This is a genomic window from Roseovarius sp. THAF27 (genome assembly GCF_009363655.1).
Lineage (GTDB): Bacteria > Pseudomonadota > Alphaproteobacteria > Rhodobacterales > Rhodobacteraceae > Roseovarius.
The window spans coordinates 448,154-668,056 of record NZ_CP045393.1 but is presented as its reverse complement, the minus strand read 5'-3'; the positions used below and the strand labels follow the sequence as shown (position 1 = coordinate 668,056).

General features: G+C 64.0%; 246 protein-coding genes and 3 tRNA genes. 108 read left to right on the top strand and 141 right to left on the bottom strand.

Annotated elements, in window-relative coordinates; genetic code table 11:
- Positions 1-66 precede the first annotated feature (66 nt).
- The 6 genes from mobC to FIU89_RS03435 all read right to left on the bottom strand — a co-directional run bounded on the left by mobC (position 67) and on the right by FIU89_RS03435 (position 3,963).
- Positions 67-543, bottom strand: a complete 477-nt coding sequence (gene mobC, locus FIU89_RS03460) for a plasmid mobilization relaxosome protein MobC (protein WP_237267463.1) — start codon at positions 541-543, stop codon at positions 67-69.
- A 14-nt stretch (positions 544-557) separates the two neighbouring features.
- Positions 558-1,412 carry a hypothetical protein gene (locus FIU89_RS03455; protein WP_071972617.1) on the bottom strand — a complete coding sequence of 285 codons (855 nt, stop codon included), beginning with the start codon at positions 1,410-1,412 and terminating at the stop codon, positions 558-560.
- Between the two features lie 162 nt (positions 1,413-1,574).
- Positions 1,575-1,778, bottom strand: coding sequence for a hypothetical protein (locus tag FIU89_RS03450; protein WP_071972618.1), 204 nt, complete (start codon positions 1,776-1,778; stop codon positions 1,575-1,577).
- Positions 1,779-1,874: 96 nt separating this feature from the next.
- The gene (locus FIU89_RS03445) at positions 1,875-2,540 is read right to left on the bottom strand and encodes a hypothetical protein (protein ID WP_152455666.1); all 666 of its coding nucleotides are present in this window, start codon (positions 2,538-2,540) and stop codon (positions 1,875-1,877) included.
- Between the two features lie 3 nt (positions 2,541-2,543).
- Positions 2,544-3,815, bottom strand: coding sequence for a site-specific integrase (locus tag FIU89_RS03440; protein WP_254701780.1), 1,272 nt, complete (start codon positions 3,813-3,815; stop codon positions 2,544-2,546).
- Between the two features lie 58 nt (positions 3,816-3,873).
- Positions 3,874-3,963: transfer RNA gene (locus tag FIU89_RS03435), tRNA-Ser, on the bottom strand.
- Between the two features lie 339 nt (positions 3,964-4,302).
- Here FIU89_RS03435 and FIU89_RS03430 point away from each other — a divergent pair.
- Together FIU89_RS03430 and FIU89_RS03425 are read left to right on the top strand one after the other, a co-directional pair.
- Positions 4,303-5,331: an AraC family transcriptional regulator gene (locus tag FIU89_RS03430; protein ID WP_152491316.1), complete on the top strand. Its 1,029-nt coding sequence runs from the start codon at positions 4,303-4,305 to the stop codon at positions 5,329-5,331.
- Between the two features lie 177 nt (positions 5,332-5,508).
- A complete protein-coding gene (locus FIU89_RS03425; protein ID WP_152491315.1) occupies positions 5,509-6,714 on the top strand; it encodes an acyl-CoA dehydrogenase family protein in 1,206 nt (401 codons plus the stop codon).
- Positions 6,715-6,766: 52 nt separating this feature from the next.
- On the opposite strand, the gene ychF is transcribed toward FIU89_RS03425, so the two are convergent.
- Positions 6,767-7,864 (bottom strand): redox-regulated ATPase YchF, encoded by a 1,098-nt coding sequence (ychF, locus tag FIU89_RS03420; RefSeq protein ID WP_152491314.1) that lies wholly within the window; start codon positions 7,862-7,864, stop codon positions 6,767-6,769.
- A 176-nt stretch (positions 7,865-8,040) separates the two neighbouring features.
- On the opposite strand from ychF, the gene trpA reads away from it, so the two are divergent.
- Positions 8,041-8,832 (top strand): tryptophan synthase subunit alpha, encoded by a 792-nt coding sequence (trpA, locus tag FIU89_RS03415; RefSeq protein ID WP_152491313.1) that lies wholly within the window; start codon positions 8,041-8,043, stop codon positions 8,830-8,832.
- On the opposite strand, the gene FIU89_RS03410 is transcribed toward trpA, so the two are convergent.
- Positions 8,829-9,686: a carbon-nitrogen hydrolase gene (locus FIU89_RS03410; protein WP_152491312.1), complete on the bottom strand. Its 858-nt coding sequence runs from the start codon at positions 9,684-9,686 to the stop codon at positions 8,829-8,831. The genes trpA and FIU89_RS03410 overlap by 4 nt on opposite strands.
- Before the next feature lie 182 nt (positions 9,687-9,868).
- Here FIU89_RS03410 and FIU89_RS03405 point away from each other — a divergent pair, with 182 nt between their 5' ends.
- The 3 genes from FIU89_RS03405 (at position 9,869) to FIU89_RS03395 (ending at position 12,414) form a co-directional block, all read left to right on the top strand.
- Positions 9,869-11,032 (top strand): alpha-hydroxy acid oxidase, encoded by a 1,164-nt coding sequence (locus FIU89_RS03405; protein ID WP_152491311.1) that lies wholly within the window; start codon positions 9,869-9,871, stop codon positions 11,030-11,032.
- Positions 11,033-11,091: 59 nt separating this feature from the next.
- Positions 11,092-11,604, top strand: coding sequence for a DUF421 domain-containing protein (locus FIU89_RS03400; protein ID WP_152491310.1), 513 nt, complete (start codon positions 11,092-11,094; stop codon positions 11,602-11,604).
- A 126-nt stretch (positions 11,605-11,730) separates the two neighbouring features.
- Positions 11,731-12,414: a 50S ribosomal protein L25/general stress protein Ctc gene (locus FIU89_RS03395; protein ID WP_152491309.1), complete on the top strand. Its 684-nt coding sequence runs from the start codon at positions 11,731-11,733 to the stop codon at positions 12,412-12,414.
- 55 nt (positions 12,415-12,469) lie between these two features.
- On the opposite strand, the gene FIU89_RS03390 is transcribed toward FIU89_RS03395, so the two are convergent.
- Positions 12,470-13,147, bottom strand: coding sequence for an FkbM family methyltransferase (locus FIU89_RS03390; protein ID WP_152491308.1), 678 nt, complete (start codon positions 13,145-13,147; stop codon positions 12,470-12,472).
- An 87-nt stretch (positions 13,148-13,234) separates the two neighbouring features.
- Between FIU89_RS03390 and pth the strand changes: the two genes are divergently transcribed.
- From pth to FIU89_RS03365, 5 genes are all read left to right on the top strand, one after another.
- On the top strand, positions 13,235-13,945 hold the full coding sequence (gene pth / locus FIU89_RS03385) for an aminoacyl-tRNA hydrolase (RefSeq protein ID WP_152491307.1): 711 nt from the start codon (positions 13,235-13,237) through the stop codon (positions 13,943-13,945).
- Between the two features lie 64 nt (positions 13,946-14,009).
- Entirely contained in the window at positions 14,010-15,173 is a 1,164-nt protein-coding gene (locus tag FIU89_RS03380) for a serine hydrolase (protein WP_152491306.1), read from the top strand.
- Between the two features lie 71 nt (positions 15,174-15,244).
- Positions 15,245-15,631 (top strand): DUF2237 family protein, encoded by a 387-nt coding sequence (locus FIU89_RS03375; RefSeq protein WP_152491305.1) that lies wholly within the window; start codon positions 15,245-15,247, stop codon positions 15,629-15,631.
- Positions 15,632-15,839: 208 nt separating this feature from the next.
- The gene (locus tag FIU89_RS03370) at positions 15,840-16,637 is read left to right on the top strand and encodes an EF-hand domain-containing protein (protein WP_152491304.1); all 798 of its coding nucleotides are present in this window, start codon (positions 15,840-15,842) and stop codon (positions 16,635-16,637) included.
- A 229-nt stretch (positions 16,638-16,866) separates the two neighbouring features.
- Positions 16,867-17,172: a hypothetical protein gene (locus FIU89_RS03365; RefSeq protein ID WP_152491303.1), complete on the top strand. Its 306-nt coding sequence runs from the start codon at positions 16,867-16,869 to the stop codon at positions 17,170-17,172.
- Positions 17,173-17,205: 33 nt separating this feature from the next.
- Here the strand turns inward: FIU89_RS03365 and trpB are convergent, their stop codons facing one another.
- The 10 genes from trpB to cmk form a co-directional block, all read right to left on the bottom strand.
- A complete protein-coding gene (gene trpB, locus FIU89_RS03360; RefSeq protein ID WP_152491302.1) occupies positions 17,206-18,435 on the bottom strand; it encodes a tryptophan synthase subunit beta in 1,230 nt (409 codons plus the stop codon).
- 227 nt (positions 18,436-18,662) lie between these two features.
- Positions 18,663-19,286: a class I SAM-dependent methyltransferase gene (locus tag FIU89_RS03355; protein WP_152491301.1), complete on the bottom strand. Its 624-nt coding sequence runs from the start codon at positions 19,284-19,286 to the stop codon at positions 18,663-18,665.
- Between the two features lie 43 nt (positions 19,287-19,329).
- Complete coding sequence (locus FIU89_RS03350) at positions 19,330-19,779, bottom strand: GNAT family N-acetyltransferase (protein ID WP_152491300.1); 450 nt, start codon at positions 19,777-19,779, stop codon at positions 19,330-19,332.
- Entirely contained in the window at positions 19,776-20,420 is a 645-nt protein-coding gene (locus tag FIU89_RS03345) for a phosphoribosylanthranilate isomerase (RefSeq protein WP_152491299.1), read from the bottom strand. Before FIU89_RS03345 ends, FIU89_RS03350 begins: the two co-directional genes overlap by 4 nt.
- An 11-nt stretch (positions 20,421-20,431) precedes the next feature.
- Positions 20,432-20,782: a lipopolysaccharide assembly protein LapA domain-containing protein gene (locus FIU89_RS03340; protein WP_152491298.1), complete on the bottom strand. Its 351-nt coding sequence runs from the start codon at positions 20,780-20,782 to the stop codon at positions 20,432-20,434.
- Complete coding sequence (ihfB, locus tag FIU89_RS03335) at positions 20,782-21,066, bottom strand: integration host factor subunit beta (protein ID WP_057792171.1); 285 nt, start codon at positions 21,064-21,066, stop codon at positions 20,782-20,784. Before ihfB ends, FIU89_RS03340 begins: the two co-directional genes overlap by 1 nt.
- Before the next feature lie 273 nt (positions 21,067-21,339).
- The gene (locus FIU89_RS03330) at positions 21,340-21,690 is read right to left on the bottom strand and encodes a DUF1801 domain-containing protein (protein WP_172978015.1); all 351 of its coding nucleotides are present in this window, start codon (positions 21,688-21,690) and stop codon (positions 21,340-21,342) included.
- A gap of 187 nt (positions 21,691-21,877) precedes the next feature.
- Positions 21,878-23,563, bottom strand: a complete 1,686-nt coding sequence (gene rpsA / locus FIU89_RS03325; RefSeq protein ID WP_152491296.1) for a 30S ribosomal protein S1 — start codon at positions 23,561-23,563, stop codon at positions 21,878-21,880.
- A 200-nt stretch (positions 23,564-23,763) separates the two neighbouring features.
- On the bottom strand, positions 23,764-24,057 hold the full coding sequence (locus FIU89_RS03320; protein ID WP_152491295.1) for a hypothetical protein: 294 nt from the start codon (positions 24,055-24,057) through the stop codon (positions 23,764-23,766).
- A 35-nt stretch (positions 24,058-24,092) separates the two neighbouring features.
- Positions 24,093-24,707, bottom strand: coding sequence for a (d)CMP kinase (gene cmk / locus FIU89_RS03315; protein ID WP_152491294.1), 615 nt, complete (start codon positions 24,705-24,707; stop codon positions 24,093-24,095).
- A gap of 163 nt (positions 24,708-24,870) precedes the next feature.
- Here cmk and FIU89_RS03310 point away from each other — a divergent pair, with 163 nt between their 5' ends.
- A complete protein-coding gene (locus FIU89_RS03310) occupies positions 24,871-25,131 on the top strand; it encodes a hypothetical protein (RefSeq protein ID WP_152491293.1) in 261 nt (86 codons plus the stop codon).
- A 42-nt stretch (positions 25,132-25,173) separates the two neighbouring features.
- Here FIU89_RS03310 and FIU89_RS03305 read toward each other — a convergent pair.
- The 8 genes from FIU89_RS03305 to FIU89_RS03270 all read right to left on the bottom strand — a co-directional run bounded on the left by FIU89_RS03305 (position 25,174) and on the right by FIU89_RS03270 (position 33,119).
- Positions 25,174-25,247: transfer RNA gene (locus FIU89_RS03305), tRNA-Gly, on the bottom strand.
- Between the two features lie 68 nt (positions 25,248-25,315).
- Positions 25,316-25,882 carry a hypothetical protein gene (locus FIU89_RS03300; RefSeq protein WP_152491292.1) on the bottom strand — a complete coding sequence of 189 codons (567 nt, stop codon included), beginning with the start codon at positions 25,880-25,882 and terminating at the stop codon, positions 25,316-25,318.
- Positions 25,883-26,008: 126 nt separating this feature from the next.
- A complete protein-coding gene (locus FIU89_RS03295; protein ID WP_152491291.1) occupies positions 26,009-28,051 on the bottom strand; it encodes an ASKHA domain-containing protein in 2,043 nt (680 codons plus the stop codon).
- Positions 28,052-28,227: 176 nt separating this feature from the next.
- Positions 28,228-29,574, bottom strand: a complete 1,347-nt coding sequence (gene aroA, locus FIU89_RS03290; protein ID WP_152491290.1) for a 3-phosphoshikimate 1-carboxyvinyltransferase — start codon at positions 29,572-29,574, stop codon at positions 28,228-28,230.
- A gap of 283 nt (positions 29,575-29,857) precedes the next feature.
- Entirely contained in the window at positions 29,858-30,223 is a 366-nt protein-coding gene (locus FIU89_RS03285) for a RidA family protein (protein ID WP_152491289.1), read from the bottom strand.
- Positions 30,224-30,271: 48 nt separating this feature from the next.
- On the bottom strand, positions 30,272-31,660 hold the full coding sequence (locus FIU89_RS03280; protein ID WP_172978014.1) for a GYF domain-containing protein: 1,389 nt from the start codon (positions 31,658-31,660) through the stop codon (positions 30,272-30,274).
- A 32-nt stretch (positions 31,661-31,692) separates the two neighbouring features.
- Positions 31,693-32,424 (bottom strand): DUF4339 domain-containing protein, encoded by a 732-nt coding sequence (locus FIU89_RS03275; RefSeq protein ID WP_152491287.1) that lies wholly within the window; start codon positions 32,422-32,424, stop codon positions 31,693-31,695.
- Complete coding sequence (locus FIU89_RS03270) at positions 32,421-33,119, bottom strand: DUF4339 domain-containing protein (RefSeq protein WP_152491286.1); 699 nt, start codon at positions 33,117-33,119, stop codon at positions 32,421-32,423. Before FIU89_RS03270 ends, FIU89_RS03275 begins: the two co-directional genes overlap by 4 nt.
- A gap of 126 nt (positions 33,120-33,245) precedes the next feature.
- Here FIU89_RS03270 and FIU89_RS03265 point away from each other — a divergent pair, with 126 nt between their 5' ends.
- Positions 33,246-34,829 carry an alpha/beta fold hydrolase gene (locus FIU89_RS03265; RefSeq protein WP_152491285.1) on the top strand — a complete coding sequence of 528 codons (1,584 nt, stop codon included), beginning with the start codon at positions 33,246-33,248 and terminating at the stop codon, positions 34,827-34,829.
- A gap of 10 nt (positions 34,830-34,839) precedes the next feature.
- Here FIU89_RS03265 and FIU89_RS03260 read toward each other — a convergent pair whose 3' ends face one another.
- Positions 34,840-35,298, bottom strand: coding sequence for a hypothetical protein (locus FIU89_RS03260; RefSeq protein WP_152491284.1), 459 nt, complete (start codon positions 35,296-35,298; stop codon positions 34,840-34,842).
- 136 nt (positions 35,299-35,434) lie between these two features.
- Between FIU89_RS03260 and FIU89_RS03255 the strand changes: the two genes are divergently transcribed.
- The 3 genes from FIU89_RS03255 to FIU89_RS03245 all read left to right on the top strand — a co-directional run bounded on the left by FIU89_RS03255 (position 35,435) and on the right by FIU89_RS03245 (position 36,749).
- Complete coding sequence (locus FIU89_RS03255; RefSeq protein WP_152494384.1) at positions 35,435-36,016, top strand: thymidine kinase; 582 nt, start codon at positions 35,435-35,437, stop codon at positions 36,014-36,016.
- Positions 36,009-36,419 carry a hypothetical protein gene (locus FIU89_RS03250; protein WP_152491283.1) on the top strand — a complete coding sequence of 137 codons (411 nt, stop codon included), beginning with the start codon at positions 36,009-36,011 and terminating at the stop codon, positions 36,417-36,419. Before FIU89_RS03255 ends, FIU89_RS03250 begins: the two co-directional genes overlap by 8 nt.
- Before the next feature lie 75 nt (positions 36,420-36,494).
- Positions 36,495-36,749 carry a hypothetical protein gene (locus tag FIU89_RS03245; RefSeq protein WP_152491282.1) on the top strand — a complete coding sequence of 85 codons (255 nt, stop codon included), beginning with the start codon at positions 36,495-36,497 and terminating at the stop codon, positions 36,747-36,749.
- Here FIU89_RS03245 and FIU89_RS03240 read toward each other — a convergent pair.
- A complete protein-coding gene (locus tag FIU89_RS03240; RefSeq protein WP_152491281.1) occupies positions 36,746-37,867 on the bottom strand; it encodes a beta-ketoacyl-ACP synthase III in 1,122 nt (373 codons plus the stop codon). The genes FIU89_RS03245 and FIU89_RS03240 overlap by 4 nt on opposite strands.
- Between FIU89_RS03240 and FIU89_RS03235 the strand changes: the two genes are divergently transcribed.
- Positions 37,866-38,633 carry an exopolysaccharide biosynthesis protein gene (locus FIU89_RS03235; protein WP_254701779.1) on the top strand — a complete coding sequence of 256 codons (768 nt, stop codon included), beginning with the start codon at positions 37,866-37,868 and terminating at the stop codon, positions 38,631-38,633. The genes FIU89_RS03240 and FIU89_RS03235 overlap by 2 nt on opposite strands.
- Before the next feature lie 109 nt (positions 38,634-38,742).
- Here FIU89_RS03235 and FIU89_RS03230 read toward each other — a convergent pair whose 3' ends face one another.
- From FIU89_RS03230 to FIU89_RS03200, 7 genes are all read right to left on the bottom strand, one after another.
- Positions 38,743-39,699, bottom strand: a complete 957-nt coding sequence (locus FIU89_RS03230) for a D-glycerate dehydrogenase (RefSeq protein WP_152491280.1) — start codon at positions 39,697-39,699, stop codon at positions 38,743-38,745.
- The gene (locus FIU89_RS03225) at positions 39,696-40,037 is read right to left on the bottom strand and encodes a tRNA-binding protein (protein WP_152491279.1); all 342 of its coding nucleotides are present in this window, start codon (positions 40,035-40,037) and stop codon (positions 39,696-39,698) included. Before FIU89_RS03225 ends, FIU89_RS03230 begins: the two co-directional genes overlap by 4 nt.
- Complete coding sequence (proC, locus tag FIU89_RS03220; RefSeq protein ID WP_152491278.1) at positions 40,030-40,845, bottom strand: pyrroline-5-carboxylate reductase; 816 nt, start codon at positions 40,843-40,845, stop codon at positions 40,030-40,032. Before proC ends, FIU89_RS03225 begins: the two co-directional genes overlap by 8 nt.
- A 153-nt stretch (positions 40,846-40,998) precedes the next feature.
- Positions 40,999-41,499: a YbjN domain-containing protein gene (locus tag FIU89_RS03215; RefSeq protein ID WP_152491277.1), complete on the bottom strand. Its 501-nt coding sequence runs from the start codon at positions 41,497-41,499 to the stop codon at positions 40,999-41,001.
- 362 nt (positions 41,500-41,861) lie between these two features.
- Positions 41,862-42,389 (bottom strand): hypothetical protein, encoded by a 528-nt coding sequence (locus FIU89_RS03210; RefSeq protein WP_152491276.1) that lies wholly within the window; start codon positions 42,387-42,389, stop codon positions 41,862-41,864.
- A gap of 263 nt (positions 42,390-42,652) precedes the next feature.
- Positions 42,653-43,762 carry a VWA domain-containing protein gene (locus tag FIU89_RS03205; protein ID WP_152491275.1) on the bottom strand — a complete coding sequence of 370 codons (1,110 nt, stop codon included), beginning with the start codon at positions 43,760-43,762 and terminating at the stop codon, positions 42,653-42,655.
- A 136-nt stretch (positions 43,763-43,898) separates the two neighbouring features.
- Positions 43,899-44,144: an accessory factor UbiK family protein gene (locus FIU89_RS03200; protein WP_103763316.1), complete on the bottom strand. Its 246-nt coding sequence runs from the start codon at positions 44,142-44,144 to the stop codon at positions 43,899-43,901.
- A 97-nt stretch (positions 44,145-44,241) separates the two neighbouring features.
- Here FIU89_RS03200 and lgt point away from each other — a divergent pair, with 97 nt between their 5' ends.
- From lgt to FIU89_RS03180, 5 genes are all read left to right on the top strand, one after another.
- A complete protein-coding gene (lgt, locus tag FIU89_RS03195) occupies positions 44,242-45,150 on the top strand; it encodes a prolipoprotein diacylglyceryl transferase (RefSeq protein ID WP_152491274.1) in 909 nt (302 codons plus the stop codon).
- Complete coding sequence (locus FIU89_RS03190) at positions 45,147-46,214, top strand: class I SAM-dependent methyltransferase (RefSeq protein WP_152491273.1); 1,068 nt, start codon at positions 45,147-45,149, stop codon at positions 46,212-46,214. Before lgt ends, FIU89_RS03190 begins: the two co-directional genes overlap by 4 nt.
- A complete protein-coding gene (gene pgeF, locus FIU89_RS03185; RefSeq protein ID WP_152491272.1) occupies positions 46,211-46,966 on the top strand; it encodes a peptidoglycan editing factor PgeF in 756 nt (251 codons plus the stop codon). Before FIU89_RS03190 ends, pgeF begins: the two co-directional genes overlap by 4 nt.
- A gap of 300 nt (positions 46,967-47,266) precedes the next feature.
- Positions 47,267-47,395: a hypothetical protein gene (locus tag FIU89_RS22775; protein ID WP_261391488.1), complete on the top strand. Its 129-nt coding sequence runs from the start codon at positions 47,267-47,269 to the stop codon at positions 47,393-47,395.
- A gap of 294 nt (positions 47,396-47,689) precedes the next feature.
- Positions 47,690-48,472: a Hint domain-containing protein gene (locus tag FIU89_RS03180; RefSeq protein ID WP_172978013.1), complete on the top strand. Its 783-nt coding sequence runs from the start codon at positions 47,690-47,692 to the stop codon at positions 48,470-48,472.
- A 24-nt stretch (positions 48,473-48,496) separates the two neighbouring features.
- On the opposite strand, the gene FIU89_RS03175 is transcribed toward FIU89_RS03180, so the two are convergent.
- Positions 48,497-48,700, bottom strand: a complete 204-nt coding sequence (locus FIU89_RS03175) for a DUF2061 domain-containing protein (protein WP_152491270.1) — start codon at positions 48,698-48,700, stop codon at positions 48,497-48,499.
- A gap of 130 nt (positions 48,701-48,830) precedes the next feature.
- Here FIU89_RS03175 and FIU89_RS03170 point away from each other — a divergent pair, with 130 nt between their 5' ends.
- The 3 genes from FIU89_RS03170 to FIU89_RS03160 all read left to right on the top strand — a co-directional run bounded on the left by FIU89_RS03170 (position 48,831) and on the right by FIU89_RS03160 (position 50,574).
- Complete coding sequence (locus tag FIU89_RS03170; protein WP_152491269.1) at positions 48,831-49,676, top strand: helix-turn-helix domain-containing protein; 846 nt, start codon at positions 48,831-48,833, stop codon at positions 49,674-49,676.
- Positions 49,677-49,777: 101 nt separating this feature from the next.
- The gene (locus FIU89_RS03165) at positions 49,778-50,203 is read left to right on the top strand and encodes an SgcJ/EcaC family oxidoreductase (RefSeq protein ID WP_216647048.1); all 426 of its coding nucleotides are present in this window, start codon (positions 49,778-49,780) and stop codon (positions 50,201-50,203) included.
- A 74-nt stretch (positions 50,204-50,277) separates the two neighbouring features.
- Positions 50,278-50,574, top strand: coding sequence for a hypothetical protein (locus FIU89_RS03160; RefSeq protein WP_152491268.1), 297 nt, complete (start codon positions 50,278-50,280; stop codon positions 50,572-50,574).
- 6 nt (positions 50,575-50,580) lie between these two features.
- Here FIU89_RS03160 and FIU89_RS03155 read toward each other — a convergent pair whose 3' ends face one another.
- Positions 50,581-51,081 carry an Lrp/AsnC family transcriptional regulator gene (locus tag FIU89_RS03155; protein ID WP_152491267.1) on the bottom strand — a complete coding sequence of 167 codons (501 nt, stop codon included), beginning with the start codon at positions 51,079-51,081 and terminating at the stop codon, positions 50,581-50,583.
- Positions 51,082-51,299: 218 nt separating this feature from the next.
- Between FIU89_RS03155 and trxB the strand changes: the two genes are divergently transcribed.
- Entirely contained in the window at positions 51,300-52,280 is a 981-nt protein-coding gene (gene trxB, locus FIU89_RS03150; RefSeq protein WP_152491266.1) for a thioredoxin-disulfide reductase, read from the top strand.
- A gap of 234 nt (positions 52,281-52,514) precedes the next feature.
- Here the strand turns inward: trxB and FIU89_RS03145 are convergent, their stop codons facing one another.
- Entirely contained in the window at positions 52,515-53,003 is a 489-nt protein-coding gene (locus FIU89_RS03145; RefSeq protein WP_152491265.1) for a DUF6647 family protein, read from the bottom strand.
- 100 nt (positions 53,004-53,103) lie between these two features.
- On the opposite strand from FIU89_RS03145, the gene FIU89_RS22900 reads away from it, so the two are divergent.
- From FIU89_RS22900 to FIU89_RS03135, 3 genes are all read left to right on the top strand, one after another.
- Positions 53,104-53,250 (top strand): LysR family transcriptional regulator, encoded by a 147-nt coding sequence (locus tag FIU89_RS22900; RefSeq protein ID WP_368373302.1) that lies wholly within the window; start codon positions 53,104-53,106, stop codon positions 53,248-53,250.
- Positions 53,251-53,286: 36 nt separating this feature from the next.
- The gene (locus FIU89_RS03140; protein ID WP_254701778.1) at positions 53,287-54,021 is read left to right on the top strand and encodes a LysR substrate-binding domain-containing protein; all 735 of its coding nucleotides are present in this window, start codon (positions 53,287-53,289) and stop codon (positions 54,019-54,021) included.
- A 119-nt stretch (positions 54,022-54,140) separates the two neighbouring features.
- Positions 54,141-56,216 (top strand): bifunctional sulfate adenylyltransferase/adenylylsulfate kinase, encoded by a 2,076-nt coding sequence (locus FIU89_RS03135; protein ID WP_152491264.1) that lies wholly within the window; start codon positions 54,141-54,143, stop codon positions 56,214-56,216.
- A gap of 725 nt (positions 56,217-56,941) precedes the next feature.
- Here the strand turns inward: FIU89_RS03135 and groL are convergent.
- Positions 56,942-58,588, bottom strand: coding sequence for a chaperonin GroEL (groL, locus tag FIU89_RS03130; protein ID WP_152491263.1), 1,647 nt, complete (start codon positions 58,586-58,588; stop codon positions 56,942-56,944).
- Between the two features lie 58 nt (positions 58,589-58,646).
- Positions 58,647-58,958, bottom strand: coding sequence for a co-chaperone GroES (groES, locus tag FIU89_RS03125; protein ID WP_103763300.1), 312 nt, complete (start codon positions 58,956-58,958; stop codon positions 58,647-58,649).
- Between the two features lie 220 nt (positions 58,959-59,178).
- On the opposite strand from groES, the gene FIU89_RS03120 reads away from it, so the two are divergent.
- Positions 59,179-60,195 (top strand): TraB/GumN family protein, encoded by a 1,017-nt coding sequence (locus FIU89_RS03120; RefSeq protein WP_172978012.1) that lies wholly within the window; start codon positions 59,179-59,181, stop codon positions 60,193-60,195.
- Positions 60,196-60,205: 10 nt separating this feature from the next.
- Here the strand turns inward: FIU89_RS03120 and FIU89_RS03115 are convergent, their stop codons facing one another.
- Together FIU89_RS03115 and FIU89_RS03110 are read right to left on the bottom strand one after the other, a co-directional pair.
- Positions 60,206-60,826, bottom strand: coding sequence for a hypothetical protein (locus tag FIU89_RS03115; protein WP_152491261.1), 621 nt, complete (start codon positions 60,824-60,826; stop codon positions 60,206-60,208).
- 140 nt (positions 60,827-60,966) lie between these two features.
- Positions 60,967-61,458, bottom strand: coding sequence for a flavin reductase family protein (locus FIU89_RS03110; RefSeq protein ID WP_152491260.1), 492 nt, complete (start codon positions 61,456-61,458; stop codon positions 60,967-60,969).
- Between the two features lie 147 nt (positions 61,459-61,605).
- Between FIU89_RS03110 and FIU89_RS03105 the strand changes: the two genes are divergently transcribed.
- A complete protein-coding gene (locus tag FIU89_RS03105) occupies positions 61,606-62,496 on the top strand; it encodes a glycosyltransferase family 10 (RefSeq protein ID WP_152491259.1) in 891 nt (296 codons plus the stop codon).
- On the opposite strand, the gene FIU89_RS03100 is transcribed toward FIU89_RS03105, so the two are convergent.
- Positions 62,439-63,140 carry a hypothetical protein gene (locus FIU89_RS03100; protein ID WP_152491258.1) on the bottom strand — a complete coding sequence of 234 codons (702 nt, stop codon included), beginning with the start codon at positions 63,138-63,140 and terminating at the stop codon, positions 62,439-62,441. The two genes, FIU89_RS03105 and FIU89_RS03100, sit on opposite strands and share 58 nt — an antisense overlap.
- Before the next feature lie 250 nt (positions 63,141-63,390).
- A complete protein-coding gene (meaB, locus tag FIU89_RS03095; RefSeq protein WP_152491257.1) occupies positions 63,391-64,380 on the bottom strand; it encodes a methylmalonyl Co-A mutase-associated GTPase MeaB in 990 nt (329 codons plus the stop codon).
- Positions 64,381-64,641: 261 nt separating this feature from the next.
- Between meaB and FIU89_RS03090 the strand changes: the two genes are divergently transcribed.
- From FIU89_RS03090 to FIU89_RS03075, 4 genes are all read left to right on the top strand, one after another.
- Complete coding sequence (locus FIU89_RS03090; protein WP_172978011.1) at positions 64,642-65,364, top strand: DUF3108 domain-containing protein; 723 nt, start codon at positions 64,642-64,644, stop codon at positions 65,362-65,364.
- An 8-nt stretch (positions 65,365-65,372) separates the two neighbouring features.
- Positions 65,373-67,817: an ATP-dependent helicase HrpB gene (gene hrpB, locus FIU89_RS03085; RefSeq protein WP_152491255.1), complete on the top strand. Its 2,445-nt coding sequence runs from the start codon at positions 65,373-65,375 to the stop codon at positions 67,815-67,817.
- 90 nt (positions 67,818-67,907) lie between these two features.
- A complete protein-coding gene (locus FIU89_RS03080; RefSeq protein ID WP_152491254.1) occupies positions 67,908-68,369 on the top strand; it encodes an NUDIX hydrolase in 462 nt (153 codons plus the stop codon).
- Between the two features lie 80 nt (positions 68,370-68,449).
- Complete coding sequence (locus tag FIU89_RS03075) at positions 68,450-69,931, top strand: inorganic phosphate transporter (RefSeq protein WP_152491253.1); 1,482 nt, start codon at positions 68,450-68,452, stop codon at positions 69,929-69,931.
- Positions 69,932-70,015: 84 nt separating this feature from the next.
- On the opposite strand, the gene gndA is transcribed toward FIU89_RS03075, so the two are convergent.
- The 3 genes from gndA to FIU89_RS03060 form a co-directional block, all read right to left on the bottom strand.
- Positions 70,016-71,422 (bottom strand): NADP-dependent phosphogluconate dehydrogenase, encoded by a 1,407-nt coding sequence (gene gndA / locus FIU89_RS03070; RefSeq protein ID WP_254701777.1) that lies wholly within the window; start codon positions 71,420-71,422, stop codon positions 70,016-70,018.
- A 261-nt stretch (positions 71,423-71,683) separates the two neighbouring features.
- Complete coding sequence (gene argF / locus FIU89_RS03065) at positions 71,684-72,610, bottom strand: ornithine carbamoyltransferase (RefSeq protein ID WP_152491251.1); 927 nt, start codon at positions 72,608-72,610, stop codon at positions 71,684-71,686.
- A gap of 11 nt (positions 72,611-72,621) precedes the next feature.
- Entirely contained in the window at positions 72,622-73,809 is a 1,188-nt protein-coding gene (locus tag FIU89_RS03060; RefSeq protein ID WP_152491250.1) for an aspartate aminotransferase family protein, read from the bottom strand.
- Between the two features lie 271 nt (positions 73,810-74,080).
- Between FIU89_RS03060 and FIU89_RS03055 the strand changes: the two genes are divergently transcribed.
- The 7 genes from FIU89_RS03055 (at position 74,081) to FIU89_RS03025 (ending at position 80,478) form a co-directional block, all read left to right on the top strand.
- Complete coding sequence (locus tag FIU89_RS03055) at positions 74,081-74,986, top strand: DMT family transporter (protein WP_152491249.1); 906 nt, start codon at positions 74,081-74,083, stop codon at positions 74,984-74,986.
- A 62-nt stretch (positions 74,987-75,048) separates the two neighbouring features.
- Complete coding sequence (locus FIU89_RS03050) at positions 75,049-76,218, top strand: PLP-dependent aspartate aminotransferase family protein (protein ID WP_152491248.1); 1,170 nt, start codon at positions 75,049-75,051, stop codon at positions 76,216-76,218.
- 58 nt (positions 76,219-76,276) lie between these two features.
- Complete coding sequence (locus FIU89_RS03045; protein WP_152491247.1) at positions 76,277-76,669, top strand: hypothetical protein; 393 nt, start codon at positions 76,277-76,279, stop codon at positions 76,667-76,669.
- Positions 76,666-77,604 carry a sterol desaturase family protein gene (locus tag FIU89_RS03040; RefSeq protein ID WP_152491246.1) on the top strand — a complete coding sequence of 313 codons (939 nt, stop codon included), beginning with the start codon at positions 76,666-76,668 and terminating at the stop codon, positions 77,602-77,604. The genes FIU89_RS03045 and FIU89_RS03040 overlap by 4 nt, the downstream gene beginning before the upstream one ends.
- Positions 77,605-77,715: 111 nt before the next feature.
- Positions 77,716-78,567 (top strand): DMT family transporter, encoded by an 852-nt coding sequence (locus FIU89_RS03035; protein ID WP_152491245.1) that lies wholly within the window; start codon positions 77,716-77,718, stop codon positions 78,565-78,567.
- A 46-nt stretch (positions 78,568-78,613) separates the two neighbouring features.
- Positions 78,614-79,336, top strand: coding sequence for an alpha/beta fold hydrolase (locus tag FIU89_RS03030; protein ID WP_152491244.1), 723 nt, complete (start codon positions 78,614-78,616; stop codon positions 79,334-79,336).
- Positions 79,333-80,478: an alpha-D-ribose 1-methylphosphonate 5-triphosphate diphosphatase gene (locus tag FIU89_RS03025; RefSeq protein WP_152491243.1), complete on the top strand. Its 1,146-nt coding sequence runs from the start codon at positions 79,333-79,335 to the stop codon at positions 80,476-80,478. Before FIU89_RS03030 ends, FIU89_RS03025 begins: the two co-directional genes overlap by 4 nt.
- Here FIU89_RS03025 and FIU89_RS03020 read toward each other — a convergent pair.
- Genes FIU89_RS03020 through FIU89_RS03010 form a run of 3 tightly spaced genes read right to left on the bottom strand, consistent with a single transcriptional unit; the run spans position 80,475 to position 82,300 of the window.
- Complete coding sequence (locus FIU89_RS03020; protein ID WP_152491242.1) at positions 80,475-81,548, bottom strand: 5-(carboxyamino)imidazole ribonucleotide synthase; 1,074 nt, start codon at positions 81,546-81,548, stop codon at positions 80,475-80,477. The genes FIU89_RS03025 and FIU89_RS03020 overlap by 4 nt on opposite strands.
- Complete coding sequence (gene purE / locus FIU89_RS03015) at positions 81,541-82,029, bottom strand: 5-(carboxyamino)imidazole ribonucleotide mutase (protein WP_152491241.1); 489 nt, start codon at positions 82,027-82,029, stop codon at positions 81,541-81,543. Before purE ends, FIU89_RS03020 begins: the two co-directional genes overlap by 8 nt.
- Positions 82,030-82,075: 46 nt before the next feature.
- Positions 82,076-82,300, bottom strand: a complete 225-nt coding sequence (locus tag FIU89_RS03010; RefSeq protein WP_152491240.1) for a YdcH family protein — start codon at positions 82,298-82,300, stop codon at positions 82,076-82,078.
- 169 nt (positions 82,301-82,469) lie between these two features.
- On the opposite strand from FIU89_RS03010, the gene FIU89_RS03005 reads away from it, so the two are divergent.
- The 5 genes from FIU89_RS03005 (at position 82,470) to FIU89_RS02985 (ending at position 84,949) form a co-directional block, all read left to right on the top strand.
- The gene (locus FIU89_RS03005; protein ID WP_152491239.1) at positions 82,470-82,883 is read left to right on the top strand and encodes an Hsp20 family protein; all 414 of its coding nucleotides are present in this window, start codon (positions 82,470-82,472) and stop codon (positions 82,881-82,883) included.
- 5 nt (positions 82,884-82,888) lie between these two features.
- A complete protein-coding gene (locus FIU89_RS03000) occupies positions 82,889-83,116 on the top strand; it encodes a DUF1150 family protein (RefSeq protein ID WP_152491238.1) in 228 nt (75 codons plus the stop codon).
- Positions 83,117-83,227: 111 nt separating this feature from the next.
- On the top strand, positions 83,228-84,103 hold the full coding sequence (locus FIU89_RS02995; RefSeq protein ID WP_152491237.1) for a TIGR01459 family HAD-type hydrolase: 876 nt from the start codon (positions 83,228-83,230) through the stop codon (positions 84,101-84,103).
- 114 nt (positions 84,104-84,217) lie between these two features.
- A complete protein-coding gene (locus FIU89_RS02990; RefSeq protein ID WP_057791949.1) occupies positions 84,218-84,661 on the top strand; it encodes a MaoC family dehydratase in 444 nt (147 codons plus the stop codon).
- Between the two features lie 105 nt (positions 84,662-84,766).
- A complete protein-coding gene (locus FIU89_RS02985) occupies positions 84,767-84,949 on the top strand; it encodes a hypothetical protein (protein WP_152491236.1) in 183 nt (60 codons plus the stop codon).
- Between the two features lie 19 nt (positions 84,950-84,968).
- Here FIU89_RS02985 and FIU89_RS02980 read toward each other — a convergent pair whose 3' ends face one another.
- On the bottom strand, positions 84,969-85,595 hold the full coding sequence (locus tag FIU89_RS02980) for a glutathione S-transferase family protein (protein ID WP_152491235.1): 627 nt from the start codon (positions 85,593-85,595) through the stop codon (positions 84,969-84,971).
- A gap of 123 nt (positions 85,596-85,718) precedes the next feature.
- Here FIU89_RS02980 and FIU89_RS02975 point away from each other — a divergent pair, with 123 nt between their 5' ends.
- The 3 genes from FIU89_RS02975 to FIU89_RS02965 are packed head-to-tail and all read left to right on the top strand — an operon-like array spanning position 85,719 to position 88,158.
- Complete coding sequence (locus FIU89_RS02975; RefSeq protein WP_152491234.1) at positions 85,719-86,645, top strand: bifunctional riboflavin kinase/FAD synthetase; 927 nt, start codon at positions 85,719-85,721, stop codon at positions 86,643-86,645.
- Positions 86,642-87,121, top strand: coding sequence for a YcgN family cysteine cluster protein (locus FIU89_RS02970; protein ID WP_152491233.1), 480 nt, complete (start codon positions 86,642-86,644; stop codon positions 87,119-87,121). Before FIU89_RS02975 ends, FIU89_RS02970 begins: the two co-directional genes overlap by 4 nt.
- Positions 87,112-88,158 carry a low specificity L-threonine aldolase gene (locus FIU89_RS02965; protein ID WP_152491232.1) on the top strand — a complete coding sequence of 349 codons (1,047 nt, stop codon included), beginning with the start codon at positions 87,112-87,114 and terminating at the stop codon, positions 88,156-88,158. The genes FIU89_RS02970 and FIU89_RS02965 overlap by 10 nt, the downstream gene beginning before the upstream one ends.
- A gap of 30 nt (positions 88,159-88,188) precedes the next feature.
- On the opposite strand, the gene FIU89_RS02960 is transcribed toward FIU89_RS02965, so the two are convergent.
- Both FIU89_RS02960 and FIU89_RS02955 read right to left on the bottom strand, forming a co-directional pair.
- On the bottom strand, positions 88,189-88,590 hold the full coding sequence (locus tag FIU89_RS02960) for a DUF2177 family protein (protein ID WP_152491231.1): 402 nt from the start codon (positions 88,588-88,590) through the stop codon (positions 88,189-88,191).
- A 91-nt stretch (positions 88,591-88,681) separates the two neighbouring features.
- Positions 88,682-89,488 (bottom strand): alpha/beta fold hydrolase, encoded by an 807-nt coding sequence (locus FIU89_RS02955; RefSeq protein WP_152491230.1) that lies wholly within the window; start codon positions 89,486-89,488, stop codon positions 88,682-88,684.
- Positions 89,489-89,662: 174 nt separating this feature from the next.
- On the opposite strand from FIU89_RS02955, the gene FIU89_RS02950 reads away from it, so the two are divergent.
- Positions 89,663-90,679, top strand: a complete 1,017-nt coding sequence (locus tag FIU89_RS02950) for a ribose-phosphate pyrophosphokinase (RefSeq protein WP_152475786.1) — start codon at positions 89,663-89,665, stop codon at positions 90,677-90,679.
- 295 nt (positions 90,680-90,974) lie between these two features.
- On the opposite strand, the gene FIU89_RS02945 is transcribed toward FIU89_RS02950, so the two are convergent.
- Both FIU89_RS02945 and FIU89_RS22180 read right to left on the bottom strand, forming a co-directional pair.
- On the bottom strand, positions 90,975-92,006 hold the full coding sequence (locus FIU89_RS02945) for a 5-methyltetrahydropteroyltriglutamate--homocysteine methyltransferase (RefSeq protein ID WP_152491229.1): 1,032 nt from the start codon (positions 92,004-92,006) through the stop codon (positions 90,975-90,977).
- Positions 92,007-92,038: 32 nt separating this feature from the next.
- A complete protein-coding gene (locus FIU89_RS22180; protein WP_172978010.1) occupies positions 92,039-92,368 on the bottom strand; it encodes a hypothetical protein in 330 nt (109 codons plus the stop codon).
- On the opposite strand from FIU89_RS22180, the gene FIU89_RS02940 reads away from it, so the two are divergent.
- From FIU89_RS02940 to FIU89_RS02930, 3 genes are all read left to right on the top strand, one after another.
- A complete protein-coding gene (locus tag FIU89_RS02940; protein WP_172978009.1) occupies positions 92,357-93,298 on the top strand; it encodes a rhodanese-like domain-containing protein in 942 nt (313 codons plus the stop codon). The genes FIU89_RS22180 and FIU89_RS02940 overlap by 12 nt on opposite strands.
- A 112-nt stretch (positions 93,299-93,410) precedes the next feature.
- Positions 93,411-94,571, top strand: coding sequence for an iron-containing alcohol dehydrogenase (locus FIU89_RS02935; RefSeq protein ID WP_152491227.1), 1,161 nt, complete (start codon positions 93,411-93,413; stop codon positions 94,569-94,571).
- The gene (locus FIU89_RS02930) at positions 94,571-95,038 is read left to right on the top strand and encodes a thioesterase family protein (protein WP_152491226.1); all 468 of its coding nucleotides are present in this window, start codon (positions 94,571-94,573) and stop codon (positions 95,036-95,038) included. Before FIU89_RS02935 ends, FIU89_RS02930 begins: the two co-directional genes overlap by 1 nt.
- 84 nt (positions 95,039-95,122) lie before the next feature.
- Here FIU89_RS02930 and FIU89_RS02925 read toward each other — a convergent pair whose 3' ends face one another.
- The 6 genes from FIU89_RS02925 to FIU89_RS02900 all read right to left on the bottom strand — a co-directional run bounded on the left by FIU89_RS02925 (position 95,123) and on the right by FIU89_RS02900 (position 100,568).
- Positions 95,123-95,473, bottom strand: a complete 351-nt coding sequence (locus FIU89_RS02925; protein WP_152491225.1) for an H-type lectin domain-containing protein — start codon at positions 95,471-95,473, stop codon at positions 95,123-95,125.
- 125 nt (positions 95,474-95,598) lie between these two features.
- On the bottom strand, positions 95,599-96,042 hold the full coding sequence (locus FIU89_RS02920) for a F0F1 ATP synthase subunit epsilon (RefSeq protein ID WP_152491224.1): 444 nt from the start codon (positions 96,040-96,042) through the stop codon (positions 95,599-95,601).
- A 75-nt stretch (positions 96,043-96,117) separates the two neighbouring features.
- Entirely contained in the window at positions 96,118-97,542 is a 1,425-nt protein-coding gene (gene atpD / locus FIU89_RS02915) for a F0F1 ATP synthase subunit beta (RefSeq protein ID WP_152491223.1), read from the bottom strand.
- A gap of 20 nt (positions 97,543-97,562) precedes the next feature.
- On the bottom strand, positions 97,563-98,447 hold the full coding sequence (locus tag FIU89_RS02910) for a F0F1 ATP synthase subunit gamma (RefSeq protein ID WP_152491222.1): 885 nt from the start codon (positions 98,445-98,447) through the stop codon (positions 97,563-97,565).
- A gap of 15 nt (positions 98,448-98,462) precedes the next feature.
- Positions 98,463-100,001: a F0F1 ATP synthase subunit alpha gene (gene atpA, locus FIU89_RS02905; protein ID WP_152491221.1), complete on the bottom strand. Its 1,539-nt coding sequence runs from the start codon at positions 99,999-100,001 to the stop codon at positions 98,463-98,465.
- Positions 100,002-100,568 carry a F0F1 ATP synthase subunit delta gene (locus tag FIU89_RS02900; RefSeq protein WP_152491220.1) on the bottom strand — a complete coding sequence of 189 codons (567 nt, stop codon included), beginning with the start codon at positions 100,566-100,568 and terminating at the stop codon, positions 100,002-100,004. It abuts the gene before it with no gap.
- A 401-nt stretch (positions 100,569-100,969) separates the two neighbouring features.
- Between FIU89_RS02900 and FIU89_RS22175 the strand changes: the two genes are divergently transcribed.
- Positions 100,970-101,335, top strand: a complete 366-nt coding sequence (locus tag FIU89_RS22175; protein ID WP_172978008.1) for a VanZ family protein — start codon at positions 100,970-100,972, stop codon at positions 101,333-101,335.
- A complete protein-coding gene (locus FIU89_RS02890; protein ID WP_152491218.1) occupies positions 101,268-102,161 on the top strand; it encodes a hypothetical protein in 894 nt (297 codons plus the stop codon). Before FIU89_RS22175 ends, FIU89_RS02890 begins: the two co-directional genes overlap by 68 nt.
- Before the next feature lie 3 nt (positions 102,162-102,164).
- Here FIU89_RS02890 and FIU89_RS02885 read toward each other — a convergent pair whose 3' ends face one another.
- A complete protein-coding gene (locus FIU89_RS02885) occupies positions 102,165-102,917 on the bottom strand; it encodes a class I SAM-dependent methyltransferase (RefSeq protein WP_152491217.1) in 753 nt (250 codons plus the stop codon).
- A 64-nt stretch (positions 102,918-102,981) separates the two neighbouring features.
- On the opposite strand from FIU89_RS02885, the gene gloB reads away from it, so the two are divergent.
- The 3 genes from gloB (at position 102,982) to FIU89_RS02870 (ending at position 107,345) form a co-directional block, all read left to right on the top strand.
- Entirely contained in the window at positions 102,982-103,749 is a 768-nt protein-coding gene (gene gloB / locus FIU89_RS02880; RefSeq protein ID WP_152491216.1) for a hydroxyacylglutathione hydrolase, read from the top strand.
- A gap of 188 nt (positions 103,750-103,937) precedes the next feature.
- Positions 103,938-106,271, top strand: a complete 2,334-nt coding sequence (gene clpA, locus FIU89_RS02875) for an ATP-dependent Clp protease ATP-binding subunit ClpA (RefSeq protein ID WP_152491215.1) — start codon at positions 103,938-103,940, stop codon at positions 106,269-106,271.
- A 90-nt stretch (positions 106,272-106,361) separates the two neighbouring features.
- Positions 106,362-107,345, top strand: coding sequence for a M23 family metallopeptidase (locus tag FIU89_RS02870; protein WP_254701776.1), 984 nt, complete (start codon positions 106,362-106,364; stop codon positions 107,343-107,345).
- Here FIU89_RS02870 and FIU89_RS02865 read toward each other — a convergent pair.
- The 4 genes from FIU89_RS02865 to FIU89_RS02850 all read right to left on the bottom strand — a co-directional run bounded on the left by FIU89_RS02865 (position 107,326) and on the right by FIU89_RS02850 (position 112,240).
- Positions 107,326-108,282: a hypothetical protein gene (locus FIU89_RS02865; protein ID WP_152491214.1), complete on the bottom strand. Its 957-nt coding sequence runs from the start codon at positions 108,280-108,282 to the stop codon at positions 107,326-107,328. The two genes, FIU89_RS02870 and FIU89_RS02865, sit on opposite strands and share 20 nt — an antisense overlap.
- Before the next feature lie 2 nt (positions 108,283-108,284).
- The gene (locus FIU89_RS02860; RefSeq protein WP_152491213.1) at positions 108,285-110,378 is read right to left on the bottom strand and encodes a peptidoglycan -binding protein; all 2,094 of its coding nucleotides are present in this window, start codon (positions 110,376-110,378) and stop codon (positions 108,285-108,287) included.
- 3 nt (positions 110,379-110,381) lie between these two features.
- Entirely contained in the window at positions 110,382-111,605 is a 1,224-nt protein-coding gene (locus tag FIU89_RS02855) for a biopolymer transporter ExbB (protein ID WP_152491212.1), read from the bottom strand.
- A 104-nt stretch (positions 111,606-111,709) separates the two neighbouring features.
- Positions 111,710-112,240: a gamma-glutamylcyclotransferase gene (locus FIU89_RS02850; RefSeq protein ID WP_170067193.1), complete on the bottom strand. Its 531-nt coding sequence runs from the start codon at positions 112,238-112,240 to the stop codon at positions 111,710-111,712.
- A gap of 82 nt (positions 112,241-112,322) precedes the next feature.
- Between FIU89_RS02850 and FIU89_RS02845 the strand changes: the two genes are divergently transcribed.
- Positions 112,323-113,327 (top strand): DUF2125 domain-containing protein, encoded by a 1,005-nt coding sequence (locus FIU89_RS02845; protein WP_254701775.1) that lies wholly within the window; start codon positions 112,323-112,325, stop codon positions 113,325-113,327.
- A gap of 58 nt (positions 113,328-113,385) precedes the next feature.
- On the opposite strand, the gene FIU89_RS02840 is transcribed toward FIU89_RS02845, so the two are convergent.
- From FIU89_RS02840 to FIU89_RS22170, 23 genes are all read right to left on the bottom strand, one after another.
- Positions 113,386-113,991 carry an extensin family protein gene (locus FIU89_RS02840; protein WP_152491211.1) on the bottom strand — a complete coding sequence of 202 codons (606 nt, stop codon included), beginning with the start codon at positions 113,989-113,991 and terminating at the stop codon, positions 113,386-113,388.
- A 5-nt stretch (positions 113,992-113,996) separates the two neighbouring features.
- Entirely contained in the window at positions 113,997-114,914 is a 918-nt protein-coding gene (locus FIU89_RS02835; protein WP_152491210.1) for a prephenate/arogenate dehydrogenase family protein, read from the bottom strand.
- Positions 114,911-115,996, bottom strand: a complete 1,086-nt coding sequence (hisC, locus tag FIU89_RS02830) for a histidinol-phosphate transaminase (RefSeq protein WP_152491209.1) — start codon at positions 115,994-115,996, stop codon at positions 114,911-114,913. The genes FIU89_RS02835 and hisC overlap by 4 nt, the downstream gene beginning before the upstream one ends.
- 391 nt (positions 115,997-116,387) lie before the next feature.
- Complete coding sequence (locus tag FIU89_RS02825; RefSeq protein WP_152491208.1) at positions 116,388-117,809, bottom strand: homospermidine synthase; 1,422 nt, start codon at positions 117,807-117,809, stop codon at positions 116,388-116,390.
- Positions 117,810-117,905: 96 nt separating this feature from the next.
- Positions 117,906-118,526 (bottom strand): 30S ribosomal protein S4, encoded by a 621-nt coding sequence (gene rpsD, locus FIU89_RS02820; RefSeq protein WP_057791996.1) that lies wholly within the window; start codon positions 118,524-118,526, stop codon positions 117,906-117,908.
- Positions 118,527-119,102: 576 nt separating this feature from the next.
- Positions 119,103-119,501, bottom strand: coding sequence for a monovalent cation/H(+) antiporter subunit G (locus FIU89_RS02815; protein ID WP_152491207.1), 399 nt, complete (start codon positions 119,499-119,501; stop codon positions 119,103-119,105).
- A complete protein-coding gene (locus tag FIU89_RS02810; protein WP_152491206.1) occupies positions 119,498-119,785 on the bottom strand; it encodes a K+/H+ antiporter subunit F in 288 nt (95 codons plus the stop codon). Before FIU89_RS02810 ends, FIU89_RS02815 begins: the two co-directional genes overlap by 4 nt.
- A complete protein-coding gene (locus tag FIU89_RS02805) occupies positions 119,782-120,282 on the bottom strand; it encodes a Na+/H+ antiporter subunit E (protein WP_152491205.1) in 501 nt (166 codons plus the stop codon). The genes FIU89_RS02810 and FIU89_RS02805 overlap by 4 nt, the downstream gene beginning before the upstream one ends.
- 1 nt (position 120,283) lies before the next feature.
- Complete coding sequence (locus tag FIU89_RS02800; RefSeq protein ID WP_152491204.1) at positions 120,284-121,951, bottom strand: monovalent cation/H+ antiporter subunit D; 1,668 nt, start codon at positions 121,949-121,951, stop codon at positions 120,284-120,286.
- Positions 121,948-122,310, bottom strand: coding sequence for a Na+/H+ antiporter subunit C (locus FIU89_RS02795; protein ID WP_152491203.1), 363 nt, complete (start codon positions 122,308-122,310; stop codon positions 121,948-121,950). The genes FIU89_RS02800 and FIU89_RS02795 overlap by 4 nt, the downstream gene beginning before the upstream one ends.
- Positions 122,310-125,186: a monovalent cation/H+ antiporter subunit A gene (locus FIU89_RS02790; RefSeq protein WP_152491202.1), complete on the bottom strand. Its 2,877-nt coding sequence runs from the start codon at positions 125,184-125,186 to the stop codon at positions 122,310-122,312. The genes FIU89_RS02795 and FIU89_RS02790 overlap by 1 nt, the downstream gene beginning before the upstream one ends.
- A gap of 183 nt (positions 125,187-125,369) precedes the next feature.
- Entirely contained in the window at positions 125,370-126,434 is a 1,065-nt protein-coding gene (locus tag FIU89_RS02785) for a Hint domain-containing protein (protein ID WP_152491201.1), read from the bottom strand.
- A 98-nt stretch (positions 126,435-126,532) separates the two neighbouring features.
- Positions 126,533-127,459: a lipid A-modifier LpxR family protein gene (locus FIU89_RS02780; RefSeq protein WP_152491200.1), complete on the bottom strand. Its 927-nt coding sequence runs from the start codon at positions 127,457-127,459 to the stop codon at positions 126,533-126,535.
- 333 nt (positions 127,460-127,792) lie between these two features.
- Positions 127,793-128,209: a hypothetical protein gene (locus FIU89_RS02775; RefSeq protein ID WP_152491199.1), complete on the bottom strand. Its 417-nt coding sequence runs from the start codon at positions 128,207-128,209 to the stop codon at positions 127,793-127,795.
- A 638-nt stretch (positions 128,210-128,847) separates the two neighbouring features.
- Positions 128,848-129,435 (bottom strand): GNAT family N-acetyltransferase, encoded by a 588-nt coding sequence (locus tag FIU89_RS02770; RefSeq protein WP_172978006.1) that lies wholly within the window; start codon positions 129,433-129,435, stop codon positions 128,848-128,850.
- A complete protein-coding gene (locus tag FIU89_RS02765) occupies positions 129,435-129,836 on the bottom strand; it encodes a ketosteroid isomerase-related protein (RefSeq protein ID WP_152491197.1) in 402 nt (133 codons plus the stop codon). Before FIU89_RS02765 ends, FIU89_RS02770 begins: the two co-directional genes overlap by 1 nt.
- Positions 129,833-130,294, bottom strand: coding sequence for a low molecular weight phosphatase family protein (locus FIU89_RS02760; protein ID WP_152491196.1), 462 nt, complete (start codon positions 130,292-130,294; stop codon positions 129,833-129,835). Before FIU89_RS02760 ends, FIU89_RS02765 begins: the two co-directional genes overlap by 4 nt.
- A gap of 5 nt (positions 130,295-130,299) precedes the next feature.
- Positions 130,300-130,779 carry a UPF0262 family protein gene (locus FIU89_RS02755; RefSeq protein ID WP_152491195.1) on the bottom strand — a complete coding sequence of 160 codons (480 nt, stop codon included), beginning with the start codon at positions 130,777-130,779 and terminating at the stop codon, positions 130,300-130,302.
- A gap of 136 nt (positions 130,780-130,915) precedes the next feature.
- Positions 130,916-132,220: a histidinol dehydrogenase gene (gene hisD / locus FIU89_RS02750; protein WP_152491194.1), complete on the bottom strand. Its 1,305-nt coding sequence runs from the start codon at positions 132,218-132,220 to the stop codon at positions 130,916-130,918.
- Positions 132,221-132,301: 81 nt separating this feature from the next.
- Positions 132,302-133,069, bottom strand: coding sequence for a hypothetical protein (locus FIU89_RS02745; RefSeq protein WP_152491193.1), 768 nt, complete (start codon positions 133,067-133,069; stop codon positions 132,302-132,304).
- A gap of 31 nt (positions 133,070-133,100) precedes the next feature.
- Positions 133,101-133,577 (bottom strand): DUF2948 family protein, encoded by a 477-nt coding sequence (locus FIU89_RS02740; RefSeq protein WP_152491192.1) that lies wholly within the window; start codon positions 133,575-133,577, stop codon positions 133,101-133,103.
- Entirely contained in the window at positions 133,574-134,842 is a 1,269-nt protein-coding gene (gene murA, locus FIU89_RS02735) for a UDP-N-acetylglucosamine 1-carboxyvinyltransferase (RefSeq protein ID WP_152491191.1), read from the bottom strand. The genes FIU89_RS02740 and murA overlap by 4 nt, the downstream gene beginning before the upstream one ends.
- A 6-nt stretch (positions 134,843-134,848) precedes the next feature.
- Positions 134,849-135,019: a hypothetical protein gene (locus tag FIU89_RS22170; protein ID WP_172978005.1), complete on the bottom strand. Its 171-nt coding sequence runs from the start codon at positions 135,017-135,019 to the stop codon at positions 134,849-134,851.
- 89 nt (positions 135,020-135,108) lie between these two features.
- Here FIU89_RS22170 and FIU89_RS02730 point away from each other — a divergent pair.
- A tRNA-Thr gene (locus FIU89_RS02730) sits at positions 135,109-135,183 on the top strand.
- Between the two features lie 41 nt (positions 135,184-135,224).
- Here FIU89_RS02730 and FIU89_RS02725 read toward each other — a convergent pair.
- Positions 135,225-135,608, bottom strand: a complete 384-nt coding sequence (locus tag FIU89_RS02725) for a hypothetical protein (protein WP_216647047.1) — start codon at positions 135,606-135,608, stop codon at positions 135,225-135,227.
- A 273-nt stretch (positions 135,609-135,881) separates the two neighbouring features.
- Here FIU89_RS02725 and FIU89_RS02720 point away from each other — a divergent pair, with 273 nt between their 5' ends.
- Genes FIU89_RS02720 through FIU89_RS02690 form a run of 7 tightly spaced genes read left to right on the top strand, consistent with a single transcriptional unit; the run spans position 135,882 to position 142,897 of the window.
- The gene (locus tag FIU89_RS02720; RefSeq protein ID WP_057792035.1) at positions 135,882-136,928 is read left to right on the top strand and encodes a rod shape-determining protein; all 1,047 of its coding nucleotides are present in this window, start codon (positions 135,882-135,884) and stop codon (positions 136,926-136,928) included.
- Between the two features lie 35 nt (positions 136,929-136,963).
- Positions 136,964-137,365 carry a hypothetical protein gene (locus tag FIU89_RS02715; RefSeq protein ID WP_152496544.1) on the top strand — a complete coding sequence of 134 codons (402 nt, stop codon included), beginning with the start codon at positions 136,964-136,966 and terminating at the stop codon, positions 137,363-137,365.
- A gap of 27 nt (positions 137,366-137,392) precedes the next feature.
- The gene (mreC, locus tag FIU89_RS02710) at positions 137,393-138,334 is read left to right on the top strand and encodes a rod shape-determining protein MreC (protein WP_152491189.1); all 942 of its coding nucleotides are present in this window, start codon (positions 137,393-137,395) and stop codon (positions 138,332-138,334) included.
- The gene (locus FIU89_RS02705) at positions 138,327-138,866 is read left to right on the top strand and encodes a rod shape-determining protein MreD (protein WP_152491188.1); all 540 of its coding nucleotides are present in this window, start codon (positions 138,327-138,329) and stop codon (positions 138,864-138,866) included. Before mreC ends, FIU89_RS02705 begins: the two co-directional genes overlap by 8 nt.
- Positions 138,863-140,806: a penicillin-binding protein 2 gene (gene mrdA, locus FIU89_RS02700; protein WP_152491187.1), complete on the top strand. Its 1,944-nt coding sequence runs from the start codon at positions 138,863-138,865 to the stop codon at positions 140,804-140,806. The genes FIU89_RS02705 and mrdA overlap by 4 nt, the downstream gene beginning before the upstream one ends.
- Before the next feature lie 10 nt (positions 140,807-140,816).
- The gene (gene rodA, locus FIU89_RS02695; RefSeq protein ID WP_152494378.1) at positions 140,817-141,956 is read left to right on the top strand and encodes a rod shape-determining protein RodA; all 1,140 of its coding nucleotides are present in this window, start codon (positions 140,817-140,819) and stop codon (positions 141,954-141,956) included.
- Between the two features lie 5 nt (positions 141,957-141,961).
- Positions 141,962-142,897, top strand: coding sequence for a glyoxylate/hydroxypyruvate reductase A (locus FIU89_RS02690; protein ID WP_152491186.1), 936 nt, complete (start codon positions 141,962-141,964; stop codon positions 142,895-142,897).
- 95 nt (positions 142,898-142,992) lie between these two features.
- Here the strand turns inward: FIU89_RS02690 and FIU89_RS02685 are convergent, their stop codons facing one another.
- From FIU89_RS02685 to pncA, 3 genes are read right to left on the bottom strand one after another with little or no spacing between them, the layout of a single operon-like run.
- A complete protein-coding gene (locus FIU89_RS02685) occupies positions 142,993-143,769 on the bottom strand; it encodes an SseB family protein (protein ID WP_152491185.1) in 777 nt (258 codons plus the stop codon).
- Positions 143,762-144,352 (bottom strand): uracil-DNA glycosylase family protein, encoded by a 591-nt coding sequence (locus FIU89_RS02680; RefSeq protein WP_152491184.1) that lies wholly within the window; start codon positions 144,350-144,352, stop codon positions 143,762-143,764. Before FIU89_RS02680 ends, FIU89_RS02685 begins: the two co-directional genes overlap by 8 nt.
- Complete coding sequence (gene pncA, locus FIU89_RS02675) at positions 144,345-144,941, bottom strand: bifunctional nicotinamidase/pyrazinamidase (protein ID WP_152491183.1); 597 nt, start codon at positions 144,939-144,941, stop codon at positions 144,345-144,347. Before pncA ends, FIU89_RS02680 begins: the two co-directional genes overlap by 8 nt.
- A gap of 168 nt (positions 144,942-145,109) precedes the next feature.
- Between pncA and FIU89_RS02670 the strand changes: the two genes are divergently transcribed.
- Genes FIU89_RS02670 through FIU89_RS02660 form a run of 3 tightly spaced genes read left to right on the top strand, consistent with a single transcriptional unit; the run spans position 145,110 to position 147,637 of the window.
- Positions 145,110-145,658: an NADPH-dependent FMN reductase gene (locus FIU89_RS02670; RefSeq protein WP_172978003.1), complete on the top strand. Its 549-nt coding sequence runs from the start codon at positions 145,110-145,112 to the stop codon at positions 145,656-145,658.
- Between the two features lie 47 nt (positions 145,659-145,705).
- A complete protein-coding gene (locus tag FIU89_RS02665) occupies positions 145,706-146,626 on the top strand; it encodes a rhodanese-related sulfurtransferase (RefSeq protein ID WP_152491181.1) in 921 nt (306 codons plus the stop codon).
- 51 nt (positions 146,627-146,677) lie between these two features.
- Positions 146,678-147,637, top strand: coding sequence for an SIS domain-containing protein (locus tag FIU89_RS02660; protein ID WP_152491180.1), 960 nt, complete (start codon positions 146,678-146,680; stop codon positions 147,635-147,637).
- 59 nt (positions 147,638-147,696) lie between these two features.
- On the opposite strand, the gene FIU89_RS02655 is transcribed toward FIU89_RS02660, so the two are convergent.
- The 6 genes from FIU89_RS02655 to FIU89_RS02630 form a co-directional block, all read right to left on the bottom strand.
- Positions 147,697-148,887, bottom strand: coding sequence for a DegT/DnrJ/EryC1/StrS aminotransferase family protein (locus FIU89_RS02655; protein ID WP_152491179.1), 1,191 nt, complete (start codon positions 148,885-148,887; stop codon positions 147,697-147,699).
- Entirely contained in the window at positions 148,884-149,816 is a 933-nt protein-coding gene (locus tag FIU89_RS02650) for a GDP-L-fucose synthase (protein WP_152491178.1), read from the bottom strand. The genes FIU89_RS02655 and FIU89_RS02650 overlap by 4 nt, the downstream gene beginning before the upstream one ends.
- Positions 149,813-150,871 (bottom strand): GDP-mannose 4,6-dehydratase, encoded by a 1,059-nt coding sequence (gmd, locus tag FIU89_RS02645; protein ID WP_152491177.1) that lies wholly within the window; start codon positions 150,869-150,871, stop codon positions 149,813-149,815. The genes FIU89_RS02650 and gmd overlap by 4 nt, the downstream gene beginning before the upstream one ends.
- A 157-nt stretch (positions 150,872-151,028) precedes the next feature.
- Complete coding sequence (locus FIU89_RS02640; protein ID WP_152491176.1) at positions 151,029-151,769, bottom strand: SDR family oxidoreductase; 741 nt, start codon at positions 151,767-151,769, stop codon at positions 151,029-151,031.
- 72 nt (positions 151,770-151,841) lie between these two features.
- Positions 151,842-153,008 carry a winged helix-turn-helix domain-containing protein gene (locus tag FIU89_RS02635; RefSeq protein WP_254701774.1) on the bottom strand — a complete coding sequence of 389 codons (1,167 nt, stop codon included), beginning with the start codon at positions 153,006-153,008 and terminating at the stop codon, positions 151,842-151,844.
- Positions 153,005-153,784 carry a hypothetical protein gene (locus FIU89_RS02630; protein WP_152491175.1) on the bottom strand — a complete coding sequence of 260 codons (780 nt, stop codon included), beginning with the start codon at positions 153,782-153,784 and terminating at the stop codon, positions 153,005-153,007. Before FIU89_RS02630 ends, FIU89_RS02635 begins: the two co-directional genes overlap by 4 nt.
- 252 nt (positions 153,785-154,036) lie before the next feature.
- Here FIU89_RS02630 and panB point away from each other — a divergent pair, with 252 nt between their 5' ends.
- Both panB and panC read left to right on the top strand, forming a co-directional pair.
- On the top strand, positions 154,037-154,864 hold the full coding sequence (panB, locus tag FIU89_RS02625; protein ID WP_152491174.1) for a 3-methyl-2-oxobutanoate hydroxymethyltransferase: 828 nt from the start codon (positions 154,037-154,039) through the stop codon (positions 154,862-154,864).
- Positions 154,861-155,703: a pantoate--beta-alanine ligase gene (gene panC, locus FIU89_RS02620; RefSeq protein WP_152491173.1), complete on the top strand. Its 843-nt coding sequence runs from the start codon at positions 154,861-154,863 to the stop codon at positions 155,701-155,703. Before panB ends, panC begins: the two co-directional genes overlap by 4 nt.
- Before the next feature lie 14 nt (positions 155,704-155,717).
- Here the strand turns inward: panC and FIU89_RS02615 are convergent, their stop codons facing one another.
- Positions 155,718-156,065, bottom strand: coding sequence for a hypothetical protein (locus tag FIU89_RS02615; protein ID WP_152491172.1), 348 nt, complete (start codon positions 156,063-156,065; stop codon positions 155,718-155,720).
- A gap of 113 nt (positions 156,066-156,178) precedes the next feature.
- Positions 156,179-157,474 (bottom strand): acetylornithine deacetylase/succinyl-diaminopimelate desuccinylase family protein, encoded by a 1,296-nt coding sequence (locus tag FIU89_RS02610; RefSeq protein ID WP_254701773.1) that lies wholly within the window; start codon positions 157,472-157,474, stop codon positions 156,179-156,181.
- 185 nt (positions 157,475-157,659) lie between these two features.
- Between FIU89_RS02610 and FIU89_RS22165 the strand changes: the two genes are divergently transcribed.
- The gene (locus FIU89_RS22165; RefSeq protein WP_172978002.1) at positions 157,660-157,809 is read left to right on the top strand and encodes a hypothetical protein; all 150 of its coding nucleotides are present in this window, start codon (positions 157,660-157,662) and stop codon (positions 157,807-157,809) included.
- On the opposite strand, the gene gph is transcribed toward FIU89_RS22165, so the two are convergent.
- The 3 genes from gph to FIU89_RS02595 all read right to left on the bottom strand — a co-directional run bounded on the left by gph (position 157,806) and on the right by FIU89_RS02595 (position 159,927).
- Positions 157,806-158,468 carry a phosphoglycolate phosphatase gene (gph, locus tag FIU89_RS02605; protein WP_368372982.1) on the bottom strand — a complete coding sequence of 221 codons (663 nt, stop codon included), beginning with the start codon at positions 158,466-158,468 and terminating at the stop codon, positions 157,806-157,808. The genes FIU89_RS22165 and gph overlap by 4 nt on opposite strands.
- Positions 158,469-158,526: 58 nt before the next feature.
- A complete protein-coding gene (locus FIU89_RS02600; RefSeq protein WP_152491171.1) occupies positions 158,527-158,964 on the bottom strand; it encodes a DUF1330 domain-containing protein in 438 nt (145 codons plus the stop codon).
- Between the two features lie 270 nt (positions 158,965-159,234).
- Complete coding sequence (locus FIU89_RS02595) at positions 159,235-159,927, bottom strand: NAD-dependent deacylase (RefSeq protein WP_152494374.1); 693 nt, start codon at positions 159,925-159,927, stop codon at positions 159,235-159,237.
- Positions 159,928-160,231: 304 nt separating this feature from the next.
- Here FIU89_RS02595 and hisD (FIU89_RS02590) point away from each other — a divergent pair, with 304 nt between their 5' ends.
- The 4 genes from hisD (FIU89_RS02590) to FIU89_RS02575 all read left to right on the top strand — a co-directional run bounded on the left by hisD (FIU89_RS02590) (position 160,232) and on the right by FIU89_RS02575 (position 163,928).
- On the top strand, positions 160,232-161,539 hold the full coding sequence (hisD, locus tag FIU89_RS02590) for a histidinol dehydrogenase (protein ID WP_152491170.1): 1,308 nt from the start codon (positions 160,232-160,234) through the stop codon (positions 161,537-161,539).
- 7 nt (positions 161,540-161,546) lie between these two features.
- The gene (locus FIU89_RS02585) at positions 161,547-162,551 is read left to right on the top strand and encodes a D-cysteine desulfhydrase (protein WP_152491169.1); all 1,005 of its coding nucleotides are present in this window, start codon (positions 161,547-161,549) and stop codon (positions 162,549-162,551) included.
- Between the two features lie 7 nt (positions 162,552-162,558).
- Entirely contained in the window at positions 162,559-163,239 is a 681-nt protein-coding gene (locus tag FIU89_RS02580) for an aspartate/glutamate racemase family protein (protein WP_172978001.1), read from the top strand.
- 125 nt (positions 163,240-163,364) lie between these two features.
- Positions 163,365-163,928: a helix-hairpin-helix domain-containing protein gene (locus FIU89_RS02575; protein ID WP_152491167.1), complete on the top strand. Its 564-nt coding sequence runs from the start codon at positions 163,365-163,367 to the stop codon at positions 163,926-163,928.
- 185 nt (positions 163,929-164,113) lie between these two features.
- Here the strand turns inward: FIU89_RS02575 and FIU89_RS02570 are convergent, their stop codons facing one another.
- From FIU89_RS02570 to ubiA, 4 genes are all read right to left on the bottom strand, one after another.
- On the bottom strand, positions 164,114-165,199 hold the full coding sequence (locus FIU89_RS02570) for a TonB family protein (RefSeq protein ID WP_172978000.1): 1,086 nt from the start codon (positions 165,197-165,199) through the stop codon (positions 164,114-164,116).
- A 226-nt stretch (positions 165,200-165,425) separates the two neighbouring features.
- A complete protein-coding gene (locus FIU89_RS02565) occupies positions 165,426-165,749 on the bottom strand; it encodes a hypothetical protein (RefSeq protein ID WP_152491165.1) in 324 nt (107 codons plus the stop codon).
- The gene (locus FIU89_RS02560; RefSeq protein ID WP_152491164.1) at positions 165,736-167,658 is read right to left on the bottom strand and encodes an OmpA family protein; all 1,923 of its coding nucleotides are present in this window, start codon (positions 167,656-167,658) and stop codon (positions 165,736-165,738) included. The genes FIU89_RS02565 and FIU89_RS02560 overlap by 14 nt, the downstream gene beginning before the upstream one ends.
- A 63-nt stretch (positions 167,659-167,721) precedes the next feature.
- Positions 167,722-168,687, bottom strand: coding sequence for a 4-hydroxybenzoate octaprenyltransferase (gene ubiA / locus FIU89_RS02555; protein WP_152491163.1), 966 nt, complete (start codon positions 168,685-168,687; stop codon positions 167,722-167,724).
- An 11-nt stretch (positions 168,688-168,698) separates the two neighbouring features.
- Between ubiA and FIU89_RS02550 the strand changes: the two genes are divergently transcribed.
- The 3 genes from FIU89_RS02550 (at position 168,699) to FIU89_RS02540 (ending at position 171,370) form a co-directional block, all read left to right on the top strand.
- Complete coding sequence (locus FIU89_RS02550; RefSeq protein WP_152491162.1) at positions 168,699-169,427, top strand: 16S rRNA (uracil(1498)-N(3))-methyltransferase; 729 nt, start codon at positions 168,699-168,701, stop codon at positions 169,425-169,427.
- Positions 169,424-169,936 carry a hypothetical protein gene (locus FIU89_RS02545; RefSeq protein WP_152491161.1) on the top strand — a complete coding sequence of 171 codons (513 nt, stop codon included), beginning with the start codon at positions 169,424-169,426 and terminating at the stop codon, positions 169,934-169,936. The genes FIU89_RS02550 and FIU89_RS02545 overlap by 4 nt, the downstream gene beginning before the upstream one ends.
- Before the next feature lie 63 nt (positions 169,937-169,999).
- Positions 170,000-171,370 (top strand): glutamate--cysteine ligase, encoded by a 1,371-nt coding sequence (locus FIU89_RS02540; protein WP_152491160.1) that lies wholly within the window; start codon positions 170,000-170,002, stop codon positions 171,368-171,370.
- 119 nt (positions 171,371-171,489) lie between these two features.
- Here the strand turns inward: FIU89_RS02540 and FIU89_RS02535 are convergent, their stop codons facing one another.
- The 9 genes from FIU89_RS02535 to FIU89_RS02495 all read right to left on the bottom strand — a co-directional run bounded on the left by FIU89_RS02535 (position 171,490) and on the right by FIU89_RS02495 (position 177,305).
- On the bottom strand, positions 171,490-171,828 hold the full coding sequence (locus FIU89_RS02535) for a hypothetical protein (RefSeq protein WP_152491159.1): 339 nt from the start codon (positions 171,826-171,828) through the stop codon (positions 171,490-171,492).
- 13 nt (positions 171,829-171,841) lie between these two features.
- Entirely contained in the window at positions 171,842-172,267 is a 426-nt protein-coding gene (locus tag FIU89_RS02530; protein ID WP_152491158.1) for a hypothetical protein, read from the bottom strand.
- A gap of 24 nt (positions 172,268-172,291) precedes the next feature.
- On the bottom strand, positions 172,292-172,825 hold the full coding sequence (locus tag FIU89_RS02525; protein ID WP_152491157.1) for a GbsR/MarR family transcriptional regulator: 534 nt from the start codon (positions 172,823-172,825) through the stop codon (positions 172,292-172,294).
- 124 nt (positions 172,826-172,949) lie between these two features.
- Positions 172,950-173,555 (bottom strand): glycerol-3-phosphate 1-O-acyltransferase PlsY, encoded by a 606-nt coding sequence (gene plsY / locus FIU89_RS02520; RefSeq protein ID WP_152491156.1) that lies wholly within the window; start codon positions 173,553-173,555, stop codon positions 172,950-172,952.
- Entirely contained in the window at positions 173,548-174,831 is a 1,284-nt protein-coding gene (pyrC, locus tag FIU89_RS02515) for a dihydroorotase (RefSeq protein WP_152491155.1), read from the bottom strand. Before pyrC ends, plsY begins: the two co-directional genes overlap by 8 nt.
- Positions 174,828-175,358, bottom strand: a complete 531-nt coding sequence (locus tag FIU89_RS02510) for an aspartate carbamoyltransferase catalytic subunit (protein ID WP_152491154.1) — start codon at positions 175,356-175,358, stop codon at positions 174,828-174,830. Before FIU89_RS02510 ends, pyrC begins: the two co-directional genes overlap by 4 nt.
- A complete protein-coding gene (locus FIU89_RS02505) occupies positions 175,355-175,804 on the bottom strand; it encodes a hypothetical protein (RefSeq protein WP_368372983.1) in 450 nt (149 codons plus the stop codon). The genes FIU89_RS02510 and FIU89_RS02505 overlap by 4 nt, the downstream gene beginning before the upstream one ends.
- Positions 175,801-176,358, bottom strand: coding sequence for a hypothetical protein (locus FIU89_RS02500; RefSeq protein ID WP_152491153.1), 558 nt, complete (start codon positions 176,356-176,358; stop codon positions 175,801-175,803). The genes FIU89_RS02505 and FIU89_RS02500 overlap by 4 nt, the downstream gene beginning before the upstream one ends.
- Positions 176,355-177,305 carry an aspartate carbamoyltransferase catalytic subunit gene (locus FIU89_RS02495; protein WP_152491152.1) on the bottom strand — a complete coding sequence of 317 codons (951 nt, stop codon included), beginning with the start codon at positions 177,303-177,305 and terminating at the stop codon, positions 176,355-176,357. The genes FIU89_RS02500 and FIU89_RS02495 overlap by 4 nt, the downstream gene beginning before the upstream one ends.
- Before the next feature lie 177 nt (positions 177,306-177,482).
- Here FIU89_RS02495 and FIU89_RS02490 point away from each other — a divergent pair, with 177 nt between their 5' ends.
- The 6 genes from FIU89_RS02490 to FIU89_RS02465 all read left to right on the top strand — a co-directional run bounded on the left by FIU89_RS02490 (position 177,483) and on the right by FIU89_RS02465 (position 184,972).
- Entirely contained in the window at positions 177,483-178,265 is a 783-nt protein-coding gene (locus FIU89_RS02490; protein WP_152491151.1) for a uracil-DNA glycosylase family protein, read from the top strand.
- Entirely contained in the window at positions 178,262-178,855 is a 594-nt protein-coding gene (locus FIU89_RS02485) for a metallophosphoesterase family protein (RefSeq protein ID WP_152491150.1), read from the top strand. Before FIU89_RS02490 ends, FIU89_RS02485 begins: the two co-directional genes overlap by 4 nt.
- Complete coding sequence (locus FIU89_RS02480; RefSeq protein ID WP_152491149.1) at positions 178,855-179,475, top strand: LysE family translocator; 621 nt, start codon at positions 178,855-178,857, stop codon at positions 179,473-179,475. The genes FIU89_RS02485 and FIU89_RS02480 overlap by 1 nt, the downstream gene beginning before the upstream one ends.
- A gap of 7 nt (positions 179,476-179,482) precedes the next feature.
- Entirely contained in the window at positions 179,483-180,025 is a 543-nt protein-coding gene (gene moaB / locus FIU89_RS02475) for a molybdenum cofactor biosynthesis protein B (RefSeq protein ID WP_152491148.1), read from the top strand.
- Between the two features lie 96 nt (positions 180,026-180,121).
- A complete protein-coding gene (locus tag FIU89_RS02470; protein ID WP_152491147.1) occupies positions 180,122-181,576 on the top strand; it encodes an efflux RND transporter periplasmic adaptor subunit in 1,455 nt (484 codons plus the stop codon).
- A 3-nt stretch (positions 181,577-181,579) separates the two neighbouring features.
- Entirely contained in the window at positions 181,580-184,972 is a 3,393-nt protein-coding gene (locus FIU89_RS02465) for an efflux RND transporter permease subunit (RefSeq protein WP_152491146.1), read from the top strand.
- On the opposite strand, the gene FIU89_RS02460 is transcribed toward FIU89_RS02465, so the two are convergent.
- Complete coding sequence (locus FIU89_RS02460) at positions 184,951-185,748, bottom strand: protein-disulfide reductase DsbD domain-containing protein (RefSeq protein ID WP_254701772.1); 798 nt, start codon at positions 185,746-185,748, stop codon at positions 184,951-184,953. The genes FIU89_RS02465 and FIU89_RS02460 overlap by 22 nt on opposite strands.
- A gap of 160 nt (positions 185,749-185,908) precedes the next feature.
- On the opposite strand from FIU89_RS02460, the gene FIU89_RS02455 reads away from it, so the two are divergent.
- Positions 185,909-186,463, top strand: coding sequence for a YqgE/AlgH family protein (locus FIU89_RS02455; protein ID WP_152494371.1), 555 nt, complete (start codon positions 185,909-185,911; stop codon positions 186,461-186,463).
- Positions 186,464-186,526: 63 nt separating this feature from the next.
- Here the strand turns inward: FIU89_RS02455 and FIU89_RS02450 are convergent, their stop codons facing one another.
- Positions 186,527-187,291, bottom strand: a complete 765-nt coding sequence (locus FIU89_RS02450; protein ID WP_152491145.1) for a class II aldolase and adducin N-terminal domain-containing protein — start codon at positions 187,289-187,291, stop codon at positions 186,527-186,529.
- Positions 187,292-187,519: 228 nt separating this feature from the next.
- Between FIU89_RS02450 and FIU89_RS02445 the strand changes: the two genes are divergently transcribed.
- On the top strand, positions 187,520-188,224 hold the full coding sequence (locus FIU89_RS02445; RefSeq protein ID WP_152491144.1) for a type 1 glutamine amidotransferase domain-containing protein: 705 nt from the start codon (positions 187,520-187,522) through the stop codon (positions 188,222-188,224).
- 187 nt (positions 188,225-188,411) lie between these two features.
- On the opposite strand, the gene FIU89_RS02440 is transcribed toward FIU89_RS02445, so the two are convergent.
- On the bottom strand, positions 188,412-189,221 hold the full coding sequence (locus FIU89_RS02440) for a metallophosphoesterase (protein ID WP_152491143.1): 810 nt from the start codon (positions 189,219-189,221) through the stop codon (positions 188,412-188,414).
- The gene (locus FIU89_RS02435) at positions 189,218-190,123 is read right to left on the bottom strand and encodes a diacylglycerol kinase family protein (RefSeq protein ID WP_172977998.1); all 906 of its coding nucleotides are present in this window, start codon (positions 190,121-190,123) and stop codon (positions 189,218-189,220) included. The genes FIU89_RS02440 and FIU89_RS02435 overlap by 4 nt, the downstream gene beginning before the upstream one ends.
- Positions 190,124-190,418: 295 nt before the next feature.
- Here FIU89_RS02435 and FIU89_RS02430 point away from each other — a divergent pair, with 295 nt between their 5' ends.
- Positions 190,419-191,294, top strand: a complete 876-nt coding sequence (locus FIU89_RS02430) for an alpha-1,2-fucosyltransferase (RefSeq protein WP_172977997.1) — start codon at positions 190,419-190,421, stop codon at positions 191,292-191,294.
- Between the two features lie 242 nt (positions 191,295-191,536).
- Here the strand turns inward: FIU89_RS02430 and FIU89_RS02425 are convergent, their stop codons facing one another.
- Genes FIU89_RS02425 through FIU89_RS02405 form a run of 5 tightly spaced genes read right to left on the bottom strand, consistent with a single transcriptional unit; the run spans position 191,537 to position 198,244 of the window.
- Positions 191,537-192,904: an FAD-binding oxidoreductase gene (locus FIU89_RS02425; RefSeq protein ID WP_152491140.1), complete on the bottom strand. Its 1,368-nt coding sequence runs from the start codon at positions 192,902-192,904 to the stop codon at positions 191,537-191,539.
- Positions 192,901-194,262, bottom strand: coding sequence for a VOC family protein (locus FIU89_RS02420; RefSeq protein WP_152491139.1), 1,362 nt, complete (start codon positions 194,260-194,262; stop codon positions 192,901-192,903). The genes FIU89_RS02425 and FIU89_RS02420 overlap by 4 nt, the downstream gene beginning before the upstream one ends.
- A gap of 18 nt (positions 194,263-194,280) precedes the next feature.
- On the bottom strand, positions 194,281-195,549 hold the full coding sequence (locus tag FIU89_RS02415; RefSeq protein WP_152491138.1) for an FAD-binding oxidoreductase: 1,269 nt from the start codon (positions 195,547-195,549) through the stop codon (positions 194,281-194,283).
- Positions 195,546-197,048, bottom strand: a complete 1,503-nt coding sequence (locus tag FIU89_RS02410; protein WP_152491137.1) for an aldehyde dehydrogenase family protein — start codon at positions 197,046-197,048, stop codon at positions 195,546-195,548. Before FIU89_RS02410 ends, FIU89_RS02415 begins: the two co-directional genes overlap by 4 nt.
- Positions 197,045-198,244, bottom strand: a complete 1,200-nt coding sequence (locus tag FIU89_RS02405) for a pyridoxal phosphate-dependent aminotransferase (protein ID WP_152491136.1) — start codon at positions 198,242-198,244, stop codon at positions 197,045-197,047. The genes FIU89_RS02410 and FIU89_RS02405 overlap by 4 nt, the downstream gene beginning before the upstream one ends.
- Before the next feature lie 92 nt (positions 198,245-198,336).
- Between FIU89_RS02405 and FIU89_RS02400 the strand changes: the two genes are divergently transcribed.
- Both FIU89_RS02400 and FIU89_RS02395 read left to right on the top strand, forming a co-directional pair.
- Positions 198,337-199,224, top strand: coding sequence for a LysR family transcriptional regulator (locus FIU89_RS02400; protein WP_152491135.1), 888 nt, complete (start codon positions 198,337-198,339; stop codon positions 199,222-199,224).
- A 123-nt stretch (positions 199,225-199,347) separates the two neighbouring features.
- Entirely contained in the window at positions 199,348-199,710 is a 363-nt protein-coding gene (locus tag FIU89_RS02395) for a cupin domain-containing protein (protein ID WP_152491134.1), read from the top strand.
- Between the two features lie 140 nt (positions 199,711-199,850).
- On the opposite strand, the gene FIU89_RS02390 is transcribed toward FIU89_RS02395, so the two are convergent.
- Both FIU89_RS02390 and FIU89_RS02385 read right to left on the bottom strand, forming a co-directional pair.
- Positions 199,851-200,567: an ATP-binding cassette domain-containing protein gene (locus FIU89_RS02390; RefSeq protein WP_152491133.1), complete on the bottom strand. Its 717-nt coding sequence runs from the start codon at positions 200,565-200,567 to the stop codon at positions 199,851-199,853.
- Positions 200,564-200,992, bottom strand: a complete 429-nt coding sequence (locus tag FIU89_RS02385; RefSeq protein WP_152491132.1) for a branched-chain amino acid ABC transporter permease — start codon at positions 200,990-200,992, stop codon at positions 200,564-200,566. Before FIU89_RS02385 ends, FIU89_RS02390 begins: the two co-directional genes overlap by 4 nt.
- A gap of 37 nt (positions 200,993-201,029) precedes the next feature.
- Between FIU89_RS02385 and FIU89_RS02380 the strand changes: the two genes are divergently transcribed.
- On the top strand, positions 201,030-201,308 hold the full coding sequence (locus FIU89_RS02380; protein WP_152491131.1) for a hypothetical protein: 279 nt from the start codon (positions 201,030-201,032) through the stop codon (positions 201,306-201,308).
- Here the strand turns inward: FIU89_RS02380 and FIU89_RS02375 are convergent.
- Positions 201,298-201,582: a hypothetical protein gene (locus tag FIU89_RS02375; protein WP_152491130.1), complete on the bottom strand. Its 285-nt coding sequence runs from the start codon at positions 201,580-201,582 to the stop codon at positions 201,298-201,300. The genes FIU89_RS02380 and FIU89_RS02375 overlap by 11 nt on opposite strands.
- Before the next feature lie 480 nt (positions 201,583-202,062).
- Between FIU89_RS02375 and FIU89_RS02370 the strand changes: the two genes are divergently transcribed.
- The 12 genes from FIU89_RS02370 to FIU89_RS02315 all read left to right on the top strand — a co-directional run bounded on the left by FIU89_RS02370 (position 202,063) and on the right by FIU89_RS02315 (position 209,360).
- Positions 202,063-203,229 (top strand): site-specific integrase, encoded by a 1,167-nt coding sequence (locus FIU89_RS02370; protein WP_152491129.1) that lies wholly within the window; start codon positions 202,063-202,065, stop codon positions 203,227-203,229.
- 73 nt (positions 203,230-203,302) lie between these two features.
- Positions 203,303-203,473: an AlpA family transcriptional regulator gene (locus tag FIU89_RS02365; RefSeq protein ID WP_152491128.1), complete on the top strand. Its 171-nt coding sequence runs from the start codon at positions 203,303-203,305 to the stop codon at positions 203,471-203,473.
- A 119-nt stretch (positions 203,474-203,592) separates the two neighbouring features.
- Complete coding sequence (locus FIU89_RS02360) at positions 203,593-204,294, top strand: hypothetical protein (RefSeq protein WP_152491127.1); 702 nt, start codon at positions 203,593-203,595, stop codon at positions 204,292-204,294.
- A 123-nt stretch (positions 204,295-204,417) separates the two neighbouring features.
- Positions 204,418-204,597: an AlpA family transcriptional regulator gene (locus tag FIU89_RS02355; protein WP_152491126.1), complete on the top strand. Its 180-nt coding sequence runs from the start codon at positions 204,418-204,420 to the stop codon at positions 204,595-204,597.
- 103 nt (positions 204,598-204,700) lie between these two features.
- On the top strand, positions 204,701-205,069 hold the full coding sequence (locus tag FIU89_RS02350; protein WP_152491125.1) for a hypothetical protein: 369 nt from the start codon (positions 204,701-204,703) through the stop codon (positions 205,067-205,069).
- A gap of 102 nt (positions 205,070-205,171) precedes the next feature.
- The gene (locus FIU89_RS02345; RefSeq protein ID WP_152491124.1) at positions 205,172-205,417 is read left to right on the top strand and encodes a transcriptional coactivator p15/PC4 family protein; all 246 of its coding nucleotides are present in this window, start codon (positions 205,172-205,174) and stop codon (positions 205,415-205,417) included.
- Entirely contained in the window at positions 205,417-205,926 is a 510-nt protein-coding gene (locus tag FIU89_RS02340; RefSeq protein ID WP_152491123.1) for a hypothetical protein, read from the top strand. Before FIU89_RS02345 ends, FIU89_RS02340 begins: the two co-directional genes overlap by 1 nt.
- Positions 205,927-206,092: 166 nt before the next feature.
- Complete coding sequence (locus FIU89_RS02335; protein WP_368373276.1) at positions 206,093-206,581, top strand: DUF5681 domain-containing protein; 489 nt, start codon at positions 206,093-206,095, stop codon at positions 206,579-206,581.
- Complete coding sequence (locus tag FIU89_RS02330) at positions 206,578-206,868, top strand: hypothetical protein (RefSeq protein ID WP_152491122.1); 291 nt, start codon at positions 206,578-206,580, stop codon at positions 206,866-206,868. The genes FIU89_RS02335 and FIU89_RS02330 overlap by 4 nt, the downstream gene beginning before the upstream one ends.
- Positions 206,865-207,182 (top strand): hypothetical protein, encoded by a 318-nt coding sequence (locus FIU89_RS02325; protein ID WP_152491121.1) that lies wholly within the window; start codon positions 206,865-206,867, stop codon positions 207,180-207,182. Before FIU89_RS02330 ends, FIU89_RS02325 begins: the two co-directional genes overlap by 4 nt.
- Position 207,183: 1 nt before the next feature.
- A complete protein-coding gene (locus FIU89_RS02320; RefSeq protein ID WP_152491120.1) occupies positions 207,184-207,381 on the top strand; it encodes a hypothetical protein in 198 nt (65 codons plus the stop codon).
- Positions 207,381-209,360 carry a hypothetical protein gene (locus FIU89_RS02315; protein ID WP_152491119.1) on the top strand — a complete coding sequence of 660 codons (1,980 nt, stop codon included), beginning with the start codon at positions 207,381-207,383 and terminating at the stop codon, positions 209,358-209,360. Before FIU89_RS02320 ends, FIU89_RS02315 begins: the two co-directional genes overlap by 1 nt.
- A gap of 65 nt (positions 209,361-209,425) precedes the next feature.
- Here FIU89_RS02315 and FIU89_RS02310 read toward each other — a convergent pair whose 3' ends face one another.
- The gene (locus FIU89_RS02310) at positions 209,426-209,692 is read right to left on the bottom strand and encodes a hypothetical protein (RefSeq protein ID WP_152491118.1); all 267 of its coding nucleotides are present in this window, start codon (positions 209,690-209,692) and stop codon (positions 209,426-209,428) included.
- Between FIU89_RS02310 and FIU89_RS02305 the strand changes: the two genes are divergently transcribed.
- The gene (locus FIU89_RS02305) at positions 209,691-210,002 is read left to right on the top strand and encodes a hypothetical protein (RefSeq protein ID WP_152491117.1); all 312 of its coding nucleotides are present in this window, start codon (positions 209,691-209,693) and stop codon (positions 210,000-210,002) included. The two genes, FIU89_RS02310 and FIU89_RS02305, sit on opposite strands and share 2 nt — an antisense overlap.
- 92 nt (positions 210,003-210,094) lie before the next feature.
- Here the strand turns inward: FIU89_RS02305 and FIU89_RS02300 are convergent, their stop codons facing one another.
- The 3 genes from FIU89_RS02300 to FIU89_RS02290 all read right to left on the bottom strand — a co-directional run bounded on the left by FIU89_RS02300 (position 210,095) and on the right by FIU89_RS02290 (position 211,670).
- Positions 210,095-210,298 (bottom strand): hypothetical protein, encoded by a 204-nt coding sequence (locus FIU89_RS02300; RefSeq protein ID WP_152491116.1) that lies wholly within the window; start codon positions 210,296-210,298, stop codon positions 210,095-210,097.
- A gap of 189 nt (positions 210,299-210,487) precedes the next feature.
- Positions 210,488-211,117 carry a LysE family translocator gene (locus FIU89_RS02295; protein ID WP_152491115.1) on the bottom strand — a complete coding sequence of 210 codons (630 nt, stop codon included), beginning with the start codon at positions 211,115-211,117 and terminating at the stop codon, positions 210,488-210,490.
- 184 nt (positions 211,118-211,301) lie between these two features.
- Positions 211,302-211,670 carry a DUF4440 domain-containing protein gene (locus tag FIU89_RS02290; RefSeq protein ID WP_152491114.1) on the bottom strand — a complete coding sequence of 123 codons (369 nt, stop codon included), beginning with the start codon at positions 211,668-211,670 and terminating at the stop codon, positions 211,302-211,304.
- A gap of 333 nt (positions 211,671-212,003) precedes the next feature.
- On the opposite strand from FIU89_RS02290, the gene FIU89_RS02285 reads away from it, so the two are divergent.
- On the top strand, positions 212,004-213,593 hold the full coding sequence (locus FIU89_RS02285; protein ID WP_152491113.1) for an ATP-binding protein: 1,590 nt from the start codon (positions 212,004-212,006) through the stop codon (positions 213,591-213,593).
- A 157-nt stretch (positions 213,594-213,750) separates the two neighbouring features.
- Here FIU89_RS02285 and FIU89_RS02280 read toward each other — a convergent pair whose 3' ends face one another.
- The 5 genes from FIU89_RS02280 to FIU89_RS22160 form a co-directional block, all read right to left on the bottom strand.
- On the bottom strand, positions 213,751-214,170 hold the full coding sequence (locus FIU89_RS02280; RefSeq protein ID WP_152491112.1) for a response regulator: 420 nt from the start codon (positions 214,168-214,170) through the stop codon (positions 213,751-213,753).
- A 432-nt stretch (positions 214,171-214,602) separates the two neighbouring features.
- Positions 214,603-215,358 carry a hypothetical protein gene (locus tag FIU89_RS02275; protein ID WP_152491111.1) on the bottom strand — a complete coding sequence of 252 codons (756 nt, stop codon included), beginning with the start codon at positions 215,356-215,358 and terminating at the stop codon, positions 214,603-214,605.
- A 20-nt stretch (positions 215,359-215,378) separates the two neighbouring features.
- Positions 215,379-215,798, bottom strand: a complete 420-nt coding sequence (locus FIU89_RS02270; RefSeq protein ID WP_152491110.1) for a hypothetical protein — start codon at positions 215,796-215,798, stop codon at positions 215,379-215,381.
- 454 nt (positions 215,799-216,252) lie between these two features.
- A complete protein-coding gene (locus FIU89_RS02265) occupies positions 216,253-216,696 on the bottom strand; it encodes a thermonuclease family protein (protein ID WP_254701770.1) in 444 nt (147 codons plus the stop codon).
- An 81-nt stretch (positions 216,697-216,777) separates the two neighbouring features.
- Complete coding sequence (locus FIU89_RS22160) at positions 216,778-216,936, bottom strand: hypothetical protein (protein WP_172977996.1); 159 nt, start codon at positions 216,934-216,936, stop codon at positions 216,778-216,780.
- Positions 216,937-217,043: 107 nt separating this feature from the next.
- Between FIU89_RS22160 and FIU89_RS02260 the strand changes: the two genes are divergently transcribed.
- Positions 217,044-218,036, top strand: coding sequence for a tyrosine-type recombinase/integrase (locus FIU89_RS02260; RefSeq protein ID WP_152491109.1), 993 nt, complete (start codon positions 217,044-217,046; stop codon positions 218,034-218,036).
- On the opposite strand, the gene FIU89_RS22895 is transcribed toward FIU89_RS02260, so the two are convergent.
- Together FIU89_RS22895 and FIU89_RS22890 are read right to left on the bottom strand one after the other, a co-directional pair.
- A complete protein-coding gene (locus tag FIU89_RS22895; protein ID WP_152491108.1) occupies positions 218,033-218,422 on the bottom strand; it encodes a tyrosine-type recombinase/integrase in 390 nt (129 codons plus the stop codon). The two genes, FIU89_RS02260 and FIU89_RS22895, sit on opposite strands and share 4 nt — an antisense overlap.
- A 39-nt stretch (positions 218,423-218,461) precedes the next feature.
- Positions 218,462-219,463, bottom strand: coding sequence for a tyrosine-type recombinase/integrase (locus FIU89_RS22890; RefSeq protein WP_152491107.1), 1,002 nt, complete (start codon positions 219,461-219,463; stop codon positions 218,462-218,464).
- Positions 219,464-219,903 lie beyond the last annotated feature (440 nt).

Genomic DNA, 219,903 nt, shown 5'->3' with positions numbered 1-219,903 from the left:
CGGTGCGGGCGGTCAGGTATTCGACAGGCCCCGCGCCGCCGCCCTTGCCGTTGGGGAAAAACTTGATCAGCATCCGGGCGGCCTCCGGTGCTGGGCGATGATCTCCGCCAACCGCCGCTCGATGCCGACCAGCGCCGCCGCCACGCGCAGGGCCTCGATCTCGCTGGCCCGGCCCGCGCGGGTCGCCGTGTTGAGCCACCGCGCGATCTGGTTGAGGTTCCCGCCATAGCGGGACACAGCCAGCACGAGTGCGGGATCGACACGGGGCGCAGGCTTGCGCCGCTTCGGAGCCGCACCCGTGGCGAGCTGCCGAAGCATGGCGGACATGGACAGTCCGCGATCCGCAGCCGCCTGCCGGATCAGCGCCTTTTCCTCGGAGGAGCAGTAGAAGAACACGGCTTCCTGCTTCTCCGAGGGGATCGCGCCCCGCGCGGTCCGGTTGGGGTTCGAAGGGGAGGCTTGCCGCCCCTCGCAAGGCCCCGGTTTGACGGTCGAAGACCTAGAACCGGGTCGCCTTGCTCTTTGCACTTCACCAGAACTCATGACCCCACCCGACATCAAGCCGAGGCGCGAAGTGCGCGAACTAACGGACTATTCAGGGTCGCGGCTAAAGGGCGAGCACTCTTCCCGGCCTGATTGCCGTCAATCTCGCCAGTGGCTGTGAAGTCATCCGGAAAGGCCATTTTTTCTTTTTTTGTATTTTTTGAATCTTCTCTTTTCTCTTGTGGCGGCAGGGTGTCCCCACCCTGATCGCACCCTGCCGCCACCCTGATGGCCTCCTGCATCTGAACTCTGTCAGCTGCTCGCTGCATCTTGGCTTCCGCTTCTACGAGACCAAGCATCACATCTTCGAACTCGCGAGCAACCGACGCGCCGTATTCCCGAAACTCTTCCTCTAGAAACGGTCGCAGGTTCCGAAACACGACCCCCGCGGTCGCCAGGAATACGCGAATTTCATCGACGATCTTCGGCCCGTGCTCGCTGCCCGCTTTGAAACGCTGCGCCCGAGCGAGGCACCCCAGGACGAACTCAGCGATAGAGCGGCGACAAATGTCAGTGGTCGGCAGTTCGCCGGACAGATAACCCTGCGCCAGGTTCTGGACGCGCGAGAGATTGTCAGGACAATTTATGGACCGAAACCAACCAGAGATTCTGAGCAGTTCGACCTCTGAATCATATTCAAGCAACTGCGCATCGTTCAGTCGCTGAACCGAGACTTGCAGCTGCTCCTCTGTAATCCCTGCCTCGGATGCAAAGAGAGAACGTGGATATCTGAACAAGCCGGAATAATCGGCCTGAGAACTCAGATGTGCGGTGAAGTAGACGTTTCTGTCTGTGCAACTTCGAAGGCCGCGAAAAGCAGCTGAGTTAAGCAGCGAGACATTGAGCATGGCAAATTTCTTGCGCGCCATAGGGCAAACCTTTCCCGTCAACCCAATTGCGGTTGGGCTGGCGATTGCCGGTGTTCGGCATCTGTCATGGGGTTGAAATCTGGGGCGCGTTTGTCCTAGGATTCCGGTGATTACGCGAATACGACAAGGCCCCGCCCCGTGCGGGGCTTTGTACTTTGGAGCCTATGCCGCATCACCAGGAGAGACGCGGTTCTCTTCGATGTAAGCGTTCAGATCGCGCCCGAGGTATTTCACCCGCCGACCGAACTTGACCCATGCCGGGCCCACCCGCCGGTGACGCCACTGCGCCCGTTTCGCGCGAGGGGCGATAAGATCAAGCTCTTTGTCACCATCATCGTAGACACGTTCGTTCTCAAAAATCTCCATTGTTCCGACATCGCCTTTCTTCGGTTGCGTTCGACTACATCCATATTGACCAGCCTGCCGCAAACGTCCTAGCGCAATCGAAAAAGCAACATCTTTCTACTTGAAAACAATGACTTGCATTCTTTTCTGTTTGATTGGTTTGGTATGCGTTGCCATGTTCAGGAGATCTCGGAACAGATACGGGAACTGAACAATGTGCGAATGGTCGAAACCAGGAACACGCGCCGCGAGTCGTTGCGCTTGAGCGTAGTCCAAATACACATATGCCAGCACCGGCTCGTAGAGCGCCCATAGCTTCTGTAGTGATCGAGGACTTCGTCCTAGGTAGTTCCGTGCGACTTCGATCCCTTCCGTATCGAGCACGCTCTTATATTCTTGCTGGGCAAACCCCTGTGCGTCAGCATATGCCGTTCCCTTGGATGACCCATGAATGACGATCCGGCGCAGCACATCTCCTAGGCGCATGACGTCCTGGCACATTTCATCCTGACCCAAGGCGCATTGTTTCACTGCATATCGAACAGCGCCTTCAAGCAACAATGGATCAGAGCCAGGGGTTGGCCACAGTGCGTCCCGCCTACCGGTCTTCAGGTACTGATCCCGAGCTCGAATCTCCAGCAGCCCGGTATGCAGCTTCAAAAAGTTGGCCTTCGTCTTAGTTGCTATTAGCAGCGCTCGTATGGCGAGCCACGCGGCGTCAAACTCCGAAATGAAAGACAGGTGGGAAATTCTTGCCGCGACATGTTCGATTTCAGTTGCCACAGATCAGCCCCCACGTTGCGAACAAGCGAAATGGTTCCAATCGCGCATCAGTTCGCGCCTTCTGGAAAGAAGATCAGATCGCGCATAGGCTCGCTCCACCTCCGACCCGACCTTGTGCCCCAAGCTCATTTCCGCCACCTCGCGTGGGTGATGACCCTCCTCGGCAGCCCAATCCCGAAATGCTGATCTGAAACCGTGCACGGTCACGCCGTCGATATTCATACGCCGGAGCAACATCAGCATCGACATGTTCGACAGCGGCTTGTGCCGGCGCTGGCCTTCAAAAACGCATTCAGAGCGCAGTGCCTTCAATGGCTCGATAATTGCCAACATCTGATCTGTAAGCGGGACGCGGTGTTCAGCACCCGTCTTGGTGCGTTCTTCTGGGATCGTCCAAATCAAGTCGTCAAAGTCAAACTCCTCCCAGACAGCTTGCAGAACCTCGCTGGTTCGGCACCCGGTCAGGCAGGTGAACATCAACGCTTTGGCCGCCATGCCGCTTTGTTGCGAGAGCTGCGCGTAGAATGCGGGCACATCCTGCCAGCGCATTGCGTTATGGTGCTTCACCTTCGCCTTCACGCGCGGCAGCACACGGGCGTCCATCACGACCGCCACGGGGTTTTCACCCTCGCGGTAGCCACGAGACCGGGCCACATCGAGGACCGCCTTCATCCGCTGCGCCACCCTGCGCGCGGTTTCGTGTTTCTCGGTCCAGATCGGCGACAACACCTGCAAGATTTCCGGCTGGTCGATATCCGAGACCGGCATCCGGCCGATCTTGGGAAAGGCATAGTCCGCAAGCGTGTTGATCCACTGTTGGCCGTGCTTCGGATTCTTCCAGGTCGGCAAGCGCTCGATGTGGACCTGCCGGGCGACCTCTTCGAAACAGGGCACGTCCTGATCCTTGTGGTATTTCGGGTTGAGGCCTTGCTTGGCGAGGCGGCGGTACTCCAGGGCGCGTTCACGAGCCACGTTGAGTGTCACGACGTCAGCACCGCCGAGGCCGAAATCGGTGCGAAGCGGCTTTCCCTGCCGATTCCGCTGTCCCTTCACCGTGACGCGGACGATCCAGCGCCGCGCGCCGGATGGATCGACCACCAGATACAGCCCGTGGCCGTCTCCATGTCGCCCAGGGCCGAGCGTTCGGACCAGATTCTTCGTCAGCTTTCCCGAGGTATAGGCCATATAAAATACCACAGTTCGTACCACCAAATGAACAGAACAGAGCGCAATCGAAACGAAGCCAATGAAATCAACGAACGCAGATGAGCGCATAAGTTCAGTAACTTATACGCTATCAAGCGGTCCCATGGGGTTCAATGAAAATGGTGGGTGGCGGAGACGAAGGGATTCGAACCCTCGAAACGGTCTCCCGTTTACTCCCTTAGCAGGGGAGCGCCTTCGACCACTCGGCCACGTCTCCGCCGACGCGTATAGCCAAGGAAACATAGGGAATACAAGGCCATTCTGCCCGTCTTCCGAAAAACCTTGCCACAGGCGAAAACTGGCCCGGGAGCCACGGGGAAACACTGAAAAACACCGGATCCGGGCAGAGCCGGGTCGATTTCCCTTGCAGCGAAAGCGCCCCCGACGCCCGGTGCGGCGTGGCGCATGCCAGCAAGGGGTTCCAACGCGAGTTGGCCCCCAACGCCTGCACCTGCGGGCTTCAGGCCAGGTGCATGACCGTCGGCACTCTTCCCGTGCCGGCACAGGCCTTCAGGTCTTCTGCGCCGCAGGATTTAAGGATAACGAAGGGCGTGTAATGTCCAGTGCTGCCTCGCCCCTCTTCTTCACGGTGTCCAATCAGTTCATCTCTGACTGGCTGGGCGCATTGCGGCCTCTGTGCTCCGAGGATCACTTCGCGTCCCTTCTTGAGCGGTCCGACCTGCCGGCACGACACCACGAGCGAAAGGGCCGGGTCACGCTGGACCAGATCGTCCGCCTGTATCAACTGGCCGCGGTGGAAACCGGGGACGAGATGATGGGGCTGTGGTCGCGCCCCATCCGGCCGCGGGCCTTGCAACACCTGCTGACATCCGTGCGCGAGGCGACGTCCCTGGCCTCTGCGCTCTATCGGTTCTCGACCTTCTGGAACCTGCTGCTGGACGACTACCGGCTCGACCTCGTGGAAACGGATGCCACGCTCACGCTGCGGCTTGTGGCGCAAGGCGACACGCCACCACAGCGGTTCGGCCACATGCTGATCCTCAAACTGGCCCACGGCCTGATATCCTGGCTTGCCCGATACGAAGTCCCGGTCAAAGCGGTGGAGTTCGCGTTTCAGCGCCCCCCGTTCGAAGAGGACTATGCCGTCATATTCCCCGCGCAGGCAGGCTTCGGCAGGCCGGCGACATCCCTGGTCTTCGATCAAGAGGCGCTGGGGCCGGTCCGGATACGCACCGCCACCGATCTCGAGGTCTTCCTGCGCAACGCGCCCCGCGACTGGATCTTCACGCGCTCCAGCGAACATACCCAGTCGCTGCGCGTGCGCGCCTATCTCGGCAATACAGGGTGGGAGACCGCGAGCCTCTCTGGCGCCGCGCGCGCCCTGCACGTGACGCCGCGCACCCTGATCCGCAGGCTTCGGGCGGACGGCACGTCGTTTCAGTCGATCAAGGACGCGCTGCGCCGTGATATTGCGATCCGGCACCTTCAGGCCGGCAATCGCAGTGTCGAGGCCATTGCTCAGGACGTCGGGTATTCATCGGCGGCGAGTTTCCACAAGGCCTTTCGACGGTGGACTGGCAAATCCCCCAGCGCGTATCGACGCGCACAAATGTTCAATCCATAGTTTTGTCACTTTCGGACAACAGGCTGTCACCTCACGATATGGCGTGTCGCCGCTGAGATCGCTACTTTGCATTTGGAAATAGAATTTAAACCTGCAAAGCACGTCCGGGTCGCCTGACACTCGCCTTCTTACGGTTGGCGAAATCCGACAGTGCGCCGCCTTGAAGGGACCGCTCTGATGTCCGAGAAACTGGATGCCATCCTTGCCGCCGCCCACGATCACGCCACCGGGGTCATCGCGCCCAATGTCGACGGTTGGAACACCGCCCGGAAATGGCCGCGCGACGCCTCCGACAAGGCGGGGGCCGCCGGCCTGACGGGCCTCTACGCCCCCGAGGAATGGGGCGGCCAGGGCTTGCCCCTGTCCGAGGGCATCCAGGTCTACGAACAGCTTGGCCTGGGCGACGGGGCCTATGCTTTTGCGCTCTCCATGCACAACATCTGCACCTATGCGGGATGCGGCTACGGCACGCAGGCGTTCAAAGACCAGTGGGCGCGCGACCTGACATCGGGGCGCAAGCTGGCGAACTTCGCTTTGACCGAGCCGCAGTCGGGGTCGGACCCGATGCAGATGTACACCCGCGCCACGATCAACGATGACGGCACGTGGACGATCAGTGGATCGAAGGCATGGGTCAGCTTGGCGGGTGAGGCCGACATCTACTTCACCGTTGTCAAAACCAGCGATGCACCCGGCCACAAGGACATGGCGATGATCGCCATTCCCGCCGACGCACCGGGGATCAGCTTTGGCTCGATCTACGACACGCCATCCTACAACTTCCTGCCCATGTCCGAGATGTATCTCGACAAGGTCGTGGTCAGCGAGGACAACATCATCCTGCCCATCGGTCAGGGCTTTCAGGGGTCCCTGATGGCCATCGACATCGCCAGGGTCTCGATTGCATCCGGCTGCTGTGGCTTGATGCAGGCGGCGCTCGATACCGCCCTGTCCTATTCGAAGAACCGCAGGATGTTTGGCGGAAAGAACCTTGATCTGGACGGCATCCAGTGGATGCTGGGCGAGGTCGCAACCGATCTCGAGGTGTCCAGGCTGCTCTATCGCAAGGCTGCAGCGGCGCTTGGCACATCGGAAGGCCCGTTGATGGCCGCTCATGCGAAACGCTTTGTGCCCGATGCCGCGTTGAAAGCAGCGAACACCTGCACCCAGGTTCTCGGGGGGGCGGGGTTGCTGCAACCTTACGGCCTGGACCGTCTGTCGCGTCTTGCACAGATGTTGCGGATCGTCGACGGCACCACGGAAATCAGCCGTGTTGTCATCGGGCGGGCATTGCAAAAGCGCGCGGCCGGATTGCCCGACATGACCGTGCCCACGGGGTTCGGCGAAACGGCGGACAGTGACGCGACGCGCAAAGCCGGCTAGTCCGGCTACGCCCTCAGGATCCTTGACGGGGGGGGGGGGCGAACGCGGCCTCTTACGTGTTGAACAGAAAGTGCAGCACGTCGCCGTCCTTGACGATATACCCCTTGCCCTCGGCGCGCATCTTGCCGGCTTCCTTCGCCGCCTGCTCGCCGCCCAGCCCGACGAAATCCTCGTAGGCGATCGTTTCGGCCCGGATGAAGCCTTTCTCGAAATCGCCATGGATGACCCCCGCCGCCTGCGGCGCCGCGGTGCCGGTGCGGATCGTCCACGCCCGCGCTTCCTTGGGGCCGACGGTGAAATAGGTTTCGAGGTGCAACAGGTCATAGCCTGCCCGGATCAGCCGGTCGAGGCCCGCCTCTTCCAGCCCCATTTCCTCAAGGAACATCTCGGCTTCCTCGGCATCCAGCTGGCTGATCTCCTCTTCGATCTGGGCCGAGATGATCACATGCGCCGCGCCCTGTTCCTCGGCCATCTTCGCCACGGCGGCGGAATGATCGTTGCCATTCGCCGCGTTCGCCTCGTCCACGTTGCACACGTACAGGATCGGCTTCGAGGTCAGCAGTTGCAGGTTCTTCCACGCCTTCATATCCTCGGCATCCACCTCGACCAGCCGCGCGGGCTTGCCCTCGTCCAGCATGGCCTGCGCCGCGGCCAGCAGACGGTCGGCCTGCACCGCTTCCTTGTCATTGCCCTTCAGCTTGCGCACCAGCCCCGCGCGCCGCTTCTCGATGCTTTCCAGGTCGGCCAGCATCAGCTCTGTCTCGATCACCTCGGCGTCCTCCACCGGGTTCACGCGGCCCTCGACATGGGTCACGTCGCCATCCTCGAAACAGCGCAGCACATGGGCAATCGCATCCGTCTCGCGGATGTTGGCCAGAAACTGGTTGCCCAAGCCCTCGCCCTTGCTGGCCCCCTTCACCAGGCCCGCGATATCCACGAACGTCATGCGCGTCGGAATGATTTGCTTGGACTGCGCAATCGCCGCCAGCTTGTCCAGCCGCGCGTCGGGCACCGCCACCTCGCCCACATTGGGCTCGATCGTGCAGAACGGAAAATTCGCCGCCTGCGCCGCCGCCGTACGGGTCAGCGCGTTGAACAGCGTCGACTTGCCCACGTTGGGCAGCCCCACGATTCCCATCTTGAAGCCCATGATGCACCTCTTTGCTCTCGTTCCGGCGCCTTCTATGCCCAAGCCGCGCCCAGCGCAACGCCCCCGCTTTTTCTTGCCTCAAATACTCATTTCCGGCGTCTGCCGCACGCACATCCCATTGCATTTCCGCGCCGCATTCGCCAAACCATGCCGGAACATCACGACGGGACCGCAACATGACACGCATCGACGCCAAATTCGAAGACCTGCGCAACGCGAACAAGAAGGCCTTCGTGGCCTACGTCATGGCCGGCGACCCCGATTTCGACACCTCGCTCGAGGTGGTCAAGGGCCTGCCCGCCGCCGGTGTCGACATCATCGAACTGGGCCTGCCCTTCACCGACCCCATGGCCGACGGCCCCACGATCCAGCTCGCCGGCCAGCGCGCGCTCGAAGGCGGGATGACCCTGCAACGCACGCTCGACATGGCCGCCGAATTCCGCAAGGGCGACGACACCACGCCCATCGTGCTCATGGGCTACTACAACCCGATCTACAATCGCGGGGTCGAGACCTTTCTGAAAGACGCCAAAGAGGCCGGCATCGACGGGCTGATCGTGGTGGACCTGCCGCCCGAGGAAGACGACGAACTGTGCATTCCCGCGCAGAAGGCCGGGCTGAACTTCATCCGCCTCGCCACCCCCACCACCGATGACAAGCGCCTGCCCAAGGTGCTGACCAACACCTCGGGCTTCGTCTACTACGTCTCGATCACCGGCATCACCGGCGCGGCGGCGGCCGAGGCGGCCGATGTCGGCCCCGAGGTGAAACGCATCAAGTCGCAGACCGACCTGCCCATCGTCGTGGGCTTCGGCATCCGCACGCCCGAAAGCAGCCGCGAGATCGCATCCGTGGCCGATGGCTGCGTCGTCGGTTCCGCCATCGTCGGCAAGCTGGCCGACGGCGACAGTCCCGCGCAAGTGCTCGACTTCGTCAAGGGCCTCGCCGACGGCGCGCACTCGGCCTAAAGCGCCGGCCGCGCCCCGTCCATCGTCAGAAGTGGACCATAGGCATCGGGCCTCCGGTCGCGGAACACGCCCCACCCGGCGCGCATTTGCGCGATTTCCTCCAGGTCGAAGTTTTCCACGATAACCATTTCCGAGCGGTCGTCGGCCTTCTTCCGGACCTCGCCTTTCGGCCCGGCAATGAACGACCGGCCCCAGAATTCGGTCTCACCCAGGTCGCCCGCCTCGCGTCCGACCCGGTTCGCCGCCACCAGCGGCGTCAGGTTGGCGCCCGCATGGCCGCGCATCACGGTTTCCCAGTGGTCATGGCAATCCGACCCGATCGCGGTGGGATAGAGCAGGATATCAGCGCCCTTCAACGCCATGATCCGGGCCGATTCCGGGAACCACTGGTCCCAGCAGATCGCCGCGCCCACCTTGCCATGGGCGGTCTGGAACACCTGGAACCCGGTATCGCCATAGCTCGTGTATATCTTCTCGAAGCACCCCGGCGGCCCGCCGGGGATGTGCGTCTTGCGGTAGACCCCCAGAACCGCGCCGTCGGCGTCGATCATCGCGTTGGTGTTGAAATAGGCGTTGTTCGCCTTCTCGAAGAAGTTGACGGGGATCACCACGCCCAGATCACGCGCCAGTGTCTGCATGTGGCGCACGATGGGGCCGTCCAATCCCTGCGCCAGCCTGAAATGCTCGGGCTTCCAGTCCATGAAGCCGAAGAAGTGCAGCCCCACGCTTTCCTGCGGCAGGATCACCTGCGCCCCCTGCGCGGCGGCTTCGCGGATCAGACGCTCGGCCTTGTTAAGGTTGTCTTCCATATCCCAGCTACAGCGCATCTGGGTCGCAGCGACGGTCAGGGTCATCGGGCCTCCGGGGTCAACAGGGTTCGTTCCATGCTGAAAGCGTTCTCGCCGCGACAAATGCCGATCCCCGACATCCCCTGTCGTTTTCCGGCCATCCGCTATGCCGTCACCCGGTCGCATGGACTCGGGCGCCGATCCCGGCTACTGGTCAACAAACCTGACCAAAGCCCGAGACGTCCGCCATGCCCGTCATCACCAACATCGACGACCTGAAAAAGATCTACCGCCGCCGCGTGCCCAAGATGTTCTACGACTACGCGGAATCGGGCAGCTGGACGGAACAGACCTTCCGCGAGAACACCAGCGATTTCAGCGACATATATCTGCGCCAGCGCATCGCCGTGGACATGTCGAACCGCTCCACCGCCAGCCGGATGATCGGCCAGGATGTCTCGATGCCCGTGGCCCTCGCCCCCGTGGGCCTGACCGGAATGCAGCACGCCGACGGCGAGATCAAGGCCGCCCGCGCCGCCGAGGCATTCGGCGTGCCCTACACGCTCTCGACCATGTCGATCTGCTCGATCGAGGACGTGGCGGCCCACACGGAAAAGCCGTTCTGGTTTCAGGTTTACACCTTGAAAGATAACGATTTTATGCAGCGGCTGTTTGACCGCGCCAAGGCCGCCAACTGCTCGGCGGCGGTCATCACCGTCGACCTGCAAGTGCTGGGCCAGCGCCACAAGGACCTCAAGAACGGTCTCAGCGCGCCGCCTAAACTGACCGTTAAGTCCATTGCCGACATGATGACCAAGGTGCAGTGGGGCCTCGGGATGCTGGGCACCAAGCGGCGGTTCTTCGGCAACATCGTCGGCCACGCCAAGGGCGTTTCGGACCCCTCGTCGCTCAGCTCCTGGACCGCCGAGGCGTTCGACGAGGCGCTCAACTGGGACCGTATCCGCGAGTTTCGCAAGATGTGGGACGGCCCGCTCATCATCAAGGGCATCATCGACCCCCGCGATGCCCGCGAGGCGCTGAACGTCGGCGCCGACGCCATCGTCGTGTCCAACCACGGCGGCCGACAACTCGACGGCGCGCTTTCCGCCATCCGCGCCCTGCCCCAAATCATGGACGCCGTGGGCGACAGGATCGAGGTCCATTTCGACAGCGGCATCCGCTCGGGCCAGGACGTGCTCAAGGCCGTCGCCCTCGGCGCCAAGGGCACTTACATAGGCCGCGCCTATGTCTATGGCCTCGGTGCCATGGGGCAAGAGGGTGTGACCAAGGCGCTCCAGTGCATCCACAAGGAGCTTGATGTTTCCATGGCGTTTTGCGGCCACACCGACATCACCAAGGTCGACCGAGATATCCTGATGGTTCCAAAGGATTTTTCCGGCGACTGGCAATAGGCGGGGAACATCGCCCCACCCCCTGCGTTCGCCTGTCATGCAAGCGCAGGAGCCGTGACATGCCCGATACCGTCTTTCAGACCGTCGTGGCGGTCGCCGTCATCATCCTGCTCGCCCGCGTCAACGGCCTGCGCTCCTTCTCCAAGATGTCCAGCTTCGACTTCGCCCTGACGCTGGCCAGCGGCTCGGTCGTCGCCACGCTGATGACCACCTCCAGCCGCTTCCTGCCCGGCATCCTCGCGCTCGCCGCACTCTTCGCCCTGCGCTTCGCCATCTCGGCGCTGCGCGTGCATTTTCGCGCCGTCGAACATCTGGTGGATACGCGCCCCATCATCCTGATGCACGAGGGCCGCATCCTCGACGACAACCTGCGCCTCGCCCGCGTCACCCGCGCGGATATCCGCGCCAAGCTGCGCGAGGCCAACGCGCTTCAGCCCGACCAGGTCCGCGCAGTGGTCATGGAAGCCACCGGCGATGTCAGCGTCCTGCATGGCGACCGGCTCGACCCGTCGCTGCTCGAAGGCGTCTCCTGGGGCCGCGTGACGCCACCCGCCGAGACCGCGCGCACCTGATCCCCGGAATCCCGCAAAACCTTGCATATTTGGGCTTTTCAAGCCGCCCTTAATCCTCTAAAGCGACGGCTTCACGCGGGGCTACAGCCTTGGAGGAGCCCCGCCTTTGCATATGGAGAATTACAAATGGCTGGAGAAATTCCTGATCTTCACGCCCAGGAACGCACGGGGACGGGCAAGGGCGCCGCTCGTGCTGCACGCCGCGATGGCATGGTTCCGGGGATCGTATTCGGGGGCGACGTCGAACCGCTGCCCGTCAACATTCCGTTCAACGTCCTGTTGAAGCGGCTGAAACAGGGCCGGTTCAAGTCCACCCTGTTCAACCTCAAGGTTGACGGCCACGACGATGTCCGCGTGATCTGCCGCGACGTCCAGCGCGACGTGGTAAAGGACCTGCCGACTCACTTCGACCTGATGCGCCTGCGCCGCACGACCAAGATCAACCTCTTCATCCCCGTCGAGTTCATCAACGAGGAAGAGTGCGAGGCGCTGAAAACCGGCGTTCTGACCGTGATCCGCAACGAGATCGAGCTGGTGGTGACCGCCGGCGACATCCCCGAAAGCATCACCGTCGACCTCAGCCTGATGGAAAACATCGGCGACACGATCACCATCAGCCAGGTTCAGCTGCCCGAGGGCGCGAAACCCACGATCGACCGTGACTTCGTGATCTGCAACATCGCGGCCCCGTCGGCGCTGAAATCCGATGCCGAGGACGAAGACGAAGACGTCGCAGCCGACGAGGTTCCGGCAACCGAGCAAGAGGCCGGCCCGGACAGCGTCGAAGAAGCGGAAGGCGGCGAAGACTAAGCTCTTCCCCCGGTTTGCGAAAACATCAACGCGAGGGTCCCGGCCCTCGCGTTTTTCATGTGTGCCGCAAACGCCGGAAACACAGGATGCGCCCCCGCGATGGCCCCGGATCGTAGGTCAGGCCGGAGGCCGACATGCAATCCACGATCTGCTTGATCACCCGGTCGGGATACTGGTTGGGGTGAAGTTCCATCATCACCGCCCGCACATGCGCAGGCCAGGGCGCGTCGAACAGATGCCGCTCGGCCCCTTCCACGTCCATGATCACCAAGTGCGGCCGGTGCTCCTGCAACAGGCCCGAAAGCGGCAGCATAGGCACCGTCACCAGCTTGTCGGCGTCCGCCTCGTCGTCCGCGATCCGCCCGGCCCAGAACACCTTCTTGGGATCGAACGCGATCTCCTCCGCATCGCCCTCCCCGGTCACCGCCCCGTGGATCAGCCGCGCCGCCTGATACCCATTGCGATCAAGGTTGGCGCGAATGACCGGCAGCATCGCCGGGTTGGCCTCCACCGTCACCACGTTCGCGGCGCCCGCGACGCCCGCGCAGATCGACGCGATGTACCCCACGCCCGCGCCCAGCTCCAGCACGCGCATCCCTTCGCGCAGCCGCATTTGTGCCGCGTGCGCCTCGTGCGCCTCGTAGGTGCCGGTCTCCAGCTTGCCCGCCACCCGTTCGTTCAGCATGTCGTCGGGCACCACCAGCGTGACCCCGTTGACCGCATATTCACCCATCCTGCCCCGCCTGTCCCTGCCGGTCGTGTGTTGATTCAGCGCAGCGCGCCGCGTAGACCATCCTCACCAAAGAACAGGTGATCGGCAATGCTGCTTTTCGTGGGCCTCGGCAATCCGGGCGGAAAATATGAGAAGAACCGCCACAACATCGGCTTCATGGCGCTGGACCGCATCGCCTCCGATCACGGCTTCGCGCCCTGGCGGTCCAAGTTCCAGGGCCAGCTGACCGAAGGCAAGCTCGGCTCCGAAAAGGTTCTGCTGCTCAAGCCCGAAACCTTCATGAACAAGTCCGGGCAATCGGTCGGCGAGGCCATGCGCTTTTACAAGCTGGAGCCGTCGGACGTCATCGTTTTCCACGACGAGCTCGACCTCGCCCCCGGCAAATGCCGCGTGAAACAGGGCGGCGGCCACGCCGGCCACAATGGGTTGCGCTCCATCCACGCCCATATCGGTGAGGATTATGGCCGCGTCCGCCTCGGCGTCGGCCATCCGGGCCGCAAGGACCTGGTGTCGCATTACGTGCTTCAGGATTTCGCCAAGGCCGATGGTGACTGGCTGGACGATCTGCTGCGCGGCCTGTCCGATGGCGCGCCCGAACTGGCCGCGGGCCATAGCGACAAGTTTCTCAACGCCGTCTCGCTGCGCACCGCGCCCGCCCGTTCCTCGAAAACCGCGCCGAAACCCGCGGCCGAACAGCAACCTGACGCGAAACCGGCCGCAAAGCCGGACGCGCCGCCCGCATCCCCGGACACCGAAGACCGCAGCCCGCTGCAAAAGCTCATGGACAAGTTCCGCTAACGCCGCGTTCCACTTGCCGCACCGCGCCCCCGGTGCTTTGCTGCCCCACGGGGAGGATCACATCATGTGCCGCATCCTGAAATGGACGCTTCGGATCGTTGCAGTTCTGGCCATCGTCGCCATCGGCATCGGTATCTGGAAGCGCGACGAGATCACCCGCCTCATGGCGGTCAACAGCCTCTTCGAGCCCGAACATATCGTCGGGAATTTCTCCAACATGGACGCGGCCTTCCTGCACACGCCCGTGCCGCGCGGCGACCGCCCCGTCATGCCGTTGCCAGGCGGCGCCCAGATGACCCTTCCCGACGGCACCGAGGACTGGATCGAGACGCGCGCCGTCACCTCGCTGCTGGTCCTGCACCATGGCGAGGTCGTCCACGAAAGCTATCACCTGGGCACGACACCCGACGACCGCCGCATAAGCTGGTCCGTGGCCAAGTCCTTTCTTTCCGCGCTGATGGGCATTGTCGTGGCCGAGGGCGATATCGCATCGCTCGACGATCCTGTGACGCAATACGCGCCGAGGCTGAGCGGCAGCGCCTATGACGGGGCCACCATCCGCAACGTCCTGCAAATGACCAGCGGTGTGCGGTTCGACGAGGATTACCTCGACTACGATTCCGACATCAATCGCATGGGCCGCGTGCTGGCCCTGGGCGGCACGATGGACGGCTTCGCCGCTGGCCTCACCGAGCGGGACGCGGAGCCCGGCAAGCGTTGGCACTACGTTTCCATCGACACCCATGTCCTGGGCATGATCATCCGCGGCGCGACGGGCCGCGACATCCCCGCGCTGCTGTCGGAAAAGATCATCGCGCCCCTGGGGCTCGAGACCGCGCCCTACTACATCACCGACGGCGAGGGCGTGGCCTTCGTCCTCGGCGGTCTCAACCTGACCACCCGCGACTACGCCCGTTTCGGCCTGATGATCGAACAGAACGGACAACTGGGCGGCCGTCAGGTCGTCCCCGCCGACTGGATCGCGGCCTCCACGACGCCCAGCGCCCCGACCGAGCCGGGCCAGATCGGCTATGGCTACCAGTGGTGGATCCCCCAAGGCGCAGAGCCCGGACAGTTCATGGCCCGCGGCATCTACGGCCAGTACATCTATATCGACCAGGGGCGCGATGTGGTCATCGTCACCACCGCCGCCGATCGCGCCTTCCGCGAGCCCGGCGTAAATGATGCCAATATCGCTATGTTCCGGCAGATCGCGGACGCGCTCTAGCACGGCGCTGCCCTTGCACCCACGTCGCCTGATGTGCACCATATGCCCACCCGGGACCCAAGGAGCATCGCATGGCAATCGAAATGGACACTTCCGTCAACGTGCTGGGCGGCAAGCTCGAAAGCTGCTCGACCACGCCCATGACCGGCTTTTTCCGTGACGGCCATTGCAACACCTGCGCCGCCGACCAGGGCAGCCACACGGTCTGCGCCCTGATGACCGCCGAATTTCTCGCCTATTCCAAATATGTCGGCAACGACCTGTCCACGCCGCGCCCGGAGTTCGGTTTCGACGGGCTGAAACCCGGCGACCACTGGTGCCTCTGCGCCGGGCGCTTCCTTCAGGCGCATGACGAGGGCTGCGCGCCCAAGGTGCGGCTGGAGGCCACCCACGCCCGCGCACTCGATATCGTGCCGATCGACGTGCTGAAACAACACGCCTCCGACGCGACATCCTGAGGCTCGTTCACCCTTCTCCAAATGCGCATTCAGGGCCCCGTATGCGGCCCCTTGTTTGGCCGGGGTCCGCCAAAGCCGGCCCGGCGTTGCAGGGAAAATCAGGAACTCACACCGCAACGGCACGTTCTTCCACCGGGACGTCAAACCCGGAGGAGTGACGCCACACCCGTCCTCCCGACCGTTTGTAAACGCGAAAGGAGACACGAACATGAAGACCCTGACGACAACGATCCTGACATCCGCCGCGCTGGTCACAGCCGCTCCCGCGCTGGCCCAGCAGAGCGAGGGCGAGACCGATATGCCCGCCTTCTGCGAAACTGCCTTCATGCCCGCCGACAAGAACAAGGACGGCTTCATGAGCGAGCAGGAGATCAAGGACGCGCGCGACGCCGAATTCGCGGCGCTCGACCTCAACAAGGACGGCTCGGTCGACCGCGAGGAAATGGTCAACTGCATCGGCAAGGCCGAACAGAGCAACCGCGACGCCTATACCCAGGCACAAGCCGGGAACGACAAGACCGATTGGTCCGACCTGGGCACCGGCGACAAGACCGAACTCAGCGTCGAGGAATACCAGAAGCTGACGAACAAGGCGTGGCGCACCGACGACAGCGACATGAAATCGGCCGTGTCCACCGACACCGACGATGCCGAGGAATTCGCCAAGACCGCCGTCGACCGCTTCAAGATGTATGACGGTGACGGCAACGGCATCATCACCCAGGCCGAATATGAAAGCGAGATCGACAAGGACTGGAGCGACAAGGCCCTGCAAAAGCGCTTTGACGCGATGGACGCCGACGGCTCCGGCTCCCTGTCGCCGCAGGAATACCGCGGTGCCGGAACCAAGGCGCTCGACATGACCGCAGGCACGTCCGAAAGCAAGGACATGACCAACGACAGCGCCGATGCCTCGGACAGCAACGACACTAGCGCCAGCGACACGCAGAACGCCAGCGACGAGGCGACCGTGCCCGTCGTGATCTACTACTACTCGCTGGTGTAGGGAGAGGCGGATTATCAATCCGCACCACACCGGATTGGCGCGCCGGGCCTCATCGCCCGGCGCGTTTTCCGTTGAGCCGCGTCATGAGCAGGCGCAAGATGTGGCGTTCTCTCGCCGGAACCGCGCGCCCCTTCTGTCGTTTGCTTGCAGTGCGTCCGTGCGGCGCTATCTCAAGTCAATTGTAAAGCGCCCGTCGGCGCGCAAGTACCAGTAAGCGAAGGAGGTTCGCATGCGACGATTAATTGCTTTCTCCGCCACCGCTCTCCTTCTTTCCAGTGCGGCCATGGCCGATGACACCGCTGTCGCGGGTCCCGACCGCGATATCCCGTCGGACGACCTGAAAATCAACTCGGCCGGCTTTCTCTTCGACGATTCGCTTAGCGGAAACGACGACAACGACCGCGACGATCGGGGCGATGACGACGATGACCGAACCGAAGACGACCGCAAGAACGACGACAGCGGCAAGGGTCGGCCTACGCCGGACGACGGCGATCACGACGCAGAGGACGAAGACGACAAGACCGACGACTGATCGCGCTCACGCCCGAACCGGATGGGCGGCGATTCAGTCGCCCTCGGCCATATCGAACCCGAGGTGCCGTGCCACGGTGAAAATGTCCTTGTCGCCGCGTCCGCACATGTTCATGCACAGGATATGGTCCTTGGGCAGGTCGGGCGCGATCTTCATCACGTGCGCCAGCGCGTGGCACGGCTCCAGCGCCGGGATGATCCCTTCGGCCTCGCAGCACAGCTTGAACGCTTCCAGCGCTTCCTTGTCGGTGATCGACACGTATTTCGCGCGCCCGATCTCGTGCAGCCACGAATGCTCGGGTCCGATGCCCGGATAATCCAGCCCCGCCGAAATCGAGTAGCCTTCCAGGATCTGCCCGTCATCGTCCTGCAACAGGTAGGTCCGGTTGCCATGCAACACCCCGGGTCGCCCGCCGGTCAGCGACGCGCAATGCTCCATCTTCTCGTTCACGCCCTTGCCGCCGGCCTCGACGCCGATGATGTTCACCTCCTTGTCGTCGAGGAACGGATAGAACAGCCCCATCGCGTTCGACCCGCCGCCGATGGCCGCGATGATCGTGTCGGGCAGACGGCCCTCGGCCTCCTGCAACTGTTCGCGGGCTTCCTTGCCGATGATCGACTGGAAATCGCGCACCATCGCCGGATAGGGGTGCGGCCCGGCCACCGTGCCGATGCAATAGAACGTGTCGCGCACGTTGGTCACCCAGTCGCGCAGCGCGTCGTTCATCGCGTCCTTCAGCGTGCCGCGACCGCTGGTCACCGGGATCACCTCGGCGCCCAAGAGCTTCATGCGGAACACGTTGGGCCGCTGACGTTCGACGTCATGCGCGCCCATGTAGACCACGCATTTCAACCCGAATTTGGCACAGACCGTCGCCGTCGCCACACCATGCTGGCCCGCGCCGGTCTCGGCGATGATGCGGGTCTTGCCCATGCGCCGCGCCAGCAGGATCTGCCCCAGCACGTTGTTGATCTTGTGCGCGCCGGTGTGGTTCAGCTCGTCGCGCTTCATGTAGATCTTGGCGCCGCCCAGCCGCTCGGTCAGGCCCTCGGCATGGTACATCGGGCTCGGCCGGCCGACATAATGCTTCCACAGGAAATCCATCTCGTCCCAGAAGCTCTGGTCGGTCTTGGCGTTCTCGTACTGCTCTTCCAGTTCCAGGATCAGCGGCATCAGCGTCTCGGACACGAAACGCCCGCCGAATTCTCCGAAACGCCCCTTCTCGTCGGGGCCGGTCATGAAGGAGTTGAAGAGATCGTTCATGGTCATCATCCCTGTTTGCTCAAGCGTTTCGCCTTTTACCTGAGCCGTCAGCGAAAGGCGAAACGCGTGCAACGATTGGCTGTTGTGCTGCGTTTCGCGGGTAAGCTGTGAGTCAGGTTTATCGCGAAACGCTTTAGCGTCTCAATAGGGCACGGGCCCGCCGTTTTCCAGCGCATTCCTGTGCGACACGCCGCCCCGAGAATATTCGTACGAATATTCTTGGAGCCTCACCTCAGCCGCACGACATAGCCCGTGCTCAGCAATTCCGGCTCGGCCAGCAGGAAGGGCCGGAAGGGCGGCGTGGTATGGATCACCTCCCACGTGCCCGACGCCGCGAGCTTGTCCAGAACCGGCGGAAACCCCTGCTCCTCGAAGGTCGCATCCAGCAGGTTGAAGACCCCGATGCCACCGGGCCTGGTCACCCGCGCCAGATGTTCCAGCGTGACCGGCGGCGCGTGGCCCGGCCCGAACGCCCCGACGCATACAAAGCCGGCGAAGCTGTCATCCCCGAACGGCAACCCGGCGCCGGTGTCCGCCACCTCCAGCCGCTCGTAGGCACCCGTCCTGGCGGCGCAGGCCAGCATCTCCGGCGACAGGTCGCAACCCACGATCCGGCCATACCCCATCAGCCGCAGCGTCTCGCCCACCAGCCCGGTGCCACAGCACGCGTCTAGCACAGGCCCCTCCGCGTCCCCCAGGTACCGGCCCAGCAGCGCTGCGCCCAGCCCGGGCAGGCGGAACCCCCGGCTCAGGCAATCGGCATCATAGCCGGTCGACCACTTGTCGTAGATCGCCCGCGATTCCTCGGGCGTCCTGGCTCCGTACACGTCATCCAGATCCTGGCGGGTCATGCGTCTCTCCTTTGCTCCAGCTTGGGCAAAGCGGCGCGATGCGTCAATCAAGTGCCATCTTGAACCCGGTATGCGACGCGACGAAACCGATCCGCTCGTAGAACCGGCTGGCGTCTTTCCGGCCCGCGTTCATCGTCAGTTGCACCAGCGTGCACCCCGCCGCGCTGGCCCGCGCCTTGGCGTCCTCGAACATCGCCTCGCCCACGCCCTGCCCGCGCACATGCCCGGCCACGCGCACGCTTTCCACCTGCGCCCGCCGCGCGGCCCGCAGCGACAGCCCGGTGATAAAGGTGATCTGGTAGGTGGCGACGATCCGGCCCGCGTCGTCCTCGCCCACGATCAGGTGGTTGGCGCCCTCGTCGCGCATCCGGGCAAAGGCGGCCTCGTAGAGCGCGGGATCGGCGCCTTCGCGCCCCTGCCCCAGCACGTCATCGGCCAGAAGCGCCACAACGGCTGCAACATCGGTCTCGTCCGCCTCGCGGAACCGGATCATGCCCGTGCCGCGTCGGCGAAGGCGCGCATCCTGCCGTGGTCCTTCACCCCCGGCGCGCTTTCCAGCGCCGACGACAGGTCAAGCTGGCGCGCCCCGGTCACCCGGATCGCCTCGGCCACGTTCTCCACCGTCAGCCCGCCGGCCAGCATCCACGGCACGGACCACTCGCGTCCCGCAATCAGGCTCCAGTCAAAGCTCTCGGCATTGCCGCCCGGGCGGGTCGCGTCCTTCGACGGCTTGGCATCCAGCAGGATGTGGTCGGCCACCCCGGCATAGCGGTCGATGGCCGCAAGGTCGCCGGCCTCGCGCACGCCCACCGCCTTCATCACCGGCAGGCCGTAGCGGGCCTTGATCTCGGCCACCCGCTCGGGGCTTTCGGACCCGTGCAACTGCAGCATGTCCAGCGGCACCACCTCGGTCAACGCGTCCAGCAGCGCATCGTCCGCGTCCACCACCAGCGCCACCTTGGCCACGCCGGGCGGCACCGCCAGCGCCATCTCGCGCGCCAGCCGGGGCGTCACGTAGCGCGGTGATTTCGGAAAGAACACGAACCCCACATAGGCGGCCCCCGCCGCCACCGCGGCAGGGATGTCCTCGGGCCGGGTCAGCCCGCACATCTTGATCCGAATGTCCTGCGCCATGACGCCGCCGGTTAGCTGGCCTCGTCCAGAAGCGCAAGCACCTCGTCCTGGTCCTTGTTGCGCTCGCCTTTCAGCCGGCGCACCTCGGCCCGCAATGCCGCCATCTCGCGCGCCTGCCGGGCGGCCGCCGCGCGCTCCTTGGCCTCGCGGATCCACTCCCAGATGAACCCGATCACCAGCCCCGCCAAGATCCCGCCGAACATCACGATGAAGAGCGGAATCTGATACGACGGGTTCAGGGCCGCCATGCCGGCCAGTTCGCCGGGAAGGATCTGAACCTCGACCACCTGCCGGTTGGCCAGCGCGATCAGGATAAGCGCCACCGCGAAAATGGCGATCGAAGCATAGCGGATATAGCGCATCAGGATTTCCCGTTCAGTCGTTCACGCAACAGCTTGCCGGCCTTGAAGAACGGCACGTGCTTTTCCTCGACCTGCACCGATTCTCCGGTGCGCGGGTTGCGGCCGGTGCGCGCGTCGCGCTTCTTGACGGAAAACGCCCCGAAGCCGCGCAACTCGACACGGTTGCCCTCGGCCATGGCATTGGTGATCTCGTTGAAGATGGTGTTCACGATGCGCTCGACATCGCGCTGGTACAGGTGTGGATTCTCGTCGGCGATCTTCTGTATTAGTTCCGACCTGATCATCGGTTCCCCCCGGCGTTGTTCTTTGTTCGCGCAGCGTATCGACTTTAACGACTATAGATAGAAAAAGCGCAATTAGAAACTGCAACCTACCGGATGAACTCGGAAATTCGCGGGGAAAAAGCGCGGACTTCGGCTTGCTGATCCTCTTTGACCACTCAGAGTGCAGACATTTCTGGGCTCAATCAACGTGGGCTCACAAACACCAAGCACATGATTCGTAGCTTGTCATAGGCCCTTGGATATCGTCCCTGGCGGCGACACACGCCTGTCCTGCTACAGCTTGTTTCTATCCAGTTCGATCGCGGCTTGGATGAGCCCAACAAGACCTTCACGATCCACATGCCCGCCAATCGGTATCTTCACATGCCGCATCTGGCGACCATGTCCTTTCAACAATTTCAGAGGATCGCATAGTTCCGCCCCGCGTCCAAACCCAAGCGCGACATGCCCTTTCGCCGTCTGGATATAACAAACCAGCGATCTCAGCGTGAAACAGGGCCGCCCCCATTTTATCTGTTCTCGCATTTGCGCCTCCTGATCGTGTATCAGAATTCTCAGTTGCTGCGCGATGACGCGCTGGCCTTCCGAAAGGCCGGAATACCAAGTCTCAAGATCAGAGTTCATTGCCACCATCCGCCTGCAGGTCGCCTATCGTGACACGCTTCTGCTACAGTCAGCGTCGCGCAAAGCATATTTTGGGTCAAATTGATCCCAAGAGGCTGCACCGCCCCGGCAACGCGCCGCCAGTGCCAAAAAAGAAAAAGGCCCCACGTCTCCACGGGGCCTTTCAAATCTGCAAACCGTATCCGGCTTACTTGTCGTCGTCGCCTTTCAGCGCGGCGCCAAGGATGTCGCCCAGCGAGGCGCCCGAATCCGAGCTGCCATACTGTTGCACGGCTTCTTTCTCTTCCGCGATTTCGCGTGCCTTGATCGACAGGCCCAGACGGCGGGTCTTGCTGTCCACGTTGGTCACGCGCACGTCGACCTTGTCACCGACCGAGAAACGCTCGGGGCGCTGCTCGGAACGGTCACGCGACAGGTCGGAGCGGCGGATGAAGGATTTCATGCCCTCGTATTCCACCTCGATGCCGCCATCCTCGATCGAGGTGACCTCGACGGTGATGATCGAGCCGCGCTTCACGCCGCCCACGGCCTCGGCGAACTTGTCGCCGCCCAGGTTCTTGATCGACAGCGAAATGCGCTCTTTCTCCACGTCCACTTCCGAGACGACGGCCTTGACCACATCGCCCTTCTTGTAGCTCTGGATCGCGTCTTCGCCGCGCTCGTCCCAGCTGAGGTCCGACAGGTGAACCATGCCGTCGATGTCGCCATCGAGACCGATGAACAGGCCGAACTCGGTGATGTTCTTGACCTCGCCCTCGACCTCGGTGCCCTCGGGGTGCGTTTCCGCAAACACTTCCCACGGGTTGCGCATGGTCTGCTTGAGGCCCAGAGATACGCGGCGCTTGGCCTGGTCGATCTCCAGCACCATGACCTCGACCTCCTGGGACGTGGACACGATCTTGCCGGGATGGACGTTCTTCTTGGTCCACGACATCTCGCTGACGTGCACCAGGCCCTCGACACCGGGCTCCAGTTCGACGAACGCACCGTAGTCGGTGATGTTCGTCACACGGCCGGTATGCACCGATTCCAGCGGGTACTTGGCAGCGACCAGATCCCACGGATCGTCCTGCAGCTGTTTCATGCCCAGGCTGATGCGGTGGGTTTCCTTGTTGATCTTGATCACCTGGACCTTGACGGTCTCGCCGATGTTCAGGATCTCGCTCGGGTGGTTCACACGACGCCACGCCATGTCGGTCACGTGCAGCAGGCCGTCGACACCGCCCAGGTCCACGAAGGCCCCGTATTCGGTGATGTTCTTGACGACGCCGTCCACGGCCTGACCTTCGGAAAGGTTGCCGATGACTTCGGCGCGCTGCTCGGCGCGGCTTTCTTCCAGGATGGCGCGGCGCGAGACAACTATGTTGCCGCGGCGGCGGTCCATTTTCAGGATTTGGAAGGGCTGCTTCAGACCCATCAGCGGGCCGGCGTCGCGCACGGGGCGCACATCGACCTGAGAGCCGGGCAGGAAGGCCACGGCGCCGCCCAGATCGACGGTAAAGCCGCCTTTGACACGGCCAAAGATCGCGCCTTCGACACGGGCGTCGTCCGCGTATGCTTTCTCCAGGCGGTCCCAGGCTTCCTCGCGGCGGGCCATTTCACGGGAAATGACGGCTTCGCCGCGGGCGTTCTCTGCCGAACGCAGGAACACCTCGACCTCGTCGCCCACTTCGATTTCGGGCGCTTCACCGGGATTTGCGAATTCCTTGAGCTCGACGCGGCCTTCCATCTTGTAGCCGACGTCGATGATGGCTTGTCCCGCTTCAACCGCGATGACCTTGCCTTTGACAACCGTTCCCTCTTGGGGGGTGTCCATTTCGAGGCTTTCATTAAGGAGGGCCTCGAATTCCTCCATCGATGCGTTTTGAGCCATGTGGCGTTTCAATCCTAACGTTTCGTTGTGTCCGGCCGCGCGGTTGTCTCCGCCGGTCTTCAAGGTTTCGTTGGTCAGACGGGCCACCATAGGAACGCAAAACAAAGAGGGCCGGTATTCCCGACCCTGCTCGCTCTCAATGCTCTGCGGCGGTTCCGCCTTGTCGACGAGGGGCGCTATAGCCCGCTCGGCCATGACAATCAAGGGGTTTCGAGCCCGAAAGCCCCCTCCAGCAGCCGCAGCTGAAGATATTCGCCCGGCGCCCGACGCATCACGCCTTGCCCTTTGAAGGGCCCGTGGGGGTTCGACACCTCCACATGCAGCTCGCCGCCCTCCGACAGGTCCACGTAAAGTATGTTGCTACCGCACCAATCGATCGTGGCCCGCAGCATATGCTGCGTGGGCTCCACCTCGACCGTCAACTGGCTGTTGCGCTTGATGTGCCCGGCCTCCTCGCCCGTCACGCTCAGCCGGTAGGCCCGGAACCTGTCCATCCACCCGCCCCCGCGGTGAAAGGTGATCCGCGCGGTCACGTTCCGTCGCGCACCCGCGCGACCTCGGCGCAGGCGGCCTCCACGGCGCCCTCGATGGTCAGGGTCGTGGTGTCCAGCAACACCGCGTCGGCCGCCGGCAAAAGCGGCGCAGTGGCCCGCGCACTGTCGCGCTCGTCGCGCTGGCGCAACTCCGCCAGCACGGTGTCGTAATCCGTCTCGGCCCCCTTGGACAGCAGCTCGTCCAGCCGCCGCTGGGCGCGCACATCGTCGCTCGCCGTCACGAACAGCTTCACCTCGGCATCGGGACAAATCACCGTCCCGATGTCGCGCCCGTCCAGAACCGCACCGCCCGACCGCGCCGCGAAAGCCCGCTGGAACTCTACCAGCGCCGCACGGACCTCGGGCACCGCGGCAACCCGGCTGGCGGCCTGGGCGACTTCCGCCGTGCGCAGGTCGTCCGCCTCGAGGTCCGCGGCCAAAAGCGCCCGCGCGGCCTCGACCGGCTCGGTGCCGTCCAGCGTCCGCCGCCCCGTCGCGCGGTACAATAGCCCCGTGTCCAGATGCGCAAAGCCAAAGCGCGCGGCCACCGCCCGCGCCACCGTGCCCTTGCCCGCCGCCGCCGGCCCGTCAATCGCTACCGTAAAGCTCATGTATCTTCCTGCCTCGTCCCGCCGCTGCGTGGGGTGCGTTCACACCGCAACACAGTGTTTCCGCAAATTGCCTGACTTTATCGGGCAAATCACCCTATATCGGCAACAAGATGGCAGGTTTTCCATACTCCTGTCTTCATTGAAACGCACAACCGCATCTACCATGACCCAGTCTGCCAACTCCCGTCACGACGATCCTTCGTCGCCCCTTTCCGACCCGCGTCACGGGTCCCCCGCGCACAAGTGCCGCGCCCATCGCAAGGCGCGCCGGGTCTGGGGCCAGGGCCTGCTGTCCGGCCTGCCCTTTGCCGAGATCGTGCTTCTGGCGGCGTTCCTGATGTCTGCCGGCATGTTCCTGACGATAGATGGCGGTCATGCCACCGCCGTCGATCCCGCACCGAACGCGACCACGGCCACCCGCTGACGGGCCACCATTCCTTGGTTTCAATCGTGACCGGAAACGCGTTGGAGCGGGTAGCGGGAATCGAACCCGCGCGTTCAGCTTGGGAAGCTGACAGGCTACCATTACATCATACCCGCCTGCGCATCTGGCTCAGATATGCCTCGCCATCCGCCCGGTCAAGAGAGATTCTGGCCCGCCCCGGGACCTAATCCGCCACGCGCACATCGGTATAGGTGTAGACCTCCTCGTCGCCGCTCGAGGAACTCGACACCAGCAAGCCCACACCCATTTCCGGCAGGTAGTGATAGCGCTCGGTATAGCTCGGGTCGTCGTTGAAGCTCATGTCGATCTCGAACGCCGGATAGGCGCACGGCCCCAGCTTGATCGTCTGCATGGGGCCCGACGTTGCGGTACCCCCGCCGGTGCTGTCATTGCTCCAATCGGCATCGGGCTTCGGCTCCTGCCACTTGTCGAGCTCGTCATAGCTGGCGAAGATCTCCTTCTCTGCCACCCGTACCACACCGTCCTCGATGGGCACCGAACTTGCCAGGTAAAGCCCGTGCCTTGTCTCCAGGATCGACCCCGATCCGTCAGCGAACTCCGTCTGGATCACGATCACGTCGGTGGCCAGCTGCCGATGCGTCTCGACCGTGCCGTCCTGGGTCTCGAAGACAACGCCTTTCTTCAGATCCTCCGGCCCGGGACAGGCAAGGGCCGGCAGGGCGGCCGCCGAGGCGAGGGACAGGGAAAGCGCTTTGAAACGAAGGGTCATGGCAGGCATTCAATCGGTTGCGCCACTCGGGGCTCGGGCAGGCTCGGAACGCCCGGATCTAGGCCCGGGCGCCCTGTATTCTGCGCAATCGCCCCGCGCCACGCAATCGCTTTCTCCGGCCTTTGGTCAGCCCCGCCGCCGCCTGCGGCGGCCACCCTCCTGGTCGCCCCCGGTGTTAAAGGACGGGTTCGGCAGCGGCGCCACCTTGGCCAGTTCCGGAAACGGGTCGGTCTTGTGAGGGATGGCGTTGGCGGCCACGAAATGCTCTTGGAACTTGGGTTCGATCGCGGTCTCGACCTTGGTGATCTCGCGCACCACCCGCTCGATCTCGCGCCGCGCGCCCACGTTGCACAGCGCGATGCGCGCGCCCGTGCCTGCCGCGTTGCCCGCGCTCGTGACCTTCTCCAGCGGCACGTCCGGAATCATCCCCAACACCATCGCGTGCTTGGCACTGATATGCGCGCCGAACGCCCCGGCCAGCACCACGCGGTCCACCTTGTCCACGCCGCGCTGGTCCATCAACAGCCGCGCGCCCGCGTAAAGCGCGGATTTCGCCAGCTGGATCGCCCGAATATCGCCCTGCGTCACGGTGATGCGCGGCCCGCCCTCGGCGGTCGCGTCATGCACCAGGTAGGAATGCGTCCGCCCTTCCGGCACCATCCGCGCCGTCCCGGTCGCCTCGGCCGAGCCGATCAGCCCGCTTTCATCCATCAGCCCCGCCATGCGCAATTCCGCCACCGCCTCGATGATGCCCGAGCCGCAGATGCCGGTAATACCGCCCGGCCCCACCTCCTCGGCAAAGCCCTCTTCGTCGGACCACTTGTCCGATCCGATTACGCGAAAGCGCGGCTCTTTCGTCTCGGGGTCGATCCGTATGGCCTCGATCGCGCCGGGCGCGGCCCGCTGCCCGCTGGAAATCTGCGCGCCTTCGAAGGCCGGTCCCGTGGGCGAGGAACAGGCCAGCACCCGGCTCTTGTCCCCCAAAAGGATCTCGGCATTGGTGCCCACGTCCACGATCAACGCAAGGTCCTCGGACTTCCCCGGCTCCTCGCTCAGGGCAACGGCGGCACAATCCGCGCCCACATGCCCCGCGATGCAGGGCAACACATAAACCCGGGCCCGGGTGTTGATCGCGCTCAGCTCCAGCTCCCGCGCTTCCAGTGCCATGCTGTCCGACGTGGCCAGCGCGAACGGCGCCTGCCCCAGCTCCACCGGGTCGATCCCCAGCAACAGGTGATGCATCACCGGGTTGCACACGAACACCGTTTCCACGATCAGGATCGGGTCGATCTCCGCCTCTTTCGCAATCTCTTCGGCCAGCGTGTTGATCGCCTCGCGCACCGCGCGGGTCATTTCCTGGTCCCCGCCGGGGTTCATCATCGCATAGCTCACCCGGCTCATCAGGTCCTCGCCGAACCGGATCTGCGGGTTCATGATCCCCGACGACGCCTTCACCTCGCCGCTCTCCAGATCGGTCAGATGCGCCGCCACCGTGGTGGACCCAAGATCGATCGCCAGCCCGTACAGGCCCGCCTCATGCAGCCCCGGCCAGACCTCGATCACCCGCGGCACCGGGTCCAGGTGCGATTTGTGCAGCGCCACCGTCACCCGGAACTTGCCCTTGCGCAACACCGGCTGCAACTTCGACAGCAGCGTCAGGTCGGCGGTGATCTCCTCGATTTCCCACTGCTCGCGCAGCGCCCGCTCCAGCCGCTCCAGATCGCCCGTGGGCTCGTGCATGTCCGGCTCGTCCACCTCGACGAAGTAGAGCCGCGTCGCCGGGTCCATCTGGATCACCCTGGCCGAGGCCGCCTTGCGCACCACCTGCTTGTGCACTTGGCTCTCGGGTGGCACGTCGATCACGATGTCGCCCATCACCTGCGCCTGGCAGCCCAGCCGCCGCCCGGCCTTCAGCCCGCGCTTCTGGTCATAGCGCTCCTCGACCGCGTTCCAGTCCGACAGCGCGCCTTCGCGCACCGTGACGCCATGCTTGGAAAACTCGCCATAGCCCGGCGTGATCTGGCACTTGGAACAGATCCCCCGCCCGCCGCAGACCGAATCGAGGTCGACCCCCAACTGCCGCGCCGCGGTCAGCACCGGCGTGCCTTTCGGAAACCGCCCGCGCTTGCCCGAGGGCGTGAAAACCACCAGTGGATCGGACTCGCTCATCTTACATCGTCCTTGGCTCAAGCATTCGTCTGGCGGGCACCATAGCGGTTTCCGGCCCGACCGAAAGCCCGCCACCGGCATTATCTGTCAAACCCGCGTCATCGACCCGTCCCCGAAAATTCGTACGAATTTTCGTCGCCCGGGATTATTCGCACGAATAATCTCCGGCGCTGCACTCAAACGCGACGGATCTCGGCGCCCAGCCCGGTCATCAGCGCCTCGAACACCGGAAAGGAGGTGGCGATCGGCCCGCCGTCATCCACCGTCACGGGCGCCTTGCTCGCCAGCCCCAGCACGAGGAACGACATGGCGATGCGGTGATCCAGATGGCTGGCACAGGTCGCCCCGCCCGGCACGCCGCCCGCGCCCCTGCCCTCGACGATCCACCAATCCTCACCCTCCTCGACCGTCACGCCACAGGCGCGCAGCCCCGTTGCCATCGCGTCGATCCGGTCGCTTTCCTTGACGCGCAATTCCTTGACCCCGCGCATCACCGTGCGCCCCGCAGCACAGGCCGCCACTACCGAAAGCACGGGGTATTCGTCGATCATGCTCGCCGCACGTTCGGGCGGAACCTCGATACCTTTCATGTCGGGCGAGTATCGCACCCGCAGGTCCGCCACCGGCTCGCCGCCTTCCTCGCGCTCGTTCTCATAGGTCAGGTCCGCGCCCATCTCGCGCAGCGTGGTGAACAGACCCGCGCGCGTCGGGTTCAACCCGATATTGGGCACCACCACGTCCGAGCCTTCGGTGATCAGCGCCGCGCAGACGGGAAAGGCCGCGCTCGACGGGTCGCGCGGCACCAAGATGGTCTGCGGCCGCAGCTCCGGCTGCCCGGCCAGTGTGATCACCCGGCCCTCGTCCGTGACCTCGGTCGAAATCTCGGCACCGAACCCGGCCAGCATCCGCTCGGTGTGGTCGCGCGTTGCCTCGCGCTCGATCACCACGGTCTGCCCCGGGGCGTTCAACCCCGCCAGCAGCACGGCCGATTTCACCTGTGCCGACGGCACCGGCACCTCGTAGCGCACCGGCACCGGCTCCCGCGCGCCCACTATGGTCATCGGCAGCCGCCCGCCCTCGCGCCCCACGGCCCTCGCCCCGAACAGCGCCAGCGGGTCGGTCACCCGCGCCATGGGACGCCCGTTCAGGCTGGCATCCCCGGTGAAGGTCGCCGTGATGGGCGACGTCGCCATCGCCCCCATGATCAGCCGCACGCCGGTGCCCGAATTGCCGCAGTCGATCACCTGGTCCGGCTCGGCGAATCCGCCCACGCCCACGCCATGCACGTGCCAGGTGCCGTCCGCGTCTCGCGCGACCTCCGCCCCCATGGCCCGCATCGCCTTGGCCGTGTCCAGCACGTCCTCGCCCTCCAGCAGGCCGGTCACCACCGTCTCACCTACGCTGAGCGCCCCAAGGATGAGGCTGCGATGCGAGATCGACTTGTCGCCGGGCACATGCGCCTCGCCTTTCAGGCCAGACGACAGGCTGGATTGCATCGGGACGGGCGCGCCATGACCGGACATCGGACTTCCTTCCTTAAAAGTTCGCCCCGCTGATAGCGCAGCCCCCGGGCAGCGTCCATCACGCCTTTCCTCTGGCCGAAAATATCCCGGGGGTTTGGGGGCTGGCCCCCAATTAAACCTGTGTTTGGGGGCTGCCCCCCGATCGAACCGGCCTTGCCCCACCCATAAGTCATCCTCGGGCCCGACCCGAGGATCTCTCCGCCGCGAGATCCCGGATCAGGTCCGGGAAGGGCCGCGACCCGGCGCCCCGGTCAGCTCCGCAAAGCCCGGCCGGGCATGCCGGTCACTTGCCGTCCTTCGCGTCCACCGCCGCCGTCACCAGCAATTCGACCTTCAGTTCGGGATGCGCCAGTTTGGCCTCGCCGCACGCCCGGGCGGGCGCGTGGCCCTCGGGCACCCAACTGTCCCACACGTCGTTCATCTCGGCGAAATCGGCCATGTCGGCCAGCCAGATCGTGCATTGCAGGATCCGCGTCGCGTCCGAGCCCGCCTCGCCCAGCAGCGCCTCGACCTTTTCAAGGCAGGTGCGGGTCTGATCCGCCACGCTGTCGCCGCGGTTGCCCACCTGCCCGGCCAGGTAGATCGTCTCGCCATGGATCACGATCTGGCTCATGCGGGCGGCGGTATGGTGGCGGACGATATCTGTCATGACGGGGCTCCTTTCCCAAGTATTCGCCCCGTCATAACGCGGCGCGCGCTACTGCGCCAGTTCCCCGATGCTGCCCGCCATGGCCCAGTCGGCCATTCCCTTGCGCCACACCAGCGTCCGATCCCCGACCCGTCCCGCCGCCATCTCGGCGCGAAGGTCGTTCAGCGTCATCGGCCCGACCTGCTGCTGGCCCTCCGCGAACCACCAGATCGCCTCCTGCGGGGGGTGCGCCGCGCCCCGGCTCGCCTTCAGCCGCTCCAGCTCGTCCGCAGCCTCCTCGTGACCGCGCTCGAGCGCCACCTCCATCCACTCGATCGCCCGGTCGAGGTTCTGCTCCACCCCGTCCCCGTCGCGATACATGATGCCCAGGTTGAAGGCCGCGGTCGTGTGACCCTCCTGCGCGGCGGCCTCGAACATGCGCGCGGCCTCGGCCATGTCGACCTCCACGCCCTCGCCGCCGTGATAGTGGATCACCCCGGCCAGGTAGGTCGCGCTGGTATTGCCCTGCTCGGCCGACATCAGCGCATAGCGCAGCGCCTCGGCCGCATCCTTCTCGCCGCCGCGGCCCTGCCAGCGGAACCAGGCATAGTTCGACTGCGACACGTGGTTGCCCAGGTCCGCCGCGCGCCGGTAATACGCGGCCGCCTCCGAATCGTCCTGGGGCACGTTCTCGCCGCGGGCATATTCCACGCCCAGCTGGTTCAGCGCATCGGTGCGCTCCGCGTCTCCCGCATGGTTCAGAAGCTCCAAAGCCAGCTCCACGTCCTTCTCGACCGTGATCGCCTGGAGATAGGCCATCCCCATGATGTAGACCGAGTTGGAATGGTCGTCCTCGAACGCCACCTTGGCATAGCCGACCGCGCGCGGCTCGTCCTCGGGGATGCCCTCGACCCCGTACCAGAACATGTTGGCCAGGTTGTCGGCGGCGATCGTGCTGCCCAGCGCCATGGCCCGTTCGTAATACTCGATCGCCTTCTCGAAACTCTGCTCGACCCCGTCGCCCCGGTAATAGGCCACGCCGAGGTTGTTCAGCTTCGCCGCCTCGCTCAACGCGTCGTCGCCGTCACCCGATGGCGCGCCGGACCGGGTGCTGGTGATGACCTCCTTGCCATCGACAAGGATGCGCATGGTGTTGCCCTCGACGACGATCTCCACCTCGTCGAAGGCACCGCTGTCGATCGACGATCCATCCAGCGAGATCGTGGTGCCGTCGATCACGATCTCGCGGCCGTCGATCACGATCTCGGCCCCGGTCGACGTGGTCGAGATACTCTGCGACCCGCCCCCCGTGATGGTGATCTGCACCCCGTTCACCGTGACCGAAGACGAGCTTTGCGCCCCCGCCATGCCCGCCGGCAAGGCCAGCGCCACTGTCAGGCCGACAATCGCGGCCACGAGACGCGTCCGCAATGGCCGCAGGAAATCCGTCACCGTCATGATAATCCCCAATCTGTCATCCTTGAAATCCGTCAGTAGTTCACGCGCCGGAAAATCAGCCCATTGTCATTCAGCGTATTTTCGTCCACGACCCTCAACGTACTGTCGTAGTTGAAATTTCCCGGCAAAGGGACATTGCCGCCCGGGCCGTTCGAGGTCATCAGCGTGGTGCCGATCATCGACAGGTGAAACCCTTCAGGCGACGGGTTCGTGATCTTGAACGTTCCTCTGCCCTTGTTGGTCGTGCGCAGGACGCCTCCCATGCCATCGGAGACCTCGATGATCTGTGTCGACGTGTAGGTGCCCACCTTGTTGTAGATCACCTCCATCTTCTGCGTGCCCAGCCCGATACCCTCGATCGGCAGGTCCGTGCGTCCGGTTTCCCAGCGTCCATCTAGAAACGCGTTGTAGTCCCGCACCGGCGGCGGTGGCGGCGGCTGCAAAACGTTGAGAAGCTGCGCCACCTCCTTCACCGTCCGCGCGGGGCCCCAATCGGCCATGCCCTGTTTCCACACCATGGTCTGCGCGGTCAGCCGGCCATCCCTGATGCGCTGCTCAACGTCCGCATGGGTCAGCGGCCCCACCGCCTGACCGTTGTCGACCACGTAGACCCCGTCCGCCGTCATCTGCTGCGCCGCACCAGCACCGCTCCAGACCGCCAGCAAGAAAGCCAGCAAGACCGCCACCACCGGCGCCGGGACACCCCCCGCGCCGATCCGCCGCATCATACCCCTCGGAGGCGTGGACATCGCGCCGCCGCTCATTGCGACACCTTTCGATAGGTACTGCCATCCTCGAAGAACGTGCCCTGGTCGATCGCCTTGATCGTCGTGTCGAACTGCAGCTGGTCGGGCCAGCCCGCGCCGGCCTGTCCCTCCACCTTGGTCAGCGACGTGCCGAGGTAGCTGACTGTCACCGTGTTGGTCGTCGCCCCGCTCAGCGTGAAGGTTCCGTTGCCCTCGACATGCACCGTCATCGGCTGCGGCGCGCCGGCAACGCTGCTCATTTCGGTCAGCAACGTGAAGATCCCGTCGGTGCCGAAGGTGATCGTGCTGACCACGTCGACCTGTCCAACCTCGGGCAGCTCGGCCTGCGCGGCCTCGCTTGTCCACGTGCCTGCCAGGTAGCGCCCGAAATCCTGCACGGTCTGATCCGGCTGCGGATCGCGCTCCGCCGGCGGTCCAAGCTCCGCGCCCAGATCCGGGCGGAACCGCGCCGCCTCCCAGTCCTGCATCCCCTTCTTCCAGACCAGCGAGGTGTCCGTGACCCGCCCGTCGCGCAACCGCGCCTGCATCTCCGACGCGGGCAGCGGACCCACCGCCTGACCGTTCTCGACCACGTAATATCCCTCGAACGGAGGCCCCTCCTGCGCCGCCAGGGGTGACGCGACCAGCCACAGGGCCAGCGCAAATGCCAGCGCCCCCGGCAGCCGCGCGGCGAATTTCCCAAAAGAGTCCATACCCAATGCCCTGTCTGCGGTCTCCGCCTGCAAGGCTCACAGAATCGTACTAGGCGCACATCACCCAATTGGGTATCCTGACACCGTAACGGCCCGATAAGGTCAGGGCTGGTATTGGGGAAGACCATGCCAGTTGGGGATTACGACGCCGACCTCGCGTCGGTGTTTTCAATATTGCCGCGCGACAAGGCCCGCGAAGCCCGCGACTATGTCGCCAAACGCCTGAAGGTGGCCGAAGCGGCCATCGAGGACGATCTGGCCTGGGCCGACTTCGACAGGTCCGGCAAGCTCCTGCGCGGCGGATTGTCCAGCATCACCGATCATTCCACGCGGATCCTGCCCGCCGAAACCGACAACCCCCAGATCGCCGCCATCCTGGGGAACGTGGCCCGTCACGGGCTTTCCGCGGGCCACATCTCGTGGGATCCGGGTGTCCAGATGCTGTTCTGGTACGTCCCGATCACCCCGTCCAACCGCGACAATGTCGGCAAGCGCCGGCTGCGGGGCTTCGCCGTGACCCAGCTTCTGTTCTCCGAGTTTCTCGACATCTTCAACGAGGACAGCGGCCTGACCCAGGCCGAGATACGCACCGTGTTCCAGGTGATCGGCGGCGCCAGCCTTCGCGCCGCGGCCGATCTAGACGCCCTGTCCTACGAGACCAAGCGCGCCCACCTCAAGAACGCCTGCAGCAAGCTGATGTGCTCGGGCCAGCGCGAATTGATCACCAAGCTTCTGGGCCAGATGGTCCATTTCATCTCGATCTCCGAGGGCGAGGCCAGCCATGCGGGTTTCATCGAACCCTTCTTCGCCCGCTACCTGTCACGCAGCGCGCGGCTCCTGTCGCGGCGCCTCTCGGATGGCCGGCTCGTCAATATCGTGGAGTTCGGCCCGCCCGGCGGCCGGCCGGTGCTGCTCAGCCACGGCGTTCTCTTCGCCTTGCTCATGCGCGACGCCGGTCCGCATCTGGAACGGCTGGGGCTGCGGGTCATCACCCCCATCCGCGAAGGATATCTCGAGATCCGGCCCACCTCGTCGCTCTTTGACCAGGACGATCTGTTGCGGCAATGGGTCGATGACGCGCACGGGCTCATCCGCGAATATATCGGCCATCCCTGCGTGGTCGTCGGCAACTCGACCGGCGCCCGCGCCGCCGTCCGCCTCGCGCTCGAAGCCCCGAAAGTGGTCGCATCGCTGGTGCTGGTGTCCCCCACCTTGATGCAGACCGAGTCTCTGCGCAGCGGAAAGGTCGCGGGGTTCTTCGATGCCCTGCGCGGTCTGGTGTCGAACTCGCGCCTGTTCAAGGCCGTGACCTGGCGGTTCAAGAAATACTATCTCAGCGAAAAGACCTGCCGCGTGGCACTGATGCAGCTTTTCGGCGACAACGCCGCCGACCGCGAGGTGCTGGAACGCCCGTTTTCCAGCGACGCCAGCAGCTACGCCATGTTCTCGGACATCTATAGCAGTTCGTTGCGCGGGGTCGCCGCGGATTTCAGCTTCGAATTCGACAGCGTCCACCGCGAGATGCAGGCGCTGAAAATGCCGTTTTCCATCCTGCATGGCCGCAACGACCCGATGCTGCGCGCCGCCGAAATGATCGCCCAGCTGCCCGAACCGCTCGGCCGCACCGTCACCACGCTGGACGGCGGGCACTTCCTGGGCGTCACCGCCGCCGACGCCGTCTGGGATCACGTCGCCGCCCGAAACGGCTGATCCGCGCGGATCACAGGTGGCCGTCTTCCAGGTGCAGCTTCATCGCGATCAGCACCTGCTGCAACGCGGTGGTCTCCTTCAGCAGGCGCTTGGCCTCGGTGACCGTGATCACCCCGTCCTGGATAGACTGGTGGTACTCGCTCATCAGCATGGCAAAGCGCTGCGACAGCGCGATCACGTCCGAATTCACCCCGCCCGTTCCGCCATCATTTTGCCGGCTGTCGTCGAAATTCAGCCGCGTGCCGTTCAACTCCGCCAGCGCCGCTGTCACATGCGGATAGGACGCCGCCGCCTCCAGCGCCGCCACCGCGTCGATCGGCATGTAGCGGCCGGAATGCTCCTCGTGGTCCGAGTAATACCGCCCCAGCGTGGCCTTCGACTTGCCCGTCAACTCGCAGGCCGGCTCCACCCCCACGTCCTTGACCAGCGCTTCGGTGTGCTTCTTGAGGTATGATCCGGCTTTCGACATCGCGCTCTTTCCCTGGACCGGGCCGTTATCCGGAGGGGCCCCGCGGCGCCGCAATGGTGGAAAACCCTACGTGCCCGGCGCCCGCGCCGACCCCGGCACGCTTGAACCCGCAGGCGTCATGCGGATAAGTCGCCGCATGGCCAAGCTCTATTTTCATTACTCCACCATGAATGCCGGCAAGTCGACCCTGCTGTTGCAGGCCAGTCACAACTACCGCGAACGCGGCATGAACACCCACCTGCTGACCGCCGCGCTCGATAATCGCGCCGGACCCGCGCATATCGGCTCTCGGATCGGCATCGGGGCCAGGGCCGACACCTTCACCGCCGACGACGATCTCTTCGCCCGACTGGACCGGGTGCTGGCCAAAGGTCCGCTGTCCTGCATCTTCGTCGACGAGGCGCAGTTCCTGACCGAGGCGCAGGTCTGGCAACTGGCCCGCGTGGTCGACGACCTGAACGTGCCGGTGATGTGCTACGGCCTGCGCGTCGATTTCCGCGGCCAACTCTTTCCCGGCTCCGCCACCCTTCTGGCGTTGGCCGACGAGATGCGCGAGGTCCGCACCATCTGCCATTGCGGCAAGAAGGCCACCATGGTCGTGCGCCGCGACGCCCACGGTCAGGTGGTGACCGACGGCGCCCAGATCCAGGTCGGCGGCAACGAAACCTACGAAAGCCTCTGCCGCCGCCACTGGCGAGAGGTCACGGGCGATGTCTAAACTGTCCCGGTACATCGTTCTCGGCCTCCTGTCGCTCGTGGCCGTGCTGGTTGCGGTCTATATCTATGCGATCAACACCGTGGATTTCTCCGTCGACAAGGCCACCGCCGCCCATACCGAGGCGCGGCAGGCGTTCCTGGCCGACCTGCCCGATACCGACTGCCTGCGCGCCGCCGACATCACCGGCATCGCCCGCGCCCGCGGCTGGGATGCGGTGCAACCGTCGCAATTCGACTGGTGCGTCGCCCCCGACACCGTGCAAACCTGGCTGCGCGTCACGGTCGAGCCGCCCCTGCCCTTCTCGACCGAGGACGAGAACGCCCAGATCTTCGCCTTTGACGAGGCGGGCTGCGCCGTCGACTGGTCCTACGCCTCCGGCGCCGGCTCCACCTGCGCGGAGTGACGCTTGCGCCGAGTCGCTCCGGGAACCCGGCCCGCAGCTCCTGCGTTTCCCCTACGTAATGGAAAGGAAACCGACATGGACCGCCTGTCCTTCTACATCACGTTCTTCACCGGCAGCTTCATCACCGGCGCCATCGTGATCGCCGGGTTTGCATTGGGCTATTATTCCGTCTGGACCATCGCGATCAGCGCCGTCGCGGGCCTGCTGCTCGCCTGGCCAACCGGCTACATGATCTCCCAGCGCATCAAACGCGACGATCCCGACTGGACGCCCGAGGCCGAGCCCGGCGACCAGCCCGTCATCCCGCGGCCGGGCGCGCCCGAAATCTAGGCCCGCTCCACCAGGACCGAGCCCACCGAGTAGCCCGCCCCGAACGAACAGATCAGGCCGGTATCACCGGGCTGCAGGTCGTCGGAGTATTTCGAGAACGCGATGATCGACCCCGCCGAGGACGTGTTGGCATAGTCCTGCAGGATATTCGGTTGCTCGTCGGCCTCGGGCACCCGCCCCATTACCTTGCGCCCGATGAAATCGTTCATCGTCTTGTTCGCCTGGTGCAGCCACAGCCGCTTGAGACCCGCCGCCGCGACCCCGGCTTCTTCCATGTGATCCGCGATATGCGCGCTGACCAGCGGCAGCACTTCCTTGAACACCTTGCGCCCTTCCTGCACGAACTGCATATCGCGCCGGTCGTGCAATTCCGGGTCGCGGGTGCGCCGCAGGAACCCGTTGTTGTTGCGGATATTGTTGGAAAACTGCGTGGCGCAACGGGTCGAATGGACAATGAAATGCGCGCCCCTGGCATCCTCCGCCCGCTCGATCACCAGCGCGGTGCACACGTCCCCGAAGATGAAGTGACAATCCCGGTCGCGCCACTCCAGGTGCCCTGAACAGATCTCGGGGCTCACCACGATGGCGCAGCGCACGCTGCCCGACCGCACCATGTCGGCCGCCGCCTGGATCCCGAACGTGGCCGAGGAACACGCCACGTTCATGTCGAATGCGAACCCCTTGGCCCCCAGCAACTGCTGGATCTCGATGGCCACCGCCGGATAAGGCCGCTCGTGGTTGCTGGCCGCGCAGATGATCAGGTCGACCTCGCCCGCGTCCCGCCCCGCCTGGGCCAGCGCCTTGCCGCAGGCATCCAGCGCCATCTCCGCCATGATCCCCGGCTCGTCATTCGACCGCTCGCGCAGCCTGGGATGCATCAGGCCGGGATCCAGCACGCCCGACTTGTCCATCACGTAGCGCTGCTCGATCCCCGACGCGTTGACGATGAACTCCGACGACGACGGCGCCTTGGCCTCCACCTCGCCCGCCGCGATAGCGTCGGCATTCTCTGCGTTGAAACGCTCGGCATAGGCGTTGAACGCCACCACGAGCTCGTCGTTGGTGATGGTCTCTTCCGGCGTGAAAACCCCCGAGCCGGTAATCGCAGGCTTGAACATGTCTCTCTCCCTCGACGTGGCGGCCACCACGCCAGAACCCTGCCCCGAGGTCAAGCGAAACGCGGCGGCAAACCCGGCGGCGCGGGGAACTGCCGGCCGTGCGGCGGCGTTTCACGACGTGACGCGCGGCGCGTCATCAAGGCCACTGGTTATATCCGTGAAAGGCGACATGGCGCATCCCGAACGATCATCAAGGCCGATCACCGGCATCATCGACCGGCTCGAAGACACCACCCACCGGGACCAGGTGACCCTGCGCTGCATGATCGAGGCGTTCGGCAAAAGCTCCTTCACCACGGCGATGTGCGTGCCCGCCCTGCTGGTCACCTCGCCGCTCAGCGGGATCCCCCTGTTTTCCAGCGCCTGCGGCATCCTGATCGCCTCCATCGCCGCACAGATGCTGGTGGGTCGGCACTACCTCTGGCTGCCCGCCTTCGTGATGAACCGAAGCATCGGCAACGACAAGATGCTGGCCGCGCTCCGCCGCCTGCACCGGATCGGCGAAAGGATCGACGCGCTCACCCGCCCCCGCCTCGGACCGCTCATGACCCGGCCTTTCCGCAAGCTCTACCAGGCGCTCTGCGTGCTGTGCGGCGTCCTGATGATCTTTCTCGAGATCGTGCCGTTCTCATCCTCGGTTCTCGGAATGGCGACGATCTGCTTCGCCACGGCGATCTTCGTGCGCGACGGGGTGCTGGCCTGCCTCGGGCTGGCCCTCATGTGCCTCGGCGCCAGCCTGCCGGTGTTCGCGCTCCAGGCAATGTAGGGTGGGGTTCCACCCCGCCACCATGCCGCCCGGCCCGCAGACCCAGACCCTCCCGGACCTCTTTCCGCGCCGTAGGGTGGGGTTTCACCCCACCTGTGCCCCCGCCCGCTCAATTCACCAGGTTCGGCGGCGTCTCCCCGGCCAGGGCCGCGCGCAGGTTCTCCACCGCCACGCGCCCCATTTTCTCGCGCACTTCCAGCGTCGAGGTGCCCATATGCGGCAGCAGCACCACGTTCTCCAGCGCCTTCAGCGCCTCAGGCACCTCCGGTTCGTTCTCGTAGACATCAAGGCCCGCGCCCGCGATCCGGCCTTCCTGAAGCGCGGCGATCAGCGCCGCCTCGTCCACGATGTCACCCCGCGCGATGTTGATCAGGTGCGCGTGCCTCGGCATCAATGCAAGCGCCTCCGCGTCGATCAGGTGGTGCGTGTCAGGGCTGACAGGCAGGGCAACCACAACGAAATCGGCGCGCGCCATAAGCTCTTCGAGCGTTCTCACCCGCTCGGTCGAAAAGCTGAGTTCCTTCTCGCTCCGCGACCAATAGATCACGTCCATGTCGAACCCGTAATGACACCGCTTCGCAATCGCCGTCCCGATCCGGCCCATGCCGATGATCCCCACGGTCTTGCCGGTCACATGCGTCCCCAACAATTGCGTCGGGTTCCAGCCGGGCCACTTGCCCGCACGCACCATCCGCTCGCCCTCGCCCGCGCGCCGCGCGCTCATCATGATCAGCGTCATGCCGATATCCGCCGTGGCTTCGGTGACGGCACCGGGCACGTTGGTCACCAGCACCCCCGCCGACCGCGCCGCGGCCAGGTCGATATGGTTGATCCCCACGCCGTAGTTCGCCAGCACCTTGCAGCGCGGGTTCTGCGCCTCGCGGAACACCTCGGACGAAAACGTGTCGCCGAACATCATCAGCACACCATCATAGAGGTTCAGCGCCGCGCGCATCTGCCCGATCTTCAAGGGCGTGTTCTCCTCGCGCATCTCGACCTCGAAATGCGCGCGCGCCATGTCCGCCACGCTCTCCGGCAGGGGCCGGGTGAAATAGACCCGCTTCAATGCATCCGCCCTCCGGTCGGCACATCCAGATCCGGCGACAACAGGACGATCCCGCCCTCCGCATCGCTCACGCCCAGCACCAGCACCTCGGACATCACCGGCCCGATCTGGCGCGGCGGAAAGTTCACCACCGCCATGACCTGCTTACCGACCAAACCCTCGGGGTCGTAGTGCTTGGTGATCTGCGCCGAGCTCTTCTTCTCCCCCAGCTCCTTGCCGAAATCGACCCACAGCTTGATCGCGGGCTTCTTGGCTTCGGGAAACGGTTCGGCCCGGGTGATCCTGCCCACCCGGATATCCACCTTCAGGAAATCGTCGAACGTGATCTCGTCAGCCACGGCGCAGCTCCTTCGAGCGGTCGGCGGCGGCTTTCACCGTCGCCTTCATCAGCGGCGGCAGGCCCGTATCCTCGTCCATCAGCACCTCAAGCCCCGCCTGCGTCGTGCCGTTGGGGCTGGTGACGTTCTCGCGCAGCTGCGCCGGTGACTCAATCGCGGCCTCGGCCAGCGCGCCCGCGCCCGCCACCGTGGCCTGCGCCAGCTGCATCGCCAGCTCCGGCGACAACCCCTCGGCCTCGCCCGCCTTGGCCATGCATTCGATCATGTGAAACACATACGCGGGGCCAGACCCCGACACGCCCGTGACCGCGTCCATCTGGTGCTCGCCCTCCAGCCGCACCACCTGTCCCACCGCTTTCAGCAACGCCTCGGCCAGGTCCATCTGGTCCGCGTTCACCGCACCATTGCCGACGATTGCGGTGATCCCCCGGCCCACGGCGGCGGGCGTGTTGGGCATGGCGCGGATGATCGGGCTGTCACTGCCGAACGCCGCCTCGAACGCCTCGATCGGCGTGCCCGCGGCGACCGAGACGAACAGCGTCCCGCCACCGCCCATGGCGGCAATCGTGGGCAGCGCCTCGCCCATCATCTGCGGCTTGACGGCGATCAGCACGATGGCCGGATGCTCGGGCAACTCCGCGTTCAGATAAACGCCCGTCCCGTGCAGCCAGTCCGACGGCTTGGGGTCGACCACCCAGACAGAGCCGGGCGGCAAATCGCGCTCCAGCCACCCGGCCAGCATCGCCGATCCCATCTTGCCACAGCCCAGCAGGACCAGGCCCCTGTCGGCCACATGCTGCATATCCATTCCGGTGCGTCCCTTCATTCCTTGTCTTTCCCCGGGTTGATAGTCCGCACATTGCGTCCCTGCAATACGCCAGCGCCTCTTCGGCCACACCTCGCGCAAAAGAAAAAGGGCGCGCCGCCCGGCACGCCCCGTTCGCCTTGAGATTGTGCGTTGTCAGGCCCTGCCATAGGCCTCGCCGATGGCGATCTGCATCGCCTCCTTCGGCGCGCGGTCACCCCAGACCACCAGTTGCAGCGCCGGATAGAACCGTTCCGCGCTCATCACCGCCGCAGTGATCAGCGTGTCGATCTGCTCCGGGCTGATCGCCTGCGCGCCGGTCATCACCAGCCCGTAGCGATAGACCATCAGCTGCTGTTCGGCCCAAAAGGTGAATGCGCCGGCCCAGCACTGGTCGTTCACATCGTTCAGCACGTGATAGAGCGCCGGCAGCTTCTCCTCGGGCGGCTCCATCTCGAAGGTGCAGACCAGGCGCAGCGTCTCGTCATAGGCCGACCAGGCCAGCGTGATCGAATAGGTCCGCCACTGCCCTTCGACGGCCATCGCGATCTGGTCGTCGCCGATCCGGTCGAAATCCCAGTCGTGATGCTCGGCCAGGTGCTCGACGATGTCGATGGGATGAAGGTCTTCTGAAAAGTACTGCTCGGAAAGTGCCATGGCGCCACCTCGTGTGTTGTAGCGGGGGCTGGCAGCGCCCCAAACGCTAGCTGCCTGCTCTAGGAAAGGGGTTCATTCCCGCTTTTCCTACAAGATATGGTGAGGGCGGATTTGCGGCCTGTAAAGCTATTTCTTGGGGATAACCGCAATAAGTTGTGGATGACATGAAAATTTCATCAAGCGATGGGGACCGGTAAACGCGCCTCACCCCGCCGCAGTCCCGGACTTGATCCGGGACCTCTTGCGCCGAAGGCCCTCGCGCTCGCGCCCGCGCTCCACCGTGATCAAAAACGGGCTCGACATAAAAAAAATGGCTGCCCGAAGGCAGCCATTGACTTCAATTTCAAACTGTATCCGGCGACTTAGCCGCCCGAGCTCGTCCGTGCGTTCGCTTTCAGCGCCGTCTCGAACTCGGCCTTGGTCATGTTGACGGTCACACCGTCGTCACCGACCATCAGGGCGTTCAGCGGAATGCCCGCACGTTCGATTGCGCGGTCATCGGCACCTTCCATCTCGCCGTCCAGATCGACGACCGCGATGTTGCCTTGGGAATCCGCGTCGTTATACGTGCCGACCAGTTCACCATCGCTGGTATAGACTTTCGCATCGCCGGTCAGAGCGGCATCCAGCTCGGTGGAAATGTCGCTGGCCGCGTCATAGGCGTCTTCCGCCACGCCACCCACGGCATCGACCCCGGCCTGCGCCGTGTCGGTCGTGCTTTCGCCGATGGCATAGATGGTGTCGCCGACTTCCTGCGCGACATCGCCCGCCTGTGCAGAGACGCTCGCGTCGGCCTCGGCATTGGTCGCCTCGTCATTCGCGGCGAAGGTCGCCACGGGGGCGGACACGAGGGCGGCAATGGCCAGTGCGGATGTGAGTGTCGTTTTCATCGGGACTTCTCCTTTTTCCATCTTGCGGGCGCTTGGCCCGCGTGAATGTAGTTGGACAATGCAAACCTCGCGGCACGCGTTCCATACCGATTTCGACTGAATGGATCCTGCCCCCGGATGTCAGCAGCATCGTGCCGACATCGCGCGCCGATATGCGCAAGGTTATTCCCATGATCCGCGGCCCGGACACATCGTAGGGTGGGTAAAAACCCACCTTTGCGCCGCCTTCACCCGTAGGGTGGTGAAAACCCACCCGCGCGTCCCTATTCCGCGTCCAGGCGCATCTCCTCGCGATAAGCCTCCATCCTGGCCTCCGCCTCTTCGCCCCACGCCTTGAACTGCCGGTTCAGGAACCCGCCATCAAGCTCCATCGCCAGCGCATGTGCCGTCAGCATCTCCGCGCAGGCAGCCTCCGGCGTGGCATCACGCTCGGCCTTTCGCGCCCGGTTCATCAGCGCCGATTTCGCCTTCATCGGATCGTTCCGCGCGTAGCATCCCGCCAGCGCGATCCGCGCGTCGTGATAGGGTGCCGCGATCCGACCCAGGTTGGCGTTCACGCAATTCCGGTACCGCGCCAGCGATGCCTCCGCCGCCGTGATCGCATCAAGCTGCCGGCGCAACGCAGCCACGTCGTCGGCGGGATAATATGTGCCGCCCGCCGCCTCGGCGATGGCCTCCAGCTGCGCCGCCGTCTCGGCATCCACATCGAACCCGATCGTGTTGACCGTCGTGCGCACCCCGGCCTCATACAATGCCGCCGCCTGCGCCGCCGGATCCCCGTCACAGGTCTCCTCCCCATCCGAAATCAGGTAAATCACCGGGGCCAAATCGCCCTCCTTGGGCGGCTCCAGTTCCGCGACCACCTCGGCCGAATAAGCCAGCACACCCCCCAGCGGCGTCCAGCCCACCGGCTCCAACGCGCCGATGCTCGCCTCCAGCGCCGATCTCGGCGCATCGAACCCGTGCACCATCTCCGTGGCCGCACAAGACTCTGCCTTGCCGGAGTCTTCGTTGTTGCCCTCGTGGCCATATATGACCAGCCCGACCGACACCTCCTGCGGCATGTCCCGCAGGAAACCAAGCGCCTCGCGCTTGGCCGCGGCCATCTTGGTCTCGCCCCCGACGCGGCCGGCCATCGAGCCCGAGGCGTCTATCGCCAGCAGGATATGGCTGCTGGGCCGTCCGCCCGCCGTCTCCGGCGTTTCGCATTGGCGCAGTTCGGCTGGCACGATCTCCGCCGCGCAGGATCGGTACTCCGTGGGCCGGTCCGCCAGCACGGCGTCGAGCACCGCCTGGCAGTCCACGCTGCCCTCCTGCGCCCAAGCCGGCGCGGCCATCACCGCAGCCGCCATCCAAACCGTCAAACCGCGCATGACCCGACCTCCCGCACCCGCCACTCCAGAATCTTATATCCGGTTTCCGGCCCGTACGGCCAGGTTTTGCCGTCCGCACGAAAAAGCGCGGCTCGTTGCCGAACCGCGCCATATCTTCCAGCCCGTAGAAAGGGCCTTACTTCGCGCCTTTCTCCAGCGCGTCCAGCCGCGCCTTCAGCGCCTCGTTTTCCTCGCGGGCCTTCTGCGCCATGGCGCGCACCGCGTCGAATTCCTCGCGGGTGACGAAATCGCGGTCGGCCAGCCAGCGGTCCACCATCGACGACATCGCCGTCTCGGCCTCCTGCTTGGCGCCCTGTGCCACGCCCATCGCGTTCGTCATCAGCTGGCTGATATCGTCCAGAACCTTGTTGCGCGTCTGCATATCGCTCTACCTTCCGTTACACTTGATCTCTATATGGGCACCAAACCGCGTCGGGGCAAGGTTGACTTCGCCACGCACCAACAGCAGACAGGCGCCCATGAAAGCAGCGATCCCCTTCCCCGATATCTCGTCCGAGGTGTTCTCTTTCACCGTCTTCGGGTTCGAGATTGCCTTGCGCTGGTACGCCCTGTCCTACATCGCGGGCATCCTGATCGGCTGGCGTCTGGTGGTGATGGCGATCAACCGTCCGCACCTGTGGAAGGACAACGTGGCCCCCATGACCGCCAAGCAGGTCGAGGATCTGGCGACATGGGTCATCCTGGGCGTTATTCTGGGCGGGCGGCTGGGCTTCGTGCTCTTTTACCAGCCCATGTATTACCTGCAGAACCCGGCCGAGATCCTGCTGATCTGGCAAGGCGGCATGTCGTTCCATGGCGGGCTTCTGGGCGTCATCATCGCCTGCATCACCTATTCAAAGGTACAAGGCATCCGCTGGCTGACCGTGGCCGATATCCTCTGCGCGGTCACCCCCGTCGGCCTGCTCCTGGGCCGTATCGCCAACTTCATCAACGCCGAGCTCTGGGGCCGTCCCACCGACCTGCCCTGGGGCGTGATCTTTCCCGGTGCGGCGGCGCAGGATTGCACCGGCATCGCCGTGGGGATCTGCGCCCGCCACCCCTCGCAACTCTACGAAGCCGCGCTGGAAGGGCTGATCCTGGGCGCGATCCTGCTCTACCTCGTGTTCCGTCGCGGCCTGCTGAAGCGCGTCGGTGCCGCCACCGGAATCTTCTTCGCCGGCTACGGCATCGGGCGCTTCATCGTCGAATTTGTCCGCCAGCCCGACGCGCAGTTCGTCAGCCCCGGCAACCCGCTGGGCCTGGCGTGGCACGTGAACGGATACGGCCTGACCATGGGCCAGATCCTCTGCATTCCGATGGTCGCCATGGGGCTGATCACGCTGGTGCTGGCCTACCGCAGACACGCCCGCGCCTCCGCCCCCGGATGACCCCCCTGGCCCAGATCCTTCGGGCCGAGATCGCCACGACCGGCCCCATGCGCCTCGACGCCTATATGGCCGCCTGCCTGATGCATCCCCGGCACGGATACTATTCCACCCGCGACCCGTTCGGTGAACAGGGCGATTTCATCACCGCCCCCGAGATCAGCCAGATGTTCGGCGAACTCATCGGCCTCTGTCTCGCGCAAACCTGGCTCGACCAGGGCGCGCCCAACCCCGTCGCCCTTGTCGAGCTTGGCCCCGGCCGCGGCACCCTGATGGCCGACGCCCTGCGTGCCACGCGCGGCGTGCCCGGCTTTCACGACGCCCTGCAGGTCCATCTGGTGGAAAGTTCCCCCGCCCTGCGCGCCCGGCAGGCCGAAACCCTGGCCGCTCACGCCCCCACCTGGCACGACAGCGCCGACACCCTGCCCGACCTGCCCACGCTCTCGGTCGCCAACGAGTTCTTCGACGCGTTGCCCATCCGCCAGTACCAGCGCCAAGGCGACGGCTGGTGCGAACGCGTCGTCGGCCTCTCGGACGACACGCTCGCCCTCGGCCTCAACGCCAAGCGGATCGAGCCGACCCTCGCCCGCCGGCTCGACGACACGGCCGACGGCGACATCGTCGAGACCTGCCCCGCCGCCGCCCCCGTCATCGACGCGCTGGCCCGCCGCATCGCGTCGCATGGCGGCGCGGCGCTCATCATCGACTACGGCGACTGGCGCTCGCTCGGCGACACGCTGCAAGCCGTGCAAGGCCACGACCGCGCCGACATTCTCGCCGCACCGGGCCTGGCCGACCTCTCCGCCCATGTGGATTTCGAGGCGCTTACCGACGCCGCCCGCGGCACCTGCAAGACCACCCGTCTCGCCCCGCAGGCGCTCTTCCTGTCCCGCCTCGGCATCACCCAGCGGGCCGAGGCCCTTGCCGGGAACATGAGCGGGCACACGCTAGACGCGCATTACGCCGCATTTCATCGCTTGACCGGACGAGAGGAAATGGGGACGCTCTTCAAAGCGATGGCGCTCTATCCCGAGGGCGCCGCACCGCCACCCGGACTGGAACCATGACGCTGGAAATCCTCACCGACGACAGTCTCGCGCCTGTCACCCACGGCTTCTTCACCCGCAAGGGCGGGGCGTCGTCGGGCGTGTTTCACGGGCTGAACTGCGGCCGCGGCTCTTCGGATCAGTCCGAGGTCGTCAGCATCAACCGCGCCCGCGTCGCCCGCGCCATGGACGTGGCCGAGGATCACCTGATCACCGTGAAACAGACCCATTCCACCGACGTGCACGTGGCCACCGGCCCGTCCGAGGCCCGACCCAGGGCCGACGCCATCGTCACCGCCACACCCGGCCTCGCGCTGGCGATCCTGACCGCCGACTGCCAGCCCGTGCTCTTTGCCGACCGCAAGGCGGGGGTCATCGGCGCCGCCCATGCCGGCTGGCGCGGGGCGGTCGACGGCATCCTGGAATCCACGCTCGACGCGATGGAGGCACTCGGCGCCCGCCGCGCCGACACCACCGCCGTCATCGGCCCCTCGATCAGCCAGCCCGCATACGAGGTGGGCGAGGAGTTTTTCGAGCGTTTCGCCGACGACGATCCCGGCAACACCCGCTTTTTCGCCAATGGCAAGCCGGGCAAGTACCAGTTCGACCTGCCCGGCTTCGGCCTTGACCGCCTGCGCCGCGCGGGCGTCGGCGACGCCACTTGGACCCGCCATTGCACCTACAGCGATGCCGAGCGGTTCTTTTCCTACCGCCGCGCCACTCATAACGGCGAGGCCGATTACGGCCGCCTGATCTCGGCCATCCGTCTCTAGACCGGCGCACCGCAATTCTGTCGCGATCTGGGCAAAACCGTCCACGAGATTGCCTCAATCCGGGAAACAATCACCTACTTCTCCCCCGGATTGGTTCCGCCACCTCCGCGATTAACCTTGTTTCACTGGCCGTTTCCAATTGCGACAACGCGACCACAATCCGGGCGGCGCGACCCGAAAAATTTTTCGGATTTTCTTCGCCGCGCCAAACCATGGCCCCAAACCCGGGCAAATATGAACCCATCAGAACAACACGCCCCAAAAACGGCGGCGAGGCAGAAAAAACCAAGAGGAAAGACCATGAAAAAGCGTTGGATGAAATCCCTGATCGAAACCAGCCAGCAGGCCACCCCGGACATGCCGTTCTCGCGCCGCGTGCGCCATGCGAACCGCATGACCCCCAAGACATCCACGCTTCGGATCGCCTGATCCGGTCCACTCCCCCGATCTCCGACACCGGCAATGGCCGCCTCGCTGACGAGAGCGGCCATCGTTGATTCGAATGCCCCCGACCGTGAATTGTGGCAGCTTCGTCCCACCTGCACGGACAATAGCCCGGCATTCCCGCGTACTGTCCGACCCATTCGGACAATTCCCCGCAAAATTTGACTACAATTCGCAGTTTCTGCCTTTATTGGCCCTGTAACGTACATGACGGACCATCCCTCTGTCGTTGTCGGTGGGGGCCGACGCGGTTGTGATGACCCTGAAAAGGATCGCACGATGGGCACCCCTACCATCGCCACCTCTCTCTCGGTGGCGCACAAGACAAATGCAACACACGCGCGCACCGGCACGGCGCAGGTCCCTCCCGCCGCCCGGTCGCCGCGCCCGATGCGCAAGTTCCGGGTCACGTATCTGCGCCCGGACGGAACGGCCGGCTGGACCGACCAGATCGCCCCGGCCACCCCGATCTTCGACAGCGCGTTTTCCGCCTTTTCCCACGGCACGCTCCTGCACACGCCCTCCGGTCAGGTCGCCGTGCAGGATCTCGAACCGGGCATGAACGTTTCCACCGCCGATCACGGTCCCTCCCGCGTGCTCTGGATCGGCGCCATGACGCTGGTTCCGTCCGCCGCCGGCCTCGACCAGTCCGCCTGCCGCCTGACCCGGATCATGCCGGACAGCTTCGGCCTGGGCCGCCCCGATTTGAACCTCACCGCCGGTCCCGGTGCGCGCATCCTCGGCCGGCCACCCGGCCTGCGCGACAGCTTCGGGCGCGAACGCGTACTGACCCCGGTCAGCGACCTTGTCGACGGCATGAACGTGATCGAACTGGTGCCGCCCCGGCCCGTGACGGTCTATCATGTTTGCCTGCGCCGCCATGCCATCCTGCGCGCCTCGGGCATCGAGGTCGAAAGCTTCCACCCCGGCCCCGGCTTCGAGCGCGCCATGGGACCCAACATGCTGGCCCTCTTCCTGTCGCTCTTTCCGCATGTGAAGAAACCAGCCGATTTCGGCAGCATCTGCCATCCCCGCCTGCCCTTGCAGGGCCTGACAGCCTGACGCTGGGCGTCGCCGCCGGCCCGGTCAGCCGCGGCGACCCCAGCCGATCCCGGCCCAGATCCGCTCGTGCAGGAAGAACGTGACGAAGCCGATCGCCGCCGTGATCATCGCATAGGTGCCGCCCTGCGCCACCGATCCGGTCATGATGAACCCGATCAACGTCATCACCATCAGGCCCAGCACCTGCCAGGTTGTCGCCTTTGCCAGCGTGCGTTTGTTCGTCTCCATCTCCAATGCTCCTCTGCCGCGTCGTGTGGTGTCTCTGTCGACCACCTAGCATCCCGGCACCCTGTCGTGTATTCTGTCTTTGCTTAACAAAACGGACGGATGTCCATTAAACTGGACAAACGGCACCAATATGAACAAACAGGCCCGCGCCACGATCTTCCGCGACCGGCTCACCGGAGCCATGACCATGACCGGCACCAATCTCAGCGCGCTCGCGCGCCAGACCGGCGTCAGCCGCTCCACCGTGTCGCAACTGCTCGATACCGAGGCCGCCCGGATGCCCAACGCCCACCTCGCCGCCGGCTGCGCCGAGGCGCTCGGGGTCAGCTCCGACTGGCTGCTCGGTCTCACCGATCGTCCCGAACGCCCCGGCGACGTGATCGAGGCCGCCCTCAGCATGACGCAAGCCGACCGCACCTCCGCCGACGCCCAGCTGCTCGACTGGCACCGCGAGGCCAGCGGCTACAAGGTCCGCCACGTCCCCGCCACCCTGCCCGACATGCTCAAGACCGAGGCGGTGATGCGCTGGGAATACGCCGCCTTTCTCGGCAAGACACCGGGCCAGGCCGTGCGCGCCATGCAGGACAACCTCGACTGGCTTCGGCGCGAGGCGACCGAGTACGAGATCGCCATGCCCCGGCACGAGCTCGAGGCTTTCGCCCGTGGCACCGGCTACTGGCAGGGGCTCGACCGCGACGCGCGGCATGAACAGATCCTGCACTTGGCCGAACAGGCCGAAACGTTCTTTCCGTCCCTGCGCCTCAACCTCTTCGACGCGCACAATCTCTTTTCCGCGCCCGTCACCCTCTTCGGTCCGCTCATGGGGGTGATCTACGTGGGCCGCTTCTACCTCGCCTTCCGCGAACCCTCCCGATTGAAGCTTCTGTCGGGCCACATGGACTGGCTCATCCGCGAGGCCGTGGTCGATGCCCGCGACGCCCCGGGCTGGATCGCGGGACTGGCGAAACACATCTGAGACGGCCCTGGCCCGCCATCGACATTGCATCGCCGGTCGCGTCGCGGCTACGCTTTCGGGCAAGACATCTGACCCCCCAAGCCCTACTGAAAGCCGCCGCCATGCTTCGCCTGCCTATCCTCGCCCTCGGGCTCCTGCTTGCCTTCGGCACCGCCGCCCAGGCACAGGACAACCCAGTTATCGCCCGCATGACCGCCTTCGTCGCTACATACAACGCGCAGGATGCCGAAAGCCTCGCCGGGTTCTACGCCCCCGACGCGGCCCTGCTGCCGCCCGGCCAGGCCTCGATCCTCGGGCGCGAGGCCATCGCCCAGCACTACGCCCAGGCCTTCGCCGCCGGCGCCCGCGAGTTGCAGTTCAAGACCTTCGACATCCGCGGCTTCGACACCAGCGCGGTCGAGATCGGCGAAACCGTCGTCATGATGGGCGAGCAGCGCATCGTCGGCCGATACATGCATTTGTGGGAGGTGATCGACGGCCAGCTCCTGCTGACCCGCGACATGTACCACGTGCTCAAGGTCGACTAGACGCCGCCCTGCCCGCTTGCAGCGCCCCGGCATACGGCGCACACTCCGCGCATTCAGCCAGAACGGGTTTCCCCATGCGCCATTTTCACCTGACCTGTCTCGCGGTCCTGTCCCTTGCCCCCATGGCACTGGCCAATGACCGCCCGCCACCCCGCGAAAACGATCCCGACGATTTCGTCCGCTACATTTTCGAGATCAACGCCTGCGTCCTGACCGAGGCACAGCTTCTGCAGACCTACCGGGACGCGGGCCACGGCCTGATGGGCGCCAACAACGCCGTCATCGCCGTGTCGACCCGCGAGGATATCGAGGTGCTCGACCGCAATCCGTTCCGGTACCGCTATTACGGCTCCGACTATTGCGGCTTCTGAGCGGGCTCAGGCCGACCGGCTCAACCGCTCCTCCAGGATTTCGAAGGGTACGCCCGGCTCGTCCTTGGCACAGCGGATGACCAGCGAGGTCTTCACCGACGCCACGTTCTCCGCCGCCGTCAACTCGCTGGTCAGGAAGCTCTGGAAGGTGCTCAGGTCCGGCGCCACGCATTTCAGGATGAAATCCACCTCGCCGTTCAGCATGTGGCACTCCCGCACCAGCGGCCACGCCCGGCAGCGCGCCTCGAACGCGCTCAGGTCCGCCTCGGCCTGGCTCACCAGCCCGACACTGGCAAAGACCTGCACCTCGAATCCCAGCTCGCGCGCGTCCACGTCGGCGTGATAGCCCTTGATGTACCCCTGCTCCTCCAGCGTGCGCACCCGGCGCAGGCAGGGCGGCGCGGAAATGCCCACCCGGCGGGCCAGTTCGACGTTGGTCATCCGCCCATCCGCCTGCAATTCGGCCAGGATCATGCGGTCAATGTCGTCAAGGCGCGTCGCAGGCATCGGTTTCTCCGGTTGATTTCGCGATTGTTATATCACGACCGGCGCCACGCGCAATAATGTTTCACCCCGGCGCAATATCCTTTCGGGACAGAAAATGTCGTCCCGACCCCCGCATACCGGGTTTGCGGGGCTACACACCCCCGCCCGGCCCCGTTATATCTGTCCGGACTCACGCGGGGCGTCTCATGCCCCGCTCCACGGATCAAGGGGGATCGGACATGGCCGAGACACGTCACACCAGGGTTTTGATCATCGGCTCGGGGCCCGCGGGCTACACCGCCGGCGTCTATGCCAGCCGCGCCATGCTGGAACCCATCCTCGTGCAGGGCATCGAGCCCGGCGGCCAACTGACCACCACCACCGAGGTCGAGAACTGGCCCGGCGACACCGAGGTCCAGGGCCCCGACCTGATGGTCCGCATGGAGGCCCACGCCAAGGCCATGGGCTGCGAGATCGTGGGCGACATCATCTCCTCGCTCGACGTCGACACACGCCCCTTCATCGCCAAGAGTGATTCAGGCACCACCTACACCGCCGACGCCGTCATCCTCGCCACCGGCGCCCGCGCCAAGTGGCTCGGCCTGCCCTCCGAGGACGCGTTCAAGGGCTTCGGCGTCTCCGCCTGCGCCACCTGCGACGGCTTCTTCTACCGCGGTGACGAGATCGTCGTCGTGGGCGGCGGCAACACCGCCGTCGAAGAGGCGCTCTTTCTCACCAACTTCGCCTCCAAGGTCACGCTCATCCACCGCCGCGACGAGCTGCGCGCCGAGAAGATCCTGCAGGACCGCCTGCTGAAACACCCCAAGATCGAGCCACTGTGGTTCCACGAGCTTGACGAGGTGCTGGGCGACGACACCCCCAAGGGCGTCACCGGCGTGCGCGTCAAGCATACGAAGACCGGCGAGACGCAGGAAATCCCCTGCAAGGGCGTCTTCATCGCCATCGGCCACGCCCCCGCCAGCGAACTGGTCAAGGGCAAGGTCGAGATGCATCACGGCGACTACGTCAAGGTCGAGCCCGGCTCCACCCGCACCTCGATCCCCGGCCTCTTCGCGGCAGGCGACCTCACCGACCATATCTACCGCCAGGCGGTAACCTCCGCCGGCATGGGCTGCATGGCCGCCCTCGACGCGGAAAAATTCATCGCCGAGCTGCCCGAAGACGCCCCCGCCCCCGAGGCCTACGTCCCGCAAGCCTGAGCCGCACGCCCCGCCTTCCTCTGGCCGAAAATATCCCGGGGGTTTGGGGGCTGGCCCCCAATCAATCCTGCGTTTGGGGCCTGGCCCCCAACCCACACCAATGCGCTACCGGCGCGATCCCATTCCAGCCGTCCCGGACCTGATCCGGGACCTCGTAGGGTGGGTGAAAACCCACGCTCACCCACCTCACTCGTGATGAATTTCCCGCGGCGTGCATCCAGACTCCAGCACCACCTAGTTCACGTCCGGCTCCAGCCCCTGCGCGTTCAGCCATGCCTGCTGCACCCGGCAGGCCGGCAATTCCTGCGCCCCCGGACAATACCAATGCCGCTGCCCCGCCTGCCGGTGATGCACCAGTTCGTGCGACAGAACACCCACGTCATAGGGATCCTTCGCGTTCCACGGCCGCACCAGCCAGATTGTCTCGCTGTCAGGATCATAAAGCCCCCGCGTGTGTGACGCGTCCGGCGCCGCCCGCATCGGCGCCAGCCACGCCACTTTGACCTCGGACGTCAGCCGAATTTCCGGCGCGTCCGAGCGACGCGGCAGATCGGTGTGCTCGTCCAGCCAGACCTCCATGTGCGCCACTAGCTCAGTCAGCGCCCTTGCCTCGACCCAGGCCAGAAGATCGGATGCCCAAGCGCCGCCGCCAAACACCATGAGAACAAGGCAGAAAAGACCACTACGCGCCGACCACAGGCCGGCTCGGGACAGGATGCACATGGCGACCTCCTGGGCAATTTGATTGATGTCCCGAAAATGCAAAGCTTCGACCGCGCCCCTGCGCAAAAGGCTATTTTTCATCTGCCAATGAAGGAAATTCATCCGCCATGGGACGGCACCTGCCCCCTTCGCCGCGGTCAAGGCGTTCGAGGCCGCCGCGCGCCACAAAAGCTTCAAGCACGCAGCCGAAGAGCTGTGCCTCTCGCCCTCTGCCGTCAGCCACCAGATTCGCGCACTGGAAGAGTAGCTCGACACCGCGCTGTTCGAACGCAGCGGCAACCGGATGGCCCTGACGCTGACCGGCCGCGCCCATGCAGGCAAGCTGATCGGCCTGCTGGACCTGCGCGACGACAGCACCCGTTCGGTGCGTGACGCGGGCGAAAGAAACCTGCGCGTGCTGTGCACTCCGGGCTTTGCCGCCCGCTGGCTGGTGCCACGCCGGCACTGGCTGGATTTCGGCGACCGGACCCGCTTGCGGGTCTCGACGGGCGCGCCCGACATCGATTCCTCGTCCAAAGACAGCGACGTCGTTATCCAGTGGCGCGACACGCACCACCCCGGCGTCCACACCGAGCCGCTGATGACCTCCAGCCGCTACCCGGTGAGCAACCCCGACCTGATGGACCGCGAAGATATCCGCAGCCCGCGCGACCTATTGCGCCAGCGGCTGATGTATGACGAAACCGACGATTCTTGGCAGGAATGGTTTGCCGCCGCCGGACTCGGCGCACCCGACCTGCCGCCCGGCCCGACCTCCCCCAATTGCGAACTGGCCACCACCGCCGCCGAACAGGGGCACGGCGTGGCCATGGCCTTCGACGCGATGGTGCACGGCACGCTGGCCTCGGGGCGTCTCGTGCGGCTTTTCGACACCGACACCATTCCCGGCGCGATCTACTCGGTCGCCTGCGCCAAGGCGCACGCCGACGATCCGATGATCCGATCCTTCCGCGACCGGCTACATGAAGAGGTTCGGCGATCCCAGGCCGCCACCGCGCCCATGTCCGCCGCGCAATAGCGTCGGCGCGCCTCGCTCACGGCATATCGGCAACAATCCCCGTGCCGCCCCGAAAGGGGGTTCACAAGGCAAGCCGCCTCCCATATGTGTTCACGCGTGAACACACTTCGAGTCGCCGCATGTCCGCCCCTGACGCCAAATCCAGCCTCCCCGACCGGGACCTCCTCTTCCGCCTCCTGCGGCAGCTGGACCGGTCGTCCGAGGCCTCCCAGCGCACGCTCGCGGCGGCGCTCGACGTGTCCCTCGGCCGCCTCAACACCCTGCTCCGGCAGGCGACCGAGGCCGGCTTCGTCAAGGTCGGCGACCGCTCCGGCCCCGACAAGCGCCAGCGTTTCGCCTACGCGCTCACCACCCGGGGAGCGGCGGAAATGCTGCGCCTCACCGATGATTTCCTCGCCCGGAAATTCGCCGAATACGACGCGCTTCATGCCGAACTGACCGGCACGCGAAGCGGGCTCGCCCCCCTCAACCAAAGGACCAGACTAGTGCAGAACAACCTCGCCCCCATCCCCGAACTCTACGTCTCCCACGAAAGCGCGCAGAAACTGAAGGTCGAAGCGGCCGATCTCGTCAGCTGGGATCTCACCCCGCGCCAGATCTGCGACCTGGAACTCCTGATGAACGGCGGCTTCAACCCGCTCAAGGGCTTCCTCGGCGAGGAAGACTACAATTCCGTGGTCGACACCATGCGCCTGGCCGACGGCACGCTCTCGCCCATGCCGATCACGCTCGACGTCTCCCAGGATTTCGCCGACAGCATCGAGCCCGGACAGGACATCGCCTTGCGCGACCAAGAAGGCGTGATCCTGGCCACCATGACCATCACCGACCGCTGGACCCCGAACAAGGCGCACGAGGCCGAAAAGGTCTTCGGCGCCGACGATTCCGCGCACCCGGCCGTCAACTACCTGCACAACACCGCCGGTCCGGTCTATCTCGGCGGTCCGGTCACCGGCATCCAGCAGCCCGTGCATTACGATTTCCGCGCCCGCCGCGACACCCCCAACGAACTGCGCGCCTTCTTCCGCAAGATGGGCTGGCGCAAGGTCGTCGCCTTCCAGACCCGCAACCCCCTGCACCGCGCGCACCAGGAACTGACCTTCCGCGCCGCGAAAGAGGCGCAGGCCAACCTGCTCATTCACCCCATCGTCGGCATGACCAAGCCGGGCGACGTCGATCACTTCACCCGCGTCCGCTGCTACGAGGCGGTGCTCGACAAGTACCCGGCCTCGACCACGAACATGTCGCTCCTGAACCTCGCCATGCGCATGGCCGGCCCGCGCGAGGCCGTGTGGCACGGCCTGATCCGCAAGAACCACGGCTGCACGCACTTCATCGTCGGCCGCGACCACGCCGGTCCGGGCAAGAACTCGGCGGGCGAGGATTTCTATGGCCCCTATGACGCCCAGGACCTCTTCCGCGAGCATCAGGACGAGATCGGCATCGAAATGGTCGACTTCAAGCACATGGTCTACGTGCAGGAACGCGCCCAGTACGAGCCGATGGACGAGATCGAGGACCGCGACAACGTCACCATCCTCAACATCTCGGGCACCGAGCTGCGCCGCCGCCTTCAGGAAGGTCTGGAAATCCCCGAATGGTTCTCCTTCCCCGAAGTGGTCAAGGAACTGCGCCGCACCCGTCCGCCGCGGGCCAAGCAGGGCTTCACCGTGTTCTTCACCGGCTTCTCCGGCTCGGGCAAGTCCACCATCGCCAACGCCCTGATGGTCAAGCTGATGGAAATGGGCGGCCGCCCGGTGACGCTGCTCGACGGCGATATCGTCCGCAAGAACCTCAGCTCGGAACTCGGCTTCTCGAAAGAGCACCGGGATCTCAACATCCGCCGTATCGGTTACGTGGCCAGCGAGATCACCAAGAACGGCGGCATCGCCATCTGCGCACCCATCGCGCCCTATGCCACCACCCGCCGCGCCGTGCGTGAAGACGTCGAAAGCTTCGGCGCCTTCGTCGAGATCCACGTCGCCACCTCGATCGAGGAATGCGAACGCCGCGACCGCAAGGGCCTCTACAAGCTCGCGCGCGAAGGCAAGATCAAGGAGTTCACGGGCATCTCCGATCCCTACGACGTGCCGGAAAATCCTGAACTGCGCGTCGAGACCGAGAATGTCGATGTCGACAACTGCGCCCACCAGGTCGTGCTGAAACTCGAACAGATGGGCCTGATCGCCGGCTGATCCGGCGACGCTCCAAGATTGTGGGCCGCTCCCGTCCGGGGGCGGCCTTTTTTCATGTCACGGGGCAACTTGCGGCCGAAACCCTCGAAATTTTCCGTGCCGGAGGTCTGCAATGCGGACGGAGCCGCCGTTCACGACGGAGGACATCGTCAGTGCCTGGGATGGCGATCCGAATGATGGTTGCGCCCAACCTCAGCCAAATCGCCAGCCCAAGGGAGGGGCTGGCGATAGCCGGGCCGCTGCGCGGCGGTTAACCGGCTGGGGGCTCGATGCCAGTGTCTTGCAACGGGCTCGATCCCGACAGTCGTTGCAGGCGGCACGAATGTCGGCTTTGCGGACATAGAAGACATTTGATCTACAGCCTTGGCGCTGACTCAGGCCGCAGGCCCCGCGCCATCGCCGGGCCGCCCCCACGGCCCGGCGATTGGGTGACGTTCAGCGCTTCGCTCAATCCTGTTTCGGATCTGGCCTGGATCAAGCGCTGCCGACCCACCGTCGGATCGCCGCGCCGCGGCCCGTCAATGGCGCTCGGAGCTATAGATCACACGTCTCTGCAATGGGCGCGAAGCAGCCGAAGCACTCCCTGCCCTTGAGCACTCGCTTCCCCATCAAACGAAAAGGGCCGCCCCCGACGGGACGGCCCTCGTTTTTCGCGGCACCCTGTCGACATCCGATCGTGTCGGACGCCAACCGGGCGACGGTTTTCGCCGAGGCGAAAACCTTGCTTACATCATGCCGCCCATGCCGCCCATGTCGGGCATGCCGCCGCCGCCGGCGCCAGCGCCTTCTTTCTGCGGCTTGTCGGCAACCATGGCCTCGGTCGTGATCAGCAGACCGGCGATCGAGGAGGCGTCTTCCAGCGCGGTACGCACGACTTTCGCCGGGTCGATCACGCCGAACTTGAACATGTCGCCATATTCCTCGGTCTGCGCGTTGAAGCCGAACTTCAGGTCGTCCGATTCACGGATCTTGCCTGCCACGACGGAACCGTCGACGCCTGCGTTCTCCGCGATCTGACGCAGCGGTGCTTCCAGCGCCTTGCGAACGATGGCGATGCCGTTGTTCTGGTCGCTGTTGGCACCCTCGACGCCGTCCAGCGCCTTCGCACCCTGGACAAGCGCGACACCGCCGCCCACGACGATACCTTCCTGAACGGCCGCGCGGGTCGCGTTAAGCGCGTCATCGACACGGTCCTTGCGCTCTTTCACTTCGACCTCGGTCATGCCGCCCACGCGGATGACGGCAACGCCACCTGCGAGTTTCGCAACACGCTCTTGCAGCTTCTCGCGGTCGTAGTCGCTGGTGGTTTCCTCGATCTGCGTGCGGATCTGGCTGACCCGTGCTTCGATCTCGGCTTTCTCACCAGCACCATCGACGATGGTGGTCTCGTCCTTGGTGATCGACACCTTCTTGGCCTGGCCAAGCATGTCCATCGTGACGTTGTCCAGCTTCATGCCCAGATCTTCGGAAATCACCTGGCCGCCGGTCAGGATCGCGATGTCCTGCAGCATGGCCTTGCGACGGTCACCAAAGCCCGGCGCCTTGACAGCGGCAATCTTCAGGCCACCGCGCAGCTTGTTGACCACGAGGGTCGCCAGCGCTTCGCCTTCGACGTCTTCGGCGATGATCAGCAGCGGTTTCTGCGACTGGATGACTTGCTCCAGCAGCGGCACCATCGGCTGCAGCGACGAGAGTTTCTTCTCGTGCAGCAGGATCATGCAGTCTTCCAGCTCGGTGGTCATCTTGTCGGCGTTGGTCACGAAGTAGGGGCTCAGGTAGCCACGGTCGAACTGCATGCCCTCGACGACGTCGGTCTCGGTGACGAGGCCCTTGTTTTCCTCGACGGTGATGACGCCTTCGTTGCCGACCTTCTGCATCGCATCCGCGATCATCTGGCCGATCTCGGCTTCGCCGTTGGCCGACACGGTGCCGACCTGGGCCACTTCGGCAGAATCGTTGACTTCGCGGGCGGCCGCTTTGATCGCTTCGACGACTTTGCTCGTCGCAAGGTCGATGCCGCGCTTTAGGTCCATCGGGTTCATGCCCGCGGCCACGGCCTTCATGCCTTCCTTGACGATGGCTTGAGCCAGAACGGTCGCGGTGGTGGTGCCGTCACCGGCCTCGTCATTGGTGCGGCTGGCGACTTCTTTCACCATTTGCGCGCCCATGTTCTCGAACTTGTCTTCCAGTTCGATTTCCTTGGCAACCGACACACCGTCCTTGGTGATGCGCGGCGCGCCAAAGGATTTGTCCAGAACCACGTTACGGCCTTTGGGGCCAAGGGTCACCTTGACCGCATCGGCCAGAACGTTGACGCCGCGCAGCATCTTGTTGCGGGCATCGGTATCGAATTTCACGTCTTTTGCAGACATATTAAGTCGCTCCTGATGTCTTTGGTTGATGTTCAGCTTAGGATACGATCCGTGGCGTTCAGGCGGCTTGCGCGGCCTTCGCGTCGGTCGTCACACCCAGGATGTCGCTCTCTTTCATGATCAGCAGCTCTTCGCCGTCGATCGTGATTTCCGTGCCCGACCATTTGCCGAACAGGATGCGATCGCCGACGGAAACGGCCATCTCGATCAGCTCGCCATTATCCTTGCGGGCGCCATCGCCAACAGCAACGACTTCACCTTCGCTGGGTTTTTCCTTGGCACTGTCGGGGATAATCAGCCCACCAGCGGTTTTTTCTTCGCTCTCAACGCGGCGTACAAGCACGCGGTCATGCAGCGGTTTGAATGCCATAGCTTTTGCTCCTTGGCTATCAAGTTTCCCTCAAGCCTCCCTGCGAAGGCCGTTATCACTCACCGTAGTCGAGTGCTAACGGCGCATAGCTAAGGAGCGATCACGAAGCTGTCAATATGTGTCTGAGATAATTTTGCGTGGTCCTGGGCGGGCCCTTGTTGCGCGCATCGCCCTGCCCCTCTACATCTTGTTTAAAGCACGTAAAACAAGGGGTCAGATGATGAAAACTTTCCGCACCGCGCTGCTGGCCCCGTTGTGCCTGGCCCTCGGCCTCACCCTGCCCGCGACCGCGCAAGAAACCCAAGGCACCAATTGCGGCGGCGCCGACCTGATCGACGCGCTGGACCCCGGCACGCGGAAAAAGCTAGAGCGCGAAGCCGCCGCGATGCCCCATTCCGAGGGGATCCATTGGCAGGCCACGCGCGGCGACACGGTGATCGACATTTTCGGCACCTATCACTTCGAACACCGCCTGACCGACGCGCATCTTCAGCGGCTGGAGCCGATGATCACCGCGGCGGACAAGATTTACCTTGAAGTGTCCACCAAGGATCAGACCGCAATGCAGCGGGCGATGGCCGAAAACCCGTCGCTCATGTTCATCACCGAAGGCCCCACACTGCCCGACCTTCTGGGCGAAGAGGACTGGCAGCGGTATCGCGATGAAATGCAGGCCCGGATGATCCCTGGCTTCATGGCCGCCAAGTTCAAGCCGCTCTGGGCCGGGATGATGCTGGGCATCGGCCCCTGCGAGGCACAGGCCGGCGCGTTCGAGGCCAAGGGTATCGACATGCTGGTGGGCGAACGCGCCGAGGAGGCCGGCACCCCCAGCCGCTCGCTGGAGGATTTCGAGGACCTGCTGACCCTGCTGGACAGCTTTCCGATGGACGACCAGATCGAGATGATCCGCATGTCCCTGGCCTGGCCCGGCGACATGAACGACCTGTCCTACACCATCCGCGAACGCTACCTCAGCGAAGAGATCGCCCTGACGCTGGCCTTCTCGCGCTACGTCTCCGAGGAATTCGGCGGCGAGGCCGGCGCCGAAGGGTTCGCCATGGTCGAAGACCTGCTTCTGGAAAAACGCAACCAGAGCTGGATCGAACGGCTGGACGCGCAGGTGACGCCCGGGGATCACGTGCTGATCGCGGTGGGCGCGGGGCACCTGCCGGGCGACGTCGGCATCCTCAGGCTGCTGGAACAGGCGGGCTATACCGTGTCGCGCGTCCCGCTCTAGCGGCCGCGGCTCAGCCGGCGAGCGCCCGCGCGGAGGTCCGCGCCCCGGCCAGGCGCAACGTCGCCGCGCGCTCGGGGCGGACGGAACCGCGTTGCAATACCGCGCACAGCTGGGCGTGAACGTCCTCGACCTCGCTCAGATCCCCCGACAGCGCGATGGCCGGCGCGTCCTGTCCGGCCACCCGCACCAGCAACGTGGCAATGCCACAAGGCTGGATCGAGCGGCGCAGAAAGACGCTTTCGATCATGCCAAGGTCGATCTCGTGGTTCACCCGCGCCTGTTCGTGAATGTTGATCTTGGTCAGGGTCAGGGTGCCCGCCTCCACGTCCAGCGTGATGCGACGACGGAACCCGCGCGTGCCGAACGCGAAAACCCCCAGCCCCGCCGCAGCCAGAACCGAGGCCATCAGCCCGAACGACGCCAGCCGCCCGGTCGTCGGATCGACCGGCAGGAAAAACCACATCGCGATCGAGCTCATGGTCATCACGATCCCGGCGACGCGCAACGCCATTTCCGTCACGGCCTCCAGCTTGAACCGCTGCAACCGTTCGCCGGCGACAAGCCCGCGCATCGTCGCCTGCATGTCGATCGTACTGCTGCCGACCTTCCTGCCCGCCTCAAGATAGCTCATCTCGCCCTTCCTTCGCCCGTCGTTTAACGCAGCGTTAAGCGCGAATCGGGGCGAGATTGCGGCGGACCGAAAGCGTGATTGCGCGGAAATCAGGGAAATCGCGAGATGGTTGCAGACGCGCCGCGCGGCGCCGGCCCGGATCAGACCTGCGCCTTGGGACGCACGATATGAAAACTGCCGCTCATATAGGTCAGCGGCCGTTCCCCGGCATCGGAAATGCCCGTGACATCGCCAATGCAGATGGCGTGGCTGCCATGGACATGGCGATGCGTCAGGCTGCACGAAAACGCCGTCGCACGGGGCAGGAGCGGGCCGTATTCCGTGTCGACGACCTCGACGCCCTCGAAACGGTCGGGGCTGTCGGCATCGAACATACCGGCAAAGCGGCGGGCCAGGTGGTCGGCATCCTCGGGCAGGATGTTGACGCAGAACGTGCCGTTGGCATCCACCGCCAGCGCGATGCTGCTGTCGGCCTTCAGGCACACCAGCACCGACGGCGGGTCGGCCGACAGCGACGTGAACGCACTGACCGTGGCCCCCGCCTTGCCGGCGGGACCATCCGTCGTGACAACGGTCACCGTCGCGGCCACCTGCCGCATGGCCCCGATGAATGCGTCGCGCGCCTCTGTCATCCTGCTGCCTTCTTGACCCGAACCCGTCTCTCTCCGGGTGGGGCATAAGCTGGCATCCCGGGCCGGGATGTCAATGGCGCACGGCCCCGAACCGAATGCGAACGCGCCGGATTGCGCGGCCCGGGGTTTGACCGTATCAGGGCCGCCATGACAGATGTTTCACCCGCCATCGCCGTGATGCCCTATGACGTCCGCCCGGGGCTGCGCCCGGGCCGGGTGCCGCTGGACCGGCTGGTCTGGCCCCTGGGGCGTCCCGACCGGCTCGGCGGCAGCGACAAGACGCTGCGGGATCTCGACCGCACCGACCACCTCATCGTCAACACCTCCAGCCTGCTCTATCGCCGGCCCTGGCTGGGCACACCGGCCAGGGTCTCGGTCATGGTGCTGGAGCCCGAGGCGATCCACGGCGACCACATGCGCAAGCTGCGCCACCAGTATGCCCGCTTCCACAAGGTGCTGTGTTCCAATCCCGGCCTGCTGGAGGCGATCCCCAACGGCGTGCTCTTTCCCCTGGGCACCACGTGGGTGGGCGACTGGACCCGGCTCGACCTGACCAAGACCAGGGCCTGCAGCCTCATCGCCTCGGCCAAGCGTTCCCAGGAAGGTCACGCGCTGCGTCATGCCATGGCCGATCATGTCAGGGCGGGCGGTCTGGACGTCGACGTGATGGGCGGCGGCTACCAGCCCTTCCAGCACAAGGCCGACGGCCTCGCGCCCTACCGCTTTTCGCTGGTGATCGAGAACGTGCGCGAAGCGAACTACTTCACCGAAAAGCTGATCGACGCGCTGCTCTGCAAATGCGTGCCGATCTACTGGGGCTGTCCCAACATCGCCGATTTCATCGACCCCGGCGGCATGATCGTCTGTCAGACCGAGACCGAGATGAAAGAGGCCCTGCGCGACCTCTCCGAAGCCCGCTATGCCGCGCTCCTGCCCGCGCTGGAGGCGGCGATTCCCCAGGCCGTATTCTATGCCGACCTCTACGAGCGCGCCGCCCGCGCCGTGCTGGCGGACGAGGCCTCCGGCCAGATACCATAGCGGGCATGCACCAGCGCCGCACAGGCGCGGTTGACCGCATCACGCGGCGTTCTGTCCTGCAGCGCGTGCGCATCGTCGAAGGCCGGGCACAACCGCCGGCGGGCCTCGGGCCGCGCCCGGATCGGGATGCCCTGCCGCGCCAGCTGACCCGACAGCCAGATGTCGTCGGCCAGGGTGGCCTCGGGCGGCGGCTCCACCTCCGGCCCCGCCAGCCATTCGGGACGGATGCACACCCCCGCGAAGCCCTGCGCGATGTCGGCACCGGCGCCCGCCCGCCCCAGACGCGCGATGTCCCACGCCTGCCCGGTCGTGGCCACGTCCTCGGCGTCGGTCAGCAGCTGCGCGGCCCAATCGGACACCGGCAGCCAGTCGTCGTCGCAATAGATCAGCCGCATGTCCCGCCCCGCCAGTACCCGCGCGGCAGGCAGTGCCTTCATCGCCGGCCCATGATCCGCGCCGCCGCGCAACAGCGTCACGCCCGCGGGCAGGGCCGGCAGCGTCACCGGACCGGGAAACCGGGCATAGCGCTCGGGCAGGCTCAGAAAGACATGCTCCGGCGCGGGGCGCTGCGCCAGAAGCGCGTCCAGCACCGGCCCGAGGCGGGCAAGGCGCGGCGGGATCGAGGTCAGCGAGATGGCATACATCGGGCAGGCTTTCCGGCAAGATCTGCGCCCGCAGCTTGACGTCGGTCTCGCGCGCTTTCAAGACGCGGCGTGCCGCGCCGGAGATCCCGGATCAGGTCCGGGATGGGCGCCCACCGCCGCCAGGACGATGCAAGACCGCGCGCCCCCGGTCCGGCCCCGTTAACGTTTGAATGCGCGGCGAACCGCACCGTCGCAATACCACCCGGATACCGACGCGATACCGACGTGCCAAACCGGGCCGCCGCCCCGATTAACCCTCCTGCGCACCGCGCAGACGGTCCAGCACCCGCTGCGCCGCCACGCTGGGCACCGTGCGCCCTTCGGCCACGTCCTCGGCGCCCTCTTCCATCAGAGCCCGCGCCTCAGGTGTCTCCAGCTGCGCCATCAGTCCGCGCTTCACTTCCTCGCCGAACCAATAGCGCGCCTGCGCCTCGCGCCTTGCGTCGAAATGCCCGTTCTCGCGCCGCCAGTCGACCAGCGCGTTCATCTCGTCCCAGGCCGCTTTCAACCCCTCGTCCTGCAACGCCGACACCATCATCGCCTTCGGGAAACCCTCCGGGTCCTGCGGCCGCTTGCGCAGCAGGCGCAGCGCGCCCGAATAGTCGCTGCAGGTCCGGGTCGCCGCCGATTTCAGATCGCCATCGGCCTTGTTTACAAGGATCAGGTCGGCAATCTCCATGATCCCGCGCTTCACGCCCTGCAACTCGTCCCCGCCCGCCGGGGCCAGCAGCAACAGGAACAGATCGCACATCTCCGACACCACTGTCTCGGACTGGCCCACGCCCACGGTTTCGATCAGCACCACGTCGAACCCCGCCGCCTCGCACAGCGTCACCGCCTCGCGCGTGCGCCGCGCCACGCCGCCCAGATGCGTCTGGCTGGGCGACGGGCGGATGAACGCCCCGGGCTCGCGGCTCAGCCGCTCCATCCGCGTCTTGTCACCCAAAATCGACCCGCCCGACCGCGCCGAGCTGGGATCTACCGCCAGCACCGCCACGCGCAGTCCCATGCCGGTCAGCATCATGCCAAACGCTTCGATGAACGTACTTTTTCCGACACCCGGCGTGCCCGACAACCCGACCCGGATCGCCTGCTTGCCATGCCCCGCGACCCTGTCCAGCAGGGCCTGCGCCGCCTCGCGGTGATCGGCCCGCCCGCTTTCCACCAGCGTGATCGACCGCGCCAGGGCCCGGCGCTCCTGCGCCAGCAGTTGATCGGCAAGCTTATCCGTGTCGGTCATGGCGCGTCGTCTCCTCCGGTCCGGTGCGCGGCGTGGCGCGGCCGTGTCAGGGCCTTCCGACTTGTGCCCCAGCCACCCGGGAAATGTCCAGCAACCGCGGCCCCACCCGCCGCCGCAAGGCGGGTTTACGAAATCGTAACAGGTTGCGCCGACACTCCCGGACAGACCCGGTGTCAGATGCCGGGATGAAATCCGGATCGACTGTGCTAGGGTCCATCTTGCGCCATGTCCCATCGCGGACGCCATGCAAGAGGCCCCAACGTGACAGTCAAGACCCGGTTGACCCATTTCGCCCTCGCGGCGCTCTTTACGACCCTCGGCGCGGCGCCTTCGCTGGCCGACAGTATGCAGGCGCGCTACGACGTGCGCATGATCGGCGCCAAGGTCGGCGAAATGGCCATGGCCAGCACCGAGACGGCCAGCGGCTACAGTGTCCGCGCCCGGTTCGCCACCACGGGCACGCTGTCCGCGCTCAAGCAGGCCAGCTTCGACCTCGCCGCGCAGGGCGGCAAATCCGGGGAACGGTTCGTTCCCGCCAGCTATTCCGAGGTCACCTCCGAGGGCAGCCGCTCCACCAACCTCAAGATCTCCTTTTCCGGCGGTGTCGCCACCCGCGTCACCGGCGATACCGGCAGCAGCGCACCCGCCGTCAACCCGCGCAGCCTGCCCGGCGCCTACGATCCGCTGACGGCCCTTTACGCCGCCCTGCGCGATCAGGCCCCGAACCAGCTTTGTTCCCTGAATGCAGACGTTTACGACGGCCATCGCCACGCCCGCCTCAGCCTGACCAGCCGCGCCGCGCTCGAAGGCGGGCGGGTCCAGTGCTCGGGCCAGTACCGCCGCATCGCCGGCTATTCCGAGCGTGAACTGCGCCACCGCACCGCGCCCGTCACGGTGATCTACGCCCCGCAGGGAAACACCATGCGCGCCGAAACCGTCGTCGTGCGCACCCGTTATGGCAAAGTGTCGATGCATCGCCGATAAGGCGGGCCATGACCCGTGACAGGCTTCCCATAGACGACGCGATTCCGGCGCTGCTGACAGCGCTCCGGGACCACGGCCGCGCCGTATTGCAGGCCCCGCCCGGTGCCGGCAAGACCACCGTCGTGCCCCTTGAAATGCTGATCGCAAACCTCACCAAGGGCCGCATCGTCATGCTGGAACCACGCCGCCTCGCCGCCCGCGCCGCAGCAGAGCGCATGGCCTCGACCCTGGGCGAAAAGACAGGCGAAACAGTCGGCTACCGCGTGCGCGGCGACGCCAGGGTCTCGGGCGACACCAGGATCGAGGTCGTCACCGAGGGTATCCTCACCCGCCGCATCCAGTCCGACCCCGAACTCGACGGCATCGGCGCGGTGATCTTCGACGAATTCCACGAACGCTCCCTGAACGCAGACCTCGGCCTCGCCCTCTGCCTCGAAGTGGCGGGCGCCCTGCGCGACGACCTGATGCTTCTGGCCATGTCCGCCACGCTCGACGCCGCCCCGGTGGCCGAGCTTATGCAGGCCCCCATCGTCACGTCCGAAGGCCGTAGCTTTCCGGTCGAGACCCGCCACCTCGACGCGCCAACGCCTAAGAAATCAAGGTGGGACACGGCCTTTGCCGAACTTGTGACGAAAGCCGTGTCCGAGACCACGGGCGGCGTTCTCGTCTTCCTCCCCGGCGAAGGCGAGATCCGCCGGACCGAAGCACTCCTGAAAGACCGCCTTCCGCCCGACTGTCACATCCGCCCCCTCTTCGGTGCGATGGACTTCGCCGCCCAACGCGCCGCCATCGCCCCTGTAAGCGAAGGCCGCAAGGTGGTCCTCGCGACCTCCATCGCCGAAACTTCGCTGACCATCGAGGATATCCGCGTGGTCGTCGACGGCGGCAAGTCCCGCCGCGCCCGGTTCGACCCCGGCTCCGGCATGTCGCGGCTGGTGACCGAACCCGTCACCCGCGCCGAGGCCACGCAACGCGCAGGCCGCGCGGGCCGTGTCGCGGAAGGCACCTGCTACCGGCTCTGGACCAAGGGCGAGGAGGGCGCCCTGCCCGCCTATCCCCCGGCAGAGATCGAGGCGACGGACCTTGCCGGCCTCGCCCTCGAACTCGCGCTCTGGGGCGCTGCGCCTGACGACCTGCCCTTCCTGACCCCGCCCAATCCCGGCAGCTATGCCGAGGCGCAGGCGCTGCTACAGATGCTTGGCGCGCTCGATGCCTCGAACCATATCACCGAGCATGGCAAGGCGCTGGCCAGGCTCCCCCTGCATCCCCGCCTCGCCCACATGCTGGGCACCGCCGGACCGGACGCGGCCCTGCTTGCCGCCCTGCTGGCCGACCGCGATCCGCTGCCGCGCGGCGCGCCCGTCGACCTCGCCCTGCGCATGGCCGCCCTGCGCGCCCCCAAGGCGCGCCACCCGCATCCGGCCAACCAAGGCGCGGTGATGCGCATCCGGGCCGAGGCCAAGCGCCTGGCCTCACAGGCAAAATCGACGCAAGCGAGCGGACTGTCCGACGCCGAATGCGCCGCCCTCGCCTATCCTGATCGCATCGGCCTGCGCCGCAAGGGTGACGCGCCGCGCTTCGTGCTGTCGGGTGGAAAGGGCGCGCTCTTGCCCGACGAGGATCCGCTGGCCAGTCAACGCCTGCTGGTCGCCACCGACCTCGACGGCAACCCGCGCGAGGCCCGCATCCGGCAGGCCATCGCCCTGTCCGAGGCCGAACTCCGCGCGCTTTTCGCCGACCAGATCGCTTGGCACGACGTTTGCCACTGGGACCGCCGCGAGCGCCGCGTCATCGCCCGCAAACAGGAACGCTTTGGCTCACTCATCCTCGACGACCGCATGTGGAAGGATGCCCCCGACGACGCCGTGGCCCTTGCCATGCTGGACGGTATCCGCGACCTCGGCCTCAGCTGGTCCGACCCCGCCCGCCGCTTCGCCGCCCGCGTCGCCCTTCTGCGCGAGGCGGGCGAGGACCTGCCCGACATGTCCGACGCCGCCCTGCTGGACACGCTTGAGTCCTGGCTCCTGCCCTATATCACCGGCCTCAAGACCGCCGCCGACTGGAAGCGCTTCGACATGCTGGACGCCCTGCGCGCGCGCCTGACCTATAACCAGATGCAACGTCTTGATGCCGCCGCCCCGGCCCATTTCACCACGCCTCTGGGGCGGCGCATCCCCATCGACTATTCCGGCGACCATCCCGAGATTTCCCTGCGCCTGCAGGAAATGTTCGGCCAGACGACCCATCCCACGGTGGGCCGCACGCCCCTGCGCGTCACGCTCCTGTCCCCCGCGGGCCGCCCGGTGCAGACGACGCTCGACATTCCCGGCTTCTGGGACAGCTCCTATGCCGACGTGCGCAAGGAAATGCGCGGGCGGTATCCCAGGCATCCCTGGCCCGAAAACCCGCGCGAGGCCGACCCGACCCTGCGCGCCAAACGCCGCAACTCCTGACCAATTCAGCAAAATTGAACGCAAAATTTGATTTTTGGCGCAAGAAACGTATATACAATAGTGAAAGACTTTTTTAAGACGAGCAGCACAATGACAAATACGATGAAGCGGGCCTGGGCCGAGTTCGTCCAGCCGATATTACGCAGACCACCCGAAATGCAGGTGGCCGCACTTTGTTACCGAGTGACCCCGAAGGCGGAAAAGCAGGTCCTGCTCATCACCAGCCGCGGCACGGGCCGCTGGATCGTGCCCAAGGGCTGGCCGATGGACGGCAAGAAGGCCGCCGAAGCCGCGCTTCAGGAAGCCTGGGAAGAGGCCGGCGTCACTGACTGCGCCGCAATCGAGGGCCATGTCGGCAGCTACGCCTACGACAAGCATCTCGACCATGGCTACGATGCCCCGGTCGAGGTCGAGGTGTTCAAGGTCCGCGTCAAGCAACTCGCCGACATCTACCCCGAACATGATCAGCGCACCCGCCGCTGGGTCAGCCCCGCGGATGCGGCTGAAATGGTACAGGAACCGGGCCTCAAGACCATTTTGCTGGAAATGTAACAGTTTTGTGACGGCGCGGCATTGAACCGCCGCGCCGGACCGGCTAGCGCTCGGCCCCGAACCGGACCGGGAGGGGACCGTTGGCCGAGAACCCGCAGAACAACCAGTGGAAGACGCTCGACAAGGATCTCGGGCGCATCTCGCAGATCGAGTATGCGACGGCCTATGTCTCGCGTCCGCTGGTCTCGCTTGGCGTCGCGCTGGCCTTCATGGTCATCGCCGGTCTTGGCGCGGCGCTTTTCTTCGGCGCCTTTCCCAGCAACACGGTGGTCATTGCCGCGGCAATCTTCGGTGCCTACATGGCGCTCAACATCGGCGCCAACGACGTGGCGAACAACATGGGCCCGGCGGTGGGCGCCAACGCGCTCACCATGGGCGGGGCCATCGTCATCGCCGCGATCTGCGAAAGCGCGGGCGCGCTCCTGGCCGGGGGCGACGTGGTGTCGACCATCTCCAAGGGCATCATCGACCCCGGCGGCATGCAGGACACCCAGACCTTCATCTGGGCGATGATGGCCGCGCTGGTCTCGGCCGCGCTCTGGGTCAACCTCGCCACCAAGGTCGGCGCGCCGGTCTCGACCACCCATTCCGTCGTCGGTGGCGTCATGGGCGCGGGCATCGCCGCCGCGGGCCTTGCCACCGTGAACTGGCCCACCATGGGCGCCATCGCAGCCAGCTGGGTGATCTCGCCGGTCCTGGGCGGCGTCATCGCTGCCGCCTGCCTCGCCCTGATCAAGACCCGCATCTCCTACCGCGAAGACAAGATCGCCGCCGCCCGCCGCTGGGTGCCCATTCTCGTTGGCCTGATGGCCGGGACCTTCGCCACCTACCTCGCCATGAAAGGCCTCAAGCGGATCGTCAGGATCGACATCGGCACGGCCCTGCTGATCGGCGCCGCGACCGGGGCCGTGATCTATGCCGTGACCATCCCCCTGATCCGGCGCCAGTCCGAGGGCATGGAAAACCGCCGCCGCTCGCTCAAGGCGCTGTTCGGACTGCCGCTCATCATCTCGGCGGCGCTGCTGTCCTTCGCCCACGGCGCGAACGACGTCGCCAACGCCGTGGGCCCCCTGGCCGCCATCGTCTACGCCTCCGAAGCCGGTGGCTTTGCCGGCGAGGTGGCGATCCCGCTCTGGGTCATGATCATCGGCGCCTTCGGCATCTCCTTCGGCCTGTTCCTCTTTGGCCCCAAGCTCATCCGCATGGTCGGCAGCCAGATCACCAAGCTCGACCCGATGCGCGCCTATTGCGTCGCCCTGTCGGCGGCGATCACCGTCATCGTGGCCAGCTGGCTGGGCCTGCCTGTCAGCTCCACGCATATCGCGGTGGGCGGGGTCTTCGGCGTCGGGTTCTTCCGTGAATGGTACATGGAACGCCGCCTTCGGAAAGGCCTGACCACCGGCGGCACGGGCAAGCGCCTCGCCCCCGAAGAACGCCGCCGCCGCAAGCTGGTGCGCCGCAGCCATTTCATGACCATCGTCGCCGCCTGGGTCATCACCGTGCCCGCCGCGGCGCTGATGTCGGCATTCATCTTCTACGTGCTGAACAGCCTGACGGGCTGATCCTCAGCCCCGGCGCCCGCGCCGGTCTTGCAAGGGGCCTCGACCGTGCCATCGCTCAAGACGCTTGCCCTTCGGGCGCAAGGCTCACTCCCACCACGGCCCGTGAAACTTGCCTTCCTGCCCCAACCGGGCGAAGCCGTGATAGCCGAAGAAATCCCGCTGTGCCTGGATGATGTTGGCGGTGCCATAGCCCTGGCGCATACTGTCGTACCATTGCAGCGCCGCCGACAGCGCCGGGATCGCGTGGCCACCCACCACAGCCTCCGCCACCACCTTTCGCAGCGCCGGCACCGTGCGTTTCAGGATCTCCGCGAAGCGCGGCGACAGGAACAACTGCCCGTGCGGCAAATCCTCGCGGAACGCCGCGGCGATATCGTCCAGCAGAACTGACCGGATAATGCATCCGGCGCGCCAGACCTCGGCAATCCGCGCATGGTCCAGCTGCCACTCATACTCCTGCGATGCCGCCTCCAGCACGCGAAACCCCTGCGCATAGCACAGAACCCGGGCCGCCATGAAAGCCTCCTTCAGGGTCTCCTCGTCGAGGGACAGCAGGCCGCGCTCACCGCCCAGCAAGTCCTGCGCCTTGATGCGCGTGTCCTTCTCCGACGACCACGCGCGCGCGCCCACCGCCGCCTCGATCATGGTCGCGGCCTGGCCCATGCGCACCGCCTCCACCACGGTCCAGCGCCCGGTGCCTTTCTGCCCCGCCGCATCCTTGATCACGTCCACCACCGGATGCCCGGTCGCCGGGTCGGTATAGGCCAAAAGCTCGCCGGTGATCTCCACCAGGTAGGATTTCAGCGGACCCTCGTTCCAACTCGAAAACAGCGCCCCGATCTGCGCCGGCGGCCAGACGCAGCCGTTGTGCAACAGGCCATAGATCTCGGCGATCACCTGCATGTCGGCATACTCGATGCCGTTATGCACGGTCTTGACGAAATGCCCCGCCCCGTCGGGGCCAAGATGATCGACGCACGGGTCACCTTCATACCGCGCCGCGATTGCCCGCAACACGTCGCGCAACTGATCCCAGCTGTGCTCGCTGCCTCCCACCATCATCGACGGCCCGTGCCGCGCGCCCTGCTCGCCGCCCGACACACCCATGCCGACGAAATGCAGGCCTTTCCCGGCCAGCGCCTTCGCGCGCCGCCGGGTGTCGTGGAAATCGGCATTGCCGCCGTCGATGATCGTGTCGCCTTCCTCCAGCAGGGGCGCCACCTCCTCGATCATCGCATCCATCGGCTTGCCCGACGGGATCATGAACAGCATCACCCGCGGCGTCTTCAGCCCGGCCACGAAATCGCGCAAATCGTCATGCGGATGCAGGCGCTCGGCCAGCGGCCCGGCCTCCTGGACAAATGCACCGATCCAGTCCGCCTCGCGGTTGGTCACCGCAACATCAAAGCCCTTCTCGGCCATGTTCAGCGCCAGGGCGCTGCCCATCGTGCCAAGCCCGTATACGCCGATCTGTGCGGTGCCGCCTGTCATGTCCGCTCCCATGCTTCCCGGCCAGCGTAGACCGCCCCGCGCCGGATGCCAAGAAACCCGGTCGCGCGCCCGGCGGCCTTTCCCGCGCCTCGCCCTTTTTCTTGGCAGAAATACTCTCGCCGAAGGCAGGCCGGGCCTCCGCCACGCCACCCGGACCGCGCCGTGACGCGTCGCACCCGCCATCCCGCGCCCGAGGAGGCGCCCGCAAGGGCAACGACGAGACCAGCCAGCGCGCGGGAACCGCGCTCTTTCAGGTCAGGCTCAGACGCCCAGACACCAGCGCATGATCGCCTTCTGCGCGTGCAGCCGGTTCTCGGCCTCGTCGAACACCACCGAATGCGGGCCGTCCATCACCGGGCTCGTCACCTCTTCCTCGCGATGCGCGGGCAGGCAATGCATGAACAGCGCGTCGTCCTTGGCGTGCTTCATCAGCTCGGCGTTCACCTGGAAGGGGCGCAGCATGTTGTGGCGCCGCTCCTTGCTCGACTGGCTGTCATGCATACTGACCCAGGTGTCGGTCACCACAAGGTCTGCGCCCTCCACCGCCTTCGCCGCGTCGCGCTCGATGGTGATCGTGCTGCCCGCCTTGCGTGCCAGCCCGACGAATTCCTCCTCGGGGTCCAGCTGCGACGGCCCGGTGAATGTCATGTCGAACCCGAACTGCCCCGCCGCGTGCAGGAAGGACGAACAGACATTGTTGCCATCCCCGGCCCAGACCACCTTCTTGCCCCGGATCGGCCCGCGATGCTCTTCATAGGTCATCACGTCCGCCATGATCTGGCAGGGATGCGTGCGGTCGGTCAGCCCGTTGATCACCGGCACGTCGGCATAATCCGCCATCTCCTGCAACACGCTTTCATCGAAGGTCCGGATCATGATCAGGTCGACATAGCGGCTCATCACCCGCGCGGTGTCGGCGATGGTCTCGCCGTGGCCCAACTGCATGTCCGCGCCCGACAGCACCATCGTCTCGCCGCCCATCTGGCGCACGCCCACGTCGAAACTGGTGCGCGTCCGCGTCGACGGCTTCTCGAAGATCAGCGCGACCATCCGGCCCGCCAGCGGCTGCTCGTCATCAGCCGCACCACGCGGACGGCCCTCGCGCGCTGTCTTCATGTGCCGCGCCCCGTCGATGATGTCGCGCAATTCGCCCGCGTCGGTCGTGTGAATATCCAGAAAATGCTGCATCGTCCCGCTCCTCACGCCTCGGCCAGCGCCGTCTTGACGGCGGTCGCCGCCTTGTCCATCCGGGCCACCGCCTCGCCGATCTCGTCGTCCGTGATGATCAGCGGCGGCAACAGGCGCACCACGTTCTCCGCCGCGGGGACCACCGCAACTTCTGCCTCATAGCCCGCGGCCACCACGTCGGTATTGGTCGCCACGCATTCCAGCCCCAGCATCAGGCCCGATCCGCGAACGCCTTTGAAGACGTCCGGGTGCGCCGCCACCAGCCCTTCCAGCTTTTGCCGGAACAGGCCCGCCTTGCGGTTGACCTCGGCCAGGAAACCGGCATCGGCCACGATATCCATCACCGCGCAGCCCACGGCACAGCCCAGCGGGTTGCCGCCATAGGTCGACCCATGCGTGCCCGCCGTCATACCGCGCGCCGCCTCTTCAGTGGCCAACACCGCGCCCAGCGGAAAGCCCCCGCCGATGCCCTTCGCCACCATCATGATGTCGGGCGTGATCCCCGCCCATTCATGCGCAAAGAGCTTGCCGGTCCGGCCCACGCCGCACTGCACCTCGTCGAAAATCAAAAGGATGCCCTTCTCGTCGCACAGATCGCGCAGCCCCTTCAGGCACTGGTCCGGCACCGGCTTGATCCCGCCCTCGCCCAGCACCGGCTCCAGCAGGATCGCCGCGGTGTTCTCGTCAATCGCGGCGTGCAGCGCATCGTGATCGCCGAACGGCACATGCTTGAACCCCGGCAACAGCGGCCCGAACCCCTTGGTCATCTTCTCCGACCCGGCGGCGGCAATCCCGGCGCTCGACCGGCCGTGAAACGACCCCTGGAAGGCGATGATGTCGGTACGGTCGGGCTGACCCGCGTCAAAGAAATACTTGCGGCACATCTTCACCGCTAACTCGCACGCCTCAGTGCCCGAATTGCAGAAGAAGGCCGTGTCGGCGAAGGTCTCGGCCACCAGCTTGTCGGCCAGCTCCTGCTGCTTGGGGATCTGGTAGAGGTTCGAGGTATGCCAAAGCGCCCCCGCCTGCTCGGTCAGGGCCGCCACCAGCGAAGGGTGCGCATGGCCCAGCGCATTCACCGCGATGCCCGCGCCAAGGTCCAGGAAGCGTCGACCATCCGCCTCGATCAGCCAGGCGCCCTCGCCTTTGACAAAGCTGAGCGGTGCACGATTATACGTCGGCAGAACGGAGGGGATCATCAGTGGTATCCTCAAACATGGAAGCCCTTTGAGTGCCGTATGGCAGGGCGTTCGTCAATGGTGGAAGAAGGTGGTGCGCTTGGGCACCGGGGGGATCGAACAGGCGAACGGGACGTCAGGCCCAGGCGCGGCGGCGTCGGCTCAGGCAATATGTGCGGGGTTCGATCATGGGCGCTGACATAGCCGGTTCCGCGCCCCGCGCAAAGCGTTTTCTTGGCGCGCCTCGATATGGCGCTTGAGTTTCCCATTGCCGCCTGCCACGTCAGTCAGCATGACCCCGCCCATCCAGAACCCCGGCGCCGCCGCGCTCCTGACCCTTGCTGCCGCCGCCTTCATCGCCGGCTGCACGCTTCTGGCCAAGGCGCTGGGCACCGACGCGCTCGGCCCCGCGCTGCATCCGTTGCAGATCAGCCAGGGCCGGTTCGTCTTCGCGCTCATCACCATATCGACCTTCGCCGCCGCCACGCGGTTCCGCGTCGTCCGCCCCGCGCTGCATCTGCACCTTCTGCGCTCGGGCCTCGGCTGGGGCGGCGTCACCCTGATGTTCGCCGCCGCCGCGTTCATTCCTCTGTCCGACGCCACCGCGATCACCTTCTTGAACCCGGTCTTTGGCATGATGCTGGCGATTCCCATACTTGGCGAAAAGGTCGGTCCCGTCCGCTGGACCGCCGCCGCCATCGCCCTTCTGGGCGCGCTCATCCTGACCCGCCCCGGCGGCGGCAGCATCGAACCCGGCGCGCTCCTGGCCCTCGCTGCCGCCGCCTGCTTCGGCATGGAACTCATCGCGATCAAGTTTCTTTCGGGCCGCGAACGCCCGCTTCAGATCCTGCTGATCAACAACCTCTTCGGCAGCCTCATCGCCAGTGCGGCGGCCTATTTCGTCTGGACCGCGCCCACCCCGGCACAGTGGGCCGCGCTTGCCGGGATCGGCCTGCTGATGGCCACCGCGCAAGCCTGCTTCGTCAACGCGCTGGCCCGCGCCGATGCCAGCTTCGTGGCCCCCTTCTTCTATGCCACGCTGGTTTTCGCCGCGCTCTACGATGCCGCCGTGTTCTCGGTCCGGCCCGACGCGATATCCATTCTCGGCGCCGTGACAGTTCTCTCCGGCGCTGCCTTGCTCGCGTGGCGAGAGGCGCGGCTCAAATCTCCCACGGTCCCACCCGCGCGCCCGCTCTGACCCGGCTTGCCATCGCGAACCAAATGCCTACCGTCTGCGCCAACGCTGAAAGGAATTGCCCGATGGCCCACCGCCCCAACCGCCCGCTCTCGCCTGCCACCAAACTGGCCCAGGCCCTGCGTTGTCTCGATCCCGCCACCGGCGCCATCGTGCCGCAAATCCAGCCCTCGGCCACCTACGCGCGGGATGAAAACTACGCACTGCGCCAAAACTACATGTACCGGCGCGACAGCAACGTCACCACCGAACAGGCCGAGGCGATCATCGCCGACCTCGAAGGCGCCGCCGAGAGCCTGCTCTTCTCGTCGGGCATGGGCGCGGCAACGGCGGTGATCGAACACCTGCCCGCCGACGCCCATGTGGTGGTGCCCGAGGTGATGTATCATGGCGTCCTCGCGCAGTTCAAAACCTACGAGGCCAAGAACCGCCTGCGGGTCAGCACCTACCCCGCCGGCGATCTCGACGCGATGAAGGCCGCAACGGTCAAGGGCGACACCGCGCTGGTCTGGGTCGAGACCCCCAACAACCCCAACTGGGACACGACCGACATCGCCGCCGCCGCCAAGATCGCCCATGCCGCCGGGGCGAAACTGGTCACCGACTGCACCGGCACGCCTCCCTGCGCCACCCGCGCGTTGGAGCTTGGCGCGGATATCTCCTTTCACTCCGCCACCAAGTATCTCAACGGCCATTCCGACGTGACCGCGGGCGTGCTCTCGGTCCGCGAAACCGGGACGTACTGGGACGAGATCTTCCACGTCCGCATGATCCAGGGCACCGTGCTGCACTCTTTCGATGCTTTCCTGCTCATTCGCGGGATGCGCACGCTGATGCTGCGCTATGAGCGCGCGACCCAGAATGCCCTGGCCGTCGCCCAACATTTCGAAGGGCATCCGGGCATCGAGAAGGTGATGTATCCCGGCCTGCCCTCGCATCCCGATCACGAGATCGCCAAGCGCCAGACCGGCGGTCTTTATGGCGGGATGCTCTCGATCCTCGTCAAGGGCACCGAGCAGACCGCCATCGACGTCAGCCGCTATTGCGAGGTCTTCTATCCCGCCACGTCGCTGGGCGGCGTCGAAAGCCTGATCGAACACCGCAAGACCGTCTCGGGCGAGGGCTTCCCCGTGCATCCCCGCCTCTTGCGCCTGTCCATCGGGATCGAGGATGCGGACGACCTCATCGCCGATCTCGAACAGGCGCTGGAGCGCGCCGGGGCGGCGGCGCCGTAACGTCACCCTTGATCGTGCGCCCCCTTCCCGGGCTAGATACGACGCGAGGGAAGAGGACATGCCGCTCAGCATCTTGTTACCGATGGTCGTGCTCGGCATCGCAGGCATTGCGGTGCTCTTGCACCTGCTCGGCCTGTCGCAACCCGCCACGTTCGAGGACGAGGCCGCAGCCCGCCGCGCCTGGCTGCGCGAATTCCCCGAGGATACGCCGACGCGCGTGATACTCAGCCACGACCGACACGCCGCCCTTGTGGAAACGCCGCAAGGCGCCGGAATCGTCTGGCCCATGGGCGCCGACACCACCGCGCGGTATCTCGACGGCGCGCAGGTCACGCAGACCGACACCGGCCTTCGCATTGCCCTGCCCGACTATACCGCGCCGCGCATCACCCTCACGCTCGACCCCGACGAGGCCCGCCTCTGGCCCGGCCTGATGGAGGCACCCCAATGACCGATCAACTGACCTATCCCGACGTGGTGAACTTCGCCGTTCCCGTCTTCATCGCCCTCATCCTGATCGAGCTTGTCTGGATCGTCGTCAAACGCCGCGGCGGCCGGTATGAAACCTACGACGCGCTCACGTCTCTGGTGATGGGCGCGGGCAACGTCGCCTCCGGCATCCTTCTGGGCTTCGTCGCCTACGGGTTCTTCATGGCGCTCTGGGCCATCACACCTCTCGACCTCGGCACCTCGGTCTGGGTGGTGATCCTGTGCTTCGTGCTCGATGACCTGCGATACTACTGGGTCCACCGCTTCGGCCACCGCATCCGCTGGGTCTGGGCCAGCCACGTCAATCACCATTCCTCGCAGCACTACAACCTGACGACCGCCTTGCGCCAGACATGGACCGGCACCTTCACCTTCATGATGCTGGTCCGCGCGCCCCTGATCCTCCTGGGCTTTCACCCCGCGATGGTGCTCTTCTGCGGCGGTCTGAACCTGATCTACCAGTTCTGGATTCATACCGAGGCGATCACCCGCCTGCCCCGCTGGTTCGAGGCGGTGATGAACACACCTTCGCATCACCGCGTCCACCACGGCCGCAACGCGCGCTATCTCGATGCAAACTACGCGGGCGTCTTCATCATATGGGACAAGATGTTCGGCACCTTCGTCCCCGAGCAGGACAGTGAGAAAGTCGATTACGGCCTCGTCCGCAACCTCGGCACCTTCAACCCGATCCGCGTGGCCTTCCACGAATGGGTCGGCATCTTCCGCGACGTGGTTCAGCCGGGTCTCACCTGGCGCGACCGGCTGAACTACTGCATCCAGCCCCCGGGATGGAGCCATGACGGCAGCCGCGACACCTCCGAGACGATCAAGCGCAAGCACCTCGCCAAGCACCCCGAAGACGCGAACACGCCGGGGTTCGAGAAGCTCACCTGACGCCGGGCGCAGAAAATTTCTTCAAAAGAAATTTGCCCGGAATTTTTTCAAAATTCCGCCACCGCGCCAATGTGAGTTTCCTTCGCCCCCGCCCCGCGCTACGGCTATCCCATGCGCCTCTTCCTGCTCACCGCCCTGACGATGGTGGCCTTCGCCGCCAACTCCATCCTCAACCGCCTGGCGCTGGCGGGCGGCCACATCGACGCCGTGCCGTTCGGTGCGATCCGTCTGGTGGCGGGCGCGGCAATGCTGGCCGGTCTCTGCATCGTCCTGCGCGGCGGGCTGCGCCTCGGTGGGCCCGCGCGGGTGGCGGGCGTCGTCTCTCTCCTGGCCTACATGTACGGCTTCTCGCTGGCCTATAGCGCGCTTGATGCGGGGCTTGGCGCGCTCATCCTCTTCGGCATGGTCCAGATCACCATGTTCGCCGCCGCCCTCCTGACGCGCGAGCCCCTGCCCGCCCGCCGCTGGATCGGCGCGGGGCTGGCGCTCGCCGGCCTCGCCTGGCTGATGTGGCCCGGCGCCGGCACGCCGGTCAGCCCTGTGCATGGCGCGCTCATGGCACTCGCGGGCATCGGCTGGGGCGTCTATTCCCTTGCGGGCCGCAAAGCGAAAGACGCGCTTCAGGCCACCGCCGCCAACTTCACCCTCGCCGCCCCCTTCGGACTGCTGGCCTGGCTCGCCCTGCCCAGCCCCGCTGACGCCGCCCCTCTAACCACCTACGGCATCCTCCTCGCCATTGTCACCGGCGCAGTCACCTCCGGCCTGGGGTACGCGCTCTGGTATACCGTCCTGCCATCGCTCGCCGCCTCTGTCGCCGCCGTCGCGCAACTCACCGTGCCGATTATCGCGCTCCTGGGCGGCATCCTCCTCTTGAACGAATCCCTGACCGTGCAGATCGTGCTCTCCTCCGCCCTCGTTCTGGGCGGCGTTGCGCTTTCCATGCCGCGCCGCCGCAAAACCTGAGCGCCGGGGCTGTATCTGTGCCGCCGGAACGCCTATCTCAGTCTGCATGAAAGCCGCGCTCACCGCCCTTGCCCTTCTGCTCCCCGCCCCGGCGCTGGCCGATTGCGTGGTGCTGCTGCATGGCCTGGCGCGGACCGAAACCTCCTTCATCGTGATGGAGGAAGTGCTGAAGAACGAAGGCTACACCACCTTCCGCACCGATTATCCCTCGACCGAACTCGATATCGCCGAACTGGCCGAGGAAACCCTGCCCTATGCCGCCCGCGTCTGCGGGCAGGACAGGATCCATTTCGTCACCCACTCCATGGGCGGCATCCTCCTGCGCCACTGGCTGCGCGACAATCGCCCCGCCGACATGGGCCGCGTCGTCATGCTGGGACCGCCCAATCACGGCTCGGAACTGGTGGACGAATTGGGCGGGCTGGAGCTGTTCGAGTGGATGAACGGCCCCGCCGGCATGCAACTCGACACCGGCACGGACAGCATCACCAACACGCTCCCGCCAGTGGATTTCGAGCTTGGGATCATCGCCGGCACGCGCTCCCTCAACCCCTATTTCTCGGTCCTGATCGAGGGCGCCGATGACGGCAAGGTGTCGGTCGAATCCACCAAGGTCGACGGCATGGCCGATCATATCGAACTGCCGGTCAGCCACACCTTCATGATGAACAATCCTTACGTCATAGCACAGGTGCTGGCCTTCCTGCGCACGGGCAGGTTCGACCACGACATGAACATCACCGACATGTTCATAGGCCTCACGGAATGACCCTTGCCCTGCGCCTGACCGGGGCCGAGGTGCTGACGCCTGCGGGCCTTGAGGAGACGCCGCTCGCAGTCGCGGACGGCCGCGTCACCGACACCGCACCGGCCCGCGAGATCGACCTCTCGGGCTATCTGATCCTGCCCGGCCTCGTCGACGCCCATGGCGACGCCTTCGAAAAACACCTCGCCCCCCGGCGCGGCGCCATGAAAGACCTCGACCAGGGCCTGATCGTGGCCGAGACCGAGCTGGCCGCCAACGGCATCACCACCGCCACGCTGGCGCAGTTCTACAGCTGGGAAGGCGGGATGCGCGGGCCGGACTTCGCCCGGCGCGTATTGGAAAGCCTCGACGATATCCGCCCCCGCGTCGGCACCGACCTGCGCGTGCAACTGCGCTTCGAGATCTCGATGCTGGACGACTACGCCACGATAGAGGATTGGATCACCCGCCACGCCATCCCCTACCTGGTGTTCAACGACCACCTGCCGCATGACCTGCTGGCCAAGGGCAAGACGCCCCCCGGCCACGTGGGCAAGTCGCTCAGGATCGGCAAGAATCCCGACAGACACCTCGAAGACATCCACGCGCTGCACGCCGGGATGGAAGACGTACCCGCCGCCCTCGACGCCCTCTGCGACCGGCTCTCGGACCTGCCCGTGCGCCTTGGCAGTCACGACGACAACACCGCCGCCCAGCGCGCCGCATGGGACGCGCGCGGCGTCCACATCGCCGAGTTCCCCGAAACCACCGAGGCGGCAGAGGCCGCCCGCGCCACCGGCGCGCCCATCGTTCTTGGCGCCCCCAACGTGGTGCGCGGCGGCTCGCACAAGGGCAATGCCAGCGCGCTCGACCTCATCGCGATGGGGCTGTGCGATGCGCTCGCCTCGGATTATCACTACCCGTCCATGCGCCGCGCCGCCTTCCTGCTGGCAGATGGCGGGCTGATGGACTTCGCCGCCGCCTGGGGGATGATCTCGTCGGGTCCGGCACGGCTTCTGGGTCTCACCGACCGTGGCACGCTCACCCCCGGCCAGCGCGCCGACCTCGTCATCGTCGACACCAAGACCCGAGATGTCTGCGCCACGCTCTCGGGCGGTCAGGTCACCTACATGAAAGGCGAGGTCGCCGCGCGCTTCGTCGGTTAGCCCGCGCCCCCGACGCGGTTCACATGCCCCATCTTGCGCCCCGGCTTGGCCTCCGCCTTGCCGTAGAGATGCAGGCTCGCCCCGGCCTCCCCGGCAATGTCCGGCACACGGTCCATGTCGTCGCCAATGAGGTTTTCCATCACCACGTCCGCATAGCGCGACCCGTCCCCCAGCGGCCATCCCGCCACAGCCCGGATATGCTGCTCGAACTGGTCCACGGCGCAACCCTGCTGCGTCCAGTGCCCCGAATTATGCACCCGCGGCGCGATCTCGTTCACGATCAGGCCCTGACACGTCACGAACAACTCCACGCCGATCACGCCGACATAATCCAGCGCGTTCAGGATCCGCCCGGCCAGCAGCACTGCATCCGTCCGCTGCGCCGTGCTCAGAGTCGCGGGCACCGTGGTAGTGTGCAGGATCCCGTCGCGGTGCACGTTCTCGCCCGGATCGAAACAGGCCACCTGCCCGTCCAAGCCCCGCGCGCCGATCACCGACACCTCGTGGCTGAACTCGACGAACCCTTCCAGGATCGCCGGCGCGCCCTGCATCGCGTCCAGCGCGGCCTCGGCCTCGGACGCATCATTGATCCGCACCTGCCCCTTGCCGTCATAGCCAAAGCGCCGCGTCTTCAGGATCGCGGGCGTGCCCATCTCCTCCAGCGCGGCCTTCAGGCGCGCCAGATCGGTGATGTCGGCATAGGGCGCGGTGCGCAGCCCCAGCCCGGTCAGGAAGTCCTTCTCGGTCAGCCGGTCCTGGCTCACCCGCAGCGCCTCGCGCCCCGGGCGGATCGGGCGAGCCTCCTCCAGCACGTCCAAGGCCGAGGTCGGGATATTCTCGAACTCGTAGGTCACCACGTCCACGGCGCCGGCGAACTGCCGCAGCGCGTCTTCGACCTCATAGGATTTCTGGAAATGGAAATTCGACACATGGCTCGCCGGGCAATCGCCTGCCGGCTCGTAGATACAGGTTTTGAACCCCAGACGGCTGGCCGCGACGGACAGCATCCGGCCCAGTTGACCGCCCCCCAGGATCCCGATCACCGCGCCCTGCGGCAAAGGCTCAGTCATCGCTGGGCTCCTCGGGGATCGAGGCCGACAGCGCCGCGCGCCACTCGTCCAGCCGCGCCGCCAGATCCGCATCGCCATTGGCCAGGATCGCCGCCGCCATCAGGCCAGCATTGGCCGCCCCCGCCGCGCCGATCGCCATGGTCGCCACGGGAAAGCCCTTGGGCATCTGCACGATGGAATAAAGACTGTCGACACCGCTGAGCGCCCTGGTCTGCACCGGCACGCCAATGACCGGCACCCGCGTCTTGCTGGCCATCATCCCTGGCAGATGCGCGGCGCCGCCGGCCCCGGCGATGATCGCCTTCAGTCCACGGTCGACCGCCGCTTTACCATACTCCCACAGCCGGTCCGGCGTGCGGTGCGCCGAGACGATGCGCGTCTCGTACGCCACGCCCAGCTCGTCCAGAATCACCGCGGCCTCCTTCATCGTGGTCCAGTCCGACTGGCTGCCCATGATGATGCCGATCTGCGGATTGCCCATGTCACGCTCCCCTTTACGGAGCGCGCACTATACCTATCGCCGCTGCCTACGCAATGATATCCGGCAAGAGCCGATCCTCGATCCACTGGATCCGGTCCTTCAGCCGCAATTTCTGCTGCTTGAAGCGTTTCACGGTCAGGGGATCACTCGTGCCTTTTTCCTCCAGCGCCCGGATCGCCTCGTCCAGATCGCGGTGCTGGCGGCGGAACTCTTCCAGTTCCACCCGCAGCACCTCGTCGGACTTCATCGACAGCTCGTTGAACTTGTTCATTTGGGCAAGAGTCTCCCGAAACCACCGCGTATCCCGACAATAGCGCCAAACCTCTTGCGGGCATAGCCCTTGCAGGCCCCGCCCCGCGGCCCCATATTCAATCACAAGAGGTCGCCGCGAACGGGGCCTTCACATACGGACTGTCGCTTGACTGGATAAGGACACGCCCATGACAAAGCTATCGATGGGATCGCACCCCTACATGCTCGGCTTCGAGCAACTTGAACGCCTGCTGGAACGCAGCGCCAAGTCGGGGAACGAAGGCTATCCGCCCTTCAACATCGAACAGACCTCGGAGAATTCGTATCGCATCACGCTGGCCGTGGCCGGATTCGCCGAAGGGGACCTTTCGATCACGCTGGAGGACCGGCAACTGGTGATCCGCGGACGCCAGCGCGACGACTCGGATGGCCGGGTATTCCTGCATCGCGGCATCGCCGCCCGCCAATTCCAGCGCAGCTTCGTGCTGGCCGATGGCGTCGAAGTGGGCGAGGCGATCATGGAAAACGGGCTGTTGCACGTGGACCTCACGCGCGCCGCACCAGAAACGGTGGTTCAGACCATCAAGATAAACAAGGGGTAAACAGTATGGACACGCAGTACGAATTCGACCACGAGACCGAGCGTCCCATCGTCTATGTCCGCCAGGTCAACGCCGACGACCTGCCCGACGAGGTGCGCGAGCAGGTGGGCGAGCTTGAAACGCTCTACGCGGTGCACAACGAGGAAGGCGAGCGCCTGGCGCTGGTCGCCGACCGCAAGATGGCCTTCGTCCTGGCCCGCCAGAACGACCTCGACCCTGTCACGGTCCACTAAAACCCCACTTCGGTTTCGGCCCGCATAACCGGGCCGAAACCCCGCTGGTCAAACAGCCCCGCCACTGGCATACCGCTTTCGACGCACCCGACGCGAAAGGCCCGTATCGCAGTGACCCAGATCATCAATTCCCTCTCCGACATTTCCGGCAATTACGACGCGCTCTTCGTCGACCTTTGGGGCTGCGTGCATAACGGCGTCACCGCCTACCCCGAGGCGGTCGAGGCGCTGATGACCTATCGCGCCGATGGCGGGACGGTGGTGCTTGTCACCAACTCTCCCAAGCCCCGCGCCGGCGTCGAATCCCAGCTCGACAGCTTCGGCGTGCCCGCCGCCTGCTACGACGCCATCGCCACCTCCGGCGACAGCGCCCGCGCCGCGATGTATCGCGGCATGGTCGGCCGCAAGGTCTGGTTCATGGGCGAATGGGAGCGTGACGCCGGCTTTTTCGAGCCCTTGGAGGTGATCGACGATCCCGTCGAGATCGAAAGGGTCGACCTCAAGGAGGCCGAGGGCATCGTCTGCTGCGGCCCCAACGACCCGATGGCCGATCCCGACACGAACCGCGCCGATTTCCTCTATGCCAAGCAGAAAGGCCTGAAACTGCTCTGCGCCAACCCCGATATCATTGTCGATCGTGGCGATGTGCGCGAATGGTGCGCGGGCGCGCTCGCCCGGCTGTATACGGACATGGGCGGCGAAAGCCTCTATTTCGGCAAGCCGCACCCGCCGATCTACGACCTCGCCCGCCGCCGCCTGGCGGCCCTGGGCAAGGATATCTCCAGCGACGGCATTCTCGCCATCGGCGACGGAATCGCCACCGACATCCAGGGCGCCACCGGCGAGGACATCGATTCTCTCTTCATCACCGGCGGGCTGGCCGCCGACGAGACCAAAACGTCGCACCAGCCCGACCTGGACGCGCTAACCGCTTACCTGCAAAAGGAAATGTCGTCTCCGACCTATGCCATCGGCAAGTTGCGCTGACAAAATAACCCTTGATTTTCTGCGCCTGCAAAGTAATAAAGTTGCAACCTTACCTATCGTATGGTGTTATTTATTGCGCACCCAATGCGGGCGCAGGTGGAAATGGAGGGTCTGATGTTGGACAACATGCCGCGCGGAACGATCACGATCGAAGAGATCGAAATGGGAATGACCCGGTCGCTGCGCAAGGTGGTGACCGACGAGGATATCCGCATGTTCGCCGAGGTCTCGACCGATCATAACCCGGTGCACATGGACGACGACTACGCCCGCGATACCATCTTCGAGGGCCGCATCGCCCACGGGATGCTCACCGCCGGGCTGATCTCTGCGGTGATCGGCGAACAGCTTCCGGGGCATGGCACCGTCTACATGGGCCAGACCCTGAAATTCCTCGCCCCCGTGCGCCCCGGCGACATGGTCGAGGCCGAGGTCGAGGTGATCGCCATCGACTACGCCAAGCGCCGCGTTACGCTGGAAACCCGCTGTCTCGTCGATGGCAAGAAGGTTCTGGTGGGCGAAGCGACCGTGCTGGCCCCGACCGGCAAGTTCGACTGAGCGACCCGCACCCGCCCTGCACATGCACGGCCGCGTCACACATCCGGAACACGAATCGTGTATGATGCGTTGAGGTACCGCACAACCATAGGGAGGACCCAACCGATGGATGCAATCCAGACAGCCGAATACGCCCGCGCCCTGCTCAGCGCCCACGGCCCCAAGGCCGAGGCCGAAGCCGCCCGCAAGATGCGCGAGTCCCAAGACGCCGGACGCAAGTCCGAGGCCGAGAACTGGGCCGCGATCCGCCAGGCCGTCTCGCAACGGCGCGGCCCCAGCCAGACCTGAGGCACGCGCCTAAGGGCGATCAGCCCATATCAGGCTCGGTCGCCTTGAAGCTTTCGATCTCCTGCACCGCGGCCCACCACCGCGCCAGCTTGCCGGTGATGATGTTGTCGGCCTCCGGCGTGAGAGACACGTAATAGATCATCGGCGCCAGCATGTAGTCCGCCAGCGTCGGCTCCTTGCCGCAGATGAACGGATCGGCCCAGTCCATCAGCAACGCGTTCAGCGTCTGCGAATCCGCAAGGCTTTTCGACAGCGCGTCGTCATTCCTGCCGCCGATCAGCTCGGGAAACAGGTGATAGCCTGCCGCCCCCATCAGCGCGTCATAACCATAGCTGGTGAAAACGCTGATCGCCTCGTTCATCTTCGCCCGCGTCTTGGGATCGTCCGGCTGAAGGCTCGGCCCCTTGCCCGTTTCGTCGATATAGCGGCAGATAGCGTCGCACTCGCGCAGGCGCATATCGTCGATATCCATGACCGGCACCTTGCCGAACGGATGCCGCTTAAGGTGCTCGGGCTGCTTGGGCTCGCCTTCCAGCACGTTCACATGCACCTGGTCGTAATCGACCTCGTTATCCATCAGCACCATGCGCGCCGTCCGCACATAGGTCGATCCGTTGAAACCGTAGAGCACGGGTTTGTCGGCCATTTCTCGTCTCCATTCATTCAGTTGCTGCTGCATCAACGCATCAGGACGCCTTCCGTTGCTTGCCGCGGGCAATCCGCGGCACCGCCTCTTGATCACCCCCCCGCATCCGGCTACCCCTGCGCCATGCGCATCATCCGCGATTACACCTTCATTGATCCTCAGGACCGGGGCGCCTCCGTCGCCATCGGAAACTTCGATGGTGTGCATCTGGGCCACCAATCGGTGATCGACCTTGCCCGCAAGGGCGACGGTCCCCTTGGCGTGCTGACGTTCGAGCCGCACCCACGCGAGTATTTCGCCCCCGACGCGCCCCCCTTTCGCCTGATGGGCCACGAGGCGCGCGCCAACCGTCTCGCCAAGCTCGGCGTCGAACGGCTCTACGAGCTCAACTTCAACGCTGCCCTCGCCAGCCTCACGCCCGAGGAATTTGCCCGCAACGTCATCGCCGACGGTCTGGGCCTGACGCACGTCGTCGTCGGCGCCGATTTCTGCTTCGGCAAGGGCCGTGCCGGCACCGCCGCCCATCTGCGGCGGTTCGGGCAGGACATGGGCTTCGACGTCACCATCGCCACGCTTCTCGAAGGCGATGATGGCCAGGTCTCCTCCACCGCCATCCGCGACGCCCTGACCGAAGGCCGCCCCCGCGACGCCGCCGCCATGCTGGGCCACTGGCACCGCATCGACGGGCCAGTCATCGGCGGCGAACAACGCGGCCGCGACCTGGGCTATCCCACCGCCAACATGTCCATCGAGGGTCTGCACCCGCCCCGCTTCGGCGTCTACGCCGTGCTGGTCGATGTGCTCGACGGCCCTCACCAGGGCCATTACCACGGTGCCGCCTCCCTCGGCGTGCGCCCCATGTTCCAGGGCGAAGTCCCCAATATCGAGACCTTCCTCTTCGATTTCTCCGGCGACCTCTACGGCGCCGATCTGTCCGTGGCCCTCGTCGAATACCTTCGTCCCGAGGAAACCTTCGACAGCCTCGAGGCCTTCATCGCCCAGATGGATGCCGACTGCGACCGCGCCCGCGCGGTGCTGGCCGCCCTATGACCGACCCCATCGAACGCTCCGGCCTGCGCCCGCGCTACTGGGAAACCGTGCCGCTGAACCGCATGACCCAAAAGGAATGGGAGGCGCTCTGCGACGGCTGCGGCAAGTGCTGCCTCAACAAGCTCGAGGACGAGGACACCGGCGAGGTCGCCCTGACCCGCATCGCCTGCCGCCTGTTCGACGACAGCACCTGCCGCTGCGCCAATTACGACATCCGGCACCAGTTCGTGCCCGAATGCATCTCGCTCTCACCCAAGAATATCGAGGGAAGCCTCTACTGGCTGCCCGAAACCTGCGCCTACAAGCTTCTCTGGACCGGCAAGCCGCTTTTCGACTGGCACCCGCTCATCTCCGGCACACCCGACAGCGTGCACGCCGCCGGCGTGTCGGTGCAGAACGCCACCCTGCCCGAATTCGAGATCCCCGAGGACGAGTGGGAAGAGCATCTGATAGAGGAACCACTGGGATGCGACTAGGCTCCGACAACACCGGCCCCGCCCTGCCCGAAGTGATCGAGGCGCTCACCCGCGCCAATGACGGCCACGTGCCCTCCTACGGGGCTGACCCGCTGACCGAGGCGGCGCAGAACGCCGTCCGCGACCTCTTCGAGGCGCCCGGCGCGGCGGTGCATTTCGTCGGTACGGGCACGGCCGCCAACGCCATCGCCCTCGCCAGCTTCGCCCAGCCGTGGCAGACTGCCTTTTGCACGCCACTGGCGCATATCCTCGTCGATGAATGCCACGCCCCCGAGTTCTACACCGGCGGCGCGCGGCTGACTCCGGTCGGCACCGGCGACAAGATGAGCGCCGACGACCTTGCCGCTGCCATCGCCGCCCTGCCCGCCGGCGACGTGCACACATCCCAACCCGGGCCGGTCTCACTGACCCAGGTGACCGAACGCGGCCATCTTTACACGCTGGAGGAACTGCGCGCGATCTGCGACGTGGCGCACGGCCACGACCTGCCCGTACATCTCGACGGCGCCCGCTTCGCCAATGCCTGCGCCGCGCTCGGCTGCTCGCCGGCCCAGATGAGTCACGCCGCGGGGATCGACGCCGTTTCCTTCGGCGCCAGCAAGAACGGCTGCCTCGGAGTGGAGGCGCTGGTCGTCTTCGACCCGGACAAGTCTTGGGAAGTGGAACTGCGCCGCAAGCGCGCCGGACACCTCTTTTCAAAGCACCGCTACCTTGCCGCCCAGATGCTGGGCTATCTGCAGGACGGTGCCTGGCTGCGCGCCGCGCAGGCCGCAAACGCCCGCGCCGCGCGGCTGGCCGAGGGCCTGCGCTACCTGCCCGGTTGCAGCTTCGAGGCCGAACCGCAGGCCAACATGATCTTCGCCACCCTGCCCCGCGCCACGCACCAGCGACTGAAGGCCGGCGGCGCCGTCTATGGCCTCTACGACGGGCCGCTGGAGACCGGTGATCCGCACGAACCGCTGCTGATGCGCCTGGTCTGCGACTGGTCAATCACCGAGCAGGAGATCGACGCGTTCCTGTCCCTCGCTCGCGACTGACGCGACGGGCCCTCCGGCCCGGCGCGCAGATCACGCCGCCCACCGGGCCACTGCGACCCCCACGGTCGCGGCCGCTCCCGTCAGCAATGTGCCCCATGTCAGGTCGGTGGCCACCATCCGCCAGGTCCAGTCCTTCAGCGTGGCGAGGTTCGTGAATTCGTAAGTACCATAGGCCATCGCGCCGATCAGTGCAGCCGATCCGAACACCCACAGCAGGCTGTTTTCCTGTTTCATCGCGGGCCAGCTCACGAACCACAAAAGGCAGACCACGTAGAACGCGTAAAAGGCAACGGCAGGCCCCAGCCGCGGGCTGTCCAGCAGCAAACCCTTGATGTCCCGCTCGAAAGTCGGCTTCACGATATAGCTCAGCCCGATGTAGTCCAACCCGAGGAACACCGCGAAGGTGACGACGTAAAGAATGGCGATGGTCATGCATGTCTCCTGCTCATCAGGCCGCAACGTGGCGCGCCGGTCCTGTCCTGTATGGCAGATAGGGCGATCGGCCGCTCCGGCACGGTCCGTCTCAGATGTTTCCCAGGAACCGCAGGATTTCCGCGCCCACCTGCCGCGCGTGGGTCAGCGGCGCCATGTGGCCCGCCCCCGCGATCACCGCCCGTCTGGCCCGCGGCAGGCGCGAGGCCAGACCGTCGTCGATCACACTGATGATGTCCGGCGAGTCGCTTCCCTCGATCAGCAGCACCGGCTGCGACACATTCTGCAACACTCCCGGCGCCAGCATCGCGCCCGCATCCTCGTATAACGCCGGATGCCCGGCCTCTACCAGGTGCATCTGCCCCGCCAGCCGCTTCCGTTCCGTCGCGCTCAGGCTCTCCCACTCCGTACCGTTGCCCCAGACATGCAGGAACCCGCGCGCCGCCGCCTCCGGGTCTCCCGCCCGCATGCCGTTCGCGAAACCGGCCATCTGTACCTCGAAGCCGTCCCGCATCTCCGGACAATCCGCCAGCGCCACGGCAAAGAACACCGGCTCGATCAGCACCAGCGACCGCACCAGCTCGGGCCGCATCACCGCCAGCCGCAGCGCCACCGTCGCGCCAAAGGAATGTCCGATCACATGCGCCGGGCCGTCCAGCAGATCGGCGGCGATCTCCGCCGTCACCTCCTGGATCTCGCCGCGCCCGTCCCAGGCGCCGCTGCGCCCGTGCCCCGGCATGTCGAACGCGGTCAGCGTCAGCGCCCCCGACAGATGCCGCGCCAACGCCCCCCAACTGCCCGAATGCGCCAGCGAGCAGTGAATGGCCAGTGCCGGCTGCGGCCCTTGCCCGAACGTCGTCCAATACGTCGGAAACCCGGCTTTCAACGCCTCAGGCATCGCGAGTCACGGGGGCATCTGCGGGGAAATGCAGCAGGGTGCGTCTCATTTTCATGGCCTTTCGCGGCATTCGGCACCCTCGCCCAATGCATGTCTTTGCCAGACGTGCCACCCATGCTAATCGGTGTCAACGTCACGAATCTGTCAAGATCGACCACCCGGGGACCCTTTCACATGTCAGTCACTCACGAGCCGAAGCTCATTTCCGGCAACGCCAACATGCCGTTGGCCACAGCCGTCTCGCGCCGCATGTCCATGCATCGCGGCGTCAATGTCGGGCTCGTCGACGCCCGCGTCGAACGCTTCAACGACGGCGAGATCTTCGTCGAGGTGTTCGAGAACGTGCGCGGCGAGGACATGTTCATCATCCAGCCCACCTCGAACCCGGCCAACGACAACCTGATGGAACTGCTGATCATGTCCGACGCGCTGCGCCGCTCCTCGGCCAAGCGCATCACCGCCGTCATCCCTTATTTCGGCTACGCAAGGCAGGACCGCCGCACCAAGGCCCGCACGCCCATCTCGGCCAAGCTGGTGGCCAACATGATCGTCGAGGCCGGCATCGAACGGGTCCTGACCATGGACCTGCACGCCGCCCAGATCCAGGGCTTCTTCGACATCCCCGTCGACAACCTCTATGCTTCGCCGGTCTTCGCGCTGGACGTGATGACCCAGTTCCGCGACCATCTCGACGACGTGATGATCGTCTCGCCCGACGTGGGCGGCGTGGCCCGCGCCCGCGAACTCGCCAAGCGGATCAACGCGCCCCTCAGTATCGTCGACAAGCGCCGCGAGAAAGCCGGCGAAGTGGCCGAGATGACCGTGATTGGCGAGGTCACCGACAAGATCTGCGTGATCGTCGACGACATGTGCGACACCGCCGGCACCATGTGCAAGGCCGCCCAGCACCTGATGGACAACGGCGCGCGCGAGGTGCACGCCTACACCACCCACGGCGTCATGTCCGGCCCGGCGGTCGAGCGGATCACCGGCTCGGTGCTGAAATCCATGGTCATCACCGACACGATCCAGCCCACCGAGGCGGTCAAGAACACCCCCAACATCCGCATCATCCCCACCGCGCCGGTCTTCGCCCAGGCGATCCTGAACATCTGGAACGGCACGTCCGTCTCGTCGCTCTTCGAGACCCCGACGCTGGAGCCCATCTACGAAGGCCAGTTCGGCACCTGACCGCAATCAAATCGAGTGGCTGCGCCACGCTCTATTTTTTTGATTGGGGCCAGCCCGTCGCCATTGTCTCTCGGACCAATGGCGCGACAATGCCGATCAGGGATATTTGGGGCCAGAGGAAAAGGCATGTCCGCGCGTCTTCCTCTGGCGGAAAATATCCCCGCCGGAGGAGTATCCTTGTCGTGTCATGTCTGACGTCCGCGCCAATGGGACAGTTCGGGGCGGTTTGACAAGAGAGGGGGGCCGTCACGGGGGCGTTTGCAACTGACCTTCCGTGTCGGCATCGACACTGCGATCAGGTGTGAATCGAACGCGCCATGGCCGCGCCTTCCACCAATCCCGACAGCTTCGCCCTGGTCAGATCGACCGGAAGGTATTTCATCCCGCAATCGGGTGCCGCCACGATATTGGCGGCCGGGATGCGCTCTGCGGCGGCGATCAGCCTGTCGCGGACCTCTTCAGGGGTTTCCGCTGTCTCGCGTCCAAGGTCCAAAGCGCCGATCAGGAAGCCCTTTTTCATCCCCTCGATCAGCGACAGGTCGAGGCCCGGCTGCGCGACCTCGATCGACAGCTCATCGGCAGAACACTCTTCGAGTTCACGCAGAAACGAATAGCCCTGTGGCTTGGCCTGGTCCATGATGTAGGCATAGCCAAAGCACATGTGGATCACCGTACGTCCGGCCGCGCCCTGGAGCGCACGATTGATGGCCGGGATGGCAAAGGCGCGGGCCGCTTCCGGTTCGGCCTGCATGTAGGGTTCATCCAGCTGCACGATGTCGACGCCGGCGGCAAATATGTCGGCGATCTCCTCGCGCAACATGTCGGCATAGGCCATCGCGAGCGCGGCGTCATCCTCGTAATGCTCATTGAGGGCCTGCATCGTCATGGTGAAAGGACCTGGCAGGGTCATCTTGGTAAGCCGCTTGCTGTGCTTGCGAAGGAAGACGGCTTCGCGGTCCATGACCGGCGCGCGGCGCTGGATGGGTCCGACGACGCGCGGCACCACCATGGGCCGCCCGCTGCGCCCGGTCTTGGTGCCGGGGTTTTCCAGGTCGAGCCCGTCCAGCGACGTGGCGAGATGGTTGGAGTAGCTTTCGCGACGCACCTCGCCGTCGGTGACGATATCGAGCCCGATCTCTTCCTGGTCCAGAATGGCCAGCCGCGTGGCGGCGTCCTGCGCCTCGGTCAAATCGGCCTCGGCCATCTTCCATAGCGACGTGTCGCGGACACGCGGCGGCCCCTTGGAACGGAGTTTCTCGCGGTCGATCAGCCAGTCCGGTTGCGGGTAGCTGCCCACGAGGCTGGTGGGGAATAGGCTGTCATACATGGGATAAATCCTGTGTTTGAGCGGTTGAGGCGTCACGCGATCGCGCTGATTTCCTCGGCGATGTCGTGCGCCTGACCGTTTTCGATGGGCAGGCAGCGAGCGGGAAAATCCTGTACGAACTCGATCCCCAACGCTTCGACCCGGTCGCAGAAACCTGCAAGCACGTCGAGCTGCGGGGCGATAAAGCGGTCGTGCAGCACGAGCACGGTCCAGTCGTTTCGTTCGAGCGCCTCGAACGCGCCTTCGGTCCAGTGGGTATGTGGCGGCTTCCAGTCGCCGGGGGCAGAGGTCCAGGTGACGACGGTAAAGTCGTTGCGTTTCAGGTAATCCACCGCTTCGGGGCACAGCAGGTGCCGGCCCATGGCGCCGCCGGGTTCCAGGTCGAGACGGGCGCCACCCGCCGCGCCGACCCGCCGGCGCCCGACATGACCCTGGCCCGCGCCGGCGAATTCGCCCGTCAATTCGATGTCCAGACCCTCGACCCCGAGCGGCTGACGCAGATGCGCGAGGCTCGGGATCGCAACATCTACCTGTTCGACGTCCGCACCCCCGAGGATTACGCCGCCGGTCACGTCCCGGGCGCGCTCAACGCCCCCGGGGGACAGCTCGTGCAGGCGATGGACGAATATGTGGGCGCCCGCAATGCCGTGGTGGTTCTCACCGACCCGCTGATGCTGCGCGTGGTGATGACGGCCTCATGGCTGGCGCAGATCGCCCAGTGCGAGGTCTACGTGCTCGATCCCGCGCCGGATGCGACCGAAACGGCGGCCCCCGACATCGCCGGGCTCGACCTGCCCGATGTCCAGACACTCTCCGCCCGGGACCTGGCGGCGGAACTGGCCGGGCCCGGGGCGCCGCATGTCCTCGACCTCTCCACCTCGGTGCAGTATCGCCCCGGCCACATACCGGGCGCGCTGTGGATGGTGCGCGGCCGCGAGGCCGCATTGCGCGCCGAACTGAGCGACGCCGCCGGCACCGCGCCGGTGGTGCTCTACGGACCGGACAAGGCTATTCTGCGGCTCGCCGCGCCAGAGATCGCCGCATCCCTTGGCGCCGAGGTCCGGCTGCTCGACGGCAGCGTCGACGCTTGGCAGGCCGAGGGCCAGCCGCTGGAAACCGGAATGCAGCGCCCGGTCGGGCCGATCGACGATGTCTGGTACAAACCCTACGAGCTGGCCGATGCCGGGGCCGAGAAACAGGCCGCCCTCGACTACCTTGACTGGGAAATCGACCTGACCGAGAAAGTGGCCCGGGACACTGTCGCGTTCCGCCCCTTGCACCCGGCAGGCTGACGGTCTCCGAAGGCGCGGCGCGCAGGTTCGTGCGCGCGCCTCCCCCGGCACGTGTCCCAAGGGGCAGCCACCGCGTGGCGCTGCCCGCCCCAGATTTCAAAGTTGACTGACCATGACCCCATTTGCCTACAACACCACGACCAATATCACCTTCGGGTCCGGCAGCGCGTCCCGGATCGCGGAACTCGCGCCCGTCCGCGGCGCCGGCGCCTGCCTTTTCGTCACCGATCCGGGGCTGATCCGGCACGGGCTTTGCGACGCGACGCTGTCCGCGCTGCGGGACGCCGGCCTGCACGTCACGGTGTTCAGCGAGGTCGAAGCTGACCCCTCGCTCGCCACCCTGATGGCCGCCCGGGATGCCGGCCGCGCTGCCGAGGTGGACCTGGTGATCGGCTTCGGCGGCGGCTCGTCGCTGGATGTCGCCAAGCTTGCGGCGCTGCTCCTGGGCTCCGACGAGGATATCGACGCCGCCTGGGGCGTGGGTCAGGCCAAGGGACCGCGGCTGCCGCTGGTCCTGGTGCCGACGACCGCCGGCACCGGCTCCGAGGTGACCCCGGTCTCGATCATCACCGTCGGCGAGGGCGAGAAACGCGGCGTGTCGTCTCCGGTGATCCTTCCCGACGCCGCCGTGCTCGATCCGGACCTGACCCTCAGCCTGCCGGCACCGATCACCGCGGCCACCGGCGTCGACGCCATGGTCCATGCGATCGAAGCCTATGCCTCCACCTCCGCGAACAACAATCCCATATCAAGGATGCAGGCCCGCCAGGCACTGCAACTTCTGGGCGCCAATATCGAAACCGCCGTGTTCGACGGCCAGGATATCGAGGCCCGCGGCGCCATGATGCTGGGCTCGATGCTTGCCGGGCAGGCATTCGCCAATTCCCCGGTCGCCGCCGTCCATGCGCTGGCCTATCCGATCGGCGGCACCTTCCATGTTCCGCACGGACTCTCGAACGCGCTGGTGCTGCCGCATGTCCTGCGCTTCAACGCCCCGGCGGCCCATGACATCTACGCCGAAATCGCGGCAGACGCCTTTCCGGACCTTGCCGGGATCGCGGACCCCGAGGCCAGCTGCGCCGCCCTGATCGAGGCTCTGGCCAACCTGTCGCGGCGCCTGCAGATGCCCACCCGTCTGCGCGATGTGGACATCCCCGAATCCGCCCTGGCCAAGATGGCCTCGGACGCGATGATACAGACCCGCCTGCTGATGAACAATCCGCGCGAGGTCACCGAGCAGGACGCGCTCGACATTTACACGGCGGCCTGGTGATGGCGGACAGGACGCCGCCTGCACAGCGAAGCGATTACGTCGACTTCTATCCGATTCAGACCCGATGGATGGACAATGACGCCTACGGGCACGTGAACAACGCCGTCCATTATTCGCTGTTCGATACCGCCGTAAACGGGTGGCTGATCGACCGGGGCCTGCTGGATCCGCGATACAGCGAGACGTTCGGCCTGGTCGTCGAAACCGGGTGCCGGTACCACAGCGAGTTCAGTTTCCCCGACAGGGTGACGGCCGGGCTGCGGGTGGCGCGACTGGGAACCAGTTCGATCCGCTACGAGGTTGCCCTGTTCCGCAACGAAGAGCCGCAGGCCGCAGCCGAAGGGTTCTTCGTACATGTCTATGTCAACCGCGCGACCCGCCGCCCCGTTCCTATCGAAGCGGACCGGCGCGCCGCCTTCGAAAGCTTGATGATAGACGTCGCATGGCGTGACCTTGCGGCGCTCTGACCAAGACGACCGCGAGACCAACCCTACGTCGCCTGTCGGTGGTGGTGCTCGGACGGCAATCCTCCGCCGGAGGCACGAAACGCTTCAGTAGAGCTGCCAGTCGTCCTCGTGCGGGACGGCGCCGATTGCCATCCAGCGGATCCGGGCGCGGGCCACGCGGGTGTCGCCCCACGTGCGGAAAACCACGTCGAACCCCGTCGCCGCCACGTTCTCGGCGGTGACATCGGCGCGGGCGTTGCGTGCGCTGTCCATGTCCCACATCGACAGGCTGACATGCACCGAGGGCGGCTCCTTGAAAGCGGTCCCGAATGTCACCTTGCGGCGACGTTCGCGGGCGCCGGTGCCGGTCCACATCTCGCCGCCATCCTCGTAATCCGAGAACAGGACATCATCGCCCTGCTCGATTCCGATGGTCTGATTGACAAGATACTTCATTTACCGCCACGCGCCCTCACGCCATTGGTTCTACTATCGCTTTTCGGCGAAAATGCGAAACAAAAAGGAAAAGGGCCCGACATTCGTGGGCCCTTTCCGGAAATTCGCCAGCAGCCGCCGCACCGTCAGGGGGCAGGCACTTTCGAGGGGGTCGACAGGCCGATCTGGTCGCCCATCGCCACCATGTCGGACAGCAGCTTCGCCGCGTCGTCCACCGGGCCGGGCTCGTTGACGAACGTCTCCTGCGCCTTGGCCAGCCGGTCGGTGGCCTCGTCGACCATCTTCTGGAACTCGTCCTGCGTCATGTCCTCGCGCGGCAGCGCGCGTTCGGCCAGCACCGAGATGGAATCGGCATTGATCTCGGCAAAGCCGCCGGTGACGACGTATTCCTTGTCGCCCTCCGGGCCGGACACGCGCACCACGCCGGGGCGCAAAGTCGTGATCAGCGGCGCATGGTTGGCCATGGCCGTCATGTCGCCGTCGGTGCCCGGAATCTGCACCTCGGTCGCCTCGACCGACGCCAGCAGGCGCTCGGGGCTCACCAGGTCGAATTGCACTGTATCAGCCATATTGGCCTCCGTTTCTGTCGCGAGCAGCCTCGCCCACCCCGCGGGTCACCCCGTAGGGTGGGTGAAAACCCACGCTTATGCGGCGTCCGCGGCCATCTTCTCGGCCTTGGCCTTCACGTCGTCGATGCCGCCCACCATGTAGAACGCACCTTCCGGCAGGTGGTCGTACTCGCCGGCCACAACCGCCTTGAAGGACGCGATCGTGTCTTCCAGCGGCACCTGGATGCCGTCCGAGCCGGTGAACACCTTGGCCACGTCGAAGGGCTGGCTGAGGAACCGCTGGATCTTCCGGGCGCGGGCCACGGTCAGCTTGTCCTCTTCGCTCAGTTCGTCCATCCCGAGGATCGCGATGATGTCCTGCAGCGACTTGTAGCGTTGCAGGATCCCCTGCACGTCACGCGCCACCTTGTAGTGCTCCTCGCCCACGATCTGCGGGTCCATCAGGCGCGAGTTCGAGTCGAGCGGGTCCACCGCCGGGTAGATGCCCAGCTCCGAAATCGCACGGCTCAGAACGGTCGTGGCGTCGAGGTGGGCGAAGGTCGTGGCCGGTGCGGGGTCGGTCAGGTCGTCCGCGGGCACGTACACGGCCTGGATCGAGGTGATCGAGCCGGCCTTGGTCGAGGTGATGCGCTCCTGCATCGCGCCCATGTCGGTGGCCAGCGTCGGCTGATAACCCACGGCCGAGGGGATACGGCCCAACAGAGCCGACACCTCGGAGCCCGCCTGCGTAAAGCGGAAGATGTTGTCCACGAAGAACAGAACGTCCGTGCCCGACTGGTCGCGGAACTGTTCGGCCAGCGTCAGACCGGTCAGCGCAACACGCGCACGCGCACCCGGCGGTTCGTTCATCTGGCCGTAGACCAGTGCCACCTGGCTGTTTTCCAGGTTCTCGGGGTCGATCACGTTCGACTCGATCATCTCGTGATACAGGTCGTTGCCTTCACGGGTCCGTTCGCCCACACCGGCGAAAACCGAGTATCCCGAGTGCACCTTGGCGATGTTGTTGATCAGTTCCATGATCAGAACCGTCTTGCCCACGCCGGCGCCGCCAAACAGACCGATCTTGCCGCCCTTGGCGTAAGGCGCCAGCAGGTCGACGACCTTGATGCCGGTCACCAGGATTTCCGACTCGGTCGACTGCGCCTCGAACTCGGGCGCGGGCTGGTGGATCGAGCGGGTTTCCTTGGCCTCGATCGGCTTGCCCTCGTCCACCGGCTCGCCGATGACGTTCAGGATACGGCCCAGGGTGGCGTCGCCCACCGGCACGCTGATCGGGCCGTCGGTGTCGGTCACGTCCTGGCCGCGCACCAGACCTTCGGTCGAGTCCATGGCGATGGTCCGCACGGTGCTTTCGCCCAGGTGCTGGGCCACTTCCAGAACCAGGCGCTTGCCGTTGTTGTCGGTTTCCAGGGCGTTCAGGATTTCCGGCAGGTGGTCGGTGAACTGCACGTCCACCACGGCGCCGATCACCTGCGTGATTTTGCCTTTTGCTTTGGCCATTGTCGTCTCTCCGGTTGTTCTTAAAGCGCCTCGGCGCCCGAAATAATTTCAATCAGCTCGTTGGTGATCACGGCCTGACGCGAGCGGTTGTACTCGATGGTCAGGTCCTCGATCATCTCACCCGCATTGCGGGTGGCGTTGTCCATGGCCGACATCCGTGCGCCCTGTTCGCTGGCGCCGTTCTCCAACAGGCCGCTGAAGATCGCCGTCGCCACGCCACGGGGCAGAAGATCGCGCAGAATCGCGTCCTCGTCGGGCTCGTAGTCATAGATAGTGCCGGCCTCGTCACTGTCCGCGGCGGCCTCTTCGTCGATCTCGAACGGGATCACCTGCTTCATCGTCGGCTTCTGGCTGACCACGTTCTCGAATTCCGAGAAGAAGATCTTGGCGACGTCGAACTCGCCCGCATCAAAACGATCCAGCACGTTCTGCGCCACGTTCTGCGCGTCGGCATAGCCCACGTTCTTGACCTCGGACAGATCGACATGGTCGATGAACAGGTCCGAGAAATCGCGCTTCAGCGCGTCGCGGCCCTTCTTGCCCACGGTGATGACCTTCACGGTCTTGCCGTTGGATTGCAGCTTGTTGATCTCGCTCCGCGCCAGCTTGGCGATGTTGGCGTTGAAGCCACCGCAGAGGCCCCGCTCGGCGGTCATCACCACCAGCAGATGCACATCGTCCTTGCCGGTTCCGCGCAACAAAGGCGGCGCGTTCTCGGCGTCGCCCGCGGCGGCGGCCAGCTTGGACATCACCGCGTTGAACCGCTCGGCATAGGGGCGGGCCATTTCGGCCGCATCCTGGGCCCGCCGCAGTTTCGCGGCGGCCACCATCTGCATGGCCTTGGTGATCTTGCGGGTCGATTTGACCGACTCGATCCTGTTTTTTAGGTCCTTCAGACTCGGCATTGCCTCGTCACCCCCTTATCCGAAGTCGGCTGCGAACTCTTCGATGGCCGACTTGAGCTTGTCTTCGGCGTCGCCCTTGATCTTGGGATCCTCGTTGGTGATCCAGTCCAGGACGTCCTTGCGCTTGGTGCGCATGTGGTTCAGCAGACCATCTTCGAAGCGGCCCACCTGATCGACCTTGATCTTGTCGAGGTATCCATTGGTGCCCGCATAGATGATGCAGACGATCTCGGCGTTGGTCAGCGGCGAATACTGCGGCTGCTTCATCAGCTCGGTCAGACGCTCACCCCGGTTCAGCAACTGCTGGGTCGACGCGTCGAGGTCCGAGCCGAACTGCGCGAAGGCCGCCATTTCACGGTACTGCGCAAGGCTCAGCTTCACCGGGCCGGCAACGGATTTCATCGCGTTGGTCTGGGCCGAAGAGCCCACGCGGCTGACCGACAGGCCGGTGTTCACCGCCGGACGGATGCCCTGATAGAACAGCTCGGTTTCCAGGAAGATCTGGCCGTCGGTGATCGAGATCACGTTGGTCGGAATAAACGCCGACACGTCGCCGCCTTGGGTTTCGATGATCGGCAGCGCAGTCAGCGAGCCCGAACCGTTGTCCTCGTTCAGCTTGGCCGACCGCTCCAGCAGGCGGGAGTGCAGGTAGAAAACGTCACCCGGATACGCTTCGCGGCCCGGCGGACGGCGCAGCAGCAGCGACATCTGGCGATAGGCCACGGCCTGTTTCGACAGGTCATCATAGACGATCAGCGCGTGACGCCCATTGTCGCGGAAATGCTCGGCCATGGCGGTCGCCGAATAGGGCGCCAGGAACTGCATCGGCGCGGGGTCCGACGCCGTGGCGGCCACGACGATGGAATAGTCCATCGCGCCCGACTCTTCCAGCTTCTTCACCAGCTGCGCCACGGTCGACCGCTTCTGACCCACGGCGACATAGACACAGTAAAGCTTCTTGCCCTCGTCGTCGCCGGCGGCGTCGTTGTAGGACTTCTGGTTCAGCATCGTGTCCAGCGCGACGGCGGTCTTGCCGGTCTGACGGTCACCGATGATCAGCTCGCGCTGGCCGCGGCCGATCGGGATCATGGCGTCGACCGACTTCAGGCCGGTGGCCATCGGCTCGTGCACCGACTTACGCGGGATGATGCCCGGCGCCTTGACGTCCGCGACACCGCGCTTTTCCGTCTTGATCGGGCCCTTGCCGTCCAGCGGGTTGCCCAGACCGTCCACGACCCGGCCCAACAGCTCGTCCCCGATCGGCACGTCCACGATCGACTTGGTGCGCTTGACGGTGTCGCCTTCCTTGATGTCCCGGTCCGAGCCGAAGATCACCACACCGACGTTGTCGGTCTCAAGGTTCAGCGCCATGCCCATGATGTTGCCGGGGAACTCCACCAGCTCACCGGCCTGAACGTTGTCGAGGCCGTGCACACGGGCAATCCCGTCACCGACTGACAGCACGCGACCCACCTCGGCAACTTCGGCCTCCTGGCCGAAATTCTTGATCTGGTCCTTAAGGATCGCAGAAATCTCTGCAGCTTGGATACCCATTTATCCGACCTCTTTCATTGCATTCTGTAGGGAGTTGAGGCGCGAACGGATCGACGTGTCGATCATCTTCGAGCCCACCTTTACGACAAGACCGCCAATGAGGCTTTCATCGACGGTCGCATTGATCTTGATGTCTTTTCCGACGGTGCTCTTCAGCGTCTCTGCCAGCTTCTTCGACTGCGCATCGGTCAGCTTGACGGCACTGGTCACCTCGGCGGTCACTTCGCCCTTGTGATCGGCAATGCGCTCGTTCAGCAGGCGCACCATCTGCGGCAGCACGAACAGGCGGCGTTTCTGCGCCATCAGCGCAAGACCGTTCTTCAGTTCCGGCACGAGGCCCATCTTGTCCGCGACCGCCGTGATGGCGCGCTCCTGCTCGTCACGGCTGACGACCGGGCTGCTGATCAGATCGCGCAGATCGGCACTGTCATCGAGCGCGGCGGAAAGATCGGCGAGGTTCGATTCAAGCTTGTCCAGCGAATTTGCGTCTTTGGAAAGCTCGAAAATGGCAGTGGCATAGCGCTCGGCAATGCCGGAGGAGATCGAAGCTGGTTCGGACACGTCCACCCTTCCGATAGTTTGACCCCGGCTCGACAAAAGACGGCGCAAAGGCCGTCTTCCCGGGGTGGTTAGAGACGATGAAACTTGCGAGACACCGATTTTCGTGGGCGGTTTAGCAGACCGATCCGAACCTCGCAAGCTAGCAGGACGGACTAAGCCCCCTATGGATGCCTATACTTTTCAATAGCTTACGGGGTCTGCGACCGATTGCGCAATTTTATTGCGACAAAAATCGTAACTTTTCGTCGCTTTTTTGCGATTCCTTCGTGAACGGCCTGCACGAAACCACGGCACAAAGGGTTTTCACGCACCGCCGGACCGTTACCGCTATCACTCCGGCGGCGGCTTTCCCCGGTTCTTCAGAATGTCGATTGAACCCGCCATTTTCCCACCCTAGGAGGTTGCAGATGGCCCACTCCGATCATCCCGTCAAATCCCTGCCCCGTGCCCGGGCGCTGACCTGTCTCATCGCCCTCGGCATTCTCGTCGGCACGCTCTGGCCGTCCGACGCGCCCGCCGTTCCCTTCATGCTCCGCGACAAGGTCCTGCACCTGCTGGCCTTCGCCGTCCTCGTTCTGCCCATGGCTGTCGCCGCACCGCGCCAGGCCCTCCGGCTCGCACCCGTCTGCATTGCCTTCGGCGCGGCCATCGAGGTGATCCAGCCCATGTTCGGCCGCGGCGCCGAGTGGCTGGACCTGCTGGCCGATGCGCTCGGCGTCGGGCTGGGCCTCGCCCTGGGGCTTCTGCTGCACCGCGCCCTGCGAAACCGATAACCCGCCAATCGTCACGGCGTCGTTTCTTCTGCTTGCGCTGATCGGCGGCGCCGCTGCGTCGTTTCTGATCTACGACGAGTTCATCGACGACGATGACGACAATCCGCGCGATCAGGATGTCGGCACCCCCGGCGACGGCCCCCTGCCCGGAAATCCCGACGACGCGGACGATCCCGACACCCCGGACCTGTCAGGCGACGACACGCTTTCGGCGTCGGGCAACGAAAGGGTCTACGGCGGCGAGGGTCGCGACCTTCTCGATCTTTCCGACAACGCGGTGGGCTTTGGACAGATCGGCGTCGACCGGCTGGACATCAACGAGACCGCCACCGGCTACGGCGGCGAGGGACAGGACCGGCTGAATATCTTCGACGATGCCACCGGCTTTGGCGTTGAAGCCGACGACAATCTCGAAGCGGTCCAGCGCGGCGACGCCTCTGCCTTCGGCGAAGGTGGCGACGGCGACGACACTATCGACGGCCGGGTCCAGTCCACCATCCACGGCAATGCCGGCAACGATAACCTGCGCGTCCAGGGCAATGCCTCCATCTCGGACGTCGAAGCGGGCGACCGGCTCACCCTGGTCCTTTCAGACGACGTGACGAATATCGACATAACCGTCAATAACGATGGATGCGCCCCGATTGACCCCATCACCATCGAGTTGACGGACGATTGGATCTCCGGCGATGACGTGGCTCTGCGCGTCGTCGAACTGACCGAGACCCGGAACTGGGTCTATGTCTCCATCGGGGGCGAGCAGGTGATCCGCCTCGATTTCGTGGATGGCCCGGACGCGCCGCAATTCAACGTCGTGCGTGTCTAGGTCTCACACCGGCTTGGCCTGCGCGCTCGGCTTGGGCTTCAGGACACCCAGCGGGCTGCGCACCGTGTCGCGGATGGCCGACCCCCGGTCGGTCGGCGCATGTACCCGCTTGGTGGCCTGCACGATCAGCACGCCGCCTTTCAGCACCACCGACAGCTTGCCGCCCATATTCTCCCACATGCCCGCCGTCTTGCGCCAGAATTTGCGGTGCGACGGCGGCTGGTAAAGCGCGGTCACATGCCGCTCGGGCAGAAAGTTGCGGGTCTTCAGCTGCGACTCGAGCTGGCTCTGGCTATAGGGCCGCCCGTACCCGAACGGCGTCCGGTCGCTGCGCGACCACAGCCCGGCGCGGTTCGGCACCACGAACAGCGCCGATCCCCCCGGCCCCAGCACCCGCCAGCATTCCTCCAGCAATTCGCCGGGCCGCTCGCAGGTCTCCAGCCCGTGCACCAGCATCAGCTTGTCGACCCGGCCCGTCTCCAGCGGCCACAGGGTTTCCTCGCACAGGACACTGATGTTGGGCTTGTCCGCGGGCCAGTGGATCACGCCCTGCGGCGCGGGCATCAGCGCGATCACCCGCCGGCTGTCCTTCAGGTAGGGCCGCAGGAACGGCACGGCAAAGCCGTAACCGGCCACCGTCTGCCCCTTCGCCTCGGGCCACAGCGTCCGGATCTCGGCGCCCACGGCATTCTGCACCGCACGCCCCAGCGGGTTGCGGTAATAGAAATTCCTCAGGTCCTGCACGTCCAGATGCATTGCAGCCCGCGCCCCGATCCGTCACTCTCGGGGCAAACATAACCACGAATTCAAGGATGGACCAATGACATTGCAGATCGAAACCGTCCCGTGCCTTTCGGACAACTACGCCTTCCTCGCGCACGATCCCGAGACCGGCGAAACCGCCGTGGTCGACGTCCCCGAGGCCGCGCCGATCCTCAAGGCCCTCGACGACAAGGGCTGGAAAGCCACGCATGTCCTGATCACCCACCACCACGCCGACCACGTGCAGGGCCTGGACGAGCTTCTGGCCCGACACGACGCATCGGTCGTCGGCCACGCCGCCGACGCCGACCGCCTGCCAAAGCTCGATATCGCCCTCGGCGACGGCAACACCGTCACCATCGGCTCCGACACCGGCACCGTGATGGATGTCTCCGGCCACACCGTCGGCCACATCGCCTTTCATTTCCCCGACAGCAAGGTCGCCTTCACCGCCGACAGCCTCATGGCCCTGGGCTGCGGCCGCGTCTTCGAGGGCACCATGCCCCAGATGTGGAACAGCCTGTCGAAACTCGCCGCCCTGCCGCCCGAGACGACCATCTGTTCCGGCCATGAATACACCGCCGCCAACGGCCGCTTCGCGCTGACCATTGATCCCGACAATTCCGCGCTTATATCAAGGGTCAAGGCGGTCGAAGCCGCCCGCGATCAAGGGAAACCGACCGTTCCCTCCACCCTGTCCGAAGAATTGGCCACCAACCCCTTCCTGCGTGCCACCGATCCCGCCGTTCAGGCGCATCTGGGCATGACGGGCGCAGACGCCGCCGACGTGTTCGCCGAGATCCGCACCCGAAAGGATAACTTTTAGGCACGCCCGCGCGGGCTGGCCAAATTGTCACGGCGTGGCCTGCAAAAGCAGCTTTTGTAAGATCGGAAAGGGAAAAGTGAACGGGTTTGGAAAAAAAGTCCTTGAAGGCTGGCCTGTATCGACCAAACTTTAATCATATAAGGCGAAGGTCGCGGGACCGGCCCAAGCCCAAGCAGAGGGAGCACACCGTGCCGTCATTCTCGAACACCCTTGAACAGGCAATCCATGCTGCACTGGCCCTGGCCAATGCGCGGCAACATGAATTCGCGACGCTGGAACATCTCCTGCTCGCCCTGATCGACGAGCCCGACGCGGCCCGCGTGATGAAGGCGTGCAGCGTCGAAACCGAGGATCTGCGCACCACGCTGGTGGAATTCATCGACGATGACCTGTCCAACCTCGTCACCGACATCGAAGGCTCCGAGGCGGTTCCGACCGCCGCCTTCCAGCGCGTGATCCAGCGCGCCGCCATCCACGTGCAGTCATCCGGCCGCACCGAGGTGACGGGCGCCAACGTCCTCGTCGCCATCTTTGCCGAGCGCGAGTCGAACGCCGCCTATTTCCTGCAGGAACAGGACATGACCCGTTACGACGCGGTCAACTTCATTGCCCACGGCGTCGCCAAGGATCCCGCCTACGGCGAATCCCGCCCGGTTCAGGGCGTCGGCGAAGAAGAGTCCGAACAGACCAAGTCCTCCTCCGAAGGCGATCAGGTCGAGAATGGCGAATCCGCCCTTGCGAAATACTGCGTCGATCTCAACGAGAAATCCCGCCAGGGCGATGTCGACCCCCTGATCGGCCGCGACAGCGAGGTCGAGCGCTGCATCCAGGTGCTCTGCCGCCGCCGCAAGAACAACCCGCTCCTGGTGGGCGATCCCGGCGTGGGCAAGACGGCCATCGCCGAAGGCCTCGCGCACAAGATCGTGGGGGGCCAGACGCCCAAGGTCCTGTCGAAAACCACCATCTTCTCGCTCGACATGGGCGCGCTTCTGGCCGGCACCCGCTATCGCGGCGATTTCGAGGAACGGCTCAAGGCCGTCGTGACCGAGCTTGAAGAGCATCCCGACGCGGTGCTCTTCATCGACGAGATTCACACCGTCATCGGCGCCGGCGCCACCTCGGGCGGCGCGATGGATGCCTCCAACCTGCTGAAGCCCGCGCTTCAGGGCGGCAAGCTGCGCTGCATGGGCTCCACCACCTTCAAGGAGTTCCGCCAGCATTTCGAAAAGGACCGCGCCCTGTCGCGCCGGTTCCAGAAAATCGACGTGGCCGAACCCACCGTCGATGACGCGATCAAGATCCTAAAGGGCCTCAAGCCCTATTTCGAGGAGCACCACAGCGTGAAATACACCGCCGAGGCCATCAAATCGGCGGTGGACCTGTCGGCGCGCTACATCAACGACCGCAAGCTGCCCGACAAGGCAATCGACGTGATCGACGAGGCCGGCGCGGCGCAGCATCTCGTGGCCGCCTCCAAGCGGCGCAAGTCCATCGGTCCGAAAGAGATCGAGAATGTCGTGGCCAAGATCGCCCGCATTCCTCCGAAAAACGTCTCCAAGGACGATGCCGAGGTGCTCAAGGATCTCGAAGGCTCGCTCAAGCGCGTCGTCTTCGGCCAGGACACCGCGATCGAGGCGCTGTCGGCGGCGATCAAGCTGGCGCGCGCCGGCCTGCGCGAACCCGAAAAGCCCATCGGCAACTACCTCTTCGCCGGTCCCACCGGCGTGGGCAAGACCGAGGTCGCCAAGCAACTGGCCGATACGCTGGGCGTGGAACTGCTGCGGTTTGATATGTCCGAGTACATGGAGAAGCACGCCGTCTCTCGCCTGATCGGCGCACCTCCGGGCTATGTCGGCTTCGACCAGGGCGGCCTTCTGACCGACGGCGTCGACCAGCACCCGCATTGCGTCCTGCTGCTCGACGAGATCGAAAAGGCGCACCCGGACGTGTTCAACATCCTCCTGCAGGTGATGGACCACGGCAACCTGACCGACCATAACGGCCGCACGGTGAACTTCCGCAACGTCGTCCTGATCATGACCTCGAACGCCGGCGCCACCGAGCTTGCCAAGGCCGCCATCGGCTTTGGCCGCGACCGCCGCGAGGGCGAGGATACCGCCGCGATCGAACGCACGTTCACGCCGGAATTCCGCAACCGTCTGGACGCGGTCATCTCCTTCGGCCCGCTGCCGAAAGAGGTCATCCTGCAAGTGGTCGAAAAGTTCGTGCTGCAGCTCGAGGCCCAGCTGATGGACCGCAACGTGACCATCGAATTGACCAAGCCAGCCGCCGAATGGCTGGCCGACAAGGGCTACGACGACAAGATGGGCGCGCGCCCCCTGGGCCGCGTGATCCAGGAACACATCAAGAAGCCGCTGGCCGAGGAACTGCTCTTCGGCAAGCTCGCCAAGGGCGGCGTGGTCAAGGTGGGCGTCAAGGACGGCCAGATCGACCTGCGCATCGAGGGGCCGGACCATCCGCGCCTCTCGGGAAAAAAGCCGCCGCTGCTCACGGCAGAGTGACAAGGGCTCAGGCTTTGCGATAGGCTATGAAACGGGCGGCATCCCTTGCCGCCCGTTTTCGCGACCGCCCCCAGCTTTCGAGGTTCCCCGTTGCCGACCGCGCCCAGATCCGCCCTCACCGCCGCCCTGCTCATGCTGGCCACCCCGGCGCTGTCAGAGCCGCCGACCCTCGCGCTGCCCATCGACTGCGCCCTGGGCCAGACCTGCTATATCGAGGACTACGTCGATCTCGATCCCGGCCCGGGACAGTTCGATTTCATGTGCGGCCTCAAGAGCCGCGATGACCACCGCGGCACCGACATTCACCTTCTGTCCTTCGAGGCGATGGACCAGGGCGTCAACGTGCTCGCCGCCGCCCCGGGCCGTGTCGCCGCCCTGCGCGACGGGATGCCCGACACCCCCGTCACCGAAGACACCCGCGACGCCATCGCGGGCCGCGAATGCGGCAACGCCGTGCGTATCGACCACGGCAGCGGCTGGCAGACCCTCTATTGCCACATGAAAAACGGCTCTATCTCCGTCACCGAAGGACAGCAGGTCGACACCGGCACGCCCCTGGGCCAGGTCGGCCTCAGCGGCCTGACCAACGCGCCGCACGTCCACCTCACGGTCCTCAAGGACGGCCAAACAGTCGACCCGTTCCTGCCCGAGGCCGAACCCGGCACCTGCGGCTCGATCAGCGGCCCCGGCCTGTGGGAAACCGCCCTGCCCTATCACCGCGCGGGCCTCTTCACCGCCGCCTTTTCCACCGCCGTGCCCGCGTTCGACGCCGTGAAATCCGGCGCCGCCCGCGTGACCGAAACCGCCCGCGACACGCCGCTGGTGCTTTACGGCTACGTCTTCTATGCCCAGCCCGGCGACACCATGCGCCTCACCGCCTCCGGCCCCGAGGGCGAGATCTTCTCCCAGTCCGAAACGCTCGAGGCTCCGCAGGCCCAGCTGTTCCGCGCCTATGGCCGCCGCGCGCCCGAGGGCGGCTGGCCTCCCGGCGCCTATCGCGGCTACGTGACGCTGGAACGCGCGGGCCAGGTGCTGGCCAACCGCCACGCCGACATCATCGTTCTGGCCGAGTAAGACGGGTCGCCCACGGCATCCCGACCAGCAGCAGCGCCATCACCGCCAGGAATGCCCCGCGGGCCGTCCACATGGCGGCCGCGCCCTGCATCGCGCCTGCCATGCCCAGCATCACGACGCAGACCGCCACCGCCGGCACCAGCCAGCGCATCCCGGACCGTTGCCAACACGCCCGCGGTGTCCCGCGATCCAGCCAGGGCACGAACAGCCACACCGTGCAAAAGGCAAACATCGCCACCAGGCCCATCAGCTTGCCGGGCATCGCCACCAGCACTGCGTAGAACGGCAACAGGTACCACTCGGGCAATATATGCGCCGGAACGACCAGCGGGTTGGCAGCCACCGCACCACCCGCCCGTGTGCCAACCCGCGCTGCGCCACTTGCGGCCTCCGCCGGCACCAGCTCCCGGATCGGCGCATAACTCGCCCACATCGCCCAGATCAGCACCGCGGCCAGCACCAGGGCCGCGCCCAGCCCGACCCACGAATACCGCCCCCGGTATGGCATCGGCGGGGCGCCACGCGCCATCTGCCACAGGGACCCGCCCAAAATCGCCATGACCGCCACCGGCATCACCAGCGCGATGTGGTTCAGCGTCACCGGCACCCCCTGCGCCGCCATGAGGTAGGACACCTGCCCCCAGGGCAGCATGTAGCCCATGAAACCGAACAACGCGCTCAGCACCGCCAAGGCCGTCAGCGCGACCCAGACCCACCGGAACGACCTGCCATAGACCCCGAACACGAAACCCACGCCGATCATGATCCACGGTATCGCCTGCGCCGCGCCGATCACCCGCTGCCGATGCGCGCTCACGATTTCCGCCGGGGCACCTGCCAAGATCAGGGCCACACCCGCCGCGATCTGCACCGCAAGGATCACGGCCAGCAGGTTCACCCACAGCCACCATGCCCGCCGGGCATCCAGTACCGTCACGCTTATTTCTCCGTCAGCTTCAGCTCGATCCGCCGGTTCTGCGCCCGCGCTTCGGGCGTGTCGGCGGGGTTGATCGGCTGGTACTGCCCGAACCCGTTGGCCGACAGCCGGTCTGGCGGCAGGCCCAGGAAATTCACCATATAGCGCACCACCGACAGCGCCCGTGCCTGGCTGAGATCCCAGTTATCCTCGAATTGCGCGCCAGGCCGCACCGGCACGTCGTCGGTATGCCCATCCACCTGGATGACCCAGTCGATGTCCTCGGGGATATTCTCGGCCACGCTGCGCAGGATGTCGGCCACCTTGGCCAGCTCGCCCTCGCCCGCGTCCGACAACCGCGCCTCGCCTTGGGCAAACAGCACTTCGGACGAGAAAACAAAGCGGTCGCCGACGATCCGCACGCCTTCCTGCTCTTCCAGCAACTGCCGCAACCGGCCAAAGAATTCCGAGCGGAATTTTTCCAGGTCCGCGCGTTCCGCCTCCAGCCGCTTGCGTTCGGCTTCCTCCAGCTCGCGCCGTCGCCGCTCCTCGGCGGCCACCCGCGCCAGCGCGGTGTTCAGCTCGTTACCCAGCGATTGCAGCTGCACATCCGTTGCCGCCTCGCGCGCCTTGGCATCGTCCAGAAGCGCCTGCAACTGCCCCAGCTGGTCGCGCAACGCCCGAACTTGCTGGTTCAACAGCGCCTCTTCTTCCTGCGCCTCGTCGGCCAGCGCGCGCTGCCGATCCAGCTCCGCCTGCACCTGCCCCAGCATCGCCGCCCGCTGCTCGGATTCCGTCAGCCGCGCCTCGGCCTCCTCTTCGGCCGCCAGCTTTGCCGCCAGCGCCGCGGCCAACTGCGCGCGCACATCCTCGGCCGACAGCGCTTCGGCATTGGCCGCTTCGTTTGCCGCGATCAGCGATGCGATGCGTTTCTCCCGCGCCGCCACATCCGCCTCCAGCGCAGTCACCTGGCGCTGCAAATCCGCGATCAGGTCGGCATTCTCGACCGCCTCGTTCTCCGCAGCGGTCTTGGCCGCCAGTGCCTCGGCAAGCCGCTCTTCCAGGCTCGCCGCGGTTTGCGCCACCTCGCCACGATCCTCGCGCAACGCGGCCAGCTCCGCCTCGGTCTCGCTCAACCGAACCTGCAATTCCTCGGCCCGCACCGTCTCGGAGTCCACGTCGGCCAGCGCCTGCGCCAGTTCCGCCTGCAGCGCCGTCAACTCCGAGCGGCGCACCTCCTGCCCGCTCTCGGCCTCTTCCAGCGCCATCAGCGCTTCGGCCAGCCGCACGTCCAGATCCTCCTGCGCGTCCTGCGCCGCCGCCAGCATCGCCAGCGTTTCCTCCGCTTTGCGCCGCTGTTCCTCCAGCGCCAGCGTCATCGCGGTCAGTTCCGCGTCCGCATTCTCCAGCCGGTCGCGCAGCGCCTCCGCCGCCGCCGCCTCGGCCAGCCGCGCCTTCTCCTCGTCCGACAATTGCGCCTGCAGATCCTCGACCTGCGCGGTCAGCTGCGCCTGCGCCGCGTCGTCCGCCTCGGCCTCGCTGCGCAATTCCGCGATCATCGCCTCCAGCGCATCCGCCTGCGCCGCGGCCAGCCGCGCCGCCTCTTCCTGCGCGTCGATCTCGTCGCGCAGCCCGGCCAGCGCCAGTTGCAACTGCTCCTGCTCGCTCAGCAATTCCTCGCGCTGGCCCTCCAGATCGGCAATCGTGCCCAGGTTCTCCTCGCGCTGCGCCAACAGCCCCGCAACCTGTTCCTCGAAACTGGCGATCCGGGCCTCCGCCTCGGCAATCTGCGATTCCTGCGCCGCGATCAGCGCCGCCTGCTGCTCCTGCCGCTCCCGCGCATCGCCCAGCGTCGCGGTCAGCGCGCCCACCCGCTCGGTCAGCGTGGCGTTGCGGTCCTGTTCCAGCCCCAGCGCCCGGCTCAGCGCCGCCACCTCGTTCGACAGCGCGTCCAGCCGGCTTTCCTGCCCGCTGATCGTCTCGCGCAGGACGAACTGCACCACCATAAAGATGGTCAGCACGAACATCAGCACCAGCAGAAGCCCCGTCATCGCATCCACGAAACCGGGCCAGATCGAGGCCTGGAACCGTGCGCCGGTGCGCCGTGACAGGGCCATCGCCTAGCTCCCCTGCTCCCGCTCGGTCCGGCGCAAGGCACGCGGCGCGGCCTCGGCCCGCCCATGGCTCGACGCCAATTGCCCGATCGCCCGCGACAGCGCGTTCAGGTCGGTGCGCAGCTCGCTCATGCTTTCCTGCCGCCCGGCGCTGATTTCCTCGAGGATCCGCAGCATCTGCACGTCGATCGACCGCAGCCGCATCCGGCTTTCCGCGTCGATCCCGCCGCTTTCACCCTCGTGGCTGGCCATCTGCCGGATCAGCTCTTCCTGTCCGTCCGCCACCCGCGTCAGCGCATCGTGCAGCGGCGCGGTGTCGGTCAGCCGCTCGGTCAGCTTCTCCATGGAATCCGCCAAGAGGCCCAGCTTTTCGTCCACCATCGCGCGGCTTACATCGGATTGCGTCAGCATCAGCTGCAAGCTCTCCATCTGCTCGCCCATGTGGTCGACGACGCTCGCCATCACGCCCGCCTCGCCGCCGCCCTCGCCATCGCCCGAGGCCAGACCGACGCGCGTGATCGTCGACATCCACTCTTCCAACTCGCGGTAAAACCGGTTCTGCCCGTGCCCCGCAAAGAGCTCCAGCAGCCCCACCACCAGCGACCCGGCCAGACCCAGCAGCGAACTGGCAAAGGCCACGCCCATGCCGCCCAGCTGCGATTCCAGCCCGGTCATCAGGCGGTTGAACACGTCCACGCCTTCCTCGCCGTCCTGCGGCGCCAGGCTGCGGATCGTGTCCACCACCGCCGGCACCGTCGTTGCCAGGCCATAGAAGGTCCCCAGCAGCCCGAGGAAAATCAACATGCTGGTGATATAACGCGTGATCTCCCGCGCCTCGTCGATCCGCTGCGCCACCGAGTCGAGGATCGACCGCGCCGAGCCCGACGCGATCTTCATCCGCTTGCCGCGCTGCTTCAGCAAGGTCGCCAACGGCGCCAGCAGCAGCGGCGCCTTGATATCCTGCGGCGTTTCGCGCTCGTGGACAAACCCCTCGATCCAGCGCACCGAGCCGATCAGCTGGTACATCTGCCAGAAGCACGCCACCACGCCAATCACGAAAACGAACAGGATGAACCCGTTCAGATACGGGTTCGCCTGGAACACCGGCAACACCCGCGGCAACGCGAAGAACGCGCCAAGCCCCGTCAGGGCCAGCACGATCAGCATCAGCGTGATCTGCCTTACGGGGTGGGAAAAGTTGGGCTCGACCTCACGGTCCGGCTGGTCCATCTGGACGGCTCCCGGCGCGGTTATTGTTTGGCCACACCCTACGCGTTAACCACTGTGAAGCCAAGGTTCTAAAGCGTTTCTGGCGCGTCCGCCGCGCGGCTTGCTCAAACCCCGATCCCCTTCACCCGCCGCACCAGCCAGTCCAGCTCGGGATCAACGATGCCCAGCTCCTCCAGGTGCGCCACGGTCTGGAACAGGTACTCGTGGTTCGGCCCCCGCCCGCCATGAGCGCGCGCGATGATCCGCGCCTGTTCCTCGAGGTCCAGCCCGCCGCAATACTGCACATGATCGGCGTCGATCACGTAAGTCAGCGCCCGCACCTGCCGCCCGTCGCGCAGCATGATGTCCAGCTCTTTCTCAAGATAGGCCGCCGACACCAGTTCCCGCTCGCGCAGATAGGCCAGCACCTTGTCCTCTTCGTCCTCGTGCACCGCCAGCGCCACGCCCCGGCAGAGCGCATCCGGGCTTTCGTCCAGCGCCAGCACCAGGCCGGGGTTCTCCTCGGTCCCGCGATGATGGATCGAGCGCATGCAGAAACTGCGGTGATACCCCGGCAAGGCGGCCAGCACCCGCTGCACCGGCGTGAACCCGGGGTTCCACACCAGCGACCCATAGCCGAAGACCCACATCGTCATTTTTCGCTCCTTGCGCTTTCCCCTGCCCCCTAATCACTTTAGATACCACTCGGCAAGGGCTCGGAAGAAGGCTGATAGGCAGATGCGCGGCATGTTGATCCTGATCGTGGTGGCGGCCCTGGCATGGTCCGTCTACTGGGCCGTGGGCTCCACCGGTGCCACCAAGGCGTTCGAGGCCTGGTTCGACGGCCGCCGCGCCGATGGCTGGGTGGCCGAGTATTCCGACCTTTCCACCCGCGGCTTTCCCAACCGCTTCGACAGCACCTTCACCGATGTCAGCCTCGCCGACCCCGACACCGGCCTGGCGTGGGAGGCGCCGTTCTTCCAGGTCTTCGCGCTCAGCTACAAGCCCAACCACATCATCGCCGTCTGGCCCGATCACCAGCTGATCGCGACGCCCCGGGCAAAGTACGACGTGACCAGCACCGACATGCGCGCCAGCCTTGTCACCCGCCCCGCGCCGGGCCTGCCGCTGGAACGGCTGACCCTGACGGCCGAAGGCCTCGCGGTGCAGCCCGACACCACCGTCCAGCCGACCACCACCGACAGCCTGACGCTCGCCGCCGAGCGCACGACAGCGTCCGACAGCAGCTACCGCTTCGGCCTCACCGCCGACGGCTTTTCCCCGGCGCTCGACTGGCGGGTCAAGGTCGATCCCGGCGACACCCTGCCCGATACGCTCGAAGCGCTGTCACTGGACATGACCGTGGATTTCGACAAACCTTGGGACCTTTCTGCGATCGAGGACGCCCGCCCCCAGCCCACCCGCATCGACCTCAAGCTGGCTGAGGCCCGCTGGGGCCGGCTGGAACTGCAGGCCGCGGGCGAGGTGACGGTCGACGCCGCCGGCATCCCCACCGGCGAAATCACCGTCAAGGCCCGCAACTGGCGCGACATCCTGCGCCTCGCCACGGACAGCGGCGCGCTGCCACAGGCCTTCGCCGGCACGCTCGAGGATGGCCTCGCGCTGGTGTCGCAGATGGCCGGCAACCCCAAGACTCTCGACATTCCGCTGGGCCTGCGCGACGGCCGCGTGTTCTTGGGCCCGGTGCCCCTCGGCCCGGCCCCGGTGCTGCGGCTGCGCTAGAGGCCAAAAGATTTCAGAAATCTTTTGGCAAATCTTTTCTCAAAAGATTTGCCCCGCCCTACCGGCAGTACGACCCGTTACGGTGCTCCGCCGTATCGAAATGAAAGTGATCGCGGTGATACCCGTCCGATCCCGGCCCCAGCACCGTGCCGAACGGCCCGCAGGCCGACCCGTGCAACTGCCGCAGGATCTTGCCGCGCTTGCCCGCGCCCCAGTCGTTCAGCACCGAGATATCCGTGCCGTCGCGCAACAGGAACGCCGAGATGTCGATCGCGTTGCCCTTGGAATGCTCCGACAGCCGCGCGCCGCGCTTGTGATTGCGCGTCCGGCACACGTAATGCGCCGCCACCTTCAGGCTTTTCACCCCGCCGCCGGTCTTGCCGACGATCGGCTTCATGTCGTTCTTCACCCAGGCATTCAGCGTCCGCGCCGTGCGGCAGTTCATCGTCGCGGGCGTGCTCAGCAAAACCCCGCTTACCGCATCCACCTCGACCGCGTTGGCGATCCCGCAGGCGCCGTTGCCCGGCACGTCTCCGACCACCACGCCCTGGATCGACGGATCGCCGCAGACGGCCCCCCGCGTGACCAGTTCGGGGTCATCCCTGTCCCCACCGCCAAACGAACAACTCGCCAGAAAGACTGGAAAAATCCACGCCAAGCGCATCCTGCTCACCCTTTTTTCACGCGCCCGAAATCCGGCGCATCCGTATCTTGCCCGGCCTCGATGATACCACGCCGAATGCTGCGCGTCCGCGTGAAATAATCATGCAGCAGATCACCGTCCCCGGTCCGGATCGCCCGCTGCAACGCAAAGAGTTCCTCGGTGAAGCGCCCCAGCACCTCCAGCGTCGCCTCCCTGTTGGTCAGAAACACGTCGCGCCACATGGTGGGGTCGCTGGCCGCGATCCGGGTAAAGTCGCGAAAACCGGCGGCGGAATACTTGATGACCTCGCTGTCGGTCACCCGGCGCAGGTCGTCGGCCACGCCCACCATCGTATAGGCAATCAGGTGCGGCGTGTGGCTGGTGACGGCACAGACAAGGTCGTGGTGATCGGCATCCATCTCGTCGGTCTTGGCGCCCATGCCCTGCCACAACGCCTCCAGCCGGTCCACGGCACTTCGGTCGCTGCCCTCCACCGGCACGATCAGGCAATATTTGTTCTCGAACAGCTCGGCAAAGCCCGAGCGCGGTCCGGAATGCTCGGTGCCCGCCATCGGGTGCGCCGGCACGAAATGCACGCCGTCCGGCAAATGCGGGCCGACCGCCTCGATCACGGCCTTCTTGACCGAGCCGACATCGCTGACCGTCGCCCCCGGCTTCAGCGCCGGCGCGATCTCTTCGGCCACCGCGCCCATCACGCCCACCGGCACGCACAGCACCACCAGGTCCGCGCCCTCCACGGCCTCCGCCGCGCTGTCGCACACCCGGTCGCACAACCCGATCTCGCGCGCCACGTCGCGGGTCTCCTGCGACCGCGCATGGCCCGTGACCTCGCCCGCCAGACCGGCGCGTTTCATCGCCCAGAACATCGACGACGCGATCAGCCCCAGCCCGATCAGCGCGACGCGGTCGTAGATCACGCTCATTCCGCGTCTCCCATGAATTGGCCCACCGCATGGGCCACCCGGCGGCAGCTGGATTCGTCGCCCACCGTGATCCGCAGGCAGTTGGGCAGGTTGTAGCCCGCCACCCGCCGCACGATCAGCCCCTCGGATTTCAGGTATTCGTCGCAGGCCTCGGCCTGCGCCTGGTCGGCAAAGCGCGCCAGGATGAAATTGGCCAGCGAGGTGTCCGACGGCACGCCATGCCCCGCCAGCGCCTCGGCCAGCCAGGCCCGCATCCGCGTGTTGTCGGCCCGGCACTTGTCGACCCAGGCCTGGTCGCGCACCGCGGCCTCGGCGGTCACCAGCGCCGCCTCGCTCAGGTTGAAGGGGCCCCGAACCCGGTTCAGTACGTTGATCACATGCGCCGGTCCATAGCCCCAGCCCACGCGCAGCCCGCCCAGACCGTAAAGCTTGGAAAAGGTCCGCGTCATCACCACGTTCTCGCGCGCCTCCACAAGACCCGCGCCGCCGTCGAACCCCTCGACATACTCGGCATAGGCCCCGTCCAGAACCAGCATCACCTGATCGGGCAGCCGCTCGGCCAGCCGCGCGATCTCGCCGTCCCCCACCATCGTCCCGGTGGGGTTGTTGGGATTGGCGATGAAGACAAGCCTGGTGCGCTCGGTTACCGCCGACAGGATCGCATCCACGTCCGTCACCCGCTCGCGCTCGGGCACCTCGACGGGCGTCGCCCCGTTGGACAGCGCCGCGATTTTGTAGATGGCGAACCCGTGCTCGGTGTGAATCACCTCGTCGCCCGGCCCGGCATAGCACTGGCACAGAAGCGACAGGATCTCGTCACTGCCCACGCCGCAGACGATCCGGTCCGCATCCAGCCCGTGCGCGTCGGCAATCGCGCCGCGCAGGCCGGCATGATCCGTCGACGGATAGCGGTGCAGGTCATACGCCGTCTTGCGAAACGCGTCCTTCGCCGCCTCGCTCGGCCCGAACGGGTTCTCGTTCGAGCTCAGCTTGACCACGTTGCTCACCCCCTCCACGTGGCTCGACCCGCCCACATAGGGGGCGATGTCCAGTATTCCGGGCTGGGGGGTGATCTTGGTCATTGTGATGTCATTCCTCACGGGGGCAGCGGCACACCGCCCGGGGCCGCAGCGGCCCCGAACAGGTGGTCAGTTCCGCATTACCGAGACGCGCGCGCCCTGACCAGCCCCACCAAGGTCAATTCGCACAAGATGCGGCGCGAAGACCACGGAGCGGGCATGGAAATACCAGCGTTGATGTCAACGTTCCGCACCCCAGCGCGGAGTCAAGGCCGCAGGCCGCCGCGCAATCGACGGGCCGCCCCCACGGCACGTCGATACGTCAACATCAGCGCCACGTTCCAAAGTCTTTCGGCAACTCAGAGATAAAGCGCATTCTCCTCGGCCTTGGATCGACGCACCGCGGCCCGTCGATTGCGCGGCTCGGCACCTGTCTCACCTCTCCGGCATCCCCTCACGACGCCAGCACGTTCCGGAAAAGCCACGGATCGCTCTCGTCGATATCCTCGGGGAAATGCTCCCACCGATCCTGCAAGGGCGTCCAGTCGGTGTAATGCGCTTCCACCGGGCCCAGGTAAGGCCGCTGCACCTCCAGGCACCGGGCGTGGTCCATCTCGTCGGTCTCCACGATCCCCGCCTCAGGGTTCTCCAGCGCCCAGACCATGCCCGCCAGCACCGCGCTCGTCACCTGCAAGCCGGTCGCATTCTGATACGGCGCCAACGCCTTGGTTTCCTCGTTCGACAGGCGAGAGCCGTACCACATCGCGTTCTTCTCATGCCCGTAAAGCAGCACGCCCAGCTCATCGATTCCAGTCACGATCTCATCCACGTCCAGGATCTCGTGCGTGGTCTGCTGCCGCCCCGCCCCGAACATCTCGTGCAGCGACAACACCGCGTCGTCGCAGGGATGATAGGCATAGTGGCAGGTGGGCCGGAACTCCGGCGCATCCGGCGCGCCCACCGTGTAGAAATCGGAAATCGAGATCGCCTCGTTATGCGTCACCAGGAACCCGAATTGCGGCCCCGGCGTCGGACACCACGTATGCACGCGCGTGATCGCCCCCGGCCGTTCCAGCCAGATCCCCGCCCGACAGCCCGTGTCATGGCTGTGCCCGTTCTCGGGAAACCACGTCTCATGCGTGCCCCAGCCCAGCTCGGCGGGCTGGAACCCTTCCGCGATGAACCCCTCGACCGACCAGGTGTTGACGAAATGCCCCCGCGGCCGCGGCAGGGCCCGCGCCTGGGTGTCCCGCTCGGCGATATGCACGCCCTTCACGCCCAGCCCCTGCATCAGCTTCGCCCAGCCGTCCCGGTCCTTCGGCGCCTCCGCGTCCTTGCCGGTGTCGCGGGCCAGCGTCAGCAACGCTTCCTTGACGAACCAGCTGACCATCCCGGGGTTCGCTCCGCAGCAACTGACCGCCGTGGTCCCGCCCGGATTGGCCGCCTTCTCGTCCCGCACCGCCTGCCGCAGCGCATAGTTCGTCCGCGCCGCGTTGTCCTGAGTGTCGAAATAGTACCCCGCCCACGGCTCCACCACCGTGTCGATATACAGCACACCCTGCTCGCGGCAGAACTTCATCAGGTCGAGCGATGACGTATCGACGCTCAGGTTCACCACGAACCCCTTGCCCGGCTCGATCAGCCCACCCAGCAAGTCGCGGTAATTCTCCGCCGTCACCGCCTCTGGCACAAACCGCAGACCCAACTCGCGCAAGGCATCGTGATTGGCCGCGTTCGGCTCGATCACCACGAATTTGTCGGCGTCATAATCGAAATGCCGCTCGATCAGCGGCCAGGTCCCCTTGGCGATCGACCCGAAGCCGATCATCACGATGGTCCCGTCGATACGCCCGTACTTGGGATAATCCTCAGCCATGCCTTGCGTCTCCTCCAGCTTCAAATGCCTTGCAAATGCAAAAGGCCGCGCCCAGCGGCGCGGCCTTCCGGATCAGGTGCTGCAGACCTAAGAGGCTTAGTTCTGCGCGTAGAATTCGATGACCAGGTTCGGTTCCATCATCACCGGGTAGGGCACGTCGCCCAAGGACGGCGTCCGCACGAAGGTCGCGGTCAGTTTGGAATTGTCCACGTCGATATAGTCCGGCACGTCACGCTCGGGCAGTTGCGTGGCTTCCAGGATGGCGGCCATCTGCTTCGAACGGTCACGAACCTCGATCACGTCGCCTTCCTTAACACGGTAGGACGGGATGTTCACCAGCTTGCCGTTCACGCGCACGTGACGGTGGTTCACGAACTGACGCGCGGCAAAGATGGTCGGCACGAACTTGGCACGGTAGACAACCGCGTCCAGACGGCGCTCCAGCAGGCCGATCAGCAGCTCGCCGGTGTCGCCTTTCAGACGCTCGGCCTCGCGGAAGATGCGGCGGAATTGCTTCTCGGTCAGGTCGCCGTAATAGCCTTTCAGCTTCTGCTTGGCGCGCAGCTGCAGGCCAAAGTCGGAAATCTTCGCCTTGCGGCGCTGACCGTGCTGGCCGGGGCCGTATTCGCGGCGGTTGACCGGGGATTTCGGACGCCCCCAGATGTTTTCGCCCATCCGGCGGTCGATCTTGTATTTGGCAGCCGTTCTCTTTGTCATCGACTGATCTCCTTCGTTTCAGGTTTCGAAGGGCGTTGTCCTCTCCCTGTCCCGGACTTGATCCTGGATCTCGGGCGACAGGCATCCCCTTGCGAGGGCCACCAACACCAATGAAGCCGCGCTTATATAAGGGTGCGTGACAGAGTCAACACCGTCATCGCGCCAGCCCTTGGGTTTTCTGTCATGCGCAAGGATTGGTGAGGACGACCAAGAAATCGCCCCGCGGCATCGTTGACTTTTCGTAACTACATTGTATATACAATGCATCGACAACAATGCTGGCATCCCGCCACCCTCTCAGGAGTAAATAAAATGTCCCTTATTCACGCCCGCAGCGTTCTGGTGCGCAACCGTCTCGACTGGTCCACCCCTCATCTCGGCTGGCTGCCCCGCCGTGTGTATCAGCGTTTCTTCAAGCCTCTGGTTTGAATGGAGCAGCGAAAGCGGTGTGCCGTGCTCTTGTAAGCCGCACGTGCGCAAGTTGGATAACCACCGTCCCGGACCCGATCCGGGACCTCCTGCCGCCTTCGTAGGGTGGGTGAAAATCCACGCGTCGCCCGCCTCGCAGGCCGCGCCCTACTCCTGCGCCTTCGCCGCGTCCGCCTCGGCCTCTTTCTCCAGGTCCGGGTCCGTCAGCGTCGACCACGTGTCGTCGCGCGGCGGGCTGGGCGGCGTCTCGCAAGCCCGTTTGTGGATGTTCACCTTGGCGATGAAATGCGCCGATATGGGCGCGGTGACGAACAGGAACGCCATGATCAGCGGCTCGTGATAGGACCTGTCGCCGATCAGGAACGAATGGATCATCGACGCCAGCAGGAACATCCCGATCCCCAGCGTGCCCACCTTGGTGGGCGCGTGCAGGCGCGTCATCGGATCGTTGAACTTCAACAGGCCGAACACGCCCACCGTGACAAATCCCGATCCCACCAGCAGGCAGAACGCGACGGCAAGATTTCCGATCTCCAACCAGCTCATTCGATGATGTCCCCCCGCAGGATGAACCGCGCCAGCGCCACGGTGGAGACGAAGCCCAGCATCGCGATCAGCAGCGTGACCTCGAAATAGACCTGCACGCCCTGGTAGATGCCCACCATCACCACCAGCCCCAGCGCGTTGATCACCATCGTGTCCAGCGCCAGGATCCGGTCGCCCGGTGTCGGCCCCAACACCAGCCGCACCATCGACAGGATCTGCCCCAGCGCCAGCGCCACGAAGGAAATCACGATGGCAATGTCCATGATATCGGCAGGGTTGCTCATGCGAAAATCTCCTCCAGCCGGGCCTCGTAGCGGGTCTTGATCTCGTCGCGCACCGCGTCCGGGTCATCGGTGTGCAGCACATGCACCAACAGGCTGTGCCCCTCGTCGGACAAATCTGACGAGACGGTGCCGGGCGTCAGGGTGATCGTGCCGGCGAGGATGGTGATCGCCTCGGGCTTCACCAGGTCCAGCGGCACCACGATCCAGGCCGGTTTCAGCTTGTCGTTCGGCACAGTCAGCACGATCCACGCCACCTGCAGGTTGGCGATGATAATATCCCAGATCACGATCAGGCCATAGGAGAACATGCGGAACAGGTTGAACCCCTTGGGCGTGTCCGGCCACCAGATCGAGGTCATCCACGGGATGATGATCCCCAGGATCAGCCCGAACACCGCCATCCCGGCGGAAAACCCGTTCTGCAACAGCACCCAGACCAGCGTCAGCAGCAGGGTCAGGAACGGATGCGGAAACAGCCAGTAGAACGCGCGTGTCATGTCAGTGCCCCCCGTTCTCTTGTTCGTCCGCGCCATAGCCCGCGTCGCTCTCGCCATGGGCCGCGTCATCGCCGTGGCTCTCGGCACCGTGGCTCTCGTCGCCATGGCCGTCATCGCCATAGCCACCCTTGGCCTTGTCCTCCGGCCGGCCCAGCTTGCCCGGCGTTTCCAGCACGGTCGAGATGTAAGGCTCCGGCGCGAACAGCTGCGCCGAGATGGCCCGCGTGTACCCGTGCACCTGCCCGGCAAAGACCGTGTGCGCGATCAACAGCGCAATCAGCCCGCCGACAGCGGTATAGCTCAGCGCCGACGGCGCCGCCACCACAGGCGCATCCTCTGGCCGCGCGATGCTGCGCGCCTTCCAGAAGACATTGCTGCCCGCCCGGGCAAAGCCCACCACGCTGATCAGGCTGGACACCAGCACGACCGCCCAGATCCAAGGCATCTGCGCGCTGTCATAGGCCGCGTCCAGCACCAGCAGCTTGCCCAAAAACCCCGAGAGCGGCGGCAGACCCGCCATGGCAATCGCGCCGACAAAGAACATCCCCGCAGTCAGCGGCGCGCCGGACACCGGCGGCTGCGCCGTCAGGTTCAGGTTGTCACGCCCCGCCCGCGCCAGATCGGTGATCAGGAACAGGATGGCCCCCGCCAGCGTCGAATGCACGATGTAATAGAGCGCCGCCGCGATCCCGGCCTCAGTAAACAGCGCAATCGCCACCATCACCATGCCCATCGACCCGATGATCGAGAACGCCACCAGCCGGTCGAGTTTCTTAGCGGCCAGCACCCCGATCATCCCGATGGCCAGTGAGACCAAGGCCGCAGGCATCAGCCACACCACGTGCAGCCCCGCCGTCGCCTCCAGGTCGGGCGGAAAGATCATCGTGTAGACCCGGATGATGGCATAGGCCCCCACCTTGGTCATGATCGCAAACAGGGCCGCCACCGGGGACGGCGCCTCGGCATAGCTCGATGGCAGCCAGAAATGCAGCGGCACCAGCGCCGCCTTGATGGCGAATACCAAGAGCAGCAGCACCGCCGCCACCCGGATGCCCACCGTCTCCTCCGCGCCGATCTGCGTCACCCGCTCGGCCAGGTCCGCCATGTTCAGCGTCCCCGCCTCGGCATAGATCGAGCCCAGCGCGAACAGAAACAGCGTCGAGCCGATCAGGTTGTACAGAACATACTGCACCCCCGCCCGCAGCCGCGCGTTGCCGCCCGCGTGGATCATCAGACCATAGGACGCGATCAGCAGCACCTCGAAGAACACGAACAGGTTGAACAGGTCGCCGGTCAGGAACGCCCCCATGATCCCCATCAGCTGGAACTGGAACAGCGCGTGAAAATGCCACCCCCGCTCGTCCCATTTCGACCCGATGGCATAAAGCAGCACGAACAGCGCCAGAACGGAGGTCAGCAGCACCATCAGCGTCGACAGCCGGTCGCCCACCAGCACGATGCCAAAGGGCGCGGCCCAGTCGCTCAGCTGGTAGAGGATCACGTCCCCGCCCGACACGCTCCACGCCAGGCTCGCCGAAATGGCGATCAGCGCCACGACCCCGGCCACGGAAAACGCCCGCTGAATCCCGAAATGAAACCGCGCGGCCAGCACGATGAACGGCGCCAGCAGCGCCGGCAGCACGACGGGCGCGATAATCCAATGGGTCATTGCTGGCCCTCCGCCTGCACGTCGTCTTCGTCTTCTTCCGGCTGGTCGTCCACGTGGTCGTCATCCGCGCCCAGGAACGACCCCAGCGCGATCATCACCACGACTGCGGTCATCCCGAACGAGATCACTATTGCCGTCAGCACCAGCGCCTGCGGCAGCGGGTCCGTATACGTCTCCACCCCGTCCACCAACACTGGCGGGGCCCCGACGGTCAGCCGCCCCGAGGCGAACAAGAACACGTTCACCGCATAGGTCAGCAGCGAAATCCCCAGGATCACCGGGAACGTCCGCAAGCGCAGCACGAGGTACAACCCACCCGCCGTCATGACACCGATGGCCGATGCAACAAGAAACTCCATCAGACAGGCCCCCCGGTTGCGCCCACCGTTTTCGGCGGGTCATCCCGTGACGGGTCAATATCCATCGGATGCTCGGTATCCGGCGTATGCGCCCGCCGCGCCAGCCGCGAGAAGCTTTCCAGCGACAGCATCACCGCGCCCACGACCGCCAGGAACACGCCCAGGTCGAACAGCGCCGCCGTCGCCAGCTCGAACTTCTCGAAGGGCGGAATGCGCACATAGGTGAAGTCCGAGGTCAGGAACGGCTTGCCCACGAACCACGATCCGATGCCGGTCAGCCCGGCAATCAGGACGCCCGCGCCGATCACCCCGTGATAGGGATAGCGCAACCGCTGCGACGTCCAGGCGAAACCGCTCGCCATGTACTGCATCACCACCCCGATCGACACGACCAGCCCGGCGATGAACCCGCCGCCCGGCTCGTTGTGGCCGCGCAGGAAGATGTAGAAGCCCACCATCATGACCACCGGCATGATCACCCGCGTCAGCACCACCATCATCATCGGGTGCATGTCGCCCGCGCGCGGCTGGTCCGGCGTGCGGTTTAGCAGCCGCGCCCGCACCTTGCTGTTCAGCAGCGTCTCGGTCAGCGCATAGATCAGCAGCGCCGCGATCCCCAGCACGATGATCTCGCCATAGGTGTCAAAGCCCCGGAAATCGACAAGGATCACGTTCACCACGTTGGTGCCGCCGCCCCCTTTGTACGAGTTGGCCAGGTGATACTCGGATATCGGGCTGCTCACCGCGTCGCGCAGAAGATAGTGATAGGACAGCGCAAAGGTCGCCAGCCCGCCGACCACGCCCACACCCGCATCGCGCACCCGGCGCAACAGGCTGCTTTCCACCGGCGTCGTCTTGGGCAGGAAATTCAGCGCCAGAAGCAGCAGGATGATCGTCACCACCTCGACGGTGAACTGCGTCATCGCCAGGTCCGGCGCGCTGAAGAAGATGAAGCCCACCGACACCATCAGCCCCACGATCCCGATCAGGATCAGCGAGAAGAAGCGGTTGCGATGCAACAGCACCAGCGCCCCCGTCGCCGCCACCAGCATCAGCCACCCGGCGATGGTCACTGCACTCGGCGCCTGCATTTCCCGCGTCGCCTCACCGACAGTGCCCGTAGCCCAGGCATAGTAGCCCGCCACGATGATCGCCGCCGACCCCACCGCGGCATAGCGCGTGAAAGATCCGTTGTGGATCGGATGGATCAGCGCCCGCGCGCCCGCCGCCGCCGTCTCGACGATCCACTCGAAGATCACCTTGGCCTCGGGCCGCGGCGCCGCGTCCCACAGCTTCAGCAGCGGCTTGAACAGCAACAGCACGATCAGCCCGCCCACCACGGCGGCGATTGACATGTAAAGCGCCGGCACCAGCCCGTGCCAGATCTTGATGTATTTCACGTCCAGGGGCTCGACCCCGCCGATCACGGCCTTGGCCACAAGGAACACGAAATCCTGCACCAGGAAGGGGGCGACCCCGATCACCACCACCAGCACGACCAGGATCGCGGGCGGCAGCCACATGCCCGCCGGCGGATCATGCGGCTTGGCCGGGTAATCGTCGCGCACCGGCCCAAGGAAGGTGTGCGAGATGAAGCGGAAACAGTAGGCGGCCGAGAACAGCGAGCCCACCACCGCCAGTGCCGGCACGAACCACCACGTGTTGAACAACACCGTGTGGTTGGCCTCCTCCAGCATCATTTCCTTGGACAGAAAGCCGTTCAGGAACGGAATCCCCGCCATCGAGAGTGCGGCCAGCGTGGCGATCACGAAGGTCACCGGCATCAGCTTGCGCAACCCACCGAGCAGGCGAATATCCCGCGTATGCGCCTCGTGGTCGATGATCCCCGCCGACATAAAGAGCGCCGCCTTGAACGTCGCGTGGTTCAGGATGTGAAACACCGCCGCCATCGCCCCGAACGCGGTCCCGGTGCCCAACAGCATCGTGATCAGGCCCAAGTGACTGACCGTCGAGAACGCCAAGAGCGCCTTCAGATCATGCTTGAAGAGCGCAATGACCGCGCCCAGCACCATCGTGATCAGCCCCGCCGTGGTGACGATCACGAACCACTCCGGCGTACCCGACAGCACCGGCCACATCCGCGCCATCAGGAAGATGCCCGCCTTCACCATGGTGGCCGAATGCAGGTAGGCCGACACCGGCGTGGGGGCGGCCATCGCGTGCGGCAGCCAGAAATGGAACGGGAACTGCGCCGACTTGGTGAAACACCCCAGCAAGATCAGGATCAGCGCCGGCACGTACATCGGGTCGGCCTGGATCATCTCGCGGTTTTGCAGGATCACGCTCAGGTCGTAACTGCCCACGATCTGGCCCAGGATCAGCATCCCACCGATCATCGCGAGGCCACCCATACCCGTCACCGCCAGCGCCATACGCGCGCCCTGTCGGCCTTCGGGCAGATGCTTCCAATAGCCGATCAGCAGGAAGGACGACAACGACGTCAGCTCCCAGAACACCAGCAAAAGCAATATGTTGTCGCTCAGCACGATCCCCACCATCGCGCCCTGGAACAGCAGCAGATAGGTGAAGAACTCGCCCATATGGTCTTCGCGGCTCAGGTATTGCCGCCCATAGGCAATGATCAGCATCCCGATGCCCAGGATCAAAAAGGCAAAGAAGAACCCCAGCCCGTCCAGCATCAGCGTGAAGTTCAGCCCCAGAGCCGGCATCCAGTCGATCTGCGCCATCACCGTCCCGCCGGCCAGAACCGTCGGAAGGTTGGTCAAAAGCCCGATGAACGCGGCCAGCGACACCGTGAACGTGACCCCTGCACAGGACGACCGCCCCGCCGAATTCATCAAGCCCGGCAGAAGGGCGCCGAAAAACGGAAGTGCTACGATAAAGAAGAGGGACACGCGAACTCCTTGGCGTAACAGTTTCGTAAATTCCGACCTAAACTGCATCCCAGCGACGAAAGCGCAAGGAAAAACGACCGAAATTGTCGGTTATAATCCTGCGTTATCGCACCATAAAATCAGATGCATGTGTCACGGCGCCCGCGCCGCGGCGGGGGCGCCGTGACAATCTGTCCGGGCGGCTTAGGCCGCCTCGTGCTGAAGGATCGCCGCCTCAGACGCGCTCAGGTTGCGCCGGGCGAATCCGCCATAGGTCTGCGGCTCGAATTCCAGCGTCGGATTGTACTCCAACAGCCGCTTGCGGTCCTCGTCGTCCAGCGCCTGAAGCGACGCGGACGCGGGATGAAAGCTCTCGGTCTCCACCCCGTTGGCCCACAACACCTGGTGGCGCGGCAACAAGAGGTGCACATAGGTCACCTCCCGCACCGCCAGGTCGATCGTGATGTTGCGCCCGTTCACCAGGTCCTTGGCCGACACCAGCACTTCGGGCGTGTTGTAAAGCGCCTGCGCGATCTCGCCCTCGACCAGCATCCGGTGCTCGGGACTGACCAGCAGCTCCTCGTCCGGCCGCTCGACGCCCAGCGCGCCCGCGCGGATGCGGATGGGGCGCAGATGCGGCATCGCAAACAGCCGCGCGCCGCTCATCCGCCGGCTGCCGATCCACTGGATCTCTTCCGCGCCGTTGTCCTTGGTCTGCACATAATCGCCCTCGCGCAACTCCTCGACCAGCCGCGGGCCGTCCGGCGTCTCGATCCGCGTGCCGGGGGTAAAACAGATCACCCCGCCGCTTTCCACGTCGGTCGTCTGGCTGCGATGCGCGCCCAGCGATTGGTGCACGATCCACATCTCGGTGTTTCTCGGCGGGATCTCGTCGAGGAACATCAGCAGGGGCGGCGCCTCGTGCCCCACCTCGATCACCGTGATGGTATAGCTGCGCACTCCGTTGGTCACCACGAATCCGCTGTCCATCAGCGGCTCGTGCACCTCCACCTCGTCCAGTTGCGTTGTCCCCGTGCGCGCCGCCGTCACCAGCCGCCGCACCAGCTTTGCCGCGCATTTGCGGCTCATTGCGTCCCGTTCCGTCCGCTCAAGGCGCAGTACTTCATTGGGCCCGTCCACCCGCACCAGATCCCCGCGCCAGGACCATGCGGCCCCCACGTTGAGAGACTGGACAGGAGCGGCGTCCAAACCGTCCACTTCCGTCTGCGACCAGGAGATGACGAACGCGCCCCGAAAGGTCGTTCCCATTGCCTGTATGCCTGCCTTTTTTAGTCTTTTTTTGTCTTTTTGTGCGGGCAGGCTAGCAGGCGCGAATCACTCTGGGAAGCATTTTCAAGGGGTTACGATCAGAAATTAAGGCGCAGTCGCACCGATCCCACAAGCTGACCTTCCTTCTGCGCCTCGAATTCCTTGTCCAGCCAGGTCAGCCCGTAAAAGATCGTGCCGCCCCGCTTGCCCTGCCAGTTGACGCCCGTGCGCACCCGTGTCCGCGCATCCGTCAGCTGGATACCCCGGTCCCGGTTCAACAGCTCGCTGCTGTCCACATAGGCCACGTCGGCCCCGAAAACGAAACTCGCCCCGGGCGCCTCATTGCCCTGCACCGCCACATATCGATGTCCCGTCACCGGGTCGCGCACCAACAGGCCGTCACGCCCGCGCTGGCCGACCGTCAGGTCCAAGCCCACCCGCGCCAGCGTCTCGAACCCCCAACGTCCTTCGACAAAGGGCCGGATCGTCGCGTTGCCACCCAGCGCGAAATCCCGCCCGGCCTCCATCACCAGTTCGGGGTTCACGTCGTTGCTCACCTGGTTGCGGCGCACCCGGCCCGAAATATCCCGGCCACCCAGATAGTCGTGCAGGAACCTCTGGAAATCGTCCAGGCCGGTCTGCGGCCCGGTCACCACCACGTCCACGCCCACGGCATAATCCATGGCGCCACGGGCAAAATGCGTGTGAAGCCCCAGCGACAGCGCGCCACCGAACGGCCGGTCGCCCGGCGCGGGCCGGCTCAGGTTCTGCGGCGACACGATCCGCCCGTTGAAACGCAGTTCCAGCACCTCGCCGAATCCTTGCGGCAGGCGCCCGGTCCAGCCCCGTCCCCAGATCCGGCTGGTCGAAACCGATCCGGTCTGCCAGCGGTCGTGCAGGTCGCCCACGATGTCGTTGGTCGCCAGCCAGCCATAGCCGATGCGCTCGCGCGGGCCTGCATCGGCGGCCTGCCCGGCCAGGAGCACCGCGAAAATGGTCAGAAAATTTGCAAGGAGGCGCGTCATGTCCGTTGTCCCATACTCGTCGCCCCCCCGGGCCTTGACGTGGTACACCGAAAGCGCGGCACAGAGCCATCGCCCGCGTCCCGAATTTCCGCATCGTGGGCTTCGCGCAACATTTCGGCAGCCCGGACCCGCGCCATGAGCCTGGGGGACCGAATGACGGCTGCGCAGGGGCGGAGCGGGCTTTCGCTGCGGCTGCGCCAATAGACCGCTCTTAGGCCGCGTGCAAAATGACTGTTATGAAATGAGTGTTGGACCGTCGCACCATACGCCGACTGCTAAGTTATCCAGACGAAGCTTCACGTGCGCAGGCAGGCGAATTGACGACGCGAACATCTATACTCTTTTGAAGGCCCATGAATGACGCAGCAGCCTGTCTCGGACATCTTCATGTGGCGGAGGCGAAAGGTCTCCCATCAAGATCAGTTCTAAAACCTGCCAGCAGGCCGTTAGGTTTGCACTGTTCTTTTCCGATATGTTGTTTCGCAATAAGAAGTATCTTGTTGAGGTTCCCAGAAGCGAGTCTTCAAGATCATCTTCGACTTTGTGCAAAACATATCCGCGGTAGACGATATCGCGCACTTCGGGAGTGCCTAAGACCCACGTGCAATAGGCCTCGCCCACAGAAACGGGCAGAATCTTAGCATCTTTTGCGATTGGCGCCGCTTCCGAGAGGGCCAGATATTCCTGAAACCATGGCCAAGCTTGGTATTCGGTAAAATCTGTCGTGATCTCATAAGAGGGTTTCATCATCTCAACTGATTTGTCTCCTATGCCAATGTACTTGCATGTAAGGGAAAAAGACAGTCATGCACAATGCAGCATCCTTCAAAGAGCGCTCGAACCCGACTTTCTCCGCAAGGTGCATGAAGGTCTGCAATGCGGGCCTTTGCTGCCGTTCCAGACGGAGGCGAGCGTCAGCCCCTGGGGTGGCGATCCGACGGCAATTCTGAAGCACTTTATGCCTGCCAAATACATCCTCGGAAGGGTCGGTGCGCCCAGCCTCAGCCAAATCGCCAGCCCAAGGGAGGGGCTGACGATGGCCGGGCCGCTTCGCGGCTGTTAACCGGCTGGGGGCTCGAACCCAATGTCTCACAAGGCTCCAACCGGACACACACCCGCTGCTCAGCTACACTGACGAAACCACGCCTTTCCTGCCTCTGAAATGTCGCCGCGTGTCCACACCGGCCCGCATCGCCTTCGTCCTCACCCTCAACCGACAGACCATCGCGGGCGGGTCTCGCCGAGCGTCTGCCGGGTTTCGGGCGTCCACGGCCCCGTCCCCGGCGCACGGTCCGGTTATCCGGCCAAGTCGAAAAAATCGCACCGTCGCGATACCACCCGGATACCGACGCGATACCGACGTGCCGATTTCCCGAATTTTCGCGCGGTTAACCTTCGAGTCGCCGCATCCAGAATTGCAGGGGGTGATCGGTCTCCTCGGACTGGTCGATATCCTTCCAGCGATAGGTCGCCACGGCCCCCTCCACAGGCGCATATCCCCGCTTGCGCCAGAAGCCATCCAGAGGCCGGTAAGTGTCTGGCTTCATTGGATGATCCGGCGGCCTGACGACCCCGCAAAACGCGACATAGTCGCGGCCCAGCGCCCGCGCATGGGCCTCCCGCGCATCAAAGAACGCATGACCCAGCCCGCGGCCGCGGTATTCGGGCAGCAAGACACTCTCGGCGCAATAAAAGATATCTTTCATATCAATATCTTGCTCGGAAAATGCCGCTCCGAAATCCTCGGCATGATCCTCCATCGGCGTGCCCGTCGAGGCCCCGACCAGCCGGTCGCAGTCGAACGCCGCCACCACGATCGCGTCCTCGCTCTGCCGATAGGGCTCCAGATAGGCGCGCTCATAGGCGGCGTCGCCATCGTAAAGGTATGGAAAGTCACGGAAAACCGTGATCCGAAGCTGCGCCACATCGTCCAGCGCCGCCACCAGGTTTTCGCCGGTCAGCCGTTCGACCCGCATCAGGCGTTGACCTGTTTGATCCAGTCCGCGAGGTTGTAATAGGTCACGACCCGGGTGATCTTGTTGTTTTCCAAAGAGAAAAACGACCCGGCAGGCAGCTTGTACGTCTGCCCCTTCGCCTCGGGCAGCCCCGCGTCGGTCTCCAGGTAGGTGCCGTTCACGACGTATTCCGCCGCCCCGCGCGTGCCAGCCTCGGCCTCGAAAATCACCATATTATCAAGATGTTCGCTATAACAGCGGCTCATATGCGCGCAGAATTCGGCAAAGGCGTCCTTGCCCCGGCGCACCTGCCCTTCGTTGACGTGGTGCGCCACGTCCTCGCTCAGGCAGTCCAGCATTGCATCCACGTCGCCGTTGTTGAACGCTTCGAAATAGGCGGAGATCACATTTTTTGCAGTCATTTCATATCCTTGGGATCGCCCCACCGTCGTTTGAGATGCTCCACGATCTGGTCGCGGGTCTGTCGGTAGGCATTCAGTTTCGCCTCTCGTGTTTCGCCCAGCCCGGTCGGGTCGAGGATCGGCCAATAGACCACGTCGAGATGAAAAACCCGTGTGAGATCAAGGGCTTTACGCTGGCTCGCCGGGCTGAGCGCGACCACCAGATCGAACGAGGACAGGTCATCGCCCCACTGCTCCATCTCGTCAAAGCTTCGGGTTCGGTGCCGCGCGAGCTCGACCCCGATCTCGTCGCAGACCGCGATCGAGAACCCGTCGATGTCCATGTCCCCTTTGACCCCGGCCGACTGGACATAAGTATCGGTGCCATATAGCTTTTTCATGATGCCCTCAGCCATGGGCGAGCGCGCGGAATTGTGGTCGCAGCAAAACAAAACGGACTGAGGAAGCTCCTCGACCATCTGCGTCAGCTCCCGAAATGCAGCACGCAGATCAGCGTGAACAGGCGCCGCGCGGTGTCGGTGTCGACCTTCGCCTTGCCGTCCAGCCGCTCCTCCAGCACCCGCGCACCTTCGTTGTGAATGCCCCGGCGCGCCATGTCGATGGTCTCGATCTGGCTTGGCGGCATGTTCTTCACCGCGTCGAAATAGCTTTCGCAGATCGCCCAGTAATCCTTGACGACTTGCCTAAAGGGCGACAGGGAAAGGTGAAATTCCGCCGCCGGCGCATCGTCTTCGGTACGGATATCGAACACGAGCCGCTTCTCGCGGATCGACAGCCCGACACGATAAGGCCCGTCGGGCGCCACCCGGTCATCACGGATCGGCAGGCTGAAAGAGTTCTCCTCGATCAGGTCGAACATGGCCACTTTCCGCTCCTGCTCGATCTCGGGCGTGGGCGGAGGCAGGTTGGCGTCATCCAACTCGATATGACAGATACGGCTCATGGGTCATCTCTTCGGCAGTCTCGGTCCTGCCTACCCCACCAGGTGTAAGCGGGCAATGCAGCCAAGCGTCGGTACAAGGTGTTTTTGCGACGCTGTGACATGCGCGGCAGGCCGAAAGGCCTGACAGGCGGGATGCCTAGCCCTGGTTCAGCTTGTCCAACCGAGCGCGTACCGACAGCCCGTGCGCCTCCAGGCTTTCAGACCGTGCCAGCGTTTCCGCCGCGGGTCCGATTGCCCTGAGCGACCCCGGCGTCATCCGCGCCATCGTCGTTTTCTTCATGAAGTCCAAGACGTTAAGACCGCTGGAAAAGCGGGCGGAGCGGGCCGTGGGAAGCACGTGATTTGGCCCGCCGACGTAATCTCCGATAGCTTCCGGCGTCCATGCTCCAAGGAAAATCGCACCTGCATGGGTGATCTTCGCCGCCAACGCCTCGGGCTCGGCCACGCACAATTCCAGGTGCTCGGGCGCGATTCTGTTGGCCAGTCTTGCACCGTCTTCCATGTCGTCCACCACGATCACCGCGCCGAAATCACGCCAGCTTGCCCCGGCAATGGCCCGGCGTTCCAGCGTTTCCAGGCGTGCCTTGATCGCCGTCTCCACAGCGTCCGCAAAGACGGAATCGTCGGTGATCAACAGCGCCTGAGCGCTCTCGTCGTGTTCCGCCTGGCTCAGCATGTCGAGCGCGATCCAGTCCGGCTCGTTGTCGCGATCCGCGATCACCAGGATCTCGGACGGCCCTGCGATCATGTCGATCCCGACCTTGCCGAAAACCCGCCGCTTGGCCGCAGCGACATAGGCGTTGCCCGGCCCGGTGATCTTGTCGACCGGCGCGATGCTCTCGGTTCCATAGGCAAGCGCGGCCACGGCCTGCGCGCCGCCCACCCGGTAAATCTCGTCGACTCCTGCGATCTGCGCTGCTGCCAGAACCGCCGGATTGGCCACACCGTCGGGCGTGGGCACCACGATCGCCAGCCTTTCCACGCCGGCCACCTTGGCCGGTATCGCGTTCATCAATACCGAAGACGGATATGACGCCAGGCCGCCGGGCACGTACAGTCCAGCCGCGCTGACCGCCGACCAGCGCCAGCCGAGTGTCGCACCGCATTCGTCCTGCCACGAGGCGTCTTCGGGCAGTTGGCGCTCGTGATAGGTCCGGATGCGCGCGGCGGCCAGCTCCAGCGCCTCTCGCTCTTCATGGGGGACCCGGGTCACCAATGCCTCGATCTCATCGCGTGAAAAGCGCAACGTGGCCGGGGTCAGGGCCAGGCGGTCGAATTTTGCCGTCAGTTCGATCAGTGCCGCGTCACCGCGTGTGCGGACATCGGCGATGATACCAGCGACGGTCTCATCCACGTCGGGACTGTCCTCGCGCTTGGCGCTCAGAAGCGCCGTGAAGCGGCGTTCGAAATCGTCGTCTTTCGTCGTCAGTCGCACGGGCATGGGCATTCTCCTGTCGCGGCGCAGACTTAGACCGGGCGCGCCGGTCGCTCAAGGGCCTTTGCCGCGTTCATGCCGGACGGATCAGCGCGCCAGGCTGCCGGTGTAATCGACCAGGATACGCAAGCCCGAGGGGCTCGTATCCGCGATCAGACGCCGGGTGAACGCCACGGCCCCCGCGCAGAAAAGCTCCGGATCGACCTTCTGCGAAGACAGGTAAGCCTCGACCTCCGGGCGCATCGTCCCGTCCTCCTCGCGCCATTCACGCAGAAAGTTGTACCAGTCGTCGGCCGAGGGCGGCCGGAATTCTTCGGGAGCATCGCGCCCCGCGGCCATGGCCGTCACCAGCGCCGCCAGCCATCTGCCATGCAATTGCCTGTCGACCTGGCCAAGTCCTGCTCGATCGAGATAGGTCAGTCCCCCTTTTGCGACCCGGCCGCACAGCTCGGGCGAGCCGGAAAGATCCTTCAGCAGCGCCAGTTGAGCCCGCTGGATTTCCAACAGCGGCCCCCGCCCGGCAAGACTGAGATATTGCGCGTTCTCGCCCCTCAAGTCAGCCACGAACGCATCGCTTTCCGCCATGAGCGCTGGCCCCAGGTCATGACGAGCCACATCAGTATCAAGCGCGATCTCCTCGATCTCTTCGACATGTTCGGCATAGGCTTTCGGGAACCGTGTCTCGATCGCGTCATAGAGACCGGGAAAAGACCGCTTCCGGACGTCTTGCATCAACTTTCCGTCTTGGACGAGGTCGCGGTGCGCGGCTTCGCCAACGGTCAGGGACTGCATGATGAAATAGATCAGGACGACCCCAAGCGGCACGGCGACCATGACGAAACGCGCGATGTTCATTCCACCCGCTCCGCCCCGTGCCCGGGCAGGCTCATGCGCCGTGATCGGGCGCTTTGCGCGACGGCGCGCGATAGGGTCGGGTCACATCCCGCAAACTCACTTCCAGCGCTTCGATCCTTGCCCTGACCGCGCCGTCGCCCGCCAGCGTCAGGGTGATGTATCCGGATACATCGTCCGCGGCATCAGGCTCGAAACCGATACTCAGGACGGACAGGATCGTGCCCGTGTCGCCACGGTCGATCCCCTGGCTTGCGACCCCCAGAACATTGTCTATCACCAGCACCGAGCGCACGCGTTCGGCCCCGTGCCGTTGGCGCCCCTCGTCTTCCCAGCGGAAGCGGTTGACCAAGAACGCAAGACGTCGTTCCTGCGGACGCCAGGCCATGTCGGTGATCGTGAACACCGCATCCTGCACAAGGCTGGACAACACTTCCAAGTCCTCGGCGTCGAACGCCCCAAGGTTCAGGGGCGCCTCTCGCCCGTCTTCGAACTTGGCATCTTCCGTCATTCGCCTTGAACCCGTTCGATCCGAGCGCCCACGTTGCTCAGTTTTTCTTCGACTCGCTCGTAGCCGCGGTCAAGGTGATAGACTCGATTGACCAGGGTTTCGCCTTCGGCGGCCAGCCCGGCCAGGATAAGTGAAACGCTCGCGCGAAGGTCGGTCGCCATGACCGGCGCCCCCTTCAGGCGTTCGACACCTGTCACGGTCGCGGTCCCGCCATGCACGTCGATCCGGGCGCCCATCCGCATCAGCTCGGGCGCGTGCATGAAGCGGTTCTCGAAAATTCTCTCTTCCAGGATGCTGGTACCCACGGCCGTGCACATCAGCGCCATCATCTGGGCTTGCAGATCGGTTGGAAAGCCCGGGAAAGGCTCTGTGATCACATCGACCGCGCGAACCCTGCCGTTCTTGCGCGTGACCTTCAGGCCTGCTTCGGTTTCTTCCACCGATACCCCAGCGGCATCCAGCTTTTCGCAGAATGCCTCGAGGAGGTCGATGCGACCGCCCAGGCACTCGACCTCGCCGCCGCAGATGGCAGGGGCAAGCATGAAGGTGCCCAGCTCGATCCGGTCCGTGACAACAGGGTGCGTCGCGCCGTGCAGGCGATCGACGCCCTGGATCGTGATTTCGCTGGTGCCTTCGCCCTCGATCTCGGCGCCCATCTTGCGCAGGCAATGCGCCAGATCCACGATTTCGGGCTCGCGCGCCGCGCCGCGCAGCACCGTCGTGCCCTTGGCCAGCGTCGCGGCCATCAGCGCGTTCTCGGTGGCACCCACCGACACCAGAGGAAAGTCCACGACGCCGCCTTTCAGCCCGCCGGGCGCCTTGGCGTGCACATACCCTTCCTTCAGTTCTAGCTCGGCGCCCATCGCCTCCAGCGCCTTGAGATGCAGGTCGACAGGCCGAGCCCCGATGGCGCAGCCCCCGGGAAGAGAGACTACCGCGTGTCCGTCGCGGGCCAGCATCGGTCCGAGCACCAGGATCGAGGCACGCATCTTGCGCACGATGTCGTAGTCGGCCACGTGATTGTCGAGGCGGTGGCTCGACATCGCCAGCACCTGCCCGTCCTGCAACGTGGTCACCTCCGCCCCGAGCGACTGCAACAACGCGGTCATCGTCTTGATATCCGACAGGCGTGGCGCGTTAGTCAGCGTTAGGGGCTCATCGCTCAGCAAGGTCGCCGGCATCAGCGTGAGGCAGGCGTTCTTGGCCCCGGCAATGGGGATTTGCCCCTGCAGCGGGCCATTGCCCGTCACGAGTATCGAATCCATGTCGTCTTATCCGCCCTTGTTCTTGTTCTGGCCTGCCTCCGACCCCTCCTGCCCCGATGCCTTTCCGCGCGCCTGGGCCTTGCGACGGGCCAGGTTCGCCTTCAGCGCCGCCTTCAGCCGATCTTCGCGGCTTGGCTTGGGTTTGGCGCCTGATTTGGGCGGGGGGTTCGTGCTCATGCCGCCTGTCTACAGCAGTCGCCAAAAAGCGTCCAGATTACGCTTGCACGAATACTCGGAACGGTCTAATCACCCCGCCACGAACCGGCGCTGCTGTAGCTCAGTGGTAGAGCGCACCCTTGGTAAGGGTGAGGTCGGGAGTTCAATCCTCCCCAGCAGCACCAGATTTCGTCTCCCCAAAACGCTATCCCATGGAAGCCCGCGCTTATACTAAGCGATGCCATGCTTCACGAAACTCAGGCTTTTCGTAATTCTTTGCTTCCAGCCAGTAGGCACGGCCTTTCCCCTTATCTTGAGTAGATAAATCCTTCACTTCTTCAAGCGAAAGAACAAAACACGTCGGGTCATCGTCGTTCGCGCCCAAAGTGATAACCCACCACCGAGACCGAAGACGGCTTAGATCCGTCCCCAACGGGACAGCGGCCCGCCTTGACAACGCTTTGGACTGAATTGGAATCACAGCTTCTTCATCATCCAACGGCGCTGCATAGAGGTCAGCACCTCTCGCATTTCGCACTGTCGGCATTACATTCCATCCACGTCGGGTCAGTTCCCAAGCAATGTGGAAAAGCCCGGCGTTGCCGGTCATTTGGTTTCGCATCGCGGGCTCCTGCCAACTCCGGGAAATAGTAATTCAACGCCTGACAGGAAAGCAACGCCTGTTGGTTGCTCATGCGCGCATAGGAATGGTCCGCGTCTTCAGCCAACTTGTTGCCACATAACGCCGCCCCCGGCAATTTGACGCTTAGCAGTCCCGAAACCACCCTTTCACCCGGCAATCGCCCACTCTATAAGAGCCCACGGTTTCCGTCGGTCGAGTCGGGGACCAAATCACTATTCAAACCACGGGACGCACGACCTCATGTCCATCTTCGACAAAATTCCCGGCCTGTTCACGGCCGACATGGCGATCGACCTCGGCACAGCCAACACGCTGGTCTACGTCAAGGGGCGGGGCGTCATCCTGTCGGAGCCATCCGTGGTGGCCTACCACGTCAAGGACGGCGTCAAGAAGGTGTTGGCCGTGGGCGAGGACGCCAAGCTGATGCTGGGCCGGACCCCTGGCAGCATCGAAGCGATCCGCCCCATGCGCGAAGGCGTCATCGCCGATTTCGATACCGCCGAGGCGATGATCAAGCATTTCATCCGCAAGGTGCACAAACGCTCGACCTTCTCGAAGCCGAAGATCATTGTCTGTGTCCCCCACGGCGCCACGCCGGTGGAGAAACGCGCCATCCGTCAATCCGTGTTGAGCGCCGGCGCGCGCCGCGCGGGTCTGGTGGCCGAGCCCATCGCGGCGGCCATCGGCGCGGGTATGCCGATCACCGATCCCACCGGCAACATGGTCGTGGATATCGGCGGCGGCACCACCGAGGTTGCCGTCCTTTCGCTGGGTGACATCGTCTATGCCCGCTCGATCCGCGTCGGGGGCGACCGAATGGACGAGGCGATCATCAACTATCTGCGCCGCCAGCAGAACCTGCTGGTGGGCGAATCCACCGCCGAGCGCATCAAGACCTCGATCGGAACCGCACGTATGCCCGATGACGGACGCGGCAGCTCGATGCAGATCCGGGGACGCGACCTTCTGAACGGGGTGCCCAAGGAAACCGAGATCAGCCAGGCCCAGGTGGCCGAGGCGCTGGCGGAACCCGTGCAGCAGATCTGCGAGGCGGTGATGACCGCGCTTGAGGCCACCCCGCCGGACCTTGCCGCCGATATCGTCGACCGCGGCGTCATGCTGACCGGCGGCGGCGCGCTGCTGGGCGACCTGGACCTGGCCTTGCGCGAACAGACCGGACTGGCCGTCTCCATCGCCGACGACAGCCTCAACTGCGTGGCGCTCGGCACCGGCAAGGCGCTGGAATTCGAAAAACAGCTGCGCCACGCAATCGACTACGACAGCTAGGCCGCTCTGCAAAAGGATGGATGATGCCGCGTTTCATGATCCTGTCCCTTGTGCTGACGCTTCTGGCTTCTGCCGGGCACGCGGGGTCCGCCCTGCCGCGCACGGGCGAGTGCGTTCACAGGGAAAACGCCAGCGGCGTGATCCTGCGGACACTGATCAAATGGGCTGATGCCAGCGCCGAGGTCACGACCACCTATGGCGAGACCGTTCCGGGAAAGGTCGTCGGTCTGCGCCCGCATGATGAAAATTTCAAGCTGTCCATCTTCTATGAGGACCCGATCTCGGGGCCCGCAGAGATGACGATTTTCGGAGTCACAATCGACGGCATAACGACGCATCGCCGCTCGGTCGTGGTGTATGGGACCCTGCAAGACGGTACACGGGTCGTCAACTACGTGAACGGATTCGAAGACATCACCTGCACTGTGCTAGAATAAGCCGATCCTGGAAGCGAAGGGACAAGTTTGGCAAAGGACCGCAATCAAGGCAGCGAATACACTGCCCCCCTGAAGCGCCTGCTTCTGGGGCTTCTGGTGTTGTGCCTGATAGGCCTGTTCCTGTTGTGGCGCATCGACAGCCCCCGTGTCGAACGCTTCCGCGCCCAGGTGATCGACCGGGTCGTGCCCAGCTTCGACTGGGCGATGGCGCCGGTCACCGGAGCCGTCAACATCCTGCGCGATTTCCAGAGCTACCAGCGCATCTACCAGCAGAACCAGGAACTGCGCCGCGAGTTGCAGCAGATGAAAGCCTGGAAAGAGGCCGCGCTGCAACTGGAGCAAGAGAACGCCCGCCTGCTTGACCTCAACAATGTTCAGCTTGACCCGCGCCTGACATTTGTCACCGGCGTGGTGCTCGCCGACAGCGGCTCGCCGTTCCGGCAGTCGGTGCTGATCAACGTGGGTGGTCGCGACGGCATCGTCGACGGCTGGGCCGCGATGGACGGGCTGGGCCTGGTGGGACGCATTTCCGGCGTCGGCGACAATACCGCAAGGGTGATCCTGCTGACCGATACGTCCAGCCGCATACCGGTGACGATTCAGCCCTCCGGCCAGCAGGCGCTTTTGATCGGCGACAACACCGCGTCGCCGCCCATCGACTTTATCGAGGATGCCGATAAGGTGCGCCCCGGCGACCGGGTGCTGACCTCAGGCGACGGCGAGGTGTTTCCGGCAGGTTTGCTGGTTGGCCAGGTGGCCGAAGATCCGGGCGGTCGAGTGCGGGTCCGTTTGGCGGCCGATTACGAGCGGCTCGAATTCCTGCGCGTGCTGCGCAACTACGGGCACGAGCGCGTTCTGGACCCCGGCAGCCTGATCCAGCCGTCCGTTCCGATCGTGCAGGGCGCCGACCCCGATCCCGAGCCGCAACTGCCTGCCGAAGCGCAGACCAGCGAGGCGATCGATGGGTGACAATGCCGCGTTGCAACTATGGACGATGCGCCTGCTGTACCTTGGGCTGGGGCTCTTCATCATGTTCTTCAGCCTTCTGCCCATGCAGACGCTGCCCCGCGGCTGGGCCGGCCCTGACCTGATCGTTGCGCTGACCTTCGCATGGATATTGCGGCGTCCGGAATACGTGCCGCCGCTGCTGGTGGCCGGCGTGATCCTTCTGGGGGACCTGATGTTCCACCGTCCTCCCGGCCTTTGGGCCGCGCTGGTGCTGATTGCCGCCGAAGCCCTGCGCGCGCGCCATATCGGCCTGCGCGATCTGACCTTTGCGGTGGAATGGGTTTCGGTCGCCACGACGCTGGTGATCATGACGCTGGCCTACCGCACCATCCTTGCGGTTCTGCTGGTCGACCAAGCGCCGCTTGGCCTCAGCTTCATCCAACTGGTCATGACGATGATTTGTTATCCTCTTGTCGTGCTGGTCTCGCAATCGGTGTTCGGAGTGCGTAAACTGGCACCCGGCGATATCGATGCACTCGGAGGCCGGACATGAAACGCCCCACCCGCGACAACACCGAGAGCCAGAAGAAGATCACCCGCCGCGGCCTCGTGCTGGGTGGCGGCATGGCCGGGGTCGTGGGCTTGCTGGGTTTGCGGATGCGCTACCTTCAGGTCGATCAGGCCGACCAGTTCCGGCTCTTGGCCGATGAGAACAGGATCAACATCCACCTGATCCCCCCATCGCGCGGCCGTATCTTTGATCGCAGCGGCAGGGTCATCGCCGAGAATATTCCCTCCTACCGGATCAACCTCATCCGAGAGCAGGCCGGCGATGTCGAAGACGTGATCGCCAGGCTGTCCAAACTGGTGCGGCTGAACCCCGAGGAGCTGGAGAAGGCGCGCGAGGACCTGGCGAAGCTGCGCGGTGACACGCCGGTGACCGTGGCCGACCGCGTAAGCTGGGAAGATATCAGCCGTGTCGCGGTGAACGCACCGGCCCTGCCCGGCGTCACCCCCGAGGTGGGCCTGTCGCGGCATTACCCGATGGGCGCGGATTACTCGCACGTCGTGGGCTATGTGGGGCCGGTCAGCGACCGGGACCTGGAACGCATCGACGCGCCCGACGCGCTGCTTCTGATTCCACGCTTCCAGATCGGCAAGATCGGCCTGGAACGCCGACGCGAGGATTCTCTGCGCGGCAAGGCCGGCACCAAGCGTGTCGAGGTCAACGCCGCCGGCCGCGTCATGCGCGAGCTTGATCGGGTCGAGGGCGAGGCCGGCGCGGACATCCAGTTGACGATCGACAACGCGCTTCAATCCTACGTGACCGCCCGGCTGGAGGGTGAAAGTGCCGCCGCCGTCGTGATGGATTGCGAAACCGGCGACCTGATGGCCTGCGCGTCGACCCCCGGCTACGACCCCAACCTTTTCGTGCGCGGTATCTCGCAGGCGGATTATTCCTCGCTGCTGGAGAACAAGTACCGCCCTCTGCCCAACAAGACCGTACAGGGCGTCTACCCGCCCGGCTCAACCTTCAAGATGATCACGGCGCTGGCCGCGCTCGAGGATGGGCAGGTCGATCCGAACGAGACGGTCTATTGCCCCGGCTTCCTCAAGGTCTCGAACCGTCGCTTCCACTGCTGGAAGCGGGCCGGACACGGCAACGTCGACCTGCACCGCTCGCTGCGCGAAAGCTGCGACGTCTACTATTACGACCTCGCCCTGCGTGTCGGCATCGACAAGATGGCCGAGATGGCGCGCAAGCTGGGACTCGGCGTGGAACACGATCTGCCGATGACGTCCGTGGCGAAAGGCCTGATCCCGAACAAGCTGTGGAAGGCCACGACACGCGGCGAGGACTGGCGGATCGGCGACACCGCCAACGCCGCCATTGGCCAAGGGTATGTGCTCAGTTCTCCTTTGCAACTGGCCGTCATGACCGCGCGCCTCGCCACCGGGCGGTCTGTCTCGCCGCGCCTCGTGCGTTCGGTCGATGGCGTCGAGGAACCGCCCAAGCCCAGCGAATCCCTTGGATTGAACGAAAATAACCTGCGCGAGGTGCGCCGCGCGATGTATGCCGTGTCCAACAACCGGCGCGGCACAGCCTATGGCAGCCGCATCATCGAAGACGCCTTCCGAATGGCCGGCAAGACCGGCACCAGCCAGGTCCGCAACATCACCGCGGCAGAACGCGCCCGCGGCGTCTTTCGCAACGAAGACTTGCCGTGGGAGCGCCGCGACCACGCGCTCTACGTCAACTTCGCGCCTTACGAAGCGCCCAGGGTGGCGGTTGCCGTGATCGTGGAGCATGGCGGCGGCGGCTCCTCGGTCGCGGCACCGATCGCACGCGACATCACGCTTCAGGCGCTCTATGGCGAAGACCCCCCTCTCGAGGCTTATCCCTCGAAGGATCGCGGCCGTATCCAGACACAGCAGGAACAGCTGCGTTCGCGACTCGATCGCCATGGCGGCGAAGACAACGACCGGGCATGAGGGCTGCGCCGTGAGCTATCTGGAATATACCGTCAAGCACACGCCTTCCGGTGTCCGAAAGGTGCTCTACCTCAACTGGCCGCTGGCGCTCTTGCTGACGGCCGTTGCCGCAATCGGCATCCTGATGCTCTATTCGGTGGCCGGCGGATCGTTCAATCCCTGGGCCGAGCCGCAGGCGAAACGCTATGCGCTCGGCTTCGCGGTGATGTTCGTCGTGGCGATGGTTCCGATCTGGTTCTGGCGCAACATGTCCGTGCTGGCCTACGCGATATCGGTTCTCCTGCTCGTCGGAGTGGAGCTTGTGGGCGTCGAGGGCAAGGGCGCGCAACGCTGGATCGACCTGGGATTCATGCGCCTGCAACCATCGGAACTGATGAAGGTCACGCTGGTGATGCTGCTCGCCGCATATTACGACTGGCTGCCGATAAAAAAGACCTCGCGCCCGCTCTGGGTGTTGCTGCCGGTCATACTGATCCTCATACCCGTTGCGCTGGTGCTGCGTCAGCCCGACCTTGGCACCTCGATCCTGCTCATCACCGGCGGGGGGCTGATCATGTTTCTCGCGGGCGTACACTGGGCCTATTTCGCGGTTGTCCTCACCGCGATCGGCGGGCTTGTGACGGCGGTCTTCAACAGCCGCGGCACCGACTGGCAATTGCTGGCCGACTACCAGTACCGCCGTATCGACACGTTCCTCGACCCGGCCTCGGATCCACTAGGCGCGGGCTATCACATCACCCAGTCCAAGATCGCGCTCGGATCCGGCGGTTGGACGGGGCGCGGGTTCATGCAAGGCACGCAATCGCGCCTGAACTTCCTGCCCGAAAAGCACACCGACTTCATCTTCACAACGCTGGCCGAAGAATTCGGCTTTGTCGGCGCGGTGTCCTTGCTTGCGCTTTATGCGCTGATCATCGTCTTCTGCGTCGCGTCCGCACTGGCGAACCGCGATCGGTTCTCGTCACTCCTGACGCTTGGCGTCGCGGTGACGTTCTTTCTGTTCTTCGCGGTCAACATGTCGATGGTCATGGGACTGGCTCCCGTGGTCGGCGTACCGCTTCCCCTGGTCAGCTACGGTGGCTCGGCCATGCTCATCCTGATGCTGGGCTTCGGCTTGGTGCAGAGTGCCCACATCCACAGACCCCGGTAGGTTTCATGTCTCTAAACATTCTCTTCGCCGCCCGGCCCGAACGCTGGGCGGAATACGAAACACCCCTGCGCACAGCGTTCGAAGCGGCGGGTCTCAAGGACTATAACCTGTCGATGGAAATCCCCCCGGAGCAGGTGGACTACATCGTTTACGCGCCGAATTCCAGGCTACGGGACTTTACGCCCTACACGCGCACCAAGGGTGTTTTGAACCTGTGGGCCGGGGTCGAAGAAATCACCGGCAACGAGACCCTGACGCAGCCGCTGACCCGTATGGTCGACGACGGGCTGGAACGGGGCATGGTCGAATGGGTCACCGGACAAACGCTGAGGCATCACCTTGGCATGGACGAACACATACTTGGGCAGGATGGCACCTGGCGCAACGAGACGCCGCCCCTCGCCAAGGACCGCCCCGTCACCATCCTCGGCCTCGGGGCGCTGGGGCGCGCATGCGCAGAAACGCTCGCGCATCTGGGCTTTCCGGTCACCGGCTGGTCACGTAGCCAGAAGGAAATCCCGGGCATCACTTGCCTCTCAGGGGACGACGGCTTCGCTCGGGCGCTGGAGACCGCACAGATCGTCGTGCTGCTGGTGCCCTATACCCCGCAAACCGAGAACCTCATCGACGCCGCTGCTTTGTCCAGCATGCCAGCCGGCGGATTTCTCATCAACCCCGGCCGCGGGTCTTTGATCGACGACGACGCGCTAATTGCTGCTCTCGACTCCGGGCATATCGCCCATGCCACGCTGGACGTCTTCCGCACCGAGCCGTTGCCGCCCGAGCACCTTTACTGGGCCCATCCCCGCGTCACGGTCACGCCTCATATCGCGTCTGAAACCCGCGCTGACACCGCCGCAGAGGTGATTGCCGAGAATATCCGCCGCGGCGAAGCGGGCGAGCCACTCTTGCACCTCGTCGACCGCAACCTCGGCTATTGAGAACCGGCCTTACGCAATCACGAGACGGGGGTAAGAAGCGCCTCGGAATTTTCTGAAAATTCCGTGCCGTTTTCTTTGAAAGAATACGCGCCCGATTATTTCAGTTTCGGCGGTTTTTCCGGGTCGGTCCCAGGCGCCGGACGGACGGTCTCTTCGGGCTTTGGCAGATCGAAACGCAATCCGACCAAGGCCATACGCGCCGCCGCCGGGTCGGTGCTGCGAAAGAACCCCACGTCCAGAAGCGCCGCCTCGAGCCCGGAAAGCGCCAGAACGTCCGACACGGCGCGCGCGATGGCGGCATCGGCCCCCGGCACCGCATCCACGACGCCCAGCAAATGTCCGGTGGTGCCGTTCTCGTAGGTCACGCCAACCAGATAAGCCAGCTCCGCCAACCCACCCGCCGCGGCCAGTCGGGCATCCAGCGCCGTGACCAGTTCTTCTGGCAGACCCTTCGGGGGATGAAACGACTGCGGTTGCGCCTCCACCTCTTCCGGCCCCTCGGCCAGTGTCTCGGCCAACCAGACCATCGCCGCATTCGGCAACAGGGCCGCCTGTGGACCTGCCTCCAGGTTCAGCCCCAGCCCCAGCCCCGCCTCGGCCAGCATCTCGGCCACGGCCCGGCCGGAAAGGGCGACGTAATGCGCCTCGTTACCGGCAAACCCGGACAGGCGCTCCTCGGTGTCGAAGGCCAGTACGAAGGTCTGCCCTTCCACCTCGAAAGCCTGCGGCACGACATCGTCCTCCTGCGCCTCCGCTTCCAGCAGCAGGAACAGCTCTGCCGCGGCCAGCGTCTGGTAATACCGCAGGCGCGCGGCCTCGTCGCCGGCCTCCATCGCCGCATGGGCCCGGTCCAAATGTGTCGTCTCAGTCATCCAGTGCACGCCTCACTTCAGTCCGCAGGGCCGGCAGCACATCTGCTTCGAACCACGGGTGTTTCTTCAGCCAGCCGGTATTGCGCCACGATGGGTGCGGCAAGGGGAAAACCCCGGGCGCATGATCCCGCCAGTTGCGCACCGTTTCTGTCACCGATCCCTTCGCACCCAGATGATAGCGATGCGAATAGCCGCCCACGATCACCCGAAGCCGCACGTCGCCCAGTGCCGCCATGACCCGGTCATGCCATGTCCGACCGCAGATCGCGGGCGGTGGCAGGTCCGACCCCTTGGCATCATATCCCGGGAAACAGAACGCCATCGGTATAATCGCAACGCGATTCTTGTCATAGAATTCCTCCGACGACATGCCCAACCAGTCGCGCAACCTGTCACCAGACGGGTCGTCGAAGGGCCTGCCGGACTTGTGCACCCTTAGGCCCGGCGCCTGTCCCGCGATCAGGATGCGCGCACCGGGCCGGAACCAGACCACCGGGCGGGGTTCGTGCGCGGTATGTGTCGCGGCAAAGCGCTCGGCGCAGATACGGCAGGCCCGGATTTCCTCCGGCAGTCCATCAGGCAAGCGTGACCCCCGCGTCGCGCATGTCCTTCAGCGCCAGTTCGAAGGAGCCGTCGAGGTCGATTCCGCGGCAGAGATCGCGCAGCACCGTCACCGGATAGCCCAACCTTGCGGCATCCACGGCCGAGTAATTCACACAAAAATCCGTCGCCAGACCCACCATCACAAGCTCGGTGATCCCCCGGCTGCGCAGATAGCCATGCAATCCGGTGGGCGTTTCGTGGTCATTCTCGTAGAACGCAGAGTAACTGTCGACCGCCGGGTTGAAGCCCTTTCGCACGATCATGTCAGCGTGGTCGGTCGCAAGGTCAGGGTAAAATTCAGCGCCGCGCGTGCCCTGGACGCAATGGTCCGGCCAAAGCACCTGGGGCCCATAGGGCATGCCGATCATGTCGAACGGCGCCTTGCCTTCGTGGCTCGAGGCGAATGACGAATGCCCTGCGGGGTGCCAATCCTGGGTCAGCACAACGGCGGAGGCATCTTGCATGATCGTGTTGATCCCCGCCACGATGCGGTCTCCTCCCTCGACGGCCAGTGCCCCGCCGGGACAGAAATCGTTTTGCATGTCGATCACGATCAGGCCTTTGGGCATGAGTCTCTCCTGTTGGTGGCTGTCGGCGGTTCGCGCGGACCCTGAAGCAGTCACGCGCGCAGGTCAATGTCACCCCGATGTCTGTGCGAAAATGCAGAGAAATCCTGCGAGAGTTACTGTTTCCTTAATTCGCCAACCGATTATGTATGCGAGCAAAGGAGACATGACATGACCAAGACACTGAATTTCGCAACGATCAGCGGGTCGCTTCGCCAAGGCAGTCACAGCACATCCGTGGCCGAGACGCTGCAAGAGCTGGTGCCCGAGGGCGTGACCGTCACCCGGCACGACATTGCCGATATCCCGCTTTACAACGAGGATATCAAGGATGGCGACACCTCTCCGCAGGCGGTCCGCGACCTGGCCGAGAAACTGGCCGCCGCGGACGCCATCATCGTGGTGTCGCCGGAATACAACCGCGGCACCTCGGGCGTTCTGAAGAACACCATCGACTGGATGTCGAAGGAACCCAACGCGCCCTTCTCGGGCAAGCCCTCGCTGATCATCACGCAGTCGCCCGGGGCCACGGCGGGCCTTACCGCGCATTACGACCTGCGCCAGGTACTATCGGTCATCAATGCGAACGTTCAGGCCGGGTTCGAGATCGCCATCGGCGGCTCGGCAGGCAAGATCGAGAACGGCAAACTCGCTCACGAAGACACGCGCGACTTCATCGCCAAGCAGCTGAAGCGCCTGACCGAGACCGCCAAGGGCTGACCGCGCAGAGCTTGCCGAACGCCACCGAAGGGCGTAGATCGCGGCGCATGTATACCATCGCCGCGCTCTACCATTTCACCCGGTTCGACGACCCTGCCGCCATACAGGGTCCACTGCTCGCGTTGTGCGAGGCCGAGAAGATTTCCGGCTCTCTCCTGCTGGCTCAGGAAGGCATCAACGGCACCATCGCGGGGCCGCGCGCCGGGATCGATGCGGTGCTCGCCCACATCCAAGGCCTGCCCGGCTGTGCCGATCTGGAGTGGAAGGAAAGCACAGCCGCGTCCCAGCCGTTCCGTCGCCTCAAGGTGCGCCTCAAGAAAGAGATCGTCACGATGGGTCAGCCCGACGTGGATCCGGTCGCACGGGTCGGGCACTACGTCGACCCCGCAGAGTGGAACGACCTGATCCAGTCGCCCGACGTCGCCGTCATCGACACTCGTAACGATTACGAGGTGGCCATCGGCACGTTCCAAGGCGCCATCGACCCCAAGACCGACAGCTTCCGCGACTTCCCCGCATGGTGGGAGGAAAACAAGCACCGTTTTCACAACAAGCGCATCGCGATGTTCTGCACCGGAGGCATCCGCTGCGAGAAGTCCACCAACTACCTGTTGGGCCAGGGGGTCGATGATGTCTATCACCTCAAGGGCGGTATTCTGAAATACCTTGAAGAGGTTCCCCCTGAAGACAGCACCTGGAACGGCGAGTGTTTTGTCTTCGATGGCCGCGTGTCGGTGGGTCATGGCCTCGAGGAAGGCCCGCATTTGCTCTGCCATGCCTGCCGCCGGCCGATCCTGCCCGAAGACACGCAGCGCGCCGAATACGAACAAGGTGTCGCCTGCCACCTCTGCACGCATGAAACCACCGAGGCCGACAAGAACCGCTTTCGCGAACGCCAGAAACAGATGGCTCTGGCCGAAGCCCGCGGCACCACCCACATCAAGATCGTCCACGAGGACGAGATTTGACCGGCCCTGCCCGCTCGGACAGGCTCGGCGCAGCATAGAAGAGCGACCTCCATGACGGACACTTCGACCCCTACCGACATTGCGCGTGACGTGCTGACGATTGAACGCGATGCGCTCGACCTGATGCGCGACACCCTGCCCGAGACATTCGACACCGTGGTCGACCGCCTGCTAAAGGTGCCGGGCCGGGTCATCGTCTCTGGCATGGGCAAGTCCGGCCACGTCGCGGCGAAGATCGCAGCGACCTTCGCCTCCACCGGCACGCCGGCGCAATATGTCCACCCAGGCGAGGCCAGCCACGGCGACCTCGGAATGGTCACCGGGCAGGACGCCGTGATCCTGATCTCGAACTCCGGCGAGACCCGCGAACTGGCCGATATCACCGCCCATTGCGCACGCTACTCGATTCCGCTCGTGGCAATCACCAAGAAACCCGGCAGCGCCTTGGCGCGACAGGCCGACCACGTCCTGACACTGCCCGACGCGCCAGAGGCCTGCGGCATCGGCATGGCGCCCACCACCTCGACCACCTGCACCATGGCGATGGGCGACGCGCTGGCTGTCGCGATGATGAAACTGCGTGGCTTCGAGCGTGAGAACTTCCTCGCCTTCCATCCCGGCGGCACATTGGGTGCACAGCTATTGAAGGTCTCGGCAGTGATGCACACGGGCGACGAACTGCCCCTGGTGACCGAAGACACTCCCATGGGCGAAACTCTGGTGGAAATGACCCGCAAGAGCTTTGGCGTCGCCGCCGTCGTCTCGGGGGATCAGCTTGTCGGCATCGTTACCGATGGGGACCTGCGCCGCAACATGGACGGGCTGATGACACACACAGCAGGCGAAGTCGCCACGAAATCGCCTCTTGTCACCGCGCCGGATACGCTCCTGGTCGAGGCGCTCGGGGTGATGAACTCCAACAAGCGCACCGTGCTGCTCGTGACCGATTCCAATAATCGCCTTGTCGGCCTCGTCCACATTCACGACGCCCTGCGCGCCGGCGTCGCCTGAGAAAATTCGTACGAATTTTCTCAGGCGGGATTATTCGCAGAATAGTCTGGGACGATCCCTCAGGAGCGTGCCACGGCGTCAAGCGCCGCGCGCAGAAGATCCCATTGATCGCTCAGAGGATAATGATGGTTGCCGATGAACAGCCCGTTGGCATCGATGTCGTCCGCGTTTTTCAACGAGCCATGTATCACGTGATCCATATGCTTCGTGACAACCTCGTTCTTGGCGAAATTCCCCGCCACGACGGGCCGACATTCCACACCTTGCCGCACCAGAGACGCAATCAGCTCGGCGCGTGAGAACCCGGCATCGGGCTGCACGACCATCGAAAAGCCGAACCAGCTCGATTGGCCGATTTCCTGCTGGGTACGGATCTGCGGATAGCCTTGCATCAGGCCACGGAAAGCCTCGGCATTCTTGCGCCGTTCTTCCACAATCATCGGCAGCTTCGCGATCTGTTCCTGCCCGATCGCCCCGCTCATCTCCAACGGGCGCAGGTTGTAACCCGGCAGCACGAACTTGAAACTTTCCTCGAACGGATCGTCGCTCTTCTTGCCGGTCACATGGTTGAATTTCGGCAAATGCCGAGTCCAGCCGTGGCTTCGGACCGACAGCATGATGTGATAGAGTTCCTCGTCATCGGTCACCACCAACCCGCCTTCCATTGTGGCGATGTGGTGCGAAAAGAACGACGAATAGCTGCCCGCGATTCCGAATGTGCCCGCCTGCCGCCCTTGGAACGTGGCACCGAGGCTTTCGCAATTGTCCTCCATGATCACGATGTCGCGCCCGGCGACAAGGGCCTCGATCCGGGTGAAATCGTTGGGGTTGCCTAGCAGGTTCACCACCATGACCGCCTTCGTCTCCGGCCCGATAGCCGCCTCCAGCGCCTCAAGATCGTAGTTGAGCGTATCCGCGTCGATATCCACGAACTTGAGCCGCAGACCGTACTGGTGCAGCGGATAAAACGTCGTCGACCAACTGACCGCGGGCACGATCACCTCCGCCCCGGCAGGAAGGTCGATCTTCGAATGGTACCTCAGCGCCGCCACCATCAGCAGGTTCGCCGAAGAGCCCGAATTCACCATCACGGCATGGGCCGATCCCATCGCCGCCGCGAACTGCTCCTCGAAGGCCTTCACCTCCGGCCCCATCGAAAACATGCCGGACTTCACCACCCGGTCGATGGCCGCGTGTTCTTTCTCGTCCCAGCTGGTCGTCGCCAACGGGAACCCCTTTGCCTCGCTCATGCTGCCCCCCGTTCCAACAGGTCCTGGAAATGCGCGTAGGTCTGCGCGATCCCTTCGGCCAGCGAGGTTCGTGCCTCCCAGCCAAAATTCTTTTGCGCGCTTACGTCCAGGAGCTTTTGCTTCATGCCGGTGGGGCGCGACAGGTCATGCACGAATTCACCCTCCCAGCCGATCACGCGGGCGGCCTCGGCGTAATACTCGTTGATCGAGTAGTCATAGCCCAACCCGATGTTCATCCGCGCCGGCAGCGCGTCAAACCGTTCCGCCGCCGCCCAGACGCCATCCGCCAGATCGCCGGAGAACATGAACTCGCGTCGCGCGGTCCCGTCGCCCCAGATCTCCACCGTCTCGGCGTCGTTTTCCTTCGCCTCGTGCACCTTGCGGATGATCGCCGGCACCAGGTGGGACACCTTAGGGTCGAACTTGTCATGCAGCCCGTACAAGTTGCACGGGATCAAGGTCTTGTAAGCCAGGTCCTCGCGTTCCCGGCTGACAAAAGCACATAGCCGCGCCACCGCCACCTTGGCCAGCCCATAGCCTTCGTTGGTCGGCTCCAGCTCGCCCTTTCCCAGGCTGTCCTCGTGCAGAGGGTTCAGCGCATCATGCGGATACATGCAGCTTGAGCCGAGGTTCAGCAGGACCGGCACGCCGGCGTCGCGCGCGGCCATGACGATATTGAATCCCATGTCCATGTTCTCGGTCAGAAATGCCGCCGGGTTGGCCATGTTGGCCTGGATCCCGCCGACACGGCCCGCCGCGTGGATGAGGATGTCAGGCGCGGTTTCGGCCACGAATTCCATCACGGCAGTGCGATCCGTCAGGTCCAGTTCGGTACTGGTCGGCGCGACAATCCGGTGCGCCGCCGCGCCCGGATGATCCTGGATGGCGCGACCAACCATGCCGCGCCCGCCGGTCAGCAATACCCTCATCCCTGCTCCTGCGCCCGCTTCTGCGCCGCCGCTTCCTCGAAATCCGACAGCGCCATTTCCTCCACCAGTGTCTCGAACGGCGTCTCCGGGGTCCAGCCAAGCTGTTGCCGTGCCTTACTGGCGTCTCCCAGCAAGGTCTCCACCTCGGCGGGGCGGAAATAGGCCGGATCGACCCGCACGATCACGCGGCCGCTCTCGTCGCGGCCCACCTCGTCGACACCCTCGCCCTCGAAGGTCACGCTCATACCCAGCACGTTGGCCGCGCACTTGATGAATTCGCGCACCGAGTATTGCTGGCCCGTGGCGATGACGTAATCCTCGGGTTTGTCCTGCTGCAACATCAGGTGCATCATCTTGACGTAGTCGCGCGCATGGCCCCAGTCGCGCAGTGCGTCCATGTTCCCGAGGCGCAGCTCCTCTTGCGTACCCAGCTTGATCCGCGCCAGCGCCCGCGTGATCTTGCGGGTTACGAAAGTCTCTCCGCGAATAGGACTCTCGTGGTTGAAGAGGATGCCGTTACAGGCATAGATTTCATAGGCCTCGCGGTAGTTCACCGTAATCCAGTAGGCGTATAGCTTGGCCACGGCATAGGGGCTGCGCGGATGGAAAGGCGTCGTCTCGCGCTGCGGCGTTTCCTGCACCAGCCCGTAGAGTTCGGATGTCGACGCCTGATAGAATCGCGTCTTGTCGCCCAGTCCCAGGAACCGGATCGCCTCCAACAGTCGCAACGCGCCCATGGCATCGGAATTGGCGGTATATTCCGGTTCTTCAAAGCTGACCCCGACGTGGCTTTGCGCCGCGAGGTTATATACCTCGTCGGGACGCACAGCCTGAAGAATGCGCGTCAGCGAGGAACTGTCGGTCATGTCGCCGTGATGCAGCTGGAACTGTTCCTTCCGGCCAGGCTCGCCTTCGAACAGATGGTCGATCCGGTCGGTGTTGAACAGCGACGTGCGTCGCTTGATGCCATGCACCTCGTAGCCTTCTGCCAGAAGATGCTCCGAAAGATAGGCACCGTCCTGCCCTGTCACGCCGGTAACCAGTGCTTTCTTCATGCGTCTCGTCCTCGCGGTCTCGTCCGTCGTCATCCGATAAAGCCTCATGCGGCAAATGAACAGGCCCTACGCCACCGGCGGGGCCCGGAATTTGCGCAAGTTCCGGGATAGAAAATGCGCATTTTCTATCCCATCTTCCGCGCGGAAAATGCCCCGCTCAGATGCATCGCCCGCCATCGACCTCCATGCAGACGCCAGTGATCATGCTCGCCTCGTCGCTGCAAAGAAAGGCCGCGGCGTTGCCCATGTCCTCGGGTGTCGAAAATCGGCCCAGCGGAATCGTGCTCAGGAACCTTTCCCGCATCTCGGGCGTGTCCTCGCCCATGAAGGACTTCAGGAGCGGCGTCTCCCCGGCCACCGGGTTCAGCGCGTTCACCCGAATTCCTTCGGGTGCCAGTTCCACCGCCAGCGCCTTCGTCGCCGTGATCATCCATCCCTTCGAGGCATTGTACCAGTTCAGTTTCGGCCGCGGGCTGACGCCGGCCGTCGAGGCGACGTTCAGAAATACGCCCGAGCCGCGTGCCTTCATCCCCGGCACGAAAGCTTGCGCAGCAAGGTAGACCGACTTGCAGTTGACCGCGAAGACCCGGTCGAATTCGTCTTCCGGAACCTCCTCGGCGGGCTGCGGCAGGTGTGTGATTCCGGCATTGTTCACAACGATATCCGGGAGGCCGTACGTCATCTCGGTGGCCAGCGTCAGCGCCTTCATGCTGGCCGCGTCCGACACGTCCACCGGGCAGGCCGCCGCGCCCAGTTCCTCGGCCAGCGCCATGGCGCCGGGACCGTTGAGGTCGGCGATCATCACCCGGGCCCCTTCGGCCACGAATTTGCGCACGATCCCCGCGCCAAATCCGCTGGCCCCGCCGGTCACCACCGCCGTCTTTCCTTGCAATCGCATCTCGGTCCTCCCTTGCCGCCTGTCTTCAAATGGCAGCTTGCCTTGGCTCTTGGTTCAACCCTGCCTGACGGATCACGCCGGACGGGGCACGCTCCAGCCTATATCCGCGATCCCGGCAAGGCGGCCGAAGCGGGTCAGCTCGCGGTCCAGTTTCGCCACTCGTTGCGCGGTCCATTTCACTCCCGGCTCCGGCCAGAACCCGGTTACCTGGATCCAGCCCGCAGCGCGGTCGGCCTTCAGCTCCAGCCGTCCGACAAAGCGGTCCCCTTCCAGCAGGGGATAGATGTAGTAGCCCCAGATGCGCTGATCCTTGGGCACGAACATCTCGTTGCGATAGGCAAAGCCGAACAAACGCTCCAGCCGCACCCGGTCGCGGATCGCCGGGTCGAACGGGTTGAGCAGCCGTAGGTGCGACGACAGCCCCTCCGCCGCTGCCAGACGCGTCTCGATATCTGCCACACCCCAGGCCGCCCGCCAGGTTCCGTCCGCGCCTTCGACCTCCAGCGGTACGAGGTCGCGACGCTCCGACCATGCCTTCGCCTCGCGCGCATCCATCGCGTCCCAGAACCGCTGCACCTCACCCACAGTGGCCATCCCCAGCCGATCCAGCGCGGCATCGCACAGCCAGTCGGCTGCCTTCTCCTCGCCCGGGCACTGGCGCAGGGCTGCGGGGAACACGCGCTCGCCAAGATCGTAGAATTTCACGAAGTTCTCACGGTGACTGGTTGCCAGCTCTCCCGCGTACCACATCTGTTCGAGCGCCTTTTTATGAGGCGGTCGCGCCCACATCTCGCGGCTTTCCGCCTTTGTGTCGAACGCATGGGTCGAAAGCGCTCCTTCCCGGGCGATGCGCTCGCGGATGCGCCGGATATCCTCTTGGGCCAACCCGGAGCGATACCAGTCCGCGCGCGACACCTTCGCCCCCAAGCGCCGGAACTGCCGCTGCCAGTAGGGAAGCACGTCCATCGGGATCAACGAGGCATCGTGCGTGAAATGCTCGAAAAGCTGCCGCCCCCTCAGAAACGGCCACAAGCTGCGCTCGCGGTAGTTCCGGTTCCGGCTCCACAAGATGTGATGATGCGCCCGTGTGACATTCCGGATCGTGTCGAGTTGCACGAATCCCAACTGCCGGATCGTCTTCATCACATCGACGGCGCCGGAGGGATTGTCGGCCAGCCCGTTGGCGTGAAGCCAAAGCCGGCGTGCGGCCCGACTCCCGATGCGCAGCGGCGCGCTCAAGGGCGGCTCATGTAGACCAGCGTATCGCTGAGGGCGCGGCCCTCCAGCTGCAGGACCGTGTTCATGAAAAGCCGTCCGATGGCGCAGGCCTCGGTCGTGCTGGCCTGGTCGAGGTTGATCATCGCCTGCATCAGATCACCGGCGCGGTCGGTCGCCATGATGCTGCGCGTCATGCTGGCCTGAAGTCGCTCTTCGACCCGACGTGCCGCGCCCTCGCTCAAGCGCACCGGCTGGCGCCGCGCACCAATGCGGGCCGCCTGTGCCTGGATGCGATAGTATTTTTCCAACGCGTCCGTATTCAGACGGGCGGCCACGCGCGACGTCAGTTCGGCAAACCGCGCCGGGCGCATGCGGTTGCTTACCGCCATACCGCACTGCCGGATTGTAAGTGTCTCCATGATCTTGCGTTCGACGGTATAATAGAACTTCAGGTCCCGGGTCGGCAGGTGGCCGAGCCCGCGTTCGATCAGAGGCCACATCAGGCCGTCCGAAACGCGCACGGCTGTCGGATCCTCGAACGCGGCAATGACCTGATCGGCGACGTATCCGGCGATGACCGGGTCGCGATACAGCAATTCGGCCTGCGCCACTGCCAGATCCAGGTTGTCGCCGCGAAATCCTAACAGGCGAAGGTCCTCGCGGATGGGCGCGATGTCGGGCAATTGACCCAACAGTCGGATGACCTCCTGACGTTCCGCCCGGGTGTCGCGGTCCTGGGCAAGGGCAACCCCGGTGCCTGCCAGGATCAGCCAGGCGAGAACTGCAACAAAACGCAAGAGACGTCTCCTATCCGTGGCGGCAGAGCAAACGCGGGGCGCGCTCCGCATCTGCGCAAGGCCAACCTAAGGATTCTCGAACGGTTTGAAAGCCCCTTCCCGACGGGCCCGCTCCGAAATGCCTTGCGGCACCTGTTTCTCGCAACGAGAATCGCCGGGAATTCAGCGTGTTTCCTTCGGACCTTACGCGCTGGATTCAACTTCACATACCTGCTAGGCACTTTCGCACCGAGCACATTTCCGGAGCGTCCCATGAGCGCCACAAGCCGTAAATCAGCGCCACTTCCCGACGACATCCGCGCTATGAAAGGTGGCACGCCGATCGTGTCGCTGACCGCCTATACCACGCCCATGGCGGAACTGATGGATCCACATTGCGATTTCGTGCTGGTCGGCGACAGCGTGGGCATGGTGCTGCATGGCCTGCCCAACACGCTGGGCGTCACGATGGAGATGATGATCCTGCACGGTCAGGCCGTGGCACGGGGTCTCAAGACCGCCATGCTGGTCGTCGACATGCCATTCGGGTCGTACGAGGAAAGCCCTGCTCAGGCCTTCCGAAACGCATCGCGCCTCATGGCCGAGACCGGCTGTGCGGCGGTCAAGCTCGAAGGCGGTGCTCATATCGCCGACACCATCGCCTTTCTGGTGGCGCGTGGCGTGCCGGTCATGGCGCATATCGGCCTTACGCCGCAATCCATCAACACGCTGGGCGGCTATCGGGTGCAAGGCCGCGACGAAGGCGCCGGAAAGGTTCTGAGAGACGCGCGTGCGATCGCCGAGGCGGGCGCATTTTCGGTCGTTCTCGAGAAACTGCCCGCCCCACTTTCGGACGAAATCACCCGCGAGATAGGCATACCCACGATCGGGATCGGTGCCTCGGCCGGGTGCGACGGGCAAATCCTCGTGCATTACGACATGCTGGGGCTCTTCACCGCGTTCAAGCCCAAATTCGTCAAGCGCTACGCGCATCTGGGCGAAGAGGCGGAACGGGCCATCGCCACCTACGCAGAAGAGGTCCGCGCCCGCGCCTTTCCGGGCGAGGAGCACGTTTATTCAAACAAGGCACCGAACACGTGACTGCGCCTATCCTGCGAAGCCTGCCTGACCTGCGGACGATGACCGCCCCCTGGCTGCGGGCCGGCGCGCGCATCGGCGTCGTGCCGACCATGGGCGCGCTTCACGACGGTCACCTGTCGCTTGTGGCGGCCGCAAAGCGCGACTGCGACCATGTGATCGTGACGATTTTCGTCAACCCAAAGCAGTTCAACAACCCCGAAGACCTGGCCAACTACCCCCGAACTGAGGATGACGATGCGCGAAAGCTCGCGCGTTTCGAGGTCGACGCATTGTGGGTGCCGGATGGCGACCAGATGTATCCCGGCGGTTTCGCCACGAACGTGTCGGTGTCCGGCCTGACCGATGTGATGGACGGGGCACACAGGCCCGGCCATTTCGACGGTGTGGCCACGGTGGTGACGAAACTCTTCACGCAGACACGGGCGACCGATGCCTATTTCGGTGAAAAGGATTTTCAGCAGTTACTCGTCGTGCGCCGACTTGCCGCCGATCTGGATCTCGGCGTCACCGTGCACGGGTGCCCCACGATCCGCGACATTGACGGGTTGGCGCTCAGTTCAAGGAACCTGCTTTTGTCCGATCGCGCGCGCACGATCGCGCCGCGACTGCACGAGGAAATGGAGGAGATCGCCAAAGGCCTCGCCCATGGCGAAGCTCTCGCCCCCCTACGGGAACGTGCCGTAGACCGCCTGCTCACGGCGGGTTTCACCAAGGTCGATTACCTTGACCTGCGGTCCCAAAGCGATCTGCGCAGTGTCACCGACACCGCGCAGCCTGCTCGCTTGTTCGCCGCCGCCTATCTCGCGGGGGTTCGGCTGATCGACAATATCGCCGTCTGAAGCTGATAGTGGCGTCAGAATTCGTTCGGGTTGCCCGACACGACGGTGCCCGTTCCGTCGGCGGTGTCACCGTTCATCCAGGTGACGGACTCTCCATCGATCGCGACGCCCCAGCAGTTTTCTTCTTCGCCGTAGTCAAAGCACATCTGATCGTCCTCAACGCGCCACGCGCCGGTGTAATCGGCACCCTTGATCGTGCCGTCCGTGTCGTAGAACTCTGTATAGGCAGAGCCGTCTGCCATGCTGCCCTGCACGGTGTTGCCTGAAATCGTTGACGTGATCTCGTCGCCAGACGCGAGTTCACCCGCCCAAAGCGGCGTCGCCGCGAACGCCGCTACGGCGGCACATAAGAAATGTCTCACAATCGTCCTCCTGATTTCGATATCCGATCAAGATGCGGCGATGCCCGGCCAGTTCAAGCCGACACGTGCAGGCCATCTTGGCCCAGGTCACGCGCCCCAGGTCGGCGCGGGGATCATGTGCCGTCGCCAGACAGCAGGCTGTGCAATGCCAATGCCATAACTTGCGCGCTTTGCACCATATCCTCGATATCGACGTATTCGTCCGGCTTGTGCGCGAGGTCGAGTATACCGGGCCCATAGGCGATGCAGTTGCTCAGCCGCCCGATCCGGTCGATATGCTTCTGGTCGTAGGTGCCGGGGCTGACCACATATTCGGCCTCGCGCCGGAATACCGTCTGCACCGCCTGTGCGACGGCCCCCACCACCGGCGCATCGCGCGCGGTCATCGTGGGCTCGACACTGTGGATGCCCTTGATCGTGTAATCGAAGCCGGCCCGTCCCGCGCGCACGCGCTCCAGCACGTCGCGTACTTCCCGTTCGACTTCGCCGATATCCTCCTCGATCAGGAAACGCCGGTCGATCACCATGCGGCAGCGATCGGGCACGCAGGGCGACGGCAACCCGGTATAGTCGGCCTCCTGCTCTCGTTCACCGCCGTGGATGGAGTTTATGTTGAGCGTCGACTGCTTGGCACCTTCGGGCACAACAGGCATGTCCGTGCGTTTCTCCGCCAGCGCCGGGAACAGGCTCGCTTCCATCTCCGCCAGCACGGCGCCCATGTGCCGGACAGCACAATCGCCCAGAAACGGCATCGAGCCATGCGCGATTTCGCCCATCGTCTCGATCTCGGCCCACCAGACGCCCCGGTGGCCAAGACAGATCCGGTCCTTGTTCAACGGCTCGGGAATGATGACATGCTGAACCCGGGAGGGGCTGAAATAGCCCCGCTCCGCGAGGTATGCGACGCCGCCGAAGCCGCCCGACTCCTCGTCCGCGGTGCCACTTATCTCGATCGCGCCCGCGTAGTCGGGACAGACAGCGATGAATGCTTCCGCCGCAACGATGCTGGCCGCGAGCCCGCCTTTCATGTCGCAGGCCCCGCGCCCGTAAACGCGCCCCTCCTTCACCTCGCCACCGAACGGGTCCATCGTCCAGCCATGGCCCACTTCGACCACATCGATATGGCTGTTGAAATGCACGCACTGGCCTGGCGCGCTGCCGTCGCGTCGCGCCACGAGGTTCCAGCGCGGATACCGATCGCTGTCGCCAACCGCGCCCTCGGCCCGTACCAGTTCGGTCTGAAACCCGGCCCTCAGAAGCCGTCGGTCCAGAAGGTCGCAGATTTCGCGGTACTTCGCGCCCGGCGGATTAAGCGTAGGAATGCGGATCAGGTCTTGCGTCAGGCCGATCAGGTCATCGCGCCGCGCGGCCACTTCAGCCAGGAGCTTTGCCGTCACACCCTCGGTCACGCCCACGCCCTGCTGACGTCATGTCCGATGGCGATACCTCCTGGATTGCCCGGCAAAATGCCGGCCTGTGTCAGGCGGCAAGCGATGACCCGGCACGACTGGTGCACGGTCCTGCCGAACCAGCACTCGCCGACGTGAAACCACTTTAACAAGGTCGGGAGGACCTTGATCCTGGTCGGACAGACGTGAAAATCCGAAAGCTCGGGCTCACCCCGACACGGTACCACCCGGTACATTTCGGCTATACCCGGCTGATCGCCGGCATCGGCGAGCGTCACACTGATCTGAGGCATCTGGTCGAACGGCCAAGCAACATCTGCATCTCGAAAGCCTAGCAATCCGCCCCGGACCTGACAACAGGCGGCGCATCGCGGTCGCCCAGAACCCTGTCGACCAGCGCGGGCAATGAAGCGAACTGGCTGAACCGGCCTGCCTGGGGCAGGTCGTCAACCGGGGTCTTGCGATACCCCTCGGTGAAAAGCGCGAAAGGCACGCCGGCCGTCCGGGACGTTTCCGCATCCACTTCGCTGTCCCCGACGAAGATGACCTCCTCTGAGCCGGTTTGACTGATGGCCCGCAGCAAGGGTGCCGGATCGGGCTTGCGCACCGACAAGGTATCACCGCCGACGATCACGCTGAAATACCGCGCCAGGTCCAGATGCGCCAGCACCGAAGCCGTCGGCCCCTCGGGCTTGTTGGTGCAAATGCCAAGCGCGACACCGGCACCATCCAGGGCGTCGAGGCACGCGGTCACGCCGGGATACGGCTGCGTCAGGTGGACCGCACCTTCGTAGACGTCAAGAAACTGCTGGAGGACCTGCGCCTGCAACGCGCTATCGTCGTCCAGGCCCCGTGCGGCAAGGCATCGCCTGACGAATGCTGCCGCGCCGTGGCCGACAAACCCCCGTGCCTCGGCCAGGGTGAAAGGTGCAATGCCGTGACCCGCCAGCACCCGGTTGGCGGCGGCGTGAATATCCGGCGCGCTGTCGATCAAGGTACCGTCCAGATCGAAGATAACAGCACGCGACCGGCGTCCGGATGTCGATCCCGCCTCAGGCATCATTCAGAACGAACTCACCAAACGCGCCTCCGGGCGTGCCGGGCCGCATTCGAACAAGACGAGAATCCGCCACCGCGGCCTGCCGGTGCCGCACCGCACGGCGATAGACCGGATCGCGCAGCATACCGACGAAAGCATCGACACTTGGATACTCCGCGATGAACGCGACGTCCCAGCCTTCGTCCTGTGGTCCGATCAGCATCATCTCGGGCTGTCCTGCCCATACGATCCGGCCGCCCAGATCGCGGAAAACCGGCGCACTTTCCCGTCCGTAGGCGGCATAAGCCTTCGCCCCGGTCGCGATGGTACCGTCGCTATAATCCGCCTCTTCACGCAGACGGATCAGGTTGAGCATTTGGACCGGGCCTTCGCGAGCCATGGCCCGAAACGCGGCAAAGCTTTCTTTCGTCGGATCAATGTAGTGCGACATCCGGCTCCCTCTCGTGCCGTCACTCTGCCGGGCGCGAACCGGAAAGGAAAGCGTTGCGGGCTCGTCGTCTGCAACCGAACATCCAACACTCGTTTACCAAGGGAGTTGTTCAATCATCCGCGGCACCGGGGTGATCCGGAATGCGGCCCTTGGCCGAACTTCATCTCGGTGTTGTAGCCCCAACGCACCCGCGATCCCCTTCGGTTGAGTCTGAACAGCCAAATCGGCCTGTGGTATCGCGTAGAAAACCACGTGCCGGGGGGGAACCACTCACGCCCTCCGCATCTCCTCGACCCAAAGCGGCACGACCTCGCTTGCCGGGCCCCGACGATGCTCCGCGAAATCGCGCGATGCAGTGGATACCTCGAGGTTCAGTTCCACCGTATGCGCACCCATCCGGCGCGCATGTTGGCCAAAGGCCGCCGCCGGATACACATTGCCCGATGTCCCGACTGCCGCAAAGATATCGGCATCGGCCAGCGCAGGGTCGATCCGCTCCATCCCGTAGGGTATCTCACCGAACCACACCACGTCCGGTCGGGTCGCCCTTTGCCCGCATTCGGGGCAGGTATCTTCGGGCTGCATGACCTTCGGCGCCGGCCAGCGGTGGCCGCAGGCATGGCACAGGGCGCGGTCGAGTTGCCCATGCATGTGCACCACGTTGCGGCTGCCCGCGGCCTCGTGCAGGCCATCCACGTTCTGCGTTATGATCAATACCTCGCCCGCATTTTCCGACTCGAGCCGCGCCAGCGCCTCATGCGCCGCGTTGGGACGCGCGGCAGCGGCCTGCGCACGCCGGGCGTTGTAGAATTCCTGCACCAGGCCCGGATTGCGCGCAAACCCCTCCGGCGTCGCCACATCCTCTATCCGGTGCTGCGCCCACAGCCCGTCCTGATCGCGAAACGTGCCAAGCCCGCTTTCGGCCGAAATGCCCGCGCCCGTCAGGATCACGAATTTGGACATCAGGGCGTTGCCTCCGGGTAAACTCATTCTTGGCTCAATTTACCTGCTAGCGATAGCTTTGAAACCCTCCGATTTTGATATCCAGCGACCAGTGTTGCGTGGCCGCGCGGCTTCGGCCCTCCGAGAGAGTTCGTACGAATTTTCTGCGCTGAGCACTGCTCAATGCGTTCAAATCGTGACCGCTGGAAGTTTCGTATTTCCTGAAAACACCCTTTGGCAGCTGGAAAAACAGCGGCGGTTTCCGATCATGTCCCTTGTCTGACACGGCCAGAGGGCGCAATCCGAAACGGACAGGAGATTTGCCATGCCGCTTACCTACCTCAAGACCGCCCCCGGCCAACCGCCCCAGACGATCGCCGACGTCACCGATACCGTTCAAATGATGCTGGCCCGTCTCAAGGCCGGCGGCGCGCAAACCGCGCTGGAATACGCGCGGCAACTGGATGGCTGGACCGGCGATATCGCGGTATCCTCGGACAGCATCGAAGCCGCGATTGCCCGCGTTCCGCAGGATTTGAAGGAGCATATTCGCTGGGCGCACGACAACATCTCTCGTTTTGCCGCGGCCCAACGCGCCACAGCCCAGGACATGGAGATCGAGCTGCGCCCCGGCCTGATCGCGGGTCAGCGCCAGATCCCGGTGCAGGCGGCCGGCTGCTATGTGCCGGGCGGGCGCTACACGCATATCGCCTCTGCGCTCATGTCCATCGCCACGGCGCGCGAGGCCGGCGTACCCGACATCACTGCCTGCTCTCCGCCGAACGGCGCGGCGGGTATTCCCGACGCAATGCTCTTCGCGATGCATCTCGCGGGTGCGACGCGCATCCTGTGCATCGGCGGGGTGCAGGGCGTCGCCGCGATGACCTTCGGCATGTTCGGCGCACCGGCGGCGGATATTCTTGTGGGTCCCGGAAATGCCTTCGTCGCCGAGGCCAAGCGGCAGCTGTTCGGCGCCATCGGCATCGACATGTTCGCGGGCCCCACCGACAGCCTCGTGCTGGCCGATCACACCGCCGATCCGGAGGTCGTTGCCGTCGACCTCGTCAGCCAGGCCGAGCACGGCCATAACAGTCCCGTCTGGCTGGCGACCACGGACCGCGCGCTTGCCGACACCATGCTTGCCCGCGTGCCCGACCTGATCGCTGAACTGCCGGAGCCCAACCGCCGCGCCGCGACACAGGCCTGGGCCGATCTGGCCGAAGTCGTGCTGTGCGACACGCCGGAAGACATGGCGCAATATGCCGACGCCAAGGCGCCCGAGCACCTGCAGGTCATGGCCGAACACCTCGACTGGTGGCGCTCCCGCCTCACGGCCTACGGTTCGCTTTTCCTTGGCGAGAACACCACCGTCAGCTTTGGCGACAAGGCCTCGGGCCCAAACCACGTGCTGCCCACGTCGGGTGCGGCCCGCTACACCGGCGGTCTATCGGTGCACAAGTTTCTCAAAACCGTGACCTGGCAGACCGTCTCGGACGACGCTGTTGCCGACCTCGCGCGCGCCACCGCCGCCATCAGTCGCGCCGAACGCATGGAGGGCCACGCCCTGGCCGCCGATATCCGGCTGGACAAATGCACCGGACCTGCCAAACTCACAGCGAATACCAAAGGATAAGACCCAGATGAACCTTGCAAAGTTTCCCCGCGTACGCCTCGCCCACCTTGCCACGCCGCTTGAACACATGCCGCGTCTCAGCGAGGCTCTGGGCGGCCCCGAGATCTGGATCAAGCGGGACGATTGCACGGGGCTGTCCACCGGCGGAAACAAGACCCGCAAGCTGGAATTCCTGATGGCCGAAGCACAGGAACAGGGCGCTGAAATGGTGATGACCCAGGGCGCGACCCAGTCGAACCACGCCCGCCAGACCGCGGCCGCAGCGGCCAAGCTGGGGCTCGCCTGCCACATCCTTCTCGAGGACCGGACCGGCTACAATTACGACAACTACAAGTATAACGGCAACGTCCTCCTGGATCACCTGCACGGCGCAACGATGGAACATCGCGGCCCCGATCTCGACATGAACGCCGAAATGGAAGCGGTGGCCGACAAGTTTCGCGAAGAGGGCAAAAAGGTCTACACCATCCCCGGGGGCGGCTCCAACGCCACCGGCGCGCTTGGATACGTCAACTGCGCCTTCGAGTTGCTGCACCAGTTCGTCACGATGGGCCTGAACGTCGACCACATCGTTCACGCAACAGGATCGGCGGGCACGCAGGCGGGCCTGATCACGGGCCTCAAGGCGATGAACGCGCAAATCCCGCTTTTGGGTATTGGCGTCCGTGCACCGAAACCCAAGCAGGAGGAAAACGTCTACAACCTCGCCGTCAAGACGGCCGAGAAGCTGGGCTGTCCCGGTGTCGTCGCGCGCGAGGACGTGGTCGCAAACACCGATTACGTCGGTCCCGGCTATGGCATCCCCGCCGAAGACACGCTGGAAGCCATCGACCTTTTCGCCCGGACCGAGGCGATCCTGCTTGACCCGGTCTATTCGGCCAAGGGCGCAGCAGGTCTCATCGACCTCTGCCGCAAGGGGCACTTCAAGAAAGGCGAGCGCATCGTCTTCCTTCACACCGGCGGAGCGATCGGCCTGACAGGCTACAGCCATTGCTTCGACGTGCCGAAATAGGCGCCTGATGAAGCCGGTCGGAATCCTGGGCGGTATGGGGCCGGAGGCCACCATCCTGCTCATGCAAAAGGTCCTTTCCGCAATCGCCGCGCAGGACGACGCCGACCATGTTCCCCTGATCGTACATCAGAACCCGCAGGTGCCGTCCCGGATCAAGGCGCTGATCGACGGCGACGGGCAGGACCCGATGCCAGTTCTGATGTCCATGGCGCAGGATCTAGAACGCGCTGGCGCCCAGGCGCTGGCCATGCCATGCAATACCGCTCACCACTACGCGGTGGCCGTTGCGAATGCCACCAGCCTGCCGTTCCTGGACATGATAGAGCTGACGGCTCGGCATCTTGACGAAACCGGCGCGGGAACCCTTGGCATGTTAGCCTCCCCCGCGACGCGCAAGGTGGGCGTATTCGACACGAAATTCGACGCGCATGACCTGAAGCCGCTCTGGGCCGATGACGAAGACGACCTTCTCGACATCATTCGCGCGGTCAAAGCCGGGAGCGATCTGACCACGCTCGCGCCCCACATGGGACGCATCGCGGCAGGCATGGCGGACAAAGGCGCCGATCACCTGCTCATCGCCTGCACCGAACTTTCCCTGATGAGCGAGAGCCTCCCGGACGCCATCCCTTATACCGACAGCCTGGACTGCCTGGTGAAGGCGGTCGTCGATTTCTCGACAAAGTGAGTCGCCGCAACCACGGCGCTCCAGAACTCAGAAATTGGTCTGTTGACAATCTCTACTTGTATATACATTGTATCCCAAATCGAACAATCGTTTCGCACAACAAACCACTCACGGAACTATCCAGAATGACAGACCTCACGCGCATAACGGGCATTGGCCCTGGCCTTGCCTCACAAATGATCGCCGCCGGGATACCGGATGCCGAAGCCCTGGCGAAAGCTCACCCCTCGGACATCGTGATCGTGCGCGGCGTCGGCGCCGCCACGGCCCCGGTTCTGATCGCACGTGCAAAACAGATCACGGCACCCACACCCGACCCCGCGTCGCAAACCGATCGCGACGCTGCGGTGGCACGCCCTGCGGCCAAGACCAATCCCGGCAAGAAGAAGCGCACCAGGTCCGCGGAAAGCAAGGGGAAGGACGACGCGAAAAAAGACTCTCCTTCGAAGGCGGAAAAGAAGGCCAAGAAAGCCGCGAAAAAGATAAAAGCCAAGGCGGAAAAGAAGGCCGACGAAACCGAAAAAGCGGCAAGGAAGGCGGCCGACAAAGCCGAGAAGAAATCCGGGAAAGCCAAATCAAAGGCAAAGAAGGCAGCCAAGAAGCTGAAGCTTCAAGCTAAGGAGATCAAGGCCAAGGCAGACAGGAAAGCCAAGAAGATCAAGAAAAAGGCCGCCAAGTCCATGGCCTGATCTTGCGCCGCGAACAAAACACGCTGCTCAAAGGCTGGTCGACCGATGCGGCTTGGGATGGCTCGAACGGACCGCCGGATGTACGATTTGGCTGATTGACTGCCAAGCACCGTTGCAAGCGGCCAGTTCGAAATATCTCGGCCGCTATTCAGATCGTTGCCATGTCCTGCGCCCGTTCATCGCCATTACCGATTGCGATAGAAGAATACCAGCTTCTCGGGCTGCCCGCTCGGCGGCGGAGGAAAGGGAGCCGCACTGCGTACCTGGGCTTCTGCAGCGCTGTCTATGCCCGCCGATCCGGAACTGTTGAGAATGCGCACCCAGGCCAGCGACCCGTTCGGATTGATCTGAAAATATACACGCGCGGAGCCTGTCGCCTGATTGTCTATCCGCGGCCTGCGATTGAGTTGCATCAGGACACGCCCGGCGTAATTGGTCGTACCGGCGTTGCCCTGTCCGCCCGATCCGCCGAAATCGCCCGGCGAAGCGCTGCCGACGCGGCCAAGCGCCGTCAGGTCTGTACCATCTCGCTTGTACGCGGTCAGAGGCGACTCGTAGGTCGGAGTTCGCCGCGCCTGTGCCTGGCGCTGTTCAGGCACACCCAGTTGCTCGGCGGTGGGCCGGGTGCTGGGCGGCCGCAGAGACCTGGTGACCGCCGAGGCTTCCAGGTTCGGCTCCTCCGCCGCGATCACGTTCTCAGGTGCCTCCGGCGTCGGAGCAAGCGCCGCCTCGTCGGTCTCCGGTGTGACCTCCTCGGGTCGCGGCGTCTCCTCGGCTTCGGCAGCGTCCTCGGCAGGTTCGGGCGCGCCCTGCTCGACGCCCTCGGGCGCTTGCGGCTCGGCGTCCGGCGCATCGGGCGCAATCATCGCGATGTCGGATGTGCTCTGATCCTCGCCGCTGTTCTCGGCAACGTCCTCGGACTCCTCTCCGGCGCCTTCGTCCGGGCTTCCGGTTTCGCCCTCGGGGCCGTCCGGGGCCGTCACCTCCTCGGGGTTGTCGGAGGCCACCATCGCATTGGATGTCTGCATCGTGTCCGGCTCGGTCACATCGCGCGGCTCGACCGCCTCGGTCGGCTCCGGCTCTGGTGGCTCCGGCAACGGTTCGGCGAGGTCCTCGAAGGCGCGTCCCGTGTCTGGCACCGGTTGCTCCTGCGGTGCAGATGTCGTGTCTTCGGAATCGTCAACAATGTCCTGCCAACCAACGCCGACGGCATGCAGGAACAGCGATACGAGGATGGCCACCACGGCCACGGGGATGGATCGTTTGATCATGCCACTATCGAGCCGGGCCCCGCGCATGGCACAGGCCGATTTGACCGTCGGCCTGGCCATTCAGGCACGTTTTGAAAGCAAGGCGTTTATCTGGCATGAACACGGCTCACCGATCCTCGGAGACGGGGCCATGCCCCACTGCGCCGGCAGATTACGCCAAGCCGCTCCGACACGAAACCACGGCCTACGCTATCGTGATCGACCGCCGGCCCGGGGCACCGCGTGGTCAGGCGCGGCTCTTTTCCAGTTCGTTGCGCAGTTCCTCGGCCTCGTGCCGTGCCTCGCGCAGCCCGTCCATCGTGGCCGACAGTTCCGCCTCGGTCTGGCTCAGCTGGTTGGTCAGTTCCGCCTCGCGCTGCTGAAGGTAGGTGATCGCCTGGTCGCGGGTTTCCTCGGCTTCGTGCAATTCCTGCGCCATGCGCTCCAACTCGCCAACGTCGGACCCTGACACCCGAATGAACCGATGCACCAACCAATTGGCGAACCATCCCATGCAGAACGCCACGAACAAAACGATCGCCGTGGCTATGATAAATTCAGTTCTGTTCATCCGTCCCGGTTTCCTGCTCGGCGTCGCCCCCCGCCGCATCGGTCTCGTTTAGCGCTTCTTCTTCCAGCGCTTCAAGCGTTGTTTGCTGTTCTTTGATCGGTTCCGGCCGGATGACCCGGAATTCGATCCGGCGATTGGCCTCGCGGCCCTCTTCGCTGTCGTTGCTGGCGATCGGATCACTTTCGCCGTATCCCTTGGCCCGTATGGCCGATGTCAGTACACGGCGCGACCGCAACTCGTTGAGAACCGACTGTGCCCGCGCCTGGCTCAGTTGCTGGTTCATCACCTCGCGTCCCTGGCTGTCGGTGTGGCCCTGGATCTCCATGCGGATTTCACCACAGGCCTTCAGGATATCGGCGATCCGGTCCATGATCTGCGCACCGTTGGAATCCACATCCGTCTCACCCGGCTCGAAGGTGATCTTGCTATCGGCCTGCACCTCGGCGATCTGCGCTTCGCACTCCTCCGGGGTGGGTTTGCTCGCCACCGGGTCCAGTTCCTCGCGGTAATTCACGTCTATGTCGAAATCCGCGGCTTCTCCCAGCTTGGCGGCGAACATCGCCGAAATCTCCGCGCTGGCGTCTTGCTGCCCGGTCAATCCCGTTACCGCGATGCTTTCCGGCCCCACGGTCACGGCCCCGTTCGACAGATACGCCAACGCTTCCAGTCCGGTCAGCACGCGCACCGTCCAGTCCGTCGGCAGGTTTTCAGCAACCCGCGCGGTTGTGCTGACCACGTCAGAGCTGAACTTTGCCTTGGCAAAGCTGTCGACCATTTCCCGCGCCTGCGCGCTTTCGACCCGGCCACGGATCTGAACCAGCCCTTCAGGCGACAGCGTGGCGACGAACTCCGGCGGCGCTTCCTCGGCGGCATCCTTGGGCTTTGGCAGCACCGCCTTCAATGCAAAGACGTCCGGCAGGCTGGTCTCCAGCCGTCCGATCACCGTGTCATACAGCTTTTCATCCGTGCCTTCGGCGGCCACCAGCGCGATATCGGCGTCCGAGAAGGTCACGCTGCCGCCACCCAACTCGCCCAGCGCTCCAATCGCCAGTTCCGCCGCGCGGCCCCATTGTGGCGACGGGACGCCCAGCGCAAGGGTGCACTGCGCCTTCTGCTGCAAGCCGGCCTGTCCTGCGGCGGCAAGGATACGGTCCTTTGCGGCTTCGGTATCGGCGGCGCAGGCGTCAAAGCTGCCCTCGCCATCCTCCAGCAGATAGCGCAGCGTGAAAGGCGTGATTACCGGCCGCGGCGCCGAGATGTCCAGAGACAGGCGCACACCTTCAGGCACTCGCCGGGCCAGCTGCGTTTCCAGGTTGCGCTTGTCCTCGTGACTGTCAGCCATGGTCACCACGCTCACTCTGCGGGCCTCGACCGAGATCTTGGTGCGCGGCATCTGCTTGAGGATGTCGACCGCGTATCCGATCGCGTCATCCCACGTCTCGGGATGCGGATAATCGGCCATCTCCAAAAGGTCGGTCACCTCCTTGCCGGGCGCATTCTTGGCCACGTCCTCGATCAGCTGCTCGCGGTCGGTCTCGGCCGGGATCAGACCGATCAATGACAGCCCGCTGTCATTACTCAGGATCTCGACCGAGAATCGCGGCGGCGCGATATCTGCACTGTCGGCCACCAGCATCTGGTCGATGATCCGGGCCGATTCCACTACGCTTCCCGCGATCGACAGTGCGCGAAAGCGCGTGGCCTCGGACGGTGCCGTACCGGCCAGGAATACCTGCAACCCGTCGGCATCTACTTCCGTCCATGTCATCCCGCGCTCGTCCAGCGTGTCGCGCACCGCGTTGCGCGAGCCTTCCTCGATCACTTGCACCGAGAATCGCGCCGCGAAAAGGCACAGGACGAAGGCCAGAAAGAAGGTACCAAGAATGGCGAAGATGGAGGAAAGGCGCATGAACCCAAGGCTCGCCGTTGTTTACCACCCGGCCTATTTATGCGCCACCGGCCCCGAGTGCAATCAGACGAACAGGGCTGCGGCGAAAAACGGCAGGGGCAGCAGGCCCGCATCGCGGTTCGACCGAAACAGCCGCAACAGCGTCGGATCGTCCTGCATGTCGAATTGCCGGAGCTGCCAGAACAGGTGCCATCCGAACGCCCAGGGGCCGATCAACGCCACCAGCACCGCGAGCGCCGAGCCGCCCACCGCCGCGCCGATCACCGCGATGGCCATCAGGCTGACCGCGCCGATCAGGAACCGCTGCAACCAGACCGGCGTGCGGTCGGCAAAGAGCCTAGCGGTGGATTTCACCCCGATCAGCGCATCGTCTTCCGCGTCCTGCTGCGCATAGACCGTGTCATAGAACAGCGTCCATGCAATCCCGGCCACGTACAGCACCACCGCCGGCCATTCCAGCCGCCCGCTATGCGCCGTCCACGCCAGCAACGCGCCCCAGTTGAACGCAAGACCAAGGAAGATCTGCGGCCACCACGTGAACCGCTTGGCAAAGGGATAGATGCACACCGGCGCCAGTGAGATGATCCCGAGGATGATCGCAGCCATGTTGAAAGTCAGCAGGATGCAGAACGCCACGAGAGCCTGCGCCACCAGCCAGGCCAGCGCCTGCGTCACGCTGACCTGCCCCGAGGGTATGGGCCGCGACGCGGTGCGCGACACGGACCCGTCGATATGCCGGTCGGTGATGTCGTTCCACGTGCAGCCCGCACCGCGCATCAAAAACGCCCCGATCCCGCAGCCCGCGAATATCCACAGGTCGTGCCATGTGGCCCGTCCGTCATGCAGCATCGACAACAGCAGCCCCCACCAGCACGGCAGCAAGAGCAGCCACGTCCCGATCGGCCGGTCGGCCCGGCTCAACCGCAGATAGGGTCGGCTCCAGCCCGGGGCCGACCGATCCACCCAGTTGCCCTTGACGGCATCGGCCACTTCGCCGGTCGCATCTGGCGTCTGGTTCGGTCCGGTCATATGTTGGCCTCATGTCGACTGCAAAGATCAGGCTTTATGTAGAGCACCCCCTCGGGGAAGGGCAAACGGTTCCTCTGGATCGCGATCAGGCGCATTATCTCTTCGGGGTGATGCGGCAGGGAACGGGTGACGCTGTACTTCTGTTCAATGGGCAGGATGGCGAATGGCGTGCGACAGTCGCACAGGCATCAAAGCGCGGCGGCGAGCTGCTGGTTGAGGAACACACCCGGCCCCAGAAGAACCCGCCCGACCTCTGGCTCCTGTTCGCGCCGATCAAGAAGGCGCGTACCGATTTCATCGTCGAGAAAGCCGCCGAGATGGGCGCGGCCCGCATCATCCCCGTGCAGACCGATTTCACCAATTCCGAACGCATCCGACAGGATCGCCTCCAGGCCCACGCCGTCGAGGCCGCCGAGCAATGCGGCGGCACCTATGTCCCCGACGTCACCGACCTGCAAAAGCTCGACCGCCTGCTCGCAGACTGGCCCGACAACCGCCACCTGATGTTCTGCGACGAGGCACTGGCCGGCGCAAACGAGGCCGTTCGACAAGACGGTCATGCAGGCCCCTGGGCCATCCTGATCGGCCCGGAGGGCGGCTTTTCAAACACCGAGCGCGCGCGCCTCCACGACCTGCCTTTCACTCATGCCGCGTCCCTCGGCCCCCGCATCCTGCGCGCCGACACCGCCGCCGTGGCCGCCATGACCGTGTGGCAACAGCGCTTCGGAGACTGGGCATGAGCTTCATCCGCCCCGACGCCGCCGCAAGTCTCAGCCGCTGGCGCGAGGTGCTGATCGGCGCGGGCGTCGTCGCCCTCGGCGCATGGTGGTCGGTCGGCTTCATCGGCATCCTCTCGTGGGTCGGCTACATCCTGTTGCCGGTCGGGGCCGCACTCACGTTCATCGGCCTGCAACGCGCCCGCTTCCGCCGCGCCACTGGCGGGCCCGGCATCGTCCAGGTGGATGAGGGCCGCGTCACCTATTTCGGCCCGCTCACGGGCGGCACCGTCGACCTGGCCGAGATGTCCCGCCTCACGCTCGAACATGCCACCAAGCCTGCCCACTGGGGCCTGCACCAGCCTGGCCAGCCCGCCCTGATGATCCCGACGACCGCCCAGGGCGCCGACACGCTCTTCGACGCCTTCACCACCCTGCCCGGCCTGCGCGTGCAAAAAATGCTCGCAGCACTCTCGTCACAAGATCGCGAAACCGTCACCGTCTGGTCCACATACACCAATCGGCTGCATTGACACCCCTGCCCATTCGGGCCAAGCCTCTCCCCCAAGTTCGCGCGCAATGCAGGAAAATTCTCTATGTCCATCCCCCAATCAGGCGGCGGCCCGATCGAGTCCGAGTCCCAACTGGCAGGCTATCTCGAAAGCGGCTGCAAACCGCTCGACACCTGGCGCATCGGCACCGAGCACGAGAAGTTCGGCTACTGCAAGGACACGCTCAAACCCATTCCCTATGAGGGCGACCGAAGCGTGCGTGCCGTGCTCGAAGGCCTGCGCGACAAGCATGGCTGGTCTCCTGTCATGGAAGGCGACAACCTGATCGGCCTGGAAAAAGACGGCGCTAACGTGTCGCTTGAACCCGGTGGACAGCTCGAACTCTCCGGCGCGCCGGTCGAGACCATCCACCACACCTGCGACGAGGTGAACGTGCACCTGGCCGAGGTTAAAGATGTCGCCGACAAGGTCGGTGTCGGCTTCATCGGCCTCGGCGCGGCGCCGATCTGGCGTCACGACGACATGCCGATGATGCCCAAGGGCCGCTACAAGCTCATGGATGCCTACATGCAAAAGGTCGGCACGATGGGCCAGACCATGATGCGCCGCACCTGCACCGTGCAGGTCAACCTCGATTTCGCATCCGAGGCCGACATGGTGCAGAAACTGCGCGTGGCCCTGGCGCTGCAACCCGTCGCCACCGCGCTGTTTGCCAACTCGCCCTTCCTCGACGGGCAGCCCAACGGTCACAAGTCCTGGCGCGCCCGCGTCTGGCGCGACCTCGACGCCGACCGCACCGGCATGCTGCCCTTCGTGTTCGAGGACGGCTTCGGCTTCGAGCACTATGCCCAGTACGCGCTCGATGTGCCGATGTATTTCGTCTATCGCGACGGGCAATATATCGACGCTCTGGGCCAGTCCTTCCGTGACTTCCTCAAGGGTGAACTGCCCGCCCTGCCGGGCGAAACGCCGACGCTTTCGGACTGGGCCGATCACTTGACCACGATCTTCCCCGAGGCGCGGATCAAGAAATTCATGGAAATGCGCGGCGCCGATGGCGGGCCGTGGCGGCGGCTCTGCGCCCTGCCCGCCTTCTGGGTGGGGCTAATGTATGACCAGTCCGCGCTCGACGCGGCATGGGACGTGGCCAAGGGCTGGGACGCCGAGACGCGCGACGCGCTGCGCGTGGCGGCCAGCGAACAGGCCCTCGATGCCAAGGTCGGCGACATCTCGATGCACGATCTCGCGCGCGAGGTTCTGTCGATCGCCGAAGCCGGCCTCAAGGCCCGCGCCCGCCCCGGCGCCGGCGGCATGGTCCCGGACGAGATCCACTTCCTCAACGCACTTCAGGAAAGCGTCGAGTCCGGCCGCGTGCCCGCCGACGAATTGCTCGACCGCTATCACGGCGCCTGGAACGGCGACCTCACCCGGATCTACGAAGAATTCAGCTACTGATGGGCGGACCCGCCCCGGGCTTGACCCGGGAGCCTGCCCCGGGCTGGACCCGGGGGTTCCCGCACAAACAGAAAAGGCCGCCCGGACCGGAGCGGCCTTTTGCTTTTTCAACTCCGGTCTCAGCTATCGGCAAGCACGTTCGACCTGTAAAGCATCAGCCGCAGCGTATTTACCGCGTGCGAGAACCCCAAGCCCAGGCACAGCACCGCCAGCCCCAATCCGACGAAGAACGCCATCATCGGGGCCTGCGCCAGCAGCGGGAATGCCGCCGCGATGAGAAACACGCCCCCCGCGCCGATGGCGCAAAATCCCGTCGCCACGGTCACGGCGACCAAGCGCGCCGCTGGCCCGGTCTCGGGGCACTCCCGCTGCATCGAACCGATCAGCACGATCATCCGTGTCAGGGCGACCAACGCCAACAGCGACAGTCCGATAAAGCTCAGCAAGTAAGTCAACATTGTCTCGTCTCCTTCAGATGGGGCGTGCATAGATATCGCGCCGAAAATTGCGGTAGAACATGCCGAACACGCCGCCCCAGAGCGGGGCAAAGATCAGGCCGAATCCAGCGAAAAGAGAGAACTCCTGAACCGCGCGCTCGCCGGCGGTCACCAATTGGTACAGCATGAAGGCAGCCGCCGGCACGCCGTAGCTGGCAAGGGCCAGCCCGGCGATGCGCCACGGTTCGGGCGGCCTGCGCCCGAGATACCACAGCAGCACCGGCACCCCGATCGCCAGGTAAATGGGCCCGCCGAACACAACCGCGAAGATCGGGATGCCCAAGGCCCAGAAACCTCCGGCGGCGACGGCCAGCGGTGCGGCCACCAGCGCGAAAAAGAACGCCACCGGATCGATCACGTAGGTTTCACGTATTTTTATAATTGCAGTTATTTCTGTCATCAGTGAAATCTCCTCTCAAATTTTTTACCCGGATTTGCCTTTCGGCAGGAACTTCGCCACCCGCGCCCCCAGTTTCACCGCGCTCAGCTGCACGGCCCGCGGCAGGCGCGCCACGTCTCGGTACCAGTCGTCGAACAGCTGCATAGTCTCCAGCGTCTCGCGGATGCGTCCGCGCACTTTCTTGGGCGTGCCGTCGGTTTCGGCCTCTTCCGCCACCGCCTTCAAAGCGGCAAGCGTCGGCGCGTACTCACGCTCCCGCCGCCCCTCGATCACCACATTCACCAAGTCGAACATGTCACGCACGGATGTAAAATGGTCGCGCCGATCCCCCAACTGGCGGCTGACCTTTACCAGTTTCCAGGCCTGCAACTCTTTCAGCCCGTTCGAAACGTTCGACCGTGCAAGGTTCAATGTTTCGCTGATGTCTTCGGCGGTCATCGGATCCGGCATCACGTGCAGCAACGCATGAATCTGCGCGACCGAGCGATTGACGCCCCACTTGGCGCCCATTTCACCCCAATGCAGAATGAAGTTCTGAGTGGCGGGCGAAAGTTGCATCTCGTGAATCCTGTAATTTCTGTAATAACAGAAATATCAGAAGGGAGCGTAAAGTCAAATCATTTCTCGCGGCAAATGTCCTGAAGTTCGGAATCTCGTGACAAGCCTGCGGGTGCCCCTGGCGTCACTTCTGGCCGATCTTCGGCTCCGTGCCGTCTCGCAGGCGGCGAATGTTCGCCGCGTGGCGCAAAAAGATGAAAAGGGTCAATACAATTCCAAGCACGAACAAATCGCGGTATCCCAGGAAAACCATCCAGACCGTCGACAACGCCGCCATGTAGATCGCGGCCATGCTCGAAATGCGCATCCCCACTGCCGCGACCAGCCAGGTCAAGCAACATGCGATCCCCACGGGCCAGGCCAGCCCCAGGAAGATGCCAAGGAACGTCGCCACCCCCTTGCCGCCCCGGAACGACAGCCAGATCGGATAACAATGCCCGGTGAACGCCGCCAGCCCGGCCAGTTGCGCCGCGTCTTCGCCCGCCAGGGCCCTCGCCAGCAGGACAGCCGCGGCCCCCTTGCCCCCGTCCAGCAACAAGGTGATCAACGCGCCCAGCTTGTTCCCCGTACGCAAGACATTCGTGGCGCCGATATTGCCCGAGCCGATGTTGCGCAGATTGCCAAGCCCCAAGACACGGGCCACGATCATTCCAAACGGGATGGACCCCAGCAGGTAGCCCACCGCCGCCCACAGGGCGAGAACCGCTAGACTGGATTGGATATCAGGCATTTACGTTCTCGAAAACCGCGTGTCCGGCAACATAGGTTGCAAGAACCTTACCTTGCAAGCGCTGCCCGTCAAACGGCGTATTTTTCGATTTCGATCGCAGCCTCCAGCGGTCCAGCACATAGGGCAGGTCCGGATCGAAGAGAACGAGGTCGGCGGGCGCCCCCTCGGCCAGCCGCCCGGCGTCGAGACCTAGGCGCTTCGCAGGATTCAGCGCCAGCGCCCGGAACAGTGTCGGCAGGTCCAGGTCTCCAGCATGGTAAAGCCTCAGCGCCGCCGTCAGCAGGGTTTCCAGAGCCACGGCTCCGCTGGCGGCTTCCTCGAAGGGTAGGCGCTTGGATTCCTCGTCCTGCGGGGTGTGCATGGAACTGATGATGTCGACGGTGCCGTCGCGGACCGCCTCGACCATCGCACGGCGGTCGTCCTCGGACCGCAGCGGCGGCTTGACCTTGAAGAAGGTGCGATAGTCGGCGACGTCCAGTTCATTCAGCGTCAGGTGGTGGATCGACGTCCCTGCCGTCACGTCCAGCCCCGCCGCGCGGGCCCGCTCCAGCACCGGCAGGCTTACGGCGCTGGTCACCTGGTCGATGTGATACCGCGCGCCCGTCGCCTCGACCAGCGCCATGTCCCGCTCCAACCCCATGCGTTCGGCCATCGTGCCCACGCCCGGCAGACCGCGCAACGACGCGAACTTGCCGGATGTCGCCGCCGCGCCCGCGCTCAGCACCGGATCCTGCACATGCCCCACGACCAGCGCCCCCAGGCTGCTGGCATAGGTCAGCGCCCGGCTCAGCACCTTGTTGTCGGCCACCACGTGATCGCAATCGGTAAAGGCCACGGCCCCGGCATCCATCAGGAACCCGATCTCGGTCATCTCGCGTCCTTCGCGACCCTTGGTCAGAGCCGCCATCGGCAACACGTTCACGGGCGCCGCCTCGTTGGCGCGACGGGCGACGAATTCCAGCGTCTCGGGGCTGTCGATCGCAGGAGCCGTGTCGGGCCGGGTGATCATCGTCGTCACGCCCCCCGCCGCTGCGGCGGCCCCGGCGCTGCGATAGCTTTCCTTGTGGCGTTCGCCGGGCTCGCACACCTTGACGCCCAGGTCCACTATGCCCGGCGCCAGGTACTTGGCCCTGCAGTCCACTCTTTGGCCGGCTGCGGGCGCGTCACCGCTGCCGCGAGCCTCGACCCGGCCCTTGTCGACAAGCAGCCAGCCTTCGGTGACCTCTCCCGCCTCCGGGTCGACCAGCCGGGCGTTCTCGAACACCACCGTCGTCATGCACTCTCCCTTTCCTGCACCTGTCGCATCAGTCGCATCACCTCCCCGGCCTCCGCGATCCGCTCGAAGCCGATATCGACGCGGTAGTGACCATTCTTGCGACGGCGCATCTCGTGATCGAACATGACCGATCCCGGTGTGCCATCCCGCAGTTCCAGCCGGGTCTGGCCCGTGATCGGATAGCTCTTCAAGCTCCGACCCAGAAACGGCAGGTCCCGCGCGATGAAGGCCCTGCTATCGGTCAGCGTGTACCAGGTATGTCGCCGCTTCCACGGCTCCCAGAAGATACCGCCGAACGCAATGCCCAGGCCGACCGAGAAATGGATCAGCCCGAACATCCAGAACGCCCCGCCGGCAGTCGCGGCAAGGATCATCCACAACAGCGCGAACCCCGCGAAGAACAGACCGAAAATCAACGTGACAATACTGGCCGGTGCGATGGTGACACCCGGATCGGGCCGCCCCTGCCACAGGACCTTCTCACCGGGGTTCAGAATACCGTCCCATTCATCGACGTCCGCCGTCATGCCATTGCTCCCGCAACCGCCGCATCGATCCGGGTTTTCACGGCGTCCCGGTCCGCCAGGTACTTGATCAGGTGCTTGTCGCCCTCGGTCGTCACGATCTGCACCGCCGATCCGAGAACGCGAAGCTGCGCGATCTCCCGCAGCCAGGCCTGCTTTCCGAGCGGCCCCAGCAAACGCCGGTCGGTCAAGTCCCAGCGGGCTTTCACCTCGTCCGAGGCCAGGTATCCGGCCCGCACCGCAATCGCGGCCAACCCGCCCACGGCACCTGTCCAGACATGCGGGTTGCCGATGGCCCACAGAACCACCATGCCCAGTGCCATGGCGCCCGCTGCCATCCATGCATGATCGCGCCAATAGGTTGTTCGGGCGGCGTGAAAGCTATCGACAACCCGCTCTCCGGGCTCCAGTTCCGCCTGCGGCACCATGACGGACACAGCGTCGCTCAAGAGGCTACCCACACCACGACGGCCGTCAGCACGAACAGGACCATCAGCGCGATCATCGCCACCCGGCCCGACATGGCTGCGTCCGACTTCTTCTTCGGCTCCGGCGCGTCAGGCTCCTCCGTCGCGGGCGCCACCTGCGCGCCCGCGCTCGGAAGCGGGTCGAACTGAACGGGCGCCTTTTCCTCGTTGAACGTCGCCACCAGCCGCAGCGGCGCGCGCGGGGTCAGGATCTGCGCCCGACCGTCGAACGCCCCCGACCCGATGACCAGCACCGTGCCTTTCAGGCCGTCCATCAGCACATGCGCATCTTCCAGATCGTGCGAGGACACGCCCATCCCCTGTTCCAGGTACTGGCTCAGGCCATACCCTTCCAGATCCTCGATTTGCATCATGTCGACGTAATGCGGATCCAGGCTCTCTGCTCCCAGCGCGTCCTTCAGGGGCCAGCTGCCATTGCGCCGGTTGAACGCTTCGGCCTCCGCGCGGGTCAGGTCCACGTCGAAAACGCGCACCACGCCGCTCTCGCTTTCGCGTATTTCGATCCGGTCGCTCATGCCATCACCTCCTTGGGCCTTGCCCGCAGGTTTCGCGCCAGCAGGTCCATCGCGGCCATCCGCACGGCTACGCCCATCTCGACCTGTTCCTGGATCACGCTGCGATTGATATCATCGGCGATCTCGCCGTCGATCTCCACGCCCCGGTTCATCGGGCCGGGATGCATGACAATGGCATCCGCCTTGGCATGGCCCAGCTTCTCGGCATCCAAACCGTAGCGATGGTAATATTCCCGCTCACTGGGGATGAAGCCGCCATCCATCCGCTCCCGTTGCAGGCGCAGCATCATCACCACGTCCACATCCTTCAGCCCTTCGCGCATGTCCTCGAACACCTCGACACCGAATTCGGCAATTCCCGCCGGCATCAGCGTGGGCGGCCCCACCAGCCGCACTCGGTTCTCCATCTTGCCCAGAAGGATGATATTTGACCGCGCCACACGGCTGTGCGCGATATCCCCGCAGATAGCGATGCTCAACCGATGCAGCCGGCCTTTCGCCCGCCGGATTGTCAGCGCGTCCAAGAGCGCCTGGGTGGGATGCTCGTGCCGCCCGTCACCCGCATTCAGAACGGCGCAATTCACTTTCTGCGCCAACAGTTCCACCGCCCCCGATTGCGGATGCCGCACCACCAGCAGATCGGGATGCATCGCGTTCAGCGTCATCGCCGTATCGATCAGCGTCTCGCCCTTCTTGATCGAGGACGCCTGCATCGCCATGTTCATCACATCCGCCCCCAGCCGCTTGCCCGCCAGCTCGAAACTGGCCTGCGTCCGGGTCGAGTTTTCAAAGAACATGTTGATCTGCGTCAGACCCGCCAGCGCATCGGCATGCTTCTGGTCGCGGCGATTGAGGTCCACGTACTGGTCCGACAAGTCAAGCAGGGAAGAGATATCCGACGGCGCCAGGGGTTCGATCCCCAGAAGATGCGCGTGTTGAAAAGCCATGCCACCGCTCCGTCGCCAATACCTGCGCGCTTATAGGAAAGCCCGGCGCGTGGGGCAAGCGTAGGGTGGGGTTCCACCCCACCTGCCTTTCGCCGCACCCCCGCCGCGAGGCAGGCCATCCGGCCCGACAAGCAACCCACCTTCCCCCTTCCCGCCACAGCCGCTATCTTTCGCCCCATGACCGCCCCCTTGGATTCGCACACCGCCCTTGCCCTGCTCGACTGGCAGATCGACCTCGGCGCGACCGAGGCGATCGGCGACGCGCCCGTAAACCGCTACGAGGCGCCCGAGCGGATGACACCGATCAATCATCCCGACACGGCGCCCCAGATTCCCGCCAAGGCACCCGAGCTCGACACCGCCGCCGAGGCCGGGTTCGCCGCGGCCGAGGCAGGCTCTCTCGATGCGCTAAAATCCGCCCTCGCCGCGTTCGAGCATTGCGATCTGAAGCGCGGCGCGCGCAACCTCGTCTTCTCAGACGGCCACCCTTCCGCCCGCCTGATGATCATCGGCGAGGCCCCGGGCCGCGACGAGGACCAGCAGGGCAAACCCTTCGTCGGCCGGGCCGGGCAACTCCTGGACAAGATGCTGGCCGCCATCGGCCTGTCGCGACAGAACGACGATGCCGCCACCGGCGCCTACATCACCAACATTCTGCCCTGGCGCCCGCCGCAGAACCGCGATCCCAACCCGCAGGAAATCGCGATGATGCTGCCTTTCGTCGAACGCCACGTGCAACTGGTCGACCCCGAAGTGATCGTGCTCATGGGCAATATCAGCTGCCAGGCGGCACTTGGCAAACGCGGCATCACCCGTCTGCGCGGCCAGTGGACCCAAGCCTTCGGCAAGCCAGCCCTGCCGATGTTTCATCCCGCCTACCTCTTGCGCAAACCCCATGAGAAACGCGCCGCCTGGGCCGACCTGCTCGACCTTCAGGCCCGCCTCGAAGGACAGACATGAAGATCCTCGCCTTTTCCGATCTGCACCTCGCACGCGCCCGCGCCACCGAAATCGTGGCCTCCAGCGCCGAGGCCGACCTGGTGATCGGCGCGGGCGACTTTTGCAACCACCGCGCCGGGTTGGACGAGGCGATGGAGATGCTGTCCGGCATTGTCGCTCCCATCGTCGCGGTACCCGGCAATGCCGAGAGCTTAGACGAACTGACCTCGGCGGCCCTGCCCAACATGACCGTGCTGCACGGCACCGGAACCACCCAGGGCGGCCTTTCCCTCTTCGGCCTCGGCTACGGCGTGCCCGTCACGCCCTTCGGCGACTGGTCCTGCGATCTGTCCAACGAAGAAGCCGCGGCGCTGCTCGCGCCATGCAAGACCGCCGATATCCTCGTCCTGCATTCCCCGCCCAAGGGCGTGGCCGACCTCACCTCGCTCGACATGTCCGTGGGCTCCACCGCCATCCGCGACGCGATCGAGCGCATTCAGCCCAAACTGGCCCTCTGCGGCCATATCCACGACAGCTGGGGCGTGACCGGGCGCATCGGCGCCACGCAGGTGGTCAATCTCGGCCCCCGGCCCAACTGGTTCGATCTCTGATGATCGACACGCTCACCCTGCTGGCCTTCGTTCCCGCCGCCGTGGCGCTGAACCTCACACCCGGCGCGGACATGATGTTCTGCCTCGGCCAGGGCCTGCGCGGCGGCCCGCGCCCCGCCGTCGCCGCAAGTGCAGGGATAGTGCTGGGCGGCCTGGTGCACGTCACCCTTGCGGGCCTTGGCCTCGGGGCCGCCGTCGCCACCCTGCCCTGGCTCTTCGACCTGATCCGCTGGGCCGGCATCGCCTACCTGCTCTGGCTGGCGTGGCAGGCCCTGCGCCACCCGCCCCAAGCCGGCGACACGCCGCCCGTCAAACCTGCCCGCGCCTTTCGCGACGGGATGGTCGTGAACCTGACGAACCCCAAGGTGATCTTTTTCGTGCTCGCCTTCCTGCCGCAATTCATCGACCCCGCCCGCGGCAGCGTGCTGGCCCAGTTCCTGCTCCTCGGCGCGGTCATCGCTGCGGGCGGCTTCATCGTTAACGCCGCCGTCGGCATCTTCGCCGGCGGCCTTGGCCGCCGCATGGCCCGCTCGCCTGGCTTTGCCCGAGGCATCGGCTATGTCTGCGCCACCATCTTCGCCGGCCTCGCCCTGCGCCTTGCCCTGATCGAAAGGAGCTGACCCGACCATGAGCCGCATCGACGACACCAGGGAGTTCATCCCGGTCCGCATCGCCGTCCTGACCGTCTCCGACAGCCGCGACCTCAGCCAGGATCGCTCCGGCGCCGTGCTGGTCGAACGGATCGAGGCCGCTGGCCACATCCTTGCTGACCGCATGGTCGTGCGCGACGAGCGCGACCAGATCACCGAGCAGCTGCGCGAATGGATCGCCAACCCCGAGATCGACGTGGTCCTCTCCACCGGCGGCACCGGCCTGACGGGCCGCGACGTCACGGTCGAGGCGCACAGGGACGTCTATGAAAAGGAAATCGACGCGTTCGGCACGGTCTTCACCATCGTGTCGATGAAAAAGATCGGCACCTCCGCCGTGCAGTCCCGCGCCACGGGGGGCGTGGCGAACGGCACCTACCTTTTCGCCCTGCCCGGCAGCCCCGGTGCCTGCAAGGACGCATGGGACGAAATCCTGTCCTACCAATTCGACTACCGCCACAGCCCCTGCAATTTTGTCGAAATAATGCCGCGCCTGGACGAACATTTGCGACGGAAGTGATCTTTGGCCGCGTATCAGCCCCATGAAACCTTGCCGCGAGCCTCTACCTTTATGGTATGACTGCCCCGCGCCAAGTGGCTTAAAAGGTTGATCTGAATGCGGTTCCTGCGCCACAGCCTGACCGGACTGTTCCTGCTGTCCCTGACAGTGGGCCTGTTCGCCTATGCCGGTCAGATCGTGTTCTCCGCCGTGCAGGAACGCATGAACGCCGAAACCGAAGCGCCCGAGCGGCGCGAGCGCGTCTTCGCCGTCAACACGGTCACCGCAGCGCCGGGTACGCAAACACCCGTCCTGACCGCCTATGGCGAGGTCGAAAGCCGCCGCACGTTGGAAATCCGCTCCGACACCCCCGGGCGCGTCACTGAACTGACCGCGCTTTTCGAGGATGGCGGCCGCGTCCGCGACGGTCAGGTGCTGGCCCGGATCGACCCGTCGGACGCGCAATTCGCCCTAGATCTGGCCCGCGCCGACCTGACGGATGCCGAGGCCGAGGTGCGCGAGGCCGAGCGGGGCCTTAACCTCGCCCGTGACGAGCTTGCCGCGGCGCAATCGCAGGCCGAGCTGCGCAAGCGCGCCCTCGACCGCCAGCTTGACCTCGAGGAACGCGGCGTCGGCACCGCCGCCGCCGTCGAACTCGCAGAACTCGACGCCGCCAGCGCAGAACAGGCCGTTCTGACCCGCCGCCAGGCCGAAGCCACCGCCGAGGCCCGCGTCGACCAGGCCCAGACCCGCCTCTCGCGCAGCCGCATCGCGCTGGCCGAGGCGCAAAAGGCCCTAGACGAGACCACGATCACCGCCCCCTTCACCGGCACGCTGCAAGGCGTCAGCGTGGTCGAAGGGCGCCTGGTCTCCGCCAACGAAAAACTGGCAGATCTCATCGACACCACCGCGCTTGATGTGGCTTTCCGCGTCTCCACCGCCCAGCACCGCCGCCTGCTGGATGAAAACGGCGAGTTGATCCTTGCCCCCGTGCGCATCCGTCTCGATGTATTCGGTTTGGAAATGGAAACTACCGGTCGAATCACCCGCGACAGCGCCGGCGTCGAGGAAGGCCAGACCGGGCGTCTCGTCTATGCCCGCATCGACGACCCCCAGGGTCTCAAACCCCGCGACTTCGTCACGGTCCTGATCGAGGAACCACCGCTCGACAACGTCGTCCGCCTGCCCGCCACCGCGCTCGGCTCGGACGGCACCGTGCTGGCGCTGACGGCCGAGGACCGCCTGCGCGCCGTCCCCGTCACGCTGGTCCGCCGCCAGAGCAACGACATCCTCGTCTCAGGCGACGGCCTCGACGGCCTGGAAATCGTGACCGAGCGCAGCCCGCTTCTCGGCCCCGGCCTCAAGGTCCGCCCCCTGGGCAACGCGCCCCAGGCCGACGACACTGCCCAGATGCTCGAACTTTCCGAAGACCGCCGCGCCCGCCTGCGCCGCTTCGTCGAGGACAGCCCCGACATTCCCGCCGCCATGAAGACCCGGCTCTTGGGCCAGCTGGAGCAACCACAGGTTCCGGCGCAGACTGTCGAACGGCTCGAACGCCGCATGGGCAGTTAACCCATGGTCCGTGACCTGCCAGACCGCGCCGGCGGCATCCTGTCCTATTTCACTCGCCACCCCACGGCGGCGAACCTGCTGCTCGTGGTGCTCGTGGTCCTTGGCCTTGCTGCCGCCCCCCGGATGCAGGCCCAATTCTTCCCGGACGTCATTATCGACGAGGTCAGCGTTTCGGTCCTCTGGGACGGCGCCAGCGCCGAGGATATCGACGCCGGCATCGTGCAGGTGCTGGAACCCGCGCTGCTGGCCGTCGAGGGCGTGGAAACCTCGCAAGCCACCTCGCGCGAGAACACCGCCAGCATCCAGCTCGAGTTCGAGCCGGGCTGGGACATGGGCCGTGCCGCCGACGATGTGTCGGCTGCCGTCGACAGCATCACCGACCTGCCCGAAGAGGCCGAGGAACCCCGCGTCACCCGCGGCGCGTGGCGCGACCGCGTCACCGATATCGTCCTCACCGGCCCCGTCGCCACGCCGCAGCTGGGGCAGTTCGCCGACGAGCTGGTGACGCGGCTCTACGATGCCGGCGTCACCCGCACCACGCTTCAGGGTGTCGCCGCCCCGCACACTATCGTCGAGGTGCCTACCACCAACCTCATCGCCTACGACATCACCATGGCCGAGATCGCCGCCGTGATCGCCGCCGAGGCCGACACCGACCCGGCGGGCGACGTCACCGGCGGCGCCACCCGCGTCCGCATCGGCACCGAGAAACGCGCCACCGACCAAATCGAGGCGCTGATCCTGCGTTCCAATCCCGACGGCTCCAAGCTTACCATCGGCGACGTGGCCGACGTGCGCGTCGAAGGCATCGACCGCGAACGCCAGTACTTCGTCGGCGACAACCCAGCCCTTCAGATCCGGGTCGACCGCTCCGCCAACGGCGACGCCCTCGCCATCCAGGCTCAGGTCGAGGAAATCGCCGCCCGTATGGAAGCCACCCTGCCCGAAGGCACGGAACTCACGCTCATCAACACCCGCTCCGACGCCATCTCGGGCCGTCTCGACATGCTCTTGGACAACGGGCTGACCGGCCTACTGCTGGTGGTCTCGCTGCTGTTCCTGTTCTTGAATGCACGCACCGCCTTCTGGGTGGCGGCGGGCATTCCCGTGGCGATGCTGGCGGCCATCGCGCTGATGTACGCCGCAGGGCTGACCATCAACATGATCTCGCTTTTCGCGCTCATCATCACGCTGGGCATCGTGGTGGACGACGCCATCGTCGTGGGCGAACACGCCGACGCGCGGGTGCGCAAGTACCGCGAAAACCCCGTGCAGGCCGCCGAACGCGCGGCGCAACGCATGGCCCTGCCGGTCTTTTCCGCCACCCTCACCACGCTCATTGCCTTCTTCGGGCTGGTGGCCATCGGCGGGCGCTTCGGGGACCTCATCATCGACATCCCCTTCACCGTGATTGTCGTGCTGATGGCCTCGCTGGTGGAATGCTTTCTGATTTTACCACACCACATGTCCCATGCGCTGACCCATGCGGGCAAGGAACGCTGGTACGACTGGCCCTCCCGGACCGTGAACCGTGGCTTCGTCTGGCTGCGCGAACGCGCCTTCCGGCCCTTCATGGCGCTGGTCATCCGCGCCCGTTACCCCGTGCTTGCCGGCATTGTCGTGCTCCTGGCCGCGCAGGCCGCGCTCTTCATCAGGGGCGACGTGCAATGGCGCTTTTTCAACGCCCCCGAGCGCGGCAGCGTGACCGGCAACTTCTCCATGGCCCCCGGCGCCACGCGCGACGACACGATTGCAATGATGCACCAGATCCAGACCGCTGTCGAAGACCTCGGCGCCGATTACGAAGAACGCTACGGCGCCAACCCCATCAAGTTCGCCATCGCCCAGATCGGCGGCAATTCCGGCGGCGGCCTCGCCGGGGCCGACACCAAGGAACCCGACCAACTGGGCGGCATATCCATCGAACTGATCGACCCCGACCTGCGCCCCTATTCCTCCTTCGCCTTCGTGGCCGAGTTGCAGGATGCCGTCCCCCGTCACCCCCTGACCGAGGAACTCAGCTTTCGCGGCTGGCGCTCGGGTCCCGGCGGCGACGCGCTCGACGTGGAATTCTACGGCGCCAGCGCCGAGACGCTCAAGGACGCCTCCGAGGCGCTCAAGTCCGCCCTGCTCGACTACCCCGAGGTGTCGGCGGTCGAGGACAATCTGGCCTATGACAAGCAGGAACTGATCCTCGAACTTACGCCGCAGGGCCAGGCGCTCGGCTTTACCATCGACGATCTCGGCACCGTCCTGCGCCACCGCCTGAACGGGATCGAGGCCGCGACCTATCCCGACAGCGCCCGCAGCGCCGAGATCCGCGTCGAGGTGCCCGAGTCCGAACTCACCGCCGACTTCCTCGAACGGATGCAGGTCCGCGCACCCACCGGGGCCTACCTGCCGCTGGCCGATATCGTCAGCGCGACCGAGCGCGTGGGCTTTTCCACCATCAGGCGCGAAAACGGCATCCGTCACATCAACGTCACCGGCGATATCTCCGAGGACGACCCCGCCCGCGCCGCCGAAATCAGCACCGCGCTGGAAACCGAGATCCTCCCCCGCATCGCCAGCGTTCACCAGGTCGAGTGGCAACTGGGCGGACTTGCCGAGCAGGAAAACGAGTTTCTGAACGACGCGCGGCTGGGACTGATCCTGACGCTGACCGGCATCTACCTCGTCCTCGCCTGGGTCTTCGCCAGTTGGACGCGGCCCATCGTGGTGATGTCCATAATCCCCTTCGGCCTTGTCGGCACGATCTACGGTCATGCCTTCTGGGAGGTGCCCCTTTCGATGTTCACCGTGGTGGGGCTTCTGGGCATGACCGGAATCATCATCAACGACTCGATCGTGCTGGTGACCACCATCGACGACTACGCCAAGGAGCGCGGCATCGTGCCCGCGATCATCGAAGGCGCCGTCGACCGCCTGCGCCCCGTCATGCTGACCACGCTCACCACGGTGTTGGGCCTCGCCCCGCTTCTCTTCGAGCAATCGACCCAAGCGCAGTTCATCAAGCCCACGGTCATCACGCTGGTCTACGGCCTCGCCTTCGGCATGGTCCTCGTCCTGCTGCTGGTGCCCGCGATCATCGCCATCCAGTCCGACGTCGCGCGCCAGACCGCCTCCCTGCGCCGCGCCCTGCGCTCCAAACCCGGGGAATTGCGCGGTGTCATGCTGGCGGGCGGACTGGCCATCGCGGCACTCTTCGCCGGCACGCTAGGCGCAGCGGCGGTCACCGGCAGCCTGCCAGGGCCGCTCTCCGGACTGGCCCTCGCCGCGCCGATGCCTACGGCGCTGCTGCTCTTCGCCGTTGGAAGCCTGTTGATCGTTCTGCTGCTCTATGCGGTGGTCGCGATCCGCCACGCCCTGCGCCGTCAGCCCGCCGAGCAGCCCTGAATATCCACCGCGCTGCCCCGGCTCAGCACCGTAAACCGCAGGCTCCGGCGGTCGACTGCAAACGACCGCCCGTCGACATGGCTCAGAACTGCACGCGTTACCAATGTTTCCCCCTGGCGGGTCGTTTCGGGCGCAGAGACCCAAAGCCTCGGATCACCCGCCTCGACCACCGCGTATTCCGACACGCCCAGTTTCGGCATCCGGATCGTCGCGATCAACTCGACGCCCCCCTCGACGGGCGACAGCCGGCAGGCCACGCTTCGAACGCCGGCCTCCTCGGCGCCATAGGGCCGCTCGGTCAGGGCTGCCACGATGGCCGGATCCGGCTTTTTCGCGGCACCTGGCAACACCTGCGCCACGTTCACGCTGATCGGCACGCAGATGTCCTTGCACACCCCGATCTCCAACTGACCCTCAAGACGCACGTCGCGCCCGCCCGCCTTGGGGCGAATGCGCAGCGGCACCACCACGTCATGGTCATAGCCGATCGTCATGAACCCGAATTGCGGCACCGGCTTGGGCGCGGGCCAGATCACGTCGACGCCTGACAGGTTGCGCGACCCCTGCCAGTTGAAAAGCGGCGGCACCCCGGCCTCGCCCGGACTGCGCCAATAGGTTTTCCATCCCGGCGCAAGGTCCAGCCGCAGGCCCGCGTAGTGGCTGCCATCCGCCGCCCGCCATCCCGGCAGCACCTCGACCCGCACCATGTCCGCGGTATCCTGGGCCGAAACGGATCCGGCGCACATGGCCAGAAGAGCAGCTTTCAATAGGGTCATGATCTTTCGCATGACGCCTCTCATGGCGGGTTTCACCGGCTTTGCCAATTCACATTGAAGCGAGAAATCCCGCCACTCTCAAGGTGGGATGGTTGCACAGAGCGCCCCGCACCCCCATCATGGGTTCTGCAACCAACCACCGGGGACCGCCTTGAGCGACATTGACCTGACCGGAAAACTGCTGATCGCCATGCCCGCCATGGGCGACGACCGCTTCGCACAGTCGGTGGTGTTCATCTGCGCCCATTCGCCCGAGGGCGCCATGGGCCTCATCGTCAACAAGCGCGCCGATGATCTGCGCCTCAGCGACCTTCTGGACCAACTCGACATCGCGCAGGGGCGCGACATGACCAACCTGCCCGTGCATTTCGGAGGCCCGGTTGAACACGGCCGGGGTTTCGTGCTGCATGATTACGGCTACCATTCGGCCATCTCCACACTCGACGTGAATGACGAATTCGCCATGACCGCGACGATGGACATATTGGAGGACTTGGCGCTCGGCCGCGGCCCGCTACGCAACATCGTGGCCTTGGGCTATGCCGGCTGGGGCCCCGGCCAGCTGGAAAGCGAATTGTCCCAGAACGCCTGGCTTACGGTCGAGGCCGACAAGGAAATCGTCTTCTCCCACGCCGACGGCAGCAAGTGGGAATCCGCCCTGCAAAAACTGGGCGTCAGCTCCGTTACGCTCTCGTCCGAAGCCGGCCGCGCCTGACGGCAAAAGCTTTATCAAAGCTTTTGCCAAATCTTTTCCGTAAAAGATTTGGCCCACCCCGCTTCACGCCGCGTAATCCGACCCTTCCGCGTCGAGAATCGCCATCAGTTCCGCCAGGTGCCGGTCGCCCTGCTCCGGATAGTCTTCCATCTCGCGCGCGGTCTTTTCGGCCACCTCGTCCGACAGCACCCGCAACGGCTGTCCCGTCTGCAACGCGCGGATATAGGTCTCGGCGGCCCGCTCGAAGTAGTACATGCGGTTGAAGCAATCGGCGACGGTATCGCCCATCACCAGGATGCCGTGATTACCCATGATCATCACTTTCTTGGCCGGGTCCCCCAGCATCGCCGCGCAGCGTGCGCCCTCGTCCTCGAAGGCAAGCCCTCCATAGCCGTTGTCGATGACGTAGCGGTTGAAGAACGTGGCGCAGTTCTGGTCGATCGGTGGAAGGCGGCTGTCGGCCAGGCTGGCCAGCACCGTGGCGTGGATCGAATGCACATGCATCAGGCAACGGTGATGCGGGCACGCCCGATGCACCCCGCCATGCAGGCCCCATGCGGTCGGGTCCGGCGCACCGGGGCGCTCCAGCGTCTCTGGGTCGTTGGCGTCGATCAACAGCAGGTCCGATGCCTTGACCCGGCTGAAATGCACCTGGTTGGGATTCATCAGGAACTGCGTGCCGTCCGCATTCACCGACAGGCTGAAATGGTTCGCCACGGCCTCGTGCATGTTCAGCCGCGCGGTCCAGCGAAACGCCGCCGCCAGTTCCACCCGCTCTTTCCAATGGGCGATGTTCGCCACTGTATCGTGGTGTCCAGTCTGAAGCATGGTACATCTCCTTGTCCGGGGCTGGGCTGCAGACTGCGCCAACGAAGCAGAATTTTCAAACCCGTTTCCACGGATGTCGGGACCCGTTTCTCCCGGTCCTTCAAGAATTCGTGCTCCGATGGAAATCTCCTCCTCGTTCGCGCGTTCAAACTGCAGAAACATGAACGCACTGAAGGCGCCCCGACGCAATCGGGTGCGTCACCAGTCGATTTTGAAAAGGAGACGATCATGACGCACTCCAATATCCTCATCATCGCCACCTCTGCCAGGCGCATGAGTGACGGCGAGCCCACCGGCCTCTGGCTGGAAGAACTGACAACGCCCTACTACGCGTTCCGCGACGCGGGCGCGAACGTCACGCTCGCGTCCATTTCGGGCGGGGAAATACCCGTGGATGCCCGAAGCCTTGCCGAAGAAGACGACCGCGAAGCATCGGTGCAGCGCTACATGGACGACACTGCAGCCCGGTCTGCCGTGGCCGGGACACCGCGCTTCGATTCCCTCGATCCGTCAGATTTCGACGCTGTCTTCCTGCCCGGCGGGCACGGAACGATGTTCGACTTTCCCGACAACCCCGACCTTGCCCGCCTGATCGAAACGTTCGACCGCGACGGCAAGCTCATCGCCGCTGTCTGCCACGGTCCCGCCGCCCTCGCCGGACCGACGCGGCCCGACGGCGCGCCGTTTGTCGCCGGTCGCAAGGTGGCCGCATTCACCGACAGCGAGGAACGCGCCGTGGGTCTCCACAAGGCCGTGCCGTTCCTTCTGGCGTCGCGGCTCAAGGCTCTCGGTGCCGACCATCACAGCGCTCCGGATTTCCAGCCTTTCGCCGTCCGGGACGGCAACCTTATCACCGGGCAGAACCCGCAATCCGCCGAGAAGGTCGCACAGATGGTGCTCGACGCGCTGGATCGGAAAAGGCAGGCCGCCTGACCGTCAGGGAACGCGAATTCACGCAAGCGCCTGCACTCGTAGGGTGGGTGAAATCCCACCCTGCCTCTCCATATCTTCAAAAATAACCGTACCGCGGTGCCAAAAAACCACAGGCGCGCCTTCGTCATGTGCGCCGGTGCCATCCTCCTTCACGTCGGCATGCCAACCGAAGTCATACGTCCGTCAATCACCGCTCGATTTGCGCGCCCTCTCGTTGCCAGCCATGGTCCCCGACCACGTACCGCGTGCGGGCCGCCCGTTGAAACTCGCCGTCCTCGGCGACCATTCTCGTGATGGTGACATCGTCGGCATTGCAGTCCAGCACCGCGAAATCGTTCGGATGGCCCCGCCGACGTGTCGACAGGCCGGTGCCGCAGTGCAATTGCAGGGTCATGTCCGCGCCCTTTCGGCGCACGAACGGTTCCACGAGCCACTGGTGCAGGTGGCCCGACATGATGATATGAGGCCCGCATCGCGCCCAGTGTTCCAGCGCGTCCGAGGCGCCGACCATCAGATCTTTCTCGATATCTTCGGTATGGTGAAACGGATGGTGTGCCGCGATCACGGTCAGGCCGGCCCGAGGCGCGGAGATGGCCTCGCCAATTCTGTCCACATCGGCCCGCGCGACACGCCCCCGCTGATGCGCCCATGGGTCCGTCGTGTTCAGACCCACCACCCTGACTTCGCCAAGATCGACCGTGGGGGCAAGCTCTTGGCAAATCCAGCGCCTGTACCGTCGAAAGGGGTCCCAGGCCCTCAATAGCAGATTATACAGCGGGATGTCGTGGTTGCCCGGCACACCCAGCCATGGACGGCCGAGCGAGTTCATGAAGTCAGCCGCCGGCCGGAACTGCGAGGCCCGGGCGCGCTGGACGAAATCGCCCGCCATGACCACCAGATCCGGGGCCGCTGCTCCTATCGCCGTCCGAAGCGGCTCCAGCAGGTCGGGATCCTCCCGACCGAAATGCAGGTCACTGATCTGAACGAGTCGTGTCATTCAGCCGCATCCGGCTTGCTCGCAGTCTCGGGGACCCGGACGGTGATGGCGTCCTTCAGAATGCTGAACTTGAACGGCGCCTTCATCCTGTGTCTTTCCCCGTCCAGGGCGACATCCCGCGCCGACCGCCTGATCTCGACGGTTGCGTGTTCGCCTGTAAGCAAGGTGAAATCCCGGCCTTTGCGCACATCGCGCAACGCAACAAGCAGGGCTTTCCAGACAAGCATGAACCGCCCGACATCCGGTGCCAGCAAAATCGCGAACTTGCCGGCCCGGACCGCGTCCGCGCCCTCGATTTCGAATTCATCCAGCTGATACGCACTCATCGCAACGAACAACGTCGGAGCCTTCGCGCTTTGCAACTCTCCGTCGACCTCGATGCGCATCGTCAGGGGCCGGTAAACGGTGACCATCGCAACAAGGACCGACCAGTACGCGGCCAGCCTCGAACGTCCCCAACGCTGATAGACGCTCTCTCGCTCCTTCAGGATCGTCGGGTACAGGCCGATGCTCGCATTGTTGATGAAGACACGTCCGTTGACGCAGCCCAGATCTATCTTCTCCCCCCGTCCACGGCAAATCGCGTCCACGGCGTCTTCCGCGTCCTCGGGAATGCCGAACCGCCGTGCGAAATAGTTGAACGTTCCGAACGGAAGCACGCCAAGATCGATGCCGCTGTCGGCGAGCGCGCCAGCCACGGCACAGATGGTCCCGTCGCCGCCCGCGGCCACAACGCACTCGACGCCGGACTCTTCGATGACCTGCGCCACCTTCGCCGAAAGGTCATCTCCGCTGGACACAGGCACGATCTTGACGGGCGTCCCTCGCGACTTGAACAATTCCTCGATCGTATCGGCATCCGGATTGGCGTCGCCCTTTCCAGAGTCGGTGTTCAGGATCACGATGTGAGACATATGGGCTTTCAAGCGTGTTGGGGTCTTCGGTCTTCCCGGGCCTCCTGCCCGGGGCGTCACCAGACCCAACTGCGGAAGGGCGGCATCTGTTCCTTTAACCGAAGGGGGAGCCTCCACGTTTGCTCGCAGGGAATTCCGGGGTGCGCCGATGCAATCGCGAAAGGCGCGGGTCCACCTCTTGACTGGAGATGTGCATGACGTCCATTTGACCAGTCCGCTTTCCAGGTCCTGGATATCCGGACAACCCTTCAAACTACAGGACCTGAGGATTAACAAGAGTTCCATGACAACCATCCGCCGACACATGCTCAACGCGCTAGGCAAGTTATTTGCCGAAGACAACCTCGTCGTCATTCGCAATGAAGGCGGGCTGGCCAGCCAGATCGGTTTTTGGGCGCTTGGTCACGAGTTAGCTGGCTCAGGGTACGACGTTAAATTCGACAACTCATGGTTCACATCCAACGGCATGGACCTGAATGGCCGGTTCCCGAGAAATCTCGATTTCCCAAAGGCTTTTCCCTCCCTGAACCTTGTTGAGGCTTCGAAGTTCGAAAGAACTATTCTGAAAAAATTGAACAACTTTACGGCGGGGGACCCAACGACAGTCATGGCACCCGCGTATCTCGGCGGTTTCTATGACCGCTGGAAGCTGGTCGTCAAACACCAGAAACTTCTGTCCGAAAGCTTTGCACCCGACGCTTCCTACTTCTCGAATGAAGACCTGGAACTGCTGGAGCAGATCAAGCGAGAGCCCAACACGTGCGGTGTCCATGTTCGTCGAGGGGATCTTTCGAATGATCATCAGCACTACGGCAAGGCCCTGGGTCCGGATTACTTCAAAAGAGCCCTCGCTGAAGTTGACGCCAGACATGAAGATACGACGTACTATTTCTTCTCGGACGAGCCGAACTGGGTGAAACAGAATATCGGCAGAAGCCTGGGACCTGAAACCTCTTACGTCGTTGTTGACAACAACGGTTCAGACCGGGGCTTCGTGGACTTGTATCTCATGTCCCGCTGCCAGTCATTTGTCAGCTCGCAAGGAGCCTTTGGGAAATACGCCAGGTTACTCGGAGATCCGTCCCGCCTGATTGTCGAGCCAAGCTCCCACGCTCTTTTCAGAAAAGACGACAAAAACGTTACCGTCTTGGACGTTTAGGAAATCACTTAGGCCGTGCTGCCTGTGCCCTGCAGACCGTAAGTCTATGCCGCAAACAACGCCTCTTAACAGCGCCGCGACACGACAGTGGCCATGGCTGCCCACTGTCCGTCACGTGCTTTCAGCTCCGCCGCCATGTCATCCGCCCCAGGTATCGGATAGGGTGAAGCCGTCCGGGAACGGGTCCGTCGGATCGAGTCCGATCTGCGTCATCGCGTGTCTGACGTCAGCGCCTATGGGACTCAAGCTTGCAAGCCGTCAGTCCGTAGTGCAGACCATCCCCCACATGCCAAATCCGCTTCCGCAAGCCCGCTGATACGCCTTTCTCTTTCCAGGTACCTGATGTTCTTCGGGCCGATCCCATGCTCCGCGCTAAATGATCCGCCGAACGCAGTCACGGCATGGTCCACAACATAATCCCGCAGCTCTTGTTCGAAGGCCCCGTCCACCGCACCATCGGTTTTCACCAGGTTGAAATGAAGACCGCCGTCGCCCAGGTGGCCGAAATCGCAAACCTCCATCATCGCAAAGTCCTCGGCCAGTTTGCGGGTCATCTCGGTTCGGAAAGCGATCACCTTGTCCCGAGTGAACCCAAGGTCAAAGGCGATCAGCGGCCCTGCCGCTTTCACCCCTTCCGACAGCGCATGGCGGAGCGCCCAGATTTCCTCGGGCCGGCCGAACAGTGCGTCTTCCAACGGCGCCTCGGGCAGGTCCCACGCTTCGGACAGCACGGCTTCTAGAACCTCGTCCAACGGCGTGTCCCAGGGGGCCTTGGTGGGGCGGGACAGCTCGATTAGCAGGGCGGTTTCCGGGATCTCGCCTCTGGCGAACGGGTTCTTCAGGGATGGCGCATGGTCGAAGCTATGCACCATTGCGGCACGCGACATGAACTCGAATGCGGACAACAAAGGCCCGACGCGCAGTTCCAGATGGCGCAGCAAGGTCAGCATCGCAGCATCGCAGGACGGCACGACAAGAGCGGTGGCCTGTTCGGCGACCACAGGCTCGACGTTCAGGATCGCCTCGGTAATGATGCCGAACCAGCCGCAGCTTCCGATGTGCATCTGCTTCCAGTCCGGGCCGGTGTTGTCCTTGCGCACAGGGCTGCCAAGCCGCAGCACCTCGCCCTGCGACACCACCGTAAGCCCAAGCGTATTGCGACGCACATCCCCGTAGCGCAGGAAACGCCCGCCGCCGGTGTTGGTCGCCACCATGCCCCCGATCATGGGGTCCGAGCCGAGGTCGATGGGAAAGAACAGCCCATGCTCCGCCAGGCGGTCATTGACCTCCGACAGTCGAAAGCCGGCGCTGACCCGAAGCGAGCGGTTGGCAACGTCCAGATCGAAGGTCTCGCGCAGGCGCGACAGGCTGAGAACAGCCTGGGTGCCGGTGTCATCGGGGACCGACGCACCGACCAGGCCAGTGTTGCCCGACTGCGCGACAAAAGGCGTGTCGGTCGTCTTAAGATGGCGCATGCACTGCGCCACCTCCTCCGTCCTTTCCGGCAGCAGGACCACGGGGCTGGTCCCGATCTCCCCGCGGACGCCTCGCAGGTACGCGGCCATCTCCGCTGGCGCGGTGATCGCCCTGATGCCGTCGGGCAGCATCATGCCGCGCTCGTGTTCAACTGTTCCAGCGCCGCAGTATAGGAGGCCGCCCGCATCGCCTCGTAAAGCTCGAATTCATCGGTGACGCGCTTGCCGAGGGCCGCTTCGAACGCCTCGCGGCTCGACGCGGTCTGGTTACCACTGCGGGCCTCGTCGCCAAGGTTCGACTGGAAGATCCCCGCCGCGCTGACCGGCAGGAAATCTTCATAGATTATCGGGCTGATCGTCAGCGCACCCGCGTCCAGCAGCGCGTCAAGATCCTCGCCCGTCGCGGCGCCTTGCCCAATGCCGTACTTGAAATAGGCAAGGTCACGATCGTGCAATTCGCGCCAGGTGTCGGGGAAGGCCGCAAAACCCTCTGCAAGCCTGGCCACGTAGTCCTCCGCATTCGACCCGTCGGCGGCGGGCAGGATGTCCGCACGCACCTCCGCCAGCAAACTGTCATAGAGCGCGCGCCCCTTCGGTGTCAGCGCCACGCCACGCTGTTCGATCTCGCCGAACCGGGCGGTGTGCTGCCCCTCTTCCCACCCGCCGTCCACGGGAAAGCGGATCGCTTCATTCAGCGCCTTGAACGCCGTCTGCCTGAGCAGGATCGGGCAGTCGCGCCGCGGCGGGCCTTCCACGATGGCCTTGGCCGGCAGGCCCTTGGCCACCATCTGGGCCTGGGCCGCGTCGATGTCCAGCGTCCGGGGCGTCAGGTGGTTGATGTGCGGCCCCTTGAACGAGACCACGTCGGCGATCAGGCGATGGGCGCCGATCAACTCTGCAAAGGTGGCATCGTCGACACAGGCCTCCGGGTGCCAGCGGAACGTCTCCAGCACCTCGGCCACGAAACGTGCGGCATCTGCGCTATCCAGCCCCCCTTCGGCTTCGGCCTTCTCGGTCAGGGCGACAGCGCCGTCCGTGAAGATTTGCCGACGCGCCAGCGTGGCGGCGGCCTTGTCGCGCAAAGCGTCATCCTCGATCAACTCCAGCCGCAGAAGAGAGGTGAAAACGCGAAACGGGTTCTCGGCAAGGGCGTCACGGCCAATCGGACGGAATGCCGTGGAGTGAACCGGCACCGACGCGACCGAAAGATCGTAGTACCCGACCGGCTCCATCCCCATGACGGCAAAGACGCGTCCCATCATGGCAAGCTCTTCCGCGGTGCCCAGCCGGATCGCACCATGGCGCTCCGCGCTGATCCGGTTCGTGTCTTCGCCCGGGGTCAGCGCCAGCGCGTTGTCGTCGCGATCCAGCACATCCGCGTTCACGGTCTCCACGATCTCGACAAGCGTGCCGTAGGCGGGCACCTCCTTGCGGTACATTTCCGACATCGCCGCGGAAAAATCGGCACGGATCTGGTTTGGGGATACGGTCATCTTTTCGTCCTTCTGCGCCTAGAAGCGCCCGTTGGTAAAATGGGTAAGAGTCGCGCCTGTCTCGTAGTAGAGACCCTTGACGGCGGCGTAGCTTTCGGATTGCGGATCGCAGATCGGCAACGGCAGGTCACCAGTGCCAAGCGCCCAGTCCGCAGCGGCCCTGCCAAACAGCGTCCCGGGGCAGATGCCCCGCCCGCTGTAGCCGAAGATGGAGATGCCGGTCTTTCCACGGCGTTCGATGCGCGGCAGGTGGGTTCCGGTCATCGCGATGCGGCCGGTCCATTCCTGTTCGAACGGAATATCCTTCAACTGGGGGAACAGCCTGGACAGCTTGCGGTGCGCCCATCCACGGTGAAATGCCCCACCGAACCCCTCGAGATTGCCGAGCGCGCCAAAGATCATCCGCCCCGCCTGGTCAAGGCGGAAGGCCGACATGACCAACGCCGTGTCCCAACACCCTTCGCCGCCAGCCAGGATGCTGTGCCGCAGGTCGTCCGGCAGGGGCGCCGTGGCCAACTGGAAGAAATGCGCAGGGATGATCGCGTTATCGTCCGCCGCGCCCGCGCCATAGGCATTGGTCGCCTGGATAAGCCGGACCGCACGAACCTCGCCTTCTGCCGTTCGGACGGTCCAGCCCTCGCCGGTCTCCGTCATGCTCAGGGCGCTTGTGTCCTCGAAGATCCGCGCCCCCTGCCCCTCTGCCGCGCTGGCCAGTCCCTGAACATAGGCCAGGGGCTGGATGGTACCGGCCCGTCCATCCCACAGCGCGCCGCAGTAAGCCGCGCTGCCAATGCGCCGCGCGGTTTCGGCGGCATCGAGCAGCTTGACCGGCGCGCCCCGTGCCTCCTGCTGGGCAAAGCGGTTTTCCAGGTCGCGCAGACCGGCCTGCGAGTGGGCACAGTGCAGCGTGCCCCGCCGCGTCGCCTCACACCGGATCTGGTGCTTTTCGATCAGGTCGAACACGGTCGAAGGCCCACCAGCCAGCAATTCGTTCAGCTGCCTGCCGGTGGTCTTTCCGATCTTCCCTTCCACCTCATCGGGCGGCGTCCAGAGCCCGGCGTTGACAAGCCCCACATTGCGCCCCGACCCGCCGAACCCGATCGTCCGCGCCTCCAGGAGCGCCACCGAAGCGCCCCCGGCGGCCAGGTGATAGGCCGCCGACACCCCGGTGAACCCGCCGCCGATCACCACGACATCGACGGTGATCGCCTCGTTCAAAGGCGCGTAGCGGGTCCGTTCGGGGGCCGTTTCGGACCACAGGCTGTCCAGGCGCGGGGCGTGTGTCATATCTCGAAAGAAATGCCCTGCGCCAGGGGAAGTTCTCGCGAGTAGTTCACCGTGCTGGTCTGACGGCGCATGTAGGCGCGCCACGCGTCCGATCCGCTTTCGCGACCGCCCCCGGTTTCCTTTTCACCGCCGAACGCCCCGCCGATTTCCGCACCGGACGGGCCGATATTGACGTTGGCGATGCCACAGTCAGACCCCTGGGCCGACAGGAAATGCTCGGTCTCGCGCACATCGGTCGAAAAGATGCACGAGGACAGCCCCTGCGGCACGGCATTCTGCATCCCGATGGCCTCATCGAGGTCCTTGTACTTCACCACGTAAAGGATGGGCGCAAAGGTTTCCGTGTGCACGATCCCGCTCTGCTCCGGCATCTCGACGATGGCTGGCGCCGCATAGGCCGCATCGGGGTACTGGTCCGTCAGCGCCCGACCACCGCCATGCACGGTGCCGCCTTCCGCCTTGGCCTGTTCCAGCGCCTTTTCCATCGCCGTCATCGCGACTGCGTCGATAAGAGGACCGACAAGTGTGCCCTGGTCCAGCGGGCTGCCGATGGAAAGCCCTTCATAGACCTTGGTCAGACGCGGGATCAGCTCGTCGTAGATGTCTTCGTGAACGATCAGGCGGCGCAGCGACGTGCAGCGTTGACCCGCGGTGCCGACGGCCGAAAAGACAATCGCCCGCACGGCCATTTCCAGATCCGCAGACGGGGCCACGATCATCGCATTGTTCCCGCCCAGTTCGAGGATCGTCTTGCCCAGACGCTTGGACATATCCGCCGCGACCGCCTTGCCCATGGGCACGGACCCCGTGGCCGAGATGATCGCAACATCGCTGGACGCAGTCAGAACCTCGCCCAGGTCACGCTCGCCGATCAGGCTCTGGATCAGGCCGTCGGGCGCATCGTCGCCGAATGCCTTCATGGCCCGGTCGCAGATTTCCTGGATTGCAAGCTGGGTCAGCGGCGTCTTTTCCGACGGCTTGGCAAGAACGGGATCGCCGCACACCAGTGCGAGCGCGGCATTCCAGCACCAAGGCGCGGCCGGGAAGTTGAACGCGGTGATGACCCCGCAAACCCCCAGCGGATGCCAGGTTTCGCGCATGGAGTGGCCCGGACGCTCCGACGCGATGGTCAGACCGTAAAGCTGCCGCGACAGGCCGACCGCGAAGTCACAGATGTCGATCATCTCCTGAACCTCGCCCAGTCCCTCCTGGTAGATCTTGCCGCATTCCAGCGACACGAGGCGGCCAAGGTTCTCCTTTTCGCGGCGCAGCTCTTCGCCCAGAAGACGCACCAGTTCCCCGCGCCGCGGCGCCGGCACCTTGCGCCACGCGTTGAACGCCTCGACGCCCTTGGCGATGGCGGCGTCCGCGTCGGCCACCGTGTGCATCGGAACCCGGGCGATTTCGCTGCCATCCACAGGCGTGGTGACCGAAAGCGTACCGCCGGTGGTTTGCGCGGCCGTCAGGCCGCAGGCGTCGAGAATGTCTTGATATTTCATGAAGCTGTCCTTTGGTTCGGGATCAGGCCGGCGACGGCCCGATTCAGACGTGCGCAACCATCCTCGAGATCGGCGCGCGCGTAGGCGTAGGAAAGACGGAAATGCCCGGGCAACCCGAAGGCCCGGCCGGGCACGATGGCAAGCCCCGTCGCAGCCAGGACGTAGGCGCAGAAGCCCTCATCCGTCTCCAGCAGCTTTCCGTCCGGTGTGACTTGCCCAAGCACCGCCTCGCAGGACGGGAAAACGTAGAAGGCCCCGTCTGGCATCGGGCAGGAAATCCCGGGAATGGCATCAAGCGCGGCCACCACGAAATCGCGGCGGTCGCGGAACGCGTCCCGGCGCTCCGGGATATGGCTCTGCTTCCCCGTGACCGCTTCCAATGCGGCGGCCTGCGCGATCGAACAGGCGCCCGATGTTATCTGCCCCTGCACGGCCAGCATGGCCTTGACCAGATCCGCCGGCGCAATGCCCCAGCCGATCCGCCAGCCTGTCATGGCATGGGCTTTCGACACGCCGTTGATCACGATGGTGCGCCCTGCCAGATCGGGGCAGGCCTCGCGGAACGAGGTAAAGGGCACATAGCAGATCAGGTCGTAAATCTCGTCAGAGGCAATCCAGACATGGGGATGCCGCGCCAGGACTTTTCCGAGGGCGGCCAGTTCGGCGGCGGTATAGACAGCGCCCGAGGGGTTCGACGGCGAATTGAGCAGCACCCAGCGCGTGCGCGGCGTGATCGCGGCCTCGAGCTGCGCCGGCGTCATCTTGAACCCCGCCTCGGCCCCGCATCGCACAAGGACCGTTTCACCGCCCGACAAGGCGACGATGTCGGAATAGCTCGTCCAGTACGGCGCCGGCACGATGACCTCGTCCCCGGCGTTCAGCGTGGCCAGGAACATGTCGGCCAGCACCTGTTTCGCGCCGGTGGCGACAATGACATTGCCCGGCTCGACCCCTGCCTTCTCGGCAATGGCGGCGCGCAGCGCGGCGGTGCCGGCGGTGGGCGGATAACGCGTCTGGCCTTCCTGCATCGCCCTGTAAGCCGCGTCGCAAATGTGGGGCGGCGTCGGAAAGTCGGGTTCCCCCGTGCTTAATGCCAAAACGTCATGCCCTTGGGCACGCAGACGCGCGGCCTCCTCGGAGATCGCAACAATCTCCGAAAGCGCCATTCCATCGATTCTCTCAGCTTTTTTCAGCATAAACCGCTCCTGATTCAAGGCGGTGTTTGACATGGAGCGAGCCGGTATGTGAAACGAAATTATCGTATAAGTCATGCGAAAGCCTCATACCCATGCCCAACCCAAAGCGTTTCCTGCCCCCGATGTCCGCGCTGCGCGCTCTGGAGTCCTTCGAGCGGACGGGAAATGTCACGCAGACCGGCCTTGAACTGGGCGTGACCCAAAGCGCCGTCAGCCGCCAGCTTAAACTTCTCGAGGAGTACCTCGAAACCCCGCTCTTCATGCGCGACAAGAAAAGCATCAAGTTCCTGCCGGCCGCGCGGACCTATTGCACCCAGGTCAGGGCCGCGCTGGACCAGATCGGAACGGCAAGCCTGCGCCTCAAGGCAAATCCCGCAGGGGGGCAGCTCAACATCGCGATGGTCCCGGCCTTCGGCGTCCGCTGGCTGGCCCCGAAACTCCCCGATTTCGGGGCGCGTCACCCCGAGGTCACCGTGAACCTCAGCACCAGGCTGAGACCTTTCGATTTCGCCGCCGAACCCTTTCACGGCGCCATCCATTTCGGCCAGAAGGACTGGTCCGACGTGGCCTACCACGAACTCATGCGCGAATATGTCGTCCCCGTGGCATCGCCGAAAGTGGCCGGAACACTTCGCGGCACCACGGTGAGCGACGTGTTCTCGTTACCGCTTCTCCACCTCGACACACGCCCGGACGCGTGGGAAAACTGGGCCAGGGCGCTCGGAGAAGACCTCAAATGCCCTGCCGGAATGCTCTTCGATCAGTTCGCCTCGATGATCCAGGCCGCGATTCACGACATGGGTGCGGCACTGTTGCCGACCTACCTGGTCGAAAACGAATTGCAGGATGGCAAACTGGTGGCGCTTTGGTCGGAAAGCAAAACCAGCATCGGCACCTACTATTTCGTCTGGCCCAAGGATGAACCGAACCATCAACCCAGGGACCTGTTCGTGAACTGGCTGGCAGAAGTGAAACACTGAGATGCGCCGGCGCGCACCGGCCTGGTGCAGCTCTTCGATGCGGGCGGAAAATCTGCCGCGACATTTGATGTTTCACCCGCCCTTCAGTAGCATTCTTCGAACCACAGCAAACGGGATACACGCATGGCAGACCAATTCCAGCCGACAGGGGCCGCCGCAACTCTGGACCGCCCTGCTTCCGGCACGGCCTATCTGAACCAGTCCGCCCTGGATTGGCAGGAAACCGGCACCCAGGGATTCGAAACGAAACCCCTCTACGAATCCTCGTCGGGCGATATGACAATGCTGATGAAAATTGCCCCGGGCGCGTTTTCCAAAGCGCACGCACATGAAACGGTCGAGGAAATCTACGTGCTGGAAGGGTCTTTCTACGATGACGAGAACAGCTATGTGCCGGGCGACCTCATCATCCGCGCACCGGGCACCATGCACACTGCGGGCAGCAAGTCGGGCGCTCTGGTGCTGTTGAAGTTCTCGCCCGGCTGACAGGCGTTCTTTCGTTTTCACACGTCTGCGTCACCCCGTGCCGCGCAGTTCGGCGCACTCCGCCAGATAAGACATCGGACCCACCGTTTTCCTTCGCGCGCAAAGGCCGTATCCGCCGGTCAGGTCCCGTGCCGACAGGATCATGTTTGCCTCCCCAGGTAGATGTCGCGCACCTCCTCATCCTCCGAGATGGTCTGGAAATCGGAATCCCGCAGCAGCGCGCCCTGGTGCAGCACGACGGTCCGGCAATTCAGCGCGCGCACGAAACTCATGTCGTGTTCGATCGCCACGACGCTGCAGACCTGCGCGACGTCGCGCGCGATCTCGGCCGTCCGGGCGGTCTCCTCCGGGGTCATGCCGGCCGTCGGCTCATCCAGCAGCAGCACCCGAGGGCGAAGCGCCAGCACCATGCCGATCTCCAGCCACTGGCGGTGCCCGTGCGACAGGTTGCAGGCCAGCGTATCGGCCTTGGCCGTCAAGCCGACACGCTCCAGAACGGTGTCGACATTCATGCCGCCGCCCCGCGCGGCACCGGGACCGTTCACCGAGACTTCGATGTTCTCGCGCACGCTCAGATCGTCGAAGGTACTGGGCACCTGGAACTTGCGCCCGATCCCCGCGCGCACGATGTGATGCGGCTTCCAGCCCGTGATGTCCTTTCCGGCGGTCAGGACTTGCCCACTGTCGGGCTTTAGGACGCCGGTGATAAGGTTCAGCAACGTCGACTTTCCCGCGCCGTTCGGCCCGATGATCGCGACCAGTTCCTTCGGCGCGACCGAGAACGAGACATCGCGCGTGGCGCGCACCCCACCAAAGCTCACCGCCAGATGACGGGTTTCGAGGGCGGCTTCGGTCATGACGTGCGCCCCCACGTCAACCTGCGCCCCATCCGGCCCAGCCAGGGCAACAGCCCGTTCGGCGCGGTAAAGACCAGGATGACGAAGCCGACACCCACGACCAGCGGCCACAAGGCGGCGCTGACCGACGAAACCTCCTGCTGAAACCGCATCACCAGGAAGGTGCCGACCACCGGCCCCACCAGCGTGCCGCGCCCGCCGACGACGACCCACATGATCACCTCGGTCGAAAGCAGCAGCCCTACCAGGTCGGGAACCACGATGCCGGATGTGGCGGCGTAAAGCGCACCGGCAAGCCCGGCAATGCCCGCCGACAGCATCAGCGCCTTCAGCAGTTCCGCCGACGTGTCGTAGCCAAGCGACTGCGCCCGGGTCTCGTTGCACTGGATCGCGGTCAGCACCTTGCCTGTGTGGCCCGCACGCATCCTGGACCTTGTCCCCCAGCGATACGTAGATCGACAGATGCGCACAGCGGTCGGGGCCGATCTCCATCAGCGTGCCGATCTCGTAGTCGGCCGACACCTTGATCCAGTAGCGCGCAAAGGTCTCCGGCATCTCGCGGTCCTTGTTGCCCGCAAGGTTCAGCAGCACCGTACCGAAGAACCGATCTTCCGCGAACAGGCTGTACATCGGGTCGAGCACGTATATCCCGTTGGTGTATTCAACCATGTTCGGATCATGGCCGGGAGCATGGCTGAAAAGCGTCCGTGGCTGCATCCCGGCTTCGAATTCAAACAGTGAAACCGACCGTCGCAATCCAGCGTCGCACCCAGGTCACGACGGTCTCGGGAAACGTCCGTTCGCCAACCTGAGCATCCAGCGCGGCCAACTCGCCGAACAGCCGGGTCAGGGCCTCGCTCGGCAGACCTTTCGCAAGATCCCTGGTATGGGGTGGAAGTTCATTCGGCATGCCGGATTTTTCACATATCTGACGAACTGCACAAGCATTCGTGGACAGGGCGAAAACCAATGGTCGGAATGAAACGGTCAGGGCCACGGGCGAGACGGCTTCCATGTCGGAAGCGCCTTGTGGGCGGATTGTGGCAGAGGCGCAATTCCGACGTTCTCGTGTCTCTTTTTGCCCAGCAGAGAATCGCGGCGCCTGACATGTGTAGCGAGTTCTTACGGCAAACATTTCAGGATAAAGGCGGCGACCGCAGATACTTGGCGGTCGCTGCAATTCGCGCCATATAATGGGCGATACCCCACGCCGATTGCTGAAACATCGCTCCGGCCGCAAGCTTCGAAAGCCGACGGCCACAGGCCGGACGGAACGACCATACCGGCTTATCATTAGCTTTCTGATACGTGCATGGAAAATTTGGTAGCGGAGGAGGCTACGCAACTATTGTTTCACGCTGTACCAATGCACCCCATAATATTCTTTAATTACATAGCTTATCGAATGCGCTTGTCTCACGCTGTCCCAGAGAATTTCATTTAATCCCACACTTTTTGATGGTATAAATGATGGTAAACCAATGTGGGGACAGCGATGGGGAAACTAACCACCAAAAAGGTTTCCAGCCTTAAAGATGCGGGAATGTACGGCGACGGGGACGGACTTTACCTGCGGATCGGAGAGTACGGCGGGAAGTCCTGGATTCTTCGTACGGTCGTTCAGGGCAAAAGGCGTGACCTGGGTATAGGCTCAGTCAAAACTGTTGGCTTGGCGGAGGCCCGTGATGAGGCGCGCGAGATGCGAAAGATTGCCCGCAAGGGTGGCGATCCAATCGAAGAGCGAAAACGTGTGAGCGTTACATTCGAGGAGGCCGCGCACAAGGTACACTCCGAGCTTAGAAAGTCATGGCGCAGCGAGGACCATGCAATCAGGTGGATTTCATCACTTGATCGATACGTCTTCCCTGAATTTGGATCCAAGCCAATCCATCAACTCGACAGTTCGCATGTTCTCAAAGTCCTCTCGCCGATATGGACGGAAAAGAACGAGACCGCCTCAAAGGTGAAACAGCGCATCGCGACCGTGTTTGACTGGGCGAAAAGTGCAATGCTTTATCCGAGTGAAAACCCCGTCAATGGCGTGACGAGGGCGCTGCCGACCGTAAAGCATCGACCTCAGCACATGGCAGCACTGCCTTGGTCGGAAACACCTGCGTTCATGAGCGAACTGAAAAAGCGTGAGGGCACTTCCGCACGTTGCCTGGAATTCATCATCCTTACCGCTGCCCGCTCTGGTGAAGCCAGGGGAGCACGCTGGTCCGAAATCAGCGGTGGCGTTTGGACTGTGCCCGCCGAAAGAATGAAGACAGGCGAGAAGCACCGTGTTCCGCTTTCGCCTGCGGCCCTTGCGACCCTGGAGAAGGTAAAGGGACTGGACGACGAGCTAGTATTTCCCAGTCCTTCTCGTGGACCGAACGGAAATCGGCCTCTTTCCGGCACCGTGTTTGCCGCCCTGTACAAACGAATGAAACTCAAGGGCCTGACCACTCATGGATTTCGGTCCACGTTTCGGGATTGGTGCAGGGAAAACCAAATCGCCGACAGGGAGATTGCAGAAATCGCATTGTCTCACAAAGTCGGTGACGCGGTAGAGCGTGCCTATGCTAGGTCTGACCTTTTCCTTCTACGCAAGCAATTGATGACCCGTTGGGCTGACCACGCAACCGGCAAGAACATCAGTAAAGCGATGAATTATGCCTAACTTGCTGAAAATTTAACTGGGCTTAAACCGTGGTCGTGCAGATTGGTGTCATAAGAAAGAAGGAAGTCTTTTAATGACCGATAAGATACTAAGATGCCGAGAAGTTCAGCAAGCCATTGGGCTTAGCAGATCCACGATATACCGCATGATCGAGCGGGGTGATTTCCCGCGGCCCCAGAAGCTGGGACTTCGCGCCATTGGCTGGCGGGAAAGTGCAATCAGCGACTGGATGGAGGCTAGGTAAAATGTTGTCTGGAACAAACCGCAAAGTCTTTCCTCACTCCGTCCTAGTGGGACTGTGCCGCAAAATGGCCCTGGCCGCTTTATTTTACCGAGAAGAAGATGAGATGATGAGGTACCTATATGAACGCGACTGACGCCAATTTGGAAAAGCAGATCCTTGAACTGCTCTCAAAACACTTCCCCTCCCCGCGAAGACCTGAGGAAAAGGCTATGCATTTGCGGGCTCTCAAAGGTCAAGCAAGAGAGATTACTCGCGAATGGTCGATCAGTCGTACGTACTTCAATTTCGAAAGGGCCGACAGACCTCCGGAACAAGACATAGACTGTTTGTCTACAAGCGTGGGGCACATTCAGAATGCAATTAACCAATTAAATAAAGTGGGCTTCAAAGGCGGGACACAACTAAAGGCATCTGCGCGCGAATTTAAAAGAAGGTGGGAAGAAATCCCGTTTGAGCCTGTTGTAGAAGCGACGAAAGCCTCTAAGGAAATTGCGCAAATTCTTGACGAAATCAAACGGGCTCTGGACTCAGCAGCCTCCGATACTGCCCCCTTCGAAGAAGATAGTTGCGGTGCAAGACGAGGTGGTGCTCCCCAAAAGCTCGCTGAGCGTCGCGTTGTGGCATGTTTAGCAGGGGCGTTTTCTCAATTTACCGGCAGGCGCGCGAGCCGAGTGACAGATCAAGGTCACCAATCCAGCCACTTCGTTGAACTTGTGTCAGAAGTCTTCAGCCTACTCGGAACGAAGGCGAGTGCAGACTCAACAGTGAAAGACGTACTCGCAGAACTTAAAGCTGTGGAGAAAACCCCTCAAGGCTCGTAGAGTTTTCTCCATAACGCTTTGTTTTCAAATATTTATAATTCCGTAAGTTCGTGTCATGCCGCCCCATGGTGAAGCGTGGCAAGGCCCTAGGGGTTAGCTTCACAAAGATAAGCAGGTGAAGCAATGACCTACCTGAATCTCAACCAGCTGTCACAGAAGCTCGGTGGCCGCTCTCGCTCCTCGCTGTATCGCGATATCGAAAGTGGCCGGATCCCGGAGCCGATCCGCATCGGCGGCCGGCTCTACTGGATCGAGAGCAAAGTCGATGCAGCCCTCGCCACTCAATCGCGCGAAGCCGCTTAAACGAAACCCCCACCCAAAGGTTCGGGCAGGGGCGGTATTCGTTTATGCAGCACATAATCATTACCGCATTCGGCCCGTTCCTTCAACCCAGAAGGAAATGAGCATGAACAAGAAAGCAAAGACCGACAACCCGACTGACTACCCACCGGCGAACGCACTGCGTGTCTCTAAATGGAGTGACATGCCCGCCAACACCGCGCCCGCCCGCTACGAGATCATCGGCGAGGACGGCCAAGCCAAGACCATCACGCTGGCCAAAGGCAATCGCATCATTCTCGATGCGTTGCTGGAGCGGCCCGTCTACTGCGCCAGCCCGGTACGGATCTCCGACCGCGTTTGCATCCTGCGCCGCGACTACGGCGTACCGATCACAAAGGAGATGTATTCGAACGACGCGGCTACGGACCGCGCCAGGTTCGGAGTGTACTCCCTCAGCGGCACGGTGCGCCGGATCGACGGGGGTGCAGCTTGATCATGGCCCTCAAATTCAGATTGCCCGCCTGCAGCGCCTCTATGGCATGTCCGCAACCCGCGCCCGCCTCATCGCTGGCCTGCACTATGGGGAGGGCCGCACATGACGCACATCGCAACCATTCGGAAGAATGCGCGCGAAGACCTCCGCGTGACCCTGGACGAGTTCCGGGGTCACCACCTCCTTAATCTTCGCGTGTGGTTCTATGCGGACGACAACGAGCAGCGCCCCGGCAAACAGGGCGTTGCAGTTCGGCTCGACCTCTTGCCCAATCTCAGAGCGTCGCTTTTCGAAGCTGAAGAACTAGCCCGGAAGCTAGGCCTCCTAGACAATGAGGAGGCGTCGTAATGGGCAGAGACAAGCGCAACGAGACTGGGAAAGAGCATTTCACCAAGATGGTGCGCTCCACGATGGAGACGCCCGCTTGGCGCGCGCTGTCGCCGGTGGCGCAGGCGCTTTATCCTTGGCTCAAGCTGGAGTGGCGTGGCCCGCAGAACAACAACAACGGTAAGATACGCCTGAGCGTAAGGCAGGCTGCTGACTTGCTCGGTATCAATATGAAGACCGCTGCTCGGGGCTTCCACGACCTTCAGGCAAAGGGCTTTCTCTCCGTCACTGAGCCTGCCCGCCTTGGCGTCGGAGGTGATGCCAAGTCCCCCGGCTTTGAAATCACCGAAATCGAACTTCCCCAAGCCGAGAAAAACGGCGGTCGCAAGCTCTACAAGGAGTGGCGCGAGGGCGGGGATTATCTAGTGCACAAGGCCGCAATGCACAACCCCCGAGGCACCAACGGAAAAACAAAACCCCGTCCCCAAAATGGGAACAGCACCGTAGTAAAATTTGGAACGTCACAATGAAACACGTACCCAAAAACGGAACAGGCCGTACCCAAAATTGGAACGAAATCGCCCATTTTTGGTGCTTTCCTGTTCCCATTTTGGGGACATCCTTACTTACCATCTACCAAGGGCAGCGGAACCGAGGCGAGAGCATCACGGGCACCTCCGAATTGGGGTGGAGTGCATGATCACCTCGTGTTGCATTCTCGGATCCTGGATGACCATTCCATGTGCGCCTGCGGACCGTAACAGCGGAACGAATTCGGAAGGTCGCAATCCTGACGGCACCTTTGCCCCCGGCAACCCTGGAAAGCCGAAGGGTTCTCGGCACCGCGCGACACAGGCGATGCAGGAACTTCTCGATGCAGATGGCGATGCCCTGACCCGCAAGGCGGTGGAATTGGCCCTGGGCGGCGACACCACGGCGCTGCGTCTCTGCATGGAGCGCATAGCGCCCGCCAGGAAGGACACGCCGGTCAATTTCGACCTCCCGGCCATGAAAACCGCACAGGACGCCTCACAGGCCGCTCAGGCGGTCCTGCAGGCCGTCTCCGAGGGTCAGCTAACCCCGCTGGAAGGCGCAAGCGTGATGGCGCTGGTGGAAGGCTACCGGAAGGCACTGGAAACCACGGAACTGGAACAACGCATCGCAGCATTGGAGGCAACGCAATGAGCATCAAGGCACGCTTGGGAAAGTTGGAAAAGCAAAGCGGCGATACTGGCCTCAGCACTGTGATCTTCCGCACTGTGTACGAGGATCGGAATGGTGAAGCCGAAAGCGAGAAAGCCGAGGGCTACATCGGCTGGGGGCAAAACCGCGTGGCGAAAGTTGAGAGGGGCGAACGGGAAAGCCACGAAGACTTCAATGCCCGCCTCGATAGCTACAAGAACCTGAGCTGGCCGCAAGCCCAGCGCGCGGAAGGCTTGATAATCCCCAACGCGCAGGAGGGTACGGCATGAGCATTCTTTATCGCCTCCGCAAGCTGGAACAAAGCAACGCCGCTTCAAAGGGCATGCTCCTCTTGTTCCTTCGGATACCGGGAGACAACGAGAGGGATGTTTACTTGTCCGTCAGCATCCCCGGCGTTGGCCACTTCGAGCGAAAACCCGAAGAGACCACCGAAGAATTCAAGCGGCGCGCATACGCGACCCAAGCAGCCGGAAAGGATCCCGGTACGCTGACAGCCGAAGAGCAAGCAGCCGCCTTCAGAGCAGGCGATGCACGGCGTCTCGCTCATGGCACGCCCGCCATTATCACCATTGGAGGCGAATGAGATGAGCATCAAGGCACGGATCAGGATGCTGGAACGCAGCGGCGCAGGAGGCGTGAACCACGTCATTTCAAGCGTGCCGACGTCGCACCCGGAATTTCCTGGAACAGATTGCCAGCCCGTCACGGTCGACGAGTGGGTAGCGAAGTACTGTGAGCAGCCCTCGGCAGAGGCAGAAACCAAGAGCAGAAAGGCAAGATAATGAACTGGGAACAACTTCTAGAGGCAGAAAGGCAAGGAACTCTGCCCGCAGACAAGAAAGCAATGCTGGACGAGGCGCGCGCACGAGGGCTTGTGCCCGGAAATACTGGCTTTGGTAAGGCACAGCGCAATGCTAACGCCCCGCAGCTTCAATGGCCCGCACGTGTGCCTTCGCTTGGCAATGGGCAACGCGTATCCTCCGAGGGCACGCAGACGCCAGCAGCGGAGCCTTCTTTGCAAAGTGAGGATGACCTCAATCTGGAAAAGCTGAAGGCAGAGCAAGTCCGCGTGATACGTGACAAAGTGGTAGCCAGACGACAGCGCTCCAGAGAGGCGCAAGGGCGGCAAGACGCTCCGCAGGCCGAGCGGAGCGAAGAGCGAGACCTTGCACTGGCTATCGCTATCGCAAGAGCGAAGAAGGCCAAGCAGGACGACGGCGGTCCGGTTGACCCTGAGTTGGCGGAAATCTCCCGCGCTGGCTTGGCTGGCGAATTGATGAACGAACCGCCTCGTAAGAACGAATGGATGGGTGGCGTTCTTCCGTCGCCTCGTCAGGCAGTGCGCAATATCAAGGAAAATCTGTTTGGCGACGATGACCCAAACACTCTGAACCGAGGCGAGACCCTGGGGCAGTTTCTTAACAGCGCTGGTGAATCGATGACCCTAGGCGTCGTCGGGGATGAAGCCGATGCAGCTCTCCGCAGCACGTTTACCGGCGACAGCTACGACGAAACTCTGGACCGCGTTCGCCAGCAAGAGGCCGTTTTCGACAGAGAACACCCGGTAGCATCGCTTGCAGCAGAGGTTGCACCGCTTGCGCTCCCCGGTGTGGGCGCTGCGAATTGGGTGGGCCGTGCTCGGAACCTGCCGCACCTGATAGCCCGTGGTGGTGCTGTAGCAGGCGCTCAGGGCGGGTTGTACGGCTTCACAGAGGGCGAAGGTGGCGTGAAAGACCGAGCCACGGAGGCCGTACAGGCAGGTGTCGTGTCAGGTGGCTTGGGTGGAGCGTTGGCACCCGTGGCCCGTGGCGTCCAGCGTGGCCTCGACCACCGGAAGCAAAAGGCGGCAACCAAAGCAATGGTTCGGAATGCGCCATCTGCCGATGACCTTTCAAAGCGTGCAACGCAACTCTACGCCAATGGCGAGGCGCGCGGGCGTATTCTTTCGCCAGAAGCGGCAAAGGGGCTTGAGGCAGAGGTTCTGACCGCACTGCGCGAGAAGGGACTGATGCGGTCGAATGGACAACTCATAACCCGTGACCAGGATGTGCGCCGCATCGTCAAGGAAATGCAGGACGTTGCGAAGTTTGGTCTTGAGGGAAACCAGGTGAAGCCTGTGCGGGCAATGTTTCAGGCAGCGGCGCAGGACAAGGATCCCATGCGCGCGCGAATTGGCACAATCCTACTGGGCAAGTTTGACGACGCGGTAAAACGGAACGCCCCTGAGTTTGCGGAGGGCGACGCACTCTACCACCGTATGAAGAAGGCAGAAGGCGTCGATCAAATGATGGATCTTGCCGACACCAGCGAAACTGCGAATGCGCTACGCCGGGAATTCCAAAAATTCGACCGTCGCAACATTAAGGGTCAAGCCGGGAGCATGACGGCAGACGAGGCAGAAGCAATGCGCCAAGCTGCCCGAGCGGGGCGTGTATCTGGCGCTATCGGACGCTCTGCACCGCGCAGTCTGTCAGGGGCTATCTTCACCGGCGGCACGCCCTTCATGGCAGGTACGCTTGCAGGTAGCCCTGCAATTGGCGCAGCGGTCGGTCTCGGCGCGATGGGCTTGGGTGCGATAGGGCGGGCACATTCAAACAGGTCACAGAAGGGGGCTGCTGAAATCGCCAGGGCATTGATGCTTAGCGGCGGCAAGATGCCAAAGGCAACAGCGTCTGATGAGGCCAAATTGCTTATCGCGCAGATCCTGATGGGGCTAGGCCAAAGGCAACAAGAATTGCGTGAAGCGGTGGCAGGGCCTTGAGGGAAGCAAAGCGGTTTCGACGCATGGTAGTGCCACATTGGCTTGTCCGCTGCGCGTGGCGGGCCTCACGGCAGAACGAGGCCCGCTATGCAGATGAAGGCAATCCCCCCAGCCAAGGTTGCACTGATCACAAGCTGGTCGAAAACAGCGCCTTGCCACCTCATAACGCTGTCATTGTCCGCGTTGGGGCGGAAAGCCCGGTAAACGCGTTCGACGAGTGCGTCGATGAGATCAGGAACCGCCGCGATTGCACATCCGGTCAATACGACAAGGGCCACCGCGATGTAGATGGCATAGCCGGTAAAGATTGCGTTCCAAAGGGCTTCGATCATGGATGAAAGATATGTTCAACACGACGCCGGGGCAAGTTCGGAAGCTGCGTTGATAGCACTGGTCCGGGAGTTTGCGGACCTTCCCGAGATAATGCGACTGGACGAGTACGCGCATTTCCACAGCCAACTGAAGGTCATGAGAGCGCGAGGAGGACCACATATCCGTGAAAGTTTCTTCTTGGAAATGGCCGTGCTTCTCAGGCTCCACGAATACGACGGTAAGCTAGGTCTGCCGCTGTGCGAAATGCCCTTGGGCGATGGTTTAGGGGGATTAGTTGAGGTTTCGCCGGTTCCCGAAGAGTGGCGCTGAGAAGCGTGGCTGAGCAGCGAAGGCGGATTGGCGTAGACGGGTGACTGCTTGAGCTCATGATTTGGGCAGCAATGACACGCGGGCATGCTTCATCAGGCGCTCGCACGGCCAAGAATTTTCACCGCCGATTCAAAAGTCTCTTCAAGCTGTGGTGTCATTCTTCCGCTCGTCTTAATGGCCTCCTTGTCCGCTCTGATCCCGGAAACAAGCTCATCAAGCAATCCGGGCATAGCTCTCTCCAAACGCGGCAGGAGTGCCGTAAGGACGTAGATAGCTCCAGAATCGTCTTTCGACATTGGAATCTCCCCAATCTGTCGTGGCCCAGGTCCGGCCAACGTTACTGAGTCAGAGAACCGCGCACATAGGTCTCTTGTCAACGAGCCGCGGCTTCCTGCCGAATAGGCGACGTTAAAGTCGCCTTGCGGAGAAAGTCTGGTTCGGGTGCGAAAAAGCCCTGCCGGTCAATCGTCGAACGACCGCTTTGTTTATTTGTCCAATGCAAGCTTTGCGCCGAGCGCAACCAAAATGCTTCCGCCAATTCTTTGTGCCAGGAGAGTGGCACCGCCAGAAGACTTGAATATTGCGGCAACCTTGTCGGCTAGGATTACGCACAGCGCATCGGCGCTGGAAAACATGAAGTTCACAATCGTTCCCAAGATCAATAGCTGGACCCAAATGGGAAACGATGCGGCAGGGTCTGCAAATTGGGGTAGGAATGCCACGTAGAAAATAGCGGTTTTTGGATTGAGAACTTCGACGGAAACGCTCTCCCAAAATGCTCGTCGCTCGGTCTTGATAGCAGTGGCCTCTATCGTCCCATTGGTGCCCTGCTTTGAGCGAAACATCGTGACACCGAGCCAGATCAAGTATGCGGCTCCCGCGAGTTTCAGTCCCACGTACAGAGTTGGAACGGCTTCAAACAGAAACGCAAGACCAACCGCAGCGGCCAAGACATGAACATATCCACCAAGATGAATTCCCAAAGCAGCGAACCAACCGGCTCGACGCCCCCGAGCGATGGTTTGTGCAGCCGCATAGAGGGTGGACGGCCCGGGCATGTAGGCGAATATACTTGTTGCGAATATGAATGCGATCAGGAGTTCAGGAGAGGGCATGCTGCGTTTCCAATGGCCTTGGTAAGGAGACTGTAGTCAGAGATGTTGCCCCGAAACCTCAGGGTGGCAGGCCAGCCCAGTTCGCAACGGAAACGGCTCCTGCAACTTGTGTGGATCAGCGCACGGTCAACCGCGCCTTTTCCCGGGCCAACGGGATATGCGCGGAGGCGGTCGCTTCTAACCTTCAGCGATGCGTCGTTTGATGGAGCTGCAGTTGCCACTTGCCATTGACCTTTACCCAAAGCGAAACGCAGTGGAGAAGCTCCAGTACGTCGCTAAAACGCACCTCAACGGTGTAGGTGGCCATAGCGGTGTCTTCGGAAACAAGTTCTGCCGAATAGTCTGCTAGAGGAACTTCCATTTCAGAAAGCCGAGAACGCTTTTCCGCCATGAAATTTTGGGTTCTGTTGTGACGGTGGCCAAACCGATCAACTTCGACGAACTTCGCAGAGAGTGTATAATTTCCGTCATCACTATCGAAGTGCAGGTCTTTATCCCAAAGAGATTTCTCTAAAGATGTGAGGGTTTGTTGAACTTCTAGCGTCGGTTTCATCTCTGCGTCGTAATTATTTATCTCTACTCGGAGAGTTGGCTGTTTCTACTGGCGCAAAGCCTGACTGCTGCTCATAAGCAAGCTTTTGACACAATTCAAGGTGGTATCGCAATTCAATATGGTAGAGCAAATAAAGCGGAAAGCTAACAGCGTCAGGTTCAAGAAAGCACTAAAGACCCGCACATGGCTACTGCCTCTCTCTCTCTCTGAACTGTACCTAGAGCCCCTCGGTTTTGGCTAAGTCTTTATCCAAGGAGATGCTTAGAATTGAGTTCCTGAGAAATCCTTCTATAAATTTGCGCCAGTCAAGATATTAAGTTCACCGGGGTGCCCATGTCCAATTACGACCTTCGTCATCCTTCCGATGAGTGGCGACACTTTCTTGGCCGACATGACGCCGCCTTGAGGCAGCTGTTCATGCTGTCGCTCGACCCCGATATCGAACTTGATGAGAAGATATCGCGGCTGCTTCGCTTGGGCTGTGATGCTCTCAATTTGCCACTTGGTATCGTCAGCCGTATCGATGGCAGCGTCTACGAGGTGGATCATGTATGCGGTCCCGATTGGGCTCCCACGCCTGGCGCGACCTTTGAACTTGCTGAAACGTATTGCACTCACACCCTGGTCGCAAATGACGTGCGCTACTTCCATCACGCTGGCGAATCCGAAATCGCCGACCACCCGTGTTATAAGAACTTTGGATTGGAGAGTTACATCGGCGTTCCTTTGCTCGTGGGCAACGAACGCGTCGGCACGTTGAACTTTTCCAGTCCCGACGAGCGAAAAGCATTCAGAGCTATGGAAGCCGAGCTGGTGCGACTGTTCGGGCGATGGCTGGGCCAAGAATGGCTTAAATCAGAACGCGCACGCGAGATTGCGGAGAAGACCATGCTGCTCAATGCTATTGTAGAGGCGGTTCCGGACGCGATCATCACCGCAAACGATGAGCGCAGAATCCAGATGATCAATTCGTCCGGCGAGAAGCTGTTTGGCTTAGACCGAGACAAGCTTGTGGGGCAAAGCACATCGGTTCTCTACCCCAGCGTCGATGAATACGAACGCCAAGGTGAACGGGTCTACGACAAGGCGATGCAGAAGGCGGTAAACCGTTTCGAAATGAATCTTCGCAAGAAAGATGGATCAATATTCCCTGGCGAAGTCTTCATGGCTCCTCTTAACGGAGACGCTGATGCAAAGCTTGGCGTGGTAGGTGTTGTACGAGACATCAGCGAGGAAACGGCACTTCGCAAGGCCAAGGACGAACTCATAGCAACAGTATCGCACGAACTTCGGACGCCGATTACTTCAATAAATGGTGCTGTGAAGCTCCTGTCGATGGAACGTGAACAACTTCCTGAAAATATGCGGGTGCTACTTGACGCAGCCACCCGGAATGCTGATCGGCTGATACACCTTGTCGAAAACATTCTCGACTTGGAGAAGCTCAACTCAAGTGAATTGTCTTTCGACCACCGGAAAATTGACCTGTCGGCGCTGGTTTCCAGGGCGGTTGAAGACATGCGCCCGTATGCTGATCAGTATGACGTGAGGCTCGACTTAGTGAACGGCGATGCTGGTCAAAGTACTATAGTTGGCGATGAAGCTCGCTTGCTCCAAGTCTTGAGCAATTTGCTATCGAATGCGGTGAAAGCCTCGTCGGCTGGAGGAGTGGTTGAAGTTGGACTAACCTCAACTGGAAACGGCTTTTGGATCCGCGACCATGGCAGAGGCATACCAGTATCTTTGCAACAAGAACTGTTCGACCGATTCACAAGGTCGCCTGAGAGTTACACGGCCACGCAAAAAGGCACTGGCCTCGGCATGAGCATAGTTAAGGCCATTGTTGATCACCACGGTGGACAAATCGAGTTCGATACAGCTGAAGGCGAAGGAACGACCTTTACGGTTTCGCTTTCCGCATAGCCGCTCGGTGAAGAGAAATAGGCTCTGGCTTCATCTGTGAGGCCATACTTCGCTGCGTAATCCGTAAGGATTCGCTCTGCTGCCTCAGTCGTTGTTTGGTCATCTGCAGCTTCCCTCTGAGGGGAGTGTTGCATCGAAAGGTTAATAGACCATTATCTTAACCAGTGCCAATTTCGATGTTCGGTGCGACATCTAAACTTGTCGCCCTGGCAAGGCCAAGATCCGAAACGCGTTCCAGTTTTGCACGCAGGTCGGCATCCCGAAAAGGTTTCTCGATCACATCGCAGCAACCCAAGCTTGGCGGAAGTTTTCGGATGTCTTCCTTGAAATTCGAAAGGAGTATGACGTGGCAGTCCAGCTGAATTAACCGTCCCGCAACCTCCGCGCTTTGCGTGCCGCAATCCATAGTTACGTCAATTATTGCGACCTTCGGTGCGCGCAACGTGATCTCACGGTCAGCGTCCTTAACGCTCTTGCACGTTCTCACATCTTGGAGGCCGTAGTCTATAACAGCTAGCTCTAAATCCAGTGCTACCACTGCATCGTCTTCGACGATGAGCACAGGCATATGGTTCATCTAATTTTCTTCTCCATTTGCCCTATCCAAGTCCACGAACATCGTGGCTGCGAAACGGCCTACGCAACTTACGACAATCCCAGCGATTCGAGGTATTAAATAAGACATAAGCGCAAGGCTGAAAGACATCGCAAAAAAGGCTTTTGAGCGGCTCAGTACGACAACTAGGATCATAACCATACGCTGGCGCTGGCGGCGAACCGTGGGGACCTCACGAGCTTGGTAGGTACGGCCGCGAAAATCGGAACAAAAACAGCGGGCACGCAGTTCGACTCTTACGAGATTTAAGCCAAGAGCCTTAGAAATGAAGTGGACCCACGCTTACATAGGATATGCAGTCTTGCTGATGTTAGTTTTGGGCATTGTGCTCGTAATAGGGTGACAGCCAATTAATTGACCTGAAGAGGTCACGGTGCGACCGCTCCATTAATTTTAGCTCGGCTGCGACTTGGATACGTTCCGCAGTAGCCGTTCGAACTTAGGATCGTCTGCCCCGTCGAGAACGACAATCGTCTTCACCAAGTCCATTTTTGAAATCCACTCTTGTTCCAGATGCCTGAAGTACTTCTCGCTGAGATAGGCGAATTTGGTTTCTGCTGTGCAAAGCGTGCCACCCAGGAATCGGCCAAGTTCATTCTCGATAATCTCTCCCAGAACCGTGAGGTTTCGGCACATGTCCACGACAACAGGTAGCTTTTGTCCATCAAGATAGACGACGAATGCGGTACGCCCGGTGCCCGCGATAGGCTCCTCCTGGAGTTCGACACCCCAACGCCGCGCAAAGAGTTCCTTGGTCTGCACAATGGCGCTGTCTGTTTCCAAGGTGATGAGATGGCCTGGCGGAAGCACGACAAGTTTGAGCTCTCCTCCAACGAAATGTCTCAGGAAATTGACCCAATAGCCGGAAGCGAGTGCAGAAATAACCGCTTTCCGTTGCTGGCAGACAACCAAAATATAAGGAACGGAGACACCAATCATTGTCAGTGAAACGGACCGCAAAAAGCTGGCGACATCTTCGTCCAATTCGAGATAGCCGCGGATCAACGCGACTACGCCCTTGGCCCAGGAAGCTTCGATACCGTCCAGCAGGTCTACGAGAAATGCTGCCGTCGTAATCCCAAATCCGAGTAGCGCGAAGACCAGGATCACAGCCCACAGCAACCGTTGAAGTTTGGCCCATTCGGCCACTCTACAGAGCCTTTCGAACATCATGCGACCTGCAGAACGAGGTCGAAATTTCTTCCTGCTTTGCGATCAAGCTTGCAGTCGTCCGCGCTCAAATTCAGACGCTCCAAAACCGCATTGAACCTGGCCTTTGCCATGTCGAAAGCCTTACAAACTTCCAAATCGGAGTCTGAGGTGGATATATGTGTGGCCCGAATACGCCTGCCCGACAGCCGTATTCCCATTGCTTCAGAAGCATAGCGAAATACTTGGGCCGCGAGCGCGGTCTCATCTTCGGCAACCAGAAAATCGCTCACCTTCAGCTCAATCGCTCCTGTCGGCTTCTCCAGCCGAATGAACATTTTCGGATGCCCTTTAGCTGTGAACTGAATAGAGAACTCATCCTCTCTGGATAGAACCTCACTGTCAGATCCAACTGGCTGCCACTTGAAGTTGTCCAACATGATACTCCTGCTGCGTATATGGCGGATAGTTTTCGCAGTGTCCGCATTTTCTGTACCGCGCATCAATACCAAGAAGCGTAATCGTTGAAGAAACGCCCGCTTCCTGACGTTTAAATGGCTCATTGGCCGGAAATGGTCAGCATGTGAGTTATTTTATTCAATGGAGAATTACGGATGAAAATGAATTTGGGTGCCGCTCTCATTGGCTTGTTTTGCTGCTACGCTGTTCCTGCCTACGCTCTAGGCCCCATGTCGGTAGCACCGTGGGGTGCTGAGCAGTCTCAAGAAAGCATCCTCCAACAGCTATTGAGAGCTTCGAAGGAGCGCGAAGGCCAGTATTTCGACGCCGCTTGCTGCAAGGTATGCAGGAAGGGCAAAGCGTGCGGCAACTCATGCATAAACCGTAGCTACACCTGCCATAAGGGCAAAGGTTGCGCGTGCAATGGGTAGGCTTTCAATTGCAGTAGTTGTGCTGTTGGTGCTTCCGGCTTTCGGGAGTTTCGAATTTCCGGTACCTACCGCCTGAGTATCGAGGGCAGTCCCTGGCATGTCCGGCGGCAATAACCGCAGCACCCAGATCCAAACCATCTTTGTCCCAGCAGACACCCACCCAGCGGTCATAGGTCTTCTCACCGTTGAACTCGCAAGTGATCGTAGCGTTTCTGTAGGCATTCTGCATCCAGCGCTTCCCGGCCTGCCCTCCTCGTTCGTTCAATTCGGGAGCATCGACACCATTGAGCCGCACGGCAATGCGTCCACGACTTGTTGCAATCTCGATGGTGTCTGCATCGCGGACGTGAACGAGCTTTCCGGTTAGGGTGGTTGCCGAAGCGTTTGGAGGGGCAGCCAACACGCAGACTGTTGCGAGTAGCAAGGCGGAGGTTAGGGATTTCAGCATCAAGGTATCCGTTACGGTTTGAGAGCTTCTATTTCCCGCTGCCTAAGCACACACGCTGGCAAATTACAGGCAGTCTCGTGACTATTTCTGCGTTCTACTTGTTTGATCAGCGCCAATAGGCAGCAGTTCGATAGCCGTTCCCCACTTTGCGAAGTAGTCCCTGGCGTCGTCACTGACCCCGTATTTCGCCGCGTAGGACGCAAGGATCCTCTCTGCTTCTTCCAGTCGTTCTTTGGTCATCTGTAGGTCTCCTGTGCAGGGAGTGTCGCATCAAAAGGTTAATAAACCGTTATCCCGACCCAGGTGTATTCTGGTCCAATCGCCAATTGCTTTTGGAGGGCTGGAGAATGGCACGTGAGTTTGATCGGGAAGCGGAACGCATGGCAACAGTAGTGAAGCTGGCCGACATACCCAAGAACCACCGCGATGAACTGATACGAGAATATCGAGTACGTTCCGAGGCTGCCTTCGCACCGACCACTCTGCGCAACTTTCGCCAGATCACTCACAACTTCCAAGTATGGTGCCGCGAGAATGGTTTCGACCCGGATCCACCCGTCGATCCACGAGCCGTGGCTGAGTACGTGGATTCCCTCGGCGGCAAGGTTCGGTGCACCACCATTGAAACCAGGCTCTGGGCCATTTCGGAAATGCATCGAGCGGCGTTCCAGCCAACGCCGTGTCGCCTCAGGCTCGTTGAACTCGCCTTGAAGGGCGTGAAGCGAAAGTACGGCGCATGGGTGCGTCAGGCTCCACCACTTTGCAAGGCAGAGGTCTACAAGGCTATCGACAAACTGGGAAGTTCTAGGCTCGAAACCCGCGACAAAGCCGTACTCTGGATTGCTACGGATAGCTGGTGTCGTGCGTCGGAAATCATCGCTCTCAGGGTTCGCGACTTGATGCGGCAAGACGATGGATCGAGTTTGTTGTTCATCGCGCGGTCCAAGACGGATCAGTTCGGGCACGGTGCATATGCCTACCTATCTGAGGCGGGCACTCAGGCAGTCCTAGACTGGATAGAACTGGCGAAACTCAAGAACGATGACCCTCTGGTTACCAAGCACCAGGCAAACGCTCAGGTCGGCCCGATGGACGCAGCAACGATTTCCCGGATCATCAAGCGCTGCACCGGACGAAAGGACGTTTCTGCTCACAGCATGAGGGTCGGAGGCGTTCACGACGCCTTCCGGATCGGATGTGACCTGTCCTCGATCATGGTGGCCGGGCGGTGGAGTTCGCCAGAGATGCCCGCACGGTATGGCAGGAGGATACTGGCCAGCAATTCTGCCGCCGCTCGGGTTTCCCAGGTCCTCGGTGCGAAACGGCAGCCGAAAGCTTAGTTCGGGCGTTCCGCATCCTTGAGAATCTCAACAATCTCGGGTTCGGTCGTGGCGAAGTTCGAACGTGGCCATGAGACCGTTGGATCTATACGCCCGTAGGCTCGCCAGTCGGTCCCCTGAAGTGAGCGCGATAGGGCTTCAAGCTCGGTCTTTTGAAGCAGGGCGCGCTCGACAAAATGCCGATCAAGTGCGGCGAAATGCGTGCGTACCTGAACTTCCCGGATTTGTGGGGCCAAGTGACCATAGGTCCGGCTTACCGTGTCAGTGTTGGCGTGACCGAGTTGCTGAGCAACGACAATCAGCGGCGTTCCCGCCTGAACAAGCTGGCTGGCATAGGTGTGTCTCAAGCCGTGAAAAACAAAACCAGAAGGAAGCTCAGCTGCGATGGCGGCTTCTCGAAAGAGATGCTTGTGACCGTTCTGCCATCACTGACCGGATTGCCTCCGAAACACCAAGTCGTCGGGAGAAAGCCCGGCACATAAGTCGAGAAAGAATGCCATGCCTTCATCTGGTAAGAAGACGTAGCGTGGTTTTCTAGATTTCAGGGGCTCGACATAGAGGCCGAACACGTGTGCGGCCACATCCCTGACCCGAAGCTTGGCAAGTTCAGTGATGCGGCACCCTGTGTAGAGAGCGCCCTGAACGATTTTCCGAAGGTCCGGGCGGCAACAGCCCAGAAGCCTGGTGCATTCATCTCGCGTCAGAAAGATGGTTCTCGGAGTGTCCGCCAATGGGACCCTGCGGATGCACCGCCATGAACGTTCAGAGTCCGTTTCGCCGTTTTCCCAGGCCAGTTGTACCGCCAAGCGCAGGACACCGATCAATGCGTTCAGCGTCTTCTTGCGCTTGCGCAGGTCGTCTGGGTCGAGTTCACTCAAAGGTACTCGCTCCGCGGCTTTCTGATTGCCGCGCTTCGGCGGCGTTTCCAGGACATCCAGAGAGAAGTGCACAATGTGCCGACCCGTCAATTCTTCGAGCGGGACTTGCCCGAGCCTTGGAAGGATGTGGTGGTTGATCCGGCTCACCATCGAGTCGAAGTGGCTCTTGCTTGCGGATATCCTTTTCCACTCCAAGTAGTCCCGCATCGCATGGCCGACTGTGAAGACTTCCCCCCAGGGGCAGTAGTTGAGGTCCTGCTTTGACCCTATCGGAAATGGATCCGCTGCTTGCTTCGCGATTTCAGGCTGACTGAACCAAAGCCTGGCAGCCTCCAAAGCTTCGTCATAGTTGCCTGTTCCAGCTTGCCAGGGGATCAGACGTTTTTGGTAGTATCCGAGAGACTTGTTGCGGATCCGAGCGACCCAATATCCTGAGACGGGTGTTTTCTTCTGTAGGCCGATATGGCGGCAATATTCGAGAATCTGCCAGTGCGGCGCTTCTCGCGGGTTCAAGCTTTCTATGGCTTGGTTATTGCTGAGGTCTAGCATGCGGCAGTTCTCCGAAAATTTCCGGGGAGTAAGCCTCACATGCAAACTGTTGGCGGTGGACGTGAATTGTTGGAGCAGGCAACAGTTCTGACAGAGTTTTTTTGGCTTCTGTCCCCATTACTCTTCAAATCGATAACGCTTTACGTTGCAATTGGTAACGGAAATGTTGAGCGGGCATTTTCAACAAGAACCGTTACTGGCTTCAATAAAATCCGTACTGGACCCAAAGGTCGTCGCCAGTGTTGCGCCATGAGAGGTGTGCGCCATGGGTCAGAATAGACCGTTTGCAGCTGGTCAGGTCTTGGAGGTAGTTCTCCCGTCTGCCGCATCGAAACACGTTGTTTCTTAGATAACCTTGAACGGCCAATTTCCGACACATTGGCGCCGCATTTTGCGCACGGACAAATCGCAAAGGTTATGATCAGTAACGAGTGGTTAAA

Coding starts and splice junctions, on each gene's coding strand:
- mobC (WP_237267463.1), bottom strand. CDS start 543: ATGAGTTCTGGTGAAGTGCAAAGAGCAAGGCGACCCGGTTCTAGGTCT.
- FIU89_RS03455 (WP_071972617.1), bottom strand. CDS start 1,412: ATGGCGCGCAAGAAATTTGCCATGCTCAATGTCTCGCTGCTTAACTCA.
- FIU89_RS03450 (WP_071972618.1), bottom strand. CDS start 1,778: ATGGAGATTTTTGAGAACGAACGTGTCTACGATGATGGTGACAAAGAG.
- FIU89_RS03440 (WP_254701780.1), bottom strand. CDS start 3,815: ATGCGCTCATCTGCGTTCGTTGATTTCATTGGCTTCGTTTCGATTGCG.
- FIU89_RS03430 (WP_152491316.1), top strand. CDS start 4,303: ATGTCCAGTGCTGCCTCGCCCCTCTTCTTCACGGTGTCCAATCAGTTC.
- FIU89_RS03425 (WP_152491315.1), top strand. CDS start 5,509: ATGTCCGAGAAACTGGATGCCATCCTTGCCGCCGCCCACGATCACGCC.
- ychF (WP_152491314.1), bottom strand. CDS start 7,864: ATGGGCTTCAAGATGGGAATCGTGGGGCTGCCCAACGTGGGCAAGTCG.
- trpA (WP_152491313.1), top strand. CDS start 8,041: ATGACACGCATCGACGCCAAATTCGAAGACCTGCGCAACGCGAACAAG.
- FIU89_RS03410 (WP_152491312.1), bottom strand. CDS start 9,686: ATGACCCTGACCGTCGCTGCGACCCAGATGCGCTGTAGCTGGGATATG.
- FIU89_RS03405 (WP_152491311.1), top strand. CDS start 9,869: ATGCCCGTCATCACCAACATCGACGACCTGAAAAAGATCTACCGCCGC.
- FIU89_RS03400 (WP_152491310.1), top strand. CDS start 11,092: ATGCCCGATACCGTCTTTCAGACCGTCGTGGCGGTCGCCGTCATCATC.
- FIU89_RS03395 (WP_152491309.1), top strand. CDS start 11,731: ATGGCTGGAGAAATTCCTGATCTTCACGCCCAGGAACGCACGGGGACG.
- FIU89_RS03390 (WP_152491308.1), bottom strand. CDS start 13,147: ATGGGTGAATATGCGGTCAACGGGGTCACGCTGGTGGTGCCCGACGAC.
- pth (WP_152491307.1), top strand. CDS start 13,235: ATGCTGCTTTTCGTGGGCCTCGGCAATCCGGGCGGAAAATATGAGAAG.
- FIU89_RS03380 (WP_152491306.1), top strand. CDS start 14,010: ATGTGCCGCATCCTGAAATGGACGCTTCGGATCGTTGCAGTTCTGGCC.
- FIU89_RS03375 (WP_152491305.1), top strand. CDS start 15,245: ATGGCAATCGAAATGGACACTTCCGTCAACGTGCTGGGCGGCAAGCTC.
- FIU89_RS03370 (WP_152491304.1), top strand. CDS start 15,840: ATGAAGACCCTGACGACAACGATCCTGACATCCGCCGCGCTGGTCACA.
- FIU89_RS03365 (WP_152491303.1), top strand. CDS start 16,867: ATGCGACGATTAATTGCTTTCTCCGCCACCGCTCTCCTTCTTTCCAGT.
- trpB (WP_152491302.1), bottom strand. CDS start 18,435: ATGAACGATCTCTTCAACTCCTTCATGACCGGCCCCGACGAGAAGGGG.
- FIU89_RS03355 (WP_152491301.1), bottom strand. CDS start 19,286: ATGACCCGCCAGGATCTGGATGACGTGTACGGAGCCAGGACGCCCGAG.
- FIU89_RS03350 (WP_152491300.1), bottom strand. CDS start 19,779: ATGATCCGGTTCCGCGAGGCGGACGAGACCGATGTTGCAGCCGTTGTG.
- FIU89_RS03345 (WP_152491299.1), bottom strand. CDS start 20,420: ATGGCGCAGGACATTCGGATCAAGATGTGCGGGCTGACCCGGCCCGAG.
- FIU89_RS03340 (WP_152491298.1), bottom strand. CDS start 20,782: ATGCGCTATATCCGCTATGCTTCGATCGCCATTTTCGCGGTGGCGCTT.
- ihfB (WP_057792171.1), bottom strand. CDS start 21,066: ATGATCAGGTCGGAACTAATACAGAAGATCGCCGACGAGAATCCACAC.
- FIU89_RS03330 (WP_172978015.1), bottom strand. CDS start 21,690: ATGAACTCTGATCTTGAGACTTGGTATTCCGGCCTTTCGGAAGGCCAG.
- rpsA (WP_152491296.1), bottom strand. CDS start 23,563: ATGGCTCAAAACGCATCGATGGAGGAATTCGAGGCCCTCCTTAATGAA.
- FIU89_RS03320 (WP_152491295.1), bottom strand. CDS start 24,057: ATGGACAGGTTCCGGGCCTACCGGCTGAGCGTGACGGGCGAGGAGGCC.
- cmk (WP_152491294.1), bottom strand. CDS start 24,707: ATGAGCTTTACGGTAGCGATTGACGGGCCGGCGGCGGCGGGCAAGGGC.
- FIU89_RS03310 (WP_152491293.1), top strand. CDS start 24,871: ATGACCCAGTCTGCCAACTCCCGTCACGACGATCCTTCGTCGCCCCTT.
- FIU89_RS03300 (WP_152491292.1), bottom strand. CDS start 25,882: ATGACCCTTCGTTTCAAAGCGCTTTCCCTGTCCCTCGCCTCGGCGGCC.
- FIU89_RS03295 (WP_152491291.1), bottom strand. CDS start 28,051: ATGAGCGAGTCCGATCCACTGGTGGTTTTCACGCCCTCGGGCAAGCGC.
- aroA (WP_152491290.1), bottom strand. CDS start 29,574: ATGTCCGGTCATGGCGCGCCCGTCCCGATGCAATCCAGCCTGTCGTCT.
- FIU89_RS03285 (WP_152491289.1), bottom strand. CDS start 30,223: ATGACAGATATCGTCCGCCACCATACCGCCGCCCGCATGAGCCAGATC.
- FIU89_RS03280 (WP_172978014.1), bottom strand. CDS start 31,660: ATGACGGTGACGGATTTCCTGCGGCCATTGCGGACGCGTCTCGTGGCC.
- FIU89_RS03275 (WP_152491287.1), bottom strand. CDS start 32,424: ATGAGCGGCGGCGCGATGTCCACGCCTCCGAGGGGTATGATGCGGCGG.
- FIU89_RS03270 (WP_152491286.1), bottom strand. CDS start 33,119: ATGGACTCTTTTGGGAAATTCGCCGCGCGGCTGCCGGGGGCGCTGGCA.
- FIU89_RS03265 (WP_152491285.1), top strand. CDS start 33,246: ATGCCAGTTGGGGATTACGACGCCGACCTCGCGTCGGTGTTTTCAATA.
- FIU89_RS03260 (WP_152491284.1), bottom strand. CDS start 35,298: ATGTCGAAAGCCGGATCATACCTCAAGAAGCACACCGAAGCGCTGGTC.
- FIU89_RS03255 (WP_152494384.1), top strand. CDS start 35,435: ATGGCCAAGCTCTATTTTCATTACTCCACCATGAATGCCGGCAAGTCG.
- FIU89_RS03250 (WP_152491283.1), top strand. CDS start 36,009: ATGTCTAAACTGTCCCGGTACATCGTTCTCGGCCTCCTGTCGCTCGTG.
- FIU89_RS03245 (WP_152491282.1), top strand. CDS start 36,495: ATGGACCGCCTGTCCTTCTACATCACGTTCTTCACCGGCAGCTTCATC.
- FIU89_RS03235 (WP_254701779.1), top strand. CDS start 37,866: ATGTCTCTCTCCCTCGACGTGGCGGCCACCACGCCAGAACCCTGCCCC.
- FIU89_RS03240 (WP_152491281.1), bottom strand. CDS start 37,867: ATGTTCAAGCCTGCGATTACCGGCTCGGGGGTTTTCACGCCGGAAGAG.
- proC (WP_152491278.1), bottom strand. CDS start 40,845: ATGGATATGCAGCATGTGGCCGACAGGGGCCTGGTCCTGCTGGGCTGT.
- FIU89_RS03215 (WP_152491277.1), bottom strand. CDS start 41,499: ATGGCACTTTCCGAGCAGTACTTTTCAGAAGACCTTCATCCCATCGAC.
- FIU89_RS03210 (WP_152491276.1), bottom strand. CDS start 42,389: ATGAAAACGACACTCACATCCGCACTGGCCATTGCCGCCCTCGTGTCC.
- FIU89_RS03205 (WP_152491275.1), bottom strand. CDS start 43,762: ATGCGCGGTTTGACGGTTTGGATGGCGGCTGCGGTGATGGCCGCGCCG.
- FIU89_RS03200 (WP_103763316.1), bottom strand. CDS start 44,144: ATGCAGACGCGCAACAAGGTTCTGGACGATATCAGCCAGCTGATGACG.
- lgt (WP_152491274.1), top strand. CDS start 44,242: ATGAAAGCAGCGATCCCCTTCCCCGATATCTCGTCCGAGGTGTTCTCT.
- FIU89_RS03190 (WP_152491273.1), top strand. CDS start 45,147: ATGACCCCCCTGGCCCAGATCCTTCGGGCCGAGATCGCCACGACCGGC.
- pgeF (WP_152491272.1), top strand. CDS start 46,211: ATGACGCTGGAAATCCTCACCGACGACAGTCTCGCGCCTGTCACCCAC.
- FIU89_RS22775 (WP_261391488.1), top strand. CDS start 47,267: ATGAAAAAGCGTTGGATGAAATCCCTGATCGAAACCAGCCAGCAGGCC.
- FIU89_RS03180 (WP_172978013.1), top strand. CDS start 47,690: ATGGGCACCCCTACCATCGCCACCTCTCTCTCGGTGGCGCACAAGACA.
- FIU89_RS03175 (WP_152491270.1), bottom strand. CDS start 48,700: ATGGAGACGAACAAACGCACGCTGGCAAAGGCGACAACCTGGCAGGTG.
- FIU89_RS03170 (WP_152491269.1), top strand. CDS start 48,831: ATGAACAAACAGGCCCGCGCCACGATCTTCCGCGACCGGCTCACCGGA.
- FIU89_RS03165 (WP_216647048.1), top strand. CDS start 49,778: ATGCTTCGCCTGCCTATCCTCGCCCTCGGGCTCCTGCTTGCCTTCGGC.
- FIU89_RS03160 (WP_152491268.1), top strand. CDS start 50,278: ATGCGCCATTTTCACCTGACCTGTCTCGCGGTCCTGTCCCTTGCCCCC.
- FIU89_RS03155 (WP_152491267.1), bottom strand. CDS start 51,081: ATGCCTGCGACGCGCCTTGACGACATTGACCGCATGATCCTGGCCGAA.
- trxB (WP_152491266.1), top strand. CDS start 51,300: ATGGCCGAGACACGTCACACCAGGGTTTTGATCATCGGCTCGGGGCCC.
- FIU89_RS03145 (WP_152491265.1), bottom strand. CDS start 53,003: ATGTGCATCCTGTCCCGAGCCGGCCTGTGGTCGGCGCGTAGTGGTCTT.
- FIU89_RS03140 (WP_254701778.1), top strand. CDS start 53,287: ATGGCCCTGACGCTGACCGGCCGCGCCCATGCAGGCAAGCTGATCGGC.
- FIU89_RS03135 (WP_152491264.1), top strand. CDS start 54,141: ATGTCCGCCCCTGACGCCAAATCCAGCCTCCCCGACCGGGACCTCCTC.
- groL (WP_152491263.1), bottom strand. CDS start 58,588: ATGTCTGCAAAAGACGTGAAATTCGATACCGATGCCCGCAACAAGATG.
- groES (WP_103763300.1), bottom strand. CDS start 58,958: ATGGCATTCAAACCGCTGCATGACCGCGTGCTTGTACGCCGCGTTGAG.
- FIU89_RS03120 (WP_172978012.1), top strand. CDS start 59,179: ATGAAAACTTTCCGCACCGCGCTGCTGGCCCCGTTGTGCCTGGCCCTC.
- FIU89_RS03115 (WP_152491261.1), bottom strand. CDS start 60,826: ATGAGCTATCTTGAGGCGGGCAGGAAGGTCGGCAGCAGTACGATCGAC.
- FIU89_RS03110 (WP_152491260.1), bottom strand. CDS start 61,458: ATGACAGAGGCGCGCGACGCATTCATCGGGGCCATGCGGCAGGTGGCC.
- FIU89_RS03105 (WP_152491259.1), top strand. CDS start 61,606: ATGACAGATGTTTCACCCGCCATCGCCGTGATGCCCTATGACGTCCGC.
- FIU89_RS03100 (WP_152491258.1), bottom strand. CDS start 63,140: ATGTATGCCATCTCGCTGACCTCGATCCCGCCGCGCCTTGCCCGCCTC.
- meaB (WP_152491257.1), bottom strand. CDS start 64,380: ATGACCGACACGGATAAGCTTGCCGATCAACTGCTGGCGCAGGAGCGC.
- hrpB (WP_152491255.1), top strand. CDS start 65,373: ATGACCCGTGACAGGCTTCCCATAGACGACGCGATTCCGGCGCTGCTG.
- FIU89_RS03080 (WP_152491254.1), top strand. CDS start 67,908: ATGACAAATACGATGAAGCGGGCCTGGGCCGAGTTCGTCCAGCCGATA.
- gndA (WP_254701777.1), bottom strand. CDS start 71,422: ATGACAGGCGGCACCGCACAGATCGGCGTATACGGGCTTGGCACGATG.
- argF (WP_152491251.1), bottom strand. CDS start 72,610: ATGCAGCATTTTCTGGATATTCACACGACCGACGCGGGCGAATTGCGC.
- FIU89_RS03060 (WP_152491250.1), bottom strand. CDS start 73,809: ATGATCCCCTCCGTTCTGCCGACGTATAATCGTGCACCGCTCAGCTTT.
- FIU89_RS03055 (WP_152491249.1), top strand. CDS start 74,081: ATGACCCCGCCCATCCAGAACCCCGGCGCCGCCGCGCTCCTGACCCTT.
- FIU89_RS03050 (WP_152491248.1), top strand. CDS start 75,049: ATGGCCCACCGCCCCAACCGCCCGCTCTCGCCTGCCACCAAACTGGCC.
- FIU89_RS03045 (WP_152491247.1), top strand. CDS start 76,277: ATGCCGCTCAGCATCTTGTTACCGATGGTCGTGCTCGGCATCGCAGGC.
- FIU89_RS03040 (WP_152491246.1), top strand. CDS start 76,666: ATGACCGATCAACTGACCTATCCCGACGTGGTGAACTTCGCCGTTCCC.
- FIU89_RS03035 (WP_152491245.1), top strand. CDS start 77,716: ATGCGCCTCTTCCTGCTCACCGCCCTGACGATGGTGGCCTTCGCCGCC.
- FIU89_RS03030 (WP_152491244.1), top strand. CDS start 78,614: ATGAAAGCCGCGCTCACCGCCCTTGCCCTTCTGCTCCCCGCCCCGGCG.
- FIU89_RS03025 (WP_152491243.1), top strand. CDS start 79,333: ATGACCCTTGCCCTGCGCCTGACCGGGGCCGAGGTGCTGACGCCTGCG.
- FIU89_RS03020 (WP_152491242.1), bottom strand. CDS start 81,548: ATGACTGAGCCTTTGCCGCAGGGCGCGGTGATCGGGATCCTGGGGGGC.
- purE (WP_152491241.1), bottom strand. CDS start 82,029: ATGGGCAATCCGCAGATCGGCATCATCATGGGCAGCCAGTCGGACTGG.
- FIU89_RS03010 (WP_152491240.1), bottom strand. CDS start 82,300: ATGAACAAGTTCAACGAGCTGTCGATGAAGTCCGACGAGGTGCTGCGG.
- FIU89_RS03005 (WP_152491239.1), top strand. CDS start 82,470: ATGACAAAGCTATCGATGGGATCGCACCCCTACATGCTCGGCTTCGAG.
- FIU89_RS03000 (WP_152491238.1), top strand. CDS start 82,889: ATGGACACGCAGTACGAATTCGACCACGAGACCGAGCGTCCCATCGTC.
- FIU89_RS02990 (WP_057791949.1), top strand. CDS start 84,218: ATGTTGGACAACATGCCGCGCGGAACGATCACGATCGAAGAGATCGAA.
- FIU89_RS02985 (WP_152491236.1), top strand. CDS start 84,767: ATGGATGCAATCCAGACAGCCGAATACGCCCGCGCCCTGCTCAGCGCC.
- FIU89_RS02980 (WP_152491235.1), bottom strand. CDS start 85,595: ATGGCCGACAAACCCGTGCTCTACGGTTTCAACGGATCGACCTATGTG.
- FIU89_RS02975 (WP_152491234.1), top strand. CDS start 85,719: ATGCGCATCATCCGCGATTACACCTTCATTGATCCTCAGGACCGGGGC.
- FIU89_RS02970 (WP_152491233.1), top strand. CDS start 86,642: ATGACCGACCCCATCGAACGCTCCGGCCTGCGCCCGCGCTACTGGGAA.
- FIU89_RS02965 (WP_152491232.1), top strand. CDS start 87,112: ATGCGACTAGGCTCCGACAACACCGGCCCCGCCCTGCCCGAAGTGATC.
- FIU89_RS02960 (WP_152491231.1), bottom strand. CDS start 88,590: ATGACCATCGCCATTCTTTACGTCGTCACCTTCGCGGTGTTCCTCGGG.
- FIU89_RS02955 (WP_152491230.1), bottom strand. CDS start 89,488: ATGCCTGAGGCGTTGAAAGCCGGGTTTCCGACGTATTGGACGACGTTC.
- FIU89_RS02950 (WP_152475786.1), top strand. CDS start 89,663: ATGTCAGTCACTCACGAGCCGAAGCTCATTTCCGGCAACGCCAACATG.
- FIU89_RS02945 (WP_152491229.1), bottom strand. CDS start 92,006: ATGTATGACAGCCTATTCCCCACCAGCCTCGTGGGCAGCTACCCGCAA.
- FIU89_RS22180 (WP_172978010.1), bottom strand. CDS start 92,368: ATGGGCCGGCACCTGCTGTGCCCCGAAGCGGTGGATTACCTGAAACGC.
- FIU89_RS02935 (WP_152491227.1), top strand. CDS start 93,411: ATGACCCCATTTGCCTACAACACCACGACCAATATCACCTTCGGGTCC.
- FIU89_RS02930 (WP_152491226.1), top strand. CDS start 94,571: ATGGCGGACAGGACGCCGCCTGCACAGCGAAGCGATTACGTCGACTTC.
- FIU89_RS02925 (WP_152491225.1), bottom strand. CDS start 95,473: ATGAAGTATCTTGTCAATCAGACCATCGGAATCGAGCAGGGCGATGAT.
- FIU89_RS02920 (WP_152491224.1), bottom strand. CDS start 96,042: ATGGCTGATACAGTGCAATTCGACCTGGTGAGCCCCGAGCGCCTGCTG.
- atpD (WP_152491223.1), bottom strand. CDS start 97,542: ATGGCCAAAGCAAAAGGCAAAATCACGCAGGTGATCGGCGCCGTGGTG.
- FIU89_RS02910 (WP_152491222.1), bottom strand. CDS start 98,447: ATGCCGAGTCTGAAGGACCTAAAAAACAGGATCGAGTCGGTCAAATCG.
- atpA (WP_152491221.1), bottom strand. CDS start 100,001: ATGGGTATCCAAGCTGCAGAGATTTCTGCGATCCTTAAGGACCAGATC.
- FIU89_RS22175 (WP_172978008.1), top strand. CDS start 100,970: ATGGCCCACTCCGATCATCCCGTCAAATCCCTGCCCCGTGCCCGGGCG.
- FIU89_RS02890 (WP_152491218.1), top strand. CDS start 101,268: ATGCGCTCGGCGTCGGGCTGGGCCTCGCCCTGGGGCTTCTGCTGCACC.
- FIU89_RS02885 (WP_152491217.1), bottom strand. CDS start 102,917: ATGCATCTGGACGTGCAGGACCTGAGGAATTTCTATTACCGCAACCCG.
- gloB (WP_152491216.1), top strand. CDS start 102,982: ATGACATTGCAGATCGAAACCGTCCCGTGCCTTTCGGACAACTACGCC.
- FIU89_RS02860 (WP_152491213.1), bottom strand. CDS start 110,378: ATGGCCCTGTCACGGCGCACCGGCGCACGGTTCCAGGCCTCGATCTGG.
- FIU89_RS02855 (WP_152491212.1), bottom strand. CDS start 111,605: ATGGACCAGCCGGACCGTGAGGTCGAGCCCAACTTTTCCCACCCCGTA.
- FIU89_RS02850 (WP_170067193.1), bottom strand. CDS start 112,240: ATGACGATGTGGGTCTTCGGCTATGGGTCGCTGGTGTGGAACCCCGGG.
- FIU89_RS02845 (WP_254701775.1), top strand. CDS start 112,323: ATGCGCGGCATGTTGATCCTGATCGTGGTGGCGGCCCTGGCATGGTCC.
- FIU89_RS02840 (WP_152491211.1), bottom strand. CDS start 113,991: ATGCGCTTGGCGTGGATTTTTCCAGTCTTTCTGGCGAGTTGTTCGTTT.
- FIU89_RS02835 (WP_152491210.1), bottom strand. CDS start 114,914: ATGAGCGTGATCTACGACCGCGTCGCGCTGATCGGGCTGGGGCTGATC.
- hisC (WP_152491209.1), bottom strand. CDS start 115,996: ATGACCAAGATCACCCCCCAGCCCGGAATACTGGACATCGCCCCCTAT.
- FIU89_RS02825 (WP_152491208.1), bottom strand. CDS start 117,809: ATGGCTGAGGATTATCCCAAGTACGGGCGTATCGACGGGACCATCGTG.
- rpsD (WP_057791996.1), bottom strand. CDS start 118,526: ATGACAAAGAGAACGGCTGCCAAATACAAGATCGACCGCCGGATGGGC.
- FIU89_RS02815 (WP_152491207.1), bottom strand. CDS start 119,501: ATGAGCTGGTTGGAGATCGGAAATCTTGCCGTCGCGTTCTGCCTGCTG.
- FIU89_RS02810 (WP_152491206.1), bottom strand. CDS start 119,785: ATGAGCAACCCTGCCGATATCATGGACATTGCCATCGTGATTTCCTTC.
- FIU89_RS02805 (WP_152491205.1), bottom strand. CDS start 120,282: ATGACACGCGCGTTCTACTGGCTGTTTCCGCATCCGTTCCTGACCCTG.
- FIU89_RS02800 (WP_152491204.1), bottom strand. CDS start 121,951: ATGACCCATTGGATTATCGCGCCCGTCGTGCTGCCGGCGCTGCTGGCG.
- FIU89_RS02795 (WP_152491203.1), bottom strand. CDS start 122,310: ATGGAGTTTCTTGTTGCATCGGCCATCGGTGTCATGACGGCGGGTGGG.
- FIU89_RS02785 (WP_152491201.1), bottom strand. CDS start 126,434: ATGGGAACGACCTTTCGGGGCGCGTTCGTCATCTCCTGGTCGCAGACG.
- FIU89_RS02780 (WP_152491200.1), bottom strand. CDS start 127,459: ATGACGCGCCTCCTTGCAAATTTTCTGACCATTTTCGCGGTGCTCCTG.
- FIU89_RS02775 (WP_152491199.1), bottom strand. CDS start 128,209: ATGATGAAACCCTCTTATGAGATCACGACAGATTTTACCGAATACCAA.
- FIU89_RS02770 (WP_172978006.1), bottom strand. CDS start 129,435: ATGCGGGTCGAACGGCTGACCGGCGAAAACCTGGTGGCGGCGCTGGAC.
- FIU89_RS02765 (WP_152491197.1), bottom strand. CDS start 129,836: ATGACTGCAAAAAATGTGATCTCCGCCTATTTCGAAGCGTTCAACAAC.
- FIU89_RS02760 (WP_152491196.1), bottom strand. CDS start 130,294: ATGGTCGAGGAGCTTCCTCAGTCCGTTTTGTTTTGCTGCGACCACAAT.
- FIU89_RS02755 (WP_152491195.1), bottom strand. CDS start 130,779: ATGAGCCGTATCTGTCATATCGAGTTGGATGACGCCAACCTGCCTCCG.
- hisD (WP_152491194.1), bottom strand. CDS start 132,220: ATGCCCGTGCGACTGACGACGAAAGACGACGATTTCGAACGCCGCTTC.
- FIU89_RS02745 (WP_152491193.1), bottom strand. CDS start 133,069: ATGAACATCGCGCGTTTCGTCATGGTCGCCGTGCCGCTTGGGGTCGTC.
- FIU89_RS02740 (WP_152491192.1), bottom strand. CDS start 133,577: ATGACGGAAGATGCCAAGTTCGAAGACGGGCGAGAGGCGCCCCTGAAC.
- murA (WP_152491191.1), bottom strand. CDS start 134,842: ATGGATTCGATACTCGTGACGGGCAATGGCCCGCTGCAGGGGCAAATC.
- FIU89_RS22170 (WP_172978005.1), bottom strand. CDS start 135,019: ATGAGCACGAACCCCCCGCCCAAATCAGGCGCCAAACCCAAGCCAAGC.
- FIU89_RS02725 (WP_216647047.1), bottom strand. CDS start 135,608: ATGACCGGCAACGCCGGGCTTTTCCACATTGCTTGGGAACTGACCCGA.
- FIU89_RS02720 (WP_057792035.1), top strand. CDS start 135,882: ATGTCCATCTTCGACAAAATTCCCGGCCTGTTCACGGCCGACATGGCG.
- FIU89_RS02715 (WP_152496544.1), top strand. CDS start 136,964: ATGATCCTGTCCCTTGTGCTGACGCTTCTGGCTTCTGCCGGGCACGCG.
- FIU89_RS02705 (WP_152491188.1), top strand. CDS start 138,327: ATGGGTGACAATGCCGCGTTGCAACTATGGACGATGCGCCTGCTGTAC.
- mrdA (WP_152491187.1), top strand. CDS start 138,863: ATGAAACGCCCCACCCGCGACAACACCGAGAGCCAGAAGAAGATCACC.
- FIU89_RS02690 (WP_152491186.1), top strand. CDS start 141,962: ATGTCTCTAAACATTCTCTTCGCCGCCCGGCCCGAACGCTGGGCGGAA.
- FIU89_RS02685 (WP_152491185.1), bottom strand. CDS start 143,769: ATGACTGAGACGACACATTTGGACCGGGCCCATGCGGCGATGGAGGCC.
- pncA (WP_152491183.1), bottom strand. CDS start 144,941: ATGCCCAAAGGCCTGATCGTGATCGACATGCAAAACGATTTCTGTCCC.
- FIU89_RS02670 (WP_172978003.1), top strand. CDS start 145,110: ATGACCAAGACACTGAATTTCGCAACGATCAGCGGGTCGCTTCGCCAA.
- FIU89_RS02665 (WP_152491181.1), top strand. CDS start 145,706: ATGTATACCATCGCCGCGCTCTACCATTTCACCCGGTTCGACGACCCT.
- FIU89_RS02660 (WP_152491180.1), top strand. CDS start 146,678: ATGACGGACACTTCGACCCCTACCGACATTGCGCGTGACGTGCTGACG.
- FIU89_RS02655 (WP_152491179.1), bottom strand. CDS start 148,887: ATGAGCGAGGCAAAGGGGTTCCCGTTGGCGACGACCAGCTGGGACGAG.
- FIU89_RS02650 (WP_152491178.1), bottom strand. CDS start 149,816: ATGAGGGTATTGCTGACCGGCGGGCGCGGCATGGTTGGTCGCGCCATC.
- gmd (WP_152491177.1), bottom strand. CDS start 150,871: ATGAAGAAAGCACTGGTTACCGGCGTGACAGGGCAGGACGGTGCCTAT.
- FIU89_RS02640 (WP_152491176.1), bottom strand. CDS start 151,769: ATGCGATTGCAAGGAAAGACGGCGGTGGTGACCGGCGGGGCCAGCGGA.
- panB (WP_152491174.1), top strand. CDS start 154,037: ATGAGCGCCACAAGCCGTAAATCAGCGCCACTTCCCGACGACATCCGC.
- FIU89_RS02600 (WP_152491171.1), bottom strand. CDS start 158,964: ATGTCGCACTACATTGATCCGACGAAAGAAAGCTTTGCCGCGTTTCGG.
- FIU89_RS02595 (WP_152494374.1), bottom strand. CDS start 159,927: ATGTCCAAATTCGTGATCCTGACGGGCGCGGGCATTTCGGCCGAAAGC.
- hisD (WP_152491170.1), top strand. CDS start 160,232: ATGCCGCTTACCTACCTCAAGACCGCCCCCGGCCAACCGCCCCAGACG.
- FIU89_RS02585 (WP_152491169.1), top strand. CDS start 161,547: ATGAACCTTGCAAAGTTTCCCCGCGTACGCCTCGCCCACCTTGCCACG.
- FIU89_RS02580 (WP_172978001.1), top strand. CDS start 162,559: ATGAAGCCGGTCGGAATCCTGGGCGGTATGGGGCCGGAGGCCACCATC.
- FIU89_RS02575 (WP_152491167.1), top strand. CDS start 163,365: ATGACAGACCTCACGCGCATAACGGGCATTGGCCCTGGCCTTGCCTCA.
- FIU89_RS02570 (WP_172978000.1), bottom strand. CDS start 165,199: ATGATCAAACGATCCATCCCCGTGGCCGTGGTGGCCATCCTCGTATCG.
- FIU89_RS02565 (WP_152491165.1), bottom strand. CDS start 165,749: ATGAACAGAACTGAATTTATCATAGCCACGGCGATCGTTTTGTTCGTG.
- FIU89_RS02560 (WP_152491164.1), bottom strand. CDS start 167,658: ATGCGCCTTTCCTCCATCTTCGCCATTCTTGGTACCTTCTTTCTGGCC.
- ubiA (WP_152491163.1), bottom strand. CDS start 168,687: ATGACCGGACCGAACCAGACGCCAGATGCGACCGGCGAAGTGGCCGAT.
- FIU89_RS02550 (WP_152491162.1), top strand. CDS start 168,699: ATGTCGACTGCAAAGATCAGGCTTTATGTAGAGCACCCCCTCGGGGAA.
- FIU89_RS02545 (WP_152491161.1), top strand. CDS start 169,424: ATGAGCTTCATCCGCCCCGACGCCGCCGCAAGTCTCAGCCGCTGGCGC.
- FIU89_RS02540 (WP_152491160.1), top strand. CDS start 170,000: ATGTCCATCCCCCAATCAGGCGGCGGCCCGATCGAGTCCGAGTCCCAA.
- FIU89_RS02535 (WP_152491159.1), bottom strand. CDS start 171,828: ATGTTGACTTACTTGCTGAGCTTTATCGGACTGTCGCTGTTGGCGTTG.
- FIU89_RS02530 (WP_152491158.1), bottom strand. CDS start 172,267: ATGACAGAAATAACTGCAATTATAAAAATACGTGAAACCTACGTGATC.
- FIU89_RS02525 (WP_152491157.1), bottom strand. CDS start 172,825: ATGCAACTTTCGCCCGCCACTCAGAACTTCATTCTGCATTGGGGTGAA.
- plsY (WP_152491156.1), bottom strand. CDS start 173,555: ATGCCTGATATCCAATCCAGTCTAGCGGTTCTCGCCCTGTGGGCGGCG.
- pyrC (WP_152491155.1), bottom strand. CDS start 174,831: ATGACGACGGTGGTGTTCGAGAACGCCCGGCTGGTCGACCCGGAGGCG.
- FIU89_RS02510 (WP_152491154.1), bottom strand. CDS start 175,358: ATGACGGCGGACGTCGATGAATGGGACGGTATTCTGAACCCCGGTGAG.
- FIU89_RS02500 (WP_152491153.1), bottom strand. CDS start 176,358: ATGAGCGACCGGATCGAAATACGCGAAAGCGAGAGCGGCGTGGTGCGC.
- FIU89_RS02495 (WP_152491152.1), bottom strand. CDS start 177,305: ATGGCTTTTCAACACGCGCATCTTCTGGGGATCGAACCCCTGGCGCCG.
- FIU89_RS02490 (WP_152491151.1), top strand. CDS start 177,483: ATGACCGCCCCCTTGGATTCGCACACCGCCCTTGCCCTGCTCGACTGG.
- FIU89_RS02485 (WP_152491150.1), top strand. CDS start 178,262: ATGAAGATCCTCGCCTTTTCCGATCTGCACCTCGCACGCGCCCGCGCC.
- FIU89_RS02480 (WP_152491149.1), top strand. CDS start 178,855: ATGATCGACACGCTCACCCTGCTGGCCTTCGTTCCCGCCGCCGTGGCG.
- moaB (WP_152491148.1), top strand. CDS start 179,483: ATGAGCCGCATCGACGACACCAGGGAGTTCATCCCGGTCCGCATCGCC.
- FIU89_RS02470 (WP_152491147.1), top strand. CDS start 180,122: ATGCGGTTCCTGCGCCACAGCCTGACCGGACTGTTCCTGCTGTCCCTG.
- FIU89_RS02465 (WP_152491146.1), top strand. CDS start 181,580: ATGGTCCGTGACCTGCCAGACCGCGCCGGCGGCATCCTGTCCTATTTC.
- FIU89_RS02460 (WP_254701772.1), bottom strand. CDS start 185,748: ATGACCCTATTGAAAGCTGCTCTTCTGGCCATGTGCGCCGGATCCGTT.
- FIU89_RS02450 (WP_152491145.1), bottom strand. CDS start 187,291: ATGCTTCAGACTGGACACCACGATACAGTGGCGAACATCGCCCATTGG.
- FIU89_RS02445 (WP_152491144.1), top strand. CDS start 187,520: ATGACGCACTCCAATATCCTCATCATCGCCACCTCTGCCAGGCGCATG.
- FIU89_RS02440 (WP_152491143.1), bottom strand. CDS start 189,221: ATGACACGACTCGTTCAGATCAGTGACCTGCATTTCGGTCGGGAGGAT.
- FIU89_RS02430 (WP_172977997.1), top strand. CDS start 190,419: ATGACAACCATCCGCCGACACATGCTCAACGCGCTAGGCAAGTTATTT.
- FIU89_RS02425 (WP_152491140.1), bottom strand. CDS start 192,904: ATGATGCTGCCCGACGGCATCAGGGCGATCACCGCGCCAGCGGAGATG.
- FIU89_RS02420 (WP_152491139.1), bottom strand. CDS start 194,262: ATGACCGTATCCCCAAACCAGATCCGTGCCGATTTTTCCGCGGCGATG.
- FIU89_RS02415 (WP_152491138.1), bottom strand. CDS start 195,549: ATGACACACGCCCCGCGCCTGGACAGCCTGTGGTCCGAAACGGCCCCC.
- FIU89_RS02410 (WP_152491137.1), bottom strand. CDS start 197,048: ATGAAATATCAAGACATTCTCGACGCCTGCGGCCTGACGGCCGCGCAA.
- FIU89_RS02405 (WP_152491136.1), bottom strand. CDS start 198,244: ATGCTGAAAAAAGCTGAGAGAATCGATGGAATGGCGCTTTCGGAGATT.
- FIU89_RS02400 (WP_152491135.1), top strand. CDS start 198,337: ATGCCCAACCCAAAGCGTTTCCTGCCCCCGATGTCCGCGCTGCGCGCT.
- FIU89_RS02395 (WP_152491134.1), top strand. CDS start 199,348: ATGGCAGACCAATTCCAGCCGACAGGGGCCGCCGCAACTCTGGACCGC.
- FIU89_RS02390 (WP_152491133.1), bottom strand. CDS start 200,567: ATGACCGAAGCCGCCCTCGAAACCCGTCATCTGGCGGTGAGCTTTGGT.
- FIU89_RS02385 (WP_152491132.1), bottom strand. CDS start 200,992: ATGCGTGCGGGCCACACAGGCAAGGTGCTGACCGCGATCCAGTGCAAC.
- FIU89_RS02380 (WP_152491131.1), top strand. CDS start 201,030: ATGCGCACAGCGGTCGGGGCCGATCTCCATCAGCGTGCCGATCTCGTA.
- FIU89_RS02375 (WP_152491130.1), bottom strand. CDS start 201,582: ATGGAAGCCGTCTCGCCCGTGGCCCTGACCGTTTCATTCCGACCATTG.
- FIU89_RS02370 (WP_152491129.1), top strand. CDS start 202,063: ATGGGGAAACTAACCACCAAAAAGGTTTCCAGCCTTAAAGATGCGGGA.
- FIU89_RS02365 (WP_152491128.1), top strand. CDS start 203,303: ATGACCGATAAGATACTAAGATGCCGAGAAGTTCAGCAAGCCATTGGG.
- FIU89_RS02360 (WP_152491127.1), top strand. CDS start 203,593: ATGAACGCGACTGACGCCAATTTGGAAAAGCAGATCCTTGAACTGCTC.
- FIU89_RS02355 (WP_152491126.1), top strand. CDS start 204,418: ATGACCTACCTGAATCTCAACCAGCTGTCACAGAAGCTCGGTGGCCGC.
- FIU89_RS02350 (WP_152491125.1), top strand. CDS start 204,701: ATGAACAAGAAAGCAAAGACCGACAACCCGACTGACTACCCACCGGCG.
- FIU89_RS02345 (WP_152491124.1), top strand. CDS start 205,172: ATGACGCACATCGCAACCATTCGGAAGAATGCGCGCGAAGACCTCCGC.
- FIU89_RS02340 (WP_152491123.1), top strand. CDS start 205,417: ATGGGCAGAGACAAGCGCAACGAGACTGGGAAAGAGCATTTCACCAAG.
- FIU89_RS02335 (WP_368373276.1), top strand. CDS start 206,093: ATGATCACCTCGTGTTGCATTCTCGGATCCTGGATGACCATTCCATGT.
- FIU89_RS02330 (WP_152491122.1), top strand. CDS start 206,578: ATGAGCATCAAGGCACGCTTGGGAAAGTTGGAAAAGCAAAGCGGCGAT.
- FIU89_RS02325 (WP_152491121.1), top strand. CDS start 206,865: ATGAGCATTCTTTATCGCCTCCGCAAGCTGGAACAAAGCAACGCCGCT.
- FIU89_RS02320 (WP_152491120.1), top strand. CDS start 207,184: ATGAGCATCAAGGCACGGATCAGGATGCTGGAACGCAGCGGCGCAGGA.
- FIU89_RS02315 (WP_152491119.1), top strand. CDS start 207,381: ATGAACTGGGAACAACTTCTAGAGGCAGAAAGGCAAGGAACTCTGCCC.
- FIU89_RS02305 (WP_152491117.1), top strand. CDS start 209,691: ATGGATGAAAGATATGTTCAACACGACGCCGGGGCAAGTTCGGAAGCT.
- FIU89_RS02310 (WP_152491118.1), bottom strand. CDS start 209,692: ATGATCGAAGCCCTTTGGAACGCAATCTTTACCGGCTATGCCATCTAC.
- FIU89_RS02300 (WP_152491116.1), bottom strand. CDS start 210,298: ATGTCGAAAGACGATTCTGGAGCTATCTACGTCCTTACGGCACTCCTG.
- FIU89_RS02295 (WP_152491115.1), bottom strand. CDS start 211,117: ATGCCCTCTCCTGAACTCCTGATCGCATTCATATTCGCAACAAGTATA.
- FIU89_RS02290 (WP_152491114.1), bottom strand. CDS start 211,670: ATGAAACCGACGCTAGAAGTTCAACAAACCCTCACATCTTTAGAGAAA.
- FIU89_RS02285 (WP_152491113.1), top strand. CDS start 212,004: ATGTCCAATTACGACCTTCGTCATCCTTCCGATGAGTGGCGACACTTT.
- FIU89_RS02280 (WP_152491112.1), bottom strand. CDS start 214,170: ATGAACCATATGCCTGTGCTCATCGTCGAAGACGATGCAGTGGTAGCA.
- FIU89_RS02270 (WP_152491110.1), bottom strand. CDS start 215,798: ATGTTGGACAACTTCAAGTGGCAGCCAGTTGGATCTGACAGTGAGGTT.
- FIU89_RS02265 (WP_254701770.1), bottom strand. CDS start 216,696: ATGCTGAAATCCCTAACCTCCGCCTTGCTACTCGCAACAGTCTGCGTG.
- FIU89_RS22160 (WP_172977996.1), bottom strand. CDS start 216,936: ATGACCAAAGAACGACTGGAAGAAGCAGAGAGGATCCTTGCGTCCTAC.
- FIU89_RS02260 (WP_152491109.1), top strand. CDS start 217,044: ATGGCACGTGAGTTTGATCGGGAAGCGGAACGCATGGCAACAGTAGTG.
- FIU89_RS22890 (WP_152491107.1), bottom strand. CDS start 219,463: ATGCTAGACCTCAGCAATAACCAAGCCATAGAAAGCTTGAACCCGCGA.